This window comes from Streptomyces sp. NA02950 (assembly GCF_013364155.1).
Classification (GTDB): domain Bacteria; phylum Actinomycetota; class Actinomycetes; order Streptomycetales; family Streptomycetaceae; genus Streptomyces.
The window spans coordinates 7,787,826-8,018,511 of record NZ_CP054916.1 but is presented as its reverse complement, the minus strand read 5'-3'; the positions used below and the strand labels follow the sequence as shown (position 1 = coordinate 8,018,511).

169 protein-coding genes and 8 pseudogenes (2 of these 177 only partly in view) are annotated in these 230,686 nt (G+C 71.0%); 100 read left to right on the top strand and 77 right to left on the bottom strand.

Annotated elements, in window-relative coordinates:
- A protein-coding gene (locus HUT19_RS34855) for an RNA polymerase sigma factor (protein ID WP_176184350.1) crosses the window boundary here: on the bottom strand, window positions 1–426 show its 5' portion. Its footprint begins 102 nt before the window's first position; only the first 426 of its 528 coding nucleotides appear in the window; it begins with the start codon at window positions 424–426; the stop codon falls past the left edge of the window.
- Window positions 427–889: 463 nt separating this feature from the next.
- On the opposite strand from HUT19_RS34855, the gene HUT19_RS34850 reads away from it, so the two are divergent.
- From HUT19_RS34850 to HUT19_RS43520, 5 genes are all read left to right on the top strand, one after another.
- Window positions 890–15,100 carry a non-ribosomal peptide synthetase gene (locus HUT19_RS34850; protein ID WP_176184348.1) on the top strand — a complete coding sequence of 4,737 codons (14,211 nt, stop codon included), beginning with the start codon at window positions 890–892 and terminating at the stop codon, window positions 15,098–15,100.
- Window positions 15,093–19,367 (top strand): type I polyketide synthase, encoded by a 4,275-nt coding sequence (locus tag HUT19_RS34845; protein WP_176184346.1) that lies wholly within the window; start codon window positions 15,093–15,095, stop codon window positions 19,365–19,367. Before HUT19_RS34850 ends, HUT19_RS34845 begins: the two co-directional genes overlap by 8 nt.
- Before the next feature lie 64 nt (window positions 19,368–19,431).
- A complete protein-coding gene (locus tag HUT19_RS34840) occupies window positions 19,432–26,808 on the top strand; it encodes an SDR family NAD(P)-dependent oxidoreductase (protein ID WP_176184344.1) in 7,377 nt (2,458 codons plus the stop codon).
- 118 nt (window positions 26,809–26,926) lie between these two features.
- Window positions 26,927–28,078, top strand: a complete 1,152-nt coding sequence (locus HUT19_RS34835; protein WP_176184342.1) for an NAD-dependent epimerase/dehydratase family protein — start codon at window positions 26,927–26,929, stop codon at window positions 28,076–28,078.
- On the top strand, window positions 28,075–28,875 hold the full coding sequence (locus tag HUT19_RS43520; RefSeq protein WP_254885941.1) for a thioesterase II family protein: 801 nt from the start codon (window positions 28,075–28,077) through the stop codon (window positions 28,873–28,875). The genes HUT19_RS34835 and HUT19_RS43520 overlap by 4 nt, the downstream gene beginning before the upstream one ends.
- Window positions 28,876–29,000: 125 nt before the next feature.
- On the opposite strand, the pseudogene HUT19_RS43515 reads toward HUT19_RS43520, so the two are convergent.
- The 3 genes and pseudogenes from HUT19_RS43515 to HUT19_RS34820 form a co-directional block, all read right to left on the bottom strand.
- Window positions 29,001–29,519 (bottom strand): annotated as a pseudogene (locus tag HUT19_RS43515) (4'-phosphopantetheinyl transferase superfamily protein); the annotation flags it as partial.
- A 15-nt stretch (window positions 29,520–29,534) separates the two neighbouring features.
- Window positions 29,535–31,022 (bottom strand): class I adenylate-forming enzyme family protein, encoded by a 1,488-nt coding sequence (locus tag HUT19_RS34825; RefSeq protein WP_176184338.1) that lies wholly within the window; start codon window positions 31,020–31,022, stop codon window positions 29,535–29,537.
- A complete protein-coding gene (locus HUT19_RS34820) occupies window positions 31,022–31,270 on the bottom strand; it encodes an acyl carrier protein (RefSeq protein ID WP_176184336.1) in 249 nt (82 codons plus the stop codon). Before HUT19_RS34820 ends, HUT19_RS34825 begins: the two co-directional genes overlap by 1 nt.
- A gap of 201 nt (window positions 31,271–31,471) precedes the next feature.
- Here HUT19_RS34820 and paaA point away from each other — a divergent pair, with 201 nt between their 5' ends.
- The 8 genes from paaA (at window position 31,472) to kynU (ending at window position 38,141) form a co-directional block, all read left to right on the top strand.
- Window positions 31,472–32,461 carry a 1,2-phenylacetyl-CoA epoxidase subunit PaaA gene (paaA, locus tag HUT19_RS34815; RefSeq protein ID WP_176184334.1) on the top strand — a complete coding sequence of 330 codons (990 nt, stop codon included), beginning with the start codon at window positions 31,472–31,474 and terminating at the stop codon, window positions 32,459–32,461.
- A complete protein-coding gene (paaB, locus tag HUT19_RS34810) occupies window positions 32,458–32,760 on the top strand; it encodes a 1,2-phenylacetyl-CoA epoxidase subunit PaaB (protein ID WP_176184332.1) in 303 nt (100 codons plus the stop codon). Before paaA ends, paaB begins: the two co-directional genes overlap by 4 nt.
- Window positions 32,750–33,526 (top strand): 1,2-phenylacetyl-CoA epoxidase subunit PaaC, encoded by a 777-nt coding sequence (gene paaC, locus HUT19_RS34805; protein WP_176184330.1) that lies wholly within the window; start codon window positions 32,750–32,752, stop codon window positions 33,524–33,526. The genes paaB and paaC overlap by 11 nt, the downstream gene beginning before the upstream one ends.
- Before the next feature lie 14 nt (window positions 33,527–33,540).
- Window positions 33,541–34,020: a 1,2-phenylacetyl-CoA epoxidase subunit PaaD gene (paaD, locus tag HUT19_RS34800; protein ID WP_176187650.1), complete on the top strand. Its 480-nt coding sequence runs from the start codon at window positions 33,541–33,543 to the stop codon at window positions 34,018–34,020.
- A 6-nt stretch (window positions 34,021–34,026) separates the two neighbouring features.
- Complete coding sequence (locus HUT19_RS34795) at window positions 34,027–35,124, top strand: 2Fe-2S iron-sulfur cluster-binding protein (protein ID WP_176184328.1); 1,098 nt, start codon at window positions 34,027–34,029, stop codon at window positions 35,122–35,124.
- Between the two features lie 11 nt (window positions 35,125–35,135).
- Window positions 35,136–35,981: a tryptophan 2,3-dioxygenase gene (locus HUT19_RS34790; protein ID WP_176184326.1), complete on the top strand. Its 846-nt coding sequence runs from the start codon at window positions 35,136–35,138 to the stop codon at window positions 35,979–35,981.
- Window positions 35,974–36,780, top strand: coding sequence for an alpha/beta hydrolase (locus tag HUT19_RS34785; RefSeq protein ID WP_176184324.1), 807 nt, complete (start codon window positions 35,974–35,976; stop codon window positions 36,778–36,780). The genes HUT19_RS34790 and HUT19_RS34785 overlap by 8 nt, the downstream gene beginning before the upstream one ends.
- Before the next feature lie 128 nt (window positions 36,781–36,908).
- Entirely contained in the window at window positions 36,909–38,141 is a 1,233-nt protein-coding gene (gene kynU, locus HUT19_RS34780) for a kynureninase (RefSeq protein WP_176187648.1), read from the top strand.
- A gap of 24 nt (window positions 38,142–38,165) precedes the next feature.
- Here kynU and helR read toward each other — a convergent pair whose 3' ends face one another.
- The 3 genes from helR to HUT19_RS34765 form a co-directional block, all read right to left on the bottom strand.
- Window positions 38,166–40,361 (bottom strand): RNA polymerase recycling motor ATPase HelR, encoded by a 2,196-nt coding sequence (gene helR, locus HUT19_RS34775; RefSeq protein ID WP_254885940.1) that lies wholly within the window; start codon window positions 40,359–40,361, stop codon window positions 38,166–38,168.
- 170 nt (window positions 40,362–40,531) lie between these two features.
- Window positions 40,532–40,810, bottom strand: coding sequence for an HIT family protein (locus HUT19_RS34770; protein ID WP_254885939.1), 279 nt, complete (start codon window positions 40,808–40,810; stop codon window positions 40,532–40,534).
- A 132-nt stretch (window positions 40,811–40,942) separates the two neighbouring features.
- On the bottom strand, window positions 40,943–41,416 hold the full coding sequence (locus HUT19_RS34765; RefSeq protein WP_176184320.1) for a carboxymuconolactone decarboxylase family protein: 474 nt from the start codon (window positions 41,414–41,416) through the stop codon (window positions 40,943–40,945).
- A gap of 612 nt (window positions 41,417–42,028) precedes the next feature.
- Between HUT19_RS34765 and HUT19_RS34760 the strand changes: the two genes are divergently transcribed.
- Complete coding sequence (locus HUT19_RS34760) at window positions 42,029–43,531, top strand: FAD-binding oxidoreductase (RefSeq protein ID WP_254885938.1); 1,503 nt, start codon at window positions 42,029–42,031, stop codon at window positions 43,529–43,531.
- A gap of 60 nt (window positions 43,532–43,591) precedes the next feature.
- Here the strand turns inward: HUT19_RS34760 and HUT19_RS34755 are convergent, their stop codons facing one another.
- Window positions 43,592–43,960, bottom strand: a complete 369-nt coding sequence (locus tag HUT19_RS34755; RefSeq protein WP_254885937.1) for a hypothetical protein — start codon at window positions 43,958–43,960, stop codon at window positions 43,592–43,594.
- A 79-nt stretch (window positions 43,961–44,039) separates the two neighbouring features.
- Between HUT19_RS34755 and HUT19_RS34750 the strand changes: the two genes are divergently transcribed.
- The 4 genes from HUT19_RS34750 (at window position 44,040) to panD (ending at window position 47,807) form a co-directional block, all read left to right on the top strand.
- A complete protein-coding gene (locus HUT19_RS34750; protein WP_176184316.1) occupies window positions 44,040–45,917 on the top strand; it encodes a propionyl-CoA synthetase in 1,878 nt (625 codons plus the stop codon).
- Window positions 45,914–46,081: a hypothetical protein gene (locus HUT19_RS34745; protein ID WP_176184314.1), complete on the top strand. Its 168-nt coding sequence runs from the start codon at window positions 45,914–45,916 to the stop codon at window positions 46,079–46,081. Before HUT19_RS34750 ends, HUT19_RS34745 begins: the two co-directional genes overlap by 4 nt.
- 109 nt (window positions 46,082–46,190) lie before the next feature.
- Window positions 46,191–47,027, top strand: a complete 837-nt coding sequence (locus HUT19_RS34740) for an alpha/beta fold hydrolase (protein ID WP_368661723.1) — start codon at window positions 46,191–46,193, stop codon at window positions 47,025–47,027.
- Window positions 47,028–47,378: 351 nt separating this feature from the next.
- Window positions 47,379–47,807 carry an aspartate 1-decarboxylase gene (panD, locus tag HUT19_RS34735; RefSeq protein ID WP_176184312.1) on the top strand — a complete coding sequence of 143 codons (429 nt, stop codon included), beginning with the start codon at window positions 47,379–47,381 and terminating at the stop codon, window positions 47,805–47,807.
- Window positions 47,808–47,906: 99 nt separating this feature from the next.
- Here panD and HUT19_RS34730 read toward each other — a convergent pair whose 3' ends face one another.
- Window positions 47,907–48,266, bottom strand: coding sequence for a hypothetical protein (locus HUT19_RS34730; RefSeq protein WP_176184310.1), 360 nt, complete (start codon window positions 48,264–48,266; stop codon window positions 47,907–47,909).
- A 103-nt stretch (window positions 48,267–48,369) separates the two neighbouring features.
- On the opposite strand from HUT19_RS34730, the gene HUT19_RS34725 reads away from it, so the two are divergent.
- A complete protein-coding gene (locus tag HUT19_RS34725) occupies window positions 48,370–49,353 on the top strand; it encodes a serine protease (RefSeq protein ID WP_176184308.1) in 984 nt (327 codons plus the stop codon).
- Between the two features lie 77 nt (window positions 49,354–49,430).
- On the opposite strand, the gene HUT19_RS34720 is transcribed toward HUT19_RS34725, so the two are convergent.
- Window positions 49,431–50,588 (bottom strand): amidase domain-containing protein, encoded by a 1,158-nt coding sequence (locus tag HUT19_RS34720; RefSeq protein ID WP_254885936.1) that lies wholly within the window; start codon window positions 50,586–50,588, stop codon window positions 49,431–49,433.
- A 398-nt stretch (window positions 50,589–50,986) separates the two neighbouring features.
- Here HUT19_RS34720 and HUT19_RS34715 point away from each other — a divergent pair, with 398 nt between their 5' ends.
- Window positions 50,987–52,000 carry an ATP-binding cassette domain-containing protein gene (locus tag HUT19_RS34715; RefSeq protein ID WP_176184304.1) on the top strand — a complete coding sequence of 338 codons (1,014 nt, stop codon included), beginning with the start codon at window positions 50,987–50,989 and terminating at the stop codon, window positions 51,998–52,000.
- A gap of 17 nt (window positions 52,001–52,017) precedes the next feature.
- On the top strand, window positions 52,018–52,821 hold the full coding sequence (locus HUT19_RS34710; protein WP_176184302.1) for an ABC transporter permease: 804 nt from the start codon (window positions 52,018–52,020) through the stop codon (window positions 52,819–52,821).
- A gap of 297 nt (window positions 52,822–53,118) precedes the next feature.
- Here HUT19_RS34710 and HUT19_RS34705 read toward each other — a convergent pair whose 3' ends face one another.
- Complete coding sequence (locus tag HUT19_RS34705) at window positions 53,119–54,312, bottom strand: acyl-CoA dehydrogenase family protein (RefSeq protein ID WP_176184300.1); 1,194 nt, start codon at window positions 54,310–54,312, stop codon at window positions 53,119–53,121.
- Between the two features lie 580 nt (window positions 54,313–54,892).
- Here HUT19_RS34705 and HUT19_RS34700 point away from each other — a divergent pair.
- The 3 genes from HUT19_RS34700 to HUT19_RS34690 all read left to right on the top strand — a co-directional run bounded on the left by HUT19_RS34700 (window position 54,893) and on the right by HUT19_RS34690 (window position 58,617).
- A complete protein-coding gene (locus HUT19_RS34700) occupies window positions 54,893–56,455 on the top strand; it encodes a long-chain fatty acid--CoA ligase (RefSeq protein ID WP_176184298.1) in 1,563 nt (520 codons plus the stop codon).
- On the top strand, window positions 56,452–57,810 hold the full coding sequence (locus HUT19_RS34695) for an MFS transporter (RefSeq protein ID WP_176184296.1): 1,359 nt from the start codon (window positions 56,452–56,454) through the stop codon (window positions 57,808–57,810). Before HUT19_RS34700 ends, HUT19_RS34695 begins: the two co-directional genes overlap by 4 nt.
- A gap of 153 nt (window positions 57,811–57,963) precedes the next feature.
- Entirely contained in the window at window positions 57,964–58,617 is a 654-nt protein-coding gene (locus HUT19_RS34690) for a TetR/AcrR family transcriptional regulator (protein WP_176184294.1), read from the top strand.
- 90 nt (window positions 58,618–58,707) lie between these two features.
- On the opposite strand, the gene HUT19_RS34685 is transcribed toward HUT19_RS34690, so the two are convergent.
- A complete protein-coding gene (locus HUT19_RS34685; protein ID WP_254885935.1) occupies window positions 58,708–59,172 on the bottom strand; it encodes a MarR family winged helix-turn-helix transcriptional regulator in 465 nt (154 codons plus the stop codon).
- Between the two features lie 150 nt (window positions 59,173–59,322).
- Here HUT19_RS34685 and HUT19_RS34680 point away from each other — a divergent pair, with 150 nt between their 5' ends.
- Both HUT19_RS34680 and HUT19_RS34675 read left to right on the top strand, forming a co-directional pair.
- Window positions 59,323–60,027 carry a type 1 glutamine amidotransferase domain-containing protein gene (locus HUT19_RS34680; RefSeq protein ID WP_176184292.1) on the top strand — a complete coding sequence of 235 codons (705 nt, stop codon included), beginning with the start codon at window positions 59,323–59,325 and terminating at the stop codon, window positions 60,025–60,027.
- Window positions 60,028–60,203: 176 nt separating this feature from the next.
- Window positions 60,204–61,523: an aldehyde dehydrogenase family protein gene (locus tag HUT19_RS34675; protein ID WP_176184290.1), complete on the top strand. Its 1,320-nt coding sequence runs from the start codon at window positions 60,204–60,206 to the stop codon at window positions 61,521–61,523.
- Between the two features lie 192 nt (window positions 61,524–61,715).
- Here HUT19_RS34675 and HUT19_RS34670 read toward each other — a convergent pair whose 3' ends face one another.
- Together HUT19_RS34670 and HUT19_RS34665 are read right to left on the bottom strand one after the other, a co-directional pair.
- Window positions 61,716–62,609, bottom strand: coding sequence for a Ku protein (locus HUT19_RS34670; RefSeq protein ID WP_176184288.1), 894 nt, complete (start codon window positions 62,607–62,609; stop codon window positions 61,716–61,718).
- Between the two features lie 130 nt (window positions 62,610–62,739).
- Window positions 62,740–63,405, bottom strand: a complete 666-nt coding sequence (locus HUT19_RS34665) for a TetR/AcrR family transcriptional regulator (RefSeq protein WP_176184286.1) — start codon at window positions 63,403–63,405, stop codon at window positions 62,740–62,742.
- An 80-nt stretch (window positions 63,406–63,485) separates the two neighbouring features.
- On the opposite strand from HUT19_RS34665, the gene HUT19_RS34660 reads away from it, so the two are divergent.
- Window positions 63,486–64,430 carry an MBL fold metallo-hydrolase gene (locus tag HUT19_RS34660; protein WP_176184284.1) on the top strand — a complete coding sequence of 315 codons (945 nt, stop codon included), beginning with the start codon at window positions 63,486–63,488 and terminating at the stop codon, window positions 64,428–64,430.
- A 122-nt stretch (window positions 64,431–64,552) separates the two neighbouring features.
- Here the strand turns inward: HUT19_RS34660 and HUT19_RS34655 are convergent, their stop codons facing one another.
- The 7 genes from HUT19_RS34655 to HUT19_RS34625 all read right to left on the bottom strand — a co-directional run bounded on the left by HUT19_RS34655 (window position 64,553) and on the right by HUT19_RS34625 (window position 73,215).
- Window positions 64,553–65,146 (bottom strand): hypothetical protein, encoded by a 594-nt coding sequence (locus tag HUT19_RS34655; RefSeq protein ID WP_176184282.1) that lies wholly within the window; start codon window positions 65,144–65,146, stop codon window positions 64,553–64,555.
- A gap of 14 nt (window positions 65,147–65,160) precedes the next feature.
- Entirely contained in the window at window positions 65,161–67,512 is a 2,352-nt protein-coding gene (locus HUT19_RS34650) for a PPE domain-containing protein (protein WP_176184280.1), read from the bottom strand.
- A gap of 12 nt (window positions 67,513–67,524) precedes the next feature.
- Window positions 67,525–68,037, bottom strand: a complete 513-nt coding sequence (locus HUT19_RS34645; RefSeq protein ID WP_254885934.1) for a type VII secretion target — start codon at window positions 68,035–68,037, stop codon at window positions 67,525–67,527.
- Between the two features lie 440 nt (window positions 68,038–68,477).
- A complete protein-coding gene (locus tag HUT19_RS34640) occupies window positions 68,478–69,218 on the bottom strand; it encodes a lactate utilization protein C (RefSeq protein WP_176184276.1) in 741 nt (246 codons plus the stop codon).
- Window positions 69,215–70,687 carry a lactate utilization protein B gene (locus HUT19_RS34635; protein WP_176184274.1) on the bottom strand — a complete coding sequence of 491 codons (1,473 nt, stop codon included), beginning with the start codon at window positions 70,685–70,687 and terminating at the stop codon, window positions 69,215–69,217. Before HUT19_RS34635 ends, HUT19_RS34640 begins: the two co-directional genes overlap by 4 nt.
- Window positions 70,684–71,484, bottom strand: coding sequence for a (Fe-S)-binding protein (locus HUT19_RS34630; protein ID WP_176184272.1), 801 nt, complete (start codon window positions 71,482–71,484; stop codon window positions 70,684–70,686). Before HUT19_RS34630 ends, HUT19_RS34635 begins: the two co-directional genes overlap by 4 nt.
- 75 nt (window positions 71,485–71,559) lie before the next feature.
- A complete protein-coding gene (locus tag HUT19_RS34625; protein ID WP_176184270.1) occupies window positions 71,560–73,215 on the bottom strand; it encodes an L-lactate permease in 1,656 nt (551 codons plus the stop codon).
- 301 nt (window positions 73,216–73,516) lie between these two features.
- Here HUT19_RS34625 and HUT19_RS34620 point away from each other — a divergent pair, with 301 nt between their 5' ends.
- Window positions 73,517–74,275: a FadR/GntR family transcriptional regulator gene (locus HUT19_RS34620; protein WP_176184268.1), complete on the top strand. Its 759-nt coding sequence runs from the start codon at window positions 73,517–73,519 to the stop codon at window positions 74,273–74,275.
- Between the two features lie 134 nt (window positions 74,276–74,409).
- Here HUT19_RS34620 and HUT19_RS34615 read toward each other — a convergent pair whose 3' ends face one another.
- Both HUT19_RS34615 and HUT19_RS34610 read right to left on the bottom strand, forming a co-directional pair.
- The gene (locus HUT19_RS34615) at window positions 74,410–75,585 is read right to left on the bottom strand and encodes an RNA polymerase sigma factor (RefSeq protein WP_176184266.1); all 1,176 of its coding nucleotides are present in this window, start codon (window positions 75,583–75,585) and stop codon (window positions 74,410–74,412) included.
- Complete coding sequence (locus HUT19_RS34610; protein WP_176184264.1) at window positions 75,582–76,001, bottom strand: YciI family protein; 420 nt, start codon at window positions 75,999–76,001, stop codon at window positions 75,582–75,584. The genes HUT19_RS34615 and HUT19_RS34610 overlap by 4 nt, the downstream gene beginning before the upstream one ends.
- 431 nt (window positions 76,002–76,432) lie before the next feature.
- Between HUT19_RS34610 and HUT19_RS34605 the strand changes: the two genes are divergently transcribed.
- The 3 genes from HUT19_RS34605 (at window position 76,433) to HUT19_RS34595 (ending at window position 79,131) form a co-directional block, all read left to right on the top strand.
- Window positions 76,433–77,464, top strand: a complete 1,032-nt coding sequence (locus HUT19_RS34605) for an NAD(P)-dependent alcohol dehydrogenase (protein ID WP_176184262.1) — start codon at window positions 76,433–76,435, stop codon at window positions 77,462–77,464.
- Between the two features lie 52 nt (window positions 77,465–77,516).
- Window positions 77,517–78,248 carry an MIP/aquaporin family protein gene (locus HUT19_RS34600; protein WP_176184260.1) on the top strand — a complete coding sequence of 244 codons (732 nt, stop codon included), beginning with the start codon at window positions 77,517–77,519 and terminating at the stop codon, window positions 78,246–78,248.
- Window positions 78,249–78,327: 79 nt separating this feature from the next.
- Window positions 78,328–79,131: an IclR family transcriptional regulator gene (locus tag HUT19_RS34595; protein WP_176184258.1), complete on the top strand. Its 804-nt coding sequence runs from the start codon at window positions 78,328–78,330 to the stop codon at window positions 79,129–79,131.
- Window positions 79,132–79,176: 45 nt separating this feature from the next.
- On the opposite strand, the gene HUT19_RS34590 is transcribed toward HUT19_RS34595, so the two are convergent.
- Window positions 79,177–82,428: a carboxyl transferase domain-containing protein gene (locus tag HUT19_RS34590; protein WP_176184256.1), complete on the bottom strand. Its 3,252-nt coding sequence runs from the start codon at window positions 82,426–82,428 to the stop codon at window positions 79,177–79,179.
- 92 nt (window positions 82,429–82,520) lie between these two features.
- On the opposite strand from HUT19_RS34590, the gene HUT19_RS34585 reads away from it, so the two are divergent.
- The 4 genes from HUT19_RS34585 (at window position 82,521) to HUT19_RS34570 (ending at window position 87,026) form a co-directional block, all read left to right on the top strand.
- A complete protein-coding gene (locus HUT19_RS34585) occupies window positions 82,521–83,165 on the top strand; it encodes a TetR/AcrR family transcriptional regulator (protein ID WP_254885933.1) in 645 nt (214 codons plus the stop codon).
- 7 nt (window positions 83,166–83,172) lie between these two features.
- The gene (locus HUT19_RS34580) at window positions 83,173–84,903 is read left to right on the top strand and encodes an AMP-binding protein (RefSeq protein ID WP_176184254.1); all 1,731 of its coding nucleotides are present in this window, start codon (window positions 83,173–83,175) and stop codon (window positions 84,901–84,903) included.
- A 286-nt stretch (window positions 84,904–85,189) separates the two neighbouring features.
- The gene (locus HUT19_RS34575) at window positions 85,190–86,203 is read left to right on the top strand and encodes an NADP-dependent oxidoreductase (RefSeq protein ID WP_176184252.1); all 1,014 of its coding nucleotides are present in this window, start codon (window positions 85,190–85,192) and stop codon (window positions 86,201–86,203) included.
- A 43-nt stretch (window positions 86,204–86,246) separates the two neighbouring features.
- Window positions 86,247–87,026 carry an SDR family oxidoreductase gene (locus tag HUT19_RS34570; protein WP_176184250.1) on the top strand — a complete coding sequence of 260 codons (780 nt, stop codon included), beginning with the start codon at window positions 86,247–86,249 and terminating at the stop codon, window positions 87,024–87,026.
- A gap of 59 nt (window positions 87,027–87,085) precedes the next feature.
- On the opposite strand, the gene HUT19_RS34565 is transcribed toward HUT19_RS34570, so the two are convergent.
- Together HUT19_RS34565 and HUT19_RS34560 are read right to left on the bottom strand one after the other, a co-directional pair.
- Entirely contained in the window at window positions 87,086–88,096 is a 1,011-nt protein-coding gene (locus HUT19_RS34565; RefSeq protein WP_176184248.1) for a cyclase family protein, read from the bottom strand.
- Window positions 88,097–88,345: 249 nt separating this feature from the next.
- A complete protein-coding gene (locus HUT19_RS34560; protein ID WP_176184246.1) occupies window positions 88,346–89,254 on the bottom strand; it encodes a LysR family transcriptional regulator in 909 nt (302 codons plus the stop codon).
- 135 nt (window positions 89,255–89,389) lie between these two features.
- Here HUT19_RS34560 and HUT19_RS34555 point away from each other — a divergent pair, with 135 nt between their 5' ends.
- From HUT19_RS34555 to HUT19_RS34540, 4 genes are all read left to right on the top strand, one after another.
- Window positions 89,390–90,604, top strand: a complete 1,215-nt coding sequence (locus tag HUT19_RS34555; RefSeq protein ID WP_176184244.1) for a CaiB/BaiF CoA-transferase family protein — start codon at window positions 89,390–89,392, stop codon at window positions 90,602–90,604.
- 70 nt (window positions 90,605–90,674) lie between these two features.
- Window positions 90,675–91,475: an enoyl-CoA hydratase/isomerase family protein gene (locus HUT19_RS34550; RefSeq protein WP_176184242.1), complete on the top strand. Its 801-nt coding sequence runs from the start codon at window positions 90,675–90,677 to the stop codon at window positions 91,473–91,475.
- Window positions 91,476–91,482: 7 nt separating this feature from the next.
- Window positions 91,483–92,562, top strand: a complete 1,080-nt coding sequence (locus tag HUT19_RS34545; RefSeq protein WP_217712313.1) for an acyl-CoA dehydrogenase family protein — start codon at window positions 91,483–91,485, stop codon at window positions 92,560–92,562.
- Window positions 92,562–93,515 (top strand): acyl-CoA dehydrogenase family protein, encoded by a 954-nt coding sequence (locus HUT19_RS34540; RefSeq protein WP_176184240.1) that lies wholly within the window; start codon window positions 92,562–92,564, stop codon window positions 93,513–93,515. The genes HUT19_RS34545 and HUT19_RS34540 overlap by 1 nt, the downstream gene beginning before the upstream one ends.
- A 104-nt stretch (window positions 93,516–93,619) precedes the next feature.
- On the opposite strand, the gene HUT19_RS34535 is transcribed toward HUT19_RS34540, so the two are convergent.
- Together HUT19_RS34535 and HUT19_RS34530 are read right to left on the bottom strand one after the other, a co-directional pair.
- On the bottom strand, window positions 93,620–94,252 hold the full coding sequence (locus tag HUT19_RS34535) for a response regulator transcription factor (protein WP_176184238.1): 633 nt from the start codon (window positions 94,250–94,252) through the stop codon (window positions 93,620–93,622).
- Window positions 94,249–95,385 carry a GAF domain-containing protein gene (locus HUT19_RS34530; RefSeq protein WP_176184236.1) on the bottom strand — a complete coding sequence of 379 codons (1,137 nt, stop codon included), beginning with the start codon at window positions 95,383–95,385 and terminating at the stop codon, window positions 94,249–94,251. The genes HUT19_RS34535 and HUT19_RS34530 overlap by 4 nt, the downstream gene beginning before the upstream one ends.
- A 267-nt stretch (window positions 95,386–95,652) precedes the next feature.
- Here HUT19_RS34530 and HUT19_RS34525 point away from each other — a divergent pair, with 267 nt between their 5' ends.
- Genes HUT19_RS34525 through HUT19_RS34515 form a run of 3 tightly spaced genes read left to right on the top strand, consistent with a single transcriptional unit; the run spans window position 95,653 to window position 99,357 of the window.
- A complete protein-coding gene (locus HUT19_RS34525; protein WP_176184234.1) occupies window positions 95,653–97,299 on the top strand; it encodes a long-chain fatty acid--CoA ligase in 1,647 nt (548 codons plus the stop codon).
- Window positions 97,300–97,351: 52 nt separating this feature from the next.
- Window positions 97,352–97,753 (top strand): DUF485 domain-containing protein, encoded by a 402-nt coding sequence (locus HUT19_RS34520; protein WP_176184232.1) that lies wholly within the window; start codon window positions 97,352–97,354, stop codon window positions 97,751–97,753.
- Window positions 97,750–99,357 carry a cation acetate symporter gene (locus HUT19_RS34515; RefSeq protein WP_176184230.1) on the top strand — a complete coding sequence of 536 codons (1,608 nt, stop codon included), beginning with the start codon at window positions 97,750–97,752 and terminating at the stop codon, window positions 99,355–99,357. Before HUT19_RS34520 ends, HUT19_RS34515 begins: the two co-directional genes overlap by 4 nt.
- 78 nt (window positions 99,358–99,435) lie before the next feature.
- Here the strand turns inward: HUT19_RS34515 and HUT19_RS34510 are convergent, their stop codons facing one another.
- From HUT19_RS34510 to HUT19_RS34475, 8 genes are all read right to left on the bottom strand, one after another.
- Window positions 99,436–100,485: a phosphotransferase family protein gene (locus HUT19_RS34510; protein WP_176184228.1), complete on the bottom strand. Its 1,050-nt coding sequence runs from the start codon at window positions 100,483–100,485 to the stop codon at window positions 99,436–99,438.
- A 6-nt stretch (window positions 100,486–100,491) separates the two neighbouring features.
- Window positions 100,492–101,751 (bottom strand): acyl-CoA dehydrogenase family protein, encoded by a 1,260-nt coding sequence (locus tag HUT19_RS34505; protein WP_176184226.1) that lies wholly within the window; start codon window positions 101,749–101,751, stop codon window positions 100,492–100,494.
- The gene (locus HUT19_RS34500) at window positions 101,738–102,559 is read right to left on the bottom strand and encodes an enoyl-CoA hydratase-related protein (RefSeq protein WP_176184224.1); all 822 of its coding nucleotides are present in this window, start codon (window positions 102,557–102,559) and stop codon (window positions 101,738–101,740) included. Before HUT19_RS34500 ends, HUT19_RS34505 begins: the two co-directional genes overlap by 14 nt.
- Window positions 102,556–103,374, bottom strand: coding sequence for an SDR family oxidoreductase (locus HUT19_RS34495; RefSeq protein ID WP_176184222.1), 819 nt, complete (start codon window positions 103,372–103,374; stop codon window positions 102,556–102,558). Before HUT19_RS34495 ends, HUT19_RS34500 begins: the two co-directional genes overlap by 4 nt.
- Before the next feature lie 278 nt (window positions 103,375–103,652).
- Window positions 103,653–104,345 (bottom strand): TetR/AcrR family transcriptional regulator, encoded by a 693-nt coding sequence (locus HUT19_RS34490; protein WP_176184220.1) that lies wholly within the window; start codon window positions 104,343–104,345, stop codon window positions 103,653–103,655.
- A gap of 198 nt (window positions 104,346–104,543) precedes the next feature.
- Window positions 104,544–106,070, bottom strand: a complete 1,527-nt coding sequence (locus tag HUT19_RS34485) for a class I adenylate-forming enzyme family protein (protein WP_176184218.1) — start codon at window positions 106,068–106,070, stop codon at window positions 104,544–104,546.
- A gap of 205 nt (window positions 106,071–106,275) precedes the next feature.
- Window positions 106,276–106,923: an HAD family phosphatase gene (locus HUT19_RS34480; protein WP_176184216.1), complete on the bottom strand. Its 648-nt coding sequence runs from the start codon at window positions 106,921–106,923 to the stop codon at window positions 106,276–106,278.
- Window positions 106,924–106,996: 73 nt separating this feature from the next.
- On the bottom strand, window positions 106,997–108,196 hold the full coding sequence (locus tag HUT19_RS34475; protein ID WP_176184214.1) for an acetyl-CoA C-acyltransferase: 1,200 nt from the start codon (window positions 108,194–108,196) through the stop codon (window positions 106,997–106,999).
- A 394-nt stretch (window positions 108,197–108,590) separates the two neighbouring features.
- On the opposite strand from HUT19_RS34475, the gene HUT19_RS43510 reads away from it, so the two are divergent.
- From HUT19_RS43510 to HUT19_RS34465, 5 genes and pseudogenes are all read left to right on the top strand, one after another.
- Complete coding sequence (locus tag HUT19_RS43510; protein WP_254885932.1) at window positions 108,591–110,285, top strand: RHS repeat domain-containing protein; 1,695 nt, start codon at window positions 108,591–108,593, stop codon at window positions 110,283–110,285.
- A 93-nt stretch (window positions 110,286–110,378) separates the two neighbouring features.
- Window positions 110,379–111,524 (top strand): annotated as a pseudogene (locus HUT19_RS43505) (type IV secretion protein Rhs); the annotation flags it as partial.
- Between the two features lie 331 nt (window positions 111,525–111,855).
- Window positions 111,856–112,158, top strand: a pseudogene (locus tag HUT19_RS43500) (hypothetical protein); the annotation flags it as partial.
- 18 nt (window positions 112,159–112,176) lie between these two features.
- A complete protein-coding gene (locus HUT19_RS43490) occupies window positions 112,177–112,995 on the top strand; it encodes an RHS repeat-associated core domain-containing protein (RefSeq protein ID WP_254886268.1) in 819 nt (272 codons plus the stop codon).
- Window positions 112,992–113,333: a hypothetical protein gene (locus tag HUT19_RS34465; protein WP_176184212.1), complete on the top strand. Its 342-nt coding sequence runs from the start codon at window positions 112,992–112,994 to the stop codon at window positions 113,331–113,333. Before HUT19_RS43490 ends, HUT19_RS34465 begins: the two co-directional genes overlap by 4 nt.
- Window positions 113,334–113,420: 87 nt before the next feature.
- Here HUT19_RS34465 and HUT19_RS34460 read toward each other — a convergent pair whose 3' ends face one another.
- On the bottom strand, window positions 113,421–113,687 hold the full coding sequence (locus HUT19_RS34460) for a hypothetical protein (RefSeq protein WP_176184210.1): 267 nt from the start codon (window positions 113,685–113,687) through the stop codon (window positions 113,421–113,423).
- A 530-nt stretch (window positions 113,688–114,217) separates the two neighbouring features.
- Here HUT19_RS34460 and HUT19_RS43485 point away from each other — a divergent pair.
- A pseudogene (locus HUT19_RS43485) lies at window positions 114,218–114,418 on the top strand (SDR family NAD(P)-dependent oxidoreductase); the annotation flags it as partial.
- Window positions 114,419–114,584: 166 nt separating this feature from the next.
- On the opposite strand, the pseudogene HUT19_RS43480 reads toward HUT19_RS43485, so the two are convergent.
- From HUT19_RS43480 to HUT19_RS34445, 3 genes and pseudogenes are all read right to left on the bottom strand, one after another.
- Window positions 114,585–114,800, bottom strand: a pseudogene (locus HUT19_RS43480) (ATP-dependent endonuclease); the annotation flags it as partial.
- A 363-nt stretch (window positions 114,801–115,163) separates the two neighbouring features.
- Complete coding sequence (locus HUT19_RS34450) at window positions 115,164–115,403, bottom strand: carotenoid oxygenase family protein (RefSeq protein ID WP_303332624.1); 240 nt, start codon at window positions 115,401–115,403, stop codon at window positions 115,164–115,166.
- Window positions 115,400–116,347, bottom strand: a complete 948-nt coding sequence (locus tag HUT19_RS34445) for a LysR family transcriptional regulator (RefSeq protein ID WP_176184208.1) — start codon at window positions 116,345–116,347, stop codon at window positions 115,400–115,402. Before HUT19_RS34445 ends, HUT19_RS34450 begins: the two co-directional genes overlap by 4 nt.
- Window positions 116,348–116,476: 129 nt before the next feature.
- Between HUT19_RS34445 and HUT19_RS34440 the strand changes: the two genes are divergently transcribed.
- From HUT19_RS34440 to HUT19_RS34420, 5 genes are all read left to right on the top strand, one after another.
- The gene (locus HUT19_RS34440) at window positions 116,477–117,388 is read left to right on the top strand and encodes an ABC transporter substrate-binding protein (RefSeq protein ID WP_176184206.1); all 912 of its coding nucleotides are present in this window, start codon (window positions 116,477–116,479) and stop codon (window positions 117,386–117,388) included.
- Entirely contained in the window at window positions 117,385–118,335 is a 951-nt protein-coding gene (locus tag HUT19_RS34435) for an amino acid ABC transporter permease (protein ID WP_176184204.1), read from the top strand. The genes HUT19_RS34440 and HUT19_RS34435 overlap by 4 nt, the downstream gene beginning before the upstream one ends.
- A gap of 8 nt (window positions 118,336–118,343) precedes the next feature.
- Window positions 118,344–119,096: an amino acid ABC transporter ATP-binding protein gene (locus HUT19_RS34430; protein WP_176187636.1), complete on the top strand. Its 753-nt coding sequence runs from the start codon at window positions 118,344–118,346 to the stop codon at window positions 119,094–119,096.
- Between the two features lie 124 nt (window positions 119,097–119,220).
- The gene (locus HUT19_RS34425) at window positions 119,221–120,381 is read left to right on the top strand and encodes an FAD-binding oxidoreductase (protein WP_176184202.1); all 1,161 of its coding nucleotides are present in this window, start codon (window positions 119,221–119,223) and stop codon (window positions 120,379–120,381) included.
- 562 nt (window positions 120,382–120,943) lie between these two features.
- Window positions 120,944–122,299, top strand: a complete 1,356-nt coding sequence (locus HUT19_RS34420) for a phosphatase PAP2 family protein (RefSeq protein ID WP_176187634.1) — start codon at window positions 120,944–120,946, stop codon at window positions 122,297–122,299.
- A gap of 19 nt (window positions 122,300–122,318) precedes the next feature.
- Here the strand turns inward: HUT19_RS34420 and HUT19_RS34415 are convergent, their stop codons facing one another.
- The 5 genes from HUT19_RS34415 to HUT19_RS34395 form a co-directional block, all read right to left on the bottom strand.
- Window positions 122,319–122,990 (bottom strand): CoA transferase, encoded by a 672-nt coding sequence (locus tag HUT19_RS34415; RefSeq protein ID WP_176187632.1) that lies wholly within the window; start codon window positions 122,988–122,990, stop codon window positions 122,319–122,321.
- Between the two features lie 279 nt (window positions 122,991–123,269).
- A complete protein-coding gene (locus tag HUT19_RS34410) occupies window positions 123,270–124,319 on the bottom strand; it encodes a ThiF family adenylyltransferase (RefSeq protein WP_176184200.1) in 1,050 nt (349 codons plus the stop codon).
- A 4-nt stretch (window positions 124,320–124,323) separates the two neighbouring features.
- Entirely contained in the window at window positions 124,324–124,938 is a 615-nt protein-coding gene (locus tag HUT19_RS34405; protein ID WP_176184198.1) for a hypothetical protein, read from the bottom strand.
- A gap of 280 nt (window positions 124,939–125,218) precedes the next feature.
- The gene (locus tag HUT19_RS34400) at window positions 125,219–129,364 is read right to left on the bottom strand and encodes a bifunctional nitrate reductase/sulfite reductase flavoprotein subunit alpha (protein ID WP_176184196.1); all 4,146 of its coding nucleotides are present in this window, start codon (window positions 129,362–129,364) and stop codon (window positions 125,219–125,221) included.
- Window positions 129,365–129,674: 310 nt separating this feature from the next.
- Window positions 129,675–130,109 (bottom strand): thioredoxin family protein, encoded by a 435-nt coding sequence (locus HUT19_RS34395; protein WP_176184194.1) that lies wholly within the window; start codon window positions 130,107–130,109, stop codon window positions 129,675–129,677.
- Between the two features lie 181 nt (window positions 130,110–130,290).
- Here HUT19_RS34395 and HUT19_RS34390 point away from each other — a divergent pair, with 181 nt between their 5' ends.
- A complete protein-coding gene (locus HUT19_RS34390) occupies window positions 130,291–130,701 on the top strand; it encodes a DUF4395 domain-containing protein (protein WP_176184192.1) in 411 nt (136 codons plus the stop codon).
- On the opposite strand, the gene HUT19_RS34385 is transcribed toward HUT19_RS34390, so the two are convergent.
- From HUT19_RS34385 to hemL, 5 genes are all read right to left on the bottom strand, one after another.
- Complete coding sequence (locus HUT19_RS34385; RefSeq protein WP_176178462.1) at window positions 130,676–130,825, bottom strand: hypothetical protein; 150 nt, start codon at window positions 130,823–130,825, stop codon at window positions 130,676–130,678. The genes HUT19_RS34390 and HUT19_RS34385 overlap by 26 nt on opposite strands.
- Window positions 130,822–132,198 carry an NtaA/DmoA family FMN-dependent monooxygenase gene (locus HUT19_RS34380; protein ID WP_176184190.1) on the bottom strand — a complete coding sequence of 459 codons (1,377 nt, stop codon included), beginning with the start codon at window positions 132,196–132,198 and terminating at the stop codon, window positions 130,822–130,824. Before HUT19_RS34380 ends, HUT19_RS34385 begins: the two co-directional genes overlap by 4 nt.
- 24 nt (window positions 132,199–132,222) lie before the next feature.
- Entirely contained in the window at window positions 132,223–133,437 is a 1,215-nt protein-coding gene (locus HUT19_RS34375; RefSeq protein WP_176184188.1) for an LLM class flavin-dependent oxidoreductase, read from the bottom strand.
- 71 nt (window positions 133,438–133,508) lie between these two features.
- Window positions 133,509–133,592: a putative leader peptide gene (locus HUT19_RS44425; protein WP_368661751.1), complete on the bottom strand. Its 84-nt coding sequence runs from the start codon at window positions 133,590–133,592 to the stop codon at window positions 133,509–133,511.
- Window positions 133,593–133,763: 171 nt separating this feature from the next.
- On the bottom strand, window positions 133,764–135,104 hold the full coding sequence (gene hemL, locus HUT19_RS34370; RefSeq protein ID WP_176184185.1) for a glutamate-1-semialdehyde 2,1-aminomutase: 1,341 nt from the start codon (window positions 135,102–135,104) through the stop codon (window positions 133,764–133,766).
- 507 nt (window positions 135,105–135,611) lie between these two features.
- Here hemL and HUT19_RS34365 point away from each other — a divergent pair.
- The 6 genes from HUT19_RS34365 to HUT19_RS34340 all read left to right on the top strand — a co-directional run bounded on the left by HUT19_RS34365 (window position 135,612) and on the right by HUT19_RS34340 (window position 149,676).
- The gene (locus HUT19_RS34365) at window positions 135,612–136,643 is read left to right on the top strand and encodes a zinc-binding dehydrogenase (protein ID WP_176184183.1); all 1,032 of its coding nucleotides are present in this window, start codon (window positions 135,612–135,614) and stop codon (window positions 136,641–136,643) included.
- Window positions 136,644–137,480: 837 nt separating this feature from the next.
- Window positions 137,481–140,639, top strand: a complete 3,159-nt coding sequence (locus HUT19_RS34360) for a type I polyketide synthase (RefSeq protein WP_176184181.1) — start codon at window positions 137,481–137,483, stop codon at window positions 140,637–140,639.
- 49 nt (window positions 140,640–140,688) lie between these two features.
- On the top strand, window positions 140,689–147,249 hold the full coding sequence (locus HUT19_RS34355; RefSeq protein WP_176184179.1) for a type I polyketide synthase: 6,561 nt from the start codon (window positions 140,689–140,691) through the stop codon (window positions 147,247–147,249).
- Complete coding sequence (locus HUT19_RS34350; RefSeq protein ID WP_176184177.1) at window positions 147,246–147,680, top strand: DUF3291 domain-containing protein; 435 nt, start codon at window positions 147,246–147,248, stop codon at window positions 147,678–147,680. The genes HUT19_RS34355 and HUT19_RS34350 overlap by 4 nt, the downstream gene beginning before the upstream one ends.
- A 12-nt stretch (window positions 147,681–147,692) precedes the next feature.
- The gene (locus tag HUT19_RS34345) at window positions 147,693–148,889 is read left to right on the top strand and encodes an acyl-CoA dehydrogenase family protein (RefSeq protein ID WP_176184175.1); all 1,197 of its coding nucleotides are present in this window, start codon (window positions 147,693–147,695) and stop codon (window positions 148,887–148,889) included.
- Between the two features lie 10 nt (window positions 148,890–148,899).
- The gene (locus tag HUT19_RS34340; RefSeq protein WP_176184173.1) at window positions 148,900–149,676 is read left to right on the top strand and encodes a thioesterase II family protein; all 777 of its coding nucleotides are present in this window, start codon (window positions 148,900–148,902) and stop codon (window positions 149,674–149,676) included.
- Here HUT19_RS34340 and HUT19_RS34335 read toward each other — a convergent pair.
- A complete protein-coding gene (locus HUT19_RS34335) occupies window positions 149,651–150,685 on the bottom strand; it encodes a GlxA family transcriptional regulator (RefSeq protein WP_176184171.1) in 1,035 nt (344 codons plus the stop codon). The two genes, HUT19_RS34340 and HUT19_RS34335, sit on opposite strands and share 26 nt — an antisense overlap.
- A gap of 72 nt (window positions 150,686–150,757) precedes the next feature.
- On the opposite strand from HUT19_RS34335, the gene HUT19_RS34330 reads away from it, so the two are divergent.
- A complete protein-coding gene (locus HUT19_RS34330; RefSeq protein WP_176184169.1) occupies window positions 150,758–152,143 on the top strand; it encodes an MFS transporter in 1,386 nt (461 codons plus the stop codon).
- A 150-nt stretch (window positions 152,144–152,293) separates the two neighbouring features.
- Window positions 152,294–153,445 (top strand): epoxide hydrolase family protein, encoded by a 1,152-nt coding sequence (locus HUT19_RS34325; RefSeq protein WP_176184167.1) that lies wholly within the window; start codon window positions 152,294–152,296, stop codon window positions 153,443–153,445.
- Between the two features lie 673 nt (window positions 153,446–154,118).
- Here HUT19_RS34325 and HUT19_RS34320 read toward each other — a convergent pair.
- The 3 genes from HUT19_RS34320 to HUT19_RS34310 form a co-directional block, all read right to left on the bottom strand.
- Window positions 154,119–155,489 (bottom strand): MFS transporter, encoded by a 1,371-nt coding sequence (locus HUT19_RS34320; protein ID WP_176184165.1) that lies wholly within the window; start codon window positions 155,487–155,489, stop codon window positions 154,119–154,121.
- 130 nt (window positions 155,490–155,619) lie between these two features.
- The gene (locus HUT19_RS34315) at window positions 155,620–157,098 is read right to left on the bottom strand and encodes an NAD-dependent succinate-semialdehyde dehydrogenase (RefSeq protein WP_176184163.1); all 1,479 of its coding nucleotides are present in this window, start codon (window positions 157,096–157,098) and stop codon (window positions 155,620–155,622) included.
- A gap of 183 nt (window positions 157,099–157,281) precedes the next feature.
- The gene (locus tag HUT19_RS34310) at window positions 157,282–158,136 is read right to left on the bottom strand and encodes an IclR family transcriptional regulator (RefSeq protein WP_254885930.1); all 855 of its coding nucleotides are present in this window, start codon (window positions 158,134–158,136) and stop codon (window positions 157,282–157,284) included.
- Window positions 158,137–158,343: 207 nt separating this feature from the next.
- On the opposite strand from HUT19_RS34310, the gene fae reads away from it, so the two are divergent.
- The 7 genes from fae to HUT19_RS34275 all read left to right on the top strand — a co-directional run bounded on the left by fae (window position 158,344) and on the right by HUT19_RS34275 (window position 167,083).
- On the top strand, window positions 158,344–158,883 hold the full coding sequence (fae, locus tag HUT19_RS34305; protein WP_176184159.1) for a formaldehyde-activating enzyme: 540 nt from the start codon (window positions 158,344–158,346) through the stop codon (window positions 158,881–158,883).
- On the top strand, window positions 158,880–159,992 hold the full coding sequence (locus HUT19_RS34300) for a mandelate racemase/muconate lactonizing enzyme family protein (RefSeq protein WP_176184157.1): 1,113 nt from the start codon (window positions 158,880–158,882) through the stop codon (window positions 159,990–159,992). Before fae ends, HUT19_RS34300 begins: the two co-directional genes overlap by 4 nt.
- Complete coding sequence (locus HUT19_RS34295; protein ID WP_217712311.1) at window positions 159,989–161,509, top strand: aldehyde dehydrogenase; 1,521 nt, start codon at window positions 159,989–159,991, stop codon at window positions 161,507–161,509. The genes HUT19_RS34300 and HUT19_RS34295 overlap by 4 nt, the downstream gene beginning before the upstream one ends.
- A 71-nt stretch (window positions 161,510–161,580) precedes the next feature.
- Window positions 161,581–162,516, top strand: a complete 936-nt coding sequence (locus HUT19_RS34290) for an NAD(P)-dependent oxidoreductase (RefSeq protein ID WP_176184155.1) — start codon at window positions 161,581–161,583, stop codon at window positions 162,514–162,516.
- Window positions 162,517–162,564: 48 nt separating this feature from the next.
- Window positions 162,565–163,734 carry an iron-containing alcohol dehydrogenase family protein gene (locus tag HUT19_RS34285; RefSeq protein ID WP_176184153.1) on the top strand — a complete coding sequence of 390 codons (1,170 nt, stop codon included), beginning with the start codon at window positions 162,565–162,567 and terminating at the stop codon, window positions 163,732–163,734.
- A gap of 453 nt (window positions 163,735–164,187) precedes the next feature.
- Window positions 164,188–165,675: a class I SAM-dependent methyltransferase gene (locus HUT19_RS34280; RefSeq protein WP_217712310.1), complete on the top strand. Its 1,488-nt coding sequence runs from the start codon at window positions 164,188–164,190 to the stop codon at window positions 165,673–165,675.
- Between the two features lie 355 nt (window positions 165,676–166,030).
- Entirely contained in the window at window positions 166,031–167,083 is a 1,053-nt protein-coding gene (locus tag HUT19_RS34275; RefSeq protein WP_176184149.1) for a DUF6777 domain-containing protein, read from the top strand.
- A 113-nt stretch (window positions 167,084–167,196) separates the two neighbouring features.
- Here HUT19_RS34275 and HUT19_RS34270 read toward each other — a convergent pair.
- The 6 genes and pseudogenes from HUT19_RS34270 to HUT19_RS34245 form a co-directional block, all read right to left on the bottom strand.
- Window positions 167,197–167,529: pseudogene (locus HUT19_RS34270) on the bottom strand (recombinase family protein); the annotation flags it as partial.
- Between the two features lie 60 nt (window positions 167,530–167,589).
- A complete protein-coding gene (locus tag HUT19_RS34265; protein ID WP_176184147.1) occupies window positions 167,590–170,406 on the bottom strand; it encodes a tetratricopeptide repeat protein in 2,817 nt (938 codons plus the stop codon).
- A 92-nt stretch (window positions 170,407–170,498) separates the two neighbouring features.
- Window positions 170,499–170,975, bottom strand: coding sequence for a hypothetical protein (locus HUT19_RS34260; RefSeq protein WP_176184146.1), 477 nt, complete (start codon window positions 170,973–170,975; stop codon window positions 170,499–170,501).
- 154 nt (window positions 170,976–171,129) lie between these two features.
- Window positions 171,130–171,378, bottom strand: coding sequence for a hypothetical protein (locus HUT19_RS34255; RefSeq protein WP_176184145.1), 249 nt, complete (start codon window positions 171,376–171,378; stop codon window positions 171,130–171,132).
- Window positions 171,379–171,570: 192 nt separating this feature from the next.
- Entirely contained in the window at window positions 171,571–172,242 is a 672-nt protein-coding gene (locus HUT19_RS34250) for a hypothetical protein (RefSeq protein ID WP_176184144.1), read from the bottom strand.
- A 736-nt stretch (window positions 172,243–172,978) separates the two neighbouring features.
- The gene (locus HUT19_RS34245; protein WP_176184143.1) at window positions 172,979–173,461 is read right to left on the bottom strand and encodes a MarR family winged helix-turn-helix transcriptional regulator; all 483 of its coding nucleotides are present in this window, start codon (window positions 173,459–173,461) and stop codon (window positions 172,979–172,981) included.
- Window positions 173,462–173,574: 113 nt separating this feature from the next.
- On the opposite strand from HUT19_RS34245, the gene HUT19_RS34240 reads away from it, so the two are divergent.
- From HUT19_RS34240 to HUT19_RS34220, 5 genes are all read left to right on the top strand, one after another.
- Complete coding sequence (locus HUT19_RS34240; protein ID WP_176187628.1) at window positions 173,575–174,318, top strand: dienelactone hydrolase family protein; 744 nt, start codon at window positions 173,575–173,577, stop codon at window positions 174,316–174,318.
- A gap of 755 nt (window positions 174,319–175,073) precedes the next feature.
- Window positions 175,074–176,486 (top strand): family 2B encapsulin nanocompartment shell protein, encoded by a 1,413-nt coding sequence (locus HUT19_RS34235; protein ID WP_176184142.1) that lies wholly within the window; start codon window positions 175,074–175,076, stop codon window positions 176,484–176,486.
- Between the two features lie 141 nt (window positions 176,487–176,627).
- Window positions 176,628–177,923 carry a family 2 encapsulin nanocompartment cargo protein terpene cyclase gene (locus tag HUT19_RS34230; RefSeq protein ID WP_176184141.1) on the top strand — a complete coding sequence of 432 codons (1,296 nt, stop codon included), beginning with the start codon at window positions 176,628–176,630 and terminating at the stop codon, window positions 177,921–177,923.
- A gap of 5 nt (window positions 177,924–177,928) precedes the next feature.
- On the top strand, window positions 177,929–178,834 hold the full coding sequence (locus HUT19_RS34225; RefSeq protein WP_176184140.1) for a geranyl diphosphate 2-C-methyltransferase: 906 nt from the start codon (window positions 177,929–177,931) through the stop codon (window positions 178,832–178,834).
- A gap of 571 nt (window positions 178,835–179,405) precedes the next feature.
- The gene (locus HUT19_RS34220) at window positions 179,406–179,720 is read left to right on the top strand and encodes an RICIN domain-containing protein (RefSeq protein ID WP_176184139.1); all 315 of its coding nucleotides are present in this window, start codon (window positions 179,406–179,408) and stop codon (window positions 179,718–179,720) included.
- Between the two features lie 69 nt (window positions 179,721–179,789).
- On the opposite strand, the gene HUT19_RS34215 is transcribed toward HUT19_RS34220, so the two are convergent.
- From HUT19_RS34215 to HUT19_RS34205, 3 genes are all read right to left on the bottom strand, one after another.
- The gene (locus HUT19_RS34215; RefSeq protein ID WP_176184138.1) at window positions 179,790–179,990 is read right to left on the bottom strand and encodes an SCO3870 family protein; all 201 of its coding nucleotides are present in this window, start codon (window positions 179,988–179,990) and stop codon (window positions 179,790–179,792) included.
- A gap of 113 nt (window positions 179,991–180,103) precedes the next feature.
- Window positions 180,104–183,133, bottom strand: a complete 3,030-nt coding sequence (locus HUT19_RS34210) for a sel1 repeat family protein (RefSeq protein WP_176184137.1) — start codon at window positions 183,131–183,133, stop codon at window positions 180,104–180,106.
- An 856-nt stretch (window positions 183,134–183,989) separates the two neighbouring features.
- Entirely contained in the window at window positions 183,990–184,538 is a 549-nt protein-coding gene (locus HUT19_RS34205) for a DUF1062 domain-containing protein (protein ID WP_176187626.1), read from the bottom strand.
- Window positions 184,539–184,832: 294 nt separating this feature from the next.
- Here HUT19_RS34205 and HUT19_RS34200 point away from each other — a divergent pair, with 294 nt between their 5' ends.
- From HUT19_RS34200 to HUT19_RS34190, 3 genes are all read left to right on the top strand, one after another.
- A complete protein-coding gene (locus tag HUT19_RS34200; protein ID WP_176184136.1) occupies window positions 184,833–185,531 on the top strand; it encodes a hypothetical protein in 699 nt (232 codons plus the stop codon).
- A 451-nt stretch (window positions 185,532–185,982) separates the two neighbouring features.
- Window positions 185,983–187,044, top strand: a complete 1,062-nt coding sequence (locus tag HUT19_RS34195) for a sensor histidine kinase (RefSeq protein WP_176184135.1) — start codon at window positions 185,983–185,985, stop codon at window positions 187,042–187,044.
- Window positions 187,045–187,047: 3 nt separating this feature from the next.
- Window positions 187,048–187,701: a response regulator transcription factor gene (locus HUT19_RS34190; protein WP_176184134.1), complete on the top strand. Its 654-nt coding sequence runs from the start codon at window positions 187,048–187,050 to the stop codon at window positions 187,699–187,701.
- Window positions 187,702–187,736: 35 nt separating this feature from the next.
- Here the strand turns inward: HUT19_RS34190 and HUT19_RS34185 are convergent, their stop codons facing one another.
- The 6 genes from HUT19_RS34185 to HUT19_RS34160 all read right to left on the bottom strand — a co-directional run bounded on the left by HUT19_RS34185 (window position 187,737) and on the right by HUT19_RS34160 (window position 193,582).
- The gene (locus tag HUT19_RS34185) at window positions 187,737–188,264 is read right to left on the bottom strand and encodes a DUF6125 family protein (RefSeq protein WP_176184133.1); all 528 of its coding nucleotides are present in this window, start codon (window positions 188,262–188,264) and stop codon (window positions 187,737–187,739) included.
- A 26-nt stretch (window positions 188,265–188,290) separates the two neighbouring features.
- Window positions 188,291–189,967 (bottom strand): AMP-binding protein, encoded by a 1,677-nt coding sequence (locus tag HUT19_RS34180; RefSeq protein ID WP_176184132.1) that lies wholly within the window; start codon window positions 189,965–189,967, stop codon window positions 188,291–188,293.
- Window positions 189,964–190,212, bottom strand: a complete 249-nt coding sequence (locus tag HUT19_RS34175) for an acyl carrier protein (RefSeq protein ID WP_176184131.1) — start codon at window positions 190,210–190,212, stop codon at window positions 189,964–189,966. Before HUT19_RS34175 ends, HUT19_RS34180 begins: the two co-directional genes overlap by 4 nt.
- Before the next feature lie 6 nt (window positions 190,213–190,218).
- Entirely contained in the window at window positions 190,219–190,725 is a 507-nt protein-coding gene (locus HUT19_RS34170; RefSeq protein WP_176184130.1) for a PaaI family thioesterase, read from the bottom strand.
- 170 nt (window positions 190,726–190,895) lie between these two features.
- Window positions 190,896–192,089, bottom strand: coding sequence for a ferritin-like domain-containing protein (locus tag HUT19_RS34165; protein ID WP_176184129.1), 1,194 nt, complete (start codon window positions 192,087–192,089; stop codon window positions 190,896–190,898).
- The gene (locus HUT19_RS34160; RefSeq protein ID WP_217712309.1) at window positions 192,086–193,582 is read right to left on the bottom strand and encodes an MFS transporter; all 1,497 of its coding nucleotides are present in this window, start codon (window positions 193,580–193,582) and stop codon (window positions 192,086–192,088) included. Before HUT19_RS34160 ends, HUT19_RS34165 begins: the two co-directional genes overlap by 4 nt.
- A 718-nt stretch (window positions 193,583–194,300) precedes the next feature.
- Here HUT19_RS34160 and HUT19_RS34155 point away from each other — a divergent pair.
- The 22 genes from HUT19_RS34155 to HUT19_RS34050 all read left to right on the top strand — a co-directional run bounded on the left by HUT19_RS34155 (window position 194,301) and on the right by HUT19_RS34050 (window position 223,123).
- Window positions 194,301–194,603 carry a hypothetical protein gene (locus tag HUT19_RS34155; protein WP_254885928.1) on the top strand — a complete coding sequence of 101 codons (303 nt, stop codon included), beginning with the start codon at window positions 194,301–194,303 and terminating at the stop codon, window positions 194,601–194,603.
- Between the two features lie 928 nt (window positions 194,604–195,531).
- Window positions 195,532–197,010: a sugar transferase gene (locus tag HUT19_RS34150; protein ID WP_176187622.1), complete on the top strand. Its 1,479-nt coding sequence runs from the start codon at window positions 195,532–195,534 to the stop codon at window positions 197,008–197,010.
- Between the two features lie 73 nt (window positions 197,011–197,083).
- Entirely contained in the window at window positions 197,084–198,409 is a 1,326-nt protein-coding gene (locus HUT19_RS34145; RefSeq protein WP_176184128.1) for a nucleotide sugar dehydrogenase, read from the top strand.
- Window positions 198,399–199,664: a glycosyltransferase family 4 protein gene (locus HUT19_RS34140; protein ID WP_176184127.1), complete on the top strand. Its 1,266-nt coding sequence runs from the start codon at window positions 198,399–198,401 to the stop codon at window positions 199,662–199,664. Before HUT19_RS34145 ends, HUT19_RS34140 begins: the two co-directional genes overlap by 11 nt.
- A complete protein-coding gene (locus HUT19_RS34135; protein WP_176184126.1) occupies window positions 199,661–201,058 on the top strand; it encodes a Wzz/FepE/Etk N-terminal domain-containing protein in 1,398 nt (465 codons plus the stop codon). The genes HUT19_RS34140 and HUT19_RS34135 overlap by 4 nt, the downstream gene beginning before the upstream one ends.
- On the top strand, window positions 201,055–202,584 hold the full coding sequence (locus HUT19_RS34130; protein ID WP_176184125.1) for a Wzz/FepE/Etk N-terminal domain-containing protein: 1,530 nt from the start codon (window positions 201,055–201,057) through the stop codon (window positions 202,582–202,584). Before HUT19_RS34135 ends, HUT19_RS34130 begins: the two co-directional genes overlap by 4 nt.
- Window positions 202,585–202,587: 3 nt before the next feature.
- Complete coding sequence (gene asnB / locus HUT19_RS34125) at window positions 202,588–204,522, top strand: asparagine synthase (glutamine-hydrolyzing) (RefSeq protein WP_176184124.1); 1,935 nt, start codon at window positions 202,588–202,590, stop codon at window positions 204,520–204,522.
- A 17-nt stretch (window positions 204,523–204,539) separates the two neighbouring features.
- Window positions 204,540–206,729 (top strand): bi-domain-containing oxidoreductase, encoded by a 2,190-nt coding sequence (locus tag HUT19_RS34120; protein ID WP_176184123.1) that lies wholly within the window; start codon window positions 204,540–204,542, stop codon window positions 206,727–206,729.
- Window positions 206,726–208,711, top strand: a complete 1,986-nt coding sequence (locus tag HUT19_RS34115; protein ID WP_176184122.1) for an alginate lyase family protein — start codon at window positions 206,726–206,728, stop codon at window positions 208,709–208,711. The genes HUT19_RS34120 and HUT19_RS34115 overlap by 4 nt, the downstream gene beginning before the upstream one ends.
- 8 nt (window positions 208,712–208,719) lie before the next feature.
- A complete protein-coding gene (locus tag HUT19_RS34110; RefSeq protein ID WP_176184121.1) occupies window positions 208,720–210,240 on the top strand; it encodes a right-handed parallel beta-helix repeat-containing protein in 1,521 nt (506 codons plus the stop codon).
- A 1-nt stretch (window position 210,241) separates the two neighbouring features.
- Window positions 210,242–211,492: an O-antigen ligase domain-containing protein gene (locus tag HUT19_RS34105; RefSeq protein ID WP_176184120.1), complete on the top strand. Its 1,251-nt coding sequence runs from the start codon at window positions 210,242–210,244 to the stop codon at window positions 211,490–211,492.
- Window positions 211,465–212,718, top strand: coding sequence for a glycosyltransferase (locus tag HUT19_RS34100; RefSeq protein WP_176184119.1), 1,254 nt, complete (start codon window positions 211,465–211,467; stop codon window positions 212,716–212,718). Before HUT19_RS34105 ends, HUT19_RS34100 begins: the two co-directional genes overlap by 28 nt.
- A 61-nt stretch (window positions 212,719–212,779) precedes the next feature.
- Window positions 212,780–214,015, top strand: a complete 1,236-nt coding sequence (locus tag HUT19_RS34095; RefSeq protein ID WP_176184118.1) for a class I SAM-dependent methyltransferase — start codon at window positions 212,780–212,782, stop codon at window positions 214,013–214,015.
- Window positions 214,012–214,812 carry a glucose-1-phosphate cytidylyltransferase gene (locus HUT19_RS34090; protein ID WP_176184117.1) on the top strand — a complete coding sequence of 267 codons (801 nt, stop codon included), beginning with the start codon at window positions 214,012–214,014 and terminating at the stop codon, window positions 214,810–214,812. Before HUT19_RS34095 ends, HUT19_RS34090 begins: the two co-directional genes overlap by 4 nt.
- A complete protein-coding gene (locus HUT19_RS34085; RefSeq protein WP_176184116.1) occupies window positions 214,809–215,456 on the top strand; it encodes a PIG-L deacetylase family protein in 648 nt (215 codons plus the stop codon). The genes HUT19_RS34090 and HUT19_RS34085 overlap by 4 nt, the downstream gene beginning before the upstream one ends.
- 3 nt (window positions 215,457–215,459) lie before the next feature.
- A complete protein-coding gene (locus HUT19_RS34080) occupies window positions 215,460–216,485 on the top strand; it encodes an NAD(P)-dependent oxidoreductase (RefSeq protein WP_176184115.1) in 1,026 nt (341 codons plus the stop codon).
- A complete protein-coding gene (locus HUT19_RS34075; RefSeq protein WP_176184114.1) occupies window positions 216,482–217,756 on the top strand; it encodes a DUF4910 domain-containing protein in 1,275 nt (424 codons plus the stop codon). The genes HUT19_RS34080 and HUT19_RS34075 overlap by 4 nt, the downstream gene beginning before the upstream one ends.
- 5 nt (window positions 217,757–217,761) lie before the next feature.
- Window positions 217,762–219,051 (top strand): hypothetical protein, encoded by a 1,290-nt coding sequence (locus tag HUT19_RS34070; protein ID WP_176187621.1) that lies wholly within the window; start codon window positions 217,762–217,764, stop codon window positions 219,049–219,051.
- Window positions 219,048–219,995, top strand: coding sequence for a glycosyltransferase family 2 protein (locus HUT19_RS34065; RefSeq protein ID WP_176184113.1), 948 nt, complete (start codon window positions 219,048–219,050; stop codon window positions 219,993–219,995). The genes HUT19_RS34070 and HUT19_RS34065 overlap by 4 nt, the downstream gene beginning before the upstream one ends.
- The gene (locus HUT19_RS34060) at window positions 219,992–221,224 is read left to right on the top strand and encodes a polysaccharide pyruvyl transferase family protein (RefSeq protein WP_176184112.1); all 1,233 of its coding nucleotides are present in this window, start codon (window positions 219,992–219,994) and stop codon (window positions 221,222–221,224) included. Before HUT19_RS34065 ends, HUT19_RS34060 begins: the two co-directional genes overlap by 4 nt.
- Window positions 221,221–221,772, top strand: a complete 552-nt coding sequence (rfbC, locus tag HUT19_RS34055) for a dTDP-4-dehydrorhamnose 3,5-epimerase (protein ID WP_176184111.1) — start codon at window positions 221,221–221,223, stop codon at window positions 221,770–221,772. Before HUT19_RS34060 ends, rfbC begins: the two co-directional genes overlap by 4 nt.
- 7 nt (window positions 221,773–221,779) lie before the next feature.
- Window positions 221,780–223,123: a glutamate-1-semialdehyde 2,1-aminomutase gene (locus HUT19_RS34050; protein ID WP_176187620.1), complete on the top strand. Its 1,344-nt coding sequence runs from the start codon at window positions 221,780–221,782 to the stop codon at window positions 223,121–223,123.
- A 7-nt stretch (window positions 223,124–223,130) separates the two neighbouring features.
- On the opposite strand, the gene HUT19_RS34045 is transcribed toward HUT19_RS34050, so the two are convergent.
- A complete protein-coding gene (locus tag HUT19_RS34045) occupies window positions 223,131–223,820 on the bottom strand; it encodes a phosphatase PAP2 family protein (protein WP_176184110.1) in 690 nt (229 codons plus the stop codon).
- A gap of 71 nt (window positions 223,821–223,891) precedes the next feature.
- Here HUT19_RS34045 and HUT19_RS34040 point away from each other — a divergent pair, with 71 nt between their 5' ends.
- Window positions 223,892–224,167, top strand: coding sequence for a transposase (locus HUT19_RS34040; protein ID WP_176184109.1), 276 nt, complete (start codon window positions 223,892–223,894; stop codon window positions 224,165–224,167).
- A 373-nt stretch (window positions 224,168–224,540) separates the two neighbouring features.
- Here the strand turns inward: HUT19_RS34040 and HUT19_RS43475 are convergent.
- From HUT19_RS43475 to HUT19_RS44415, 7 genes and pseudogenes are all read right to left on the bottom strand, one after another.
- Window positions 224,541–224,723, bottom strand: a pseudogene (locus HUT19_RS43475) (ABC transporter substrate-binding protein); the annotation flags it as partial.
- Between the two features lie 158 nt (window positions 224,724–224,881).
- Window positions 224,882–226,009: a histidinol-phosphate transaminase gene (locus HUT19_RS34035; protein WP_176184108.1), complete on the bottom strand. Its 1,128-nt coding sequence runs from the start codon at window positions 226,007–226,009 to the stop codon at window positions 224,882–224,884.
- A 379-nt stretch (window positions 226,010–226,388) separates the two neighbouring features.
- Complete coding sequence (locus tag HUT19_RS34030; protein ID WP_176184107.1) at window positions 226,389–228,167, bottom strand: thiamine pyrophosphate-binding protein; 1,779 nt, start codon at window positions 228,165–228,167, stop codon at window positions 226,389–226,391.
- A gap of 33 nt (window positions 228,168–228,200) precedes the next feature.
- The gene (locus tag HUT19_RS34025) at window positions 228,201–228,875 is read right to left on the bottom strand and encodes a hypothetical protein (RefSeq protein WP_176184106.1); all 675 of its coding nucleotides are present in this window, start codon (window positions 228,873–228,875) and stop codon (window positions 228,201–228,203) included.
- A 47-nt stretch (window positions 228,876–228,922) separates the two neighbouring features.
- Window positions 228,923–229,972, bottom strand: coding sequence for a 3-oxoacyl-ACP synthase III family protein (locus HUT19_RS34020; protein ID WP_254885927.1), 1,050 nt, complete (start codon window positions 229,970–229,972; stop codon window positions 228,923–228,925).
- Between the two features lie 16 nt (window positions 229,973–229,988).
- Window positions 229,989–230,285 (bottom strand): hypothetical protein, encoded by a 297-nt coding sequence (locus tag HUT19_RS44420; protein ID WP_368661755.1) that lies wholly within the window; start codon window positions 230,283–230,285, stop codon window positions 229,989–229,991.
- 70 nt (window positions 230,286–230,355) lie between these two features.
- Window positions 230,356–230,686: pseudogene (locus tag HUT19_RS44415) on the bottom strand (SDR family oxidoreductase) (its annotated part continues 131 nt past the right edge of the window); the annotation flags it as partial.

The window sequence follows — 230,686 nt, the reverse complement described above, 5'->3', positions numbered from 1 at the left end:
CTGTTCATTCAGACCATAGACGGCGCGCAGGGTCAGGACCTGGCGGTGCTGGTTGGGCAGCCGGTCCATCACATCGGATATGTGGACGGCCACCAACGCGTTGCCGTCCTGGGCGAGTTCGGGCAGTTCACCGGCCGGGCCCTGGCTCAGCCGCTTGGATGTGCGCACCGCCTCCCGCACCGTGACGGCCCGTACCCAGCCGTAGAACGCGGACGGCTCGCGCAGCCCCGCGACACCGCGGTAGATGGCCAGCATCGCCTCCTGTGCGGCGTCGGAACTGTGCCGCCGGGAGATCGAGAGGCACAGCCGACGGACGAAGGGCGCTATGTGCAGGAGAAGGTCGTTCATGGCCCGGCGGTCGCCCGCCTGGGCGCGTGGCAGCAGAACCGAGACGGTCGGCGGGCAGGGTTCGTTCGCTGTTCTCACGGTGTCGGCGCCCCCATAGTTCGGAGGGCCGGGATGCCGGTGTGCTCCTGTTTCCAACTTTGTCATGCACCCTGCTCGGACGGATCGGGCGGTGGCCAAAAACCATTGATGCGCCGGAGGACCGGCACGGCATTGAAGCGCAATCGCGTTTTCAGTGAAGCCGGGTTGACGCGTGCTTTCAAGAGGCACCCGGTGTGCCTCGAACGTGCCTCGACCGATGTCACGGATTCAAGCTGAAATCAAGGAAGTTGGCACCGGGTAAAGGACACGCCGCGAACAAGGTTTCGCTTGACTGCCCGAGTTCCCCTCATGCAGGGTTGGCCCTGGACGGACCGTCCCGTCACGGCGGCGCTCGTGTTGCCGCCCCCGAAAAGCGTCTCCCGACTTCCTTTGTGCTTCCCCCGGCTCTCTTCCGAACCGGAGTTTGGTCTGAACATTTCCCCACCTATTGAGGGTTGGTGACATGCCTGTTCCCGAGGACGCCGCCCGTCCGCTGTCGGGCGCGCAGGAGGGCATCTGGTTCGCCCAGCGGCTCGACCCCGCGAACGCGGCCTACAACACCGGTGAGTACACGGAGATATCCGGTCCCGTGGACACCGGGCTCTTCGAGACCGCCCTGCGGCGCGCGATAGCGGAGGCGGAGACCTTCGGTCTGCGCTTCACCGAGACCGAGGACGGGCCCCGCGCCCTCCTCGCGCGCGCGGGCGACGGCGGTGCGGGCAACAACGGCGACGGGTGCGGGCACGACTGGCCGCTGCACCGCGTGGACGTCAGCGCCGAACCGGACCCCCGCGCGGCGGCCGAGGCATGGATGCGTGCCGACCTGGCCACCCCCGTCGGTCTCACCGAGGGACCGCTGTTCGCCGAGGTCCTCTTCACCGTCGGGCCCGACCGGTTCCTCTGGTACCAGCGGGCGCACCACATCCTGCTCGACGGCTACGGGTACACCCTCGTCGTCCGGCGCGTCGCCGAGATCTACAGCGCGCTGGAGGCCGGGCGGGACCCGGGACGCGGATTCCCCTCCCTGACAAGGCTGTTGGACGAGGAGACCGCCTACCGCGACTCCGAGCGGCTCGCGGAGGACCGCGCCTTCTGGAGCGCGCGGTTCGCGGACGCGCCCGAGGTCGTGAGCCTGGCGGAGGGCACCGCGCCGCCGTCGGCCACCTCCCTGCGCCGCGCCACCACCCTCTCGTCGGCCGATGCCGAACGGCTCACGGCCGCCGCCGCCCGCCTGGGCGCCGGCCGGGCCGAGCTGTTCCTCGCGGCGGCCGCCGCGTACGTCCACCGGGTCACCGGTGCCGAGGACATCGTGCTCGGCGTGCCCACCATGAACCGGTCCGGTTCGGCCGCGCTGCGGACCCCCGGCACGGTCTCCAATGTGCTGCCGCTGCGCGTGACCGTGCGTCCCGGTACGAGCCTCGCGCGGCTCGTCGGCGACGTGGCCGCCGAGCTGCGTGCCGTCCGCGCGCACCAGCGCTACCGGGCGGAAGAACTGCGCCGCGATCTGGACCTGTTGAGGGGCTACCGGCGGCTGCACGGGCCGGTCGTCAACCTCGTGCCGTTCGACAACGAACCGCACTTCGGCGAGCACCGCTCGACCTTCCACCACCTGACGGGCGGCCCGGTCGAGGACCTGTCCGTCACCCTGCGGCCCGGCCGCGGTGGCAGCGGACTGCACATCGCCTTCGCCGCGAATCCGGCGCTCTACACCGAGGAGGGGCTCGCCGGGCACCAGGCCCGTTTCCTGTCGCTGCTGCGGCAGTTCACCGATGCCGCGGGCACGGCCGAGGAGCCAGGCACCGCGCAGGCAGCGGGTACAGCCCCCGCGCCGGATGTCGCCGGGCTGTCCTTACTGCTGCCCGGCGAGGACCCGGGGTACGCCGCCCATCCGGAAGCCTCTCCCGCACCCGACGCGACCCTCCCCGCACGGTTCGAGGCCCAGGCGGCCCGGACGCCCGGCGCGACCGCCGTCACGCACGAGGGCACCGCCCTGACGTACGCCGAGCTCAACGCCCGCGCCAACCGCGTCGCCCGGCTTCTGGTGGCGCGCGGTGCCGGGCCGGGCGATGTGGTGGCCCTGGCGCTGCCGCGCTCCGCCGAACTGGTCACCGTCCTGCTGGCCGTCCTCAAGTCGGGCGCCGCCTATCTGCCGCTGGACCCCGGCTACCCCGCCGAGCGCATCCGCACCGTGGCCGAGGACGCGCGTCCGACGCTGCTGGTGACGGACGTCGGGACCGCGCCCGCGCTGCCGGACACCGGTGCCGCCGCGATCGTCCTCGGCGACCAGGACACCGAACGGGACCTCGCCGGTCACTCCCCCGCCGACCTCGCCGACGGCGATCTCCGCGCCCCGCTGACCCCGCACGACGCCGCGTACATCATCCATACCTCGGGCTCCACCGGCCGCCCGAAAGGCGTGGTGATCCCGCACGCCAACGTCGTCCGGCTCTTCGAGACGTCCGCCGGGCTGTTCTCCTTCGGCCCGGACGACGTGTGGACGCTGTTCCACTCCTACGCCTTCGACTTCTCCGTCTGGGAGATATGGGGGCCGCTGCTGCACGGCGGCCGGCTGGTCGTCGTCCCGCAGCCGGTCACCCGCGCGCCGGACGAGTTCCTGGAGTTGCTGCGCCGTGAGCGCGTCACCGTCCTCAGCCAGACGCCGTCCGCCTTCCAGCAGCTGATCCAGGCCGACCGCGAGGTCCCGGGCGAGCCCCTCGCCCTGCGGTACGTCGTCTTCGGCGGCGAGGCACTAAAGCCCGCCCGGCTGCGCCCGTGGACCGAGCGGTACGGCGACGAGACACCGGCACTGGTCAACATGTACGGCATCACCGAGACGACGGTGCACGTCACGTTCCAGCGAATCACCCTCGCGCTCGTCGGGGAGGACCGGCCGCGCAGCGTCATCGGCACCCCTCTGCCGGATCTGCGCGTGTATGTCCTCGACCACTGCCTGCGGCCGGTCCCGCCCGGCTGGACGGGCGAGATGTATGTCTCCGGGCCCGGTCTGGCACGCGGCTATCTGAACCGGCCGGAGCTGACGGCCGAGCGGTTCGTGGCCGACCCGTTCGGCCCGGCCGGCACGCGCATGTACCGCACCGGCGACCTGGCCCGGCGGCTGCCGGACGGCACGCTGGAATACACCGGGCGCGCCGACCAGCAGGTGAAGATCCGTGGCTTCCGGATCGAGCCGGGCGAGATCGAGGCGGCGCTGGCCGCGCACGAGGACGTCGCCCGTGCCGTCGTCGTCGCCCGGTCCGCCGGTGACCGTGACGGCGCCGCTGACGGTGACCGGACGCTCGTCGCCTACGCCGTGCCCGCACCCGGCCGTGCCCCGGATCCGTCGGACCTGCGCGCGTATCTGGCCGAGCGGTTGCCCGCGCACATGGTGCCCGGTGCCTGCGTCCTCCTGGCCGACCTGCCGCTGACCGCCAACGGCAAGCTGGACGCCGAGGCCCTGCCCGCACCGGACTTCGCCGCCGCCGCGGACGGCCACGCCCCGGTCACCGAGGCCCAGGCCCTTCTCTGCCGGCTCTACGAGGAGGTGCTGCGACTGCCGGAGGGGACGGTCGGCGCCCACGACGACTTCTTCGCCCTCGGCGGGCACTCGCTGCTCGCCACCCGGCTCGTGGGCCGGCTGCGCGCGGCCACCGGCGCCGACGTGCCGATGGCCGCCGTCTTCGGCACCCCGACCCCGGCGGGGATCGCCGAGCTCCTGCCGGGGCGCGCCGCGGGGACCGCGGACCGCCCGGCGCTCGTCGCCGTGCCACCCGAGCGGCGGCCCGCGCGCATCCCGCTCACCCCCTCCCAGGCCGGCCTGTGGTTCCTCGACCGGCTGGAGGGCCCGAGCCCCACCTACAACATCCCGCTGGTGATGCGCTTCCCCGGGCCGGTCGACGCGGAGGCGCTGCGCGCGGCGCTGGCCGATGTCGTCGCCCGGCACGAGGCGCTGCGTACCCTCTTCCCGCACGAGGACGGTGAGCCGCGCCAGGAGGTGCTGGCCGCGGACGCCCCGGCCGCCCGGCCCGTCCTGCACGTCGCGGAGGCCGCCGAGGCGGATCTGGCCCGGCTGCGGCGGGAGGCCGTCCGGCACGCCTTCGACCTCGTGTCCGAACTGCCGCTGCGCGCCCACCTCTTCCATTTGACCGAGACCGAGACCGAGACCGAGACCGACGCCGACACCGACGCCGACGCCGACGCCGACGCCGACAGCGGCAGCGTTCTTGTCCTGGTCGTCCACCACATCGCCGCCGACGGCTGGTCCCTCACCCCACTCGGCCGCGACCTCGCCCACGCCTACACCGCCCGCACCACCAACAACACCCCCAACTGGACCCCACTCCCCGTCCAATACCCCGACTACACCCTCTGGCAGCACACCCTCCTCGGCAACGAAAACGACCCCACCAGCACCGCAGCCCACCAACTCCACCACTGGCACACCACCCTCACCGACCTCCCCGACCAACTCCCCCTCCCCTACGACCACCCCCGCCCCAGCCAACCCGGTCATGCCGGGGACACCGTCGACTTCCGTGTCGACGCCGCGCTCCACCGTCGCCTCGCGGAGCTGGCGCGGCAGCACAGGGCGACGCCGTTCATGGTGCTCCAGGCCGCCTGGGCCGCCACCCTCACCCGCTGCGGCGCGGGCACGGACATCCCGCTCGGCACGCCCACCGCGGGCCGCGAGGACGAGGCGCTGACCGACCTCGTCGGATACTTCGTCAACACCCTGGTGCTGCGCACCGACACCTCCGGCGACCCCGCCTTCGCCGAACTGCTCGACCGCGTCCGGGACACCGACCTGGCGGCGCACGCGCACAGCCGGCTGCCGTTCGACCGGGTGGTGGAGCACCTCAACCCGCCCCGGGCCGTGGGCCGTCACCCGCTGTTCCAGGTGATGCTCGCGCTCCAGAACGCCGAGGACGCCCACACCGAGGTGGAGATGGCCGGCACCCGGGTGCGCCTGGACCCCGGGGGCATCGGCACCGCCCGGTTCGACCTGATGGTGTCCCTCACCGAGCGGTGGACGGCGGACGGCTCGGCCGACGGACTCGAGGGAACCGTGGAGTACAGCACCGAGCTGTTCGAGCGGGGCACCGTCGAACGGCTCGTCGCGCGGCTGGTGCGGCTGCTCACCGGTGCGGTGCGGGCGCCGGGGCTGCCGCTGTCCCGGCTGCCCCTGCTGGACGCGGCCGAGGAGGCCGAGTGGGAGGCGTGCGCCCCCGCCGTGGAGCGGGCCCTGCTCGCCGCCGACGGGGTGCGCGACTGCGTGGTCCGGGTGCGCCGTTCGACCGCCGGTGCCCTGGAGGCGGTCGCCCACGTCGTACCGGGGGCCGCCGTGGACCGGGGCCGGCTGGCGGCCGCCGCGCGGCCCGCGCTGCCCCGCGCCGCCGGCCCGCTCCGCGTCGTCCTGGTCGCCTCCCTGCCGCGGACGTCCCGAGGCGCGCTGGACACCGGGGCGCTGGACCGCCTCCCGGTGCTCGACGAGGGTCTGGCCGCCGCCTGGGAACGGGAACTCGCCCGGGCTCCCGGCACCGCCGCCGCGGCCGTTGTCGTCCGCGACGCCGCCCCGCCCGCCGTGGGCCATCTGCACCTCGGGGGCCTGCCCGGCACCGGCCCGGCCGCCGGGGCCCCCGTCCCCCAGGAAGAGCCGCGGGACGAGGGGTCCCGGGAGACGGTTCCGGACGGCGCGGAGCTGCCCGGCGCGGTTCCCTCGGTGAGCGAGGGCCCGCGGCTCGACCCGCCGCCGTACGCCCGTCTCGGCGAGGCCCTGCGGGCCGCCGCACGGGGTGACGGCGAGATCGTCCACATCCGCGAGGACGGCTCCGAGCACCGGCAATCGTACGCCGCGCTGGCCGAGGAGGCGTCCCGGGTGCTCGGCGGACTGCGGGCGCGCGGGGTCCGCCCCGGGGAGATGGTGATCTTCCAGTTCGACGGCACCGAGGACTTCCTGACCGTGCTGTGGGGCTGCGTCGCCGGCGGTGTCACCGTGGTGCCGATGAGCGTGCCCGGTTCGTACCGGGAGGCCTCACCGCAGCTGGAGAAGGTGGCGAACGTCTGGCGGGCGCTCGGCCGTCCCCGGATCGCCACGGGACCGCGCCAGGCCGCGGAGCTGCGGGAACGGGCCGCCCACGAGGGCTGGTCCGGGCTGGAGGTGCTGTCCGTCGACGAGCTGCGCAGCGCGCCGGCCGCCACCAACTGGCACCGGCCGGACCCCGGCGAGGCGGCGCTGATGATGCTGACCTCCGGCAGCACGGGGCTGCCCAAGGCCGTGCCCGTCACCCACCGCATGGTGCTGAGCCGCTCGGCGGGCACCGCGCGGCACAACGGGCTCACCGGACAGGAGACCAGCTTCAACTGGATGCCGCTCGACCACGTCGGCGGTGTGGTGATGTTCCACATCAGGGACGTGTTCCTGGGCTGCCGTCAGATCCATGCCCTTCCCTCGTGGGTCACCGAGGAGCCGCTGCGCTGGCTGGACGTGATGGACCGGCACCGGGTGACGGTCACCTGGGCGCCGAACTTCGCCTACGGGCTGGTGAACGCGCGGGTGGCCGAGGAACCGGGGCGCTCCTGGGATCTGTCGGCGCTCAAGCTGGCCATGAACGCGGGCGAGGCCGTCGTACCGCGGGTGGCGCGCCAGTGGCTCGCGCAGCTGCAACCGTTCGGTGTCCGCCCGGGCGCGCTGCACCCCGCCTGGGGCATGTCGGAGACCTCCTCGGCGGTCACCGACACCGCCTTCGCGGCCGCGGCGGGCGCCGAGGACGGGTACGTGAGCTGCGGCAAGCCCTACCCCGGGTTCGCGATCCGGGTGGTGGACGACCGGGACCGGGTGCTGCCCGAGGGACGCGTGGGCCACTTCCAGGTGCGCGGCCCCTCCGTGACGCCCGGCTACCACAACGCCCCGGACAAGAACGCCGAATCCTTCACCGAGGACGGCTGGTTCCGCACCGGAGACCTCGCGTTCCTGCGCGATGGCGAACTGCACCTGACCGGGCGGGCCAAGGACGTCATCATCGTCAACGGCGTCAACCACCCCAGCCACGAGATCGAGGCCGTGGTGGAGGAGACCACGGGGGTGCTGCGCTCGTACACGGCGGCCCTCGCGGTCCGCGCGTCGGCGGCGGCCGGCACGGACGAGGTCGCGGTGATCTTCTGCCCGGCGCCGGGCGCCGACGAGCGGCGGCTCCTCACGGAGATCGCGGGCCGGGTGACGCGCGAGTTCGGCGCCGCCCCCGCCTTCGTCGTGCCGGTCGCCCCCGCCGACATCCCCAAGACCGAGATCGGCAAGGTGCAGCGGACGCTGCTGCGGCAGCGGCTGGAGGAGGGGCACTTCAACGACATCATCCGGCGCACCGATCTGCTGCTGGGCGGCGACCGCACCATCCCGGACTGGTTCCACCGGCCGGTCTGGCGGCGGGAGGACGCCGTCCACGCCACCGCGACGGCGGGCGGGCACACCGTGGTCCTGCCCGACGCGGACGGCACGGTCGCCAAGGTGCTGGAGGCGCTGCTCGTCGCGGACGGCTGCCGCGTCACCGTGGCCGCCTGGCCGGAGGACCTCGGCGCCGGGCAGCCGGACCGGGTGGTCGACCGTGTCGTCGACCTGAGCCTGCTCGACGTCCCGGCCGACGGCGGTGATCTGCCGCGCCCCGGCGACACGACGGCGGCCGTCTCCCGTCTGTCGGGGATCCTCGCGGCGCTCGCTCCCCGCGCCGACGAGGAGCGGCGGGTGTCCGTCGAGGTCGTCGCCCGGCACAGCGCCGCGGTCCACGACGGCGAACCGGTGCGGCCGGAGCGGGGGGCGGCGCTCGCCGTGCTCAAGAGCGCGGTGCAGGAGCTGCCGTGGCTCGACGGGCGCTGGACCGACCTCGGCCCGGGGGAAGACGCGGCGGACGGGCCCGAGGACGCCGCCCGGACGGCCCGGAGCGTGTACGCCGAGATCGCCCGCCCGGCCGCCGACCCGGAGGTGGCCCTGCGGGACGGCGCGCGCTGGATCCACCGGCTCGCCCCGCTGCCCGCGCCCGAGGCCGGGGACGGCTGGGACGCACCGGTGTTCACCCCGGGCGGCCACTATCTGCTGACGGGCGGTCTGGGCGGCATCGGCACCGAGCTGGCCCGCCATCTGCTGGGCGAGTGCGGTGCCCGGCTCACCCTGCTCGGCCGCACACCGGTGGCGGACGACCCCGCCCGCGCCGCGGTGCTGCGCGAACTGGGCGCGCTCGGGGACGTGCGGTACGCCGTCGCCGACGTCACCGACCCGGAGGCCGTGCGCCACGCGCTGGTGGAGGCGCGGCAGGCGTACGGCGAACTCGCGGGCGTACTGCACCTGGCCGGGCACTTCGTGGAATGCCCGGTCACCGGGACGACGGAGCGGCAGTGGGCCGATGTGCTCAGCCCCAAGACCACCGGCGCCACCGTCCTCACCGAAGCCCTCCGCGACCGACCCGGCACCCTGTTCATCACCTTCTCCTCCGTCAACGGACACTTCGGCGGCGCCATGGCCGCCGCCTACTCCGCCGCCAACGCCTACCTCGACACCCTCACCACCCACCAACGCCACCTCGGCCTCGACGCCCACACCATCGCCTGGAGCATGTGGGACGACACCGGCATCAGCCACCACTACCCGCACAAGGCCCTCACCAGGGCCCGGGGCTTCCGGATCCTGGGCCGCCGGCACGGGGTGCGCTCCCTGGCGGTCGCGCTGCGCCACGGGCTGCCGCACGTCCTGGTCGGGCTGGATCCCACCGCACCCTGGGTGCGCAGCCACCTCGCCTCCCCGGCCGAGCCCCTTCAGCAACTGACCGGATACCGCGTGGCCGACGGTACGCCGGACAGCCCCGGTACGCCGGACCCGGCGCTGCCGGACGCTCTGCCGGACCCCTTCGGCACACCGGTGCCCTGCGTCGTGGAGACCCTGGACGCGCTGCCGCTCACCCCGGACGGACGGCCCGACCGGGAACGGCTCGCGGGCCGCTCCGGGGCCGGTGCCGACGTCGGTGAGCGGCCCGCGCCGGGGACCGAGCAGGCGATCGCCGACGTCTGGTGCGAGGTCCTCGGCGTCGACGGCGTCGGCCGCGACGACGACTTCTTCGCCCTGGGCGGGCACTCGCTGCTGGCCACCCGGCTCGTGGGCCGGCTGCGCTCCGTCCTGGGCCTGGAGCTCGCCGTCTCGGACCTGTTCACCGCGCCGACGGTGGCCGGTCTGGCCGCACTCGCCGAGCGGCGGGCCGCACCGGCCGAGGACGCCGCCCCGTCGCGGCCGCCGCTGGTGCCGGTCGAGCGGCCGGAGCCCGTTCCGCTGTCCCTGGCCCAGTCCCGGCTGTGGTTCCTCAACCGGATGGAGGGGCCGGGCCCCACCTACAACATCCCGCTGGTGCTGCGTTTCGAGGGGCGGCTCGACGCGGAGGTGCTGCGCGCGGCGCTGGCCGATGTCGTCACCCGGCACGAGGCACTGCGCACCCTCTTCCCCGACGACGATGGCCGTCCGCGCCAAGAGGTGGTGGAAGCCGGTCAGGCCCGGCCGGACCTGCTCGTCTCCGAGATCCCGGCCCGCTGGCTGGCGGAGCAGATCCGCTCGGCCTCCCGCATCGGGTTCGACCTGGGCGCGGAACTGCCGCTGCGCGCCCACCTCTTCCATCTGACCGACGCCGGCAGCGTTCTTGTCCTGGTCGTCCACCACATCGCCGCCGACGGCTGGTCCCTCACCCCACTCGGCCGCGACCTCGCCCACGCCTACACCGCCCGCACCACCAACAACACCCCCAACTGGACCCCACTCCCCGTCCAATACCCCGACTACACCCTCTGGCAGCACACCCTCCTCGGCAACGAAAACGACCCCACCAGCACCGCAGCCCACCAACTCCACCACTGGCACACCACCCTCACCGACCTCCCCGACCAACTCCCCCTCCCCTACGACCACCCCCGCCCCAGCCAACCCAGCGGCGAGGGACGGCTGGTGCACCGCCGGCTCGGGGCCGGTACGCACCGGACGCTGGCCGATCTGGCGCGGCGGCGCGGCGCGACGCTGTTCATGGCGCTCCAGGCCGCCTGGGCCGCCGCGCTGACCCGGGCCGGGGCCGGTACGGACATCCCGCTCGGCACCCCCTGGGCGGGCCGGGACGACGAGGCCCTGGCGGATCTGGTCGGCTTCTTCGTCAACACCCTGGTGCTGCGCACCGACACCTCCGGCGACCCCGCCTTCACCGAACTGCTCGACCGCGTCAGGGAGACGGACATCGCCGCCCAGGCCCACCAGGACGTGCCGTTCGACCGGGTCGTGGAGCACCTCAACCCGCCCCGGGCCGCGGGCCGTCACCCGCTGTTCCAGGTGGCGATGGCCCTCCAGGGTGCGGCGGGCGCGACGGTGCGGATGGCCGGCGAGGAGGTGCTGCCCGAGCGGCCGCACGCCGGCGCCGCCAAGTTCGATCTGCTCCTCAACGTCTCCGAACGGCAGGACCCGGACGGCGCTCCCGGCGGGCTGGATGTCGCCCTGGAGTACAGCACGGACCTGTTCGAGGCGGGCACGGCGGAGGATCTCGCCGACCTGCTGTGCCGGATCGCCGAATCCGCGGCGGATAGCCCGGATCTGCGGCTGTCCGCCCTGGGCGGCGGTGCCGCCCGGGCCGGGCAGGCGGCGGCGCGTGCCGAGGCGGCGGTACGGGCGCTGGGCTCCGTCCACGACTGCGCCGTGCTCGTCCGTGACACCGGTCTTGTGGTGTGCGCCGTGCCCGAAGCCCCGTTGACCGGCCGGCAGGTGACGGACGCGGCGCGGCGGGCCGTCCCGGCCGCGCTGCCGGTGCACACCGTGCTGGTGTCCGCCCTGCCGCGTACGGCCGACGGCGCGGTGGACACGGCCGCCCTGGAGTCCCTTCCGGTGCTCGACGAGGAGGCCGCGGCCGCCTGGCAGGCCCGGCTCGCCGCCGATCCGCGGGTGGGAGAGGCGGCCGTCCGTATCGAGGACGCCCCCGCCCCGGCACCCCGCCGGATACATCTGGGCGACATCCCCGGCGGACTGGCCGCCGGGTCGGTGCCCGCCGGGTCGTCCGGGACGGACACGGCGGCGGACACCGGCCGGCCGACCGCGGACACACCCTCGGTCGTGCACGGCCCCGAGCTCATTCCCCTGGACCTGACCGACCTGGTGACCGCCCTGCGGCGGGCCGCCGCCGGACCGGGCGACCTAGTGCATCTGCGGGCCGACGGCTCCGAGGACCGGCAGACATACGCGGAGCTGGCGCGCGAGGCCTCGCGGGGCCTGCGGGGGCTGCGGGCCCTGGGCCTGGGCCCGGGCGATCAGGTCGTGCTGCAACTGGCCTCCACCCGCGACTTCGTGACCGGGTTCTGGGCCTGCGCGCTGGGCGGCATGGTCGCGGTCCCGCTCGCCGTGCCGCCGGGCGGCCACGCCCCGGGCACCGCCCAGGCCACCCGTCTCACCGGCGCCTGGGAGGCCCTCGGCCGTCCGCTGGTGCTGGGCTCCACCGGGTCCGGCGAGGGCATCGCCGAACTGCTCGGCACGGACCGGGTGGCCGAGTTGGGCACACTGCTGGACGGCGCGGCCGACGAGGACTGGCACACCGCGGCCCCGGACGAGCTGGTGCTGCTCATGCTCACCTCCGGCAGCACCGGGCGGCCCAAGGCCGTCGAGCTCCGGCACCGCAACATCCTGGCCCGCACCGCCGGGGTGATCCGCCTCAACGGACTCACCGCCGAGGACCCGTCGTTCAACTGGATGCCCCTGGACCACGTCGGCGGTGTGGTGCACGTACACATCCGGGATCTCGTGCTGGGTGCCCGTCAGGTGCACGCCCCGACCTCCTGGGTCCTGGAGGACCCGCTGCGCTGGCTCGACGCCCTCTCCCGCTACCGCGCGGCCTCCACCTGGGCGCCGAACTTCGCCTACGGGCTGGTGGTCGACCACCTGGCCACCGCGCCCCCGGACCGCGCCTGGGACCTGGCACGGCTGCGGATGTGCCTCAACGCGGGAGAGGCCGTGGTGCCGCGCACCGTACGGCGCTTCCTGACGGCCCTCGCGCCGCACGGGCTCCCCGGCGACGCCGTGCAGCCGGTGTGGGGAGCGGCGGAGACCTGCTCCGGCCAGACCCATGCCGTCCTGACGCGGGAGAGCACCACGGACGACGACACCGTGGTCAACCTCGGCCGCCCCTACCCCGGCTGCTCCATCCGGATCACCGGCGAGGACGGCCGGGTGGTGCCCGAGGGCACGGTCGGCCGGTTCCAGCTGCGGGGCCCCGCCGTCACCGACGGCTACCACCGCGCTCCCGAGCACAACGCGGAGGCGTTCACCGAGGACGGCTGGTACGACACCGGCGATCTGGGCTTCCTGCGCGGCGGCGAGCTGACGCTGACCGGTCGGGCCAAGGACACCATCATCGTCAACGGCCACAATCTGCATCCGCACGACATCGAGGCGGTGGTCGAGGAACACCCCGCCGTGGAACGCTCGTTCAGCGCCGCCGTCGCGGTGCGCACCCCGGCCGACACCACCGACCGGCTCGCGGTCTTCCTCTCCCTGCGGTCCGGCACCGACCGGGCCGGGGCCCTGGCGGAGATCGCGGGGAAGGTCACCGCGCAGACCGGAGTGCGGCCCGGCTATCTCGTGCCGGTGGCCACCGGCGACATCCCCAAGACCGAGATCGGCAAGATCCAGCGGTCGGCGCTGCGTTCCCGCTTCGCCGCCGGGGCGTACGCGGACGTGATCCGGGAGACCGATCTGCTGCTGGGCAACGAGCGGACGGTGCCCCACTGGTTCCACCGGCCGGTCTGGCAACGGGCCGACGGCCCGGCCGGGGACCCGCACCGGTTCACCGAGGGGCACACCCTGGTGCTCGCCGACCCCGGCCGCTCCGTGGCCGGCCGACTCGCCGCCCTGATCACCGGGGCCGGCGGCCGGTGCACGGTCCTGGAGGACCCCGCGCCGTTCGCGGCGGCCGTCGGCGCGGTGCGCCGGGTCGTCGACCTCACCCGGGTCGGTGCCGCACCCGCGGACCCGCTGGACTCCGGGGCGGCACTGCGTCAGGTCCGCGCCGTGGGCGACCTGGTGACCGCGCTGGCCGCCCGGCACGGGGCGGACAGCCCGGTGGACCTGGAGATCGCCGCGACCGGCAGCGCGGCCCTGCCCGGGGAGGAACCCGCCTCACCGGACAGGTCCGCGGCCGCCGCGGTGGTGCGGAGTGCGGCGCAGGAGCTGCCCTGGCTGACCGCCCGGTGGACGGACGTCGCGGCCGGCGACGGCGCGGCCGAGACGCTGTTCCGGGAGCTGGCCACGGTGCCGGCGGAGACCGACGTCGTGCTGCGCGGCGGTGAGCGCCACGTCCGCCGACTGGCGGAGGCAAAGCCGCCCGCGCCCGGCGGCGAGGCGGTCGAACCGCCCCTGCGCGAGGGCGGACACCACCTGGTCACCGGCGGTCTGGGCGGTGTCGGCGCCGAACTGGCCCGGCATCTGATCACCCGCCACCGGGCGCGGCTCACCCTGTTCGGCCGTACGCCCGTTGCGGACGACGCCGACCGCGCCGCGGTGCTCCGGGAACTGCGGGCGCTGGGCGAGGTGCGGTACGCCGTCGTCGACGTCACGGACCCGGAGGCCGTGCGCCGTGCGCTGGACGAGGCGGGGCCGGTGGACGGCGTCTGGCATCTGGCAGGGCGCACCGCCGACCGGCCGGTGGCCAGGACGACGGAGCGGCAGTGGGCCGATGTGCTCAGCCCCAAGACCACCGGCGCCACCGTCCTCACCGAAGCCCTCCGCGACCGACCCGGCACCCTGTTCATCACCTTCTCCTCCGTCAACGGACACTTCGGCGGCGCCATGGCCGCCGCCTACTCCGCCGCCAACGCCTACCTCGACACCCTCACCACCCACCAACGCCACCTCGGCCTCGACGCCCACACCATCGCCTGGAGCATGTGGGACGACACCGGCATCAGCCACCACTACCCCCTCAAGTCCCTCACCGCCGCCAAGGGTTACCGCTCGCTCATGCCGCGCGAGGCCCTCGGCTCCCTGCCCGTGGCCCTCGGTCTCGGCGGACCGTACACGCTCGTGGGCCTGGACCCGGCGGCGCCCTTCGTCCGGGCCCGGCTGGCCGCCCCCGCCCGGCCGCTGCTGCGGCTCACGGGCCGCACCACGCCGTGCGAGGACGCCGCACCGCATCCGGCCGGGACCCGGCCGGACACCGTGCCGGACCGCTTCGGCACCCCCGTACCCTGCACGGTCGTGCCCGTGGAGGCGCTGCCCGGCGACGGCGCGGTGACGGCCGCGGGCGCCGCCGCGGCGGCGCCCGGCGGTGCGGACGGGGCACGGCCCGGCGGAGCCGGGGCAGAGCTGGTGCCCGGGCTCGTCGCCGTGTGGGGCGAGGTGCTGGAGACCGAAGGCATCGGACCGCACGACGACTTCTTCGCACGCGGCGGGCACTCCATCCTCCTGGTCACCCTGCGCACCCTCGTCGAGAGCCGGCTGGGCCACCAGCTGGAGATCGCCGACCTGTTCACCCATCCCACCCCCGCCGCCCTGGCCGCTCATCTGGCGGGCCGGGAGCGCACCGGGGCCACCTCCTCGGAAGCCGATCAGCGCACCCGGCAGCGGCGCGAGCACCAGGCCCGCCGCCGGGCCGCCTCGATCCGGAAGGACACCCCTCACCATGGCTGAGCCCATCGACCCGCAGCCCTCCGGCGCGGCGGACGAGTTCGGCAGCATAGCGATCGTCGGCATGGCCGGGCGGTGGCCCGACGCACCCGACATCGAGACGTTCTGGCGCAATATGGCCGCCGGGCACCACAGCACCCGACCGGTCCCGGACGACAAGTACCGCGCGGCCGGCGGCGACGAGGCCGGGCTGACCGACCCGAACCGCATCCGCCTGGCGTCCACCATCGACGGCATCGAGCTGTTCGACGCGGACTTCTTCGACTGTGTGCCGGGCGAGGCCCAACTCATCGACCCCCAGCAGCGCATGTTCCTGGAGGTGTGCCACCACGCCCTGGAGCACGCCGGTTACGACCCGGCACGCGGCGGCGGGCAGATCGGCGTGTACGCGGGCGTGAGCCAGAGCGAGTACTTCCTCGACCACATCCACCCCCGCTACGGCGACGCGCCCGGCTCCCTGGAGCTGCTCGCCGCCAAGGCCGGCAATGTGCCCGACGCGCTGACCATGCGCGTGTCGTACAAGCTGGGCCTGACCGGGCCGAGCGTGTGCGTACAGACCACCTGCTCCACCTCGCTGGTCGCCGTGCACATGGCCTGCCAGGAGCTGCTGAACTTCCGCTGTGACACCGCTCTGGCGGGCGGCTCCTCCCTCAACCCGCTGGCGTACCGCGGCTACCGCTACGTCGAGCAGGGCATCCTCTCCCCCGACGGTCACACCCGCGCGTTCGACGCGGACGCCCGCGGCACGATCCGCGGCGACGCCGTCGCGGCCGTCGTACTGCGCCGTCTGGAGGACGCGCTCGCCGACGGCGACCGGATCTGGGCCGTCATCAGGGGCTCGGCGGTCAACAACGACGGCACCCGCAAGCCGGCGTTCAGCGCCCCCAGCCCGCAGGGCCAGACGGACGTCATCAGGGAGGCGATCGCGGCCGCCGACGTCCCCGCGGACACCCTCACCTATGTGGAGGCCCACGGCACCGGCACACCGGTCGGCGACCCCATCGAGGTCGCGGCGCTGACGGCGGCCTTCCGGGAGAGGTCCGACCGCACCGGGTTCTGCGCCCTCGGCTCGGTGAAGTCGAACGTGGGCCACACCGACACGGCCGCCGGAGTCACCGGGCTGATCAAGGTGGTGCTGTCCATGCGGAACCGCCGGATACCCGGAACGGTGGGCTTCCGCACGCCCAACCCCGCCATCGACTTCCCCGCCACGCCGTTCCGCGTGCACGGCGAGACCATCGACTGGGAGCCGGCCCCGGGCGCGCCGCTGCGCGCCGGGGTCAGCGCCTTCGGCGTGGGCGGTACCAACGCCCATGTGATCGTCGAGGAGCCGCCGCGGCCCGAGCCGCGTGCCGGGGACGACGGCTCCTGGCAGCTGCTGCGGCTGTCGGCCCGTACCCCCGAGGCGCTGGACCGGCTCGCCGCCGGTCTGGCCGATCGGCTGGCCGGTGAGCAGGTGCCGCCGCTCGCCGATGTCGCGCACACGCTGCGGGTCGGCCGCCGTGAACTCCCCTACCGCCGCACGGTGGTGTGCCGCGACGCCGTCGAGGCCGCCGAGGCGCTGCGGCACCCGGGCGCGGCCGCGGGCCCGGTCCCGGCGGAGGGCCGGCGGACGGCTTTCCTGCTGCCGGGCGGCGGTGCGCAGTACCCCGGCATGGGCGCCGGCCTGTACCGCTCGGAGCCGGTCTTCCGGGACGCCATGGACCGCGCCTCCGCCGCGCTGCGGCCCCTGCTCGGTCATGAACTGACCGAACTGCTCTACCACCGGGCCACGGCTGACGGCCCGTGCGAGGTCCCCTTCGACTTCCCCGCGCTGGTCGCGGTCGAGCACGCGCTGGCCGCGCTCCTCGCCGAGCAGGGCGTGCGGCCCTCCGTACTGCTCGGGCACTCGCTCGGCGAGTACACCGCCGCCGTGCTGTCCGGAGTGATGTCCCTGGAGGACGCGCTCGGCCTGGTGAGTCTGCGCGAGCGGCTGATGCTGCGGGCCGGCGGTGCCACGCTGAGCGTCTGGCTCGGCGAGGCCGCGTTGCGTCCGTACCTCGCCGACGGACTCGCCCTGGACCTGGCGACGGTCAACTCGCCCGGCGCGTGCACGGTGTCCGGCACCGAGGAGGCCGTGAGCGAGATGGAGCGGCGGCTGACCGCCGACGGCGTGGAGTGCTCCCGGGTCCGGCTGGCCGCCGCACCGCACTCGCGGCTGCTCGACCCCGTGCTGGAGGAGTTCGCCACGGCGGTCCGCGCGGTCGCGCTGAGCGCCCCCGCCATCCCGTACGTTGCCAACCTCACCGGCACCTGGATCACCGCGGAACAGGCGACCGACCCCGCCTACTGGGTGCGGCACATGCGCGGCACCGTCCGGTTCGCCGACGGTCTGGCCGCGCTCGCCGAGGCGGGCGACCCCGTGCTGCTCGAATGCGGTCCCGGCCGGACCCTGGCCGGTTACGCCGTGGGCCGGTCCGGCGCCCCCGCCACCGTCCTGCCCGCGATGCGGCACGCCAAGGCGGACCAGGTGGACGACGGACAGGCGCTGTGGGAGGCGGTCGGCGGGCTGTGGGCACTCGGTGTCGCTGCCGCGCCCCGTACGTCCCCGGGCGACGCCCGGCGGGTGCCGCTGCCCGGCTACCCCTTCGCCCGCACCCGGCACTGGATCGAGCGCGCGGCCCGCGGCTCGGCGGAGCCCGTGGCCGCACCACCGGCTTCGCGGGGGTTCCCGGTGAACCTCGCGGCCGAGGACGCGGCCCTGCGCGCCGCCGAGGAGCGCCTGCGCGCGAGCCTGCCGGTCGACGAGGTGCCCGTGGAGGTCCGCGAGCTCCTCGACCGGCTGTGCGCCCTGCATGTGACGGCCTATCTGCGGTCACAGGGTGTCTCCACCGAGCCCGGCGCCGTCCACGACCGCGCCGGGATCCACCGGGCGCTGCGCACGGTGCCCGCCTACCGCAAGTTCGTCGACGCCCTGCTGCACCTCCTCGAGGTGGACGGCATCGCCGAGAGCGAGGAGGGCCGGCTCCGCTTCACCGGTGACGCGGGCGACGACGAGGAGATTGCCAAGATCGAGCGGACGATCCGCGAGAACCACCCCGAGTACGTCGCCGAGTTGGAACTCGTCGAGCACTGCCGGGCCCGATACGGACAGGTGGTCGGCGGGGAGGTCGCCGGCACCGAGGTGCTGCTGCCCGACGGGCGCTCCGACATCAGCCGGCCGGTCGCCGAGAAGTGGGTGGCGGCCAGCGACATCGGGGTCTACCGCGACCTGATCGCCGAGACCGTCGCGCGGCTCGCCGCGAGGGTCCCCGGCCGTCCGGTGCGGATCCTGGAGGTCGGCGGCGGGCAGGGCGGAGTGACCTGGACCGTGGCCGAAGCGCTGCGGGAGGTGCCCCGGGTCGAGTACCGCTTCACCGACCTCGGCCGGGCGTTCGTCCTGGGCGCGCAGCGCCGCGCCGAGCACGAGGGCCTGCACCACATGACCTTCGGCACCCTGGACATCTCCCGGGACCCCGCCGGGCAGGACGTCGAGACCGGCGCCTGGGACATGGTGATCGCCTACAACGTGCTGCACGCCACTCCCGATCTGCGGGCGACGCTGCGGAACGTGCACGGCCTGCTCGCGCCGGGCGGCGCGCTGTTCCTGCTGGAGGCCTGCCGCGAGCCGCGGTTCGCGGTGGCCACGGCGGGGCTGTTCGAGGGCTGGTGGTTCTTCGAGGACGGTCTGCGCGAGGACACCCCGCTCGTCACACCCGGCGTCTGGCGCGACCTGCTGGCGGAGACCGGGTTCGGCAACGTCGCGTCCTACCCCGAGGTGCCGCAGGAGAAGTCCTTCACGGCGCACGCGCTGATCGTCGGTCAGCGGCCCGCCGACCAGGACACGGTCCCGGCGAACCCGGTTCCCGCGAGCCCGGTTGCGGCGAGCCCGCTTCCGGCCACCGGCGGGGCGACGTTCAACCGCCGCCCGGCGCTGGCCCAGCCGTACGCCGAGCCGCGCACCGACCTGGAGCGGCGGGTCGCCGCGCACTGGCAGGAGGTGCTCGGAGTCGAGCCGGTGGGCGTCGAGGACGGCTTCTTCGACCTCGGCGGCGACTCTCTGCTGGCCCTGCAGCTGGTCACCCGGCTGCGCGACGAGCTGAAGGTGGAGTTGTCGGTCAAGCGGCTGCTGGAGCGGCTGACCGTGGCCGCCGTCGCGCAGGACATCGAGGCCGGGGCGTCCCGGTCCGCCGACGGCCCGGCCGTGATCCGCCGCAGCGCGCGCCGCGACACCGCCCGCCACCAGGGCTGAAAACCCCCGTCCGGCGGTGCGGCGGCCTGCCCGGCCGCCGCACCGCCCCGTCCAGGAGTGCCGTATGTCCGCAACCGCCGCAGACGGTCCCCCCTCCGCGACCGCTTCCGAGACCTCTTCCGCGTCCCGCTCCGCGGAGCCCGGCCGACTGGTCTTCCCCGCCTCCTCCGCCCAGGAGCAGATGTGGTTCCTCCAGCAACTCGCCCCGGACAACCCGTATTACAACGTCCCGCTGTCCCTGCGGCTGACCGGTGCGCTGGACCGGGACGCGCTCGCGGCGGCCGTCGCGGACCTGGTGGACCGGCACGAGACGCTGCGGACGGTTTTCGACGACTCCGGGGGTGACCTGTGCCAGGCCGTCCTGGACCGCGCCGACGTGCCGCTCACCGTGACCGCACTGCCCGGCGAGGGTGCCCCGGGGCACGACGAGGCCCTGCGCGCGGCACTCGACATCCTGGCCCGGCGCCCCTTCGACCTGACGGCCGAGCCGCCCGTCCGCGCGGGGCTGCTGCGGCTGGCCGAGGACGAGCACATCCTCGTGCTGTGCGTCCACCACATCGTCGTCGACGGCTGGGCGCTCGGCATCCTCGTGCGCGAACTGGGCGTCGCGTACGCGGCCCGGCGCGCGGGCCGCGCCCCCGAACTGCCCGAGCTGTCCATCCAGTACGCCGACTGGTCCGAGTGGCGGCGCGAGCAGCAGGACACCGAGGACGCGCGGGCCGGGCTCGCCTACTGGCGGGACCGCCTCTCGGGCGAGCTGCCGGTCCTGGAGCTGCCCGCCGACCGCCCGCGTCCGGCCCGGCGGTCGTACGCGGGCGCGCAGTTGGAGCTCCGGCTTCCCGCACCGCTCACCTCGGCGCTGCGCGCGTTCTGCCGGGAGCGCGGCGTGACGCTCTACACCGCCCTCCTGGCCGGGTACGCCGCGTTCCTGTCCCGGCACACCGGCGGCGAGGACATCATCGTGGGCACCCCGTTCGCCAACCGGGACGAGCCGCAGGTGCAGCCGATCGTCGGCTACTTCGCGAATGTGCTGCCCATGCGGCTGTCGCTGCACGGTGCCCCGTCGTTCACCGAACTCCTCGCCCGGGCCGGGGAAACCGTGCGGGGCGCCCGCGCGCACGACCGGACGCGGCTGGAGCAGATCGTCGCGGAGGTCGCCCCGGAGCGGACGGGCGACCGCGGCACTCTCGTCCAGGCGGTCCTCGCGCTCCAGGACTTCGCCCTCCCCGAGCCGGAACTGGCCGGGCTGAAGGCCGCGCACTTCCTCGTCGACGCCCAGTCCACCCGGCACGACCTGGAGTTCCACGTCCAGGAAGGCGGCGAGGAACTGCGGGTCCTGGTCGTCTACGGCACGGATCTGTTCGACGAGCCGACCGTGCGGCGGCTGGCCCGGCGCTGGGTGCGGCTGCTCCAGGCGGCGGTGGCGGCCCCGCTGACGCCGGTGACCGACCTGGACCTGCTCACGGAGGAGGAACACGCCGCCCTGGCAGAGGATTTCGCGCGCCTGGCCCGCCCGGCGGAGGCCGCGCACGGGGCAGAGCCCGGCCCACCGCCGGGAGGCTTCGCCTGGCCGACCGCCGGGCGCCCCGATGACGTGGCCGTCGCCGACGGCGCGGACGAGCTGACCTGGCGGGAGCTGGACGCCAGGGCCGCGCGGCTGACGGCGCGGCTCGCGGCCGCGGGTACGGGCCCGGGCAGCCGGCTGGCCATAGCGGCCGGAGCGGACGCGTGCGGCGTGACGGCGCTGCTCGCCGCCCTGGGCACCGGGGCCGCGGTGGTCGGTCTCGACCCGGCCGACCCGCCGGAGCGCAACCGGAACCTCGTCCGCCGCGGCGGGGCGCACGCCGTGCTCACCGACGCCGACGCCGAGGGCGCGTGGGGTGTGCCCCGCGTCCCGCTCGGGGACCCGGAACCGGAAGCGGGGGACGTTCCCCCCGCGCGCGGAGGCGACGGCGGCCCGGTGCTGCTGGAGTGGTCGGACCACGGCCTCCTGGGCGTCGGCTCCTCCGCTCTCACCGCGCAGACCGCCCTGCTGGCCGACGCCGCGCGACTGGGCCCGGACGACCGGGTAGCCGTAACCGCACCGCCCGGCTCCCCGGCCTTCGTACGAGCCGTGCTGGCCACCCTCGCCTCCGGCGCTCGCCTGCTCCTCGGCGACCGGGATGGCCGGGATGACCACAACGGCCGGAACGACCACAACGGCCGGAACGACCGGGCGGCCTCACCCACCGTGGTATTCGCCACCGACAGGCCGCCGTCCGTACCCGGCGCGCGGACGGTGCTGCTCGGTCCGCCCGCACCGGGCCCGCCGACCGCGGCCGACCGGGTCGCGCTGGCGCCGGGCGTCGGCCCGTACGCCCTGGCGCCCGAAGGGCGGGCCGACTTCGGCCCGTTGCTTGCCGTGTGCGTGCTGGACGGGGAGGGGCCGCATGCCCCGTGGGGGGTGCCGGGCGGCGTCTGGGCGGCCCCGGGTGGCGGCACCGTCGCCGGACTGCCCGAGCGCAAGGATCCGTTCGGCGCGGGGCTGCTCCTCCAGCCCGTGGGCCACACCGGCCGGATCGTCCCCGGCGGACGCCTGACAGCGGACAGCGGTGGCGCGGAGGGCGCCGTGCTGGGTGGGCAGTGGGTGGACCCGGCGTGCGTCGAGCGGGCGCTGCTGGCGCTCGACGCGGTCCGCGACTGCCGGGTGGCGTTCCGCCGACGGCTCGACGGCGCCCTGGAGGCGGTCGCGTTCGTGGTGCCGTCCGCCGCCGTGGACCGGGAGCGTCTCACCGCCGCCGCGCGCACCGCGCTGCCGGCCGGCGCCCCGCCCGCGCGGGTGGTGGCCGTCTCCGTCCTGCCGCGCACCGCCGACGGGGGCGTCGACGTGGCGGCCCTGGACCGGCTCCCGGTGGTGGACGAGGAGCTCGCCGCCGCCTGGGAGCGGCACCTCGCGGCCGAGGCGGGCGGCGGCCGCGCCGTCGTCGTGGTCACCGACGATCCGCCACCGCCGCCCGAACGGCTGCACCTGGGCACAGGCGCACCCGGCCACGGCACGGGACCGGCCGGTGGGTCCCGGGAATCCGCACGGGCCCCGGAACCCGCGGCGGCCGGGGCCCCGCCGTCCGTTCTCACGGGCGGCGAGCTGCGCCCGCTGCCCGTGGCGGACCTGGCGGCCGCGCTGGCCCGTACCGCGGCCGGGAACGGCGGTATGACGCATCTGCGGGCCGACGGCCCGCGGGAGGAGGAGCAGTCGTACGCCGCGCTCGCCGAGGACGCCTCCCGGGTGCTGGGCGGTCTGCGGCGGCTGGGCGCGCGGCCGGGCGACCGGGTGCTGCTCCAACTGCCGGACACCCGGGACTATGTGACCGGTTTCTGGGCCTGTGTCATCGGCGGGTTCGCCGCCGTGCCGCTGGCGGCCCCGCCCGGCGGCTACGGCGTGGACAGCGCCCAGACGGCGCGGCTGGCCGACGCCTGGGAGGCCCTCGGCGAGCCGTGGATCCTCGCGCCGTCCACGGCCCGTGACGGCGTCACGGGGCTGCTGGCCCGGCACGGGCCCGGTACGCCCCGCGTGGCCTGTGTCGACGAGCTGCTGACGGGTGATCGGGACCGGGACTGGTACCGGCCCTCGCCCGACGACCTCGTCCTGCTGCTGCTCACCTCCGGCAGCACCGGACGCCCCAAGGCCGTCGAGCAGCGGCACCGCAACATCCTCACCCAGGTCGCCGCCGCCCATCAGCGGCACGGCATCGGCCCGGCCGACCGGTCGTTCAACTGGATGCCGCTCGACCACGTCGGCGGTGTCCTCATGACCCATGTGCGCGACCTGGTGGCGGGCTCCTCGCAGGTGATCGCGCCCACCTCCTGGGTGCTGGAGGACCCGCTGCGCTGGCTGGACGCCATCGACCGGTACCGCGCCACCACCACCTGGGCGCCCAACTTCGCCTACGGGCTGGTGGGCGAGCGGCTCGCCGAGGAACCCGGTCGCGGCTGGGACCTCTCCTGTCTGCGGCTCGCGCTCAACGGCGGCGAGGCGGTGATCGCCCGGGTGGTGCGCCGCTTCCTGGCCGCGCTCGCGCCGTACGGGCTCTCCGGCACGGCCGTGCACCCGGCCTGGGGCATGTCGGAGACCTGCTCCGTCGAGGCCGACACCGTGCTGACGCTGGAGAACAGCACGGACGACGACGAGTTCGTGAGCTGTGGCCGCCCGTTCCCCGGGTTCTCCGTGCGTGTGGCGGGCGAGGACGGACTGCCGGTGCCGGAGGGCTCCGTCGGCCGGCTCCAGGTGCACGGTGCCGCCGTGACCGACGGCTACCACCGGGCGCCGGCGAGGAACGCCGAGTCCTTCACGGCGGACGGCTGGTTCGACACCGGCGATCTGGCGTTCCTGCGCGACGGGGAGCTGTATCTCGCGGGACGGGCCAAGGACACGATCATCGTCAACGGCGTCAATCTCCAGTCCCACGACATCGAGGCCCTGGCCGAGGACGTCCCCGGCGTGGAGCGCTCCTTCACCGCCGCCGTCGCGGCCCGCACGCCGGGGGACACCACCGACCGGCTCGCCCTCTTCTGCTGTCCGCAGCCCGGCGCCGACGAACAGCGGCTGGCCGTCGAGATCACCGGCCGGGTCACCCGTGAGACGGGGGTGTCCCCCTCATTCCTGGTGTTCACCGAGACCGCCGCCATTCCCAAGACGGAGATCGGCAAGATCCAGCGAGCCGCGCTGCGACAGCGCCTGGAGGCGGGCGAGTTCGACGAGGCGCTGCGCCGGACCGATCTGCTGCTGGGCAACGAGCGGACGCTTCTCAACCGGTTCCACCGGCCCGTCTGGCGGCGCGCCGAGGCACCCCGCACCCCGGCCGCCGCCGGTGAACGGGCCCATACGGTGGTGCTGGCCGACCCCGGCGGGGCGGTGGCGGACGCCCTCTCCGCGCTGGTGCGGGCGGCGGGCGGCCGGTGCACCGTCCTCGGTCCGGGTGCGGCGGGGGACGAGGCGCTCGACCGGGCCGACCGCGTGCTGGATCTGCGGCTGCTCGGCGCACCCGCTCGGGGGCCGGAGCCGCTCGCCGCGCTGACCGACCTGTTGCGCGCGCGGGCCGCCGTGCGGGAGGCGAGCGGACGGGCGCTGGTCCTGGACGTCGTGGCCACCTCGAGCCGGGCGGGGCTCGCCGGGCCGGGCCCCGTCGTGCCGGGGCGGGCCGCGGCCGTTCCCGTGCTCAAGAGCGCCGTGCAGGAGTGGCCGTGGCTGACCGGCCGGTGGATCGACGTGGACACCGCCGACGGGCCCGAGAGGCTCGCGGGCCTGCTGTGGGCGGAGAGCCGGTCTCCCGTCACCGACCCGGACATCGCCTACCGGGACGGCGTCCGGTACGTACAGCGGCTGGAACGGCTGCCGGCTCCCGCGAACGCCTCGCCGCTGCGCGAGGGCGGGCACTATCTGCTCACCGGCGGGCTCGGCGGGCTCGGCGTGGACACCGCCCGCCACCTGCTCACCGCGTACGGCGCCGCCGTGACCCTGGTCGGGCGCGGCGACCCCGGCCGGGATCCGGGCCGGGCGGCCGCGCTGGAGGAACTGCGGCCGCTGGGCGACGTACGGTACGCCGTCGCCGACGTGACCGACCGCGAGGAGGTCCACCGGGTGCTGCGGGAGGCGGCCGGGTGTCACGACGGGGCGCTGGACGGGGTGTTCCACCTCGCCGGTGTGCTCGAGGAACGCCCGCTGGACGAGGCGGACACGGACCACTGGGAACGTGTCCTGGCCGCGAAGACCACCGGCACGGAACACCTCCTGGAGGCGCTCGGCGACCGGCCCGGCGCGCTGTTCGTCGCCTACTCCTCCGTCAACGGCCACTTCGGCGGCGCCGGTGCGGCCGCCTACGCGGCGGCCAACGCCCACCTGGACGCGCTCGTCGCCGGGCGGCGGGACGCCGGGATGCCGGCGGTGAGCCTGGCGTGGAGCATGTGGGACGAGCGCGGCATGAGCCGCGGTTACGCCCTCAAACCACTGACCCGGGCCCGCGGTTATCTGCCGCTCGGCCCCCGGGAGTCCGTCCGTTCCCTGGACGTCGCCCTCCGGCACGACGAGCCGCACCTGCTGATCGGCCTGGACGGCGGCGCCCCCTGGGTGGGCAGTCACCTCACGGGTCCCGCGCACCCGCTGCACCGGCTGACGGCCCACCTGGTGCCCGCGCCCGGGGCCGCGCGGCAGGGGGCGGACCGGCCGGGCCCGGCGGATGTCTTCGGCACGCCCGCCTCCTGCGTCCGGGTGCGCCACGAGACCTGGCCGCTCGCCGCGGACGGCGAGGTGGACCGCGACCGGCTCCGCCGGGCCGGGGCCGCCGGGGTCGCGGCCCCGGGCGGCGCGGCACCCGACGGGGAGCCCCCGAGCGGCGGGACCGAACGGGCGCTGGCCGAGCTGTGGTGCTCCGTGCTCGACGTCGACCGGGTCGGCCGCCGCGACAACTTCTTCGACCTGGGCGGGCGTTCGCTGCTGGCGACCCGCCTGGTCAGCCGGATCCGTACGGAGCTCGGGCGTCCGGTCGGCGTCGCCGCGCTCTTCGAACACCCCACGGTGGCGGAGCTCGCGGCGCATCTGGAGGGACCGTCGGCGGGCGCGTCCCCGTTCGCCCCGCATCTGGCGCTGCGGACCGGGGGCAGCGCCACTCCCCTGTTCTGCTTCCACCCCGGCGGAGGCATCTGCTGGCCCTTCGCCCCGCTGCTCACCCACCTCGACGCCGATGTTCCGGTCCACGGTGTGCAGTCTCCTGGCCTCACGGACCCGGCCGCGCTGCCGGGCTCCGTCGAGGAGATGGCCGACGACTACACGCGGCGGATCCATGAGCTGCGCCCGTCGGGCCCGTACGCGCTGCTCGGCTGGTCGCTCGGCGGGTTTGTCGCCCACGCCGTGGCCGAACGGCTCCAGCGGGCGGGAGAACGCGTCGAACTCCTCGCCGTCCTCGACAGCTTCCCGCTGCGGCGGGAGGACCTCGGGTCGCTGCCCGCCCCCGAGGAACTGGAGGGCATCCTGCTGGGTCTGCTGCTGGACGGCGCGGGGGTGCCGCCCGCCGCCGGCGCGGCCCCGCCGGACCGGGCCGCCGCCGTGGCCGCGCTGCGGGGCAGCGGCAGCGCCCTCGCCGGCATCGACGAGGCCCAGCTCGGCCGCATGGTGGACGTCATGCGGCACAACACCGGGCTGGTCGCCGGGCACACGCCCGGCACGGTCGACGGCGACCTGCTGGTCTTCACCGCGCGCCGCAGCCACGCCGCGGACGCGCCGCCGCCCGCCGAGCGCTGGCGGCCGCATATGACCGGCGAGGTGACCGACCACGTTCTGGACTGTCTCCACCAGGAGATCCTGCGCCCCGCGCAGCTTCCGATCATCGCCGCGCCCCTCAACGCCCGGCTCGCCCCGGGTGCCCCGGGCGACGGCTCACCCACCACCAGGGAAGGACGATTCTCGTGACCCCCAGCCCCTTGGACCGGACAGCCGCGACGGATACCGATGTCCGGGTCCTGGTCAACGACCGCGGCCGGTGCCGTCTCCGACCGGCCACGGCCGCCAACTGGCGGGGGGAGGCGGCATGAGGCTTCTGGTCCTGGGTGGAACCGCGTTCCTCGGCCGCGCCTTCGCCACCGAGGCGCTCGCGGCGGGGCACACCGTCACCACCTTCAACCGGGGCCGCACCGGGCCGGACGTGCCCGGCGTCGAGACCGTGCGCGGCGACCGCACGTCGGCCGCCGACCTGTCCGCGCTGGTGGCGGGCGGGCGCTGGGACGCGGTCGTCGACACGTGCGGCTACGTCCCGCGGGTGGTGGGCGCCTCGGCGGCGGCCCTGTCCGGGCACGCGGACACGTACGTGTTCGTCTCCAGCGTCGCCGCCTACCGGCGGAACGGCCCCTTCGACCCGCTGGACGGCGACGAGAGCGCTCCCCTGCACGACTGCCCGGACGACGCGGGGCCCGACGGCGGACACTACGGGGTGCTCAAGGCGGGCTGCGAACGAGCCGTCCGGCGGCACTTCGCCGGCCGGACCCATCTGCTGCGCCCGGGAGCGGTGGTCGGCCCGCACGAGGACACCGGGATGAGCTCCTACTGGCTGCGCCGGTTCGCGGACGGCGGGCCGGTGCTGGCCCCGGGCAGCCCCCGGGCCCCGCTGCCGCTGGTCGACGCGCGTGACGTGGCGCGCTTCGGCCTGGTCCTGGCCGGGGACGCCACCGGGGGCGGCGCGTGGAACGTGGCCGGGCCGCGGGGTCTGGACTACGGTGCCTGGCTGGCCGCCTGCCGGGACGCCACCGGCGGCGCGGAACCGGTGTGGGTGCCGGACGACTTCCTGCTCGCCCAGGGGCTGCGACCGTGGCTGGACCTGCCGTTGTGGGCGCCCGGAGCCGTCCCGGAGCGCTCCGTGTGGGGATTCTCCACCGGGCGGGCCCGGGCCGCCGGGCTCGTCTGCCGCCCCGCGCACGAGACCGCCGAGGACACATGGCGCTGGCTCCGCCCGCTCGCCGCCGTGCCGCAGCGCGCGGACCAGCCCGCCCCGGCGCTGGAGCGGGACCGGGAGCTGGCGGTACTCGACGCCTGGGCGACGGCCCGCCCCGGCCGGGGACCCGCGGCCGCGAACGGTACGGCCGCGGCCGCGGGTCGATCCGGCGGGCACGAAGGTTCCGGCGGGCACGATGCAAGCGGCCCGCACGGGACCCCGGAGGCACGCCCGGAAGGAAGCCGCATCTCGTGAGCCACCTGTCCGTCATCCGTCCCCGGCCCGTGGAAGCGCCGTCACTACGGCTGTTCGTCCTCCACCACTCCGGCGCCTCCCACGTCCCGTACCGGCCCTGGGCAGCCCATCTGCCGGCGGACTGGGAGCTGTGCCTGGTCGAGGCGCCGGGCCGGGGCGGCCGCCCCGGCCCGCTCCGCGAGACGGCCGCCGAACTGGCCGCGGTGTACCTGGAGGACGTCCGGCCCTGGGCCGACCGGCCCTACGTCCTGTTCGGGCACAGCATGGGCGCCGTAGCCGCCTATGAGCTGACCCTCGCGCTGCGGGGCCGTGGGATACCGCTGCCCCGGTGGCTGGGGCTGTCGGCCGTCAGCCCGCCCGAGTACCACCCGCGCGCGGAGCCGCACTTCGACCTGCCCGAGGACGAGCTGCGCGAGGCGCTGATCGCCATGGGCGGCACCGCGCGCGAGGTGCTGGAGGACCCGGAGATGTGGGAGCTGATCGAACCGGTCCTCCGCGCGGACCTGCGCGTCGCGGAGTGCTGGGAGCCCCGGCGCGGTACGGGCCCGCTGCCGGTGCCGCTGACGGTCTTCGCCGGGGACGCGGACCCGATCGCGCCCGCGCACCTCATGCACACGTGGGCCGCGCGGAGCGTCCGTTTCTGCGGCACCCAGGTGCTGAGGGGCGGTCACTTCCACTTCCAGCCGGACCCGGCGCCGCTGGTCGGCCGGATCGTTTCGGCGGTCCGCGCGGTGACCCCGGCCGTCCAGGCGAACACGCCCCGTCCCGCCGGGAACAGGCCGATCCGCAGCGCCTGACCGGGCCCCTCCCGCCGTTCCTGCCGGTGCGGTTGCCGGTGCCGGTGCTGGGCGAGGAAACCGCCCGGCACCGGCGTGGCGGTGATGCCCAGCAGCGTCGTGGGAGCCCGGCCGGCGGGCAGCAGAACGCCGTACGCCTTGAACGCCGCCTCCTTGGCCGAGAAGAGCGCGAGGAGGCGGGCCTCGGCCGCCGCCGTACCGCCGGCGGCGCGCACCCAGCTCTCCTCACCGGGGTGCAGCACCAGATGCGCGGCCGGGAGCGGCAGACCGCGCAGTTCCAGGTCGCAGCCGAGCGCGCGGCCGGGGAACGCGGGGGCCGCCAGGGCCACGGCCAGACCGCCGGAGTGGCTGATGGAGACGGTCGTTCCGGCGGGCGGCACGGGACGCCGGCCGGCACAGCCGATCTCTCCCGACGGCTGTCCGGCGGCGGCCAGGGCGCGGCGGGCGGCGTGGCGTCCGGCGAGGAAGTCGCGGCGGCGGGCGGGCGGCATGGTGTCCGCCCGCCGCCGTTCGTCCGGCCCGGCCGGGCGTGCCGCGGGGTCGCCGACGGCGGCGATACCGAGGGCGACCCCGTCGGCGGCGAGGGCCGGCCGCAGCGCGAGGAGCGCACGCGCGGCCCGTATCCGGTCGCTTCCCGGCGACATCGCGCTGGGCAACGGTCAGGCCCGCAGCAGCTTCTTGAGGATCTTTCCGGCGGGGTTCCTCGGCACCTGGTCGATGAACTCGACGTGGCGGGGGCGCTTGTACGGGGCGAGCTGCCCGGCGGCGTGCCGCAGCAACTCCGCGGCGCTCGTCCCCTCGTCGGCGACGACGAACGCCAGCGGCACCTCGCCGTAGTCGTCGTCCGGAATGCCGACCACGGCCGCGTCGCGCACGGCCGGGTGCGCGCGCAGGGCCCGCTCGACCTCCGTGGGGTAGACGTTCAGCCCGGCGCGGATGATGAGGTCCTTGCTGCGGTCGACGAGGTGGACGCGGCCTTCCGCGTCGAGGAAGCCGAGGTCGCCGGTGCGGGTCCAGCCGTTCACGGTGATCTCGGCGGTCGCCCGCTCGTCGCGCCAGTAGCCGCGCATGACGCCGGGTCCGCGCACGCAGATCTCCCCGATGGCGCCCCGCTCGACCTCGCGGCCCTCCGCGTCGAGGACGCGCACGGACATGCCCGGGATGACCCGGCCGCTGGGGAGGCGCTCGGTCACGGCGTCCGGGGCGGGGTGCTCCTCGGGGCCGAGGGTGACGAACGGGCCGCCGACCTCCGTCATGCCGTAGACCTGCCGGAAGCCGCAGCCCAGCCGGGCGGCGGCGGTCGCGTAGAGGTCGACGGGCATGGGCGCCGCGCCGTAGAGCACCTCGCGCAGCGAGGACAGGTCGGTGGTCTCGGCGGCCTTGGCCTGGAGCAGGAAGCGCAGCATCTGCGGAACGAGCCAGACGTGTGTGGCGCGGTGCCGCTCGAACGCGGCCAGGGCCTTCTGCGGTGTGAAGCCCGGCAGCAGGACGACGGTGGCGCCGGCCGCCAGGTAGGTGAGCGACACCACCATGCTGCCGTGGTAGAGGGGGCAGCAGTTGAGCAGCACCATGTCGTCGGCGGGCCGCGCCGCCGCGAGCCAGCCGAGGGCGATGGCCCGGAAGGAGGCGTGGTCGACGGTGACGCCCTTGGCCCGGCCGGTGGTGGCGGAGGTGTGCAGGATCGCCACCGGCGCGCTGTCGGCGACATCCGGCAGCTCCGCGTCCGGCCCCTCACCCCCTTCGGTTCCCTCGGCGAGCACGGCGAACTCCTCGCCGTCCAGGGCGATCCGCAGGCGGGCCGGCAGGTCCGGGTGGCGGGCGAGCAGTTCGGTCTCGCCGACGACCGCGGCCGGTTCGGTGCGCTCGGCGATACCCGTCACCTCGTCGGGCGTCAGACTGTGGTTGAGCGGAACGAACAGCGCGCCGAGCCGGGCGAGCGCGAAGTAGGTCTCCAGGACCTCGACCCGGTCCAGCGAGAGCACCGCCACGCGGTCACCGGGCCGGACGCCCCGCGCGGCGAATCCGCGTGCGAGCCGCGCCGTCCGGTCGTGGAGTCCGGCCCAGGTGACCGAGCGGCGCTCGTCGGCGAGAGCCGTGCGGTCCGGGAAGCACTGGCGGTTGCGCTCCAACAGCTGGGTCAGCCACATCAGGCGCCGCCGGGCTGCGCGGCGCCGGTGCGCCCGGCCACGAACCGCTCGTAGTCGGCGAGCGTGGTCAGGCCCTCCATGTCCTCGGCGGTGACCTCCACGCCGGTGCGCTGCTCGATGAGCAGCACCAGGCGCACCAGGTCGCCGGAGTCGATGCCGCTGGCGCTGAGGTCGGCGTCGTCCTCGACGCCCTCGGCGAACTCCGGCGTACCGGTGAGTTCGACGAGCATCTCCCGTACGGTGCCCATGCGTTGTCCTCCCCTGTGTCGTCTGTCGACGGCAGTTGACGGCACCAGGGAGAGAGGCCCCGGCGACGCGGCACAATCCCTCGCCCGGACAGGTTCCCCACGTGTTCTTCGTCACGGGATAGCCGGCGCGGAGCGCGCACTCCTTATGTCACGAAGCGGCCGCAAGGCACGAGGCACCGCCGTGACCGAGGGAGTGAGACAGTGCGGGAGACGCGTGAAGAGCGTCCCGAGGAGCGGTTCGAGGCGCTGCTGGCCGCCGGCGAGCAGATCGAGCCGGGCGACCGGATGCCCGACGGGTACCGGCGGATGGTGCTGCGGCAGATCGCCCAGCACGCCCATTCGGAGATCATCGGTATGCAGCCGGAGGGCGCCTGGCTGACCCGCGCGCCCTCGCTGCACCGCAAGGCGAGCCTGCTGGCGAAGGTGCAGGACGAGGCCGGGCACGGGCTCTATCTCTACGCGGCCGCGGAGACGCTCGGCGTGGACCGGGCGGAGCTGCTGGACGCGCTGCACCGGGGCCACCAGAGGTACGCGGCCACGTTCAACCACCCGGCGCTGACATGGGCCGACACCGGCGCGATCGCCTGGCTGACGGACGGCGCGGCCGTGGTCAACCAGGTGCCGCTCTGCCAGACCTCGTACGGGCCGTACGCGCGGGCCATGCGGCGGGTCTGCCAGGAGGAGGCCTTCCACGTCCGGCAGGGCTACGACGTGCTGTGGTCGCTGTGCCGGGGCACGCCGGAGCAGAAGCGGATGGCGCAGGACGCGGTGGACCGGTGGTGGCTGCCGGCGGTGGCCCTGATGTTCGGGCCGCCGGACACGGTGGCGGGCGGCGCCGACGCGCGGACGGCGGCCATGGGCGCGGCGGTCACCCGGCGGTCGATGGCCTGGGGCGTCAAACGGCACACCAACGACGAGCTGCGGCAGCGGTTCGTCGACAACTGTGTGCCGCAGGCCGAGCGGCTGGGTCTCGCCCTGCCCGACCCGGCGATCCGCTGGAACGGGGAACGCGGGCACTACGACTTCACCCCGGTGGACTGGCAGCGATTCCGCGATGTGCTCGGTGACGGTTCGGCGTGCGCCCGGCAGCGGCTGGCCCGCCGGGTGGCGGCGCACGAGGACGGCGCCTGGGTGCGCGAGGCGGTCGACGCGTACGCGGCCCGGTGGGCGGAGCACGGGGAGGCGACGTGAGCGAGGAGACCGTACGGAAGCGGGTCCCGTGGGAGGTGTTCGTCCGGCCCCGCCGGGGGCTGGCACACCAGCACGTGGGGTCGGTGCACGGCGCCGACGCCGACATGGCGCTCGCCAACGCCCGGGACCTGTACACCCGTCGGGGCGAGCCGGTCTCCCTGTGGGTGGTGCGCTCCGACCATGTCCGGGCCTCCGCGCCGGAGGAGAAGGGCCCGCTGTTCGCCAACGCCGAGCACAAGCCGTTCCGGCACCCGGAGCACTACGTCCCGCTGAACGAGACGGACGGCCATGACGGTTGACGAGACCGGCCGGGAACGGCGCGAGACCGCCGCGTACGCGCTGCGGCTCGGCGACGACGCGCTGGTCCTCTGCCAGCGGCTGTGCGCCTGGATCACCGGCGCGCCGACGATCGAGGAGGACCTGGCCCTGTCCAATATCGCCCTGGACCTGCTCGGACACGCCCGTAACCTGCTGTCCCTCGCCGGGCGGCTGGACGGCACCGACCGTACCGACGACGACCTGGCGTACGGCCGGACCGAACGCGAGTTCCGCAACGTGCTGTTGGTGGAGCTGCCCAACGGGGACTTCGCCGTGACCATCGCCCGGCAGCTGGCGTACTCGGTCTACTGCCGACTGCTGTGGACGGAGCTGGAGCGCTCGGCCGATCCCGGGCTGGCGGCGTTCGCCGTGCGGGCGGCCAAGGAGGTGGAGTACCACCGGATGCACGCCGCGCGATGGACGGTCCGGCTGGGCCGGGGCACCGAGGAGAGCCGGCGGCGGATGCGGGCGGGCCTGGCGCACGTATGGCCGTACGCGGCCGAGCTGTTCGAGACCGACGAGCTGGCCCGGCGGCTCGACGCCACCGGTGCGGGGGTGGATCCAGCGCGGCTGAGGGAGCCGTGGCAGCGGGAGACGGCCGCCGTGCTGGCGGAAGCCGGTCTGGAGGTGCCGCCGGAACCGTGGGCGGCGACCGGCGGCCGCTCGGGGCTGCACACGGAGGCGTTCGGCCCGCTGCTGGCGGAGTTCCAGTCGGTGCGCCGCCAGTACCCGGGAGGCACCTGGTGAGCGCCGCACCGCCGATGGCCACCGGGGAGATACGGGCCCGGGTGGGGGCCGTACCGGATCCGGAGCTGCCGATGGTCACCCTGGCCGATCTGGGCGTGCTCCGCGCCGTGGCACCGGCGCCGGACGGGGTGCTGGAGGTCGTCCTCACCCCCACGTTCCTGGGCTGCCCGGCCATGCCCGCGATCGAGGCCGCTGTCCGGGACGTACTGGCCGCGTGCGGCCACCCGGAGGGACGGGTGCGGCAGGCGCTCGCGCCCGCCTGGACGTCCGACTGGGTCAGCGCCGAGGGCCGCCGGAAGCTCGCCGAGCACGGTATCGCCCCGCCGGGTCCCGCCGCGGGCCCGCTGCCGGTGCGGCTCGGTTTCGGCGTGCCCTGCCCGCACTGCGGCTCGGCCGCGACCCGCCCGCAGAGCCCGTTCGGCGCGACCCGCTGCCAGGCGGTGCTGGTGTGCACGGCCTGCCGCGAGACCTTCGCGCAGCTGAAAGCGATGTGAGGCGCCGTGACGGACGTGACGCGCCGGGCCACGGGCTGGCACCGGCTCCGGGTGCGCTCGGTGGAGCCGCTGACGGACGACGCCGTGGCGGTGTCCCTGGAGGTGCCGGAGGCGCTCGCGGGCGTCTTCGCCCACCGGCCCGGCCAGCATGTGACCGTCCGGCACGTCCTGGACGGGCGGGAGCTGCGCCGCAGCTACTCGGTCTGCCCGCCGCCCCCGCCCGGCGCATGCGGCGGGCTGCGGCTGGTGGTCAAACGGCTGGGCGCGGGCGGGTTCGCCGAGTACGCCACAGGTGACCTGGCCGCCGGGGACCACCTGGAACTCGCCCCGCCCACCGGTGACTTCCGGCTGGTCGCGCGTCCCGGAGCGCACCATGTGCTGATCGCCGCCGGCAGCGGCATCACTCCGCTGCTGAGCATGGCGCAGGCGGCGCTGCGCGACGACCGGGCGTGCCGGGTGTCGCTCGTCTACGCCAACCGCACCGCGCGGTCGGTGCTGCTCGCGGACGAGCTGGCCGACCTGAAGGACGCCCACCCGGGACGGTTCTTCGTGCTGCACGTGCTCTCCCGGGAGACACGGGAGAGCGATCTGCTGTCCGGGCGCGTCGACGCCGGCCGGCTGCCGGGACTGCTGGCGCTGCTGGGCGCCGAGCCCGGCGACGACGCGTACTTCTATCTGTGCGGCCCGTGGGGCCTGGTGGCGGAGGCGCGCGCGGCGCTCACCGCGTGGGGCGCCGGTCCGGAGCGAGTGCGCTTCGAACTGTTCTCCGCCGGAACGGCCCTCCGGGAGGGGCCGGACGATCCCGCGCCCGCGTCCGGGGGGACCGCCGGACGGATCACCGCACGGCTCGGCGGCCGCACCACCGTGACCACCATGGAGCCCGCTGACCGGACGGTGCTGGACGCCCTGCTGCGGGCCCGCCCGGAGCTCCCGTACTCCTGCCGCGACGGCCTGTGCGGCTCCTGCCGCGCCAGGGTCACCGCCGGCCGCGTCACCCTCGGCCGCCAGTACGCCCTGGGCGCGGACGAATTGGCGGCCGGCTACACCCTGGCCTGCCGCGCGCGGCCGGAATCGGACGAGATCGAGTTCGACTTCGACGCCTGACAGGAGATCTCATGACCGACGAACCCACCACCGGCTCCGCGCTGGTCGAGGACGCCCCGTTCCTGGGCTTTCAGCGGGCGACGCCCTACGACGACTATGTGCACGCCTCCGTGCTGTCCTCGCTCCAGCAGCCGCTCACCCACGCCCCCGAGGAGATGGGGTTCCTCGTCACCACACAGGTGATGGAGCTGTGGTTCACGCTGATCGTCCACGAGTGGCGGGCCGCACGCCAAGCGCTGCTGAAGGACGACCTCGACGAGGCCATGGACGCGCTGGGCCGCGGCCGCGCCGCGCACCGGTCGCTCAACGCCTCGCTCCACCCGATCGCCAGGCTGACGCCGGTTCAGTTCAACGGCTTCCGCGTCGCCTTCGGGCGCGCCTCCGGGTTCCAGTCCGCGATGTTCCGGCATATGGAGTTCCTGCTCGGCGACAAGTCCCGTTCGCTGATCCAGCCGCACCGGGGGAATCCGGTGGACTACGCGGAACTCCAGGAGTCGCTGGCCCAGCCGTCGCTCTACGACGAGATACTGGGCTTTCTGCACCGGCGGGGGCTGCCCGTCCCGGAGCACGTCCTGCTGCGGGACGTGACCGAGGAGTACCGGCCCGACCCGGGGGTGGAGGAGGCCTGGCGGCGGATCTATGCCGGGCCCCGGCACGATCCGCTGGTGGCGCTGGGCGAGGCGCTCACCGACACCGCCGAGCTGGTCCTGCGCTGGCGCGCCGACCATCTGCTGGCCGTGCGCCGGGCGATGGGCAGCAAGCGGGGCAGCGGCGGTTCCTCCGGGCTGGCCTGGCTGGAGAAGCGCGCGGCCCGTCCCGTGTTCCCCGAGCTCTGGAGCGCACGCGGCCATGTCTAGGCAGGTTTCCGCGGCCCATGCCGAGGAGGAGCGCCGGGTGCTGGGTCTGAAGCCGGTGCTGGCACCCGTCCACCGCACGTACGGCACCCACCCCCACCAGGTGTACGACATGTGGCCGGGGGAGGACGCGGACGCCCCGGTGGTGGTGCTGCTCCACGGCGGCTACTGGCGGTACGACCGGATGCACCTCACCCCGTTCGCCGCGTACCTGGGGGCGAACGGACTCTCCGTCGTCCTGCCGGGCTTCCGCCGCTCCGGCGGCGCGGGAGGCTATCCGGAGACGTTCGACGACATCGCGCTGGCGCTGGACACCATTCCGGACGGGCGGCCGTACGTGCTGGCCGGGCACTGCTCCGGCGGTCATCTCGCGCTGTGGGCGGCCGCGCGCGGTCTCCTGCCCGAGGACGCGCCGTGGCACGGCACCCGACCGCCGTCGGCGGTCCTCGCGCTGGCCCCGATCACCGATCTGGCGGCCTGCGCCCGGGAGCGGCTGAGCGACGACGCGGCGCACCAACTGCTCGGCGGGGCGGACCGGCTGGCGGCGCTGCTGCCGCTGGTGGACCCGGTCACGCTGCTGCGCGACACCGGCAGCACGGGTGTGCCGACCGTGGTGCTGCACGGCGAGGTGGACGAGGAACTGCCGCACGAGCAGTTCACCGGCTACACCGCCGTGCACCGGGACGCGGAGCTCGTGACGCTGCCCGGGACGGGCCACTACACCCTCATCGAGCCGGGTTCCGGGGCGAGCCGGGCGGTCGTCGGGGAACTGGGCCGTCTCGCACGCCGGATTCGTCCGTGATTCCACCGCGCCCCGACCGGGAGGAGAGACCCGCCGTGCCCACCGCATCCACCGGCCCCCCTGTGCCCACCGGCCCCCCTGTGCCCACCGGCCCCGCCGTGTCCCCCGTCAGCGACGCGCCGGAGAGCCTGGCGGCGCGGGCGGCCGCGCTCGACGCCGCCGATCCGCTCGCCCCGCTGCGGGACCGCTTCCTGCTGCCCGAGGGCGTCGTCTACCTGGACGGCAACTCCCTCGGACCGCTGCCGGCCGCCGTGCCGACCGCGCTGGAGGACGCCGTGCACCGGCAATGGGGCACGGACCTGATCCGCTCCTGGAACGACAACGCCTGGTGGCAGGCGCCCCTGCGGGTGGGCGACGCCATCGGGCGGCTCGTCGGCGCGGCGCCGGGCCAGACCGTGGCCGGGGACTCCACCAGCATCCATCTCTTCAACGCCCTGACCGCCGCCGCCCGTTCCCGCCCGGGCCGCCCCCTGCTGGTGACCGACCCGGACCACTTCCCCAGCGACCAGTACATCGCCGCTTCCGTGGGCCGCCTGCTCGGTCTGGAGCTGCGCCGGGTCCCGGCCCGGGAGCTGCCCGGGTTCCTGGCCGCGGAGGGCGGCCGGGTGGCCGTCGCCGGGTACGCGCCCGTCGACTACCGCACGGGCGAGCTGTACGACATGGCGAGGATCACCCGAGCCCTGCGGGACGCCGGCGCGCTGACGCTGTGGGATCTGTGCCACGCCGCCGGTGCGCTGCCGGTGCGCCTCGACGCGATGGGCGCCGACTTCGCGGTGGGCTGCGGCTACAAGTTCCTCAACGGCGGCCCCGGCGCCCCCGCCTTCCTCTACGTCGCCGCCCGCCATCACGCGGCCTTCGACCATCCGCTGACCGGATGGAACGGGCACGCGGAACCCTTCGCCCTCAGCGGAGACTACGTCCCGGCGGAGGGCGTCGGCCGGGCCCGTGTCGGCACCCCGCCGATGCTCTCCCTGCTCGCCCTGGAGGCCGCGCTCACCGCGTTCGACGGTGTGGAGATGGAGCAGGTGCGCGCCAAGAGCCTGTCGCTGACGGGCTTTCTGCTCGACTGCGCCACAACCCTGCTCGACGGGCTCGGCTTCGCGCCCGTCACCCCGCGCGAACCGCGGCGGCGCGGCAGCCAGGCGGTGCTGCGCCACCCCGAGGCGTACGGGATGGTCCAGGCGCTCGCCGCGCGCGGTGTCATCGGCGACATGCGCGCGCCGGACCTGCTGCGCTTCGGCGTCAACGCGCTCTACCTCTCGCACCGCGACGTCCTCACGGCCATGAGGCATCTGCGCGACGTGGCCGGCAGCGGCGAGCACCGCGCGGACCGCTTCCGGCGACGGGCCACGGTCACCTGACCCCCACCGCCGCCCTGGCCGACGTCAGGAGCTCGTGAGGATGACGAGTTGCTGAGTCGCCCGGGTCATCGCGACGTAGCGGTCGACCGCTCCTTCGATGCCCTTGCCGAACGCCTCCGGGTCGATGAGGACGACCAGGTCGAACTCGAGCCCCTTCGACAGCTCCGGGGTCAGCGAGCGGACGCGGGGCGTCGCCCGGAACGTGGGATCGCCGATGACGCAGGCGATCCCGTCGGCATGCGCGGCGAGCCAGGTGTCGAGGATCGAGTCCAGGTCCGCAGCGGATCCGTGGACGACGGGGACGTCGCTACTGCGGACGGAGGTCGGCACATTGGCGTCCGGGAGCACGGCCCGGATGGCCGGCTCGGCTTCCGTCATGACCTCTTCCGGTGTCCGGTAGTTGATGCTCAGAGAAGCCACGTCGACCCGGTCGAGCCCGATCCGCTCCAGCCGTTCCTGCCACGACTCGGTGAACCCGTGCCGGGCCTGGGCGCGGTCCCCGACGATGGTGAAGCTCCGGGACGGGCACCGGAGCAGCAGCATCTGCCACTCCGCGTCGGTCAGTTCCTGGGCCTCGTCCACGACGATGTGCGCGAACGGACCGGCGAGCAGGTCCGGGTCGGCGCCGGGCAGTTCGGCCTCGTCGACCAGGCTGACCTGGGCGTCCTGGCCGCGCAGCATCGTCACCAGGCCCTCGCCGTCGTCACCGTCGGCACCGGAGTCGGACGCGGCCTGGATCAGGTTGTCGACGACCTGCGTCATACGCTCGCGCTGGGCGGCGAGGACGGCCTCGTGCCGGAGCTTGCGCCGGGCCGCCTCCGGGTCGCCGAGCCGCTGCCGTGCCGCGTCCAGGAGCGGCAGGTCGGACACCGTCCAGGCCTGCGGGGCTGCCTTGCGCTGTAGCGTGCGCACCTCGTCGCGGCTGAGCCAGGGAGCGCACATCCGCAGGTAGGCGGGTACCGACCACAGGTCTCCGACGAGGTCGGCCGCTTCGAGCAGCGGCCATGCGCGGCCGAGGGTGGTGGTCAGCTCCTCGTCGTGCAGCAGCGACCTCCGGAAGAGGTCGGGCGAGACGTCACCGTCGTACTTGTCCAGCAGGATCGTGACCAGTGCCGCCCAGATCTGCTCACGCGCCTCGTTGTGCGGAGTGCCCGGGTCCGGCGCCGCGAACGCCTCGGCCCAGTCGTCGGCGCTCAGCCAGATGTCGGACCAGTCGGTGGTGACCGTCATCCCCTCGGCGGGCGGCTCCTCGTAGAACCTGACGGCCGCCTCGATCGCCTGCACCATGTTCGCGGACGACTTCAGGAGGGCCACGTCCGGGTCGGCCTCGGTCGCCGCTCCGGCTCCCTCGGCGACGAGGTCCCGCAGGGTGCAGGTCCGCACGCCCTCCTCTCCGAGGCTGGGGAGGACGTCGGCGACGTAGGCCAGATAGGGCTGGTGCGGGCCGACGAACAGCACGCCGCCCCGACGGCGACCGAGGCGGGGGTCGGAGTAGAGGAGGTAGGCGGAGCGGTGCAGCGCGACGACGGTCTTGCCCGTACCCGGACCGCCGTCGACGACGAGGGCGCCGCGGGACCCCGCCCGGATGATGGCGTCCTGGTCGGCCTGGATGGTGGCGAGCACGTCTCGCATCCGGGCCGACCGGTTGCCGCCCAGGCCGGCGATGAAGGCGGACTGGTCGTCGAGCGCGGCGTGCCCGTCGAGCCCGTCGGCGGTGAACACCTCGTCCCAGTAGTCGCTGATCCGGCCGCGGGTCCAGCGATACCTGCGGCGGCTCGCCAGACCCATCGGGTTGGCGTGGGTCGCCGCGAAGAACGGCTCAGCCGCGGGGGAACGCCAGTCGAGCAGGAGTCGACGGCCCGCGCTGTCGGTGAGGCCGAGGCGTCCGATGTACACGGGCTCGGGGTCGTCCGCGCTCACCATGTGCCCGAGGCACAGGTCCAGACCGAACCGACGCAGGGCGCGCAGCCGGCCGGTCAGCCGGTGGATCTCCACGTCCCGGTCCATCGCCTGCCGGCCCATGCCGCCGGGCGTCCTGCGCTCCGCATCGAGGCGGTCGGACAGCTCGGCGATCGCCTGCTCGAGGCTCTCCGCGATGGCCGCGAAGTGCCGCTCGTCACCGGCGATCAGCGTCGGGTCGGCCTTCGGAGAGAGGTGGTCGGGCAGGTCGAACGCGCTCGGCTCGGCATCACCGCACGCCCCATCAACCGACAACAGCACACGCACTTCGTGAATCCCCCATATCCGCAGGTTCTGGCTTCGGCCAGCGATTCTGCGGCATACCCCGGGCCTTGCCGCAAGCCCCCCGGTGCGCTATAAGTTGAGAGTGGCAAGGGATGGGTGTTCTCCCTTGCCTTTTCTTTTTGTCGCCCGCTGTGGACGCGCCCTCTTCAGGAAGGCCGGCTGATGGGCGCTCGGGCTTCCGCGGCAAGGTTTGAGAGCCCGTCCCGGACGGTGGCGGCGTTCCTGTCGAGTTCAGCTCGCTCGCGCACGCGCCAGTTCGCGTCGATCCGGAAATCGTCACCGGGAAACCGGGGAAACACGTGCAGGTGTGCGTGGAAGACCTCCTGGAAGGCAGCCCCACCATCGGCCAGGAAAAGGTTGACGCCGTCACACCGCAGGTGAGAGCGACGTAGCGCACGAGCAAGCCGACGAGCCGCTGCCCACACCCGGGCACCGAGAGCGGCGCCGGGTCGGGGCCGCCGGACAGACCAGCTCACCACCCCGGGCCCCACGGAACGGGGTGCCCGGGGCTGTGCTGCTGCCGGTGCCGTACGGCACCGGCGGCCACGGCCGTACCGTCAGTCGAACTGGCCGACCCGGTAGTCGCCCGCGGGCTGCTGGGTGATGACGTTGCCGCGGTTGAAGGCGTTGATGACGGCGATTTGGGCCACCAAGGCGGCGAGCTGGTCCTCGTCGTAGTGCTTGGCGGCGTTCGCCCAGACCTCGTCACTGACACCGCCGGCCGCGTCGGCGATGCGGGTACCCTGCTCGGTCAGCTCCAGGGCGGCGCGCTCGGCCTCGGTGAACACCGTGGCCTCCCGCCAGGCCGCGACCAGGTGGAGGCGCACCGAGGTCTCACCGGCGTGGGCGGCCTCCTTGGTGTGCATGTCGATGCATCCGGCACAGCCGTTGATCTGACTGGCGCGAAGCATCACCAGTTCGCGCGTCGCGGCCGGCAGCGTCGAGTCCGCGAGGGCCTTCCCCGCAGAGATGATGTGCCTGATGGCCTTGGCCGCGACCGGGCTGGCCATGATGTTCAGCCGAGCTTCCACGGTGCACTCCTGTGTCGATGTTTGTGGTGACACCTCTTGGACGGAACAGCTCGGCAAACTGTGACATGGACGCATGTGACGCGCGTCTCTCCGTCGCGCCACGACACAGACTTACGCAGCGCGAATCGTTCGCGGGGATACCGGGTCGGCGGTGCCTGGCGGCGGGCCGGATGGGACACCGCCGATATTCGCTTGCGCACCCTCGTCACCAGGGCCAAGTCGCCTGACACGCTACGGAGGAAGGCAGCGAAGATGACCACGCGGACCTGCCACGTCGACCACGAACTCATCCAGGCCGCGGAGGCTCCCGCGCCGAGCTGGTCCTCATCGGCGCGGCAGCCGCCCAGGGCGCCTATCAGCTGGGCGCCGAGTGAACCGCGCCCATTCGGCGGTATGTCGGCATGCTTTCGGGTTGCGGGCCGGTGGGTGGAACCCGTTCTGCGGCCCTCCTGACCAATCGTCGGTTGACTGAGCAGGGAGGCCGATCGCGCCTCCGGAGCGTCTCTTGTGAGGGCAGCGACGTTGATCAACAGACGGGACGTACTGCGGGCAGGCACGGTGAGTGCTGTGGGGACGGGGATGGTGGGTTCGCCGTCATCGCCCGCTGCCGCCGTGCCACCCACCGAGGTGGCGGAACGGGTCAGCCAACGGGACTGGGAGCGGCTGGTTCGCGCGCTGTCGCCGCGTTCCACTCTCTACCGGCCGGGAGATTCCCGCTATCCGCCACTGGCGCTTCCGTTCAACCATCGGTACGCCGGGATCCGTCCGGCCGGCATCGTGACGTGCGCCACCACCGGGGATGTCCGTGCGGCGGTCCGCTGGGCCCGCGAGGTGGGACTGCCCGCCGTGCCTCGTTCCGGGCTGGGCCACAACTACGCCGGGTACTCCGCCACTACAGGTCTGTTGCTCAACATGGCCCGGATGAAAGGCATCGCCTCCACCCCGCTGCCGGGCGCCCGCTCCCGGACCTACGGCCCGATCAGGGTCGTGCACGACGCGGGTACCGTCACCGTGGGGGCGGGGGTCACCAACGGCGACCTGCACCCGCTGCTGGAGAACCGCGGCATGTTCGTGCCGACCGGCCGCTGCCCCACCGTCGGAGTGGCTGGGCTGGTACTCGGTGGCGGTATCGGTTTCAGCGACAAGATGTTCGGCCTGACCTGCGATCGACTGGTCTCGACGACCGTGGTACTGGCCGACGGCCGCGTGGTGGAGGCCAGTCAGGACTCGCACTCCGACCTGTTCTGGGGCTGCCGCGGCGGGGCGGGGAACAACTTCGGTGTCAACACCTCCTTTACGTTCCAGTACGCGCGGTTCCAGGGCAACGTGGGTTTCTACCAGTTGCGCTGGAGCCTGGACTCGGTACTGCCGGTCATCGCCGCCGCGCAACGGATCGCCGTGAACACCCTGGACAACAAGCGGTTCCACCTCCGCGTTGGCATCGGAACCCGCGGCCGCACCAGGGATCAGATCCGCGCCAACGCCAATGTCAATGCCATCGGCCAGTACTACGGCCACCTCGACGAGCTGCGCGCCATCCTGGCTCCGCTGCTCGCCATCGGCACGGCGGAGGAACGCGCTCGCAACAGGGCGTCCGTCCGGGAGGTCTCGCCGGGGCAGGCGAGCGTACTGCTGAGCGCCACCACACCGGTGGAACAGTTCGCCGCCAAGTCGGCGGTTCTGACCTCCCGGACGCTCCTGACCGATGACCAGGTCGGTACCGCCGCCCAGCAGCTGCTGGACTGGCCGGGCAGCGGCAACGAGGACGGGGCCGGGTTCGCCATGTTCGCCCTCGGTGGCGAGATCAACCAAGTGCCGCCGGACGCGACGGCGTTCGTGCACCGCAATGCCGTGTTCGTCTTCGCTGCCGAGACCTCCTGGGCGGACTACGATCCGCAGCGCGTCGCCACGGCGAATCTGCACTGGCTCCGGGAGTTCTACTGCGACATTTTCGGTGCCACCCCTCCCCGGAACTCCTATCAGAACTTCCCGGATCCGACTCTGAAGGACTGGCGGCGGGCTTACTACGGTGCGAACTACGGCCGGCTGGTCCGGGTGAAGCGGACGTACGATCCGACCGACTTCTTCAGCTATCCGCAAGGGATCGGCACCTGACGTCGTCCTGACCGCCACCACCGGGGAGTCGACCCACGGCTGTCGGCCCCGCCGTTTCCCTCATGCGGAGCGGCGGGGCCGCGCGGCCATTTCGCTGAACTCGGCCTGGCCCCGGGCCGCGTACGCCAGGACCTTCGCGGCGCAGTCGAACCAGGACAGGTAGTAGTCGATCGTGTCCTGGGACCAGAAGTTCCCGCCGCCGATCCACCCCGGCGCGCCCCAGTCGAGACCGGCGAGCTTGATGTCGGGACTGCGGGCCTTGGCCTGCTCGGCGAGCCACCACTGGTAGCCCTGGCCGCGGTCCACGGTGTCGCGTGTGGGCATGTGGTTCGGCTCGGCGCCGTCGGTGGAGTTGGTGTCGCCGCCGACCTCCAGCTTGATCAGTTGGAGGGACGCGCCGTAGCCCGGCTTGAGGAGGTAGTCGAGCACACCGGCGGGACTGGCCGCCGTCCGGCCGATGGGCCAGACTGCTCACAGTTTTCAAGGCCGAGCGATGTGAAGGGGCCTGATGGGCGCGTACGACGAGACTTACCACCGTAGCCTCGCGGATGTCGAAGGCTTCTGGCTGGATGCGGCGGCGGCGATCGACTGGACCCGGCCGCCGACCCAGGCCCTGGACGACTCCCGTGCGCCGCTCATGCGGTGGTTCCCCGACGGTGAGCTCAACACCTCGTACAACGCGCTGGACCGGCATGTCGAGGCCGGCCTCGGCGACCGGACCGCGTTGATCTACGACTCCCCGGTGACCGGTGCGGTCCGGCGCTTCAGCTACGCCGAACTCCGGGACGAGGCCGCGCTGTTCGCCGGAGCGCTGCGCTCCCTCGGTGTCGCCAAGGGCGACCGGGTCATCGTCTACATGCCGATGGTGCCCGAAGCCGTCATCGCCATGCTGGCCTGCGCCAGGATCGGCGCGGTGCACTCGGTGGTCTTCGGCGGCTTCGCCCCCAAGGAGTTGGCCGCCCGCGTCGAGGACGCCGAACCGGTCGTGATCGTCGCGGCGTCCTGTGGGATCGAGCCGACGCGGGTCGTGGAGTACACACCGATCGTCGAGGCCGCCCTCGGTCAGACCACCCACCAGCCGGACCATGTTGTCGTCCTCCAGCGCGACATGGCGCGAGCGGAGCTCGGCGGGGGTTACCTGGACTGGGCGGATCTCATCGCCGGTGCCGAGCCGGTCGATCCGGTTCCGGTGGCGGCGACCGACCCGCTGTACGTGCTGTACACCTCCGGGACCACCGGCAAGCCGAAGGGCGTTGTCCGCGACAACGGCGGCCACGCGGTTGCGCTGTCGTGGTCGATGGCTGCGATCTATGACATCGGTCCGGGCGACGTCTGGTGGACCGCGTCCGACGTCGGCTGGGTGGTCGGCCACTCCTACATCGTCTACGCGCCGCTGCTGATCGGTGCGACCACCGTGCTGTACGAGGGCAAGCCGGTCGGCACACCGGATGCGGGTGCGTTCTGGCGTGTGATCAGCGAGCACGGTGTGAAGGCGCTGTTCACCGCTCCCACGGCATTGCGGGCGATCAAGAGGGTCGACTCGGACGGCGCCGAGCTGAAGAGGTACGACCTGTCGTCGTTCCGCACGCTCTTCATGGCCGGGGAGCGACTCGACCCCGAGACCTACCACTGGGCGCACCAGAACCTCGGTACACCGGTGGTCGACCACTGGTGGCAGACCGAGACCGGCTGGCCGATCGCGGCGAATCTCCACGGGCTGGAGCCGATGCCGGTCAAGCCCGGGTCGGCAACGGTTCCGGTTCCCGGCTGGGACGTGCGCATCCTCGACCAGGGCGGTACCGAACTGCCCGCGGGTCAGGAAGGCGTGATCGCGATCCGGCTCCCGCTCCCTCCCGGCGCGCTTCCCACCCTGTGGGGCGACGACCAGCGTTTTGTCGAGGCTTATCTGTCCCAGTACGACGGCTACTACCTGACCGGTGACTCCGGGTACCGCGACGCGGACGGCTATCTGTTCGTCATGGGCCGCACCGACGACGTGATCAACGTCGCGGGACACCGGTTGTCGACCGGTGCGATGGAAGCGGTGCTCGCGGCGCACCCGGCCGTGGCCGAGTGCGCGGTGATCGGGGTGTACGACAAGCTCAAGGGCCAGCTGCCCCGGGGCTTCGTGGTGCTCAAGGCAGGCGTCGACATCGGTGACGAGGATATCCGCCAGGAGTTGGTCGCGGCGGTCCGCCGGGAGATCGGCCCGGTCGCCGCGTTCCGGGCCGTCTCGGTCGTGGACGCACTGCCCAAGACCCGGTCGGGCAAGATCCTGCGCAAGACGATGCGCGGGATCGCCGACGGGCGCGACGAACCGGTGCCGTCGACGATCGAGGACCCGGGGGTGCTGGACGCGCTGCGGCCCGTGCTGCGCCCCGAGTGAGCGATCCGCCGCGGGCGGCGTCGATCACCGATCTCGGCTCCACGCTGCGCGAGCCGTTGGTGGCGTTGAAGCAGTGGTCGATCCACCATATGAATGAGGTCCTGGCGGCGCGGCCCGCCTACGACCACCGCGGCAGCACCACCTCACCCGAATCGGCGAGCTGAGCCGAGCCGGTACCGCCACCGCACCGGCGTGACGAGCCGGAGCTCGGCCTTGACAATCTCTCGTCACGACTGAAAACTGACCGACCAGTCGGTATGAAGGGGCTCGATCGTGACCGAGCTGAGCATCTCCACGGCTGCGGGCGTGTTCGACGCGACCGTGGCAGGCCCGCCCGAGGGCCGCCCGGTGCTGTTGCTGCACGGCTTCCCGCAGACGCGGCTCGTCTGGCAGCAGCAGATCGCGGCGCTGGCCGCGCACGGTTACCGGGTGGTGGCACCCGACCAGCGTGGGTACTCCCCCGGGGCCCGCCCCGAACGGCCGGAGGACTACCGCATCAGCGCCCTGGTGGACGATGTGGTCGCGATCACGGAGGAACTGGGCTGGGCGTCGTTCGACCTGGTCGGCCATGACTGGGGAGGCGCGGTGGCGTGGTGGACCGCCGATGCCCACCCCGGCCGCGTACGCTCGCTGACAGTTGTCTCGACGCCGCACCCCGGCGCCCTGGCCACCACCCTGCGCACCGATCCTGACCAGCGCGAACGATCGCAGTACATGATCGAGTGGCGCGAAACCCCCGCCACCGAAGAGCGCATGCTCGCGGACGACGCCGAGAAGCTCCGGGCCGTTTTCGCCGGAAAGGTCCCGCGTGCCAGTGCCGAGGCCTATGTGCGGCATCTGTCCCGGCCCGGCGCTCTCACCGCGGCGCTGAACTGGTACCGGGCCGGCCGCCCCGACGGCGCGATCGGCTCCACCGACGTGCCCACGCTGTACGTCTGGAGTACGGAGGACAGCGCGTTCGGCCCGGCGGCCGCGCAGCAGACCGGGCAGTGGGTCAACGGGCCGTACCGGTTCGAAACCCTCCAGGGCATCAGCCACTGGGTCCCCGAGGAGGCGCCCGAGACGCTGAGCCACCTACTGCTCGAACACCTGCGAGCGCACGGGGCGTAGGGGCAACGCGGCGAATACCCCGCCTGCCGACTCTCAGAAGCAGCAGGGACTCACGGGCTCCGCGGGCCGGCAGTCACCCCCATTCCGCGCGGCCTCCTCGGCCGCGCCGTACGCCTGGGACAGCGCGGGCCGGATGCCCATGCCGACCGGGCACTTCAGATGGGGATCGCTCCGGTGCAGCCCGAACAGGGGCTCGCAATGTGAGTTACCCATCGCGACCGTCAAGGTCCAGCGGGCGGCGTTGTGATCAATTCCGGCCTTTCAGCGACTGCCGGGGCCGGTCTATCATCCAGCCGTCGGCGCGAACCCCGTCAGGGGACGCGACCACGCACATACCAGAAAGGTGGCGCCATGCTGCGCACCATGCTCAAGTCCAAGATTCACCGGGCTACGGTGACCGAGGCCGACCTGCACTATGTGGGATCAGTGACGATCGACGCCGATCTCATGGACGCGGCCGATCTACTCCCCGGCGAGCTGGTCCACATCGTGGACATCACCAACGGGGCCCGGCTTGAGACCTATGTCATCGAGGGGCGCCGTGGGTCGGGTGTCATCGGCATCAATGGGGCGGCAGCACATCTGGTGCATCCTGATGATCTCATCATCCTGATCAGTTATGCCCAGGTCGAGGACGCCGAGGCCAAACGGCTGCGCCCACAGATCGTCCATGTGGACCAGGACAACCGGATCGTCGAGCTCGGCTTCGACGCCGCTGAGCCCGTGCCCGGCTCCACTCAAGAGCGGAGCCCCAGCGCGACGGGTCCGGTCGCGAGTTAGAGGGCCGCACCCCAACGCCCAACGGGTGCGGCCCTCGTTCGCGCCCCCTTCGGACCGGTCAGGTACCCGCCGCACCGCGCGCCGGACGGGCCCCCCGCATCACGCCTTCACCGTCAGGCCGGGCGAGCACAGGGCGCCCGAGGAGTTGGTCACGCACAGGTTGGTGCAGAGCCTGGTGCCCTCGGCGACGTCCTTGGTCCGCCCACCGCGGTCGCCTGATCCGCTGGTGCTGATCTCGATGCCTACGGACGCCTCGCCGCGCGAGCCGAGGCCGTCGGCCATGAAGTCGGAGACGTAGAGGGTGTCGCCCCTGGGGTACTTGTTGCCGCGGTCTGCCTGCCGGTGGGCTTCGGCGACGACGTTCCCGTGGCGGTCGTTGGCCCAGACGGCGCCGTCGCTTCTTGGCCGCAGCGATGACGTCCGACCGGGAAATGCATTGACGCGCCCCTGACAAGTCAAGATTCCCGTGGCACCCTGCCTCACGAACGTCTGTCCGCACCGCTCGTCATTCCCCCACCCTGCCCGGACCCGACGCGTCCTGGCACGGCAGAAGGAGTCATGCGTGAGACGCCATCGCACTGCCGCGGGCATTCTGCTGGCCGTTGGAGCCCTGCTCACCAGCGGTCTCCTCCATGCCGGCGCGGCCAACGCGGCATCCCCCGAATCGGCCTCCGGGCCGTCGGCAGCGGCCCACACCGCCTCGACCGCCGAACAGCACACGTCCCGCACCTTCTGGACCGCCGAGCGGATGCGCGCGGCCACCCCGCTCGATCTGCTGCTGACCCCGCGGGCCGCCAAGAGCCTGAAGACCCCCAAGACCGGCGGACGGTCGACGACCGTCGAACCCACCGCCGCCCCCGCCTCCTTCCCGCAGGCCGGTGGCCCATGGACCGGCAGCGGGGCCGTCGTCACCACCTCGGGCCGGGTGTTCTTCACGTTCCAGGGGCGTACCGCTTCCTGTACCGGCAACGCCGTGACGAGCCAGAACGCCAGCACCGTCATCACCGCCGGACACTGTGTGAAGTACCAGGGCAGCTGGCACACCAACTGGATCTTCGTGCCCGCCTACAACAACGGCGACGCCCCGTACGGCCAGTGGCCGGCGGCCAAGACACTCACCACCCCGCAGTGGGAAGCGAGTGAGGACATCAACAACGACGTCGGCGCCGCGATCGTCGCCCCACTGAACGGCCAGAGGCTCACCTCAGTCGTCGGTGCGCAGGGTATCCAGTTCAACGGCGGCTACAACAAGCAGATGTACTCCTTCGGCTTCCCGGCCGCCTCGCCGTACGACGGCACGAAGCTCATCTATTGCAGCGGCAACAGCTCGAAGGACTTCCTCCTCACCCAGGACCACGGCCTCGCCTGCAACATGACGGGCGGTTCCAGTGGCGGCCCCTGGCTCACCGGCTTCAACGAAGCCACCGGCACCGGGCTACAGGTCTCCGTGAACAGCTTCGGCTACACGTTCTGGCCGAACCAGATGTTCGGCCCGTACTTCGGTGACGTGGCGAAGGCCCTCTACGACCAGGCCCAGACCTCCTAGCGGCCGCGTAGGTTGCGGCGCGGGCCCGCCGCCCGGACCGGAGGAGCCGGGCGGTGGGACTGGCGTCAGGACGCGTATCAGGTGCGGTAGGCGTAGTACGCGGCGTTCGGGTACGACGCGATGATGCTCGCCACCGACCGGCGGTAGGTGTTGGTGGAGTGGTACGTCAGGTACGGCACACCCTGCGGGCTGCGGTACGTGACGATCATGGTGTGGTCCTTGGACCCGTCCTTGTCGAAGTCCGCCTGGAGCACATCACCGACATCCATCTGGTAGACGTTGGCGAGGCTGGTGACGCGCTTGGAGTTCAGCGCGAACCAGGACCACTCGTTGACACCGACGAACGAGTCCGACTGGATGTCGGCGTTGCCGAACCACTTGGTGTAGTCATACACATAGCCGGGCACGTGCTTCCAGCCGCCCGCCTTGAGGGACTGGCTGACGAAGTTGGTGCAATCGCCGCCCGCGCCGTGCCCGTTGAAGTTCGGGTAGGCAGGGTTGTAGTTGCTCCAGTACTTCTCCGCGTAGGCGGCCATCGCCTTGTAGTCGTAGCCGCTGGCAGAGAAGTCCTTCGGCTTGGCGGGCGCGGGCCGGGTGGTCGCGGCGCGGGGGGCCGAGGGCATGGTGTCGTCGGTGGCGACGGCGGCGACCTTGGGCTTGACGGGCTGGTTGACCGCCAGGTAGCCGTCGTCGGTCTCGCGGATGTCGGTCAGCCGCCAGTCACCGTGCTTGTCGGCCCGGAAGGTCAGCTTGTGGTGCGCCTGGAACCCGGTCGTCTTCGGCTCGTCGCCGCGGACCTTCGCGTACACCAGCTTCGTGGTCTCGGTTACCGTGACGACGGCCTTGCGGCCGCTGACCCGGGCGCGTTCCAGGGTGACGGAGGTATCGCCCGAGCTGTACTTCTCGCCGTACTTCGCGAGTCGGTCCTTGCGGTCGCCGAGCTGGCCCAGGGCGCTGTCCTCGGTGCGAGCGCTCCCGGAGGAGAGCGCGACCTTGCCGGAGAAGCCGTCGGTCAGCGGTCCCTTCTTCTTGCCCGGCCTGTCGACCAGCGCGTTGGTGCGGTCGGTGAAGACCGCGTCGGCCAGCCGCTGGAACGTGGCCTTCGTCTTGGCGTCCACCTCGGGCTCGGTCGTGGTGGACGCGCCCGCGCTCCAGTTGGGCAGCAGGGCGGCTCCCGCGACGACCGAGGCGGCAGCCGCCGTGAGTATCGTGGCCCGGCGCCGCGTGTGGCTCAATCTTCTTGACTTCACAGAAGTTTCTCCTCTTTTCCCCGGCGCAGGAATGCCGAGGCAAGGGGAAATTTTGCATGGGTGTGTGGCTTGTGTGAAGGGGTCTCCCCCGGGCCGCGGCGCGTCCAGGACTCAGGCACGTCACCGGAAAAGCGTATCGCCGCCCTGATGCTGCGCCTCGCCGGGCAAGAAGCCTGGCCGGGGGCGTGACCACGGTGACGCGGGGACACCGGTCCCGCACTTCCCCGTCGTGCAGGGCTCGTTGCAACTGCCCGCCTGCCCTTGTTAACGTTTCGCCTGCGACATCTCACCGTAGGGTTCCGCCCTCGCCATTCAGCCTCCTTGTGTCCGATGACACCAGGAAGGTGGGAGTCACACCGTGATTCTGACAAAGGTGTGCGGCGATGGATGCTGTCCGGCGAGCGGAAGCGGCTTTGGAAGCCGTTGATCTGGTCAAGACCTACCCGGGAGGCAGGAGCAAACCCCCGGTCAAAGCGTTGCGGGGGCTGAGCTTCCGCGCCGCGAAGGGGACCGTCTTCGGACTGCTCGGCCCGAACGGGGCAGGCAAATCGACCACGGTGAAGATTCTCTCCACGCTGTCGGTGGCCGACTCGGGATCGGCGCGCGTCGCCGGTATCGACGTTGCGGCGAAGCCGGACCGGGTGCGCCGGGCGATCGGATTCGTGGCCCAGAAGCCTGGCACGGACCCGATGCAGACCGCGACCGAGAACCTGTTGCTCGCGGGCCGCGTCCACGGGATGTCCCGTCGTCAGGCCACGGCGCGGGCGCGGGAGCTCATCGACAGGTTCGGCCTGACCGACGCCGCGAACCGGCCGGTCAACACCTACTCCGGTGGCATGGCGCGCAAGCTGGACGTTGCGCTGGGGCTGATGCACCGCCCGCAGGTGCTGTTCCTCGACGAGCCGACCACGGGTCTGGACCCCCAGGCTCGGAGCGAGATGTGGCAGGAGATCGCCAGGATGGCCGGGGACGAGCAGATGACGGTGCTGCTCACCACGCACTACCTCGAGGAGGCCGACCACCTCGCCGACCGGCTCGCGATCGTCGACCACGGCACCGTCGTCTCTGAAGGCACTCCGGAGGAACTCAAGAGCGGCCTGCGCGGCGACACGGTGCATGTCGAGCTCGCCCAGACCGACAGCAGAGCACCCGCGGTGCTGCGACGGGTCCCGGAGCTGCGCGAGATCACCATGGACGGGTGCACGGTCCGCGGCCGCACCGACGACGGCGCCCGCGCGTTGCCGCCCGTGCTGGCCGCACTCGAAGGCGCGGGCATCGCCGTGACCTCCGCGACGCTTGCCCGCCCTTCACTCGACGACGTCTACCTCCAGCACACCGGCCACAGCCTTGACGCGGCCGGTGACGAGGACCCGAAGACCCTGGAGGCGGCGAAGTGACCACAGCACCAGCACGCATGGAGCCCGTCGGCACGCGTCCGCCGACCGCGATCACACACACCGCACTGCTCACCGGCCGTCTGCTGCGCACATTGTGGCGGATGCCCACCTTCCTCGTCATCGGGCTCGTGCAGCCGGTGATCTGGCTGCTGCTGTTCGGGCAGTTGTTCCGCTCGGTTGTGAACCTGCCCGGATTCGCGCACGGCAGCGGTGGTTTCCTGCAATTCCTCACGCCGGGTGTGGTGATGATGACCGCGCTGTTCGCGAGCGCGTGGGCAGGGACGACCTACTTGCAGGACATCGACCGCGGTGTGATGGACCGGTTGCTCACCTCGCCTGCCGGCCGAGGCGCCATGATGTGCGCGACCATGGCCTACCAGGCGATCCAGACCGTCATCCAAAGCCTGATCATCGTGGTCATCGCGCTGACCGCCGGCGCCCGCTTCCCCGGCGGCGGCGTCGGCGTCGGCGTCACCGTCCTGGCCGCGGTGCTGCTGGCGCTGATCTTCTCGGCGCTGTCCAACGCCGTCGCCCTGCTGACCCGTCAGCAGGCGACGCTGATCGCCATTTCCCAGTTCACCACGCTGCCGCTGATGTTCCTGAGCTCCGCCGTGATGGACCTTCACCTCGCTCCGAAGTGGGTGGCACAGGTCGCCCGGTACAACCCGGTGGAATGGGCGGTCGTCGCGGCGCGGCAGGCGATGCTCGCGCACACCGACTGGATCACGGTTTGGACGCGTCTGGGCCTGCTCGCGGCGGCGGTCCTCGTCATGGGCCTTTTCGCCACGCGGGCATTCCGGGCCTACCGGAAGTCGGCGTAGGAGAGGCGAGCCGGCTCATGTGGCGGGGTGGAGGCTGCGGATCACGATGATCGAGTCCCGCAGCTGAAGCCCCGCCACGGACGCTCTAAGGGCTGTCCCGTCATCCCAGTGGATCAGCGAGCGGCGCCGGATGCGGTCAATCGCAAGGCGGAGGGTCGTCCTCGTACGGGCATACTCGGGCGATCCCGACAACGCGGCAGGGGGCACACCTCCCGGGCGAAGCCTGGGGGCGGCCGTAGCCGGCGTCGGGAGCCCGCTGGGGATGACGGGACAGCCCTGAGGGGCGCGGCCAAGTGGCTATCCGCGGAACGCGTTGTGCCCGGTGAACGCCTGGCCCAGCACCAGCTGGTGGATTTCGGCCGTGCCCTCGTAGGTCAGCACCGTCTCGAGGTTCACCATGTGCCGGATGACCGGGTACTCCAGCGAGATGCCGTTGCCGCCGAGGATGGAGCGCGCGGTCCGGCAGATCTTGAGCGCCTCGCGTGTGTTGTTGAGCTTGCCGAAGCTGACCTGCTCGGGGCGCAGGCCGACCCTGTCCTTCTGCCGACCGAGGTGCAGGGCCAGCAGCAGACCCTTGTTCAGCTCCACCGCCATGTCGACGAGCTTGGCCTGGGTGAGCTGGAAGCCCGCGATCGGCTTGCCGAACTGCGTGCGCTGCCCCGCGTATTCGAGCGCGGCCTGCCAGGCGGACCGGGAGGAGCCCATGGTGCCCCAGATGATGCCGTACCGCGCCTCAGTCAGGCAGCCGAGCGGGCCGGAGAGCCCCTTCGCGTGGGGCAGCATCGCGCTGCCGGGCAGCCGGACGTCGTCCAGGACCAGTTCGCTGGTCACCGACGCCCGCAGGGACAGTTTGTGCTTGATCTTGTGGGCGCTGAATCCGGGTGTGCCGGTCGGAACGACAAAACCACGGACCCCCTCCTCGGTGGAGGCCCAGACCACGGCGACGTCGGCGATGCTGCCATTGGTGATCCACATCTTGCGGCCGTTCAGGACCCAGTCGGTGCCGTCGCGCCGGGCCCCGGTCGTCATCGAGCCCGGGTCGGATCCGGAGTCGGGTTCGGTCAGGCCGAAGCATCCGATGGCCTCGCCGGCGGCCATGCGCGGCAGCCACTCCTGCTTGTGCTCCTCGGAGCCGTACGCCCAGATCGCGTACATGGCCAGCGAGCCCTGCACGGAGACCATCGAGCGGATGCCCGAGTCGGCGGCTTCCAGTTCCAGTGAGGCGAGACCGTAGTGCACCGCGCTCGCGCCACCGCAGCCGTAGCCCTCGAGGTGCATACCGAGCACGCCGAGCTTGCCGAACTCCTTGGCGAGTTCACGCGCGGTCGGCAGGTCACCGGCCTCGAACCAGTCGCCGACGTAGGGGGTCACATGTTCCGCGCAGAACGCGCGGACGGTGTCGCGGACGGCCAGTTCGTCCTCGGAGAGCTGGGAGTCCAGGCCCAGCGGATCGATCGGGTCGAAGGGCGTGCGAGTGCGGCTGTTGCTCACGGGGCTTCCTTACGTGTGACGTGGGGGCGGTCGAGGCGGTGTCCCGAGCGATGCCGGCGGCACCGGAGGGCGGCTGCGACGAGCGGTTCCCGGAGGTGGCCTACGCCGTGTGCGGGGGCATCTCGCGGGGGCATCCAGCGGGCGCCGCACGGCAGTTGGCCCACCCGGCAGGGGCGTGGCCCCGAGGTCGGGCGGGACTCCCGAGTTAAACTAGCGCCGCAAGTTTTTTCGGACTCTAACCCTCGTCGCGGCCGACTGTGAAGGGGGTGCCCCGAGTGAGATGTTCCGCGGACGGACCCCCCTTGTAACCGATCGACGTTCGGTTTAATCTGCCGCAACAACCGAACACTGATCGGTCACCCCGAGTGCTGCCCGGCGCCACAGAGCGGTTCCACGATCGCCGCCGTGCCGCCACCGGGCCCATCCCCTCGTGTTCATCAGTCGCACCCCATCCGACGCAGTCGACCCCCCGAACACGCATCCAGCGGCACCGACCCTCATCAGGCCGCCGCCCCCGGATCCATGTCCGCCAGTCCTTCGCTGACGCATGTCAGCGGTGTTGTGCAATGGCAGGAGACCTATGACAGCCTTGTCGCTCGCGGCCACCCTCGCCGACCCCGCCCGTCGCTCCCCCGGCAGCCTGGCACTGGTCGAAGGCGGAGTCCGCCTGACCTACGGCGAGTTGTGGACCGACGCCCTGAGCTACGCCGCGGCGCTGCGGGAGCAGGGCGTGCGCCCCGATGACCGTGTGGCCCTGCTGTGCCCCAATACCGCGGACTTCGTTCGCGCCTACTACGCCATCCTCGCCGTCGGCGGTGTCGTCGTGCCGGTGCCGACGCTGCTCACCGCCGACGAAGCCGCGCATATCCTCGAGCACTCCTGCGCCCGAACGCTCATCGCCGAGGTGAGCCATCTCGATCTCGGCCGGACGGCGGCTCAGCAAGCCGGGATCTCCTTCCTGCCTCTCGGGGACGGCCATCACAGCGGGTCGCTGAACGCACTCGCACCGTCAGTAGACCCGCTGCGTACGTACACCACCCGGGACACCGACGACCCAGCCGTCATCTTCTACACCTCCGGCACCACGGGACGCCCAAAAGGTGCCATACTCACTCATTTCAACTTGGTCATGAACGCGACGGTGAATGCGTTCGACGTCAACCGTCTGCGCCCTGACGACGTCGCGCTCGGCTGCCTCCCGCTGTTTCACACCTTCGGCCAGACCGTGGCCATGAACGCCACCTTCCGCGCGGCGGCGACGCTCGTACTGCAGCCGCGATTCGACCCGGACGGCGCCATCACCCTCATGCGGGAGGAGGGGGTCACCGCGTTCTACGGCGTACCGACGATGTTCATCCGGCTCCTCGACAGCGCGGAGGGCCGGCCGGAGCTTCCGCGGCTGGGCATGTGCGTCTCCGGCGGCGCGTCCCTTCCGGTCACCGTGCTCGAGCGCTTCGAGCAGACCTTCACCACCACCGTGTACGAGGGCTACGGCCTGTCGGAGACTTCTCCGACCGCGAGTGTCAACCAGCCCGGGTACGGAAGGCGGCCGGGCACCGTCGGCCATCCCCTGTGGGGCGTTGACGTGGAGATCGCCGACGCCGGCAACGAGGACTGCATCGAACTGCTGCCGCACGGCGAGACCGGCGAGGTCGTCATCCGCGGTCACAACGTCATGGCCGGTTATCTCGGTGACCCGGAGGCCACCGACGCCGCCCTCGTCGACGGCTGGTTCCGTACCGGTGACATCGGGCGCAAGGATGCCGACGGCTTTCTCTCGATCGTCGATCGCAAGAAGGACCTCATCATCCGCGGCGGCTTCAACGTCTACCCCCGCGAGGTCGAAGAAGCCCTTGCGCGCCATCCCGACATCGCGGAGGCAGCCGTCATCGGCATCCCCGACAGCGAACGCGGCGAAGAGATCTGCGCCGTTGTCGTGCCGCGCTCCGGCCACCGCGTCGACCCCGACGCCCTCCTCGCGTGGACCCGCGACCGGCTGGGCCGCCACAAGTACCCGCGGCGCGTCGAGGTCGTCGACAGCCTGCCGCTCGGGCCCAGCCACAAGGTACTCAAGCGGGAACTGCGTCGGCGGTTCACCCAGCAGGCCACCCCCCGCGCCACCGAAAGGACCGTCACGCCATGACCGCCCAGAACACCACGACGGACCTTCGGGAACCCAGCGACCCAGGAGCGGTTTCCGGCTCCGAGGTGCGCCGTGCGGCACTCACCGCCATGGCCACCTCCGCCATCGAGTGGTACGACTTCTTCATCTACGGCACGGCCGCCGCGCTCGTGTTCGGCACGAAGTTCTTCCCGTCGGTCAGCCCCGTGGCCGGAGTGCTCGCGGCCTTCGCGACCTTCGCCATCGGCTTCGCCGCCCGCCCGCTCGGGGGCATCGTCTGCGGTCACTACGGCGACAAGTTCGGCCGGAAGCCGGTACTGGTGGCGACACTGGTCCTCATGGGCGTGGCCACCATGCTGATCGGTCTGCTGCCCACCTTCTCCACGATCGGGGTGGCCGCACCCATCATGTTGGCGCTGCTCCGCTTCGCCCAGGGTCTGGCGGTCGGGGGGCAGTGGGGCGGTGCGATGCTCGTCGCGACCGAGTACGCACCACCCGGACGACGAGGGCTGTACGGCAGCTTCGTACAGCTCGGTGTGCCGGTCGGCCTGATCCTCGGCAATCTGACCTTCCTCCTCATGACCAGCGCGGTCGGCAAGGACGACTTCGAGGCGTGGGGGTGGCGGGTGCCGTTCGTGTTCAGCGTGGTGATGATCGCGCTGGCCATGTTCGTCCACAAGCGGCTGGAGGAGACTCCCGCGTACCAGCGCGCGGAGGAGCGTTTGTCCGACGGCGAGAGAACCCGGCGGCGCTCGCCCGTGCTGGAGGTGCTGCGCTCCCAGCCCAAGCAGATCCTTTTCGCGGCCGGCTCGTTCCTCGTCGTCAATGCCTCCTTCTACCTGCTGGTCACCGGCATGCTCGACTACGGCAGCAGACACCTGGGAATGAGCAAGGGCACGGTGCTCACCGCCGTGTTGCTGGGCAACTCAGCCCAGCTCGTCGCACTCCCGCTCTTCGCGTGGCTCTCGGACCACGTGGGCCGTCGCCGTGTGTACGCCGCCGGGGTCGTGGCCTTGGGCATCTGGGCGTTCCCGATGTTCCGGCTCGTGGACACCGAGCGGGTCCCGCTCGTCGTCCTGGCCATGGTCGGGGGTGGTATCTGCCTGTCGGCGGCGTACGGTCCGCAGGCGGCGCTGTTCGCGGAGATGTTCAGCGCGGAGGTGCGCTTTTCCGGCGCCTCCCTCGGCTACCAGATCGCCGCGGTGCTCGGCGGTGGTCTGGCACCGTTCCTGATGGTTCTGCTGCTGGAGTCCACGCACACGTCGATGTCGATCTCCCTGTACATGGCGGTGATGGCGGCCGTCGCCCTGCTGTCGCTGTGGCGGATCAGGCCGGTCCGCGATCCGGCCGAGCGGCCGCCGCTCGCCACCCGGTGACAGCCGGGTCACCGACGGGACGGCCACCGCGCGGTGCTCCGGGTGCCACCAGGTGCTCGGCGGCGCGGTGGCCCTCGACGGCTCGCGTGTAGGGTGAGTTCAGGAGCTGGGCACTGCGGGTGACCGACCGCACTATGACCTGGGGGTGCATCGGTGGGGCGGCCGACCAGACCGATCCTCAGCCGGGGACGCATCTGCACCGCGGCGCTGGCCATCGTGGACGAGGAAGGGCTCGCCGAGCTGTCGATGCGCAAGCTCGCCCGGAGCCTCGGGGTCCAGGTCTCCTCGCTCTACGAGCATGTGAAGACCAAGGACGACGTCCTTCACGAGGTCGCGGACATCATCATGGCGAGCGTGGATGTCTCGGGCTTCGAGACCGGCGACTGGCGTCATGGAGTGGCGTCGTGGGCACGGTCGTATCGTGCCGCGCTGGCCGCTCACCCCAACATCATTCCTTTCCTGGCCTATGGACCGGCCCGCCGGGACGTGTCCTTGCAGCGCGCCAACACCGTCCACGGCGGTCTGGTGGCCGGAGGCTGGCCGCCCCGGTACGCGACCATGATCGGAGCTTCCACCAAGTACCTGGTGGTCGGTGCCGCGCTGAGCTCCTTCGCCGGAGGGTTCGACGACGACATCGAGGTCTACGTCGGCCGCTACCCACACCTGGCCGGGGCCCACCGGCTGCGCGAGCACGCCGACAGCATCGACCCCGACAGCTTCGACCTCGCCCTCGAGATGTTCCTGGACGGCCTCACGGCACTGCACCCCCGCGTTGGCGCACCCGCGCAGGATTCCGGCACGTCCTGACCGCCTGAGCCCGGGCCGCCTCCGGACATTCCGGGTACCACGGCCCGCGGCGTGTACCACGGCCCGCGGCGTCGCCCGGCCCGGCCATGATCAGGCCGGCTCCTCGGGGTGCAGGCGCCCCAGCAGCTCATAGAGGCTGCGGCGGCCCTCCTCGTCGAGACGGGCGAAGGCTTCCGCGGTCCCCCGCATATCGGCGCGGACGCGGCGGACCGCCTCCCTCCCCTCTTCGGTGGCGACCACCCTCTTGATCCGCCGGTCGGACGCGTCGAGGTGTCTGGAGACCAGTCCACGCGCCTCCAGCCGGTCGACCAGCCCGGTGATGTTGGAGGCGTCGCAGCCGAGCCGTCCCGCGAGGGCACGCATGGGCAGCGGTTGCCGCAGCAGGATCAGCATCTTGGCCTGCGTCATGGTGAGCCCGTGCACCGCGGCCGCCGCCGTCAGATCCCGGTAGTAACCGGCAGCGGCGCGTGCCAGGCGGTCCATGAGCTCGTCGTGGGCAGGGCCGTCGTCCGGTGCGGCGGAGTGGTCGGCGGGTGGAGCAGGGGTACGGGCCATACGACAAGTGTAGAGGAGCTCAAAGTTTGACTTTCTCAACCATTGAGTTCTACCGTCAGGCCATTGCTTCAGTGTATGAAGCATCTACTCATCAAGCAGGTCCCTCACCGGACCTCGGCATGCACACGCACCCTTGTGAAGGAGACAGCCGTGACCGCAGTTCTGTTCGTCGTCACCGCCGCCGACCACTGGACGCTCGCCGACGGCACCCGGCACGCCACCGGCTTCTGGGCGGAGGAACTCGCCACACCGCACCGGCTGTTCCGTGAGGCCGGTTTCGACGTCACCATCGCCACACCCGGTGGCGTGACCCCGACCGTCGACGCCGCCAGCCTCGCTCCCGAAGCCACCGGCGGCAGTGACCAGGCCGACGCGATCGCCGCGTACCTCGAATCCATCCGCGCCGACCTGGAGAAGCCCGTCACGCTCGAAGAGGTCGACCTCGACGCGTACGACGCCGTCCTCTACCCCGGAGGCCACGGCCCCATGGAGGACCTCGCCGTCCACGCCGCCTCCGGCCGCCTCCTCACCGCCGCGCTGGACTCCGGCAAGCCGCTCGGCGTGCTGTGCCACGCCCCCGCCGCCCTGCTCGCCGCCCGGCGCGAGGACGGCAGCTGGCCGTTCGCCGGTTACCGCATCACCGGCTTCACCAATGACGAGGAGACCGCTGCCGGCTTCGCCGACAAGGCCCCGTGGCTGCTTCAGGACCGTCTGGTGGAACGGGGCGCCGACTTCCACGCCGCCGCCCCGTTCAGCGAGCACGTCGTGGCGGACCGCAATCTGCACACCGGCCAGAACCCCGCCTCCTCGGCGCGGCTCGCCCGGAATCTCATCGACGTCCTGAACCGCCGCTGACCCCTGTCGCGGGCGCCGGCGCTGGGGGATCGGCTCCGTGGCAGGCAACCAGCGCCCGCCCGCATCCGGCGCCCCGCGCGCCGACGCCTTGTACACCGACGTCGTGACGCCGACGACCCGCACGCCGGTGACAGCGCCCATCCCGTCCGCACATCACACCCACCTGTGAGGGGACCATGAACGACTCCGCCTCCGAACAGCCCGCCGAACTCCTCGCGCGGCTGCGCGCCACCTTCCGCGCCGGCACCACCAAGCCTCTGACCTGGCGTACCGGACAACTGCACCGGATGCGCACCCTGCTCACCGAACACGGCGAGGACATAGCCGCTGCCCTCCGCGCCGACCTGGGGAAGAGCAGCTACGAGGCGTACCGCAGCGAGATCGACTTCGTCATCCGGGAGATCGACCACACCCTCGACCACCTCGACGGCTGGCTCCGGCCGGAACCGGCACCGGTCCCGGCACACCTGGGAGAGGCGAGCGCCTGGACACAGTACGACCCGCTGGGCGTCGTCCTGATCATCGCCCCCTGGAACTACCCCGCACAGCTGCTGCTCGCCCCCATGGTCGGGGCCCTGGCGGCCGGCAATGCCGTGGTCGCCAAGCCCAGCGAACTGGCGCCGGCCACCTCCACGGCCTTGGCCCGCCTCCTGCCGCGGTACCTCGACACCGACGCGGTCGCCGTCGTCGAAGGCGGTGTCCCGGAGACCACCGCTCTCCTTGAACAGCGCTTCGACCACATCCTCTACACCGGCAACGGCACGGTGGGCCGCATCGTGATGACCGCCGCCGCCCGGCATCTCACCCCCGTCACCCTCGAACTGGGCGGGAAGTCGCCTGCCTTCGTGGACCGGGGCACGGACCTGGAGACGGTTGCCGCTCGGCTGACGGCCGGGAAGTTCCTCAACGCCGGACAGACCTGCGTCGCCCCCGACTACGTCCTGACCGACCCCGAAACCGCCCGCGCTCTGGAAGCCGCCCTGACCAAGGCCATCGAGGCGTCGTACGGCCCGGACCCCGCCACGTCCCCGGAATACGGCCGCATCGTCAACGAACGCCACTTCGACCGGCTGACCGCCCTGCTCGATTCCGGCCGTCAGGTCACCGGAGGCGCACACGACCGGGCGACGAAGTTCATCGCGCCGACCGTCCTGGCCGACGTGTCCCCGGACGCACCGGTCATGCAGGAGGAGATCTTCGGCCCGATCCTGCCGATCGTCGAGGTGACCGGTCTCGACGAAGCCATCGACTTCATCAACGACCGTGACAAGCCGCTGAGCCTGTACGCGTTCACCGAGTCGGACACCACCCGGGACCGGCTGGCGGCCGAAACCTCCTCGGGCGGCCTCGGCCTCGGCCTTCCGCTGGCCCACCTCACCGTCTCCGACCTGCCGTTCGGCGGCGTCGGCGAAAGCGGCATGGGCAGCTACCACGGCCGCTATTCCATCGAGACCTTCAGCCACCGCAAGGCGGTCCTGGCGAAGCCCCTGTCGTGACCGCGGGCTTCGGGGCGCGGGCGGGCGGGTGTCATGGACCGCCCCCCGCGGGCGGGCCGCGCCCCGCCCGGGCAAGAGACCTGTGAACTCGAGGGACGTGCCCGGCGCGAGGGTGCCGGCCGCCTCGCCTCCGTCCCTCCGACATCATGATCAGTGATGTTTCGCCTGCGCACTGTCGGCGGAAGTGCGCGGTCAGGACGCGGTCCGCTTCTTGGCCGCCTTCTTCGCCGGGGCCTTCTTGGCGGCCTTCTTGCCCGCCGCCTTCTTCTTGGACGGCATCTTGCGCACCTCGCCCTCCCCGGCAGTCTCCCCGCGGGCCTTCTTGGCATCCCGCACGCTGTCCTTCAGGGCGGCCATCAGATCCACGACCTCCCCCTCGGGCTTGGTCGGCCCCTCCATTTCCGGAGGTGCCACACCGGCCGCCTTTGCCTCGATGACGGCTTCGACGGCCTCCCGGTACTGGTCGCGGTACTGGCTGACCTCCGTCCCGCCGATGGCCTCCATCAGGGTGATGGCTTCGTCGATCTCGGATTCGGAGAGTTCCACGTCGGTCGGGGCGAGCCCATCGCTGGAGCGGACCTCGTCCGGCCAGTGCAGCGCCTGGAGGACGATGGCGTCGCCCACCACGCGCAGCGCGCCGAGCCGCTCGCGACCGTGCCAGGCGAACTTGGCGATGGCCACCTTGTCGCTGTGCTCCAGGGCTTCTCGCAACAGCGTGTACGGCTTGGCCGCGACGGCCCCGTCGCCTTGCAGGTAGTAGGGGCGCCCGAAGCGGATCGGGTCCAGGGAGTCCGCGGGAACGAATGCCTGGACATCGATCGCCTTGGCGGTCGGCAAAGGCAGCTGGTCGAGCTCTTCGTCCGCGATGGGCACGAGGTGGTCCTTGCTCTCCTCGTAGGCCCGGCCGATATCGTCCTGACTCAGGACCTCGTCGTCGAGCTCGCAGACCTTGCGGTACCGGATCCGGCCGCCGTCGACGGTATGGATCTGCCGGAAGGACACCGAGTGGTCCTCGGTGGCGGGCAACACCTTGATCGGGATCGTGACGAGCCCGAAGCTCACGGCACCGGACCATACGGGGCGCATGGCTACCTCCACAGGCACCCCCCTGGGGATGTCCAGCCTAGGCGAGGTCCGCACAACGCGCCCCCGGCTCCCTCACCACCGGATCCGAACCCAGGGTCGCATGACGGGTGCCGTTCAGGCGTGCCGGCAGTCAGCGTGGGTCAGGAGGTGCTTCCGGGTCCGCGAGGCGTTCGGTGTATGCGGTGCGGGCTTGCGGCCAGGCGGGGGCCGCCGGGTGCTCCTGCGCGAGTCCGTTGAGGACGGTCCGGACCAGGCGCTCTGCCTGGAGGTCGACGGCTGCGCGGTCATCCAGACGGACGAGATCCGCCACGAGGAGGGTGGCAAGCCCATGGATGGCCGCCCACAGGAGGTACTCGGCCCCGGGGCGTGCCGAGGGGCTGAGTCCGTCGGTGTCGACGAGCCGGTCGACTTCCACGGACAACACGTGATGCGGGTGCGTCGGCACGGGCGGTACCTCACCCGCACTGAAGGCGAGCCGGGCGACGGCCGGGTCATCCAGTACCCAGGTGATGTAGCTGCGGGCGTAGGCGATGAGGCGCTGCTGATCATCGCCTGACGCCTCGTGCACGGCCAGGCTCAGGCGTTCTCCCAGCCGGGCCAGCACTCGTCCGGAGAGTGCGCGCACGAGTGCGTCCCGCGAACTGAAGTGATGGTAGGCGGCGCTAGGGCTGACACCGACCTGGAGCGAGGCCTCCCGCAGCGACCATCCCTCCGCTCCGCGCTCGCGGACCAGGGCTTCGGCGGCGTCCAGCAGCGCTTCTCGCAACTCCCCGTGGTGGTAACGCTTCTTGCCCATGCCCGAATCTTAACAGCATTCAGATCCATGATACGTTCGATCCCGTAGATCTGAACATTGATCAGATTGGAGTCCATCCCGTGTGCCGGACCGAATCCTCACCGCAGCCCTCGACCGCCGGACTTCGGGCGCCGTCCGACCGGAAGGGCGCTCCCGCGCCTCTCGTCCAGGGCGAGCCGATCGAGATCCGGGAAGGGGTGTTTGTGATTCCGGACAACCGCGTGCCGATCGTCCCCAACATCGGCATCGTTGTCGGCGACCACTCCGCGCTGGTCGTGGACACCGGGATCGGCCCTCGCAACGGGCGGTACGTCCTGGAACAGGCCAAGCGGCTGGCCGGAGACCGACGTCTCTGGGTGACCCTCACCCACTTCCACCCGGAGCACGGATTCGGGGCACAAGCGTTCAAGGGGGCCGCGACGATCATCTACAACGACTCCCAGCGGGCCGAACTACGTCGCAAGGGCGCCGCGTACGCCGAGATGTTCCGGGGAGTGAGTCCGGCGGTCGCGGCCGCACTCGACGGCGTGCGGTTCGTCGACCCTGACGTGACCTATACGGGGGAAGCGGAGATCGACCTCGGTGGCCGCACAGTGGTGCTGCGCGAAGTGGGGCCGGCGCATACGGCCGGCGACCAGATCGTCCTTGTCGACAGCCATGTCCTGTTCGGCGGCGATCTGCTGGAGAACCGGATGTTCCCGATCGCCCCCTACTTCCCGCCTCATGACACCGATGTCGACGCGCACCGCTGGATCACCGTGCTCGACCAGCTCCTGGCTCTCTCCCCCACGGTGGTCGTCCCTGGCCACGGCGAGGTGACCGACGCGACGCTCATCCAGGACGTCCGGGACTATCTCGACCACGTCCGTGCCGAGACCGACCGCCTCCGCGGCCTCGGCGCCTCGGCCGACGAAGCGGCCGAGGCCATCGGCAGGGACGCCCGTTCCCGCTGGAGCAGCTGGGACCACCCCGAGTGGACCGACCTCGCCGCGCGAGCGTTCTACCACGCTCACCCCGCGGACTGATACACCGCTCAACCGCCTTGCTCCGCGAACCACGGGTGTGAGCGCCGGGTGCGCGAGACCCCTGGACGGGTGATCCGTCCAGGAGTCGTCACCCTACGGCCGGGGAACGGCCGGGGAACTGCTCAGTCGGGCACCGGCGGGACGGCCGAGCACGCCAGGGCGTGGCCGGTTTTCGCCGCCTGCTTGACCATCCGCACCAGGTCCTCGCGCAGCCCCCCGTACGGCTCCCGCCACACCTGCGCCCTGACGTACACGTTGGTGGCGTTGTCGTTGCCCGTGTTCTTGGTGCAGGCGACGTTGAGGCCGGCGGCGTCCTGGGAGGACCAGCTCTTGTCGTAGCCGGGGATGCTCTTGGTCTTGCCGTGCCCCGGGCCCGTGCCCGCCCGACGGGGCTCGTTCACCGAGTTGAGCTGCTCGACATCGACATCGAGCACCTCCTTGCCGTCCACGGTGATGGTGCAATGGGAGTTGACCGAGAGTTTCCGGTAGGTCATCCGCTGCTCGCCGCCGGCGTTACGGGATACGGGGACGACCCTGTCCAGCAGCGACGAGGGCACCCCCCGCAGGACCGTGGGGCAGGTGTCTCCCAGCACCTCGGAGAACTTCTTCGGGTCCTTTCCTTCCTCGCGTCCGACGAGTACGCCGCCCAGCGCCCCCGCCGCGACCAGGGCCACGGCGAGGACGGCGAGCAGGGTGATACGGAGGGGGCGGTTCATGTGCATGCGTTCCCTTAGCGCCCTACGGCCAATTGCTTTACTTGCTCGATGGAGGTGAGGAAGGGCGCCGTGGACCCGACCCGGGAGTATCCCTGGCTGAAGCCCTCGGCGGAGTACAGCTTCGCCCAGCTTTCCGAGACGTCGATGCCGTGTTCCTTCCCGATGGCCTTCAGCATCGCCTGGTTCTGCCGCACATCACGCCCGGCCATCTCGTCGTAGACCGCACCGGCCTTGTCCGCCGCCGGGGCGGACTTGTTGATCTCCCAGTGTTGGGCGTCCTGGTCGTTGAGGGCGGCGCCCTCGGCCCCGATGATCAGGCTCGCGGTGACCGCGGCCCCGATGGGATGCGCGGTGAAGGGCTTCAATATGCTGGCACCCGTCGCCACGCTGCCGAACGCGGTGTTGCCCCACAGGCGGTGGCTGAGCGTGGCGCTGTCGTACGCCTTCTCCTCCCGGACCGCGGGGCCGATGATGCCCTCCTGGGCGCCGGAGGCCAGCGTGCCCGCGGTCTCTCCCGATGCCTTGAGGACCTCGTGCACGATGTCCCGCGCGGGTGCGTGGTACTTCTGGTCCGCGGGGACGTCCCCGCCCAAGTGGTGGTCGAGCACCTGGGCGGTGTAGAGCTTCTGCCCGGCGGTGATCGCCGCGTTCGCGTCGGGGTCCTGCCCCAGCTGCACGAGGAATCTCGTCACGTCGCGATGTTCCAAATCGGCCTGCGACCCGGACATGGGAAAGAGCTTGTCGTCGCCCTGACCGTCCGTCATGGCCCGGAAGAAGTCCGGTACGTACTCCGACGCGGCGTTCCCCAGGCCCTGCTGCATGCCCAAGGCCAACGAGATGTCCGCTTTCCCGCCTTCGTCGACCGTCCCCATGCCCTTGATGAGCTTGGACATGAGGTCCGCCTGGTCCTTGGTGTGCTCCGCCGGGACGTTCGCGGGCGCGTCCCAGTCGTGACCGGTGGTCGCCGAGCCCAGCGCGTGACCGAGGGCCACCCGCGGACCGTAGGGCACCTTGTCGCCGAGGTCGGCGCCGCCGCTGTCCGGCAGCCACATGCGGTCACGGAGCACATAGTCGAAGTGCCCCTTGTCCTTGAAGAAGTCCGTGGACGCGTCGCCGTTGTGGCCCAGCGCCTCGAAGTATCCGGTGAAGGGGTCCTCGCCCTTGTCGTTCTTCCCGCCGAAGTTGAGGTAGTCCGGCGGCTGCAGGCCGTAGGCGAGCCACTTCCGGTGCGTCTGTTCGTCCTCGCGGCGTCCACCGGGCGCGTCGAACGGTTTCTTGTCCACCTCGATGAGCTTGTCGCCGTACTCGTTCAGGAACTGCCTGTCCCACTTCCCGGTGCGCATCAGATTGCTCATCACCTGGAAGCCGTACGGCGGATCGGCGAAGTAGGTCTGGTGCTCGCCGGGCAGGCGCTTGTAGCCGAGGGCGATGACGTCCTTCTTCCACTGCGTCATCTCCGGCGAGTCGGAGTGGCTGGCGAGGGCCAGGGTAATGCCCAGGTTGTCCTGGAGCGCCGCGAGTTGCCTCGTCACCGCGTCCGAGCGCTTCTTGGCCTCGCCCGACAGGCCTTCCTCGTAGTCCGGCTTGGCCGTGTTGTACCAGAACTCCATGATCCCCTTCGCGCCCTTGCGGTGGGCGAACTGCTCGGCGAAGTCGGAATTCCGGGCGTTCTTGGCGAGGAGGCCGTTGAACTCTGACAGGAGCTTGGGGTCCTTCTTGAAGTCCTTCTTGCCCGCCAGCTCCATCAGGCGGTCGACATCCTTCTTGGTCTCGGCGTCGACGTCCTTGAGGTGTCCCGCGATGTCGTCGTTGAAGCCCTTGCCCGGCGGGTCGATCTGGAGAGCCGTCTTCAGGTCGTGGTCCGCGTCGCTGGCACTGCGGATGGCTTCCCGTATCTTTTTGTTGTAGTAGACGATCGACTCGTGGTACGCCTTCTGGAGGCCCGCGGTGTTCTCCACGTCGGGCGGCGGGTCGAGATAGACGACGCCGTTCTCCTTGTTGACCTTCAGATAGACCTTGCCGTCGCCGTCCTTCGGCGGGGTGCTCACCGCGGTCTCGACGCTCGCGAGGACCTTCTTCGCGGATTCGAACGCCTTGAGCGCCTCGGACATGACGGCGCCGATCTTCTCGGCCTGGCCGGAGGCCTCCGACATCTGGTGCCGGACGGTGCGGAACGTCTTGAACGCCGCCTCCGCCGACTCGCCGAACCAGCCGGACATCTCCAGCGGGGACGAAACGGTGCGGGTGAACGTATTGGTGACGGTGTCGATCTTGCCCGACAGCTTCTGCCATTTCGCCACCGCCTGCCGGAGCGGTTCGAGGTCGACCTCGCGCAGCGCGGTGTAGGTGAGTTCAGGAGCGGTCATCGGGTGCCCTCCCTAGGACTTGGGCTCATTGGTGGAGGGGAGCGTCGGCACATAGGGGCCGTACAGGGGCTTGTCGGTGCCCTGCGAGGTGCCGTTCCGGGGCACGTACGGCCCGTACAGCGGCCGGTCCGAGTCCACCTTGTCCAAGTCCTCCTTGCGCCGGACGTCCTCGGCCTTGAAGGTCGTGGCGGCGGTGCGGAGCGCCTTGGCGACCCCGGTGTAGAGGCCGTCCAGGTACTTCATCTGCGCACGCCAGGTCTTCTGGAAGTCCGCGAACGCCTCGTCGCTCGCGAAGCCCTTCATGGAGCCGGGCACCTGCTCGGTCTCCCGCATCGTCTCGTTGTCCGTCTTCGCGAAGTCGTCGCTCACCTTGTCGGCGCGACCGGCGTAGGAGCGCAGCACGTGCGGCGTCACATGCAGCAGCTTTCCGCTGCCCGTTCCGTCACCCTTTGCGCCGCCGTCGCCTCCGCCCGCCCCGTTGAGCCGCATGGAGGTGCTCTGCTGGGCACGTGCGTCACTGAGCAAGCCCGCCCATTCCTGTTCGAAAGACAAAATACTTCCCCCGTTTCGCTGTTGGACATCAGCGCGCTGTTGACGAATCTACAAGTGAAGTGGAGGGGGAGTCTCCCCATCAGCGGTGAAGATCGCGCGGGCGGGGCGAGGAGCGCGCCCGACATCTCCTCATGCTGGTGCAATGCCCGGCTGTCGGGGTGCGGCAGGTCCCGCCGCACCGGTCGCGTCACAGCGCGCCGCGATCATCGTGGCCACGGAGCGGAGCTTGGAAAACGGGCCTGCGGAGTCCACAAAGGCTGAGATCATCCGTCCCGGCTCGCGTCTGCGTCCAGGTCCACGACGCCACCAGCCCGATCACCTGGTTCAAGCGCGCGATGGACGCCCCCACCGGGCAGCGGCACAGCAACGTGGCCTCGATCCGGGGAGGATCGGGGCCACGTAGTGGACAGGGTTCAACTGCCGGGCGCCGTGGCGGACGCCGCGCGCTCCTCTGCCACCTCCGCTTCCTTCTCCAACTCCTTCTCCAACTTTTTCTCCGGCTGCCTCTCCTCGACGAGGATGACCTCCAGCGTGCGCGGCCCGTGCACGCCCTCGACACGGTCCAGTTCGATGTCACTGGTTGCCGAGGGGCCCGAGATCCATGTCTGGGGCCGTGTCGGATCCAGCCGTGTCAGCGCCCTCGGGACGGATGCCACCACCTGTCCGGCCCGGACCACACAGATGTGGTGATCGGGTACGAGGGTCAGGACGCGGCGTCCCTGCGCGGGCCCGGCGTCGAGCACGATGGTGCCCGTCTCCGCGATGGCCAGCGCACAGCCGGTCACCACGGTGTCGACGGTGTCCAGCCGTGCCGGGGTGGCCTCCGGGCCGTCGGCCACGCGTCCGACGCCGATTGCCTCCGCAAGCCATGCCCCCGGCAGGTCGGCCGGGTGGGCCACGGCGCCCGAGCCGCGGGCCGCCAGCAGTTCCGCGATGAGCGACGGCAGCGCGCCGGGCGTGGCGCGGTGGACCACGGCACGGTAGTCGGCCAGGTTCTCGGCGAGCAGGTCGAGCATGCCCGGCCGGTCCTCGGGGTGGTGCGCGGACAGATAGTCGCGCGGCACCGGGTGGTCCGCCGGGGACTCGCCTTCGGTTACGTCCGCGAGGGCGCTCCGGACGCGGGCGAGGACATGCTCTCGGCTGTCGGTCGTCATCGGGTGTCCTCCGGGGTGTCGGGGGTGGCGTCCTCGGCGCGGTGTCCGCCGCGTTCGCCCGTCCACCAGTCACGGAAGGGCCGCGGCGCCACCTCGGGCAGATCCCGGGCCCGGCTCCAGGCCCTGGCGGGCCCGGGGAAGGGCAGCCGGCGCGGGTGCAGTCGACGGGTGCGCGCGGCGGCGCGGGCCGCGGCCGTGTACAGGGCCGGGCGGTCCAGCAGCCGGCTCGCGGCCCGGACGACGGCCCGCTCCACCCGGTGCCCCTTGCTCTGCTCCGCCACGCGTTCGCGCAGGTGGACCAGGACCTCGGGGATGTCGATGGCCACCGGGCACACCTCGTAGCAGGCGCCGCACAGCGACGACGCGTACGGCAGCGAGGCGTCCACCTCGCCCCGCACCCCTCGCAGTTGGGGGGTGAGGATGGCACCGATCGGCCCCGGGTACGGCGAGCCGTAGGCGTGGCCTCCGGCCCGTTCGTACACCGGGCACACGTTGAGACAGGCCGAGCAGCGGATACAGCGCAGGGCCTGGCGGCCGATCTCGTCGGCGAGGGTGTCGGTGCGGCCGTTGTCGAGCAGCACGAGGTGGAACTCCGACGGGCCGTCACCATCGGTGGTCCCCGTCCAGGTCGAGGTGTAGGGGTTCATGCGTTCGGCGGTGGAGGACCGGGGCAGCAACTGGAGGAAGACCTCCAGGTCCCGGACGGTGGGAATGACCTTCTCGATGCCGACGACCGAGATCAGGGTCTCGGGGAGGGTGAGGCACATCCGGCCGTTCCCCTCGGACTCGACGACGACCAGGGTGCCGGTCTCCGCGATCAGGAAGTTCGCCCCGGACACGGCCACCTTGGCGTTCAGGAACTTCTCCCGCAGGTGCGACCTGGCGGCCTCGGCGAGGTCCGCCGGATCGTCCGACAGCCCTTCCGGAGCGGGCTTGCCCCAACGTCCCATGGAGCCGGTGAAGATCTGGCGGATCTCCTCGCGGTTCCGGTGGATCGCCGGTACCAGGATGTGGGAGGGGAGGTCGTCGCCGAGCTGCACGATCAGCTCGGCCAGGTCGGTCTCGTAGGCGGTGATGCCCTCGGCGGCCAGGGCCTGGTTGAGCCCGATCTCCTGAGTGGCCATGGACTTGACCTTGACGACCTCGCGCTCGCCCTTGGCCTTGACCAGGTCGGCGACGATCCGGTTCGCCTCCGCCGCGTCGGCGGCCCAGTGCACCACACCTCCCGCCGCGGTGACCGCCCGCTCCGCTTGGAGCAGATAGTGGTCGAGGTGGCGCAGGGTCCGGTCCTTGATGTGCTTCCCTGCGTCGCGCAGCCGCGCCCAGTCCTCGAGCTCGGCGACGGCGGCGGCCCGTTTGTCCCGGATGCTGTGGGTGGCCCGGGTGAGGTTCGCGCGCAGCCGTGTGTCCTGCGTGGTGACGGCCGCCGCCCGGGGGAAGGCGGGCATGCCCAGATAGGTGCGGCTCATGCGGATGTCTCCCTTTCGGTACCGGCGAGTTCGGTGCCGGCGGCTTCGGTATCGGCGAGTCCGGTGTCGGCCAGGATCTCGGCGATGTGCAGGGGGCGGATCGGGTCGCCCCGGCGATGCAGGATGCCGCCGAGGTGCATCAGACAGGAGTTGTCGGCCCCGCACAGGGTGTGGGCTCCGGTGGCGACCGCGTGGCGGACCTTGTCCTCGCCCATGGCCGCGGAGACGGCGGCGTTCTTCACGGCGAACGTTCCGCCGAAGCCGCAGCACTCCTCGGCGCCGGGGAGTTCGACGAGGGTGAGCCCCCGCACCGCACGCAGCAACCGCAGGGGACGGTCGTCGAGGCCGAGCATCCGCAGTCCGTGACAGGACGGGTGGTAGGTGACGGTGTGCGGGTAGTGGGCGCCGACATCGGTGACGCCGAGGACGTCGACCAGGAACTCGGTGAACTCGTACACCCGGGGCACCAGCCCTGCCGCGGCCTCGGAGAGTTCGCCGCCGCGTCCCTCGGCCAGCGCCCTGGCGCCGATCCGCGGATAGTTGTCACGCACCATGGCGGCGCAGGAAGCCGAGGGTGTGACCACGTAGTCGTATCCCGCGAAGGCGGCGGCCGTGCGGCGCACCAGGGGTTCGGTCTCCCGCCGGTACCCCGTGTTGTACTGCGGCTGTCCGCAGCAGGTCTGCGCGGTGGGGAAGTCCACCTCGAGTCCCAGCCGCTCCAGGACGGTCACCACCGCCCGTCCGGTGCCGGGGTAGAGGGTGTCGTTGACGCAGGTGATGAAGAGGGCGATGCGCATCGCGGCATTCCTGGAGTCGGGGGCCCGGCGCGGGACGCGCCGGGGTACGGGCGATCGTGGGCGGCGTGCGGCGGGTCACGGGAGCGTCCCCGCGAGCGGTCCGGCCTGGAGGGCGACCAGAGCGCACAGGGCGAGCAGGAGCAGCACGCTCCACTTCAGCGCGGCGCGGAACAGCTCCGACTCCCGGCCTGCCATGCCGACCGCCGTGGCGGCGACGGCGAGGTTCTGCGGGCTGATCATCTTGCCGACGACGCCTCCTGAGGTGTTGGCGGCGACCAGCAGGGTCTCGCTCAGGCCGGCCTTGTGCGCGGCGCTTTGCTGGAGGGTCGCGAACAGGGCGTTGGCGGAGGTGTCGGAGCCGGTCACCGCGGTACCGAGCCAGCCGAGCACCGGAGAGAGGAAGGCGAACGCCGTGCCCGCACCGGCGATCCAGGAACCGATGACCAGGGTCTGGCCCGACAGGTTCATCACGTAGGCCAGGGCAAGCACCGACGCCACGGTCAGCACGGCCCAGCGGAGCCGTATCGCGGTGGCGACGAACTCCTGGGCCACCGTGCGCGGACGCATCCGGTAGGCCACGGCGACGATCAGACCGGAGACCAGCAGCAGGGTGCCGGGAGAGGAGAGCCAGGGGAGGGAGAAGACGGTGCTGGAGACGGGCTGTCCGGTGACCCCGAGGACCTGGCCGTTCAGCCCAGGCCACTCGATGGTGAGGTCGCTGTCGGCGAGGAGCTCCTTGGCCGGGGACCACAGCTTCGCCACCGAGAAGACAGCGATGACGATCAGATACGGCAGAAAGGCCATGGCGTAGCGCGCTCCGCGGCGCCCGTCCGCCCCGGGTCGGGCCATGGGGTGCTCGGGGGCGCGGGCGGCGGCGCCGTGTTCCGCGCGCATGGCGGCCGCGGCCTCCGCGCCGCCGCGGGGCTGCCAGACCCGGAGGAAGAGCACCAGGGCGACCAGGCCGGAGAGCGAGGCGATCACGTCGGTGAGCTCGACCGACAGATAGGTGGCGCTGGCGAACTGGGCGAACGCGAAGACCACGCCGCACACCACGGCGGCCGGCCAGGTCTGGCGTACCCCACGGCGGCCGTCGACCAGGGCCACCAGCAGCAGCGGGACGAACGCCGCGATGAGCGGCGTCTGGTGTCCCACGACCGCGCCGATCTCGGTGTAGGGGATCTTGGTGAGGTTTCCCGCGGTGATGATCGGGATCGCCATGGCGCCGAAGGCCACCGGGGCGGTGTTGGCGACCAGTACGGTGATCGCCGCGCGGATCGGGGTGAAGCCGAGCGCCAGCAGCATGACGCCGGTGATGGCGACCGGCGCGCCGAAGCCCGCCAGGGCCTCCAGCAGTCCGCCGAAACAGAAGGCGATGATCACTGCCTGAATGCGCGGATCATCGCTGAGCAGCCCGAACGCCTCGCGGAGATCTTCGAAGCGCCCGCTGACGACGGTGAGCTGATAGACCCAGATCGCGGTGAGCAGGATCCAGGCGATCGGGAAGAGCCCGAAGGCGGTGCCTTCGCTCGCCGCCAGCAGGGTGAGGTGGACCGGCATGCCGAAACCGGCCACCGCGACGACGGCTGCCACGAGCAGTGCGGCGAGGCCGGCCCAGTGGGCCTTGAGCCGCACCCAGCCGAGCAGCAGGAACAGGGTGAGCAGGGGCAGGGCGGCGACGAGCGCGGACAGTGCGGCGCTGTCGGCGACGGGGGTGAGGGTGGGTTGGTACACGGCGACGCTCGCTGGGGTGAGTGCGGGAAGGGGGAGAAAGGGGGGAAGGAGGGAGAAAGAGGGAGAAAGAGGGAGAAAGAGGGACGGAGAGTCTGCTGCGAGGGTTTGGTCAGACCATAGATTGGTATGCAGAGGCTAGGTTTCGTCCACGGTCGTGTCCAGGGGTCCGCGCCGATTCTCTTTTGGTCAGACCATGGAGAGAGATGCGCAAGCTAAGATCACAGCGGGTGCGCGCGGAGTGAGGGCCGTACGCGCGCCCGGATCACCGACGGGGACCACGGACGGCGGCGGAGAAGTCCTTATGGCAGAGGCAGGTACCTGGGAACCGGTGCCGCGTACGCGCACCTATGAGCTGGTGCTCGCCCGGATCGAGGAGCAGATCCTGGCCGGTGCGTTGCGCGTCGGCGACCGTCTTCCGCCCGAACGCGAGCTGGTCGAGCTGCTAGGGGTGAGCCGCGCCGCCATCCGGGAGGCCCTGCGGGTGCTGGAGGCACAGGGCGTGCTCCGCTCCCGGGTCGGCACCGGCCCGGATTCGGGCAGTGTCATCGCCGCGATGCCCGGTGCCGCGCTCGGTCAGGTGCTGCGCCTGCACATGGCCCTGGCCAACTTCCCGGTGGGTGACGTCTTCGAGACGCGCGCCGCCTTGGAGCGCTCGAGCGCCCGTCTGGCTGCGGCGCAGGCCACCGAGGAGGACCTCGCCCGCCTGCGGGAGCCGCTGCTGCGGATGGACGATCCGGATCTGCCGCGGGAACGGTTCAACGACTACGACACCGACTTCCACGTCATGCTCGCCGAGGCCGGTGGCAACCGCCTGATGGCGGACATGACCATCGCCGTCCGCAGCGCGGCTCGCCACGTGATCCTGAAGGCGTTCCACCGGCAGGACGAGTGGGAGCCGATCGTGTGCCGACTGCGCGCGGAGCACCATGCCATCTACGACGCGGTGGCCGCCGGGGACGCGGACCGCGCGGGAGAGCTGGTCGAGGCGCACGTCCGGGGCTTCCGCCGGGTGATCGCAGAGCAGGAGGAGGAGTCGGACCGGGGCGGGTCCCAGGCCTAGTGCCGCGTCAGGCGGGCTCGCCCGCCGGCCGCGCGAAGGAGCCTCGGCGAGCCCGAACGTCGGCGACGTGTCGTGCCTGCCCGTTCACCGTGAGGCGACCGCTCTGGCTGACGGGAAATCCGAGCGCGACCCCGTCAGCGACCCCGGCGGGCGTTGAGCCGGGCGGCCTGGCGGGTCAGGTGGTCGCGCTCGGCGAGGTTGGGTGCCTTTTGAGCCGCCTCGGCGTACAACCGCGCCGCCGTCGCCAGGTCGCCGTCGCGCTCGTGGAGGTACGCCGCCACCGCGGCGTGGCGGGGCAAGGGGTGTCCCCCGCCCGAAGAGCTTGCGGAAGAGTCGTCCAGCGCCGCGAGCGCCGCCAGGCCGGCCCGCGGTCCGTCGGCCTCGCCGACGGCCACCGCGCGGTTGAGCAGGACGACCGGGCTGTCGGTCAGGCGCGCGAGCTCGTCGTACCACTCGACGATCTGCGCCCAGTCGGTCTCCTCGGCGGTGGGCGCGTCGGCGTGGAGTGCCGCGATGGCGGCCTGGGCCTGGAACTCGCCCAGCCGGTCACGGGCGAGGGCCGCTTGCAGGATCTCGACTCCCTCGGCGATCGACTTCGTGTCCCACCGGCCGCGATCCTGCTCGGCGAGCGGTACCAGGCTGCCGTCGGGCGCGGTCCGGGCGGCGCGCCGGGCGTGGTGGAGCAGCATGAGGGCGAGCAGCCCCGCCACCTCGGGGTGGTCGATCGCGGCCGCGAGCTGCCGGGTGAGCCGGATGGCCTCGGCGGCGAGGTCGACGTCGCCCGAGTAGCCCTCGTTGAACACCAAGTAGAGGACGCGCAGCACGGTGGCGATGTCGCCGGGCTGGTCGAACCGCACACCGGAGACGGTGCGCTTGGCCCGGCTGATGCGCTGCGCCATGGTCGCCTCGGGCACCAGGTAGGCCTGGGCGATCTGGCGGGTGGTCAGCCCGCCGACGGCGCGCAGCGTAAGGGCGACCGCGGACGACGGCGTCAGCGACGGGTGGGCGCACAGGAAGTAGAGCTGGAGGGTGTCGTCCACCGCGGGCGCGGGCCCGGGCGCGGGCTCCTCGTCGACGAGGTCCTCACGCCGGCGGCGGGCGGCGTCCGCCCGGGCCGCGTCGAGGAAACGGCGCCAGGCCACGGTGACCAGCCAGCCCTTCGGGTCCCGTGGCGGATCGGCCGGCCAGACGCGGACCGCCTCGACCAGCGCGTCCTGCACGGCGTCCTCGGCCGCCGCGAAGGAGGCTCCGCGGCGGACGAGGATCCCGAGCACGCTCGGTGTGAGGCTCCGGAGCAGAGCCTCGTTCATCGATGAGGGCATTCCGTGACCGAGGGCTCCGCGGTCAGGAACGGGCGCAGCTCCAGCCACTCGTGGATCGGCTTCCCACCCGCCCCAGGGGCGGCCGAGAGCTCCCCGGCAAGCTCGACGGCGCGCTCGTAGCTGTCGACGTCGATCACCATCCAGCCGGCGATCAGGTCCTTGGTCTCGGCGAACGGTCCGTCGGTGACCGGCGGACGCCCCTCGCCGTCGTACCGGACCCATGTCCCCTCGGGGGCGAGCGCCTGACCGTCGACGAACTCGCCGGTCTTCTCGAGCCGGGCCGCGAAGTCGTTCATGTACTGCATGTGGGCCGAGATCTCCTCCGGCGTCCACTGGTCCATGGGCACGTCGTTCACCGCGGCCGGAGCGCCGCGGTAGTGCTTGAGCAGCAGGTACTTGGCCATCGTGGTTCTCCTCGGTGCTGGTGCGACCCATTGTGGTCGCGTTCACCACGGGGACGGAGCCGGTCACGGGTTCTCGACATCGCCGTCCGGAATTTTTTTGACTCTCGTAGCTGATCCCGGGTGAGCCGTCTCGCGGTGTCCGGGCCCGCGGCGTGGCGCGGGGGCGAGAGTGCGGGGTGGTCGCGGTCGCGCTGCCCCGAACCTTCGTTTCGTCACCCGACGGTGCCGGCCGGTACGCGGGAGGACCCAGGCGATACCCGGTCGGCGGCGGCAGCCGCGAAGGGTCAGGGACGCGTGACCGGCGTGGGCGGATTGCCCGGTTTTTCAACAGCCGGAATCTTCCCGGTTCCATTCCGTTGACCGCATGCTTGTGCACCCGTGACGATCTCCTCACCAGCACCAGCCATTACGTCTCGGAATACGGTGAGGAAATGAAGGCAGTACGGTTGAGCCATTACCACGAGAACCCCGTTGTGGAAGACGTTCCTGAGCCGCGTATCTCCTCCCCTCAGGACGTCATCGTCCAGATCGGCGGCGCCGGTCTGTGCCGGACCGATCTCCATGTCGTGGAAGGCCAGTGGCAGGAGAAGTCCGGTGTGGAGCTGCCCTACACACTGGGGCATGAAAACGCCGGCTGGGTAAAGGAGATCGGCCCCGGAGTTTCTCATCTGGCCATCGGCGATCCCGTGATCGTCCATCCACTGATGGCCTGCGGACTGTGCCGCCCCTGCCGTTCGGGGGACGATGTGCACTGTACGGCCAGCGCCTTTCCCGGCATCGACTGCGACGGCGGCATGGCCGAGTTGATGCTCACGAGCGCACGCTCGTGCGTGAAGCTGGACCCGGGCCTGGAGCCCGCCGACGTGGCGGCATTGGCCGATGCCGGTCTCACCGCCTACCACGCGGTCCGCAAGGCCGTCCCGCTGCTCTACCCCGGAACCTCCGTCGTTGTCATCGGCGCGGGCGGCCTGGGACACATCGGCGTCCAGTGTCTGGTGGCGCTCACGGCCGCCGAGATCGTTGTCGTCGACACCTCCGAGGCGGCGCTGGAACTCGCCAAGAGCCTCGGCGCCCACCACGGGGTGCTGGCCACCGGCGACCCGGTGGCCGCGGTCCAGGAGCTCACCGCCGGGCAGGGCGCGCACGTCGTCATCGACTTCGTCGGCGAGCGCGGCACCGAGTCGCAGGGGATCGCCATGCTGCGCAGGGCCGGCTCCTATTTCGCCGTCGGCTACGGGGGGCATGTGAACATCCCGACCATCGACGTCATATCGGCGGAGATCAATGTCGTCGGCAACCTCGTCGGCAGCTACAACGACCTCGATGAGCTGATGGCACTCGCCGCCCGCGGCGAGGTGCGGCTCCACACCGCCACCTATCCATTGGACGCGGTGAGGGATGCGATGGACGACTTGGCGAACGGTCGGCTTCAGGGCCGGGGAATTCTGGTTCCCGGTGCGTAATCAAGAATCGACACTCCAGGAGAGTGAAGCCGGGGTGACAGTGACCACCGGCATGCGCATAACGGAGAACAGTCTTCTCCAAAAACTGCTCGCCGAATTCATCGGCACTGCTTTTCTGGTTTTCCTCGGGGTGGGCTCGATCCCCGTCACACTGATTTTGGAGAAGACCGGGAAAACCAGCTTCACCATGGCCGACCTCGGCGTGATCGCTTTCGCCTTCGCCATGGCGGTCGTGGCCACCGTCTTCACGATCGGGCATATCTCGGGGTGCCACATCAACCCTGCCGTCACCCTCGCCCTGGCCGCGACCGGCGCCATCGGGCGGCGCGATGCCGCTGGATACGTGCTGGCCCAGTGTGCGGGGGCGGTCGCCGGTGCCGCGGCGATCGTCGGGGTGCTGGGCAGCCGCGCCGTTCATCTGGGGCTCGGGATCGCCTCGTACACGTCCCCGACCACCGTTCCCCAGGCGTTCATGGCCGAGGCAGTGGGCACCTTGATCCTGGTGTTCGTTGTCTTCGGGGTGATCGACCGACGGGCCCCGAGTGGCTTCGCTGGGCTGCCCATCGGGTTCGCGGTCTTCGCGATCGCGGTGGTACTGGGCCCGGTCACCGGGGCGGCACTCAACCCCGCGCGGTCCCTCGGGCCCGAGCTGGTGTCGGCGCTGCACGGCAGGGCCCCCGAGTGGAGCCAGCTGCCCGTGTACCTCGGCGCCCAGGTGACCGGCGGACTGCTGGCCGGCTGGCTCTACAGGATGGTGGGCAGAGTTCGTACCATCGCGGTGTGACGGTCACGCTCGGTGGGCCGACGGCCGTTGGGTCGGCGGGCGGGACGCCGGACCGCCCCGGACCATGGAAAGGCGCACCATGCACGACAACGAGACCTACGCGGTCGACACCGGGGATCTGCTCGGATCGGTACGGCGGGCCCTGGCGGTCCTGGAGGCGGTGGCGGCCGGCGGCGACGGCATCACCGCCAAGGCCGTCGCCCGCCGTGCCGGCGTTACGCTCCCCACCACGTACCGCCTGCTCAACACGCTCGTTCACGACGGCTACCTGGTGCGGCTCAACCACTGCCGCGGTTACGGTCTGGGGTACAAGCTCACCGGTCTGCACCGCCGTCTGTGTCAGCAGCTGGAGGTGACTCCGGGCGTCTCGCGGGCGCTCCACCGGATACACCAGGAGTGCGGTGCCGCGGCGTACTACACGGTGTTCCGGGACGAGGAGATCGTTGTCGCCGAGGTGGTGGACTCCCCCGAGGCGCGGCGGGCCGAGCCGCTCGACATCGGTTTCCACCAGGCCCCGCACGCCACCGCCTTCGGCAAGGTCATGCTCTCCTTCCTCCCCGCCCCCGGACGGCGGGACCATGTGCGGGAGCAGGGGCTTGCGCGGCTGACCCCGTCCACTATCACCGCGCCCGACGTGCTGGAGGAACATCTCGGGACGGTGCGCACCTCGGGCGTGGCCTTCGAGGTCGGGGAGTTCCTGCCGGAGCTGTCCTGTGTGGCGGCGCCGGTCTTCCACGCGAGCGGGCGGGTGGTGGGGGCCGTGGCCACGTCCGTTCCGGTGGACACGTTCACCTCCCGGCGCCGTCAACTGGAGGAGTCCGTACGCTTCGGCGCCGATCATGTCTCCGGCCTGCTGGCCCGCGGTGCGGGCCCCGCGTGGTGAGGGAGCGGGCGGCGCACACCGGCGGGTCGCCCATCGGCCGGTGCATCACCAGGTGTCGATGAACGGGCGGCGCTGGGTGCCGACCGGGAGCCGCTGCGCGTACCGGCCGTCGACGGCAGCGGTGATCCAGCGGCGTGAGTCGGCCGGGTCGATCACGTCGTCGACCTCCAGCGCGGCCGCGGCGTTGACGGCCTTGCCACGGTCGTAGAGCTCGGCCAGGAGCCGCTGGTACTCCCGGTCGCGCTCGCCCGGGTCGGCGATGGCCGCCAGCTCCTTGCGGTAGCCCAGCCGCACCGCGCCCTCCAGGCCCATCGCGCCGATCTCCCCGCTGGGCCAGGCCGCGGTGGCCACCGGCGCCTGGGTACTGCCGCCGAGCATGGCCATGGCGCCCAGGCCGTACGCCTTGCGCAGGATCAGGGCGACCACGGGCACGGACAGATTCGCACCGGTTACGAAGAGCCGGGAGAAGTGGCGGACGGTCGCGGTGCGTTCCGCGTCCGGGCCGACCATGAAACCGGGGGTATCGCACAGCGACACCACCGGCAGTCCGAAGGCGTCGCAGAGCTGGAGGAAGCGGGCCGCCTTGTCCGCCGCGTCGCGGTCGACCGCTCCGCCGAGATGGTTCGGATTGCTGGCGAGCAGGCCCATCGGGCGGCCCTCGATCCGCACCAGGGCGGTCAGCGCGCCCTGGCCGAATCCCGGGCGCAGCTCCAGGACGGAGCCGGTGTCCGCCAAGCCGTGGACGACCGCGCGCATGTCGTAGGCGCGGCGGCGGTTCTCCGGCACGGCGTGGCGCAGCAAGCGCTGGTCCGGGGCCTCCCAGTCGCCGAACGGGCCCTGGAAGTACGACAGATAGCGGCGCGCCGTGTCCACCGCCTCCGCCTCGTCGTCCACCGGCAGATCCACCACCCCGTTCGCCACCTGGACCTCTCTCGGGCCGACCTCCTCCGCCCGGAACACCCCGAGCCCACCGCCTTCGATCATGGCGGGCCCGCCCATGCCGATCGTGGCCTCGGGAGTCGCGATGATCACGTCACAGCAGCCGAGGAGGGCCGCGTTGCCCGCGAAGCACCGGCCCGACGCGATGCCCACCAGCGGCACCTGTCCGCTCAGCCGCCCCATCTGATGGAACGTCATGATGTCCAGACCGGCCACGGCCGTGGTGTCCGTGTCGCCCGGCCGGCCTCCCCCGCCCTCGGCGAACAGCACGAGGGGCAGTCCCCGGCGTTCGGCGAGCCGCAGCATCCGGTCCGTCTTGCGGTGGTTCTGGACCCCTTGGGTGCCGGCCAGCACCGTGTAGTCGTAGGACATCACGACGCACGGAGCGCCGCCCACCGTGGCGACGCCCGTGACCATGCCGTCGGCGGGGGTCGAGGCGATCAGGTCCTCCGCCGTGCGGCGGCGGCGCTGGGCGGCGACGGCGAGCGCGCCGTACTCGGTGAAACTGCCGTCGTCGCACAGGTCCGCGAGGTTCTCGCGGGCGGTGCGGCGGCCGATGCGGTGGCGTGCCGACACCGCATCGGGGCGGGCCGGGTCCAGGCCGATGGCGTGCCGGCGCCGCGCCTCGGCCAGGTCGGCCCGTACGAGGTCGGGGTCGGGCCGCTCCTCCGGCTCCGCCGCGCCCGGCCCGTCGTCCTCCGGGTCCGGATCCACGAAGAGCAGCGGCGCTCCCTCACCGACCGGGTCGCCGACGGACACCGGCACCCCTCGCACGGTTCCGGTCGAGACCGCCCGGACGACGTGTTCCATCTTCATCGCCTCGATGACGGCGACCTGACGGCCGGCCAGGACATGATCACCGGGGGCGGCGTCCACGGCGACGACGGTCCCGTGCATGGGGGCGGCCACCGTCCCCCGCGCGAGGGCGGTACCGGCCGCCCGCGCGCCGGGCTCGGCGATGGACCCGGCGCCGGGCTCCGTCTCCGCGGCCGCGAGGAGTTCGGGCAGATGCCGGGGGACGAAGCCGGTGTCGGCGCCGCCGCGGGTGAAGCCCGGATGCGCCAGGACCGCGGACAGCAGCGGGATCCCGGTCCGTACGCCCTCCACCCGGAACTCCGCGAGCGCCCGGCGCGCCCGCTGCGCGGCGGCCGGGAGGGCCGGGGCCCGCACCACCACCTTGGCCAGCAGCGAGTCGTAGCGCGCCCCGACCTGCCGGCCGGTCCGGGCCGCGGTGTCCACCCGGATACCGGGGCCGGCCGGCGGCTCGAAACGGGTGAGGGTTCCCGCCGAGGGCAGCGAGGCGCCGTCGGGACCGAGTGCCTCGGCGTTGACCCGTAGCTGGATCGCGACGCCGCGCGGCGCGGGCGGACGGCCGCCGCCCAGTCCGATGTCCGACAGTGTCTCCCCGGTGGCCAGCCGCAGCGACGCGGCCACCAGGTCGGTGCCGGTCACCTCCTCGGTGACGGTGTGCTCGACCTGGAGCCGCGGGTTGGCCTCGATGAAGTGGAACTCCCCTTCCCCGACCAGGAACTCAAAGGTGCCCAGACCCTCGTAGCCGACCGCCTCGGCCATCCGCAGCGCCGCGGCCAGCAGCCGGTCCCGGATGTCCGGTGGCAGCCCCGGCGCGGGCGCGATCTCGACGAGCTTCTGGTGGCGCCGCTGGATGGAGCAGTCGCGCTCCCACAGGTGGGTCACCGCGCCCGTCGCGTCACCGGCGATCTGCACCTCGATATGACGGGCTCCGGTCAGCAGCCGCTCGACGTACAGCTCGCCGCGCCCGAAGGCGGCCGCCGCCTCCGAACCGCAGCGTTCCCACGCCTCGTCCAGTTCCGCCGGTCCGCGCACCGCGCGCATCCCCCGGCCGCCGCCCCCGCCCAGCGCTTTGACCATCACGGCGGCGCCCGGCCCGAGGGAGGCCAGGAACTGATGCGCCTCCGCCAGGGTCGTGGGGCCCGGGGTCCCGGGCAGCACCGGCACCCCGAGCCCGGCCGCCAGCTCCCGCGCCCGCGCCTTGTCGCCGAACAGCTCCAGCACCTCGGGGCGGGGCCCGACGAAGCCGATTCCCTCGGCGGCGCAGCGAGCGGCGAAGGCGGCGTTCTCGCTGAGGAATCCGTAGCCGGGGTGGAGCAGTTCGCATCCGGCGCGCCGGGCGACGGCCAGGATCCGCTCACCGTCCAGATACCCGGCCGGGCCCGCGCCTGGCAACGGATAGGCCTCGTCGGCCAGTTCCGCGTGAAGCGCGTCGGATTCGTCCTCGGCGTAGACCGCGACGGTACGCATTCCCGTCTCGGCCGCGGCCCGGAAGACACGGACGGCGACTTCTCCGCGGTTGGCGACGAGCACGGCTGGCGACCCCATGAGGGCTCCTTCACGCAGAGGCGGCGGTGCGATGCGATTGCGGTGCGGTCATGGTGATTGACATTGACGTCAACGTCAATATGCTCCGTGGCGTGGCAGACGGCACACGCGGAGCACAGCGGCAGTGGGCGATCCGTACGGCGCGCGACCGACGGGACGCCCGCACCCGCACGCTGCTCCTCGACGCGGCGGAGGCGGTGTTCGCCCGGCGCGGCTACGCCCGGACCACGGTCGCGGACATCACCGGCGAGGCGCGGCTGTCCCGGGCGAGCTTCTATGTCTACTTCGCCTCCAAGGAAGAGGTCTTCCGGGAACTCGCGGTACGGGCCCGGGACGCCTTCCTCGCCGCGCAGGAGATCCCCGGGGTGGACGTGGACGACGCCCACGCCCTGGCCGAAGCGACCGTCGCGGCCTTCCTCGACGCCTATGTCGCGCATCTGCCCCTGCTCGGGCTCATCGAGCAGCAGGCCCCGGTCGATGACCTGGTCCAGGCCGTGTGGCAGGAGATCCAGGAGCGACCGATGCACCGCATGGCCCGCTATGTCCGCCGTCTTGTCGGGGAAGGCAAAGCTGCGCCCGCCGCCGCGCCCCTGGCGGTGGCGAGGGCGGTCGCCGGAATGAACGCGCGGTTCGCCCAGCTGATCGCCGAATCCCCCCGCGAGCGCGACCAGGCCGTGCGCGACCTGACCGCGATGTATCTGCACCTTCTGGGAGTCCCTCCGCGAGGCAGAAAGTGAGCCGCCGATGCGTGTCGAGACCGAAGCCGAGGAAGAGTACGACCACGAGGCCGCGTACGAGGCGTACCTGGACGACGTCCGCCGGCGTCAGGACCGGATCCGCCCGCCCGGGCTTCCCGCCGGGCTCCGCTACCGCGCCGGTGAGGTGCCGGTGCCCGATTGCGTACACCACTGGGCGCAGGAGGCCCCCGACCGGCCGGCCGTGGTCTTCCGGTCCGCCGTGATCAGCTACGCACAGCTCGACGAGGCCGCCGACCGGCTCGCCGGATGGCTGGACGGCCAGGCCGGCGTGCGCCCCGGCGACCGGGTGGGCGTCTACCTCCCCAACTGCCCGCAGTTCATCGTGGCGATGCTGGCGGTGCTACGGCTGGGCGCCGTCCACGTACCGGTGAACCCGATGTTCAAGGAGGCCGAACTCCGTCACGAACTGCGGGACGCGGGGCCCGAGGTGGTCATCGCGCAGGACACCCTGGCCCCCGGCCTCGAGGCCGTGCGCGCCGACACCCCGGTGCGGCGGGTGCTGGTCACGACCGATTCCGACATGCTCCCCGGCGCGCCGGCCGGCCCCTGGGCGAAGGCTCTCGCCCACCCCCGCCTGGGGCGCTGCGCGCGGGATCTGGACGCGCTCGCCGCGCTCAACTACACCGGCGGGACCACCGGCATGCCCAAGGGGTGCGAACACACTCAGCGGCACATGCTCTACACCGCGGCGGCCGTGGACTCCGGGACCCTGGCCCCCGATACCGGAAAGGGTGCGGTCTACCTCTGCTATCTGCCCGTCTTCTGGATCGCGGGCGAGAACCTCGGCATCCTGGCGCCCCTGATCAGCGGCGGTACCAGTGTGCTCCTCCCGCGCTGGGACGCGGCCGCCGCGCTCGCCGCGATCGAGCGCCACCAGGTCAGCGTCATGGCCGGGACCGTGGAGAACTATCTGGAGATGCTCGGCCTGCCGGACTTCTCCCGGCATGATCTGAGCAGTCTCACCGCCCCCTTGACCGTGTCGTTCATCCGCAAGCTGACCCCGTCGCTGCGGAAGCGCTGGGCGGACGCGGCCGGCCCGCACAGCGTGCTGCGCGAGGGTTCGTACGGCATGACCGAGACCCACACCAGTGACACCTGGACCCTCGGCTTCCAGGACGAGGACCGCGACCTGCTCACCGAACCGGTCTTCTGCGGTCTGCCCGTCCCCGGCACCGACGTCATGGTCGTGGACTTCGTCACCGGGCAGCCGCTGCCGCTCGGCGAGCGCGGTGAGATCGTCATCCGCGGGCCCTCGCTCCTGACCGGCTACTGGCGGCAGCCCGCCGCCACCGCGGAGGTCCTGCGCGACGGCTGGCTGCACACCGGGGACATCGGTCTGCTCGACGAGGACGGCCTGCTGCACTATCTGGGCCGCGCCAAGGAAATGATCAAGGTGAACGGGATGAGCGTCTTCCCGACCGAGGTCGAGACGCTGCTCGGCCGCCATCCGGAGGTCGTGGCGGCGGCGGTGGTCCCGGTCGACGACCCGGAGCGCGGCCAGCTTCCCTACGCGTTCGTGCGCACCCTCCCGGACAGCGCGCTGACGGCGCCGGAGCTGTCCGCGTGGGCGCGGGGCACCATGGCCGTCTACAAGGTGCCCCTCGTGGAACTGGTCAGCGAACTGCCGCTCACCACTACGGGAAAGATCAGGAAAGCCGAGCTGACGGACCTGGCCGCTGCCCGCAGACGGTCGTCGTCGGCCGCTGAGGGATCGTGAACACCCCCACGGGATCACCCAGCCCCACGCCGAGTGCGGCGAGGGCCCCGTGGGCCGTTCTCGCGGACGAGGCCCGGCACGACGGCCGGGCCGGTCCGCGACCGGTGACACCCTTGCCCGGCGCCGCACCCCGGGGCTAATCTCACGCTGTTCATACCGACCAGTCGGTGTGCCCGTGGACGAGGCCGGCCCGGTCACCGCCACGGCCGGGCGGGCCCCCCATACGCAGCCGCACCGACCGGACCGCCCACACACGGGTCAGCGCCGACAGCCGAGGAGCGTCCAGATGAGCCGCATCAATCACCAGTACCGGCTTGCCGCACGACCCGTCGGGCTGCCGAGGCCCACCGACTGGGAGTACGTCGAGGAGCCGGTCGCCGAGCCGGGCGAGGGCGAACTGCTGATCAGGGTGATCTACCTCTCGCTGGACCCGGCCATGCGCGGCTGGATGAACGAGGGCAGGTCCTACATCCGCCCCGTGGAGATCGGGGAGGTCATGCGCGCGGGCGGCGTGGGCCAGGTGATCGCCTCCCGCAACCCGCGGTTCGCCGTGGGCGACTATGTGTCGGGCACGCTCCGCGTACAGGAGTACTGCCTGTCGGACGGCCAGGGCCTGACCACGGTCGATCCGGCGCTGGCGCCGCTGCCGGTGTACCTGGGCGTCCTGGGGATGCCGGGCATGACCGCCTACTTCGGTCTGCTCGACATCGGACGGCCCGAGGCCGGACAGACCGTCGTGGTCTCCGGCGCGGCCGGGGCGGTCGGCAGCGTGGTCGGCCAGATCGCCAAGCTCAAGGGATGCCGGGTCATCGGCATCGCCGGTGGTGAGCGCAAGTGCCGTCTGGTCGTGGAGGAGTTGGGCTTCGACGCCTGTATCGACTACAAGTCCGAGGATGTGCGCAAGGCCCTGCGCGAGGTGGCGCCCGAGGGCGTGGACGTCTACTTCGACAACGTCGGCGGCGACATCCTCGACACCGTGCTGACCCGTCTGGCACGGGGGGCCCGTGTCGTCATCTGCGGTGCGATCTCGCAGTACAACGCGACCGACCGGGTCCAGGGCCCGGCCAACTACATGTCGCTGCTGGTCAACCGCGCCTCCATGACCGGGATGGTGGTCTTCGACTACGCCGGCCGGTACCCCGAAGCCACCGCAGAGCTGGCCGAGTGGCTGTCGGCCGGGAAGCTGCGGTCGCTGGAGGACGTGGTGGACGGCAGCGTGCGGGCGTTCCCCGAGACTCTGCTGCGGCTGTTCAAGGGCGACAACACCGGAAAGCTCGTGCTCAAGGTGGCGGACGAATGAGGTCCGCCCCCTCACCCGCCACGACCACAGGAGAGCTGCCGTCATGGAGCTGAAGGACGCAGGCGTCGTTGTCACCGGAGCCGGTTCGGGTATCGGTGCCGCGCTCGCCCGCCGGTTCGCCGCGGCGGGCGCCCGTGTGGTGGTGAACGACCTGGACGCGGCCGCCGCGGCCCGCGTGGCCGAGGAGGTCGGCGGTCTCGCCGTCTTCGGTGACGCCTCCGCCGAGCGGGACGTGGCCGCCCTGGTGGCCGCCGCCCGCACGCACCTCGGCGAGATCGACCTGTTCTGCGCCAACGCCGGTATCGAGCCCGGCGGCGGGGCCGACGCGCCGGAGGAGGTCTGGGAGCGCGTCTGGCAGGTGAATGTGATGAGCCATGTCCGGGTGGTCCGGGAGCTGCTCGGGCCGTGGCTCGAACGCGGGCGGGGCCACTTGCTGGCCACGGTCTCCTCCGCGGGCCTCCTCACCCACCCCGCCGCCGCGCCGTACGCGGTGAGCAAGCACGGTGCGCTCGCCTTCGCCGAGTGGCTCGCGGCCACCTACGCCCACCGGGGCATCACCGTTCAGGCACTGTGCCCGATGGGGGTGCGCACCGAGATGTACGAGCGCAGCGACCCCGCCGCGAAGGCGCTGGGCGGGATGGTCCTCACCCCCGAGGAGGTCGCCGACACCGCGGCGGAGGCGCTGGCCGACGGGCAGTTCCTCATCCTCCCCCACCCCGAGGTGCGCGATCACTACGCGGGACGCGCCACCGACACCGACCGCTGGCTCTCGGGCGTGCGGCGGTTGCAGCAGCAAATGGAGGAGATCTCCGCCCAGGTGTAGCCGACCATCTGTCAGATCCCCCTCTTTGCGGGCACGTCGGGAGCTGCGTGACGTCCGGGTCAGCGCAGGGCGGTGGCGTTTGCGGGTGATCCGATCCCACCGACCAGGGGGAGCGGGGCGACGGTGAGGAGGCAGGTGTAGCGGTGGTCCGTGGCGCAGGCCGCGGCCAGGGCGTCGAGGTCCCAGAGTTCACCGATCGGCAGGCCCAGCAGGCCCAGCAGGGCGCGGTGCATGATTCCTGTGCTTGCGTCGCGGTGTCCGTGGTGCCTTTCGTCGTCGCTGAGGAAGGGGCTGTCGGACTGGGCCGGCCAGCACTCCAGAGCGAAGTTGTCGGCGGCGACCAGGCTGATCCGGTGATCCCAGAGCCAGCCCACGATCTCGTGGGACTGCACCAGCCCCGGGTGGACCGGATTGCTTGCCAGGCCCGCGCGTGTCTCGGGGCTCGCGGTGGTGCGGTACCAGTGGAGCCAGCCGAAGCGGATGAGGAGGATGTCGCCGGGCCGGATCGTGGTCCGCTGCGCGATGCGGGTGCTCTCGAGATCGTCGGCGGTGATGGGCTGACCCGCCGCGTGGTCGATGGGCCGTCCCTGGTCACGCAGATGGCGTTCGACGTCCAGGAGGACCGCGCGGCCGGCGATGGGAAGGGCGCTGAAGTGGTGAATGCTGAGCAGGCGGTTGCCGGGAGCGCAGTGGCGCGGGTCGGCGCCGTTGTAGAAGCCGTGGTCGGGGTGGGCGACATGCCACAGCCCGTCCAGCTGCGAGCCGTACTGCGGGTAGAAGCCGTCGAGCCACTCGTCGAAGTGGAACGGGGTGCGCTGGAAGATGTGATGCTCGGCCGGCCGGCGGGTGGCCGTCAGCGACGGCGTGATCGTGTCCGACGGCAGGTCGAGCGAGAACGCCGTACCGGTGCGGACCTCCTGTGCCGCGGCGGTGAGGGACTGGGCGCGCAGCAGGTTCAGGGTGCCGAGCTGGTCGTCCGGTCCGAACAGCGACCAGGTCGAGCCCGGCGGGGCGTCGGTCCGGCGCAGCAGCTCCTCGTAGGAAGGGAGGTCGTCGATGTCGAATGTCACGGTGTGCTCGGCTCCGTTTCCGCCGTTGCCCGGCTTCGGATGAGCCGCTGGTGGGGCGTCCACCGCGGACCCGTTGTACGGGGAGCGGTGCTCTGCTGCCCTCGCTGCCGCTCCTGGCGGTGTCGCGTCATGGTGGGGCGCGGTCACCCGCCGGCCGCGGCTGCGGCCGGTCCATCGTGGCCGTGAAATCAGCGCAGGACAAGGCCCGTGCCGCGGATCACATGCCCGGACGGTCCGGGGCCGGTGGTGTCAGCCCTCCGGGTTCCGCACCGCGAGAAGGCCCAGGATCCGGCGCACCGCGGGGTCGTCGTGCCCCGCGCGCGTCGCGGCGAGGACGCTGAGGGTCAGGTGCCCCGAGGTGTCCGTGTCCGCGAGCGAGCGGAAGGTGACACCGGGCAGCGCGCCGCTCCGTACCTGCTCCGGCACCAGGCATACGCAGTGACCCGCCGCGACATGGCTGAGCAGACCGGAGAGGCTGTCCGCCCGCGCGGCGTCGCGTGGCGCGAAGCCCTCGGCGCGGCAGGCGGTCACCACCTGCTCGGCCAGCCCCGCGAGAGCCGTCAGGGAGGGCAGCGCGACATCCTCGTGGGCCAGGTCGGCGAGGCGCAGCTGCTCGCGGTCGGCGAGGGGGTGGGTCGCGGGCAGCGCCACACAGAGCCGCTCTCCCTCGATCGCGCGCAGCGTGAGCGCGTCGGTGTCCGCGAGGGGTCCGCGGACGAAGGCCAGGTCGATGGTTCCGGACCGGACCCTGGAGACGAGTTCGGCGGACGAGTGCTGGTGCAGATGGATCCTGAGGTCGGGCAGATGTGCGCGCGACAGGCGCAGTACGCCCGGGAGGAACGTGTAGGCCAGACCGCTGATGAAGCCGAGGTGCAGTTCGCCCTCGGTGCCGTGGGCGATCCGCCGCGCCCGTTCGACCGCGGCGTTCTGCGCCTCCAGCAGATGCCGGGCGTCATGGGCGAAGGCGTCGCCGGCCGGGGTGAGCCGGACCGTGCGGGTGCTGCGCTCCAGCAGGGTCACCCCCAGCCGCCGTTCCAGCCGCTGGACGGCCTGGCTGAGGGGTGGCTGGCTCATCGACAACCGCTCGGCGGCCCGCCCGAAGTGCCGTTCCTCGGCCAGGACGACGAACTGTTCGAGGACTCTCTGTGTCAGATCCATAGGGAGAACCATATGAATACGCCCCGAAGAAGTATTGGCAATGACTCAATGCCGCTGCGTTGAATGGTGCACAGCACACGTCCGGCCGGGACTGTCCGGAGCCGGGCTCCTGAAGGGACGCAGGAGGCGCTACGTATGCCGCATGAGCATGCCGACGGGCGACGGGACGACACGGCACCGCACGGGCCACTGGCCGGACTGCGGGTCATCGAACTCGCAACCATGATCATGGGCCCGTACGCGGGTCAGCAGCTGGGGGATCTCGGCGCCGATGTCATCAAGGTCGAGGGGCCCGGCGGGGACCCGACCCGCCATTTCCAGCCCCAGCGGAACCCGGGCATGGGCGGTGCCGCGCTCAATCTCCACCGCAACAAGCGCAGCATCGAACTCGATCTCAAGAGCCCGCACGGGCCCGGCGCGCTGCGCGCTCTGCTGCGTACCGCGGACGCGTTCATCACCAACGTCCGCCCACGGTCCCTGCGCCGGCTCGGCCTGTGGTACGACGACGTGGCCGAGGAGAACCCACGGCTGGTGTACGTCAACGCGCAGGGCTTCCGCAGCGATTCGCAGCTGGCGGACAACGCCGCCTACGACGACATCCTCCAGGCCGCCTCCGGGCTGGTGTGGCTGAACGAGCAGATGAGCGGTGAGGCGTACTACGTGCCGACCGTGCTCGCGGACAAGCTCTGCGGCCTGGTGATGGTGCAGTCGGTGCTGGCCGCGCTGCGCCATCGGGACCGCACCGGCGCCGGACAGCGGGTGGAGGTCCCGATGGCTGACACGATGCTCGCCTTCAACCTCGTCGAGCATCTGACAGGCGCCTCGCTGGAGCCCGCGGAGGAGCCCGGTTTCGGCTATCCACGCGTCCTCAGCGCGGAGCGCAAGGCATGTCGCACCGCCGACGGCTGGATGTGCATCCTGCCGTACAACGACCGCAACTGGCGTGACTTCTTCACTCACGCGAGCCGCCCGGAACTCAGCTCCGACCCTCGCTTCACCACGATGGCCCGGCGTGCCGAGCATGCCGACGACCTCTACGCACATATGCGGGAGCTGACGCCGCAGTTCACCACCGGCGAGTGGCAGCGCTTCTGCGACGAGGTGAGCATCCCGGCCCACCCCGTGTACAGCTTCGAAGAGGCCACCCGCAGTGCGTACGCCCGGGAGGGCGGGCTGCTGCGCACCGTCGAGCACCCCACCGAAGGCGCCTACCGGCTTGTCTCGCCGCCGGTGCGCTACACGAAGACACCCGGCGGTCTGCGGCGGCATTGCCCGCGGGCTGGTGAACACACCGAAGAGGTGCTGGCCGAGGTGGGTTGCGACCCGGCGCTGCCGACCGCGGACGCCTGAGCGGGTGGTGGGCCGCGTGGCCCGGGCCACCTTCGCAGGCGTTCACCCCTCCCCTGGTAAGGAGCCATGGATGACCGACGCTGACACCGGACTCAGGGTGTACGCCCAGGATGACATCGGCTGGATCGTGCTCGACCGTCCCGAGCGCAAGAACGCGTTCACCGGCGAGATGCTGCGCCACTGGGCAGATGCGTACCGGAGGTTCGAGCAGGACGATGCGGTACGCGTCGTGGTTCTCACCGGCAACGGGGACGCGTTCTGCTCGGGCGCCGATCTGACCGGGCCGATCGGCCGCCGTACCGAGGCCACCCCGCTGGACAACCGCCGTCTGATGACCGACGAAGTGCACCCCGTCGCACGGGCGGCCGAAGACCTGACCAAGCCGCTGATCGCCGGGGTAAACGGCGTCGCCGTCGGGGCGGGGATGGACATGGCGCTGATGTGTGACTACCGCATCGCCTCGGACACCGTCCGGCTGTCCGAGGGGTATGTCCGCGTCGGCCTGGTGCCGGGCGACGGCGGCTGCCACTATCTGCCGCGCGTCATCGGCCGTTCGAAGGCGCTGCGGCTGCTGTGGACCGGCGAGTTCGTCGACGCCGACCGCGCCCTGGACTGGGGTCTGGTCGACGAGGTGCATCCGGCCGGTGAGCTCCGCGCCCGGCTTGCGGAGTTCGCGGCGACGCTCGCCGCCCAGCCGCCCGTCGCCGTGCAGCTGATCAAGCGGGCGGTACGCGCCGGGGAACACGCCGACCTGCGGACCTCCCTGGACCTCATCGCCTCCCACCAGGCCGTGGTGCAGTCGACCGCGGACTCCGCCGAGGCCATGGCGGCCTTCAGGGCCAAGCGCGCCCCGCGCTTCGAGGGGAGGTGACCCCGTCGTGACCGGCACCTCCGGCGAGCTGCGCCGCCGGGTACGTGAACTCCTCGCCGAGTGGGACTTCACACCGCGCTGCGATGCGTGGATGAGCGGCTACGACCCCGCGTTCAGCCAGGAGCTGGGGCGACGCGGCCTGCTCGCCGTGACCTGGCCGAAGGAGTTCGGCGGCGCGGAGGGCAGCAACGTCGACCGCCTCGCCGTGAGCGAGGAACTGCTGCGCGCCGGTGCCCCGGTGACCGCCCACTGGGTCGGGGAGCGGCAGCTCGGCCCCAGCCTGCTGCGGCACGGCACCCGCGAACTCCAGGAGGAGTTCTGCCCGGGGCTCGCTCGCGCCGAATACCGCTTCGCGCTCGGTATGAGCGAGCCGGACGCCGGGTCCGATCTGGCCGCGGTACGCACCACCGCCGTGCGCGAGGGCGACGGGTGGCGCGTCAACGGCCGCAAGATCTGGACGAGCGGCGCCCACCGCGCCACCCACCTCTATCTGCTGGCCCGCACCTCCAAGGAGGAGGACAAGCACGCGGGGCTCACCGAGTTCGTCCTCGACATGGACAGCCCCGGCATCACCCTCTCCCCGATCCTCGATCTGCGCGGCGAGCACCACTTCAACGAAACGGTGCTCGAGGACGTCCACGTCCCCGGCCATCGGGTCATCGGCAGGATCGGCGCCGGCTGGCAGCAGGTCGTCGGCCAGCTGTCGTTCGAACGCGGCGGCCCCGAGCGGTATCTGTCCACCTACCCGCTGCTGGCCGCCGTGGTGCGTGCGGGCATCGCCGATGACATCGCTCTGGGTGAACTCCGCGCGCTGGCCGGGCGGTTGACGATCCTGCGCCGCTGGGCGCTGGAGACCGCCCTCGCCATGGACGCCGGGCACACCCCGGTGGCACGGGCGGCGATGAGCAAGTACCTGGGCAACAGCTTCGAGCGGGACGTCATCGAGTGGGCGCGTCCGCTGCTCCCGCACGCCGACAGGTCCGTACGCGCACTGTACGACCAGGCCGTCACCGCGTCCCCGGCCTTCGGGCTGAGGGGCGGAGCCGCGCAGGTCATGCTGTCCGTCATCGCGAAGGGCCGGAAGTGATGAGTCCCCTTGACGAGTTCGACACCTCCCTCGAGGCCTCGGTGACCGAGGTCACCGAGGCCTGGGCCCGCCCGCGGGCGGGCGAGGACCTCCGCGCGACCGACGCGTTCCAGGCCCACTGGCGGCAGGCGGTCGAGCTGGGCTGGACCGGGATCCTGGACGGTGCCGAGGACCTCGGATCACCCGAGTGCCGGGATCTACTGGACGCGGCCTGCGGCGCCGTCCAGGCATTGGCGCGGTCCGGGTTCGCACTGCCGCTGAGGCAGACACTGGTGTCCCGGTACGCGGCCACGGAGGAACTGCCCGCGGACGTGATCGCCGTGCACCCCACGGCATACGGCGTATGGCATCCGGCCGCGGACGTACTGATCAGCGCGGACGGCGCCGTACGGACGCCCGCCGTCGGCGGACGGACGGCCGGGGTGACGGACCTCGCGGGCCGCCCGTGCGTTCTTTCGTTCGACAACGGATACCGCGGGCGCCGCCCCGTGGTGCTCCTCGCCGAACTCCTCCTGCTCCAGGAGATCCTGGGGGCAGCCCAGGGAGCGGCCGCGCAGGCCCGCCGCCATGTCACCGAGCGCGTCCAGTTCGGCCGCCCGCTCATCAGGATTCCCGCCGTGCGGACCCTCACCGGTGAGCTCGACCTCGCCCTGCGCCAGCTGGAGACGGCCGTGCACGAAGCGCGCCGCCGCCTGGGCCGGCCGAACGCGCGGGCACGGGACTTCGCGCTCCTGACGGCCCGCGAGGTGGCGTCCCGCTCCGCCACCGAAATCGCCGCCGCGGCACACCAGTTGCACGGCGCGATGGGCATCACCGAGGAGGCCGGCCTGCACTGGCGCACCAAGCTGCTGTGGGCGGACCGGGACGAGGGCGTGCTCTCCCGTGACCAGGGGCTCCGGGCACTGCGCACCGACGAGGACGAGCTGTGGGAGTGGAGCGCCCCGGTGGCGTGACCGCCGCCCGGTGCGCGGACGGTGCGAGTGGCGACAACGCGGCGAGGTGGTGCCGTGCCAGGCGTCGGGAGCGGCGGCCCCTTTGAAGCGGGCCCTAGAGGGCCCTAGAGGATGCCGCGCTCACTGGCGCGGGCGAGAGCCTCGACGCGGTTGCGTGCGCCCAGCTTCTCCAGCGTCCGCTGGAGATACGTCTTGACGGTGTTCCGGGTCAGCCCCAGGACGTCGGCGATCTCCGGATTGGTCTCGCCCATCGCCACCCGGCGCAGGATCTCGTACTCGCGCCGGGTCAGGCCGCTGTCCTTCAGCCGTTTGGTCAGCAGCGCATTGAGGAGATCTTCCGGGCTGGTGCGGACCACCCGTTCCCCGGCGTGGACACGGCGGACGACGTCCACCAGATCGGACCGGTCCGCGTCCTTGACGACGACGGCATGCGCTCCGGCGTCGAGCGCCTCCTGCAAGGCCGCGTGGTCGGGGAAGGCAGTGAAGATCACCACTTTGACGCCGGGCACATGCGTCCGCATCCCCCGGATCACCTCGGGGGCGAGCATGTCGGGCAGCCGCAGATCGAGCAGGACGACATCCGGCTTCAGCCGTTCGACCTCGCTGATCGCGGCCCGGCCGGAGCTGGCGTATCCGGACACGGTGATCCAGGAGGTGTTCCCCAGCGCCAGTGCGACGCCGTCCCGGACGATCGGGTGGTCGTCCACGACCAGGACGCGTACGGTCGGTTCGCTCATGCCGGAATCCACGCCTGCACGCTGACGCCGCCGTCCTCGTTGCGGAGCACATGGACCTCGCCGCCCAGCCGTCCCAGGCGCTCGGACATGGCGGACAGGCCGAGGCCGCCCGAGAACCCATACGCCGGCGGCGGGCCGACGCCGTCATCGGCGACGGTCACGCACACGCCCCCGGACAAGGTGAAGGCGCTCACCACGACGGAGCGGGCCCGTGCGTGCTTCTCGACGTTCAGCAGCGCCTCCCGCGTCACGTCCTTGAACGCCTTGATATGGGCCGGGGAAAGGCTGGGCACCTCGGTGACGGTGATGAATCGGGCGATGATCCCGGTGCGTTCCTGGAACGCCCGGCAGTCGCCGCGCAGCGCGACGCCGAGGGCCACCTGCTCCGGTGGCGCGCTGAGCGCGTGCAGCGATACGCGCAGCGCGGCGGCGGCCTGGGTGGCCTGCTCCTTGAGGTCGTTGAGGCGGGTGTGCGCGCTGTCCCCGTCCGGCAGCTCGTCGGCCAGGGTGCGGATGCCCGCCCCGATGGAGAACAGCATGGCTCCCACCGTGTCGTGGAGCTCCAGCGCGATCCGGCGCCGCTCCTCGTGCACGGCGATCTCGGCGGCGTGGCGGGCGCGCTCCGCCGTCACGGCGGCGGTCGCCGCCCGGCTCGCCGCCTGTTCCAGGGCCTGGGTGGTGCGGTCGCCGAGCGCGGAGGTCTCGCGGTTCGAGCCGTAGAGGACACTCAGCAGCCGGCCCTCGTGGAGCACGGGCACCGCGATCATCGCTCCCAGGCCCTCCGTCTCGGCCTGGGCGTTGAAGTCGTGCGTAATGGTGTCGGAACGGCGGTAGTCACTGACCCACAGCGGGCGGCGCCGGAGGAGTACCTGCCCCCCGAGCCCGCATCCGTGGGGTACGACCAGACCGTTCACAGCGGGTGTCCGCGCGTTGACCGTGTGGCCGAGCACGATGCGGTCCCCGCCGTCCGGCTCGCCCAGCCAGGCCACGTCCACCCCGCTGAGTTCAGGCACCTCGTCCACGATCCGGCGCATCGCGATGGACTGGTCGAGCATGGCAAGGATCTCGCCGTATCCCTCGGTGAGCTCGAGCAGAACGTCGGGCATTGGCTCGTTCTGTCTCTTGTCTGCCACGTCCGTCATGGTAGGTCGCCTCCCGGGGAGCGGACCAGCGGCGGCCACGCACATTACTGCCTTGCATCCTGACCTGCCGCCGCGGCCGGGACCATCTCCGAATGGAGACCTCCGAAGTGGCACCTCCCCCTGGAGCTACCCATGCGCACCGGCTGCCCCCAAGATCACGCCACGAGGCCCGCCGGCTCCTCCGCCGCCGTCCCCCACCGCGCGCCCGGCACCCCTCACACCTGAGCCGTTGCCCCGACGCAAAGGATGACCTTGGAGATGTCCAGCCGTCCCCTTGTTCCCAGCACCATGCAGAACACGCAGCTGCTGGTCCGCAGGCTGCTGGAGAACGGCGCGCGCCTGCACAGTGACAGCGAAGTGATCACTGCCACCGACGACGGCACCAGGAGTGCGTCCTTCGCCCGCGTCGGCCGCAACGCCGCCAGGCTGGCGCACGCACTGACCGACCTCGGCGTGCGGCCGGGCGACCGGGTCGCCACGTTCATGTGGAACAACCAGGAGCACCTGGAGGCGTATCTCGCCGTGCCCGCCATGGGCGCCGTGATCCACCCCCTGAACATCCGCCTCTTCCCGGAACAGCTCACCTACATCGCCCACCACGCCGAGGACACCGTCGTCATCGTCGACGGCTCCCTGCTGAAGGCCTTCGCCGCGCTGGTGCCCGATATGCCCACGGTGCGGCACATCATCGTCAGCGGAGAGGCACCGGCTTCGGCCCTGCCCGACGGCCCGGCGCACGTCCATGACTACGGACGGCTGCTGGAGAACCGGCCGGACAGCTACGACTGGCCCGACCTGGACGAGAACCAGGCAGCGGGGATGTGCTACACCTCCGGCACCACGGGCAACCCCAAGGGGGTCGTCTACAGCCACCGCTCGCTGTACCTGCACTCACTGGGCATCAGCCTGCCCGACGTCATGGACATCTCCGCCCGGGACCGGCTGCTCGTCATCGTCCCGCAGTTCCACGCCCAGGCCTGGGGCCTGCCGTACGCGGCGTTCCTGACCGGAGCCTCGCTCGCCATGCCCGACAGGTTCCTGGCCCCCGCGCCGCTCGCCGGGTTCATCGCCGCCTCCCGACCCACCAAGGGATGCGGTGTGCCCACCGTGTGGCAGGGCCTGGCCAACCATGTCCTGGAGCACCCCGAGGCCGATGTCTCCAGCCTCCAGGAGGCCGTCGTGGGCGGCTCCTCCTGTCCGCCCTCCCTGATGCGGACCTTCGAGGACAGCTTGGGGATCCGGCTGCTGCACGTCTGGGGCATGACCGAGATGTCGCCGCTGGGCACCCTCGCCCGTCCGCCCGAGGGCGCCGAGGGCGAGGACGCCTGGCGCTACCGGCTCAGCCAGGGCCGCTTCCCGGCACCGGTGGAGGCGCGGCTCATCGGCCAGGACGGGGCCGTTCTGCCCTGGGACGGCAAGAGCGTGGGCGAACTGGAGGTGCGCGGCCCGTGGATCACCGGCTCGTACTACCTCGACAACGACCCCGAGAAGTTCCACGACGGCTGGCTGCGCACCGGTGACGTGGGAATGATCAGCGCCGACGGCTTCCTCACGCTCACCGACCGGGCCAAGGACGTGATCAAGTCCGGCGGGGAGTGGATCTCCTCCGTCGAGCTCGAGAACCACCTCATGGCCCATCCGGACGTGGCCGAGGCATGCGTCGTCGGCGTCCCGGACGACAAGTGGGGAGAGCGCCCCCTGGCCACGGTGGTGCTCCGGGACGGCCGCACGGTGGCCTATACGGAGCTGCGCGGCTTCCTGGCCGGGAAGGTCGCGGCATGGCAGCTCCCGGAGCGCTGGGCGCTGGTACACGAGGTGCCGAAGACCTCGGTCGGCAAGTTCGACAAGAAGACCCTGCGCAGGCAGTACGCGGACGGAGAGCTGAAGACCGACGTCATCGCGTAGCCCCGCTCCCCGTGATCATCCGTTCCCGTTCCCAGGACACACCATGAGCCGCATGCCCGAACGTCCCGAACACGATCCCCAGGAGGCGCTGGGCCGTTATCGCAGCGGTCTCGACTACGGGGGTCCGCGGCGGGAACCGGCTCCGTCCCCCGTCGGACCTCACCCCGCCGACCCGGACCTGCGGCGGCTGCGAGCGGCACGCCGGCGCCCGGTCTTCACCGTCGTGGGGGTCGTCGTCGGCCTGTACGTGATCAACGCCCTGCTGGCCAGCGAGGTGCGCAGCGTGATGGCCGTACAGGTCGCCGGACCGCTGAACTTCGGTCTGGGTCTGGCCCTGTTCCAGTGCGTCACCACCGTCTGGGCGATCCGCTGGTACGCCCGTCACGCCACAACCGTCCTGGACCACGGGAGCCGCCTGGGCGCGCAGGCCAAGCAGCGGAGGCACGCGCGGTGACCACAGCGCAGCGGCTCACCGACACCGGATCGTTCCCAGTGTTCGTGGTCTTCGCCATCTTCGTCTCCGGCACCCTCTTCCTGGCCATCTGGGTCGCGTCGGACCGCATCACGCCCGGCGACTTCTACATCGGCGACGGCCTGCTGGCCCCGGCGCGCAACGGTATCGCCCTCTTCGGCGACTACATGTCCGCCGCGACGTTGCTCGGCACCCCCGGCCTGATCGCGTTGACGGGCTACGACGGCATCGCCTATCTCCTGGGACCGGTCGTCGCCTGGATCGTGATACTTCTGCTGATCGCCGAGCCGTTCCACAGCACCGGGCGGTACACGGTCGGCGACGTCCTCGCGCGGCGTCTGCGCCCGCGGCCGGTGCACCGGGCCGCGGGGGTCACCACACTTGTCATCTCCCTGGCGTACCTGATCGCCCAACTGGTCGGCGCCGGGGTGCTGGCCGCACCGATCCTGGGTCTGACCGGGCGGGGCGCGCAGCAGGCGGTGGTCGCCTCGCTCGGGGTACTGATGATCATTTACGTGGTGATCGGCGGTATGCGGGCCACCACCGTGGTGCAGCTGGTCAAGGCCGTCATGCTGCTGGCCGGAGGCATCGTCCTGGCCGTCCTGGTGATGTCGAAGGTCGGCTGGAACCCGGCGGAGCTGCTGAACCGGGCGGCGGACGGCAGCGGCCTGGGGGAGGCGCTCCTGCAACCCGGCGTGCGGTACGGCGACGACGGTACGGGCAAGCTGGACTCGCTGAGCCTTCAGCTGGCGCTCGTCCTGGGCGCCGCCGGACTGCCGCACCTGCTCATGCGGCTCAACGCGGTACCCACCGCGCGTGCGGCGCGCGGCTCGGTCCAGTGGGCGGCCTATCTGACACTGGCGTTCTGCCTCATGGCCGGGGTGCTGGGGTTCGGCGCGGTGGCGCTGCTCGGCCGCGAGGACATCACGGCCGACAGCGCTTCGGGGAATTCGGCCGTACTGCTCCTGGCCGAGTTCCTCGGCGGGCCGTTCCTGCTCACCGTCATCTCATGTGTCGCCTTCACCACCATCCTGGCCGTGGTCGCCGGGACCGTGCTGGCCGCCTCGACCGCGCTGGCGCACGACCTCTACCAGGCCGGGTTCAAGCGCGGTACGGCATCGGAGCAGAGTGAACTCCTCGTCGCCAAGGGCGCGGTAGTGCTCCTCGGTCTCACCGCGACGGGGCTGTCCATGTACGCCCAGGGCCTGAACATCTCGTTCCTGGTGGGCCTCGTCTTCGCCGTCGCGGGGTCCACCGTCCTGCCGGCCCTCGTCTACACCCTGTACTGGCGGGGTTTCACCACCACCGGGGCGCTCTGGGGCCTGTACGGGGGACTGTTCTCCTCTGTCCTGCTGGTGCTGCTCTCCCCCGCGATGTCAGGAGATGCGGCCTCGCTGCTGCCGTCCGTGGACCTCGTGGTCTTCCCGCTCAGCAACCCCGCGGTGGTCTCGATCCCGCTCGGGTTCCTCCTGGGCTGGCTGGGATCGGTCCTGGACCGCGGGGAGCCGGGCGGGGCGGAGTTCGCCGAGACCGAGGCCCGGATCCTCACGGGGGCCGGGGCACGCCCGGACGACGATCCGGTGTGACGGAAGGCGGCCGGTCCGGCGTACCGCCGGACCGGCCGCCCGCCGGTGTTCCGCACTGGTCGATATCGCCGGTACCGCTCAGATCCCGGCTTCATCGGCGATCCGGCACGCCTTGTCCACGATTGCATCGATACGTGCCACCGTGGGCGTGCCCGTCGCGCTCTTGTTCTTCGGTTCGTCGATCGCTCGCCTCATCACACCCTCGCCGATCACCGCCACCTTCCACAGGCCCAGCACATGCCAGAACTGCAGTGCAGCCGGGTCCCGGCCGGTTTCGGTCAGGTACACCTGGGCGAGCTCGGCACGGTCCGGGAAGCCTTCGAGGACGGAGGCGGCAAAATCGCCCCCGGTCTCCTCCTCTCCCGGTTCCGGCCAGTACGCCAGCAGGCTGCCCATGTCCGCCAGCGGATCCCCCAGCGTCGACAGCTCCCAGTCGAGCGCCGCGGTCACCTCGCCGCTGTCGTAGGCGGTGATGACGTTGCGCAGATGGAAGTCGCCGTGTACGAGCGTCAGTTCGCGCTGCTCCGGGACGGCCGCGGCAAGGCGCCGGGTGAGGTCCTCGAGGGCGGGCAGCTCGCGGGTCCTGGACCTCTCCCACTGGCCCGACCACCGCTTGAGCTGACGCTGCGCATACGGCTTGTGGCCGGCCAGACCGGTCAGCCCGGCCGCCTCGAGGTCAACCGCGTGGATCTTCGCCAGCGTCCGCGGCAGCGACAACCCGATCGCCCGGCGGCGCTCGGGCGCCAACGACCGCGCGATCGGCATCGTGTCGACGACCAGGCCGTCCACGAACTCCATGAGCAGCAGCGGGACGTCGCTCACGGCCGTGTCCTCGGTCAGCCCGAACACCCGCGGGGTCGGGACGGCGGTGCCCTCCAGCGCGGTCAGAATCCGCGCCTCGCGTGCCACGTCGTGCGCCGAGGCCAGCAGGCGACCCAGCGGTGGGCGCCGCAGCACCCACCGGCGGCCGTCCTGGTCCCGTACCAGGTAGGTCAGATTCGACTGGCCGAGCCCGATCCGGTCGAAGACAAGCGGACCGGCGAAGTCGACGCAGAGGGCCTCGAACCAGCGGCTCACCGCCCCGGGGTCGATTCCGGCCGGGCGACCGGTGGGAGCGAGTCCCGCCATCTCAGTTCACCGCTGCCGTGTGGCCGGGGTGCCCGTGCCGCTCTCCGCCGCGGTGGCCCCGTCGGGGTACTGCCGCAGTTCGTGTTTGGCGATGGCCCGCTTGTGGACCTCGTCGGGACCGTCCGCCAGCCGCAACGTGCGCAGGTGCGCGTACATCATCGCCAGCGGGAAGTCATCGGTCACTCCCGCTCCCCCGTGCACCTGGATCGCCCGGTCGACGATCTTCAACGCGATGTCCGGGGCGGCCACCTTGATGGCCGCGATCTCGGTGCGCGCTTCCTTGTTCCCGACCGTGTCCATCAGATACGCGGCCTTGAGCGTGAGCAGGCGGATCATCTCGATGTCGATACGCGCCTCCGCGATCCAGTCCTGGATATTGGACCGGTCGGCGACCGGACGGCCGAACGTCACCCGTGACCGCGCGCGCCTGCACATCAGCTCCAGCGCCCGCTCGGCCGCACCGATCGCCCGCATGCAGTGGTGGATACGACCGGGCCCGAGCCGGGCCTGGCTGATCGCGAAGCCCTCGCCCTCGCCCTTGAGTACGTCCTTGGCCGGCACCCGTACGTCGGCGAAGTCGATTTCGGCGTGCCCCTCACGGTCCTGGTAGCCGAACACCGGCAGCCCGCGCATCACCGTGATCCCGGGGGCGTCTATGGGTACGACCATCATCGACTGCTGCCGGTGCGGGGCAGCGGTGGGATCCGTCTTCCCCATGACGATGAGCACCTTGCAGTTGCGGTGCAGGGCGTTGGACGCGAACCACTTGCGGCCGTTGAGCACGTACTCGTCGCCGTCGCGCTCCATCCGCAGCTCGATATTGGTGGCGTCCGAACTGGCGACCCGCGGCTCGGTCATCGCGAACGCCGAAGCCATCGTCCCGTCGAGCAGGGGCTTCAGATACTTCTCCTTGTGCTCGTCGCTGCCGAACAGCGTGAGCACCTCCATGTTGCCGGTGTCCGGAGCGTTGCAGTTGCATGCCTCGGAGGCGATGTGGCTGCGCCCCATGATCTCGGCCAGCGGCGCGTACTCGAGATTCGTCAGCCCCGGGCCCCACTCGGGGTGCGGGTGGAAGAGGTTCCACAGTCCGCGCCTGCGTGCCTCCGCCTTGAGGTCCTCGATGATCGGCGGATGGAAGTTCGGGTCGCCCGACGCGCGCATCTGCTCGTGGTACACCGCCTCAGCGGGGTAGACGTGCGAATCCATGAACTCGAGCAGATCGGCCTGGTACTTCTTGGCGCGATCCGACACATCAAAGAGGGACATCTGAACTCCTGGCAGGTAGGGAGGGAAAGGTCGGTGGGCGCTTGTCGAGATGGCTGGCCACGCCTTCGATGACATCCGCCCCGCGGAAGGCCTGGAGCATGAGGCCTTCCGCCCGGGTCACCGAGTCGGCGTAGGTGCCGTCCGCGTCGTCGCGCAGTTGGCTCTTGATGGTGGCCATGGAGCCCGGGGAGCAGCGCGCCGCCAGATCGGCGGCGTACGCGACAGCGGCGTCGACCACACTGCCGGTGGGGACCAGGTGGTCGAGGAGTCCGATGCGGAACGCCTCCTCGGCGTCCACCATGCGGCTCGACAGCAACAGGTCCATGGCCCTGCTGTGCCCGACCAGCCGGGGCAACAGCCAGGAGATCCCGTACTCGGCGATCAGCCCGCGCTGCGCGAAGGCCGTGGTGAACCGGGCCGAGGGCGAGCCGAAGCGAATGTCGCAGTAGAGCGCCTCGACCATGCCCAGGCCCGCGGCGACCCCGCCCACCGCGCCGATCAGCGGTTTGCGCAGCGTCAGCGGCACGTCGCGGGGCCGGCGGCGCGCCATGTCCTCCGCAGAGACCTCGCCGATCTCGCCGACCGACCGCAGCTGCTGGAGGTCCGCACCGGCGCAGAATCCGCGTCCCGCGCCGGTGACCACGACGGCGCGTACGTCCGGGTCGTCCTCGGCGGCGTCGAGCAGCGTGAAGTAGCGGTCTTCGAGTTCACCGGTCCAGGCGTTCAGCTTGGCGGGCCGGTTGAACGTGAGCACCAGCACGGGCCCGCGGTGTTCGGCGAGGACGAGCTCGTCCGGCGAGCCGGTCATGTCTGCTCCAGCAGGGAGCTCTGGTAGCGGCGCATCCCGCGCAGCCACCGGTCGTAGTCCGAGCCCTTGTGCCGGTACATGTCCAGAACGTCTTCGTGCGGCAGGATCAGGAAGCGCTCGTCCTCGATCGCGGCGAGGACGATGTCGGCGACCTCGGCCGGCTCGAGGACGTCCCCCGCGGATGTGACGGCCCGCGTGGCCGCTGCCCCCAGGACGTCCCCGGAGTCCTTCCCCGAGTACAGCAACGTGGTGTTCACCCCCATGGGGCACAGACAGCTGACGCGGATCCCACGATCGCCGTAGGTGACACTCAGCCATTCGGCGAAGCCGACGGCCGCGTGCTTGGTGACGGCGTACGTGGCGGAGCCGATCTGGGTGAGCAGCCCGGCCGCCGAGGCGGTGCTGACGAAGTAGCCTTCGCCGCGCTCGAGCCATCCCGGCACCAGCAGCCTCGCCGCGCGGATATGGGCTCGCAGGTTCACGTCGATGGACAGGTCCCAGTCGTCCTCGCTCGCGTCGAGGCCGGGTGCCCCGGCGATGCCCGCGTTCGCGAAGTAGAGGTCGACCGGGCCGAAGGAGCTCTCCGCCAGGGCGATCAGCTGCTGGATCTGGGCGGTGTCCGACACGTCCGCGCCGGCGCTGACCGTGCCGCCCGGATGGTGGGCGTTGACTCTCTCGGATACCGCCCGTGCGGTATCCGCGTCGAGGTCGGCGACGACGACCCGGGCTCCTTCGCGGGCGAGCCGGGTGGCCAGCGCGCCGCCGATGCCACCACCGCCACCGGTGACGATGGCGACTTTTTGCGCAACGTTCACAGCGAACCCTCTCCGTGGCCGGGCTTGCGGTACAGGGGCACGGTCCGAGACATGACCGTGGTCCCGCCCCATCTGTATAATTGAATCCGACGTCAAGTTCAATAGCTGGGGATGCCTCACCACGTGGCGGAGAGCGCCTCGCCCCACGGGGATCCAGAAGCGGACCGGCGCCCGTCACCGGACACACGGGAGAGGGCCACCGGGCGACCGCCCGTCGAGCGGTCGCGGGCGGCAGGTTCCGCAACGGCGGGTACTACGGCCGGATCAGCGGGACCGGATCAGCGGTGGCCGGGGAACCGCAGGGCGTTCGCCCAGAGCCGGGTGACCGTGGAGACGAGTTCCTCGAAGTCCACCGGCGCACCTTCGCCTTGCCTTCCGCCGAGCGCGAAGGTGTTGTAGGCCATCAGGCTGACCATGCCCGACAGCGCGCGGGAGGCCATCATCGGATCGACCCCGGGGTCAGCGACCCCCCGCGTCTGAAGGTCGGCGATGCCGCGGGCGTTACGGCGGACGAACGCATCCGCACGCCGACGCCGGAACTCTTGGAACTCCGGCTCCACCTGGGCGACCTGCTCCAGCAGCCCCATCAGCTTCGCGTTCCGCTTGTATGCCTCGAGATACGCGCGATTACTCGCCTCGAGTACCGCGTACGGATCGTCGGTACCCTGCACCCGGCCCATGCCGGGGTGCATCATGTCCTCCTGCGCCTCCAGGAGGACGGCGGCAAGCACCTCTTCCTTGTTGGCGAAGTAGGTGTAGAAGGATCCCGCCGCACACCGGGCCTCTTTGGTGATGTCGGTCAGGCGGGTGTCGAGGTAACCGTCCCGCTCGAACACCTTCCGCGCGGCCTTCACCAAGGCGGCGCGGGTCCGCGCTCCACGCTTCGTCGCGGGCGGTTCGCGAAGCGACGAGAGAGGCGCCATCGGCGGTGCCTCCTCGCCGCAATTCTCCTCGGGCGCGGTGGTGTCCATCCGGGGAAGTGTACTTGAATCCGACGTCAGAGCCATGAAAGCGGGCCCCCTGGTGCGCGCGACGCGTGGTCGGTTCCGGCGACCGCGAACGGCGCGGAAGACGCCTCAGGACGGGTCGGCGCCGTACCCGGCCAACTCCGCTGCGCGCCATAGCCGTTCCAGCGCGGGACGCGACACCACTCGTCCGGCGGAGGATGTTCAGCCCCGGCGGGCCGGCACATCGCCGGGCGCGTGGGCGCGGGCCAGCTCCGTACGGTCGATGGAACGCTTGAGGATCTTCCCGCTCGGGCCCTTGGGCAGCTCGTCGACGAACCGGATGATGCGCGGGACCTTGTAGGCGGACAGTCGCTCGCGTGTCCAGTTCGACACCTCGTCGGCACCGAGCTCCGAACCGGGCCGGGCGGCGATGAGCGCGGCGACTTCCTCGCCGTAGTGGTCGTCGGGAACGCCGATCACGGCCGCCTCGACGATGTCCGGGTGGTCGTAGAGAACTTCCTCGACCTCACCGGGGTAGACGTTGTAGCCGCCGCGGATGATCAAGTCCTTGATCCGGTCGACTATGCGCAGGTCGCCGTCCGTGTCGGTTTCACCCAGATCGCCGGTCCGGAACCAGCCGTCGGGCGAGATCGCCGCGGCGGTGTCCGCCGGCCGGTTCCAGTAGCCGCGCATCACCGTGGGCCCCTTGATGTGGACCTCGCCGACGGTACCCGGCGCACATTCGTTGCCGTCGACGTCACGCACCTGGACCCGCAGCCCCGGGACCGCCCGGCCGGTGTAGCCGGTCTTGCCGCCGCGGTCGATGTCGTTGAAGGTGCCCAACGCGGTGGTCTCGGTGAGCCCATAGCCTTCGAGGATGACGCAGCCGAAGCGGGCCTCGAAGGCCCGGGCGATCTCCCCGGGCAGCGACGCGCCGCCGGAGACGGCGACACGGAGTCCGGCGAAGTCCGCCGGGTCCGCATCACCCGACGCGTTCAGGATCGCGTTCCACATGGTCGGTACGCCGGCCATGATGGTGAGCCGGTCGCGGCGCAGCATCTCCAGCATCGACGCCGGGTCGAATCGGGCCAGCAACGACAGCGAGCCGCCCGCGGTCAAGGTCGCCATCATGACCGACGCCTGGCCGAACACGTGGAACAGCGGGAGTCCGGTGCCGGTACGGTCGGCGCTCGATCCGCGGCAGCACTGGGCGCCGATCTCCCCGGCGGACAACAGGTTCCCGACCGTGAGCTGGGCGCCCTTCGGCCGTCCCGTGGTACCCGAGGTGTACAGGATGGCCGCGGTCTCATCGCGGTCCCGGTCGACGACCGGGGTGGCTGCGGTATCGGGCACGGGCGCGCCCGGGGTCAGCGTCCAGGAGGGCACCTTGAGCGCCTCGGCCGCCTCGGCGACGGCGGGGCCGAGGCCGTGCCATGCGATCGCCAACGAGCAACCGGCGTCGCCGAGGACGTACTCGGCTTCGGCCCGGGTGGACATCGTGTTGATCGGCACCGCAACACAGCCGGCGGCCTGGATCCCGAGGTAGGCCACCACGAACTCGGGTACCGACGGCGCCACGAGCAGCACCCGGTCCCCGGGCGACAGGCCCTCGGCGGCCAGGGCACCCGCGTACCGTGCGCTCGCGTCACGCAGCTGCCGGTAGGTCCACTGATCCGCACCGCCGCGCAGCGCGATGTGGTCCGGAGTCTCAGCGGCGTGGCGGCGGACCGGGTCGAAAACACTGGACATGGGCGGTGCCTTCCAGGGGTGTGAGCAGGTGATCGGGCACGGACCTCACCCTCGTCCAGCAGTAGACTTGAATCCGGCCTCAGCTTCAAGTGTTAGGACACGGAAAGAGGCCGGAGTGGCTGGAGTGTCCGAAGGTGCGTAGCGCCCGTCCCACCGCGGACACGGCGACGCACTACCGCGCACCGCGTACGGCGGCTCGCCTCGGTCAGACGGTGATCCCGAAGCGTTCGGCCAGTTGGCGGCGGGTGTCCGCGGCACTGGTGTGCAGCACGCCCCCGATTCCGATCCGCGCCGCTCCGTCGAGGTTCTGCCGCAGATCGTCGATCATGACCGCCTCCTCGGGGGAGACACCGAGGCGTTCACAGGCGATGGCGTAGATCCGCCGGGACGGCTTACGGATCCCGACCTCCGCGGAGATGACGACCGCGTCAGCCACGGCGGCGAGGTCGACGCCATCGTAGGTTCCGTTCCCGAACGCATTGGAGACCAGCGCAACGGGATACCCGGCGGCGCGAAGATCACCCAGCAGGGCGAGGACATCCTGGTCGATCGACATCCCCGCCTGCATCCGGGCCGTCAGCCCCTCGGCCGGTACATCGGCGCCGTGGGCACGGAGACGCTCGGCGAATCCTCGCTCGAAGGCTTCGGTGTCGATACGGCCGCACTCGTGGTCGACCAGGAGGGTGCGTGCGGACTCGTCCCGGCCGAGGAGGTCCAGCGGTAGGCGCGGGTCGCCGCCGAGCGAGGCGCCGAAGTCATAAAAAGCCCGCAACACACTGGAGGTGATAACCCCGCCGAAGTCCACAAGGACCGCCGTTCGGGCCCTTTCCACCACGCTCGGCACCGTGTCCATACCAGGACCCCTCTCTCTCACAGCCGGCTTCCCACCGGCCGATACGACGGCAGCCGCCGGCTCTCATGAGGACCTAAGCGACCTCGAACAGCCCGGCCGCGCCCATTCCGCCGCCGACGCACATCGAGATCACCACATACCGAACACCCCGGCGCCTGCCCTCGATCAGGGCGTGCCCCACCAGACGGGCACCGGTCATCCCGTACGGATGGCCGACCGAGATCCCGCCGCCATTGACGTTGAACCGCTCCGGATCGATGTGCAGTTCGTCACGGCAGTACAGCGCCTGGGAAGCGAACGCTTCGTTGAGTTCCCACAGCCCGATGTCGTCGATGGTGAGGTCGTGCTGCTTCAGCAGTTTCGGAATGGCGAACACCGGACCGATCCCCATCTCGTCCGGCCCGCAACCGGCGACGGTCATGCCCCGGTACACGCCCAGTGGCTCCAGTCCGCGCCGCTCGGCTTCCTTCGACTCCATCAACACCGACGCCGAGGCCCCGTCCGACAGCTGCGAGGAGTTGCCCGCCGTCACGCTGGAACGCGCCGTCACCTGGCCGTCCGGCAGCACCGGCGCCAGCCCGGCGAGGCCCTCGAGTGTGGTCGACGCCCGGTTGCCCTCGTCCCGGGTCAGGGTCACGGCCTCGTCCCGCACCTCCCCCGACTGCTTGTCCAGGACCTTCTTGACGCTGTCGAGCGCGACGATCTCCTGGTCGAACCGCCCGGCCTGCTGCGCCGCCGCCGTGCGCTGCTGCGACACCAGCGCGAACTCGTCCTGGCGTTCCCGGCTCACGCCGTAGCGTTCGGCGACGATCTCCGCCGTCTGCAACATCGGCATGTAGATGCTCGGCTTGTGCTCGACCAGCCAGGGATCGGCCATGCGATGGGTGTTCATGTGGTCGTTCTGCACCAAGGAGATCGACTCGACACCGCCGCCGACAGCGACCTGCATACCGTCGCCGACGATCTGCTTGGCGGCCGTCGCCATCGCCATCAGGCCCGACGAGCACTGCCGGTCGACCGTCATCCCCGACACGGTGTCCGGGAGTCCGGCACGGAGAGCGGCCTGGCGGGCGACATTGCCACCGGAGGACCCCTGCTGCACGGCACAGCCGAGGATCACGTCTTCGACCTCGCCTCCCTCGAGCCCGGCACGCCGCACCGCGTGCGAGAGGGCATGGGCGGCGAGTTCCTGCGCCTGGGTGTCGTTGAACGCACCGCGGTACGCCTTCCCGATCGGCGTCCGCGCCGTCGAAACGATGACTGCTTCCCTCATGTCGCCTCCATGCGTCCTGTCGGTCCGCCTCGTCCGGACCGCAGGGGGACGGAGCCGGCCTCTCGCTCGTTTATAATTGAATCCGGCGTCAAGTTCAACAAGCCGGCAACGCCGAGACCCTCGCGCTGCCCCTCTCGAGCTGTCGGGAGTGGCCTTGGTTCCGACGGCGGAGCCAGGCGAGCTCTCCAGCACGACCGCGTGCCCGTCGGCCAAAAGCGCCACTCCCCCATGCGAAGATTGATCACGTGTTCGGGGGTATTGATCACGTGTTCAGGGGTGGGGACAGCTCGAGTTCGCCTGAGCGGGATCGCGAACCAACGCCGGCCGCGGCCAACCCGCGGCTGCGCTACGACGGCGGCTGGGAAGCCGACGGCGGGTCCAAGGGAGTGACCGCATGACGCAGAAGGACGCGACCGAGGGCGGCACGAACGAGCGCATACCCCCCAACGCCAAACCCTCCGACGTCATCCCCGGCAGCCCCACCAAGATCGAGGACCTGGCGGTCACACTCCGCGCCTACGCCGGGGCGTTCCAGGACGGGGTCGACCAGCTCGATGTGCTGGCCCTGATGAACTGGACCGGTGCGGCGTCAGAGGGCTTCAAGGGCGCGACGGAGAAGCTGCCCAAGGAACTGTCCTCGGCGAAGAAGTACTTCACCTCCGCCGCCGGTGCGCTGGATTCCTATGCCGGGAAGCTGCGCTCGGTGCAAAAGCGGGTCAAGCCGATCATCGACGACGCCGACGACGCGCGGGCGGCGTCGAAGCACTACTGGCAGCGGGTGAAGGACTACAGCGAGGCGGAGGACCGCAAGGACGATCCCCTGCCGGAAAAGCCCCCGGAGAACGACCCGGGGATGGCCGCGCTGGACGCCTGCTACAAGCGCCTGGACAAACTGGAGGCGGAACTCGAACTCGTCGTCGATGCGGCCAAGCGCACACTCGACACCGCCAGGGAGAAAGCCCCGGACAAACCCGCGGCCCCCGGCGGCGTGGATGCCCTGAAACAGAAGCTGGGAGACTTCTTCGGCGGCGCGAAGGACACCGCCCACGGCTGGTACAAGGAATTCGAGTACCTCGTCGAGGACGGACCGCAAGGGGCCGGGCTACGCCTCGCGGGCATGGCCGACGGGGTCGCCTACGCCGTCGACCACCCCAAGGAGTTCGCCAAAGCCGTCACCAACTGGGACGAATGGCAGCGCAACCCCGCCCGCGCCGCCGGCCAGCTCACTCCCGACCTCCTCCTGGCACTGGCCACCGGCGGCACCGGCGCCATCCGCCGCGGCGGCACCGTGGCCAAGAACGCCGCCCAACGCCTCCTCAACCGCGAACGGGCCCTGAGCCGCGACGGCAAGGCACGCAGACACACCGACGAGAACCCGAACCAGGGCTGCACCCCCGGCAACAAGAAGTGCACCGCCGGTGAGCCGATCGACGTGACCACCGGTGAGATGGTCATGTTCGCCACCGATACCACCCTGCCCGGTGCGCTCCCCCTCGTCCTGGAACGGCACTACGTCTCCGGGCACCCCTGTGGCGGCTGGTACGGCCGCACCTGGGCCGGAACACTGGACCAGCGCCTTGAGATCGATGACGCCGGGGTCGTCTACATATCCGACGACGGCATGCTGCTCACCTATCCCGTGCCGCGGCAGGACGTGCCCACACTTCCCACCTCCGGCCCCCGCTGGCCGCTGTGCTGGGACGGCAAACCGAACGGCACCTTCACCATCACCGCCCCCGAACACAACCGCACCCTCCACTTCACCCCCCTCCCGGCAGCCGGCCGCGAACTCGCCCTGACCGCCATCACCGACCGCACCGGCGACGGCGACCGCATCACCATCAGCTACGACGAGCAGGGCACACCGACACAGATCAACCACTCCGGCGGCTACCGCATCGCCATCGACACCGACCCCACACTCCTGCGCATCACCGCCCTGCGCCTGCTCCACGGCCAGAACCACCAGCACAGCACCACACTGCTCAGCTACGGCTACAACGAAGCCGGAGACCTCAGCGAAGTCATCAACTCCACCGGCAAACCGCTGCGTTACCGGTACGACGACGCACACCGCATCACATCCTAGACCGACCGCAACGGCACCTCCTACGCCTACGTCTACGACCACCGCGGACGTGTCCTGCGCGGCATCGGCCCGGACGGCATCCTCTCCGGCCGCATGCACTACGGCGACGACGACCGCACCAACCGCTACACCGACTCCCAGGGCAACACCACCACCTACGTCCGCAACGAGGCATACAAGGTCATCGCGGAGACCGACCCACTGGGCAACACCACCCACACCGAATGGGACGAGGGCAACCGCCACCCGATCGCCATCACCGACCCCCTGGGCCACACCACCCGCTACCGCTACGACGACCACGACCACCTGATCGCCATCGAACGCCCCGACGGCACCACCGTCCACGCCGTTTACGACGACCAGGACCTCCCCACGGAGCTCCGCGAGCCGAACGGCGCGATCTGGCGCCACACCTACAACGACCGCGGAGACCGCACCTCCACCACCGACCCCACCGGCGCCACCACCCACTACGGTTACAACACCTCAGGCCATCTGACGTCCATCACCGACGCCCTCGGACACACCACCGAGGTCACTCCGAACCCCGCGGGCCTCCCGGTCGCCATCACCAACGCCCTCGGACACACCACCCACGTCCGCCGAGGCCCACACGGCCGGATCACTGCCCTCACCGACCCGCTCGGCCACACCACCCGGCACGGCTGGACCATCGAGGGCAAGCCCGCCTGGCGCGAAACCCCCGACGGCGCTCGAGAAGTGTGGCAGTGGGACACCGAGGGCAATCTCGCCCTCCACACCGACCAGGCCGGACACACCACCAGCTACACCCACACCCACTTCGACCAGCCCGCAACGCGCACCGATCCCGATGGCGCGCACTACGCCTTCGGCTACGACACCGAACTGCGCTTGACCACCGTCACCAATCCCCAAGGGCACGAGTGGCGTTATGAGTACGATCCCGCGGGCCGCCTGATCGCCGAGACCGACTTCAACGGCGTGACCCGCACCTACACCCGCGACGCCGCAGGCCACCTCACCGCGCAGACCAACTCCCTGGGCCAGACGGTGGGTTACGTCCGCGACGCGGGGGGCCACGTGGTCGCCCAGCAGGACAAGACCACCGGCGAGCAGACCACCTACACCTACGACAGCAACGGAACGCTGCTCAGCGCGGCCAACGCGGATGTGCGGTTGGCCTTGGAACGCGATGCGCTCAACCGCGTCGTCGCCGAGACCGTCAACGGCCGCACCACGACCTACACCTATGACGCGGCAGGCAACCGCACCCATCGCATGGCCCCATCGGGCCTGACCTCCGCCTGGACGTACGGCCCAACGGGCCTGCCGGCGACGCTCACCACCGCCGGGCAGACCCTCACCTTCACCCACGACGCCGCGCGCCGCGAAATCGAGCGTGCCACCGGAGCGGTCACCCTCAACCAGACGTGGAACGAATCGGGCCGCCTGACTGCGCAGAGCCTGACCGCCTCCCCCCCAGGGCGGCCTTCTTCAGCATCGTGCCTACAGCTACCGCGCCGACGGCTGGGTCACGCAGGTCCGCGAACTCACCACCGGGACACGCCGCTTCACCCACGACACGATGGGACGGGTGACCGGGGTCCAGGCGCACGGCTGGACGGAGAAGTACGCCTACGACACGTCGGGCAACCAGACCCACGCCACCGCACCGGACCACCCCGCCACCGGCGACCGCACCTACACCGGCGCCCTCATCCGCCATGCGGGGCGGACCACCTACGAGCACGACGCCGCAGGCCGCCTGATCCGCAGAACCCGGAAACTCCTCAACGGCCAGACCCGCACCTGGACCTACACCTGGAACGCCCAGGACCGGCTCGCCAAAGCCACCACCCCCGACGGCCACGAATGGACCTACACCTACGACCCCCTCGGCCGCCGCATGGCCAAAACCGGCCCCGATGGCAACACCGTCACCTTCACCTGGGATGACACACGCCTGGCCGAACGCATAAGCCCGGATGGCACGGTGACGACATGGGATTACGCCCCGGGCACCCACCGCCCCGTATCCCAGTCCCTCCATCGGACACGGACTGCCCGCCCCGAGAACACCGGCTCGATCCTTGCTCTCGCCGACATCCCGCAATCCGATGACGACGCACGTTTCCACGCGATCGTCACGGACCTGGTCGGCACACCCACCGAACTGGTCACCCCCGACGGCACCCTCGCCTGGCAGGCCCGCACCACCCTCTGGGGCACCCTCCTGCCCACCCCACCGGACGATACGGACTGCCCACTCCGATTCCCCGGCCAATACGCCGACCCGGAAACCGGTCTCCACTACAACCACCACCGCTACTACGACCCGGAAACCGCCGGCTACCTCACCCCCGACCCCCTCGGTCTCGCCCCGGCCCCCAATCCCTACTCCTATGTCTCCAACCCCCACACGTGGCAGGACCCCCTCGGCCTCGAAGGCTGTGGAGAACCGCTCACGCCACTGCACCCGGATAGCTCGCTCGACAGGAGTTCACTGGACTTCTGGCACAAGCAGGACACGGAAGACATCGTCTTCTCTTTGAGGCCAGGGGCACATGAGCCACTGATCGTCAAGCCGGACGGCACTATCATGAACGGAAACACCAGGATCGCCGTGCTGCGGTCACGTGGGTACGACGTGGATTCACTGCCTCGCGAATCCTATGGTGGAGGTCGGCCGATGACGGACGAAGATTTCTGGGACATGGACCAATGAGTGCTCGCGACCGCGTACTGGCAATTCTGGATTCGCCATCGAGGGAGACGTTCCTGATCGCCGTGGGCCATCGGCTGGGGATCTCGGCACGCGATATCTTCACCGATGCAGATCCGCGGCGGTTCGCGCAGGCTCAAGCCTGCAACGAAATAATGATCTCCATTTGGTCTCAGCTGTGGGCGACGAAGGAGTCCCGGGGCAGCGGCTACCCGGACCCGGAATTCCTTTCGGCACTGCTGAGCAAGGCCGATGCGGGGGACGCGCGGACACACCTTCGTCATGCGCTGGAAAGCGCCCTGCGAGCGGTGCATGAGGCTGGGACCACCGACGGCTCCTAAAGGCTGGCTCGTGACTCCTGGTCCGGTGCTGCGTCGGGCTTCGTGTGCAGATCGTCACCGCACAACGCCGCGAGCTCATAGAGGTGTTCACCGGGCTGCGTCCGCGTCAGTTCCAGCGCCTGGTGCGGGCCGCCCACCGCGAGGGCGGCCGGGCTCTCCACGTTCAGGACGGGTCGCCAGGGCGAGCACGGCCGCCCCCGCCACCGGCGCCCGGCCGGACCGCACCGCCGCCAGCTCGAAGAGGACGACGGCAGCCAGCACCTTCGGCGCCGGCACGATGCCGGCGTCCAGCCGGTGCGCGGCCACCAGCAGTGCGGTCGCGACCGCCAGTGCCGTCCCCGGCCGGCGGCTCACGACCGCGCACGGTATGAGTCCGCAAGCCGCGAGCGCCCACTCGGTGGCATTTCCTCGGTCGGTGCAGTAGCAGCAGATCGCCGGCAAGGGCGACGGACATCAGCAGCGCCCGAGCCACCGCGTAACGCTCGTCGAAGGCGCGCTCCAGCCATGGGGGATTCACCAGGCCGACGATAGGCGCAGCCCGGAACGCCGGACTCCTGCGACGGGAGGAGGCCCGCTCCTCCTTCAGGCCGCCGATCACGGCCCGCGGAGGGAGGACTGGGCGGGCCGCGCCCGGCGAGGGTTGCGGCATGGCCACCAGTAGAGACGAGGCGGACGGGGACGGCATGAACGGCACGAGCGATGAAAGAGACAAGAGCGGCCTGAGTAGCGTGAAAGGCATGAACGGCGTGCGCGTGAGCGGGTCCGGCGCGAGCGGCCACCGGGCCGCCGCCGGGGCGGCACGGGCAGAGGAGGCCGGGCACGACGGGGGGCGCGCGCGGGCGTCCGAGCCGGAGTTCGGCCGGCGGGCCCTACTTGGCGGCCCCATGCTGGGCCTGGCAGGGGCGGCCGCGGCGACGGCGCTGGGAGCCTCGGGCCGCGCCGCGGCCGCCCCCCGCGGGCGCCGCGGGGCAGGCCGGTTCGCGGGCAGGACGGTGCTGATCACCGGCGCGACCTCCGGCATCGGCCGGGCGGCGGCGAAGGCGTTCGCCGCCGAGGGCGCCCGCGTGGGCTTCTGCGGCCGGCGGGTGGAGTGGGGCACGGCGGCGCGACCGCGGGCCGCAGGATGGTCCAGCCCCCGCGCGGCTGACCCGGCACGCGGGTACGCCGCCGGGTCCCAGGCGGACCCGGCATCGGGCCCCGCCAGCGCGGTCGCCTCCGTCGCGCAGCCCCAGGCGACGGGGACGCCCGCGTCATCGCACCGCCCATCGGCAGGACGCAGACTCCTTCGTCCGCCAGGTCCCGGCCGCGGCGCGCGGCCAGCGCACTGACCGCCGCGACATCGCTCGGCCCTCCGAGCAGGACAGCTGCCCGGACGGGCAGCCGCGCGGCCGGCTCACGCGCGGGATCGCCGGGACCACCGGCTGCCCACGTGATGACCGCCTCCCGGCACGACCCCATGTCAGCCACGAGAGGAGTCTCCGCCCTTTCCGGCCGGCACGGTAGCTGATTTCCGCCGCGCGTCGATCGGCTCCGAGGCCAGCGGCGTGAGGTGCTTCACGAAAAAGGATGACGTGGTGCGAGTCTGGGTACGCGCGGCCTGATCACCGCTTGAGACACCGATGTAATCGGTACAGATAGGGCGAAAACATCGCCGGAGAGGAGTCGATATGTCGTCGAAGCGACGTCGTAAGAAGAAGGCCCGTCGTAAGAACGGAGCCAACCACGGCAGCCGCCCCCAGTCCTGACCGGAGGCACGCCACCGAGTGACACCGACGGGCTCCCCGAACACGTGGCGCCACTGCGCCCGAGCGCGGGGAGCCCCGTCGGCGTTCAGCGGGCGCTGCCGTCCAGGGCGCTGTCGGGGATCCAGGAGCCGTGAAGTCCGGCGCCCACGCGCTGGGGCAGGTGGACGGTGGCGACGCGGTCGAGACCGGAGGCATCGAGGACCAGCAGCTGCGAGGCGTCCTGCTCGAGGTCGAAGACGACGGTCAGCAGATAGCCGTCGTCCTCCCGGCCGGCTTTCTCAGGAGACCCAGCACACCGGGTCGGCCCCCGACCGGCCCCGCTCAGCGCACACTCCTTTCCTCTTCACTCCGCTCCGGCAGGGCCGCCGCCGCGGTGTGCAGGAGGGCGATGGCTTGAGGGAGGAAGGGGTTGGGGTCGGTGGTACGTCGGGTGGCATAGACCCGACGGGTGTGGGCGGGGTCGGTGAGCCGGACGAGGCGGGTGCCGGAGGTGTCGGGTGAGGTGGCGGCGTCCACGATGGCAAGTTCCGGTGCGATCGCCACTCCCAGGCCCTGGCGGACCAGTTCGTAGGGCAGGTTGTAGTCGTTCGTACGGAAGAGCACCTCGGGCAGAAAGCCGCCGGCCGCGCAGATGTGGCGCAGGCAGCGAGCGGCGTCCGTGTCCTCGTGGTAGCTGATCCAGCGCTCGTCCCGCAGGTCGGCGAGGCGGATATGCGGCCGGCCGGCGAGGGGGTGTCCCGCGGGGAGGAGAAGGTAGAGCGGCTCTTCCCGCACCAGGGTGTGTTCCAGGCCCTCGGGCCAGCTGTGCGGGACCACCCCGTACTCGAAGATGACGGCGAGATCCAGCCGCCCCTCCAATACCGCGGGCACGGTGACCTGCGGGTCGCCTTCCTCGTAGCGGACGTCGACCTCGGGCCGGTCGCGGAGGAACCCCGTCAGCACCGTCGGCACCAGCCGGAACCCCGCGGACCAGAAGCTGCCCAGGCGCAGTCGCCCTCGCTCGGCGGCGGCGTAGCCGCGCATCTCGTTCTCCGTCGCCGCCAGGTCGGCCAGCAGCTGTCCCGCGCGCCGGGCGAGCTGGAGCCCGGCCGGAGTGGGCCGCACGCTGCGCGGTGAGCGCTCGAAGAGCGGGACGCCCAGGGCGCGCTCGACGGTGGAAATCTGCTGGGAGATGGCGGAGGGCGTGTAGCCGAGGCGCTGGGCGGCCGTACGGAACGAGCCTGCGTCGACCACCTCGCATATCGCCTGGAGCTGCGGCGGAGTCAGCATCAGCTGAACTTAACACACTGCTCGGAAACGTTCATTCTCCCTGTTCTTGCCCGGGTCACCGGCATCCCGCACATTGGGTGTCCACCAGCCCCAGCCGGTCCCTGACCAGCAGCCCAGAAGGGAGGCACCGTGCCCGGAAGGCATGCGCGGGCCCGCGCCACCGCATATCCCCTCGTGCTCGCGGCGCTGCTCGTGTTGACCGTGACGGCCTGTGGTGGCACCGCGACCGTCAATCAGTCCAAGGTGCCCGAGCAGCGCGTCGACCCCGCACTCCGCACCCTGCTCCCCCAGGACATTCGCGACAAAGGTTCCCTCGCTTCGGCTGTCGGCAACGACTACCCGCCACTGTCCCTCCTGGACATCGACAACAAGACCGTCATCGGCGCCGAACCCGACCTCATTCGAGCGATCGGCCAGATCCTCGGCGTCCGCGTGCACCTGGTGCAGGCGAACTTCGACAGCATCATCGGCGGGGTCCGGTCGAACCGCTACGACGTGGCGATCCAGGCCATGCTCGACAAGAAGGAACGCCAGGCCCAGGTCACCTTCGTCGATTACATGAAGACCAGCAGCTCGATCCTCGCCTCCGAGAAGGCGGCCGGGAACATCCGCTCCCTCACCAGTCTGTGCGGCAGCCAGGTCGCCGTCGAGCAGGGCACCTCGCAGGTGGACGATGTGGCGGCGCAGGCCGAGAAGTGCGCGGCGGACGGCAAGCCGGAGCTGGAGAAGCTGGTCTTCCCCGACTCGGTCGGCTGCTTCCAGGCGCTGTCCACGGGCCGCGCCGACGCGTTCGTCGGCGGCACCCCCACCGTCATCTACCAGGCGGAGATGTCGCACGGCAGGTTCCGTACGGCCGGTGAGCCGTATCGCTTCCTGCCCTACGGAATCCTGATCAACAAGGAGGAACGGACCTTGGTACGGGCTGTCCGCGGGGCCATGCAGAAACTCATCGACAACGGCACCTACGCGAAGATCCTCAAGCAGTGGAACATCACGTCCGGGGCCCTGAAGCGCGCCACGGTGAACGGGGGCGCGGCATGACCGAGACCCTCACCCGGGCGGGCTCCGGCGGGGCCGGTTCCAGCGGCGCCGCCGAGTCCCTGCGCGCCGTCCCGGTGCGCCGTCCAGGGCTGCGCGTCGCCGCGGTCCTGGTGACCTTCCTGCTGGTCTTCCTCCTGGAGGGCTGGATCACCAATCCCCGTATGCAGTGGGGAACCGTCGGGGAGTTCCTCTTCTCGCCGGTGATCATGGAGGGACTGCGGACCACGCTGCTGCTGACGGCCCTCGCCATGGCACTCGGTATCGTCGGCGGTGTTCTCCTCGCCGTCCTGCGGATGTCCGCCAACCCGATGCTGTCCCGGCTGAGCTGGTGCTACATCTGGCTCTTCCGCGGCACCCCGCTGCTGGTCCAGCTCCTCTTCTGGTACTTCCTCTCCGCGGTCGTCCCCACCATCGGCGTCGGTATTCCCTGGGGACCGACGTTCGTGGAGGCCGACACCAACGTCCTCATCACCCAGCTCACCGCCGCCGTCCTGGGCCTCGGGCTGCACGAGGCGGCGTACATGGCCGAGATCGTCCGCGCGGGCATCACCTCCGTCGACGACGGCCAGAGCGAGGCCGCCCAGGCGCTGGGCATGTCCCGCGGACAGACCCTGCGCCGCATCGTGCTGCCGCAGGCGCTGCGCATCATCATCCCGCCCACCGGCAACCAGGCGATCTCCATGCTGAAGACCACCTCGCTGGTTTTCGCCATCGCCGTGCCCGAGCTGCTGACCTCCATCCAGGGCATCTACTCACGCAACTTCCAGCAGGTTCCGCTGCTGGTCGTCGCCTGCTTCTGGTACCTGGTGGCAACCTCCGTGCTCAACGTCGGCCAGTACTACCTGGAACGGCGCTTCGGCCGCGGTGCCGGCCGCGACCTGCCGCCCACCCCGCTCCAGCGGCTGCGCGCAGCGGCCCGGAACCACCGTGAGGAGAGCGCACGTTGACATCAGCCGTGATCAGAGCCGAGGGCGTGCACAAGAGCTTCGGCCGGACGGACGTGCTCAAGGGCATCGACCTGACAGTCGACCCCGGCGAGGTGATGTGCCTGGTGGGCCCCTCCGGCTCCGGCAAGTCCACCTTCCTGCGCTGCATCAACCATCTGGAGACCATCGACCGGGGACGCCTGTACGTCCGCGACGAGCTCGTCGGCTACGAAGAGCGGGACGGCAAGCTGTACGAGCTGAGCGACAAGGCCGTCTCCCGGCGCCGCCGGGGCATCGGCATGGTCTTCCAGCGATTCAACCTCTTTCCGCACATGACGGCGCTGGAAAACGTCATCGAGGCCCCCGTCCAGGTCAGGAAGGAACCGAAGGAACGGGCACGCGAACGCGGCGCGAAGCTGCTCGACCGCGTCGGCCTCGCCGACAAGACACACAGCTACCCCGCCCAGCTCTCCGGCGGCCAGCAGCAACGGGTGGCCATTGCCCGCGCTCTGGCGATGCGGCCCGAACTCATGCTCTTCGACGAACCCACCTCCGCGCTCGACCCCGAACTCGTCGGCGAGGTGCTGGAGGTGATGCGAGCGCTCGCCGAGGACGGCATGACCATGGTCGTCGTCACCCACGAGATGGGCTTCGCCCGGGAAGTCGGCGACTCGCTGGTGTTCATGGACGACGGAGCCGTTGTCGAGACCGGCCCGCCGGCGGACGTGCTGAGCGACCCGCGCCACGAACGCACCCGCGCCTTCCTCAGCAAGGTTCTCTGAAGCAAGGTTTTCCGACCACCCCGGGCACCCCGAGCATCCTGGGCATCCCGGGTATCCCGGGCATCCCGGGCAAGGACTGGGCTGACCCCACCCCCCATCTCTGACTGTGACCGAAGGACTCTCCATGACCCGTGCCCTCGTCATCGGCGCCGGAGTGATAGGCGCCGCCACCGCCCACCGTCTGGCCGAGGCAGGCGTCAGCGTCACCGTGCTCGAGGCCGGCGGCCGCACACCGGGCACCTCCAGCGCCACCTTCTCCATCGACGTCACGCATCTGAAGACCCCCCACTCCTACTTCCTGCTCAACCAGCGCAGCGCCGCGCTCCACCGGGAACTGGAGGAGGAGATCCATGGCGAAACGGGAGCCCCCGGCTGGCGCCACCCCGCGCCGCTCGTCCAGTGGGGCCACACCGAGGAGGATCAGCGCATCCTCCGCGCACGTGCCGAGCGCCTCGCCAGCTGGGGGCACCCCTGCCGGACGGCCGACCCCGACGAACTGCGCACTCTCGCCCCTGCCGTCGACCCCGCCTCCTGCCGCGCCACCGAACTCGTCGTGCACGACGCCGCCGCCTGGTACGACGCGCCCCTCTTCGCACACACCCTTCTCGACCGGGCCGCGGCCCTGGGCGCCGACATCCGCTACGACACTCCTGTCACCGCCCTCCTGCTGGACGGCGAACGGGTGCGGGGAGCCGAGGCGCGGGGCCGGCGCTTCGAGGCCGACCACGTCGTCAACTGTGCGGGCCCCGACGCCGGGCGCATCGCCGAACTGGCCGGTGTACGGCTGCCGCTGCGTCAGATCCCCGGTCTGGTGGGCGAGTCCGTCCCGCTCGCCGAGCCGCTGCGCGCCATCGTCGCGACCTCCGGCGTCGATCTGCGCCCCGCCCCGGGCAACCGGGTCTGCGCCATCTCCTGGCCGGTCGACGCCCTCCTCGCCCCGACCCCGGCAACTGATGTGCCGCCCGAAGCGGACCTCCTCAGCCGATGCGCCGCGATCCTGCCCGCCTTCCGCTCCCTCGGAGGTACCCGGGTCGGAGTCCGCCCCGTTCCCGAAGACGGCCTTCCCCTGGTCGGCCCGCACCTCCACGCTCCCGGTCTCTACACCGTCACCACCCACAGCGGCGTCACCCTCGCCCCGCTCCTCGCCGCCCTCGCCGCCGAGGAACTCACCACCTCCACCCCCGACCCCACCCTGACTCCGTACCGCCCCGACCGCGACACCTCACACCCCATCCGGGACGAAAGCCTGGCCGTGATGAGCGGACACCGCGCTGAGGCCGGTTGAGGGCGGTCGAGCGCGCCGCGCGACGTCGCGCCGCGCGCCGCACGGCTGCCGGCCTGGGCCTGGGACCGAGGCCGCGTACGGTGCGGCCGTGGACAGCCCCGATAGCGGCTGTGCGACGCGTTTTCGCAGGTGAGCAGGGCGCATCTCCTCACAGGACGCCAGTTGGGCGCGTGATTTGGGCAGGACATGAGCAGACGGGGATCACTACTATGCATGAGTGCTCTCATACGACGACTTGACGCCATCGAAGCGTGCGCTGTGGGTGCCGGACAGCCGCTGGAGCCATCGGCCAACCCGTGACGCCGCCCTCGATGTCCGCCGGGCGTCGAGGGCTTCACCGTCATCCCCGAGAGGCCGGACCATCGAGCACCGTTGCGGCTGGCCTTCGTGCCGCTCGTGACCAGCGAAGCCACCCGTACCGCTCCGATGGCATGATCGGACCCACGACGAACGCCCTCCGCCCATCCTTCACAGAAAAATCCACACCATCCGACGCGAAGAGTCACCTCTTCGGGCAATATCTACTAAATCGGCCAAACAAGTGATTCCTATAGCATCGCGGATGTTTTCGCGAGTAAAACGCAGAATCGGGTTCGCCACGTGGCGTCAACCACGGGCGATCCTGTGGGTCGTGGCGGGTGTGGTGACCCTCGGAATGCTCATCGCGCTGGAGATCGCCGCGCGTCGGTACGGCGGCCAACCGGGGCCGATCACCACCCAGGCGCAAGAGGTGGTACTCGCCCCCAAACCGGGGCCGCTGTACGCCGGTCTGGCGTTGATGATGGTGGTGCTCACCTGGCGGCAACGGTTCATCGCGGCTGGTGCCGCGATCGGCATCGACGTCGTCTTCGTGCTGGTGCGGTGGGCGGTCGACGTCAAGGTGGCCGCCGACCACCTTTTCGGAAACGGCGCGTTGTGGGTGATGTTGGGCTGTGCGGTCATCGCTGTCACGCGCCGCACCGGCCGGGAACGTGCGCTGCTGCTGAAGGGCGTCGGGCTGGGTCTGCTGCTGGTGGCCGGCCGCAAGACGGGCGATACCTGGCTGCTCATCACGTCCAAGACCCGCCCGGCGGTGCTCGACCCGTACCTGGCAACCGCCGATCACGCGCTGGGCGACCCGTCGTGGGTGGCGGGCCGGATCCTCAAGGCCACCGGTCCGATCGGTACCCATCTTCTCGACTGGGTCTACGGTGAGCTCGCGGTGGCCGCGATCGTCGTCACGCTGTACCAGCTGCGTCACGTGGGGGTCGAACGCCGCTTCCCGCGCCATCATCTGGTGCGCACCTTCCTGGTGATCGGCCTCCTCGGACCTGCCATTTACATGATCTTCCCGGTGGTCGGACCGATCTTCGCCTACGGTCCGGGCACCTCCGGCACCGGCGGCGTGGAATGGGCGGTGGCCAACCTGTGGCCGCACACGCCGCCGCCACTCGCTGTCCCGCACCCGGTGTCCTACGACGCGATCACGCCTCGCAACTGCATGCCCAGCCTGCACACGGCGTGGGCTACCGCGATCTTCATTCATTCCCGCAAGGGCCCACGGATGCTGCGCTTCGCGGGAACGTTCTGGCTGGTTGCCACGCTCGGCGCAACGCTGGGCTTCGGATACCACTACGGCGTGGATCTCCTTGCCGGGGTGGTGTTCGCGCTCACGATCGAGGCAGGGCTGCGTGCGTTCGACCGTGGCTGGGACCGGTCAGCAATCCAGCTGGTCACCTACGGCTCAACGGTCTTCGCCGCACTCCTGGTGGCGTATCGCTATCTGCCGGTGGAGATGGCCGAACACCCGTGGGTGTCCGGTCCCCTTCTCCTGCTGGCGATGGCCTCAGTGATCTACGGCTACGTACGGACCACCAAAGCGTGGGAACCGAAGGCCGTACCAGCGTGGCAGCCGGAACCTCAACCCGAACTGGTGTGATGCACGTTGTGACCCGGACCTACGACGGCATCGCGACCGGGAACGGCAGGAGCGGGCCCGCGGTCGGGTGGTCGACGGTGCGGCCGGACGCCTCCACCGCCTCCAGCGGCGGCAGGACCCGGGCCACCGGGACGCCCGCCCCCGCCGGTTCCGCCAGTACGGTCGTGGCATCGCGGGTGGCCAGGGCCGCGGCCACCGCCGCGTTGATCCCGTCCACGGCCTCCTCCCGCGCCCGGTACGCCGACCAGCGCGGCTCCGCCCACTCGGCGAGACCAAGCGTCCGGACCAGTCGCCCGAAGAAGTGGTCCTCGATGGCCCCGATCGCGATCGCCGTCCCGTCCACGCAGGTGAAGGTGTGGTAGCCGGGCCTTTCCAAGGCCATCGCCCGCTGGTCGTCCAGTGCGGTGAGGCCCGCGTGATGGAACGGGCCCAGCCGTGCGTTCAGCCAGTGGGAGAGGCAGTCGCGGATGGACACGTCCAGGTGGCGCCCCTTGCCGGTGCTCGTCCGCTCGTGCACCGCGGCCAGCAGGGCGGACATGGCGGCGCACAGATCGGCGACCGGCACCCCGGGGCCCCACGCGGGCGGTCCGCCCGACGTGCCCGACAGCGCCACCACACCGGCGTGAGCCGCGTACGTCACGTCGTGGCCGGGTTCGCCGGCGAGCGGGCCGGACTGGCCGAAGCCGGAGATCGAGACGTAAGGCTCGGCCGCGCACCGCGGCGTCGCCGCCCTCCACGCACACCCCGGCCGGCTCGGCGCCGGTCACCTCGCAGTCGTCCGCGAGCAGTTCGGCCCGCTCCGTCACCCGCATCCCGCACTCGGGACTGTCGGCGACGGTGCGGCCGCGCACCCGGGCGCGGGCTCCGCCCGCCCAGGTGCAGGGCGGTGCAGGCGGTGTCGCGCACGGTGCGGCCGGTCAGCGACACATCGGCCGCACCGACCGCGTACAGCCCGTTGGCGAAGGCCGTCTCACCCGGTCACATACCGGGTGTAGAGGGCCTTGGCCCGGTTCACCCCGCCCGCGCCGTGGATCAGCGTTCGGCCGCTGGCGAATGCCACGATGCGGCAACCGTCGATGTCGACCCGCACACACTCGGGCCAGGAGCGCAGCGAGGGGTTCGCGCCATGCCGCTGCCTCAGGCGGTCCAGATCCGGGGCGGCCGCCGGGGCGTACAGCAGTACGGTGTCGTCGCCGCACAACTGACGTGTCATTGTGCGGTACTCGCCGCGCAGATAGCCGAAATCCCTGTCTCCGCAGGTGGGACACGCCTGTGGACCGGTGCCGAACGCGGGCAGCGGGACGCGGCGCAGCACGGCGTGCCAGACGTCGATACGCACCAGGCCGGACACTTCGGTGGCGTCCAGGCCAAGGAGCAGTTTCAACGCCTCGGTCGCCTGCAAGCCGGCCACGGTGGCCACGGTCGACGGCAGCACCCCTCGCGTCTCACACGTCATCCGGCTCGCCGATTCGCTCGGTGTGGGCCAAAGACAGCGAAGGCAGTGGGTCACCCCGGGGACGACCGCCAGAACCGAGCCCTCGGTGCCGGCACAGCCTCCGTAGACCAGCGGGGTCCCCGTTGCGACCGCGACATCGTTGAGCAGCAGCTTGGTCTCAAAGTTGTCGGCACCGTCCACCAGCACGTCGGTCCCGGAGGCCAGCCGAAGGGCATTGCCCGGTGTGAAGTCGGCGACGACGCCTTCGACGCGGCAGTCCGCGTTGACGCCGAGCAGATGCGCTGCCGCCGCCTCCGCCTTGAACCGCCGTGCGGCCGCGTCCTGTTCGGTGTAAAGGATCTGGTGGCTGAGGTTGCGCACTTCGACGATGTCACGGTCGATGACACGGACCGTTCCCACGCCACCGCGCACGAGATGTGACGCCACCGCCGCACCGAGGGCTCCGCATCCCACCACCAGGGCGCTGCGGTCCGCCAGCTGTGCGAAGTCCGCCGAACGAAGCTCCGCGACACGCTCGACGGTGGCGTACCGACCGTCCAGGGCCGTGGTGTCCGTGTGCGACACCCCGTCAGGCTCCGGCAAAGAGCGCCCCGTCGACCTCGCGCAACTCCCCGAACAGCTGGGCTCGACCGGTTGCCAGACCACCCGCGGCGGCCACGGCGTCCAGGTTGTCCAGACTCTGCAGCCGCACCCAGAGTTCCTCCTGTGCGTCGGCTGCCGCGAGAGCCGGGCGGAGGACCTGAGCCGACACGACCCCGGGGACCTCTCGCACGGCTTGCAGGCAGGACTCCGGCTGCCCCGATCCGTCGGGCCGGCAGGGAGCGAGCAGGTGAATCGCTCCCTGCCCATTGAGATGGCCCTCGTCACCATCGACGAAGCCGAGTACCCGCGCATGCGCGACCGTGCGGGCTTTGAACCACTTGGAGCGCGTCTTGCGCCATCCTCCCTCACCGGACGCCATGACGCGGTCGATCGTGGAGAGGGTGTTGAGCGTGTCGATGTCCACTCGCAACTGGTATTCGAACGGGCCGCCCAAGGCTAAAGCGCCGCGCAGGAGCAGGAATCCCCTCACCCCGGGGATGCTGTCCCATAGAGACGGCCAGGTGCGCACCGCCTCCTCCAGGAATCGACTCGCCTCGTCGCCGCGCAGCGCCAGGTTGAATCCGAGCACGTAGCTGTACATGTTCTCGCCTTCGTCGGTCGCCTTCGTGGATCGTCTTCGTGGATCGTCTTCGTGGATCGTCTTCGTTGGTTGCCTGAGTGGGGCCGGGGAACCGATCTGCGGATGCCGAGGCCCGCGCGCATCCCGCCCGTTGCGCATCGTGTCGGCCCCACGCGAGCGGGACAATTCTTCTGGCGGGGGATTCACCCGGATGGCCGTGTCGATCCGAATGCGCGGACGTCGGGGAGCTGTTCGGTTGCGGCATCGCCGGGACACGCCCCGGGCCCCCACCCGCCCGTGGTCAGTACACGTCGCGCACGTAGCGCTTGTCCGTGGCGAGTTGTTTGACGTACGCCGCCGCCGCTGCCTCCTCCAGGCCGCCATGGAGGGTGGCGATCTCCCGCAGGGCCTGGTCGACGTCCTTGGCCATGCGGGAGGCGTCACCGCACACGTAGAAGTGGGCGCCGTCCTGGAGCCAGGACCACAGCAGCGGCCCGTGCTCCCGCATCCGGTCCTGGACGTAGACCTTGGCCCGCTGGTCGCGGGAGAAGGCGGTGTCCAGGCGGGTGAGGGTGCCCTCGGCGAGGAACGCGGACAGCTCCTCCTCGTAGTAGAAGTCGGTCGCCTCGTGCTGTTCGCCGAAGAACAGCCAGTTCGGGGCACGATGGCCGCGGGCCCGGCGTTCCTCCAGGAAGCCGATGAAGGGTGCGATGCCCGTGCCGGGGCCCACCATCACCGCCGGTGTGGCGGGGTCGGCGGGCGGGCGGAAGTGCGGCGCCCGCTGGACACGGACCGGCACCGGGGCGGCGGGCTCGGCGTCGGCGAGGAAGGGCGAGCACACACCCTGACGGGGGCGGCCGCCCAGGCTCTCGTAGCGGACGACGGAGACCGTCAGCGACACCAGGTGGGGATCGGTCAGGGGGCTGGAGGATATGGAGTACAGACGGGGTCGCAGACGTCCCAGCGCGTCGGCCCACTCCTGTGCCCCGGCCCGGATGCCGAACTCGGCGACCACGTCGACGGCCTGGCGCCCCCAGGACCACTGCGCCAACTCGCCCTTGTTGTCGGGGCGCAGCAGCTTGCGCAGGTCGCGCGGGTCGCGGGCGCGGTCGGCGGCGAAACGCAGCAGAGCGGAGGAAACGCGCGTGATGTCCAGGTGGCGCAGCAGGGCCTCGGAGAAGGGCACGTCCCCGACGCCCTTGACCTGAACGGTCGCGTCCGCGTCCAGCCCGGTGACGGCCAGCCACTCCGTCACCAGACTCGGCCAGTTGACCGGGTGTACCGCCAGGGCGTCGCCGGTCTCGTAGACCAGCGGGGTGTCGCTGTCCCGGGCGTCGAAGGTGAAGCGCCGGACCTCTTTGCCCGCCCCGGGCCGGCTCAACAGGCGGTTGCCGGTGAGGCGGGCGGTGACGGGGGCGGGACGGCTCGGCCGGGGGGCGGCGGGGGTGGCGCGGTCCGGAGCGGGTGCCGGCTGCTCGGTGACCTTCAACGCGGTGAGGACCCGGTCGAGCCAGCCTCCGGCGTCGGTCTCGTAATCCGGTTCGCAGTCGGTGCGCGGGACCAGCCGTACCGCGTCCAGCTCCTCCATGCGCCGGTCGAGGCGACGGCCGTGGCCGCAGAAGTCGTCGTAGGAGGAGTCGCCGAGCGCCAGGACGGCGTATCGCCTGCCCTTCAGGCGCGTGGCGTCGGGTGAGGCGAGGGCGTCCCAGAACCCGGCTCCGTTGTCCGGGGCGTCGCCATCACCGAAGGTGCTCGTGATCAGCAGCAGATCGGCGCCGGACGGCAGCGCGGCAGGGTTCGCCTCCTCCATGGGCAGCAGGGAGGCGGGGTGGCCCTCCGCGGTGAGCCGCTCCGCCGCGGCGGTCGCGAACTCCTCGGCGTTCCCGGTCTGCGACGCCCAGAGGATCACAACCTGGCCGCGAGGAGCGTCCGGGGACGGGGCGGACGACCGCGGGGAGCCGCCGGTGTCGAGCTCGGTGGCAGACGTCGCGTCGGTCCTGGAGTACATCCCGGCCAGCACGCCGTTCACCCACACGGCATGCTCCGGGCTGAACGGGGCGTCCGGCGGCAGCACCGGCACCCCCGGGCCGCCGGACGGGATACCGGCGAGGAAGCCGGTCAGATACCGGCGCTCGTGTTCGGCCAGGACCGGCGGCGGCGCGGGTTCCAGCCCGAACGGGGCGGGAACGGAAGCGGTGGGAAGTGCGGCGGGCGGTGGCGGGGTCACCGCCGACGCCGGGGCCGCCGTCTCCGCGCCCACCAGGGCCGGAGCCCGTACCGTCACCGGGGTGGCCACCTTGGTCAGCGAAACCGCGGACACCTTGAACTCGGGCTGGAACGACAGTGGGTCGACGGCGTCGCTGGTCACGGCGTTGACGCTCAGGTACTCCCCGAACAGGTCGTTCCAGTGGAACGGCACGAAGCAGCAGCCCGGCCGCACCCGGTCGGTGACCACCGCGGGCAGCACGGCCTGCCCGCGCCGCGAGGTGACCCTCACCGAATCCCCCTCGGCGAGGCCCAGCCCGGCGGCGTCCTGCGGATGCACCTCCACGAAGGGACCGGGGTTGAGCTTGTTCAGCTTGGCGACCTTGGCCGTCTTGGTCAGGGTGTGCCACTGGTGCTGGAGGCGGCCGGTGTTGAGCACGTACGGGTAGTCGTCGTCGGGCATCTCCGCCGCCGGGATGTGCGGGCGGGCGTAGAAGACCGCACGGCCGCTCGCGGTCGGGAAGGTCGGCGAGCCGTCCTCGCCGACGTACCGGACCGGATTGCGGTCGGCCCCCTCCGCACTCGCCGCCGGCCACTGCACGGGCGTGGTACGCAGCCGCTCGTAGCTCACACCGCGCAGGTCCCAGCCGGTCGCCGGGTTCCAGGCGCGCTTGATCTCCTCGAAGACCTCCTCGGCGCTGTCGTACGCAAAACCCTTCTCGTAACCCATCGCACGGGCCACGCCCGCGATGATCCGCCAGTCCGCCATTGCCTCGCCGGGCGGATCGACGGCGGGCCGGGCGAGCGTGAGATTGCGCTCGCTGTTGATCAGGACGCCCTCGGTCTCGGTCCACATCGCGCCGGGCAGCACAACATCGGCGTACGCGTTCGTCTCCGTCTCGGCGAACACGTCCTGCGCAACGACGAACTCGGCGGTCTCCAGACCCTCGATGACCGTCTTGCGGTTCGCGACGGAGGCGACCGGGTTGGTGCAGATGATCCAGCACGCCTTGATCTCTCCGTCGACCATCTTCTGGAACATCTCGACCGTGCCCTTGCCGACGCCGTCCGCTCGCAGGGCTCCCGGCTCCAGCTCCCACAGTTCCTCGACGAAGGCCCGGTCCGCGTCGGCGAGCACGGACCGCTGCCCGGGCAGCCCCGGCCCCATGTAGCCCATCTCCCGGCCGCCCATGGCGTTGGGCTGGCCGGTCAGGGAGAACGGCCCGCTGCCCGGGCGGCAGATCGCGCCGGTGGCGAGATGCAGGTTGACCAGGGCGTTGGTGTTCCAGGTGCCGTGTGTGGACTGGTTCAGGCCCATCGTCCAGCAGCTCATCCATTCCCCGGCCTCGCCGATCAGCCGGGCTGCCTCGTGGATGCTGCCCTCCGGGATGCCGGTGATCTCCGCAACGGTGGCGGGCGGGTAGTCGGCGAGGAAGGCGGGCATCGCCTCCCAGCCCTCGGTGTGGCCGGTGATGAACTCGGTGTCGGTGTGGCCATTCGCGTGCAGCAGGTGCAGCAGCCCGTTGAGCAGCGCGAGGTCCGTACCCGGCTTGATCTGGAGGAACAGATCGGCCTTGTCGGCGGTGGCGGTGCGCCGCGGGTCGACGACGATCAGCTTGGCGCCCGCCGACTTCATCCGGTCCATCATCCGCAGGAAAAGAATGGGGTGGCAGTCGGCCATGTTGGAGCCGATGACGAAGAACACCTCGGCCCTGTCGAAGTCCTGGTACGAGCCGGGCGGCCCGTCCGCGCCAAGCGACAGCTTGTAACCGGTGCCGGCGCTGGCCATGCACAGGCGGGAGTTCGACTCGATCTGATTCGTCCGGATGAAGCCCTTGGCCAGCTTGTTCGCCAGGTACTGCGCCTCGAGGCTCAGCTGCCCGGAGACGTAGAGGGCGACCGCGTCGGGGCCGTGCTCATCGAGGGTCGCGCGCAGACGGCGGGCGGTCTCGTCGATGGCGGCCGCCACGGGCGCGGGCTGTGGCTCCTCGCCACGGTCCGGCCGGATGAGCGCGGTGCTCAGGCGTCCCGGGGCGGCGAGCATGTCCGCGGTCGTCGCACCCTTGGTGCACAGCCGGCCGAAGTTCGCCGGGTGCTCCTTGTCCCCCGTCGCCTTCAGAACCGTACGCCGCCCGTCCGGTCCCCTGCCGACGTCGAGGACCATGCCGCAGCCCACCCCGCAGTACGAGCACACCGTCCGCACCTTCGTCGTGCCCTCACTCCGCGAACCCGGCGCGGCCACGGGCGCCTCCCTTGCTGTGCTCGGTCCCGATCCCACTCCTCGTGACGGTATGAAGCGCTCATTACGCGGGTGTCTCCGCACCCGCTCATCAGGGGTTAAGCCCACCGCACAGGGCCTGGCCGACAGGTGTGAGCAGGAGGCCGGCCCGGCTCACACCGCCGTAGCTCGGCGCTCGCACGGCGGTCCGCGACGTCATGGAGCCGCAGGTCCCGGCATCAGCGGGCAGCGGCCTCGTACGGGAACGACATAAGGAGCGGCGCCCTTCGTCTTCCTCAGCGTCTTCCTCACGCGTCTTCCTCACGCGTCTCGATCACGACGAGGCGGCTGAGGCCCCGGTCGCCGTGCCGATGGCTGCCATCACCTCCGCGCGGCGGGGCTGTCCGGACGCCCTGCCGACGACCTGGCCGGCCCGGTCGAGCACCAGCACGGTCGGCGTCCGCAGGATCCCCAGCCGTCTGACCAGCTCCAGCCGGTCGTCCGCGTCGATCTCCACATGCGCCGCGCCCGGCACCGTCCCGGCGATGTCCGCGAGCAGCCGTCGCGTCGGCCGGCACGGCGCGCAGGAGGCGGTGGAAAACTGGACCAGCGTCACCCGGTCCCCCAGTTCGGCCCCGAGCTCCGCCGCCGACAGGCGCACCGCGCCATCCCGCCGCCGCGCCCGGAGCCTTCCGCCGCACAGCGCGCGCACCGCCCCGAAGACACTCGCCAGAATGAGCACCGCGGCACACACCACCAAGCCGGTCATGCCATCAGTCTGCACTCGCCCAGCCCCTTCCGCGCCACTACGATGACGGCCATGGACTCCCCTCTCCTGCCGTGGCTGACCACCCGCCGTGTGGTCGACCTCTGCCGGGTCACGACCGCCCGCTGTCGCTGACACCCGCACCGGCCCGATCACCGTCCCCGCCCCCCGGAGTCTCCTCCCCATGCGGATCGACCCGCGCGGCCCCCGGTTCGCCGCCGCGCTCACCACCATCGTCCTGTGTGTCGTACTGATCACTGGCAGCGGTGCCCTGCTCGCCGCGCAAACCGCGATCTTCGCGCTCGGTGCGTTCGCCGGCTTGCGGTACTCCCCGTACGGCTGGCTGTACCGAGTCGCCGTCCGGCCCCGGCTCTCCGCGCCCGGTGAGCTGGAGGACCCGCGGCCGCCCCGCTTCGCCCAGGGCGTCGGCGTCGCCTTCGGTCTCGTCGGGACCGTCGGCTACCTGGCGGGCGTCCACTGGCTGGGCATGGCCGCGACCGCGCTCGCCCTGGCCGCGGCCTTTCTCAACGCGGCCTTCGGGTACTGCCTCGGTTGCGAGATGTACCTGATCATCCGCCGCGTCCGAAGCGCCTGAGCAAGCCTGATCCGTCGTGGCCACGGGGGATGTTCACCTCGCGGAACCGCGCATGGGTCGGTTTCTGCACGCCCGTCACCGGGTCCGGGGCGTGCACGATGAGGGTGATGGCCAGGAACTTCACGAGGCCGCCCGTTCCTTGTGCGCCGCGGTGCCGGGGTGAGCCAGGCCGAGGTGGTCGCGCAGGGTCGTGCCCTCGTACTCGGTGCGGAACACGCCGCGCTCCTGGAGCAGCGGGACGACGGTGTCGGCGAAGACGTCCAGCCCGCCGGGGGTGATGTGGGGGACGAGGATGAAGCCATCGCTGGCGTCGGCCTGGACGAGGGAGTTGATGGTCTCGGCGACCGTGGCCGGAGAGCCGATGAAGGCCTGGCGGTTGCCTGTCTCGATGACGAGGTCACGGATCGACCACTTGTTGGCCTCCGCCAGTTCCCGCCACTCCCGGGCGACGGCCAGCGGATCTCGGTACATCCGTACCTGGGCCCGGCCGCGGGCGATGGTGTGCTCGCCGGGGTCCGGGTCGATGTCGGGGAGCGGGCCGTCCGGGTCGTACGCGGACAGGTCACGGTTCCAGACGAACTCCAGATGCTTGATCGCGGTGGCGCCGCTGACCTGCTTGCGCCGCACCTCGCGGGCCAGCTCCTGAGCCTCGGCGTCGGTGTCGCCGAGGACGAAGGTGGCCGCCGGGAGAATCAGCAGCTGGTCGTGGGTGCGGCCGTACCGTGCCAGGCGGCCCTTGACGTCGGCGTAGAACTCCTGGCCGGGTTCCAGGGTGCTGTGCCGACTGAAGATCGCGTCCGCGCTCGACGCGGCGAATTCGCGCCCCTCCTCGGAGTCACCGGCCTGGAAGATCACCGGTCGTCCCTGCGGACTGCGCGGGACGTTGAACTGACCGGCGATGTCGAAGTGCTGACCCTGGTGGGCGAAGGCACCGGGGCGCACGTTCTTGAGGAAGATGCCGGCCGCCTGGTCTGCGGCTATGTCATCACCCTTCCAGGAGTCGAACAGCTGGGTGGCGGCGTCCAGGAACTCCCTGGCCCTGGAATACCGCTCCTCCTGCGGAAGGAAGCCGCCACGGCGGAAGTTCTCACCGGTGAAGGCGTCCCACGAGGTGACGACGTTCCAGGCGGCGCGGCCGTCCGACAGGTGGTCGAGACTGGCGAACTGGCGGGCCACCTCGTACGGCTCGTTGAAGGTGGAGTTGATGGTGCCGGTCAGGCCGATCCGATCGGTGACGGCCGCCAGTGCGGTGAGGACGGTGAAGGTGTCGGGCCGCCCCACCACGTCCAAGTCATATATTTTCCCGCCCTGTTCGCGCAGCCGCAGCCCCTCGGCGAGGAACAGAAAGTCGAACTTGGCACGCTCGGCGGTGCGCGCGAAGTGCGCGAACGAGCTGAACTCGATGTGGCTGCCCGCGCTCGGGTCGCTCCACACGGTGGTGTTGTTGACGCCGGGGAAGTGGGCCGCGAGATGGATCTGCTTGAGCGGCTTGCTCATGGTCGGTGGTCCCTTTCCGACTGCTCAGACGGTGGCGTAGCGGTTGGCGGGGCGCGCGAGCCCCAGCAGCCCGCGCAGGGTGTCGGCCTCGTACGTCGTACGGAAGGCACCGCGGCGCTGGAGTTCGGGCACCAGCCCACGGGTGATCGCCTCGAGGTCGTGTCCGAGGACGCCGGGGCGCAGCCGGAAACCGGAAAGCCCGGTCCGCTGCCATTCCAGGAGCAGGTCGGCGAGCTGCCCGGGCGTTCCCGTGAACACCTTCGCGTCGCTGGTGTACGGGTAACCGGCCAGACCGTCCAGGCGCTCTCGTCGGCCGGCCGCCGCGCCGGGGGTGTCGTCCAGGAACACCACCAGGTCACCGAAGACGTGCAGCGGCTCCTCCGCGCGTCCCTCGTCGGCCTGCACGGCGCGGACCTCGGCCACGAATGCCTGGGCCTGGCCGGTGTCATGGGGGGTGACGTACCCGATGTCGGTGGAGCGGCCGACCAGCCGGTACGGAACGCTCTGGTGTGCCAGGGCGGTGACGACGGGCTGTCCCTGGGGCGGCCTGGGGGTGATCGAGGGGCCCTTGACGCTGAAGTGCCTGCCTTCGAAGTCGATGTAGTGCAGCTTGTCGCGGTCGATGAAGCGGCCGGTGGCGACGTCCCGGATCTCCGCGTCGTCCTCCCAGCTGTCCCACAGCCGGCGCACCGCCTCGACGTAGTCGGCGGCCTCCGCGAAGAGTTCGGCGGTCAGTTGCCGGGCGGCCGGAGTGTCCAGGTCATCGGCGCCGAGCCGCGGGATGGTGCGGCGTCCGAAGTGCTCCGCCTCGTGCCGGCGCCTCGACACCCGGATCCGCACACCCGCGCGCCCGGTGCTGACGTAGTCCAACGTGGCGATCGCCTTGGAGATGTGGAACGGCTCGGTGTGAGTGGCGACGATCGTCGGCACCAGCCCGATGTGCCGCGTCAGCGGCGCGACCCGGGCGGCGATCAGTACCGCGTCCAGCCGACCGCGCACCTGGTCGGTGCGCTCGTCAGGCTCCGTACGGTGCGAGGACTGGAGGGTGAGCCCGTCTTCGAAGGTCACGAAGTCGAGCAGGCCGCGTTCGGCCTCGGTGACAAGATCGGTCCAGTACGCGGCGGTGAACAGGTCCCGGGGCCGGGCCTGTGGTTCGCGCCATGCGGCCGGGTGCCAGCCGGCGCCGTCGAGCGCGACGGCGAGATGGAGTGGCGAAGGGTGTGAAAGAGACGCGGACACGGCAAGTGTGCCTTCCTGATCGGCCGTCGGGGACCGTCGGCCCCGCTCTCAGGGCCGACGGGAGGAACGGATCAGGAACAACACAGGGCGGCGGCCACCCGTTGCAGATCGATGTGGGGCCGGGAGTACAGACGGACACGACGGCGGGGCGCCATGACCAGGACACGCTGCCAGCTCACCGGCCGCACTCCCGTCACCTCCACCCTTCCGCCGGTCGGGACCCGGGTCCCGGCCGCAGTTCCGAAAACGCTACGCGAGGCCGCGACGCCGCGCAATCGTCGGACCGCGCACACGCCTGTCGGTTGGCAACGGCCCGCCCGGTCAGGTTATTCCGCCGGAGCGGCCCCGGCCGCGGCGCGGGCAGCGTGCGGAAGCGCATCGATGATCCGGGTCAGTGCGCGGTCGTCGTGGGCGGCGGTGACGAACCACGCTTCGTAGACGCTCGGCGGCAGGGCGACTCCGTGTTCGAGCATGGCGTGGAAGAACGGTGGGAATCGGAAGGTCTCTTGCGCCTGTACGGCTTCGTAGTTCCGCGCCGGCTCCGGAGCGAACACGATGGAGAACAGGTTGCCGGCGGCCTGGACCGTGTGGGCGACGCCGACGTCCGTGAGGGCGTCGGATACCGCTGCCCGAATCGTGCTGCTCGCTCGGTCGAGTCGGGTGTAGGTCTCGTGGTCCGCGAGCTGGAGGGTGGCGAGGCCGGCCGCGACGGCCAGCGGGTTCCCGGACAGGGTGCCGGCTTGGTACACGGGGCCGTCCGGGGCGAGGTGTCCCATGATGTCGCTTCTGCCGCCGACCGCGGCCACGGGCATGCCGCCGCCGATGACTTTGCCGAAGGTCACCAGGTCAGCGTCATAGAGCTCCGTGGAGCGCGACTTTTCCAGACCCCAGTAGCCGTCCGGTGCGACTCTGAACCCGGTGAGGACTTCATCGAGGATCAGCAAGGCGCCGTTCTCGTGGGCGATCGAGGCGAGTGCGGCGTTGTATCCGTGGTCGGGAGGGACGACCCCCATGTTCGCGGCCGCCGCTTCCACGATGACCGCTGCGATACGTCCCGAGTGGGCCGCGAAAGCGGCCCGTACCGCGTCGAGGTCGTTGTACGGCAGGACGATGGTCTGTGCGGCGATCGGCTCGGGGACACCGGCCGATGCGGGCAGGCCGAAGGTGGCCACGCCGGAGCCCGCGGCGGCGAGGAGACCGTCGGAGTGGCCGTGGTAGTGGCCGGCGAACTTCACTACCAGAGGCTTGCCGGTGAAGCCGCGCGCCAGGCGGATCGCGGTCATGGTCGCCTCGGTGCCGGTGGAGACGACACGCAGCTCGTCGATGAGGCCGCCTGCCGCACGGGGGCCGCCGAGCCGTTCGACGACAAGCTCGGCCAGCTCTGTCTCGGCCGGAGTCGTGGCGCCGAACGAGAGGCCCCGGGATGCGGCGTCCTGAACCGCGGTGACGACCTCCGGGTGAGCATGACCGAGGATCGCCGGTCCCCAGGAGGCAACGAGGTCGACGTAGTCGCGTCCTTCGACGTCCGTGACGTACGGGCCGGAGGCGGAGACGATGAAGCGAGGCGCACCGCCGACCGACCGGAAGGCGCGCACCGGCGAGTTGACCCCGCCCGAGATGACCTTCCGCGCCCGGGCGAACTGGGACTCGTTGCTTGTCGCGCTCATCGTGCGATCAGCCTCGGGGCGAGGGCGGGCCGGCGCGTCGTCGGCGTTTCCCGTAAGCGGCGGGGGCGGACGGTCGGAGTGGATGGAGCAGCCATATCGGCAGTCTAAGCGCTGTTCCCGTCATCCCCAGCGGGCTCCCGACGCCGGCTACGGCCGCCCCCAGGCTTCGCCCGGGAGGTGCCCCCTGCCGCGTTGTCGGGATCACCCGAGCACGCCCGGTACGAGGACGACCCTCCGCCTTGCGACTGACCGCATCCGGCGCCGCTCGCTGATCCACCGGGGATGACGGCACAGCCCTTGGGACGGCGGCCAACGTGCTGTGCCGGCAGACAATTTCAGGCAACTTCCCGGGTCCCGTCCCGCTGCCGGAAGATGCCCTCGAGCTGGAGGAGTACGCCGGGCACCCGCACCGGAAAGCCCTGACCACCGCCACTTCTCCGCCATTTCGCCGGCTCGGATCACGGCACCCCGTGGACGCCCCCCGGACCCCCCGATACGGTCGGCGGAATGCGGACAGCGAGGCTTCACGGGATCGCGGACCTGCGGGTCGGGGACGAGCCCACGCCGGAGGCGGGCGCGGAGGAGACCCTGGTGCGGGTGACCGCGGTGGGGATCTGCGGGTCGGACCTGCACTGGTACGAAGACGGCTCGATCGGCGACGCAAAGCTGGAGCGGCCGCTGGTGCCCGGACACGAGGGCGCCGGTGAGATCGCGGCCGGGCCGAGGCGCGGGGAGCGGGTCGCGATCGACCCGGCGATCCCGTGCGAGACCTGCCGGGCGTGCCGGGACGCGTCCCGCCACCTGTGCTACAACATCCGGTTCTCCGGGCACGGAGTGACGGATGGGATGATGCGCGAGGTCATGCCGTGGCCGTCGCGTCGGCTGCACCCGCTGCCTGACGGTGTGTCCGACGCGGGCGGCGCCATGCTGGAGCCCCTGGGCGTCGCGCTGTGGGCACTGGACCTGGGACACGTGCCGTTCGGCGGCACGGCGGCGGTCGTAGGCTGCGGTCCGGTCGGCCTGCTGCTGATCCAACTGCTGCGTGCCGCGGGGGTGTCCCGCCTGATCGCGGTCGAGCCGCTCCCGCACCGCCGCGAAGCCGCCGCCAAGTGGGGTGCCGACGAAGTCCTCGACCCCCCTCCCGCCTCCGCGTCCACCTCTGCCCCTGCCTCCGCCCCAGCGGCGTCGTATGCTGGCTTTTCCTCGTACGGCGTTGACGTCGCGTTCGAAATGGCCGGGAACGACGACGGGGTGCGCATCGCCATGGAGTGCGTACGGCCGGGCGGGCGCGTGGTGCTCGGCGGCATACCGGGCTCGGACACAACAACGTTCCGCGCCTCGCTCGCGCGCGGCAAAGAACTGACGATCTCGATGGTGCGCCGGATGAACGAGGTCTACCCGCGCGCCATCGACCTGGCCGCGCGCGGCGTGGTGGCACTCGACCCCCTGGTGTCGTCCCGGGTCCCGCTGGCCGAAGCGTCTGCCGCGTTCGCCGCCGCCCAGCGCCGCACCGGCCTGAAAGTCATCATCACCCCGTGAACGTATCCAGTTGATGGTTACACCTTCCGCCGGCCGGGGCGCGTGCGCCGGCGTTCCGCTGAATGCGGTGTGGCAGCGGTGATGCTGCCAAGCCGGGTGCCGAGCCGGATGCAGGCCCATTCGTCGAGCAGGGTGCGGTTGTAGCTTTTTCAACTGTGCGTCGCCGCCGCCCCGTTGGCCTGTGGCCGGTAGGCGCCGGGGGGCGTATGCCGGTCGCGCCGATATCGGCGAAGGCCTGCGTTTGTGATCGCGCCGGATACGCGGCGGATCTCCCGCTGCCCGTCATTCAGGGTGTGCGCCGCCTGCTGGTTGAGCGCCATTCATGGTGAGCGCTGCCGGTTCTCCCGCTGCCCTGTTTTTGAGTGCGGGCGCGTCATCGTGGTGAGCGTGAGGGTGTGGACGTGCTGGCAGCGAAATGAAGAGGGCCCTCCCTTATGCATTTGGGGTGCATCGCCGCCCGGCGGCGGCACTGAAGGACAAGGGAGCGCAGGCAGTGGGCGCGGTCGGCGGCGACGGTGTGCAGGGCATCAGCGGCCACCATCGCGCCGGTGATGTCGGCGATCAGGCCGGGCGCCGCGGTGAAGTGCACCGTCTCGTGGGGTTTGTGACGTATCTCTCGCTGAGTGGACAGCGCCCCCGGATCGGGCGGGTCTCCGGCGATTCCGTCGGCGAATCGGCGGCACGGCCCGGCCCCCCTGCCCACGATCCGAGCACTCATAACGTCCGGGGTGGGGTTGACCCTCAGGAGCGCGAGTGCTTAGCCTAAAAATAACTACGCTAATTAACGTAGTCGGCTAGTCGGCAGCCCATTGGGGTTGGCCTCCGGGGGAGGGCACAATGTCCGAGTTAGCGGCAAGCGGTATAGCGACGGAACCGATCGCAATCATCGGGATGGCATGCCGGTACCCAGGTGGGTTGGCATCCCCCGAAGAACTATGGGAATTAGTTACGGCCGAATCCCAGGCCATCTCCGATTTTCCTGCCGACCGGGGCTGGGACCTTGACCGTCTCCGCTCAGATCCCGCTCAGGCCGGTTCCAGCTCAGTAGACCGAGGCGGATTCCTCGACGCCGCCGAATTTGACGCCTCGTTTTTCAGCATATCGCCGCGAGAGGCGCTCGCTATGCATCCCGAGCAGCGTATCTTGCTCGAGGTGTCGTGGGAGGCATGTGAACGCGCCATGCTGGACCCGCTATCGGTGAGCGGGATGAACATGGGTGTGTTCGCGGCGCGGCTGTCGACCGAGTACGGGCCGCCGATGCATCTGGCGCCGGAGGGCTCCTCGGGGCTGATGCTCACCGGGAACATACCCAGCGCGATCAGCGGCCGGATCGCCTACACACTGGGGGTCGTCGGGCCGACGATCACGATAGACACCGCTTCTTCCGGTTCTCTGGTCGCGATCCACCTGGCAGTGCAGGCGCTCCGGGCCGGGGAATGCGACCTCGCGCTGGCCGGCGGCGTCTCGGTCATGCCCGCACCGGGGTTCTTCACCGAGTTCACCCGGCAGCAGGGGCTCACGCCGGACGGCAGGCCGAAGCCCTTCTCCGCTGACGCGGACGGCACCGTCTGGTCCGAGGGGGCGGGCATGATCATGCTCGCCCGGCTGTCGGATGCCCGGGCGAACGGCCACCGGGTCCTCGCGGTGATCCGCGGCTCCGCGGTCAACTCCGCCGGCGCGACCGAGGGTCTGGTCGTGCCGAGTGCTCCCGCGCAGGAACGGCTGATCGTCCGGGCGCTGGCCAACGCCGGCCTGTCGCCCGCCGATGTGGACGCGGTGGAGGCACACGGATCGGGGACCAGGGCCGGTGACCGGGCAGAAGCGGGAGCCCTCATCGCGACGTACGGGGCCGACCGTCCGGCGGGGCGGCCGTTGTGGGTGGGGAGTGTGAAGTCGAATATCGGTCATGCGCAGGCGGCCGCCGGTGTGGCGGGGGTGGCCAAGATGGTGATGGCGTTGCAGCACGGGGTGCTTCCGGGACTGGTGCATTTCTCATCGCCGTCGCCTCATGTGGACTGGGACGGCAGCGGGGTGGTGCCGCTGGCGGAGGCGGTGGAGTGGCCGCGAAGGGATCGGCCGCGGCGGTGCGGGGTGTCGTCCTTCGGCGTGAGCGGGACCAACGCGCACGTGATCTTAGAGGAGGCGCCACAGGAGCCGCCGGAGGAAGCGCCGCGGGTCGGCGATTCCGGTGCGGCGGGGACTGCCCGGCCCTCGGTGATGCCGTGGGTGGTGTCGGCACGGAGTGAGGCCGGACTGCGGGCGCAGGCGGCCCAGTTGCTTGCGGTGGCGGAAACCGAACGGCCCGAAGACGTGGCGTTCTCACTGGCGGTGACACGGTCGCGGTTCGACCATCGGGCCGTGGTGGTGGGCTCGGGCCGCGAGCAACTGGTATCGGGGCTCGCCTCATTGTCGCGTGGGGAGTCGGCTCCGCAGGTGGTGCGGGGAACGGCATGGGCGGACGCGCGACCGGTCTTCGTGTTTCCCGGCCAAGGCGGGCAGTGGCCGGGGATGGCGGCCGCCTTGGCGGAATCCTCCCCCGTGTTCGCGGAGTGCCTGGCGACGTGCGGTGAGGCGCTGGAGCGTTATGTGCCGTGGTCACTGGCGGATGTGCTGGACGGTTCGGCAGGGGCACCGAGTCTTGACCGGGTCGACGTCGTACAACCGGTGTTATGGGCAGTGATGGTGTCGCTCGCGCAGGTGTGGCGAGAGTACGGAGTCGAACCGGCCGCTGTGGTCGGGCATTCCCAAGGAGAGATCGCCGCGGCATGCGTGGCCGGGGCCCTGTCACTGGACGACGGAGCGCGGGTGGTGGCGCGACGCAGCCAGTTGGTGGTGCCGCTGTCAGGCAGCGGAGCGATGCTGTCACTGGGGCTGGGGGCAGCGCAGGCGCGGGAGCGGACGGCCCGGTGGGGGGCGCGGCTGTCGGTGGCGGCGGTGAACGGCCCGGAGTCGGTGGCGGTGAGCGGTGACCCGGAAGCCATCGCGGAGTTGCGAGCCGAATGCGGGGCCGCCGGCATCCGCGCCCGCACCATCAACGCGGATTACGCGTCACACAGCAATCACGTCGACCCGATCGAACAAGAGCTGCTGGACGCGCTGACGGAGGTACGGCCGCGAACGGGATCGGTGCCGATGATCTCGACAGTGACCGGAGCACTGATCTGTCACGAGCAGCTTGACGCGGAGTACTGGTGGCGCAACCTGCGCCGGCCGGTGGAATTCGAGACGGCCTCACGCAACCTGCTGACATCCGGCCACCACGTGTTCATCGAGATCAGCCCGCACCCCGTCATGGCGTTCGGGTTGGAAGGCACCATCGAAGCGACAGAGGCCGACGCCGCGGTGATCGGCACACTGCGCCGCGACGACGGTGGCCTGGACCGCATGACAACCTCCCTCGCCCAAGCCCACGCCCACGGCGTGCCGGTCGACTGGAACACCCACTTCGCCCCAGCCCGACCCCGCCGCGTCCCCCTGCCCACCTACCCCTTCCAGCGTCGGCGCTACTGGCTCACCGCTCCCGGTCTGTCCGCGGCCGGCGGGGATCTGGCCGACGGCGTCGGACCCGTCGCGGCGGCCGCCGAACAGGAGCTGCGGGCCGCGGGGGGCCGCACGGTCACCGCCCCGGGCGATGTGCGGGATCTGCTGGCGGGCGAGATCGCCGCCGTACTCGGCCTGGAAACGCCGGCTCAGGTCGCGGTGGACCTCACGTTCAAGGCGCTGGGGTTCGAGTCGATGACCAGCGTGGAACTCCGTAACCGGCTGTGCGCGGCGACGGGGCTCCGGCTGCCGACCACCCTCATCTATGACTACCCCTCACCGCGTGAGCTCGTCGACTATCTGCTCGCCAAGCTCGGCCCGGACAGCCCCGACGACGCCGGTCACGACGCCGCCCCGGTGCCCGCGGCTCGCGCCGAGCGCGCGTTCGACGACATGGACGGCGATGAGCTGGTGCGGCTGGCGCTGCGCAAGAAGCGCCCAGGTGACGTCGGCTGATCAGCCATCGGCTGCTTATTTCGGGATCGCTCATGTTTGAGGAGGCACGTTGAACACGTCTGTTGACGAATTGGTCGAGGCGCTGCGCGAGTCTTTGAAGGAGAACGAGCGGCTCAAGGCGAGGATCACCGAGCCGATCGCGATCATCGGGATGTCGTGCAGGTTCCCCGGCGGTGTGATGTCGCCAGAAGACTTATGGGAGCTTGTGGCGGCCGACGGCGACGCGATCGCGCCGTTCCCCACCGACCGCGGCTGGGACACCGACAGCCTCTACCACCCCGATGCGGATCACCCTGGAACGACCCCCGTGCGCGAGGGCGGGTTCCTGCGGGATGCCGCCTACTTCGACGCGGGGTTCTTCGGGATCACGCCGCGGGAGGCCGCTGCCATCAATCCGCAGCAGCGGTTGCTGCTCGAATGCGCGTGGGAATCCTTCGAGCGGGCCGGCATCGACCCGGCCACCCTCGTCGGCAGCCGCACCGGCGTCTTCGCCGGTGTGATCTACCAGGACTACAGCCTCCCCCTTCAGTCCCCGCCGAATGAGGCGGAGGGATACCTGCTGACCGGGGAGCTCGGGAGCGTCGCCTCCGGACGGATCGCCTACACGATGGGCCTTCAGGGGCCGGCGATCACGATCGATACGGCGTGCTCCTCGTCGCTTGTCGCGCTGCACGCGGCGGCCGAATCGCTGCGTCGCGGCGAGTGTTCGCTCGCGATGGCGGGCGGCGCGACGGTGATGTGCCAACCGCGTGTGATCACCGAGATGTCACGGCAGGGCGCGCTGTCGCCCGACGGCCGGTCCAAACCGTTCTCCGACAGCGCGGACGGGGCGGGGTGGGGCGAGGGCGCCGGGATTCTCCTGTTGGAGCGGCTGTCGGATGCCCGGGCGAACGGCCATCGGGTCCTCGCGGTGATCCGCGGCTCCGCGGTCAACTCCGATGGCGCGAGCAACGGCCTGACCGCGCCGAACGGGCCATCGCAGCAGCGGGTCATCCGCGATGCCCTGCAAGCCTCCGGCCTGTCGCCCGCCGATGTGGACGCGGTAGAGGCACACGGGACCGGCACCACGCTCGGAGACCCGATCGAGGCGGGAGCCCTCATCGCGACGTATGGGGCCGACCGTCCGGCGGAGCGGCCGTTGTGGGTGGGGAGTGTGAAGTCGAATATCGGTCATGCGCAGGCGGCCGCCGGTGTGGCGGGGGTGGCCAAGATGGTGATGGCGTTGCAGCACGGGGTGCTTCCGGGACTGGTGCATTTCTCATCGCCGTCACCTCATGTGGACTGGGACGGCAGCGGGGTGGTGCCGCTGGCGGAGGCGGTGGAGTGGCCGCGAAGGGATCGGCCGCGGCGATGCGGGGTGTCGTCCTTCGGCGTGAGCGGAACGAACGCGCACGTGATCATAGAGGAGGCGCCACAGGAGCCGCCGGAGGAAACGCCGCGGGTCGGCGATTCCGGTGCGGCGGGGACTGCCCGGCCCTCGGTGATGCCGTGGGTGGTGTCGGCACGGAGTGAGGCCGGACTGCGGGCGCAGGCGGCCCAGTTGCTTCCGGTGGCGGAGACCGAACGGCCCGAGGATGTGGCGTTCTCACTGGCGGTGACACGGTCGCGGTTCGACCATCGGGCCGTGGTGGTGGGCTCGGGCCGCGAGCAACTGGTATCGGGGCTCGCCTCATTGTCGCGTGGGGAGTCGGCTCCGCAGGTGGTGCGGGGAACGGCATGGGCGGACGCGCGACCGGTCTTCGTGTTTCCCGGCCAAGGCGGGCAGTGGCCGGGGATGGCGGCCGCCTTGGCGGAATCCTCCCCCGTGTTCGCGGAGTGCCTGGCGACGTGCGGTGAGGCGCTGGAGCGTTATGTGCCGTGGTCACTGGCGGATGTGCTGGACGGTTCGGCAGGGGCACCGAGTCTTGACCGGGTCGACGTCGTACAACCGGTGTTATGGGCAGTGATGGTGTCGCTCGCGCAGGTGTGGCGAGAGTACGGAGTCGAACCGGCCGCTGTGGTCGGGCATTCCCAAGGAGAGATCGCCGCGGCATGCGTGGCCGGGGCCCTGTCACTGGACGACGGAGCGCGGGTGGTGGCGCGACGCAGTCAGGCGCTGGCTCCCCTGCTGGGAAGCGGAGCGATGCTGTCGCTCGGGCTGGGGGCAGCGCAGGCGCGGGAGCGGACGGCCCGGTGGGGAACGCGGCTGTCGGTGGCGGCGGTGAACGGCCCGGAGTCGGTGGCGGTGAGCGGTGACCCGGAAGCCATCGCGGAGTTGCAAGCCGAATGCGAGGCCGCCGGCATCCTCGCCCGCATCATCAACGTGGATTACGCGTCACACAGCGCTGATGTCGACCCGATCAGGCAAGAGCTGCTGGACACACTGACGGGAGTGCGGCCGCGGGCGGGGACGGTGCCGATGGTCTCGACAGTGACCGGAGCACAGATCGACCATGAAGAGCTTGATGCGGAGTACTGGTGGCGCAACCTGCGTCGGCCGGTGGCAGTCGAGACGGCCTCACGCAACCTGCTGACATCCGGCCACCACGTGTTCATCGAGATCAGCCCGCACCCCGTCATGGCGTTCGGGTTGGAAAGCACCATCGAAGCGACAGGAGCGGGCGCCGCGGTGATCGGCACACTGCGTCGCGACGACGGCGGCCCGGACCGCATGACAACCTCCGTCGCCCAAGCCCACGCCCACGGCGTGCCGGTCGACTGGAACACCCACTTCGCCCCGGCCCAGCCCCGCCGCGTCCCCCTGCCCACCTACCCCTTCCAACGCGAACGCTACTGGCTCAGCGAATCGCCGCGCGCCGGGCTGACCGATCTCGCCGCCGCCGGACTCGAGCGCCCCACGCACCCGCTCATCGGCGCCGGTGTGCAGCTTGCGGACATGGACGGGCACCTGTTCACCGCCCGGCTGTCGCTCGACAGCCATCCGTGGCTGGCGGATCACGCCGTCGGAGAGGAGGTGGTCCTCCCGGGCACCGCCATCCTGGAACTCGCCTTGCGGGCAGGGGAGCAGGTGGGTGCCGAATGGGTGGACGAGCTCGTCCTCGAGGCCCCGTTGGTGCTGCCCGACGATGACGCCGTCCAACTCCAACTCGCCGTCGGCACCGTGGACGAGGAGGGAAGGCGCAGCGTCAGCGTGCACTCCCGGCGCGGTGGCATCGGCGAGTGGACCCGCCATGCGACCGGTGTGCTGTCCCCGTCGTGGGAGCCGCCGAACGACGGCTTCGCCGAGTGGCCGCCGCCCGGAGCCGAGCCGATGGACGTGGACGCCGTTTACGACCTGGCAGAACGGGCCGGGATGACGTACGGCCCCGTCTTCCGCGGTCTGAAGGGCCTGTGGCGGCGCGGCGACGAATTCTTCGCGGAATCTCGCCTGCCCGCGGAGATCACCCCGGACGCCACGCCGTACGGTCTGCATCCGGCACTGGCCGACGCGGCGCTGCACGGCTGTCTCGCCGCGATGGCCGACAACAACACGCTCAAGAAGGAAGCGGTCCTGCCGTTCACCTGGACGGGGGTCGGCCTGTATGCGTTCGGGGCCGCCGCGGTCCGCGCGCGCATCAAGACGACCGGCGACGCCGAATTCAGCGTCGATCTCGCCGACGGCTCGGGAAACCCCGTCGGCCGGATCGCGACGCTGGCCTTCCGGCCCGCCGGGTCCTTGCTGCGGGGGACGGTGCAGGCCCTCTCCGCGGTCCGGTGGACCTCCCTGGCGCCTCCGGTCGACGCCTTGCCCGACGAGGGGCTCCGGGTGCTCGCCACTGGCGGCGATGCCCTGGGCCGCCTGCTCGCCGACGCCGGAGTCGAGTTCGGCACCTGCGAGGATGCCGCGTCGGCCGCGCGCCTGCCAGGTCCGGTGCTGCTCGACGTCTCCCCCGCCCCCGACCCCATCACCGACCCCGCCGGGGCCAACGGCCGCGACGCTGCCGCCGTGCTGGCCCGTTCGGCCGTCGACGACGTGCGGCGGGTGCTGTCCGGGATCAGGGAGTGGCTGACCGCCACCGGGGACTCCCCGGCCCGGCTCGCGGTGATCACGCACCGCGCGGTCGGGACGGTGCCCGACGAGGACGTGGCCGATCTCGCGGGCGCCTCGGTATGGGGTCTGGTCAGAACGGCTCAGGCCGAGTATCCCGGCCGGTTCGTCCTGGTGGACCTCGACGACGAGCCGTCGTCCGCCAGCGCGCTGCCGCGGGCCTTGCAGACCGCGGAGGAACAGATCGCGATCCGCGGCGGTCATCTGAGCACGCCGCGGATCGGTCCGCTGCGCACCGAGTCGGCGGCCCCGCCGCTGGCCGGCCCGGATCAGACCGTACTGATCACGGGGGGAACCGGCGGACTCGGCGGGCTGCTCGCGCGGCATCTGGCGGCGGAGCACGGAATCCGGCACCTGGTGCTGGCCGGCCGACGCGGCGAGAGCTCCCCCGGGGCCCGCGAACTCGTCGCGGAGCTGGCCGAACTGGGGGCCTCCGCCCAGATCGTGGCCTGCGACGTCGCCGACTACGACGCGCTGTCCGCGCTGCTGAGCTCCCTCCCCGCCGACCGGCCGCTCGGGGCGGTGGTCCACGCGGCCGGAGTCCTCGACGACGGGACCATCGAGACGCTCACCGACGCATCGATCGAGCGCGTCATGCGCGCCAAGGTGGACGGCGCCGCGAACCTGCACCTGCTGACCGAAGACCGTGAGCTGTCCGGATTCATCATGTACTCCTCGGTGGCGGGTGTCCTCGGCACGCCGGGGCAGGCCAACTACGCGGCGGCCAACGCCTTCCTCGACGCACTGATGCACCACCGCCGGGCGCGAGGGCTGCCGGGCGTCTCGCTGGCCTGGGGGCCGTGGGAAATCGACACCGGCATGACCGGGGGCCTGACCGAGGTGGACCACGCCCGGCTCGGCCGGTGGGGCCTGCTGCCGCTGGACGCCCAAGACGGCTGCGCGCTGTTCGACGCGGCCCGTGCCGCCGACAGCCCGCTCGCCATCCCCTGTCGTATCCAGTTGACCAGGGCTGTTGACGCACAACTCATCCCGGCGATGCTCCGGGACATCGTCCGGGACGCGCCGCGGCTTCGCCAGGCCAAGAGCGCGGTGAAGGTGGACACCAGCGCGGGAGAACGCGAGCGGCTCCGCGCGTTCCTCATCGGCCTGCCCGCCGAGCGGCGGCATGCCGAACTGGTCCGGATCGTCGCCCAGCACGCCGCCGAGGTCGCGAACCTCCCCTCGGCCGACGATGTCGCCCCCGACCTGCCGCTGATGGCGCTCGGCTTCGATTCCCTGGCGTCTCTCGAACTCCGTAACCGGCTGGTGCACTTGCTCGGACTGACCGGGCATCTGTCGACCAACGCAGTCTTCCAGACTCCGACGCCCGACGGGCTCGCGGCACGCATCGCCGCGATCCTGGCCGACGAGGACGAGACGCCCCCGGCGGCGGCTCAGGAGGCTCCCCCGGCGCAGGTGCGGCTGGCCGACGACATCGTGCCCGCCGCGGACTCCGCCCCCGCCTCCCTGGTGGATGCGAAGCACCTGTTCGTCACCGGCGGAACGGGATTCCTCGGCGCCTTCCTGCTGCGCGAACTGCTCGACCGGACCTCGGCCACCGTGTACTGCCTGGTCGGGGCGGCCGACGCCGACGAGGGCGCGGCACAGCTGCGCGAGACGATGCGCCGTTACCGGCTCCGGGACGATGACGTGTCCGACCGGACGGTTCCGATGCCCGGGGATCTCGCCAAGCCCCGCCTCGGCTTGACGGAGGACGAGTTCGACGCGCTGGCCAGGACGGCCGACGGCGTCTTCCACTGCGACGCCGTCGTCGACGAGCTGTACCGCTCCGAGGATCCCGGGCCCGCGGACGCGACCGGGACCGAGGAGGTGCTGCGGCTGGCCGCGCGGCACCGGACGGTGCCGGTGCACCACCTCTCGACGCTCGCCGTCTTCGGGCAGCCGGGCCCCGACGGGCAGCCGCTGGCCGAGGACTCGCTCACCGGCCCGCCCTCGGCCCTGTCGCAGGGCTATGAGCAGAGCATGTGGTTCGCGGAGGGGCTGGTCGCCGTCGCGCGCGAACGCGGGCTGCCCGTCTCGATGTACCGGGTGTCCCGGGCGTTCGGCGACCACAGGACCGGGGCGTGCCGGGCAGAGGACCTGCTCTGGCGTGTGGTGAAGGGCTGCGTCCAGGCGGGCGCGGCACCCATGACCGAGCTGACCAGTGATATCGTCCCCGTCGATTACGCGGCGGCGGCCGTTGCCGCCCTGGCCTGCCACGGGCCGTCGCTCGGCGGGACCTTCCACCTGTCCAACCCGGACCGGGTGCCCTTCGCCTCGGTCATCGCCGGCCTCACCGCCCGCGGCTATCCCCTGGCGGAGCTTCCGCCGGGGCTGTGGGCCGACATGGTGGGCAGCGATCCGGACAACGCCGCCTACCCGGTGCTCGAGGCCTTCTCCGAGATCGCGCTGGACCCCGACGGCCACGGCAGCCTGACATTCGAGTCTGCCGCCACGCGCGACACCCTCGCGTCTGTCGGCGTGTCCTGCTCACCGGTGACCGCGGAGGTGCTCGCCGCGCACATCGACTACTTCATCGCAACGGGTTACCTGCCGACCCCGGAGGAGGCTTCCAGGCGATGAGCGGCGACTATCACCTCGCCCAGGCGAACATCCTCTACGCGGTCGACTCGCTGAAGTCGGAGACCCTCGCCGACTTCCATGAGCTGGCCCTGAGCGTCGACGCCCTGGCCCGTAAGGCGCCGGGGTTCGTCTTCCGACTTGAATCCCTGTTCGATCTCCCCGAGGACCCGTACATGGTGAACGTCTCGGTATGGGAGACCCTGGAATCGCTTCGGGACTTCACCTACCGGGGCGAGCACGCCGACTCCCTCCGGATACGACGGAAATGGTTCAAGCCGCCGCGCGGCGCTCCGTCGGTCCTGTGGTGGCTGCCCGCGGGCAGCCTCCCCGACGTCGAGGAGAGCATGGCCCGGCTCGGGATGCTCAACGCCAAGGGACCGACCCCGGAAGCCTTCACGTTCCGGCGCTTTTTCCCGCCGCCCGTGTTCTGAAAGGACGAAGCGATGCATCCTGAGAACCACTCGCCGATATCGTCGCCGGAAGAGGCGCTGCGGGCATTCCGTGAGTTCGCCAGGACCACTCTTCTCGGGCACGACGAGGAGTTCGATTCGGGCGCCGAGCCGCCCTTGGAGCTCTACCGGCCGCTGCACAAGCAGGGGCTGCTGAACTGGTGGCTTCCCACGGAGTACGGGGGCGCGGGCCTCGGCCTGGCCGACAGCGTCGACATCGTGTCGGAGCTCGCCTACGCCGACGCGGGATCGGCCTTCACACTCCTGATCTCCGTCCTCAGCAGCTCCATGGTTTCGCTGTACGGATCGCCCGAGCTGAAGGAGGAGTTCCTCACGGCGATGACGCGTGACGGCGGCTACTCGGCCGCCCTGGGCAGCGAGCGGGAGGCCGGCAGCGAGCTGATCAACCTCACCACCACCCTGACCAGACGCGGCGATCACGTAGTGCTCAACGGCGAGAAGATGTTCTCGACCAACTCCGGCTTCGCCGACTACCTCATCGTGTTCGCCAAGTCCGCCGGGGAAAGGGAAAAGGGCGCCTCCTACCATGCGGTCCTGGTGCCCCGCGGCACCCCGGGCGCCCGCGTGGTCAAACGATGGGACATGATCGGTCTCCGGTCGGCGGGCACCTACCAGGTGTCGTTCACCGACTGCGCCGTGCCGAGCGGCAATGTCCTGAACGGTCCCGGACTCAAGATCATCGAGGTCGGCCTCAATTCCAGCAGGATCCTGATCGGGGCCATCGCGCTCGGCGTGGCCAGGAGAATCCGCGATATCTGTCTGGACTACGCGATCACAAAACCGCTGGGCGGCCACAAGCTCATCGAGAACGCCGTTTTCGCGAGCAAGATCGGACAGATGGAGATGCAGATCGAGGTGATGCGCAACCAGTGCCTCGCGGCCGCGCGTGAGTACGACGACGTGATGGCGATGCCCGACCCGCCGGCCGAATTCCTCCGACGCGGCGCGCTGCGGTCCGCGTTGACCACCAAGATGTTCTGTGGTCAGACCGGCTGGCAGATCGCCACCGTGGGGTCGGAGATGTTCGGCGGCCTGGGCTATACGACGGACCTGCCCATATCCAAATACCTCCGGGACATCAGGGCGGTGACCATCGTCGAGGCCGGGGACGACGTGCTGCGTGAACTCGTCTTCCGGCGGTTCGTACTCCCTCCCAATCGTCGGATCTGAGGTAGCGGTCATGGGTCAGAGGTCACTCAGGAAGCCATCGCCGTGGCTGCATCACATAGTCTCCGGCGCACAGCCCGGCGAGGCCTGTCTGGTGTGCGTTCCGCCGGCCGGCGGCGCCGCCGGCGCGTATTGGACATGGACGCAATGGCTGCCGCCCCACATAGACCTGCTCCTCGTGCAGCCGCCCGGCCGGGAAGACCGCTACGCGGAGCCGCCGGAATGGACACTGGATCAACTGCGCCAGGAGTTCGCGCACGCGCTGGCCGCCCTGCCGGAAGTGCCGTATTACGTACTGGGCCACAGCATGGGCGGCCTGGTGGGTACTCATATCGCGACCTGGCTGGCGCCCGACAGGGAGCTGCGGCGGCTGATCGTCAGCTCGTACCGGCCACATCCGAGCGAGAGCCGCTTCTCCCGCGTGTTTCCCGGCGGAAAGATCGACAAGATCGACCTGGCACAGTTTGCCGAACTGAGCGGGATCGGCGTTGAAGAATGGCGGAACCTCCCCGCGGAGTTCCAGGAACCGCTGACGCGGCGCTGGTACGCGGACCTGGCGTTGTCCGCGGAGTTGCCCGTCCCTTCGGAACCGGTCCTGGACTGCCCGGTGACCGCATGGCTCGGCGACCGCGATTTCATGACCGCTGACGAGATGACGGCCTGGTCGAGACTCACCTCGGGTACCTGCGAGGTTCAATCCTGGCCGGGAGGCCATGACTACCTCTTCGCCCGGCCAACGCCGGTGAGGGAGCGGCTTGTCGAGCTCATCGTCCCCGGTCTGCCCGGGTGATCACCTCCGCCGGGAGGGAAGGGCTGTGATCACGCCGGTACTCGGTGGGAGACAGCCCTAACTGGCGGGCGAAATGGGCGCGGAGGTTGGGCGCGGTGCCCAGGCCACTTCGCTCGGCGACGAGATCGACCGGCAGGCCAGTACGCTCCAGCAACTCTCGCGCCCGGCCCAGCCGCTGGACGAGGAGCCAGCGGCTGGGAGTGGTGCCCAGCTCGGCCTGGAACCGGCGGATCAGGGTACGGCCGGACACTCCCGCCCTGGCGGCGATGTCCCCGACGCCGATCGGCTGATCCAGCCGAGCCATTGCCCACTCCAGCACTTCTCCCAGGCCGGTGCCGCTCCGCGCCGCGGACATCGGCGATTCCACGTACTGAGCCTGGCCGCCGGCGCGATGCGGCGGGACGATCATCCTGCGCGCGATGGCGTTCGCGGCCCCGGCTCCGACATCCTCACGGATGAGGTGAAGGCACAGGTCGATCCCGGCCATGAGGCCGGCGCTGGTGAGCACGTCGGAATCGTTGGTGTAGAGGATGTTCGGATCCACCTTCACGTCCGGGAACCGGCTGGCCAGGATGGGCGCGTGCGTCCAGTGGCTGGTGGCCGTCCGGCCGTCGAGAATCCCGGCCGCGGCGAGCACGAAGGCGCCCGAGCACAGCGAAACCATCCTGGCGCCCCGCGTGCGGGCGGCGCGGACCGCGTCCAGCACCGGGGCCGGCGGATCACCGTGTACGTCTCCCGTCCCGGGGACCAGAACCGTATCCGCGGTCACCAGGTCATCGAGCCCGTGGGTGGCGCGCAGCTCGAAGACGCCGGCCGGCCCGGCGTGATCGAACCAGGCGCGCAGCGGTACCAGGGCCCCTGCGTCCTCAGCGCCGCACAGCCGCATGTCGTACCAACCGGCCGGGTGGCTGCCCGGCGGGGTGCCGAAGGCCTGGCACGCGATCGCGACCTCGATCGCGGCCTGCTGATCCAGGAGCAGCACCGCCAGAGTGCCCGGAACCTTGGTCATGTCGCGAAACTATCGGATGATGGCAAGCACGCCGCTCGTGATCGCCAAGGCGCCTCTGTACGGTGCCAGAACGTGACAGCTCACAACACCGAGTCTCCTGCCGTCACTCAGACCGGCATCCGGCGGTGGCGGATCCTGGCGATCGCGTCGGCCGCGCAGTTCCTCGCCATCCTGGACCTGTTCGCGGTCAGCGTCGCTTTCCCCGCACTGGAGAGAACGTTCCACGGCACCAGCCTGGCCGAGGTGTCCTGGGTGCTCAACGCCTACACGATCGTGCTCGCGGCCATGCTGGTGCCGGCGGGGAGACTGGCCGACGACATCGGCCGCAAGCCCGCGTTCCTGCTGGGGATGACCTTGTTCGGGGTGGCTTCGCTGGGCTGCGCCGTTGCCCCGGTGCTGCCCGCGCTGGTGGCGGCGCGGATCGTGCAGGCCGTGGCGGCCGCGATCCTCATTCCGACCTCTCTCGGCCTCGCGCTTCCCGCGTTCCCCCCGCGTGAACATCCCAAGGTGATGGGCATCTGGACCGCGGTCGCCGCGGCCGGCGCCGGAAGCGGCCCCGTGGCCGGGGGGTTGCTGCTGGCCGCCGGGTGGCGATGGATCTTCCTGATCAACATTCCCGTTGTGGCGGTCGCGGTGCTGGCCGGACGCCGTGAACTCCCGGCGTCCCCGCGGGGCGTCCGCAAGCGCCTGGATCTACCGGGGGCCGCGCTGGTGCTGGCCACCGTGGCGGGCCTGACGACCGTGTTCACGCAGGCTTCGGTCTGGGGATACGGCTCCGAGGCCATCCTCGGATGCACGGTGGCGACCGTCCTGCTGGGGGCGCTGACCGTGCACCACCTTCGCCGGACCCCCGATCCGGTGGTCAGCTTCGAGCTCTTCCGGCACCGGCTGTTCACCGTCGCCGTCAGCGGCGTGTTCCTGTACTACCTGGCGTTCGCCGCGATGATCCTGGCGGCCACGCTGTTCCTCACCGGCCGCTGGCACTACTCCGTCGTGACCGCGGCACTGGCCATCGCCCCGATGCCTGCCAGCACCATGGCGACGGCACCACTGTCCGGCCGTATCGTGACACGCTTCGGCGCCCGGGCCTCGGCGGTGCTGGGCGGACTGACCCTCGCGGCAGGCTGCGGCTGGTGGGCGCTGACCGCGACGGACCGGCCGGAGTACCTCGTCGTGTTCCTGCCCGGCGCGGTACTCGCCGGTGTCAGCACCGCGCTGTTGCAGCCGCCGCTGTTCGGTTCGGCGGCCACCCTGCCGTCGAACCGGATCTCGCTCGCCAGCGGGGTTCTCATGATGTCCCGTCAGATCTCATCGGCCCTCGGCGTAGCGATCCTCACCGCGATCCTCGGGCACCAGGCGCTCCACGGCTTCCGCCTCGCCTGGCTGGCCATGTGCGCGGCCGCACTGGCGTCAGCGGCTGCCAGCACCTGGTTCCGCGACAACCCCGGACAGAGGTGACGGCACGCCAGCACTCGAAATCGTCGTACGTGAGGGTGTGGTGACGTTCAGCCAACCTCGGGCCAGGGGAAAGATAGCCTGAGCGTGGAACCCGACAACAACATGAGCGTCCGCAACATCACCGAGGCCACCTGAAGGAGCAGCGTGCTCATGACCGGACCGTCCGGGGACATCGTCCCGTTCCAGATCAGCATCCCGGAAGCCACCGCGACTGACGTGCGGGACCGGCTGCGCCGGACCCGATGGCCCGAGCCTGAGACCGTCGGCGACTGGTCGCAGGGCACACAGCTGACGTATATCCGCGAGTTGTGCCGGTACTGGCTGGAGGAATACGACTGGCACGCGGCGGAAGCACGGCTGAACCGGTTCCCGCAGTTCACGACCGAGATCGACGGGCTGCCCATCCACTTCATCCATATCCGCTCACCGCACCCGGACGCGGTCCCGCTGCTGATCACGCACGGCTGGCCCAGCTCGGTCGCCGAATTCCACAAGGTCGTCCAACCGCTCGCCGATCCCGTCGCGTTCGGCGGCAGCGCGGCCGATGCCTTCCACGTCGTATGCCCGTCCCTGCCGGGATTCGGGTTCAGCGGCAAGCCGTCCCAGACCGGATGGGGCACCGAACGGATCGCTGACGCATGGGATCAGCTGATGAGCAGGCTCGGCTACCCGCGCTACGGTGCCCAAGGCGGTGACTGGGGTGCCCGGATAACGATGACGCTCGGCAGGCGGCACCCGGAGAACGTCATCGGCATTCATCTGAACATGGTCCCGTTCCCCGAGCCGGAGAGCACCGACGACCTCACCGAGGCGGAGCGTTCGGCACTGGACAGGCTCGCCCGGCACCGCGCCCAGGGGTCGGCATACGCCGCCGTGCACGCGACCCGCCCGCAGAGCATCGGCTACGGCCTGACCGACTCGCCCGCCGCGCTCGCCGCTTGGATCACCGAGAAGTTCCAGGCCTGGAGCGACTGTGACGGCGACCCCGGCACCGTCTTCACGAACGATGAGCTCCTCGACAACATCATGATGTACTGGATCCCCGCCACCGGGGCGTCAGCCGCCCGCCTCTACTGGGAGAGCTTCGCCACCGCCAGCGGCTACGAGGGGCCTGTCCCGGTGCCGGCCGGATGCTCCGTCTTCCCGGCGGACTACTACCAGCCGTCTCGCCGTTTGGCCCAGCCCCAATTCCCCGGCCTGCGGCACTGGAACGAACTCGACAAGGGCGGGCACTTCGCCGCCCTTGAACAGCCGGCCACGTTCGTCAGTGAGGTCCGCACCGCTTTCCGGGTGTTCCGCTGAGGCGCAGCACCGCCGGTTGTCAGCCGCCCGAATCCCGTGAGAAGGGGCCATCGTGGGTGCGAGCGTCCAGAAGACGTCCGGTGCGGCGGCTGCTCACCGGCGGCGCCGCAGCGGCTTCGACGGTGCCCGGCCCTTCTCCCGGGGTCCCCCCCTCCCCCGCCGGGGCCGCACCGGCCACCACTGTCCAGGTCGACCACGGCGTGCGGTACGTCGATCCGCTGATCGGATCGAGCAGGGGCGGCAATACGTACCCCGGCGCGAGCCCTGCCGTTCGGCATGATCGCCTGGTCGCCCACCAGCACCGCCGGCGGCCAGACCAGCACGGCGGCCGCGGGTGGCTACTTGTGCGTCCCTCCGGGCCGCGCCGGGAAGTCGGGATGGGGCTCGAAGGCCGCCGTCTCCGGCGGGGTCATCGGGCCCGCCCTGGCAGCCGAGGGTACGGGCGCTCGCCGGGGACAGCGCCAGAGGTGGGCCGGCGGTGGCGAGATAGCGTTGGGCCGGGATGTGCGGGGCGACCAGGCGGACGACGCGGGGCCCCGGCAGCCCCTCGACCGCCGTCGCCGCGTGGCGGGCTGTCCCAGACATCCGCGCGTGAGCGGGGGTGCGGAGATTCGGCCGATGACCCGACCGTTCCACGCGTCCTCGACGGCCCCGTACGTGCCCAACCGGATGCCTAAGCCGTGCCCCGACGCGCCTTGCGCGCCGCCCTGGCCAGGTCCATGTCGGTGGTCTCCGGCGCCAGGAAGTGTGACACCAGGCCGCCGGCCGCCAGCACGCCCGCTCCGATGAGGAGCACGAACTCCGCACCGAAGCGGTCGAGTCCCATGGGCAGGAGGAACGTGCCGATGGCCGCGCCGACCCGGCTCATCGCGGTCGCGAAGCCGACGCCCGTGGTGCGCAGCGAGGTGGGGAACACCTCCAGCGGATAGACAGCGGTCAGCGCGCTGGAGGCGGCGTTCAGGAAGATGAAGAACAGGAATCCGCCCACGATGACGGGGGTGGACGACGGCCACACCGCCACCACGGCCAGACATCCGGCCGTGATCCAGAACGGCGGGATCAGCAGCTTGCGGCGGCCTATGCGGTCCACGGCGAGGCAGCCCGCCGCGACGCCGAGCACGGCTGTGAACGAGTAGACGAGCAGGGCAGCGACCGCGTTGTCACCCATGTGAAGAGCCTCGAAGACCTGGGTCCAGAAGGTGCCGATGGCGAAGTACGGCAGAACGAGGGCGGCCCAGAAAACGCTTGCGAACACCGTGCTGCGCACATGCCGAGGGCTGAACAGCGCCCGGAAACCCTCGCGTTGGGCCGCATCGCGCTCCTCGAGCTCGGCGACGACGTCCACCTCGATGCCGTACTTCTCGATCAGTGCCTCGGCCTCGTCCCGGCGGCCCTTGCTCAGCAGCCAGCGCGCCGACTCCGGGATGCCGCCGCGCAGCGCCACACACACCAGGGCGATCACCGCGCTGCTCGCCAGGGACCAGCGCCAGCCGCCGTCGACGGGCTCGAACAGCGCCCCGACCACGGTTGCCAGTGCGTATCCCAGGTACCAGCTGATCTCCAGGCTGGCCAGCAGCCGTCCGCGGCCCTGCCGGGGCGCGTACTCGGACAGCAGCGGTGCGCCGATGGCGTACTCCCCGCCGATCGCCACGCCCATCAGCAGCCGGATCAGGAACAGCTGCGTGCCGTCCGTGACGAAGAACTGGAGGACCGAGCCGATGAGGAAGATCATCATGTCGACGAGGAACACCGGTCGGCGCCCGAGCCGGTCGGCCAGTCGCCCGAAGAGCGGTCCTCCGACAAAAATGCCGATGAGTGGCGAGGCACCGACCAGTCCCTGCGCCAGGGCGGAGAGATGGAGGTCGGTGGTGAGCGCGCCCATGGCCATGCCGGTGCCACCGATGATGTAGCCGTCGATGCCCTGGCCTATCTGGGTGGCCAGCTTCAGCTTGGTGTGCAGTCGCCGGCGCTCGCGCTCGGTGGCGGTGGACGGGGTCGGGGGTGTGCCGGGCAGGTGGTGGTCGGTCGCAGGCGTCGTTGCCATGTGCGGTCCTTGTCCTTTCGGTGTCCGGGCAGGCCGGGGCGGCGCCACGGCCCATACCGGAACACAGCGGGGGAAGAGTCCACGGGGGGGAGGGGGAGGCGGTCTTGGTAGCGGAGGGGAGGCGGCGGGCTCAGCCGGTGGGCCAGTCGAGGGCGATGTACTGCGTCTCCAGGAACGCCTCGATGCCCTCGCGGCCGCCCTCCCGCCCGAGGCCCGACTGCTTGACTCCGCCGAACGGCGCGGCCGGGTCGGACAGCAGGCCCCGGTTCAGGCCGACCATGCCGGTCTCCAGCCGTTCGGCGATGCGCAGCCCCCTGGCCACATCGCGTGTGTAGACGTACGAGGCGAGGCCGTGCACGGTCGCGTTGGCTCGGGCCGGCATCTCGTCCTCATCGGTGAAGGTGGTGATCGGTGCCACGGGTCCGAAGACCTCTTCGTGGAAGATGCGGGCGTCGTCGGGCACATCGACGAGGACCGTCGCCGGGTGGAAGAATCCGGGCCCTTCGGGCACCGTGCCCCGCGCGGCGACCCTCGCACCGCGGGCGATCGCGTCATCGACCAGCGTGCGGATCTTGTCGACGACCGTCCGGTTGGCCATCGGGCCGAGCGTGATGTCCTCTTCCAGGCCGGGGCCGCAGCGTACGGCGTTCATGGCCGCACCGAACTTCTCGATGAACTCGGCCGCGACGGACTGGTGGACGAAGAACCGGTTGGCGGCGATGCACACCGCGCCACCGCCGCGCATCTTGGCGTCCATCGCACCGCGCACCGCCGCGTCGATGTCGGCGTCCTCGCAGACGATGAAGGGGGCGTTGCCGCCCAGTTCCATCGTCACGTTGACGACGTTGCGGGCGGCCTGTCCGAGGAGCGCCCTGCCGGTGGCGGTGGAGCCGGTGAAGGAGAACTTGCGTACGCGTTCATCGCCGAGCCAGACCGAGACCACCTCGGGTGCGCGGTCGGTCGGCAGGACGTTCAGCAACCCGTCGGGCAGCCCCGCCTCCGTGAGCAGCGCGGCCACCGCGAGGGCGGTGAGCGGGGTGTCCGGGGCGGGTTTGAGGAGTACGGGGCAGCCCGCCGCGAGTGCCGGCGCGATCTTCCGGGTGGCCATGGCCGCCGGGAAGTTCCACGGGGTCACGAAGGCGGTGACGCCGACCGGATGCTTGCGTACGACATGGCGAAAGCCACCGCCGGGAGCGTCACCGAACGAGGAGCCGATCCGGACCGCCTCCTCGGCGAACCAGCGGAAGAACTCGGCCGCGTAACCGACCTCGGCCACGGCGTCCCGGTAGGCCTTGCCGTTCTCCGCGACGATCAGGCGGGCGAGTGTCTCGGTGTGCCCGCGCATCAGTGTGAACGCGTGGTGCAGGATCTCTGAGCGGCGACGGGCCGGTGTCGCGCGCCACCCGGCGGCCGCCGACTCGGCCGCGTCGATCGCGGACAGGGCGTCCTCCGGCCCCGCCGCGGACACCTCGCGGATCAGTTCGCCGGTGGCCGGGTCATACACGGGAAACGTCCGTCCGCCCTCGGCCGCGCGCCAGCGGCCGGCGAGGAGGACATCGCCTTCGGCGAGCGGTGCCTTGGCGAGGGTGTCGATGCCGACGAGGTTCATGAGCTGCTCTTTTCTCCATGCCGAACGGGAGCGGGTCCGGTTCGCGGTGAATTTACGAGCGCGTCATACGGCCGACAAGGCCGCTTCTCGGATCGCAACGGGGGTTGCTCTCAGGGCAACCCGCGGATCATGCACCGAAACAGGCGACGTTCCCTCCCCCGCGGGATCCGGGCACCCAGCCCTTCAGGTAAGCCGTGTCCGGGCCGACGGTGGCCGCCGCGGCTCCCAGCCCAGCAACGCGGAAACCCGGGCCGCCGCCACGGCCGTGGTGCGGCCCGCCTGGTCGAGGCGGTCACCGAACCGGACCTTCGGCGCCGAGATGTTGATCGCCGCGATGACACGCCCCCGGAAGTCGCGCACCGGCGCCGAGACGCCGACCAGGCCGGCCTCGAACTCCTCGCTCACCCTCGCGTATCCCCGCCGCGCGGCCTCCTGGATCAGCGCCCACAGCTCGGGGACCGGCAGCTCCAAGGTGGTGCCGAACCGGACGTACAGCTCGTCCGGCGTGGCGTCGGCCAGCAGGACCCGCCCCGCCGAGGTCTGCCAAGCGGGCACGCCACGTCCCTCCCAGCCGTGGACACGGAAGGAGTGCCCGGAAACCGAGAGCAGGGTGAGCACATCGCGGTCGCTCAGCACGCACAGATGGCTGGTCTCCTCCAGGTCGGCGGACAGGGCGTGCATGACCGGCTCCGCCATGCGCACCAGCCGGTTCTCCGAGGTCCGTGCGACAAGGGAGTAGAGCCGCCAGCCCAGGCGGTATTCCAGGGTGTCGGGGTCCCGCTCGACGATCCCCTCCGCGGCCAGGGCCTGGAGGGCCCGCGAGATCTGGGTCTTCTCGCGGCCCACCAGCTGTGCGAGGCGTACGACCCCGAGGCCGCCGGCGTTCTGCGCCTCGTCCGACGCGAGCGCCTCCAGCAGGTCGATGTCCCGGCGCAGACCGTGGCCGCGCCGGGCGGTGGGGCCGTCCTGGTCACGGGAGGCGCGGGAACCGGCGTGGTCCCCGGGGTCGGCGGGGCCGGGAACGGGATGGTTCGTCACACGCGCCATCCTAGAGCCGCACCGTGGGAACCCCAGGTCAAGCGCATGGTTGTCAGGAGAGCAACCGGCATTTCGATTCCGGCGACGACCTTGCGAGGGGGTGGTGGCGCACTTAGATTCGCCGCGACGGGCCGGATGAACTGCGCCGAATGCGAGCTTTGTCCCCGGGCCCGTCCGTTTCCCGCTCCCGGAGATCCTGGAGATCCCATGCCTACCCCCTTCGCCCCGGCCACGCTCATCGGCGAGTCCTTCGTCGGTGAGGGTGCGAACGCCGCACACACGAACATCGCGATCGGGCGCGGGGCCGGTCCCGTCGAGACGGCCTGGGTCACGGCCCTGGCCACGCCGAGCGCCGGGCACGTCCCCTTCATGACGGTCATCCGGCCCTCGGTCCCGGTGAAGCCGCTGACCCTGTTCGTGAACAAGGCCGCCGCGGAAGGCGAGCTGCATCAGCGAGCCACCTGGGGTTCCGCCCAGGCCGGTGTGGCGCAGGGTGTCGTGGACGCGGTCGAGGAGGGTCTGCTGCCCGCCGAGGAGGCCGACGACCTGCGGATCATCGCCGCGGTGTGGGTCAACCCGGCGGTCGACGACCTGGACATGTCCTTCCGCAACCAGCGCGCCGCCGCGTACGGGGCCATCCGCGCCGCCGTGTCCGGCACGCCCACCGTCCCGGACATCCTGGCGGCAGCCGAGGAGGGCCCGGCGAACCCGTTCTACTCCGCCACCGCCGAGGTGCTCGCCCGATGAAGATCACCGACATCACCCTGGACCGGCTGCGCCTGGAGCTGGATCCGCCGTTCCGCGCCGCCTGGGACCCCGAGCCGCGCCGCCACTTCGACGCCACGATCGTCCGCGTCCACACCGACGAGGGAATCACCGGTATCGGCTCCGGCGATCTCATGGACGGCTTCCACACCTACCGGCACCTGTTCGTCGGCGAAGACCCGCTGGACATCACCCGGCATGTCAAGGCGATCGAGACCGCCAACTTCCATGGCGCCTCCTACTGGCCCCTGGAGGCGGCCCTCTGGGACATCATCGGCAAGGTGCACGGCCGTCCGGTGTCCGAGCTGTTCGGCAACGCGGCGAAGAAACTGCCCGCGTACGCGTCCTCCGGTGAGCTCACGACGCCCGAGGAGCGTGTCGCGACCGCTGTGAAGGTCCGGGACGCGGGCTTCCGCGCGATGAAGATCCGGATCGACCGTCACCGCGTCGACGAGGGAATCGCGGCGGTGCGGGCGGTGCGCGAGGAGCTGGGCCCGGATTTCGAGATCATGGTCGACCTCAACCAGTCGTGGCGGATGGCGGGCGACACCGCGAACGCCTCCGACCTCGCCAAGACGCGCAAGATCGTCGGGCGGCTCGCGGATCTCGATGTGTTCTGGGTAGAGGAGCCACTGCCCTACGCCGACCTCGACGGGTTCAAACGACTGCGGGCCGAGAACCCCGGGGTGCGCATCGCCGCCGGCGAGATGCACCACTCCCCCACCGAGCTGCTGCGCTACCTCGAAGCGGACGCCCTCGACATCTACCAGATGGACGTGGTGCTCGCGATCGGCATGCACCGCGCCCGCACGCTGGCAGAGCTGGCGCAGCTGCGGAACCGGCAGTTCACCCCGCACAGCTGGACCAACGGCATCGGCGTCCTCGCCAACCTGCATGTGTCCGCGGGGGTCGGCGGCGGTCCGTTCTTCGAGTTCCCCTACGACCCGCCCGGCTGGACCCCGGAGCGCCGCGACTTCATGCTCGCCGAACCGGTGCGCGTCAACGCGGACGGCGACCTGGAAGTGCCCGCCGCACCCGGGCTCGGCATCGAGCTGGACGAGGACGCCATCGACCGCTGGAGGATCGCGTGACGTACACCATCGACGAGCTGCTGACCCGTTCGTACGACGACTGGATGGCCGCGGCGGGCAAACTCACCTTCGAAACCCGCCTGTTCATCGACGGGACCTTCACGGACGCCACCTCCGACGACGTCTTCACCAGCGTCTCGCCGCGCGACGGCGCCGTACTCGCCGAGGTGCGGGCCGCGGGCGTCGAGGATGTCGACCGGGCGGTGCGTTCCGCGCGTGCCGCCTTCGAGGACGGGCGCTGGCGCGGCCTCGCGCCCAAGGAGCGCAAGCGTGTTCTGCTGCGCTGGGCCGAGTTGATCCGCGCCGACGCCGAGGAGCTGGCCCTCCTCGACACGCTGGAGATGGGCAAGCCCATCACCGAGTCGGTGCGTATCGACGTGGACAAGACCGCGGAGACCATCGCCTGGTACGCCGAGGCCATCGACAAGACGTACGGCGAGGTGGCGCCGACGCCCGGCGACGCGCTCGCACTGATCACACGGGAGCCGCTGGGTGTCATCGGCGCCGTCGTACCGTGGAACTACGCCCTGCTGGTGGCCAGTTGGAAGCTCGGCCCGGCCCTGGCCACCGGCAACAGCGTGGTGCTCAAGCCCGCCGAACAGACCTCCCTGGCCGCCCTGCGGCTGGCCGCGCTCGCCACCGAGGCGGGCCTGCCCGACGGAGTCCTCAATGTCATCCCCGGGCGCGGCGAAGTGGCCGGGCAGGCGCTCGGCCGCCATCCCGAGGTGGACAAGATCGCCTTCACCGGCTCGACGGAGGTGGCCCGGCTCTTCCAGGTGTACGCGGGCGAGTCCAACGGCAAGCAGATCGCCGTCGAGGCCGGTGGCAAATCGCCCCAGCTGGTGCTGCCCGACGCCGATATCGAGGCCGCCGCGTCCGCCGTGGCCTGGGGCATCTTCTACAACGCGGGGCAGACCTGCAACGCCGGTTCGCGCCTTGTCGTCCACACCTCGGTCAAGGACCGGCTCCTGGACGCCGTACGCCGGATCACCGCCGAGACCTTCCGGGTCGGCGACCCGCTCGACCCGGCCACCGTCATGGGACCGATCGTCGACGAGACCCAGCTGGCCAGGGTCCTCGGCTGCGTCGGGCGCGGCACACGGGACGGGGCCACCGTGCTGTTCGGCGGCGGACGCACCCTCGTCGAGTCGGGCGGCAGCTATATGGAGCCGACCGTGCTGGACAACGTGGCGAACACCTCCGCGGTCGGCCAGGAGGAGATCTTCGGCCCGGTCCTCGCCGTGGTGACGTACGACGGCGATGCCGACGAGGGCGTACGGCTGGCGAACGAGAGCGACTTCGGGCTCGTCGCGTCCGTCTGGACGCGTGATGTGACCCTCGCCCATCGCACCGCCCAGCGGCTGCGGGCCGGCACGGTCTGGATCAACACCTTCGACGCGAGTGATGTCATCACGCCCTTCGGCGGGTTCAAGGCCACCGGCGCGGGCCGTGACAAGTCCCTGCACGCGCTGGACGCGTACACGGCGCTGAAGACCACCTGGATCAACCTGGCCTGAACGGCCTCTCCCGCGCCACCCCTTCACCTGCACACTCCTTCACACTCCTACAGAACAGAGCGAGGACAACGATGAGGATCGGTTTCATCGGCCTGGGCAACATGGGACGCCATATGGCCCGCCATCTGATCCAGGCGGGACACCAGGTCACCGTGCACGACATCCGCCCCGAGTCCGCCGCCGAGCACCTCGCGCTCGGCGCCGAATGGGCCGGCACGCCCGCCGTGTGCGCGGACGGCGTGGAAGTCCTGATCACCAGCCTGCCGACCCCGCGCGTCGTCGAGGACGTACTGCTGCGGGGCGGCGCCGCCGCGGCCCTGCCGCCGGGTGCCCTGTGGGTCGATATGTCGACCTCGACCCCGGCGGCCGCCGAACGGATCGCCGCCGAGGTGCTGGACGCCAAGAAGGTGCGCCGGCTCGACGCACCCGTATGCGGGATGTCGCACGGCGCCGAGGCGGGCACCCTGCAGATCTTCGTCGGCGGTGCCGAGGACGACGTCCGGACCGCGCTGCCCGCGCTGGAGGCGATGGGCGATCCGAAGCGGATCCTGCACGTCGGCCCGCTCGGCGCCGGTTACACGGTCAAGCTGCTGCTCAACCTGCTGTGGTTCAGCAAGCTCGTCGCCACGTCGGAGGTGTTCGCGATGGGTGCCAAGGCGGGCGTCGACCTCGGTCTGCTGCGTGATTCCCTGCTCAAGAGCTCCGCCGCCTCGTACTTCCTGGAGCACGACTTCATTCGCATCCTCACCGACGGCGACTACGACGACTCCTTCGCCATGGTGCTCGCCTGCAAGGACCTCGGCCTCGCCGTCGACCTCGGTCGCGACCTGGGCGTGCCCACCGAACTGTCGGCAGTGGTCGAGCAGATCTTCCGCCGCTCCAGGACCGAGCACGGTGACCTCGCGGGCGAGATGAGCCCCGTCCGCCTCTACGAGGCCCTTGCCGGGCGGGAGTTCCGGCTGCCCCACCCGGCCGCCGCACCGGCCGACGCGACACTCCCGGTCTGAGAACGGGCGAACGCCACCTCCGCACCACGACGTCAGGAGCCGCACCCCATGACCTCCACCGGACCCGGCGGTCCCACACCGCTGAGCATCGACCCCACCTGCCGCATCGAGTTCGGCCCCGGCCACATCGGCCGACTCCCCGCACTGATCGCGGCAACCGGCCACGATCGCGCCTTCGTCGTCACCGACCCCGGCCTGCGCGCCGCGGGCGTCCTCGAGCCGGTCCTCAAGATCCTCCAGGCCGCCGGGCTGGAGTACGCCGTCCACGACGAAGTGGCCCCCAATCCCTCGACCGCCAACGTCGACGCCGGTGCCGCACGAGCCCGTACGTTCGGCACCGCCACGGTTGTCGCCCTCGGCGGCGGCTCCGTACTCGACGCGGCGAAGGGCATCGCCCTGCTGGTCGGCAACCCGAACGCCACGGCCGCCGACGCGGACGACCTGTGGGAAGCGGCCGATGGACTACCGCTCGTCGCGATACCCACCACCTCCGGAACCGGCGCCGAAACCAACGGCTTCGGTGTCATCGAGGACATCGCCGCCCGCCGCAAGGTCTACCTCGGCCACCCCTCCGTGAAGCCCCGGATCGCCCTGCTCGACCCGGAGCTGACCCTCGGCCTGCCGGCGCCCGTCACCGCGGCCACCGGCATCGACGCCCTGGTCCACGGCATCGAGTCACTCGCCTCACGCGGTGCGAACCCGGTTTCCGTCGCCTACGCCACCCAGGCCGTCGCCATGGTGAGTCGCGCCCTGCCCGCCGCGTATCTGAACGGTTCGGACCTCGACGCCCGAGCCGAACTGATGCTCGGCGCCCATCTCGCCGGCCAGGCGCTCACCCTCTCCGGGCTCGGACTCGTCCACGGCATCGGCCACGCGCTCACCGCCCACACCGGCACTCCGCACGGGCTCGCCCTCGCCGCTGTCCTCGAAGAGGTGATGGAATTCAGCGCTCCGGCCGCGCGCGGCGCATACGAGCAGGCCGCGCGCGCCATGTGTCTCGCCCCGCCCCCCGACGGCGACTGGGCGCGGGCCGCCATCGAGGCCGTACGCCAACTCTCCGGCGCCGTCGACGTCAAGCGCCCGCTGCGGGAACTCGGCACCGAGCGGGACATGCTCCCCTCCATCGCCGCGGGGGCGGTGGCGGACGCGGTGACCGCCAACAGCCCGCTGCTGCCGTCCGAGTCCCAGGTGCTGGAGATCCTCACGGCCGCGTTCTGACACCGAGCGGTACGGGACCGCGCCGCGGCTCGGGTCGCCACGGTGGGTAGGGCATCAGCAGCCTCGCCAACGTCGCCGCGTGGGCCAGGGGCCGGAGACACCACGACAGCCGCTTCCGGGAAGAAGCAAGTGAAAATCCGGATGAGTCAGTCTATTTCCGGTTCGGGAGATCAATTTCCCTGCCATTTACACAGGGGTTGCCCTTCCGGCGGCATGCATCTCGTGATGCCGGGAATACGCCCCCCGGGCACGGGTGCCGTTGTCTGCTGTCTCAGCACCGGAGGTTTCGTTATTTCTGCGCATCCTGTACAGAAATTCGGACACAATCCAGTCGACGTCCGGGACACCGACCATTATACGGAGGAGTACGTACCCAGTTTCGTCGAAAAGTGGGACTCGCTCATCGATTGGGAGAGGCGGACGGAGAGCGAGGGAACGTTTTTCATCGACCTCTTGCGGGAGCGTGGCGTCAAGAAGGTCCTCGACGTGGCCACGGGGACCGGTTTTCATTCGGTCCGGCTGCTGGAGGCTGGATTCGAGACCGTGAGCGCCGATGGCAGCGCCGAGATGCTTGCCCAGGCATTCGACAACGGGCTCAAGCACGGTGAGCACATCCTCCGCGTCGTACAGGCGGACTGGCGCTGGCTCAATCGCGACGCCCACGGCGAGTACGACGCCATCGTCTGTCTCGGGAACTCCTTCACCCATCTGTTCTCGGAGCGCGACCGGCGCAAGGCGCTCGCGGAGTTCTACGCGATGCTCAAGCACGACGGGATCCTCGTCCTCGACCAGCGCAACTACGACGCGATCCTTGATCGCGGCTACACCAGCAAGCACGTGTACTACTACTGCGGGAAGGACGTGGCCGTCGAGCCGGAGTATGTGGACGAGGGGTTGGTGCGCATGCGCTACAGCTTCCCCGACAAATCCGTCTACCACCTGAACATGTTCCCGCTGCGCAAGGACTACACGCGCAGGCTCATGCAGGAGGTCGGCTTCCAGCGGATCGAGACGTACGGCGATTTCCAGCACACCAACCGGGAAGAGCGGCCCGACTTCTTCATTCATGTCGCGGAGAAGGAGTACCGGATCACGCCCGAGCCGCTCATGGAATATTCCCAGGCCGTGGGGACCGCGCGCGACTACTACAACTCGGCGGACGCCGACGCCTTCTACTCCCAGGTCTGGGGAGGAGAAGACATTCACATCGGCATCTACGACCGGCCTGACGAGCCGATAGCCGAGGCCAGCAGACGGACCGTGGAGCGCATGGCGCGACAGATCGAGCTGACCTCCTCGTCCGTCGTACTCGACCTCGGGTCGGGCTTCGGCGGCTCCGCACGGTACCTCGCCGAGACCTACGGCTGCCGGGTCATCGCGCTCAACCTCAGCGAGGTGGAGAACGCCCGGCACCGCGCCCTGAACGCCGAGCGCGGACTCAGCGAGGCCATCGAGGTGGTGGACGGCTCGTTCGAGAGCATCCCGCTCCCGGACGAGAGCGTCGACGTGGTCTGGTCCCAGGACGCCCTGCTGCACAGCGGCAACCGCGCCCGCCCGCTGGAAGAGGCCGCCCGTGTGCTGTACCCCGGCGGCCACTTGATCTTCACCGACCCCATGGCGGTGGACGGCTGCCCGGCCGAGACACTGCGCCCCATCCTGGACCGTATCCACCTGGAGGACATGGGCTCGCCCGACTTCTACCGCCATGAGCTGGCGCGACTCGGATTCACCGAGGTCGGCGGCGGCTTCGAAGAACACCGGCAGCAACTGATCACGCACTACGCCCGGGTGCTGGACGAGACGCGGCGTCAGGAGGCCGACGGCCTGGCCGACCAGGTGAGCGCCGACTACCTCGCGCGCATGAAGAAAGGTCTCACCAACTGGGTCGAGGGCGGCAGGAACAACCATGTGACGTGGGGCATCTTCCACTTCACGCGATAGCCGCCACGGCCGGGTGACGGGCCCCGCCCGTCACCCGGCCGCACCAGCGGCATACGACCGCCTCCCCCGGACGGTCATTCTCCAGGCGTAGGAGTGGTGGTACACAGCGCCCGCTCGCTATCTACACATGGAGGGAGCGTGCGTACCGCGCTGCCACACTCCTGATGCGGTGCGAGACTGCTGAGACCGCTGAGGCGTTTCCGGGCAAACAACTTCAAGGAGCCGCGACCGAACGGGTCACAAAGACCTCTCCCACGGGGAAACCTGACTTTCAGGCCATCGGGGGGAGAGCAACGTGGGGGGTCGTACAGTACGGCGTCATCGTGGCAGCGTCGGTCGGGCGATATCAGCCGTGGTGGCACTGGTCGTGGGAATGGGTCTGCTGGCCAATGCCTGCGCGACGGCCGCCGTCGCGGCGGAGGCGGTCGGCGTGGTCGCCGAGTCGCCGTTCTTCGCACGGCTGGGTGGCGGTGACCGTGCCGGAGTCAGGCCGGGCGCGTCCGGTGGGGAGCAATCCGGCGCGAAGAGGGGGTTGTTCGGGGGCAGTCTGAGCAAGAAGCGCTGCAAGATCGGCGCGTTGATCAACTTCCTCCTCGACAGCGGCAACAGGGAGAAGGCGCGCGCCTGGGCCGAGGTGCTGGGCATTGAAGTCGGGGACATCAAGAAGTATGTCGACAAGCTGACACCCGTACTGCTCGGGAACGACACCCTCGTGCGCAACCACCGCTTCAAGAACGGCAAGGCGGAGGGGTACGACGCGCTCCTCCAGGCCGGGATCGCGGTCCTGGTCGATGTGCGGGGAGTGCCCGTCGTCAAGTGCAACTGCGGGAACCCGCTGAAAGAGCCCGAGCACGGACTGGGTGAGATCAAGGTCGACATCCCGGACGACCTCGGCAAGCGGTGGAAGCACAACAAGGACAAGGACGTGATCGTCCGTCCCGGCAAGAAGAAGGTCGGGACGTTCGTGCTCCGGGACGTGGACCGTCCCGGCAAGGTCATCGACCGCCCCGTCGGCCCGTCCACTGGTGACACCACCCGCAAGGACCCGGACATCAACGCCGGTGAGCCCGTCACGGTGCCCCGGGTGGAGGGCTCGACGCAGGACGAGGCCACCCGGACCCTGGAGGCGGCGGGCCTGACCGTCCAGAGCACCGAACGGCCTTCGGACACCGCGCCCCCCGGCACCGTCATCTCCCAGACCCCCGCCCCGGACACCCCACTGGAGCGGGGCGGCACGGTCACCCTTGTCATCGCGACGGCGGGCGGGGACGGCGAACCGACACCCTCGGGCGAACCGACACCCTCGGAGGAGCCGACACCATCAAAGGAGCCGCCGGCGGCGGCCACCGAGCCCGAGCCGTCCGTTTCCCCGGTGGAAGCCACGCAGCCGGAACCCGTGCCTACCTGATCGAGCAGCACCTCCAGGGGTACTGAGTGCGGCGCCCGGCCCTCGGTGGGAGGTGTCCGGGCGCACCTCGGGGAGCCGGTAAGAACCGTGTCACCAGCCGCACATGGCGGTGATCAGTTCTCGGACCTGGTGGGTTGGGGCAGTTCCGGCGTACTCGTCGCCTCAGCGAGTGCGAGGCGACCGCCCTTCGCCTCGGGCACGTAGTGGTAGATCGTGTTCCTGGAGACGCCGAGGAGCTTCGCGATCGAGGTGGCGGTGTTCTCTGGGCGGGTGAGCAGGTCGCGGGCGTGACGTACCTGCTCCTCCGTCATCGCCGGCGGGCGGCCGAGTCGGGCGCCGCGGGCACGAGCGGCGTCCAGGCCCTCGTTGGTGCCCTGCACGATGAGTTCGCGGATGAGCTCCGCCGGAGCCGCGAACACGTGGAAGACCAGGCGCCCACCGGGCGTGGTCGTGTCAAGCGCCTTTTATGGGCATGTTCCGCCGCCGATCAGGCCGTGTGCCGCCGCTTATCGATCTTGGTCATCGACCGGTCGATTCATCAACAGCTGCATCCCCCGCCAGTAGGCGAGATTGTGCCGGGTGGCGATGGTGTCGGGGTGGTCATCGCCCTGTACCCGCGCCCGGTCGGCGAGCAGCTCGGCGAAGGCGTCCGCGGCTCCGGCCGCATCCCCCGCCTCACCCTGGCAACAGGCGAGATTGTGCCGGGTGGTGAGGGTGGAGGGGTGGTCATCGCCCTGTACCCGCGCCCGGTCGGCGAGCAGCTCGGCGAAGGCGTCCGCGGCTCCGGCCGCATCCCCCGCCCTCCCCCGCCAGTAGGCGATATTCCCCCGGGTGGTGAGGGTGTCGGGGTGGTCCGGTCCCAACACCCGCACCAAGTGCACCAGCAGCTCGGCGAAGGCGTCCGCGGCTCCGGCCGCATCCTCCGCCCTCCCCCGCCAGCGTGCGACATAGCGCCGGGTGGCGATGGTGTCGGGGTGGTCATCGCCCTGTACCCGCGCCCGGTCGGCGAGCAGCTCGGCGAAGGCGTCCGCGGCTCCGGCCGCGTCCCCCGCCCTCCCCCGCCAGTAGGCGATATTCCCCCGGGTGGTGAGGGTGTCGGGGTGGTCCGGTCCCAACACCCGCACTCGGTCGGCGAGGAGTTCGGTGTAGGCGTCCGCGGCTTCGGCCGCATCCCCGGCCTCGCCCCGCCAGTAGGCGAGGTTGTGGCGGGTGGTGAGGGTGGAGGGGTGGTCATCGCCGAGCACGCGCACCATGTGCTCCAGCAGCTCGGCGAAGGCAGTCGCGGCCCCCGCCGCATCCCCCGCGTCACCTCGAAAGTGAAGGAGATTTCCCCGGGTGGTGAGGGTGTCGGGGTGGTCCGGTCCCAACACCCGCACCATGTGCTCCAGCAGCTCGGCGAAGACGTCCGTGGCTCCGGTGGCATTCTCCGCCTGACCCCGAATGCGGGCGAGTTCGCCCCGGGTGGTGAGGGTGGAGGGGTGGTTGTCGCCGAGCAGTCGCACCTTTTGCTCCAGTAGCTCGGCGAAGGCAGTGGCGGCTCCGGCGGCATCCCCCGCCTCACCCCGAAAGCGGGCGAGGTTGTGCCGGGTGGTGAGGGTGGAGGGGTGGTCGTCGCCGAGCACGCGCACCATGTGCTCCAGCAGCTCGGCGAGGGCGGCCGCGGCTCCGGCGGCATCCCCCGCCTCACCCCGAAAGCGGGCGAGGTTGTGCCGGGTGGTGAGGGTGGAGGGGTGGTCGTCGCCGAGCACGCGCACCATGTGCTCCAGCAGCTCGGCGGAGGCAGTGGCAGCCCCGGCTACATCCCCCGCCTCACCCCGAAAGCGCAGGAGTTCGCCCCGGGTGGTGAGGGTGAAGGGGTGGTCCGGTCCCAGGCGGTCGTGAGCGACACTGGCCATGCGGTGGAAATGCTCGATGGCGGCCGCAACTTGGCCGGTATGGCCCAGGCTGTAGCCGGCGTGGAAAAGCACCCCATGGACACCGTCGGATTGGTACAAGGCGTCTTCGGCATGGCCGGTGAGGGCGGTGGTGTTGGCGCGCAGGTTCTGGACGATTGCGCTGTCGCGTTCGACGTCGGGCCAGACGGCCAGCAGGGCGTCGGCGGCGGCACGGGCGGTTTCGTCATACGCCCGAGAGGTCAGGGTGTCCCGGGTGGCACGTTGGATGAGCTGGTGGATGCGTATGGCTTGGTGGGCGATGTCGGGGGTGTGGTCGATGAGGTTGAGACGGTGCAGGGCCCGCAGCGCGTCCCTGACATCCCGGTCCGTCACGTCGCTGCCGCAGCCCTGGTCAGGCGTGGCCTGGGTGCGGTGCTGGGTGAGATAGCGCCGAGCGGGCTGGCTGGTCAGGACGTCCTGAGGGATGCCGTTGCCATCCAGCATGGCGGCGAGTTGGAGTGCTGGGCGGGCTAGACCGACGGGCCGGAAGGCGTCGGCGCGCTCGATGGACAGTGACCATGTGGTGGCTACGGCCGTGGTCTGGTCGTCTGGCAGGGTGCCGGGCTCCGGCAGCACGCTGCCGAGCTCGGTGGTGCGGTCGGTGAGGCGGCGGCGGTAGCTGGTGCAGTGGGTGTGCGTGCACCCGGGGCAGTCGATGGGGATGTCGGCTTCGATGATGTAGGCGGCGGCCTGCGACAGGGCCAGCGGCAGGTAGCCGAGGTCCTGGGCCAGTGCCTGGATCTCGCCCGGGTCGTCGTGCCGCCCGTGCTCGGCAAGGAACCCGCTCAGGTAGGTGGCTGCCTCCTCGGGTGTGAACACTCCGAGATCGATCCGCTGCCCGGGCACCGCGACGTCGCGGCGGCGCGTGGTGACCACCGTGCGGCCGTGTGGGTTCGTCGCGGGCCAGAGGCCGGTCATGTCGGCGGGGTCGGTGACATCGTCCAGGACGACCAGCCACCGGCAGACCGGTCCGGAGCGCGGCGGGCTGGGCTCCAGCCAGTTCCGGAACGCCTGTGCGGATCGCTCGGGATCACCGGGTTCTGCGGCAAGTAACTCTTCAGCGGCCTGGGCGTAGGTGGAGATGACGGCGTGCCGACTGCTGGCGCTGACCCAGACCAGTACGTCCAGCTCTTCCGTGTTCCATGCCTGCCGGGCGTAGTGGGCTGCGAGCTGGGTCTTGCCGACCCCACCGGTGCCACGCAGTACCTGGCACAGCACGGCCGTGCCGCCGCCGGTCACTGCTGCCCGTAGCTGCTCGATCTCGTCTCGTTCCTGGAAGGCCGCTGCTGCGCGGGGGAGGACGCCAACCTTGTGAGGCCAGGGCGCCGGGGTTCGCGGCGCGGCGTAGTAGGCGACCTGGCCGCCGTCGGCCACGTAGCCGACGGTCATGCTGTGGTCGCTGGCGTGGGCGGTGATGCTTCCCAGCTGCTGACCGGTGGGAGGCGGCTGGGTGGGGGTGGGCTGGTGGTGGCCGGGCCCGTTCAGCCCTGGGACGGATCCGGCGCCGGAGGGGTGCCGGTATGCGCCCCTCCAGAGATCACCCCGGCCACGATCGAGCCGCCGTCTGCGCGGACATTTATGTCGCCGGCCACTGCCAGGCCACCCGGCCCGGCAGTCGCGGCGCCCTGCGGGGCATGCCGCGCCAGCAGGCCGCGCAGCTGGTCGGCGGCCTGGTCACGCTCGCCTTCGCTCAGGCTTTCCAGCACTGCCTCGATACGGGCCTGCCAGGACCCCTCCAAGCGGAGCCGGGCCAGCTCGGCATCGGCCGGGTCCGCGGCCTGGATGGCGGCCCCGGTCCGGTCCAGGCGCTCCAGTTCGTCCTGCTCGCGCTGCGCGTCGCCCCGGCCGAGCCAGCGCGCCACCGCCTGACGCAGTCCAGCCCACGCGTCCGTCCCCGCCGCTGTCACCACTGCCGTACCGCCGGACGCAGCCAGTGCGGTCAACACCTGATCGAGCATCCTGCCCTCCCCGTGTCGCAGATGCTGTTCGGACCGTAACGCCGCACAGGGGGTTTTCGCAGAGCCTTGCCGGAACACGGCCCTGATTTTCGGCGATTTCGAAAGTAGGCCCGATTGTCGTGTCCCGCCTGCCTCCCTCCGGGCTCAGTCCTGATCAGCTCGTCATCGTGGTGAATCTGCCGCAGCGGACGCAGCCCAGGGGTCGGAACTGCTGGTCGTCGGCGTCCGCCGACGACCGGGGGCTCGGCACGGTGACCGTGGCGAGGTTCAGGCGGGCGTCCATGTCGAGGTTCACCTCCCCGTACGGGCGCATATGGCACCAGAACAGCGGGGTCAGGCCGCGTCGGTCAGCGGGTGTGAGGAAGTTGGCCCACTCCGGTTCGTCGAGGATCTCCTGCAGCATGAGGTGTTCACGTAGACCAGGGCCGATTGCAGGACCCGTAGGCCCAGCACGAACATTCCGCCACACCATCGAGGCAGCGGCCGACACCCGTCGCGTCCCCGCCACCGAGCTGCGCGGCGTGGCGGATGCGGCCGTGGAGGCCTTCCTGCGCGCGCACGGGAGCGACTAAGCGCTGTCTGGGCCGGGCCCGTACTACGTGACCTTCTCGGTGACCGTCGTAACGAACTGCGGGGCCACCTTGTCGCGCCAGACGAAGGGGGCCGCGTCCGACTGGCCGTCGAACGTCGTGGTGGTCTGCCCGCCAACCGTGAACATCAAGGCGCCCGTGCGGCACGTCCAGCTGCCGTCGGACAGGCCGTTGATCGCACAGAGGTCGGCGCCGTTCCCTTTGATGTCGGCGCCCGGCGCGACCGCCTTGTAGTAACCGGCTATGAGCTCGGGAGAGGCCACGGCATCGACACGGATCCAGACGTGGGTGGCGCGGTACCTCTCGCCCGGCAGCCGCATGTCGTAGTCGCATCGGCCGGATTCGGCGCTGTCGCTCTCCTTCCACGAGCGGTCCGCGGCGAAGTCCTTGATCGAGGGCGCGTAGACCCGGCGTTGCTCCTGCTGGATGTCCTCGGCGTCCGGAAGAATCGCCTTGACGTCCTCCTGGTCAATCAGCGTGCAGGCGTCCGGCCATTCGTTCGCGGCCAGGATCTCGCCGTCCTTCAGCGGGGGCAGGCCGAGGTCCCCGTTGCGGACTGCGGCCCTGCCGATGGATGCCTCTCCGCTGGAGTCGGTGATCAGGAGCGTGGCCACCACGGTGGTGGCGACCAGCAGGGCGGCGGCCAGGGTCAGCAAGGCGATGCGGTTCTTCTTCACGGTGGCCGATTCTGCCCAAGGCCCTGGCGCGAACCTCCATCGGGGCGCTCACCCGCGAGACCACTTGTCGTCGTTAACGTGTCCTCGTTCACTTGTCGTTTCCACCTCACGGTGACCAGGGGCAGGGCGATGGTGAGGCCATCCCGCCCTTGTCCGGGCCGCGAAGAGCCGGGGTGGTCGTCGTGCGAAGTCCGATGGTGGTCGGCCCGAGCGGTCTGGAGTGGCGGGAGGTTTCCGCTGCCGTGGGCGAGGAAGACACGGACGCGCTGGTGCGTCCCCTCGCGTCCGCCGCCTGCGACCTGGATCGGCGACTGGTACGCGGCGACGGCCCGGTGCCTGCCGCGCGGTTCCGCCGCTCGCCAGCTACGGCGCCACCATAGGGGGTCACCGGGGAGGACCGTACGACGAGTTGGTCAGCGTGCCGTGGGCCGCCCACAATCTCGTCCCCCTGCCCGCCTCGGTCAACCCGTCCTTGGCGGCGTGCTGTTCGGACAACCTGGTCGACGCCAACCAGGCGGTCAGTCCGACGCTTGCGGCGCAACCGGGAGCCGGTGTGCTCGCCGTCGGCGGCACGGCCACACTCGGGTTGCTGACGGTTTTGGCGGCCCTGGCGCTCAGCGGCGGCGCGGTGTCCTACGCGGACCGCGATCCGCGGGCCGTCGAGCCGCCGGCACGGCCGCGCGCGAAGGCCGCGCGGATCAGCTCGTTCTCGCCGGCGACGCCCCACGACGCGGGGTCAGGAGGTCCGGGTGTGATGGTCCAGCAGGCGGGTGAGCAACTGCACGAGCTGGTCGCGTTCGGCCGGACTCAGCGGCGCGAGCAGTTCGTCGTGGAGGTCGTCCAGGACCTTGTCGAGGCGGGGCAGGCGACGGCGGCCTCGGGCGGAGATCGTGATGATGTTGCGGCGCCGGTCGTCGGGATCCGGCACCCGCTCGACGAGGTCGCGCTCGGCCAGTTCATTGAGCACGCCGACCATGTCGCTGCGGTAGATGCCGGAGCGCCGGCTCAGCTCCGCCTGGCTGCCCGGCCCGTACTCCTGCAAAGAGGCGAGCACGGCGTAATGCCACTTGCGGGCGTCGACCTGGGCCAGCCCCTCGCTGATCAGCCGGTCCGACCGCACGGCCAGCTGCGACAACAACCGGCTCGCCCGCCGACGCAGCCTGTCGGGCGTCTTGAGCGCGCCGTCGTCGGGCATGTCCGTGGCGTCGGATCTGATCATGGTACCCATCCTACCGATTGCGTTAGTCCGGCTAACGCTGTACGTTCGCCCACGCCGAAATCGTTAGTGTCATAAACTCTAACTCGGTGAACTCCAAGGAAGGAAGATCCGCTATTCCCAGCACGATGTTGCAGATTCCCACCACGGACGGCCAGGCCGACGCCTTCGCCGCCTTCCCCGACCACGGCGACCGGCACCCAGGGGTGCTGATGTACGCGGACGCCTTCGGCATCCGGCCCGTACTGCGGGAGATGGCCCGCGAACTGGCCGGGCACGGGTACTACGTGCTCGTCCCCAACTTCTTCTACCGGCACGGCCCGGCACCGGTGATCGAACTTCCCGAGTACATCGGAGAAGAGGCCAGGCCCGCGATCATCGCCCAGCTGATGCCCTTGATCGAGGCGCACACCGCCGAACGCGTCCTGAGCGACGCCGACGCCTACCTCAGGTTCCTCACCGCCCAGCCCGAGGTCGGCGCCGGACCGGTCGCGGTGACCGGCTACTGCATCGGCGGCCTCCTGGCGATGCGCACCGCCGCGGCCCACCCCGGCCAGGTGGCCGCCGTCGCCGGATTCCACGGCCCCGTGGGCGCCGACGGGGCCGACAGCCGGCGCCTCATCTCCAAGCTCTCCGCCCAGGTCCACCTCGGCCATGCCGAAACGGACATGACGCCCGAGGCCCTCGGCGAACTCAACCAGGCCCTGGACGCCGCGGGTGTCGAATACACCTCCGAGATCTACCCCGGCACCGTCCACGGCTTCACCATGTCCGACACGGACGCCTTCGACCCCGCCGCACTGCAGCACCACTGGGACCGCCTGCTGCCCCTCCTCGGCCGCACCCTGGCCAACGGCTGAGGCTCCGGCCCGGAACCCGGCCCGAAGTGCACGGCTCCGCCGCCCATGGCTCGCACGCCAACGGCAACACGGGACGCTCCGGCCGGAACCCGGTGATCGCGGTCCGGCGCCGCAACGTCAGTGGTGGCGGCGCTGGACCAGCGGCGGAAGATCACCGCGTTCGTGAGCAGAGCGTGGCCAAGGTGATGTCGACCGGGCGGCCGTCCTCCTCACCGTCGGCCTGACACTTCGCTGCCGGCCGCCACCGATGCACTCGTGCGGCACGCCTTTGTCGCATCCGGCGCCCGGCGACGTGATCTGACGGGTGCTCCGGATGGCCGGAGCGACCCGAAACACGTCACGCGGTTCTTTCGGCGAGCCCTCCTGGTGGCCGCCATCGGGGCGGCGCCGGCTCGCAGGCACCCACCAACAGCCGCACACAGCACCGTGAATGAGACGGCGAGCTGGTCCCAGCCCATCGGTTTCGGACATGGGCGCCGTCGATGCGCAGTCCTTCGCCGATCGCGGACCCCACGCCTCGGCGCCGAGCCCGAGCGCGCTCACGATCGCGTCTGCGGTCTATCGACCACCCGGGCAAACCTTGCGCAGCGCAAGATCATCTTATCGAGTTAATGTCAATGTCCCAACAGGGCCGACTGGGCACACGAGCCGCTAGCGTTCCTGGGGATCTGAACGATTCCTGGATGTTTGCCCCCTCCTTTCCCGGCGACATGCACGCACGCCAGACACCGCCCTTTCGAAGGAGAGCTCGCCCGATGACAGTTGACACCGGCCCGGGAGCACCGCTGGAGCCGCCTCGGCAGTCGAGCCTGAGCACGGCGGCCGCCCGCAACCTCGCCACCACGACCAAGTCCGCCCCGCAGATGCAGGGGATCACCTCTCGCTGGCTGCTGCGGACACTTCCCTGGGTTGAGGTCGGAGGCGGCACCTACCGGGTGAACCGTCGGCTGAGTCACACCGTCGGCGATGGGCGCGTCGAGTTCGTCCAGGACGGTGCCGACGTACGGGTGATCCCCCGCGAGCTCGGCGAACTGGCCCTGCTGCGTGGCTTCGAGGACGTGGAGGTGCTGACCGCGATCGCCGACCGGTGTGTCCAACGCGACTTCCGTGCGGGCGAAACGCTGGTCGTGCGCGGTGCACCCGCCGAGCAGTTGCACCTGATCGCCCACGGCCGCGTCCGGCAGACCTCCGTGGGCAAGTACGGCGACGAGACCACCGTTGCCGTACTGGCCGACGGCGACCGGTTCGGTGAGGACGTTCTGTTGGACTCGGGGGCCCGGTGGGCCTGCACCGCCACCGCCGAGACCGCCGGCACCCTGCTCACCCTGGACCGCGCCGACTTCGACGCCGCGCTGTCCGCGGCGCCCGGCCTCCAGGACCACGTCCGGGAGTTCCGTTCGCTTCTCGGCCGACGGCGGAACCGCCGCGGCGAGGCCGAGATCGCCTTGTCGGCCGGTCACACCGGCGAACCCGCGCTGCCCGGTACGTTCGTCGACTACGAGCTGAAGCCGCGCGAGTACGAACTCTCCGTCGCGCAGACCGTTCTGAGGATCCACACGAGGGTCGCCGACCTCTACAACGACCCGATGGACCAGACCGAGGAACAGCTCAGGCTCGTCATCGAGGCACTGCGCGAGCGCCAGGAGCACGAGCTGATCAACAACCGGGAGTTCGGTCTGCTCCACAACGCCGACTTCAAGCAGCGCATCCAGACCCACTCCGGTCCGCCCACCCCGGACGACCTCGACGAGCTGCTGTGCCGCCGCCGCGGCTCCAAGTTCTTCCTCGCCCACCCGAGGACGATCGCTGCGATCGGGCGTGAGTTCAACTCCCGTGGCCTCTACCCGAACCACGTCGACCTCGGCGGACAACAGGTCCCGGCCTGGCGCGGGGTCCCGATCCTGCCCTGCAACAAGATCCCCATCACCAAAGAGAACACCAGCTCGGTCCTGGTCATGCGCACCGGAGAGGACAACCAGGGCGTCATCGGTCTGCGCAAGACCGGTCTTCCGGAGGAGTACGAACCGGGGCTGTCGGTGCGCTTCATGGGCATCGACGAAAGGTCGATCATCTCCTACCTCGTCAGCACCTACTACTCCGCCGCCGTCCTGGTACCGGACGCGCTCGGTGTGCTGGAGAACGTGCAGATCGCCCGCAGCCACGACTAGTGCCGCCTCAGCCACGACCGGAGGACCGGGCGCACCCCGGCGGCTACGACGGACCGGCCTCTCTCCGGACCGGCCTCTCTCCGGACCGGCCGGGCACGCCCGGGATCCGGGACAGTCACCCACCCCACCGAGGAGCCATGGATGCCCGCCCCTGAGCCTTCGCCTCCCCCATCGAGCCCATCGGGCCGCCCCGCGACCGCCTCCCGCTCCGGGCCGTACGTCCTCGCCGAGGCCGCCGCCCGCGCCCGCGACATCAAGACCGCCATCGCCTCCCGGCACCTTGCGCCTCCCTTGCCCGCCCCGCCGCCCGTCGAGATCCCCGCCGCCGGGGCGCGGACACCCCGCGTCGGCCTGGAACGGATCCTGCGCGGCCCCAGCGGTCTGGGCACGGCAAGCCTGAACCTGGCCCGGCGCGCGGAGCGGCCTACGCCGCTGGAGCCGCCGGCGGCTCCGGCGGAAGGCACCCCGATCCCGGGCCTCTACCACCACCCGGTGCCGGAGCCCGACCCCGTGCGGGTGGAGGAGGTCAGTCGCAGGATCAAGGCCTGGGCATTGGACGAGGTCGACCTGTACCCCGAGGACTGGGAGGATCAGTTCGACGGCTTCGCCGTGGGGCGCTACATGGTCGCCTGCCATCCGGACGCTCCCACCGTCGACCACGTGATGCTCGCCACGCGCCTGATGGTGGCCGAGAACGCGGTGGACGACTGCTACTGCGAGGACCACGGAGGCTCGCCGATCGGCCTCGGCGGACGCCTTCTGCTGGCGCACACCGCACTCGACCCCCTGCATACGACGGAGGAGTATCAGCCGCTGTGGGCGGAGTCGCTCCTTTCGGACGCGCCTCGACGCGCCTACCGCTCCGCCATGGAGTATTTCGTCCAGCTGACCACCCCCTCCCAGGCCGACCGGTTCCGGCACGACATGGCCCGGCTGCACATGGGGTACCTCGCCGAGGCCGCCTGGGCCGAGACGGACCACATTCCCGAGGTGTGGGAATACCTGGCGATGCGCCAGTTCAACAACTTCCGCCCCTGCCCCACCATCACCGACGCCGTCGGTGGCTACGAACTGCCGGCCGACCTGCACGCTCAGCCCGCCGTGCAGCGGGTCATCGCCCTCGCCGGGAACGCCACGACCATCGTGAACGACCTGTACTCGTATACGAAGGAACTCGCCAGCCCCGGACGGCATCTGAACCTGCCCGTGGTGATCGCCGAGCGTGAGGGTCTCTCCGACCGCGATGCCTATCTGAAGGCGGTCGAGGTCCACAACGACCTCATGCACGCCTTCGAGACCGAAGCCGCAGCCGTGGCCACCGCCTGCCCCGTCCCGAGCCTGCAGCGCTTTCTGCGGGGCGTGGCCGTGTGGGTCGACGGCAACCACTACTGGCACCAGACCAACACCTTTCGCTACAGCCTGCCCGATTTCTGGTAAGAGGAATGGACTTATCTGTGACCAGCACCGAACTCAGCGCCGACGTCGCCACCGCCGCCACTTCCGTGTTCATCCCGGCCCCGGTGACGCCCTACCAGGGGGACATCGCCCGCTACTGGGACCGCGAGGCCAGGCCCGTGAACCTGCGTCTCGGCGATGTCGACGGCCTTTACCACCACCACTACGGGATCGGGGACGTCGACCACACCGCCCTCGGCGACGCCACCGACAGCACATATGAGAAGAAGCTGATCGCCGAGCTCCACCGCCTGGAGTCGGCACAGGCCGAACTCCTCCTGGACCATCTCGGCCCCATTGAGGGCGACGACACGCTCGTGGACGCCGGCTGCGGCCGCGGCGGCTCGATGGTCATGGCCCACCAGCGCTTCGGGTGCGGGGTCGAGGGCGTCACACTGTCGGCCAAGCAGGCCGACTTCGCCAACCAGCGTGCCCGCGAACTCGGCATCGAGGACCATGTCCACGCCCGCGTCTGCAACATGCTCGATACGCCCTTCGAGACCGGGCGGGCCGCGGCCTCGTGGAACAACGAGTCGAGCATGTACGTCGACCTGCACGACCTCTTCGCCGAGCACTCCCGCATCCTCGCGGTCGGCGGCCGCTACGTGACCATCACCGGCTGCTGGAACCCGCGTTACGGCCAGCCCTCGAAGTACGTCTCCCAGATCAACGCGCACTTCGAGTGCAACATCCACTCCCGTCGGGAATACCTGCGCGCCATGGCCGACAACCGTCTCGTACCGCATGCCGTCATCGATCTCACTCCCGCGACCCTGCCCTACTGGGAGCTGCGGGCCACGTCCTCACTGGTCACCGGCATTGAAGAAGCGTTCATCAACTCCTACAAGGACGGCTCCTTCCAGTACGTCCTGATCGCAGCCGACCGCGTCTGATCGCCATCAGGGCCGTGGCCCGGGCGCGGGCCACGGCGTTGGAACCAGAGGGCGGTGGGCCCCAGGAGGCCACATGGTGGCGAGCCGCCGACGGTGGAATGGGGGTCGTCCCCCACCGAGAACTCGGCGCCCGACCGCTCTGAGGTGCAGGTGAGTGTGTGTGCCGCTGCCGCCGGGCTCCACCTCGAAGATGCGCTCCCACGTGCGCGACCCGGCCGTGACCTCGAGGCTGGTGCTCGGGTGCCTCATCGATCCGGACCGCATCTCCGGGATCGCACACTCGACGTGGCCCTTCATGGACTGGGAGACGTATATCTGCCTTGGCGCCCCTTGAACGAATGTGAACTCTTGCGGCTCGCCGCTGGAGAAGCTGTGGGCGGTGTCGATCGAGTCCGCGGTGCTCTTCACCCCCACCACGAGGACGGTGGCACCGACACCAGCCAGTACGAGCCCCAGCACCGCGGCGACCACGTACCAGACGCGCCGAGGCCGCAAGTCCTTTGCCGATGTGCGGTGGAGGAGGTGGTGGGCCGCTCAATGGTGCTCCCCAAGGAGTCTGCATCGCCGCTCCGTGTTCTCTCTCAAGCCCAGGGCGGCCGACCACAGCGTCTACCTGCGCAACTCCTACAGTGCCCGGTGCGCGGGCGGCGGCGGCAAGACCGGGAACGGCGCCCCCGTCATCCAGTGGGGCTGCAACAACGCCCGGGACGAGCGCTGGGTCTTCGAGGAGACCACGGACTCCAACGGCAGGACGGGCTACTTCGTACGCAACACATACCCGGGCACGTGCATGGCAGCCGCCTCGCACCTCGATGACGGTGCCGGGGTGATCCAGTACGCGTGCAACGGCACGCCGGATGAGAGCTGGGAGCAGATGCCCCGCTGAGCCGAACGCCCTCCCCGCACCCGACCGGCGCCGGGCCGGATGCCCGGCGCCGGTCGGCACCCGTGGAGCTCAGTTCGAGTTTGTCTCCCGGTAGCGGATCCACGTCACGACCGTCAGGCAGGCCGTGATCCACATCACGACACTGGCGTTGGCCATGGACTCGACGTACTGCTCGTAACCGTCCGCGCGCAACTGGACCGTGAACAAGCCCAGCACCGTCCCAAGACTCGCAAGCGCGGTGGACAGAGCAGCGAAGGGAGGCTGCCTCATTCCATCTCCTTTGATCCATCAGTCGACACACTGATCACCGAGTCTAATCACGAACTCGTCATCGAACGGGACGACTTGGCCGCGGAGCTCGCCACAGCACCCAGGACAACCCCTCACAGCCGGCCGAAGACTCCCCTCGCCGCTGAACGCCCTGCCCGAGACACCTTCCGTTCCAGTTCCCCGGCCTCCCGTGCCCGGCCCGTCCGGCGGAGCAGGTCGGCGAGTGTGCGGGCGGCTTCGGGGTGTCCCCCGGTGACGGCGGCGCGGTAGAGCTCCTCGGCCTTCTTTGTGCGTCCGGCCTGGTCAAGCAGGTTGCCGAGCCGGTAGGTGGCGTCCGTGTGCCCGGCATCAGCGGCGGTACGGAGGTACAGCCGCGCCTGTTTGGTGCTGCCTGCTTCCTGAAGCAGGCGGCCGAGGTTGTACGAGGCGGGGACGTGTCCGGCATCGGCTGCGGTACGCAGGACAGCCTCGGCCTCCTCGGCCCGTCCCGTGTCGGTGAGCAGATTGCCGAGGTTGTGCGCGGCGTCGATGTGTCCGGCGTCAGCCGCGGTGCGGAAGCAGGTCTCCGCCTCCTCGGTGCGTCCGGTCTGGCGCAGGAGGATGCCGAGGTTGTTGTGGGCGGCGAGGTGGTTGCCGTCGGCTGCTGCACGAAGCGCGGATTCGGCTTCGTCGAGGCGGCCGGCTCCGTGGAGCAGTACGCCAAGGTTGTTCGCGGCTTCAGGGGCGCCCATGTCGGCTGCGGTCCGCAGGAGGGGTTCGGCTTCCTCGGCGCGTCCGGTGTCGGTCAACAGCTTGCCCAGGTTGGTGGTGGCGGCGATGTCTCCGGCCTCGGCCGCGGCGCGCCAGACGCGTTCCGCCTTGGCGATGCGTCCGCTCTGGACGCAGAGGAGCCCCAGACTGTTGGCGGCTTCGCTGTGCCCGGATTCCGCCGCGGCGCGCAGAAAGGGCTCGGCTTCCTTGAGGCGTCCCGCCCTCCACAGCGCGGTACCGAGGTTGTGGGCAGCACCCGGCTGTCCGGCTTCGGCCGCGGGGCGCCACACGGCCATGGCCTCGTTCTCGCGTCCTGTCTCATGAAGGAGGGCCCCGAGGTTGGAGGCGGCGTGGAGGATGCCGGCATCGACCGCGGTCCGCAGGAGAGGTTCGGCTTCGTCGGCGCGGCCCACGTCCCAGAGCAGGAGGCCGAGGCTGCTGGCCGCGGCTGTGTCGCCGGCCTCGGTCAAGGGCCGGAGGGCGGCTTCGGCTTCCTCGACGCGGCCGGTGCGGCCGAGGAGAGCGCCGAGATTGACGGCGGCGTAGGTGTTCCCCGCGTCGGCCGCGGAACGGTAGAATTGTTCGGCCTCCGCTGTCCGTCCGATGTCGTTGAGGACATTGCCGAGGTTGTTGAGGGCGGCCTCATCGCCCGATTCGGCGAGGGGGCGGAGGAGGGCTTCGGCTTCCTCGGTACGGCCGGTTTCATGGAGCAGGGCACCGAGGGCGGCGGCCGCTGTCTTGTGCCCGGCGTCGGCCGCGGAACGCAGGGCGGTCTCGGCTTCCTCCCAGCGTCCGGCTCGGTGGAGGAGATCGCCGAGGCTGAAGGCGGCGTCGGTGTCCCCGGCGTCGGCCGCGGCGGCGTAGAGCGCTTCGGCCTCCTCGGTGCGGCCGGCGTTGCGCAGCAGGATGGCGAGGTTGCAGGCGGCCGTGGGGTGTCCGGCGTCGGCCGCGGAGCGCAGGACGGTCTCGGCTTCCTCCCAGCGTCCGGCCTGGCAGAGCACAGTGCCCAGGGTGTTCGTCGCCTGGCGGTCCCCTGCCTCCACTGCGGACCGCAACAGTTCTTCGGCTTCCTCTATGCGCCCGGCGTCGGAGAGCAGAATGCCGAGGTTGTTGGCCGCATAGCGGGTTCCGGCCGCCGCTGCGGGCCGCAGGGCCGTCTCGGCCACGTCCGCGACACCGTTCCGGTAGGCGTAGAAGCCGATGGTGACGCGCTCGTCGTCATCGGCCGCGCCGGCCAGTGCGGTGTTCCAGACGACCTCGGGTACGGGGCCTGCGGTGTGCTCGGTGAGGTAGTCGAACACCTCCCAGACCCCCTCCGCACGGTCACCTGCGCCGCCGTGCCCGCCGCCGTCCGCCGCTTCCGCGGGGATCAGCGGGCTGGCGGCGCCGTAGCGGAGTCGGCTCGCCCATTCCAGGGCCTGTTCCAGGGGCTCGGGCCGCAGCCGCGGGCCGCCCTGTTCGTTCAGATAGTGGCTGTGCAGCTCGGTGAGCACAGTGGTCCGGTACGGCGAACGCAGCCCGGTCCTTGCCAGATCGACGGCGGCAGCGACGAGGGCCGCGCCCCGTGGGTGCCCGCCCGGACGCCAGGCACGCCGCCACTCCGCGAGCAGCGCGGGACCGGCGGCGAGGTACTCCGCGATGCCGTATGACCCGTGGTGCACGGTGGCCTCGACGATCCGCGCGTCCTGACTCTGCCGCGCCCGCTCCAGCTCCTCCTCGCTCCAGACACGGGCCACCTCGATCGGCTGCACCAGGTTCAGCACGCGCGCCCCCAGATCCACGGTCGGCCGCGCCGTTCGGTCCATGGCCGGAGGGTGCTCGTCGGCGCGGGTGTAGATCTCGTACTGGCTGGTGCGCATCGTTGCCAGAATCGGCAGCCGCAGCCGCTCCCCCTCCGCCAGGAGCGTCGGATCGAGCCCGCCAGGGCCGAAATACCGCTGCACGTCGTCCAGCCACACCACACACGCGGTGCCCGTGCGCTCGATCACCTGGACCGCCGCCGGTAGATCGGTGCCGACGGGCGGGGCGAAGACGCGGTGTTCGGGGAGTTCGGCCTGGAGAGCCGCATGGGCCGCACGGGTCTTGCCCGCTGTCGAGTCCCCCAGCACCAGAACCATCCCGCCGTCACGCCCGGCCGCCGCCAGGCGCCGTCGCAGCTCGATGTCGATATCGCGGGGGATGTACGGCGGAACGGCGTCGTTGGCGGCGTCGGGTCGTGCGCGGTGGGCTCCCGCGGCCAGGGCTCCCCAGGCCCCGGCGACCGGCCACCGCGCGGGGTCGCGCAGATGCGAGGGCACCTTTTTCCCGGCCGTGATGACCGTGTTGCCGTCGCCGGTGACGACGGTGCCGGCATCGCCCCCGATGATGACCGACCGCTCACCGCTCTTCGGCACGTTTTCGGCTGACCGGCCGGTCCCTGTTGTGTCCTCGTACCCGGACACCGAGGACCGGCCGAGCGCCCCGGTTCGCCCACTCGTCTGTGCCGTGCCGGGCGGGGAGTCGGACGCCTGGTGCGGGCCGGCGGAGGTGGTGTTCTTTCTCGGCCATGGCAGACCGGGAGTCATGCGAGAGTGTTTCCGTCCCCGGTGACGACCTCACCGATGTCGCCTCCCGCGCTGACGGCACGTTCTCCCGCTCGCGGGACGCCTGGCGTTCCGGGCGCGGGCGCACCCTCGTCGCCGCCGCTCCCGCTCTGCCCCGGCGGCACGGACGGTGTGTGCGGTTCAGGCGGTTCGGGCGCGGATCCGGAGAGACGGTTGTTGTCCCCTGTGACGGCCCGGCCGATGCTGCCGCCGGTGACGACTGAGCGCGGCCCGGTCGAGGACTGGGCCCCGGCATCGTCCCCCGTTCCGGGAACGGGCGCGGCCGGGGGGTGGTGGAGAGCGTAAAGGGCAAGCACGAGTGCCGCCAGGCTGGCCACGCTCCCCACAATGCCCGCTGCCTGTCCTGCGGTGTTCAGATCCCTGACGACGACCAACACCACCAGCCCCACCGACATCACGGCGCAGACGACGGCAACGGCCCCCACCACAACGCGCGTTCTTCTTCTCACACCTTCATGGTGCCGCGATCTCGTACGGGCGTGAAGGAGAAACCGGATATCCGCATCGGACGCCTTGGCGCCGTTGGCATCACGAGAGGAGGCACGGCCGTCTCGTTCGAGCCTGCGAGGGTGCGGAGCGCGACGCACCCCGGCCCGGGCCTGTCCGGCGGGTCTTGCCGGACAGGTCCCGGTCCCGAGGGAAGGGCTCAGCGCTTGAGCGTGAAGGTGAAGTCGCCGGAGAGCTTGCCGCTCAGCCGGACTGCCGAAACGAGCTTCCCCTCCGTGATCAGTCTCTCGACCTCGGCCCGCGAGAGACCGCAGCCTTCAGCGATCAGTCGCACCGGCCGGACGGGGATCCGCGCCGCGAAGCGGACCGAGACATCGATCACCTCGCGGTCCAGGTGAGCCGGTCCGACGGTGTCGAGGCACCAGGCGTTGTCCCAGTCGAGGGCGATGCGATTACGGCGCCGCACGACCGGATCCTGGAGCAGCTCGGCTGTCAGGCCAGGGTCGTTGTCATGCATCCGGTCCAACAGCTCGGGTCGTATGGAGCGCACGTTCATCCGCTCCAGGACCGTGAGCTTTGTGGTTTCTCCGCAAGTGGTACAGAGCGCCAGGAGCCAGGCGTCGATGAGCTTGTGGTTGGCGTTGACGCGGAATTTACCGTTTGCCCGGAAGCGTTCGGACGCGCACATGTGGCAACGGCGGAGAACGAGGGGCAGGCAGGTGGGCATGACCACCCAGGTTTTGAGCACAGAAGGTACACCGGTTTCAGTGAGAAGTCCGCAGCAAAAAGCAGCGCGGCGCATATGCGCGACGCGCGACGAATCAGCGCTCGGGAGGTCTCACACGGTGTACAACGGCACGTCCTTGACCAGACGACTTGGTCCGGCAGCACGGTAATGGCGCACAGCGGCGCTGCTCCACTGGTTTTCGAGCTGGGCACCGCACTCCCCGAGGCGTGTACGGCTTCACGCGCAGGGGCATCTCACCTGTCTGTCGATGTGCCGGATCCCGGGGGCCTCTTGGAGACCAGTGCAGTCAAGCGTGTGGGCGGACGCATCGGCCGCGCGGTGTTCCACCTCGCCGTGACGGTCTTGGTTCTCCTGCTCGCCGGACGCACCTACCAGGAGACCGCCATCGCACACGCGCGGTCAGCCGGGTCATTGCGGAAGACGTGGGCCGTCGTGGTGGACACGGCATCCCACACGAGGTCCGGACAAACGGGCGGCGGTCAGGACGGCGGCGAAAGGCCGTTCACCTCCCACACCTACGCGGTCGAACTGCGATTGGGCAAGGAGCTGAAGACCGTCGACGATGTCGGGTACGACGCCATGCATGAGCTCACGAGAGGCCAGCAGGTCGAGGTGGGACTGTGGCACGGGCGGGTCGTGGAGATCGGGGAGCGCGACGTGTGGCCCGGCTGGCACGTCGCGGCGCTGGACGGGACACTGTTCGTGCTGTATCCGCCGATCATGGCCTACCTGATCGCGCTGGCCGTGTCCGCGCGGACGTACATGACGAGCAGGAGCAACGGGGTTCGGCTCACGCGGGAGGACCGGCTCGGAGCCTTCTGGTCCGGATTCCTCGTCGGTCTGGCGGAGATAGCGGTACTCATCGTGTGCGCGGCCTTCGGGAACGGGCCCGTGTATTGGCCAGTCATACCTATAGGCGCCGGAGCGCTGGTCGCCGTTGTGAGGTTGCGTCTCATCGCCGACCCTCCTCTCGGGAAAGTCCCACGCCGGTGACGCACTTGCCGCGGGAACAATATCCCCAGTTCCTCCTTCATGTTCATGGGTGCGAGAACAACACCTTTAAGGTGGGTGAATCCCCGGGCAGCCGGGACGGTTTCCTGATATCACGTCCCCAGACGTCTTCGCGGACCTCAAGGACGGCTCCCGGCGGAGTGCAACCGTGTCGCCCCCTCCCCCGGGTCGGGGTCCCATGCGGAGAGGGGCAGCCTGCGGGGGCCTTGGGACCGCTACGCTCGACAGCCGCCCTCCGGGACGGGGACTCCCACGCCACCGTCACCGTCGCAGCGATCCGGCCGCGACACCGCTCATGATCCGCCGGACAGGCGCGAACACTGTCAGACGCAAACCCGGCGGCGCTAGACTGGGCCGCACATAGCATGGCGAATGCGCTGCTAGGCGACGAAGCGGGGGAGTGGCTATGGTGTCCAGCGCAGCGGATTGGCGTATGGGAGCGTCCGACTTATCTCAAGAAGTGCGGGCGAGAATCACTGATCAATTCTTCGAGCGGCTGATATCGGCCGACAGTCCCCTGGTCAGCGAGGCGACGTTGAGCGCGCTGCTGGCCAGGCAGGTTGAGCTGCTGTTGCACGACCTCGGCCGCGGTGCCCGGTCCGGTCTCCGGCAGCGCATCGAACCGAGCGAGGAAACACTGCGCAGCGCGGCCGACTTCAGCTCGAAGCGGGCCTCGCTCGAGATCCATCCGACCGAGACCGTACGCGCCGCCGGTCTGTTCTACGAGCTGACACTGCCGGTGCTGGTGCGCGAGGCCCTCCCGGAAGCGCCCGCCCCCGAGGCGGTGCTCGATCTCGCGCTGACCCTTCACGACGCGGTGATGACTCAGATCGCGCTCGGCTGCGTCGGGTACATCAAGTTCCTGCGCGAGAAGATCCACAGTTCTCATCTCGACGAACGCCGCCGGCTCGCACGGGATCTGCACGACCGGGTCTCTCATGACGTCCTGGTGGCGCTGCTCGGTCTGGAGCAGTGCGAGGATGAGCTCGACCGCGATCCCGGGCTCACCCGGACGAAGTTGCGATCGGTGGAGCACACGCTCCGCGAGGCTCTTCACGCCATCAGCGAGCTCTCGGGGGAACTGCGGGATTCGGTCTCCTACTCGGACCTGGAGCGTTCCCTCGGCCAGTTTCTGGAGTCCGCCGCTCCGGATGGCGTGGAGGTCAGTCTCACGGTGACGGGGGACATCCTCGCGGTACCCGAGCCGGTGGCGGAGGAGCTGTACTACATGCTGCGCGAGGCGGTCAAGAACGCGCTGCGGCACTCCGCGCCGAAGCGGATACGGATCAGGCTGCATGTATCGGAGTCGGCCGTCCATGCCTCGGTTTCCGACAATGGAACGGGGTTCGACATGGACACAGTCTGGAAAGCGCGGCACGACGGGATCACTTCGATCCACGAGCGGACCGAACTGCTCGGAGGCATCTGCACCATCCGCAGCTCGGTGGGGAGCGGCACGACGGTCCGTGTGTCCATCCCCCTGGTCACCTCGTGACCGATGGCTGACAGCCACGTCATGACAGAGCTGATCGTGGTGGATGATCACACGCTCTTCCGGGAGCTGCTGGCCGATCTCCTCGCGCAAGAGGACTGGCTCCATGTCGTTGCCCAGGGCGAGAGCGGAATCGACGCCGTCACGCTCGCCCGGCGGCATCGTCCCGGCATCGCGCTGCTCGACGTGCAGATGCCGGGGCCGGGGATCCGCGACACCATTCGGGAGATCCACCGACACTGCCCTCAGACGCACTGCATCGTGCTGACGATGCACGACGACCCCGTACTGCTCAGGCAACTGATCGATGATGGTGCTGCCGCCTACCTCCTGAAGTCCGTATCCACCCGGGAGTTGCTCATCGCGATCCGTTCGGTGATCGCCGCCCCGGACCGGATCCATCTCTCCATTTCCCGGGACATGCTCAAGGCACTCGACCGGCCCGGCTCCAGGGCGCCGCTCCTGTCCGCCCGGGAGGTCGAGGTGCTGCGGCATGTCGCCCAGGCACACAGCAACGCGGAGACCGCGGCAGCTCTGTTCCTGGCCGAGACGACCGTCAAACGGCATCTGACGAACATCTACCGGAAGCTCGGAGCCACGTCCCGGGTGGATGCGATCCGCCGGGCCCAGGAGGCGGGGATCCTGGAGCCCTATCCATAGCTCCGTGGTCGGCCGTGAAGGTGCCGAGCGGGTCCTCAGGATTCGCGCGGCAGGTCGACTGTGAGCCGGTAGCCGCAGGAACCCGTGTGGGCCATCTGGCACAGGCCCACACCGGGATCGATCTCGGCCGGCAGGTCCATCGCCTGAAGCCAGCCCGTCAGGCGCTCCCCCGGACCGCAGTGATAGTCCTTCTCGATGCCGGCGCGTTTGACTCCTTTGTAGGCGAAGCACGTGGATACCTTCAGATGCTGGGTGCGGTCCTCGAACGACTCCTCCGCCGCGAACAGCGAGCCGAGGTAGAGATCCACCGCCGCCTGGAACAGGCGCCGGTACTGCTCGAGGGTTTCGACCTTCTCGATGCCCAGACCGCGCATCAGGCGGACCATCTCCTGACGCCCGAACTCGCGCACCACTTGGATGTTGGCCTCGTTGGCACCATCGATGCCGCTCTTGGTCGCGGTCTGGTAGTACCAGAGGCCGTCGGTGGCCATCCACGAGCGGCGCAGAAGTTCCTCGCGCTCGGTCGCGGTGAGCTCCTCCGGTGTCCTGGGGGCATCGGTCATCGTGTTACCTCCGGTCTGTGCCAAGGTCATCTACTGGCCCCGTCCCCGTCCTCAGCCGTCACCAGGGCTTCCGTACCGTACCGTTGCAGTTTTCCGCTCGAGGTGCGCGGCAAGGTACCTCTTCTGACCAGAATGACGTCGTGCGGAGAGATTCCGATGGCATCGGAAACGGCATGCCTGAGCTGCCCGACGAGTTGGGCCCGCACCGCCGGATCGGCCTCCTTGGTCTCCGCGACCAGCGCCAGCCCTTCACCGTCGGCTGTTGCCACCGCCATCGCCAGGACCGCGTTGTTCGCCACACCCGGTACCCGGCCGGCCACCGACTCGATATCGCTGGCGTGGTAATTCTGGCCGAATATGATGATCATTTCTTTTGTGCGGCCCACGATGAAGAGCTCGCCGTCACGCCGGAGCGCCACATCGCCGGTGGACACCCAGCCTCCCGCGTGGACGGTGGCCCGGGTGGCCGCCTCGTCGGCCTCGTAGGCGCGCATCACCGAGTCACCGCGGATCTGGATCTCGCCCACGCGGGCCTCGCCGGAGAGTACGGCTCCGTCGTCATCGACCAGCCGGACCTCGGTGTTCGCCACCGGGACGCCGACCGAGACGAGTTCCCGGGCGGATGCGGTGTCGCCGGCTTCCGGGGACACCGGCTCCACCACGCCGTCCGCGAGCGGCTCCCGCCGTACCCAGATGGTCTTGGCCGAGCGGCGTCCCAGTGGTGCGAAGGTCACCGCGAGGCTGCCTTCGGCCAGGCCGTACACCGGAAGGAAGGCCGAGCCGTGGAAGCCGGCCGGGGCGAAGTGCTCGGAGAACCGGCGCATCATGCCCGGGTCGATGGCCTCCGCGCCATTGAGCGCGACCCGCCAGCGGGACAGGTCGAGTCCATGCACCTTGTCGGCGGGGACCTTGCGCAGCGCGTGCAGATAGCCGGAGTTGGGTGCTGTCGTGGCGGTCCCGTGGTATCCGCTGATGATGCGCAGCCAGCGGCCGGGATCCCTGAGGAAGTCCTCCGGCGGGAGCAGGAGGGCCTCGGCGCCGTTGAACACCGGGGTGAGCAGGGTGCCGATCAGCCCCATGTCATGGAAGAGCGGCAGCCAGTTGCAGCACACCTCCGCGTCGGTGACGTCGAGCCCCTTGGTGATCGCCGCGACGTTCGCGAGCAGATTGGCATGGCTCAGTACCACGCCTTTCGGTTCCTGGCTGGTGCCCGAGGTGTACTGGACGAGTCCGGGAGCTTCGTCCGGCACGTCGGCGTACTCCGTGCCGGCGGCCCGCACCAGCGCGGTGTCGAGGACCTCGAACTCGCCGTCGGCACCGCCGAGCACCGGCCCCATCAAGCGTCCCAGGGTGCTGTCGGACAGCACCACGCGCACCTTCGACTGACGCATCGCCAGGGCGATCCGGCTGAGGTGGATGTCCAGCGAGGCGAAGCGGACCGGCGGTGGCAGTGGCACCGGCACCGCACCGGCCGCCAGCACACCGAAGAACGCTCTGGCGAAGTCGATCGAGGTGGGCAGCGCAATGGCCACCCGCTCGCCCTGCCGGACCCCGCGCTCCAGGAGGCCGCACGCCAGCCTTCCGGCATCGGCATACAGTTCGCCGTAGGTGACGCGTTCGGCCTCCTCATCGCCGCGGAACAGGCGCAGGCCGTGGCCTGTTCCGCGGTTCGCCACCTCGGCGAGCGCCTGGACCAGATTCACGCCGCGGCTCGCTGCCGACGGAGGTCCTCGACCAGGGTCTGGAATTCACCGATGGTCTGGATCCGGAACGTGACGTCGTCCTCGATCTCGATGTCGAAGGCCTTCTCGGTTTTCAGGATGATCTGGAGTACGCGCATCGAATCGACGTTGGGCAGGGCGCGAAAGTACTGATCGGGCGCCAGCTCATCAGCACTGACCTGGAGTTCCTCGGCGATGATGCCAAGGATCTGTTTGCTGGTGTCCATGGTTGTTCATTCCCCCTGTGCAGCGGTTCCGTTGGCGATGCGAAGTGCCGTGACGAGTCTGTTCGGCAGGTGTCGGCCGTGCTCGACCAGCACCTTGTCGGTGAGCAGATGGAAGGTGCCGTCCGCTGCCGCCACGAGATCACGACCGTGCAGGATCTGGCCGGACGCTCGCACCGAGTGCTCGTCCCGTTTGGTGATCTCGGCGTGTGCGGTGTATTCGACCCCGGTCTCCATAGGCCTTCCGTAACGGATGCGCAGACCGGCGGTGAACGCCGAGACCAACCCGGCCCGGTACACGGCCTGAGCGAGGGTCTCATCCAGAATCGTGGCGACGATTCCGCCGTGGATGACCCCCGGAAACGACTCGTAGTCGACACCGAGAGTGAGCCGCGTGGCGAATCCGTTTCCGTTCTTCTCGAAGACCAGGCGCAGACCGATGGGATTGTGCTGGGCGCAGCCGAAGCAATTGGATGGGTTGTCGCTCTCAGAATCGATAGAGGCTGACTCCGGCAAACCTCTCGCTCCTCAAGTCAGGCGCTTTCGCGGCGCGGCGGTGTCGACTGGGAGGCTGCTGATGTCTCGTGAGCCTGTTGGCGCGACGTCAGGAGGCGTGCGACGGCGGAAATTGCACACGTCTTCTGGTCGAAAACATCATGGAACAGCACAGACCACATAACCGGGTGCTATATGAGCGAGCGGAGCTTGCCCTTGATGTCCCTGGCCGACTCGATCGAGTCGTCCTCGACCAGGCGCCGCACCATCTGCAGGACCTTGGCGTCGGCCGCATCGGTGGCATCGTCCTTGATCATCTCGATCCGGCGTATGCCCTTTGCGGAGGTGGAGTGCGGATAGAAGTGTCCGGCCGGGTGCTTGAGGCCCTCGCTGCGGTCGGCCAGCCAGACGTACGCCATCTTGAGCGCGGCGATCTGGCTCTCCCGGTTGCTGTCGCACAGTTCCTGCGTGAAGACGAAGAACGCGCGGGCGTGCCGGGACTCGTCACGGCCGAGCAGCTTCCAGATTCCCCGGACGACCGGCTCCTTGGTCTCGGCCGCGAGGCACCGGTACAGCTCCGCGGCGCGGGCCTCGGAGATGATGTTCATCGTGAGGGTGCCGGCCCGGGTGTCGCCGATCGGGTACGGCTCGCGCTTGTACAGCGCGTGCTTGGAACGGACCTTGATGCCCATCTTGTCCAGGCAGCGGGCCTGTACCAGCGAATGCCGGGCCTCTTCCGCACCCCAGCTCAGCGCCCAGGAGGAGAAGCTGGTCTCCCCCTCCCACTCGCGCAGGAAGTTGTGTGCGCCGGGCAGCGTGCCGAACTCGATGATGGCGGCCTCGGTGAGGAAGTCGACCTCCTCCGGGCTCATCAGCTCGGGGTTGAGACGATCGAGGTCGAGCTCGCGCCAGTCCCAGCGGGTGGTCTCGAACCAGTCGAAGATCTTGTTCCAGGTCATGTCGAGATAGAAGTCGGTGTAGAGCGGGTCGAGGATCAGCGAGTGGTAGGCCCGCAGACCTATCTCGAGCGTGTCGGTGAAGCCGAAGCCGTCGAAGGCTGCCGGGGCCAGGATGTCCTCCACGTCCAGCGCCTCGGCCCAGCCGGGAACGGGCCCGCCCGCGGCGTCGCCGACGACGTACACCCGGGTCTTGGTGAACTGCGCCATACCGCGCAGCTTTCGTACCGCTGTGGGTATCGAGGTTCCGCTGCCCCCTATGTAGGCGGCGGCCAGCTCAGTGCCCGGCTCGAGTTCGTGCAGATAGCGTTCGAAGGTGTCCGGCCGGGACCGGTCGAGGCCGATCTCTCCGAAGCGAGCCAGGGACAGCTGCTCATCGAGAGTGACTCCCGGCAGACAGTCGACAAAGACAACGCGTTTACCGCTCATGAGGTTTCCCTTCGCAATAAGTGGTCTTCGAGCTCTTCGGCGGGCCCGCCGGAAGTCCGCTGTGCGGCGGGCCGCGGTGTCATTCCCAGGGCCGTCACGGCACCGAGCAGCATGAGCACGTCGATCGCGATCCAGGCGTGGACGAAGGCTCGATGCGTCTCGTCGTAGGTGAGCGGAGTGCCGAGGATCGCGACCAGCACGCTGATCCCCAGCACGCTGCCGATCTGTCGGCTCATGTTGACCACGGCGCTGCCGGTGGAGAACCGGGACTCCGGCAGGTCCGACGTGGCCGACGCCAGAATCGTCGGAAGTGCGAAGCCGACCCCGGCACCGCCGATCAACCAGCCGGGGAGCAGCTCGGTGGCGTAGTGCGGGGTCCGGCCGATGCTGAGCGTCAGCATCACCACCCCGATGGTGCAGATCAGGCAGCCGAGCGCGGTGACCGCACCCGGTGTGAAGCGCGTCACCAGCTTTCCGGCGACGATCGCCGCGAGCGGAACCATGAGGGGCCCCGGGGCGATGCCGAGACCGGTCCGCAGCGGGGAGTAGTGCCACACCTGCTGCATCCACAGAATCGCGGTCAGCAGGTTCGCCGCGAACGCCGCGGTGAAGGCGAGCGCGGCGAGATTCGACCAGGCGAACGCCCGTACGCGCAGAAGTGCCGGTTCGACCACCGGAGAGGGGTGGCGCTGCGAACGGAACCAGAACACCGCGATCCCGGCGACCGCGCCGGCCAGCAGGACGGACGTCCGCGCCGCGGACCACTCGTTGATCTTCACGAGGCCGAGCGCCAGCAGCCCGATGGAGGCCGTCAGCAGACCGGTCCCGATCAGGTCCGGCAGTCGGCGTGCCCGCTCCTCCCGCGACTCGGGCAGGATCCGGACGGCCACCAGCAGGGCCAGCACTCCGACCGGGATGTTGACCAGGAACACCCACCGCCATGACGCGCTGACCAGCAGCCCCCCGAAGACGGGGCCCGCCGCGGCGGCCAGCGCGGCGCTGGCGGACCACACCCGCACCGCGCCCTGTCGCCTCTCCGGCGGGAAGACCGAGAGCAGCAGGCCGAGACTTGCCGGGGTCAACGCCGCCGCCCCCACGGCCTGGAGCACCCGGAAAGCGACCAGTGCCCACAGGCCGGTCGCGGTGGCGCAGGCGGCGGAGGCGGCGGTGAAGAGCGCCAGGCCGAGCAGGAATACGCGCTTGCGCCCGAGGCGATCGGACAACCGGCCGAGGGGCACCAGGAGTGCGGCAAAGACGATCGCGTAGCCATTGAGCACCCAGGAGAGATCCGACAGCGTGGCGCCGTCGAAGTCCTGGCTGATGGCGTCGAAGGCCACGTTGACGATGAACAGGTCGAGTCCGGCGACGAACGCGGCCACCGAGAGGACCACCAGCGACAGGCCCAGCTTCTGCGGTGTGACGACCACCGCCGACTCCGGGAGTGACCGCGCAGGCTCCGGTTTCGGCTGATCAGGGCCAATCTGTGTGGACACGGAGAGCGACTCCCGTCAGACGCGGGCGGTGACCGACGGAGGCTGCCGCCGTCCGCCGCTTTCGGGTCTCATCCCATGCGTGGCGGGTCGTGTGTGCAAGCGCCCGCGGCAGGGTCGATCCGTACCGCCGTCGCAAGAGGGCCTTTGGTGGGAGGGTGCACTGCTACTCAGGTAGGAGTGCGGTACGTCTTCCCTCGTGTCTCCTCCGCGGGTTGCGCGCACACGTCGGCCACGGCTCCCGGGGAAGCGCGCCGCCACGTGACGGCCCGCGCGAGTTCCTTCGGGGCGAGTCCCGGAGGCGCGTGTCATTTCGCAGCGGGCGGCCAGGATCCGATGAGCCGGACGGCGCTGGACCGCCCGGCCTGCGATCCGCGGCTGCGGGGGTAACCCACGGCGGTGGGCCACACGGGCTTCGGCAAACAGCCGTCGAAAGGGGGCAATTCAACGGCACCCGTGCGGTCGGCGCTGCTGGAGAGGTGTCCGTGGACGGTGTCGTGATCGGCCGTGGCTCAATGTCCGCGCATGGGGGGAGTTGAGCGACCGGTGCCGGACGGGTTGTGGGAGATCTTCCAGGATGTGGCGCCGGGGCTCGCCCGGTGAGGGATGACATCGCCGTCCGGACGCGGCCGGCGGCGGGCGGGTGGACGCTGGAGTCATGGTCGCGCGACCAGCCGTGCCGGCGCCCGACACGCGACCTCTGTCAGGGCGGGGGCGTATCGTGGCCGCCGTCCCCGCGCTCGCGTTCGTGCTGTGGGGGCTGCCGTTCTTCTTCCTGGCCTCGGCCTACGTCGCCCGCTCCGCCTCCAACACCGCCTCTGTGCACGCCGGGCTGCCGGCCGTGATCACCGTGGTGATGGTCTGGATCATCGCCGTCTTCGACCTGACCGGGAGCGGCATGCCCAACGGGCCACTGTGGGCCCAGTTCTGCTCCCTGTTCGGCGGCCCGCTATCGGTGACCGGGCTCTCCCTGTGGGAGCTGCGCCGACTGCGTACGAACCACGGCGTGACCATACGCGGCTGAGACATCCCACCATTCGGGTGCTCGCTGCCGTGCCGCGCAGCCGCTGGCCAAGGATGCGCAGGTCTTGGCGTTGCGGCACGAGAGCGCGGTGTTGCGCTGCCACATCGCCCGAGTCCGCTGCGAGCCCGGCGACCGAATCCGGCTCGCCGTCCTTTACCGGCCGGTCCCGCGGGAACGTTGGCGGGACATCTGCCCACCCGCGGTGCCGGATGGACTCCCCGCGGTTCCTCCTCCGCGACCGGGACAGCAAGTACACCAGCGCCTTCCACGCCGTTCCGGCAGCAACCATCCGGCCAACGGCGCTGACATCCAGGCCCACGGAAACGAACGACGGCCCGTCCTCGGCGGGCTGCTCAACGAGTACCGCGGGCTGCCCGAAGCAATGGTATCGCCGCAGCTCACAGCACCGACCCGGATGTTCGAGCGACGCAGGCCGGGCGGGCCGCTGGAGCACGCGGTGGCGGCAAGGCACCCCGTAGGCGGCCACCCATCGGTGGATCCAGTCAAAGTTTGGGCACAAATTACACACATCATCTCTTCATACTGGCCCGCCGATGGTCTAGATTGACCGTGCTTCAGCTGTTCGGAGACGAGCCGACCCGTAATGATCTATAGGTCCTGATCAATTCTTGGAGCCCGGGAGAGGGCCTTGGGTGTGGGGAGCACCCGAGGTTTCGACGGGCCCCGTGCACCTCGAGAGTCCGGCAGGACATGCGAGTCCGCTGCCGCCAGTGGGGGTTGTTCACGTAGCTCTGAGACAGCCGACATGTCATGCACCGGGGGGCGGGGGCCCTCCGCGGAAGGAACGGCGCGGCGCGGGGGGCGGGGGCCTCCCGAGGGGAGGAACAGTGCGGGGGGCGGGGGCCTCCCGGGGGGAGGGACAGTGTTAGGCGAACACGTCGAACCACTGGGGACCTGGGGGGGGTCTGTGCGGAAAGGGGTATTAGTCAGCCCGTTTCCGTCGGCGCGCGAGCGTCTGGCGAACGAGGCAATCAGCCAACCCGCGATCGATTGGGAGCAGCGGTACCGCCGTACCGTGATCACCAGCGACACCGTGGCCACCGCCTTCGTGGTGGCGGCGATCGGCAACTTCTTCGGGGCCCGGGACGCGGCCAACTGGCACGAGAAGTGGGGAATTCTCGCGTTCGGCACCGAGCTGCTGGTGCTGGGGGCGCTTGCGGTGAGCCGGTCATGGGCTCCGGCCGTGCTCGGCCAGGGCGCCGAGGAATTCCGCCGGCTCGGACGCGCGCTGTTCACGGCGACCGTCGTACTGGCGCTCGGCGGCATCGCCCTCACCTCGCGCAACATCAAGCTCTGGATCTTCGTCGCGATCCCCGCGATCGCGCTCGTCACCATGACCGCGCGGTATCTGCTGCGCCTCTGGCTGCACAAACAGCGGAAGGAAGGACGGTGCCTGCGACCGGTGCTCGCTGCCGGGAGCCTGGCCACCGTGCGCGACCTGATCACCCGAACCCGCAAGTTCCCGCACCTCGGCTGGCGGGTGGACGCCGTGTGCACGACGGACGGTCTCGGGCTCGACGGTGACCAACTGGACGGAGTGCCGGTCGTCGGCCGACTGACGGACGTCGCGGGCCACGTCCACCGCGACGGCTACCGAGTCGTCGCGATCACACCGGATCCGCATTGGTCACCGGACCGGCTGCAACGGCTTGCCTGGAGCCTGGAAGGCAGCGAGGCCGAGATGGTCGTGGCCCCCGTGCTGATGGAAGTGGCCAGCCCGCGGCTGCACATCGACGCGGTGCTCGGGATCCCGCTGCTGCGGGTCAGCATGCCGACCTTCACCGGGGGCCGCCGGGCGGTCAAAGGGGTCGTCGACCGGATGGGCGCGGCGATCCTGCTGATGCTGTTCGCGCCGCTGATGGTGTTCGTCGGACTGCTCGTGCTGGTGGACAGCCGGGGTGGGGCGTTCTACCGCCAGCGCAGGGTCGGCAAGGACGGCCGCGAGTTCACCATTCTCAAGTTCCGCACCATGGTCGCCGGGGCTGACGGGGCACGTGCCGAGCTGGCCGACCGCAACGAGGGCGCCGGCCTGCTGTTCAAGCTCCGCCGGGATCCGCGGGTGACCCGGGTGGGAGCAGTGCTGCGCCGGTACTCGATCGATGAGCTCCCGCAGCTTTTCAACGTGCTCACCGGATCGATGTCGCTCGTCGGTCCGCGGCCTCCGCTACCGGAGGAAACCGCTGCGTACGGCCCGGACATCCGGCGCCGGCTGCTGGTCAAGCCCGGACTCACCGGCCTGTGGCAGATCAGCGGACGCAGCGACCTGTCGTGGGAGGAGGCGGTCCGGCTGGACCTGCGGTACGTGGAGGACTGGTCGCTCGCCCTGGACACAGTGATCTTGTGGAAGACGCTGCGTGCGGTGGTCTACGGGCAGGGGGCCTACTGATGCGCGGAGGTCATCGTCCGGCCCGCGCGCGGACCGCAGGCCCGGAGGGCCTGCCTGGGGGGAGGAACGGGTCATGAGAGTCAGCGTTTTCGGGCTCGGCTATGTGGGCTGCGTGTCGGCCGCGTGTCTGGCCGGCATGGGTCACGAGGTCATCGGGGTGGACGTGAACCAGGTGAAGGTCGACCTGGTCAACGACGGCAAGGCCCCGGTGGTCGAGGAGCGGATCGGCGAGCTCATCGCCGACGTCGTGCGGACCGGAGCGTTACGCGCCACCGGCGACGTCCGCGAGGCGATCATGGGCAGCGAGGTGTCGCTGGTCTGCGTGGGCACACCGTCCGAGCCCAACGGCAGCCTGTGCACCACGTACTTGGAACGCGTCACCGAGCAGATCGGCGCCGCGCTGGCCGAGGGGGCCGAGCAGGGGGGCCGGCACACCGTCGTGTTCCGCAGCACCATGCTCCCGGGCACCTGTCTGAACCTGCTGGTACCGCTTCTGGAGAAATACGTCGGCGGCACGGCCGGAGTGGACATCGGGGTCGCGGTCAACCCGGAGTTCCTGCGCGAGGGCACGAGCGTGCGGGACTTCTTCGACCCGCCCAAGACCGTCATCGGCGAGCTCGACCCGGCAAGCGGTGATGCGGTGATGGCGCTGTACGACGGCTTGCCCGGCGAGGTGTTCCGGGTGCCGGTCCCGACGGCCGAGGCGATCAAATACGCGGACAACGCGTTCCACGGCCTCAAGATCGGCTTCGCGAACGAGCTGGGCGCGGTGTGCCAGGCGCTCGGGGTGGACTCCCACCAGGTGATGGACGTGTTCCTGGCCGACCGCAAGCTGAACATCAGCCCCGCCTACCTGCGGCCCGGCTTCGCCTTCGGAGGCTCCTGCCTGCCCAAGGACCTGCGCAGCCTGGTCCACGCGGCGCAGCGGGCCGATGTCTCGGTGCCCATCCTGTCCCACGTGCTGCCCTCCAACGCCGACCATCTACAGCGCGCGGTGGAGCTGGTCGAACGGGCCGGCAAGCGCCGGGTGGGCCTGTTCGGGCTGTCGTTCAAACCCGGCACCGACGACCTCCGTGAGAGCCCGCTCGTCGAGCTGGCGGAGCGACTCTTCGGCAAGGGGTACGACCTGAAGATCTACGACGCCAATGTGAGCCTGTCCCGGCTGCTCGGCGCGAACCGCGAGTACATCGAGACCCGGCTGCCGCACCTCGCGCAACTGCTCGCGGACTCCGTCGACGAGGTGCTCGACCACGCCGAGGTGTGCCTGGTCGGGACCAAGGATCCGGCCGTCCTCTCGGCGCTGCCCCAGGGCGGCGGACCGTTGATCGTCGACCTCGTCCGCCTTCCCGACGCCGAGGCGCGCCGGGCCGAACCGGGGTACATGGGCCTTGCCTGGTGACACGACCAGCGGCCACGGTCCGGGCCGTCGCGCGCTGATCCTGGTGGAGAACCTGTCGGTGCCGTTCGACCGGCGGGTGTGGCAGGAGTGCACGACGCTGCGCGACGCGGGCTGGAAGGTGAACGTCATCTGCCCCCAAGGGACCAAGCGGGACACGGAGTTGGAGGCGGAGGTCGACGGGGTGCGGATCCACCGCTACCCGTTGCGCGCGGCCACCGGAGGGCCGACCGGCTACCTGCGCGAGTACGGATCGGCGTTGTGGCATACGGTCCGGCTGGCCCGGAAGGTCGGCCCGGTCGATGTGGTCCACGCCTGCAATCCGCCCGACCTGCTGTTCCTGCCGGCGCTGTTGCTGAAGCGGCGCGGCACGCGGTTCGTCTTCGACCAACACGACCTGGTACCCGAGCTGTACCTCTCCCGGTTCGGCCGCGGCAAGGATCTGCTCTACCGCGCCGTGTGCGCATTGGAACGGCGGACCTACCGGGCCGCGGACGTCGTGCTCGCCACGAACGAGAGCTACCGGGACGTCGCGGTGCGCCGTGGCGGTCGACGACCGGCGGACGTTTTCGTGGTGCGCAGCGCGCCCGACATCGACCGGTTCCACCCCGTACCGCCCGAGCCCGAGCTGAAGCGCGGCAAGCCTCATCTGCTGTGCTACCTCGGCGTCATGGGCCCGCAGGACGGCGTCGACTACGCCCTGCGAGCCCTCGCGAAACTGCGCGACGACCTCGGGCGGACCGACTGGCACGCGGTGTTCGTCGGCGCCGGCGACACCTTCGACGCGATGGTGGAGCTCTCCCGGCGGCTCGGGCTCTCGGAGCAGGTGCAGTTCACCGGGCGCGTACCGGACGCCGATCTGGTGCGCTACCTGTCCACCGCGGACGTGTGCCTCTCCCCCGACCCGCGCAATCCGCTCAATGACGTGTCGACCATGAACAAGGTCCTGGAGTACATGGTGATGGGCCGGCCGATCGTCTCGTTCGACCTCCGGGAGGCGCGAGTCTCCGCCGGTGACGCCGCCGTCTACGCGTCCGCCAACGACGAAGCCGAGTTCGCCGAGCTCATCGCGCTGCTGCTGGACGATCCGGAGAAGCGGGCCCACATGGGCAAGATCGGCCAGGAGCGGATCAGCGGGTCGCTCTCCTGGCGGAACTCGCAAGCGTCGCTGCTCGCCGCCTACGCCGCCGCCTGCCGCGACCACGCTCCGGTGTCGGCGGGCGCCCCGGACCGGGCAGGGCGGAGGCCGCGCCGTTGAGCGATGACCCGATACGCCTGGTCACGATCGGGCGGATTATCCGCCGGCGCTGGCGGCTGCTCACCCTCCTCGCCGTGGTGGGTGCGCTCGTCGGATACGGCACTTCTTTGCTGTTTCCGCCGCGCTACACGACGTCGGCGTCGGTACTGCTGCCGGGGGCGTGGGAGGAGCGCGAGCTGCTGACGCAGACGGAGATCGCGACCAGTTCGGTGGTGGTCGACCGCGCGGCCGCCACGCTCGGCTGGACCGGGGTCAGCGGCAGCGAGCTGCGGGATCGGGTGAGCGCCAAAGGCACCGACGGGAACATCATCAAGATCTCGGGCACGGCCGAGACACCGGAGCGCGCACAGCAACTCTCCGACCAGGTGGCCCAGCAGTTCGTCACATTCGCCGCGCGGATCGTGGACGACAACACCGATCCCGAAGCGGCGGCGCAGCTCGAGGAGCTACAGCAGATGGTGGTGCAGACCAGCCGCCGCATCACCGAGCTGGCCGACGCGGCCGATCCGGGGCAGACCGTGGAGGGCGTGCAGACCCGCACCGAGCTCGAGAAGCTGCGTACCTCCATGCAGGAGGCCATCAGCAAGCTGGACGAGGCCGACCCGGCTGCCACCAAGGCCAACATGGTCGTCATGGGGCCGGCGGCCCGGCCGGCCGGCGAGGCACCACCGACGAGGACGCAGCTCATCGTCGCCGGGGCGCTGCTGTTCTTCCTGCTCGCGGTCATCGGCCATCTCACCGCCGCACGGATGAGCCGCCGGCTGCGCACCCAACCGGAGATCGCCGCGGCGCTGGGCTCGGTGCTGCTGGGTACCGTCGACGTACCTGGTGAACGGCGCGCGCACCGGCCGGAAGACCGTGGCCCGTGGGCCCGGGTCCGCCGGCTGCTGGGCGTCGACATCCGGTGGGACATACCGACCCCGCAGACGTCCGGCGACGAGGCCAGCAGGCAGATCCGCTACCGGCGGGTGTGCGCCCGCCTCCGGGACCAGGCGTCGGCCCCCCAGCGGCTGCTGGTTGTCGTCCCGGACGGCGACGAGATCGCCCGCCGGGCCGCCGGGCAGCTCGCCGCCGAGGCCGAGAGCGATCCTTCCCCCACCTCTTCGAGCGGGGGATACCCCATGCTGCGGGTGGTGGGGGTTTCGGTGTCCCAGCCGATGGTGCCGGACCGCGGCGACGAGTCCGGTGCCCTGGTCGTGCTGAGCGCGGGCAGCTGGACCGCGGGGGAGCTCGCCGGCATCGCCGAGGCGTGTGCGGACGCCAAGCACGAGGTCGTTGGCATCGTCCTCGCCGGCACGGTCCGGGCCCGTTCGTCGCGGACCGCGGGCCATGCTCCGCGTCACGCCACGCCGGCGATGGCGGTTGGCGACGACGCGAGGGGAGGTTCGGTGTGACGACGGGCAGGACTTCGGAGGCGTCGGCCGCCGCTCCGCTCCTTGATTTGCAGGCGCTGGTGGTGGCGGTGCGGAGGCGGCGCCGCCTCTGGTGCTCCCTGGCGCTGCTGGGGCTGCTCGTCGGCGTGGCGGCGGCGGTCCTGCTGCCCTCGCCGCCGACCGCGGTGACCAAGGTCCTGGTCACGCATCAGGAGGACCAGCCGAACGACCCCGGAACGCTGATCCGCACCGATGTCGCGCTGCTGCACACCACGCGCATCGCCGACAAGGCCCTGCGGTCCCTCGACTCCCCGGAAACACCGGAGGACTTCATGCAGGACTACCGGGCCATCGGCTTGACCAACAACCTGTTGCAGATCAATGTGACGGCTGACAGCGACGCGGAAGCGGTGACCCGGGCCAAGGCGCTGGCCGACGCGTTCGTCGCGGACCATGTGAAGCGGATGCGGGAAGCCGCGAAGGCCGAGGCCAAGGCTCTGCTCGACCAGCGTGACCGTATGCGAAACCAACTCGCCAAGGTCAACAAGGCGATCGGAGACCGGTCACCGGAGAGCGACCCGAAGGCGTCGGCGGGCATCGAGTCGCTCTTCGCCCGCCGGGCCGAACTCACCTCGCGGATCGCCGATTTCGACCAGCGCGCCGAGGAGGCGCGCGTCGGCACGCCCAAGCTCCTCGTCGGCACACAGATCGTGGACGCCCCGCGCGCGGTGAGACACTCCCTGCCCGAGGCCGCTGCCACCAACGCGGCGATCGGGCTCCTCCTCGGGCTCGTCCTCGGGCTCGCGGTGGCCGCGGTCGGCGCGGTGGTGGCGGACCGCCCCGTGCTGCGCCGGGAGATCGCGGCGAACCTCGGCGCCTCGGTCATCGCGGAGCTGCGCCGTGTGCCCCGCCGGTCGACAAGGCTCTGGCAGCGCCGACGGATCCGCGCGGCACGGATAAGGCTCACCACGTCCCTGGCCCGTACCGTGCGCCGCTCCGCGGAACCGGTGTCGCTGCTGGAACTGGGCTGTGCGCACAGCACGAGCGTGATCGCCCTGAACGTCGCCAGGGCGCTGGCGGCGGAGGGGCCAGTGGTCATCGTCGATGGTCTGCCCGGCCCGCAGCTCGCCAACAGCCGCCGGCGGCCAGGAGACCCGGCCGTGGTCAGCGGCGAGCGTGCCGCGGCCATGCCGCGGCAGGTGCGCCGGCTCGGCGTCGGCTCGGTCGCGCCCGGCACGGCGTGGACCGACCTCCAGTACCTCGGCACCCAGACCGTGCTCGTCGTACGTGCCGGGCACGGCAGCGCCGCATGGCTGCACACCGTGGCGCGGCAACTCGCGGACCAGCTCATTCCGGTGATCGGTGTGGTGCTGATCGACCCCGATCCGCGTGACCGGACCGACGGCACTGTGTGGGACGGGCCGCACACCGCGCTGCGCGGCCAGAACGAGCGGCTGGCCCGACAGAACGGGACGGGCGGGCGGCGGACGGAGCGGCTGCCGATGTGGGCGGCACGGGTCCCGGACAGCGACCAGGAGGCGCGGTAGGACATGTGTGGCATCGCAGGCACGTACCGATGGCCGGACGGGAAGGTCGTGACCGACCGGCTCACCGATACCCTCGCCCACCGCGGTCCGGACGCGGCGGGCCGGTACAGCCACTCCGCCGGTGGCGGCGAAGTGCACCTCGGGCACCGTCGGTTGGCCATCATCGACCTGTCCGGGACCGGCGCCCAGCCGATGGTCTCGGGCGGCCTCGCCCTGACGTACAACGGCGAGCTGTACAACGCGCCCGAACTGCGTGCCGAGCTGACGGCCGCGGGGGTGCGCTTCCGCGGTACCTCCGACACCGAGGTGGTCCTCGAGGCCTGGCGGCGCTGGGGGACGGACTGCCTGCCCCGGCTGCGCGGCATGTTCGCGTTCGCGATCTTCGACGAGCGAACCGGTGACCTGGTGCTCGCCCGCGACCAGCTGGGCATCAAGCCGCTGTTCCTGCTCCGGCGCGGCGAGGGTCTGGTGTTCGCCTCCGAACTCAAGGCGCTCGCCGCCGTGACCGGCGGGTCGCTGGAAGTGGACCATACGGCGCTGGTGGCCTCGCTGTTGTACTACTGGGTGCCGGACTCGCGCTGCGCGTTCCGCGAGGCGGAGAAGCTGCCGCCGGGGAGCTGGCTCAGGTGCCGGGCCGACGGCCGGGTGGAGCGCGGCCGGTACTGGAACCTGAAGGACGTCGCCGCCGAGGCCCGGGAGCGGGCCCGGAGCGGTGAACAGCCGGACCTGGCCGCCATCGTCGAGGAGTCGACCCGGCGGCATATGCTCTCCGACGTACCCGTGGCGACCTTCCTCTCCGGCGGTCTCGACTCCAGCTATCTGACCGCGCTGGCGGCCCGCCACCAGCCTGGGATCTCCGCTTACACGATCGGGTTCCGCGCCGAGGACGCCAGGTTCGAGGCGATGCCGGACGACCTGCGCTACGCCCGGCAGGTGGCCGAGCGGTTCGGCGTCGACCTGCACGAGATCGAGATCGCCCCGAATGTGCTCGACCTGCTGCCGCGGATGACGTACCACCTGGACGAGCCGATCGGCGACCCCGCCGCGATCAACACGTTCCTGATCTGCTCGGCCGCCCGGGAGGCCGGGGTCAAGGTGATGCTCTCGGGGATGGGTGCCGATGAGCTGTTCGCCGGTTACCGCAAGCACCTGGCCAACCTGCTCGCGCTGCGCTACCAGCGCATCCCGCGGCCCCTGCGGCGCGGCCTGTCCGCGACCGTGGACCGGCTGCCGGTCGCCACGGCCCGCCGGGGGTACCGGTCGGTGCGCTTCGCGAAGCGGTTCCTCTCCTTCGCCGATCTGCCGGAGGAGACCGCGTTCCGGCGCAGTTACACCATGTACGACCAGGACGAGCTGCTCGCCCTGGTCGATCCGGACCTGGCCGGGACGGTCGAGGACGTGCTGAGGGAGCATGCGGACATCTACCAGGACAATGACCTCGACGACTTCGTCAACCGCATGTGCCTGGGCGACGCCCGGATGTTCCTGCCGGGCCTGAACCTCACGTACACGGACCGGTCGAGCATGGCCGCGTCGACCGAGGTGCGGGTGCCGTATGTGGACGTCGAGGTGGTGAAGGCGGCGTTCGCCGTGCCGGGCAATCGCAAGATCGTCGGACGGCAGGGCAAGGCCGTCCTCAAGGAGGCGGCCGGCTCGATCCTGCCCCGGGAGATCGTGTACCGGCCCAAGGGCCTGTTCAGCGCCCCGCTGCGCGCCTGGATGAGCCGGGATCTGGCACCGCTGGTGCGCGAGGTGGTGAACGACGGCATGCTCGTCCGCTCCGGCTTCCTGCGCCGCGACGCGCTGGCGCGGCTCGTCGCCGAGGACGCCGCGGGGCAGCGGGACTTCTCCAAGCATCTGTGGCATGTGCTGACCCTCGAGTACTGGTATCGCGGCGCGACCTCCGGGTCCGGCCAGAACTCCCCCTTGACGGCGTAGAGACAAGAGGACTTCGGGTGAAACAGGTTGTTCAGAACTACAAGAACGGCGAGCTGGCGGTGCTCGAGGTGCCGGTACCGGGGTGCAAGCCGGGCGGTGTGCTGGTCCGCACCGCCTACTCGCTGATATCCACCGGGACCGAGCTCATGAAGGTGTCCGAGGCCGGCATGTCGATGCTGGGCAAGGCCCGTTCCCGGCCGGACCAGGTGGCCAAGGTCGTGCAGAGCGTGGCCACCAACGGGCTGCCCGCCACCTACCGCAAGGTGATGGGCAAGCTGGACTCGTACACGCCGCTGGGTTACTCGCTGTGCGGGGTGGTCGAGCAGGTCGGCACCGGGATCGACGATGTGAAGGCCGGCGACCTGGTGGCCTGCGCCGGCAACGAGCACGCGCTGCACGCCGAGCTGAACTGGGTGCCGAAGAACCTCTACACCCCGGTGCCGGACGGCCTCGCGCCGCGCCACGCGGCCTTCGGCACCGTCGGGTCGATCGCGATGCAGGGCGTCCGCCGCGGCGAGCCGCAACTCGGCGACGTGGCGCTGGTCATCGGCCTCGGGCTGATCGGGCAGTTGGTGGTGCAGCTCCTTGCCGCCTCGGGGGTCCGCGTCATCGGGGTCGATCCCGACCCGGTGCGCTGCGAGCTCGCCGAGCGCCTGGGCGCGGCGGCCTGCGGCGATCCCGCCTCCGCGGCCGTGGAGAACTCCGTCGCCGAGCTCACCGGCGGTCACGGCGTGGACCAGGTGTACCTGGCCGCCGGCGGCGGCAGCAACCAGCCCGTCGAGCTGGCCGCCCGGTTGAGCCGGGACCGCGGCCGGGTCGTCGACATCGGCAAGTGCCGCCTGGATCTGCCGTGGAACGCGTACTACGAGAAAGAGCTCGACGTCCGGTTCTCCCGCTCCTACGGCCCCGGGCGCTACGACCCGGAGTACGAGCTCGAGGGCCGGGATTACCCGATCGGCTATGTGCGCTGGACCGAGCGCCGCAACCTGGCGTGTTTCCTCGATCTCCTCGCCCGCGGCCGCGTGGACGTGGAGCCCCTGGTCTCCCACACAGCCGACTTCGCTGACGCCGTCGAGACGTACCAGCGACTGAAGGACGGCGACCTGAAGGCCGTGGCCGTGCTGTTCCGGTATCCCGGGCACCCCGACCACGCCGTGGAAGCGGAGGCCCCGGTGGTGGCCGTGCCCGCGGTGCGACGCGGCGGCGGAGTATCCACCCGGGCCCGGTACGCCAATGCGTCGGTGCGGCTGGCGTTCGTCGGCGCGGGAAACTACGCGACGTCGATGCTGCTGCCGCACCTGGAACGGCGCGACGGCGTCGAGCTGGCCACGGTCGTCACCACGACGGCGCTGTCCGCGGCCAACGCGAAGCGGAAGTTCGGCTTCGCCGAGGCGACCACCGATCTCGACGCCGTGCTCGGCGACCCGTCCATCGACGCGGTGTTCGTGGTCACCCGCCACAGCTCGCACGCCGAACTGACCCAAAGGGCGCTGCGGGCCGGCAAGGCGGTGTTCGTGGAGAAGCCGTTGGCACTGAACCAGGACGAGCTGTCCGGCGTGCTCGCGGCGGTGGAGGAGTCCGGCAACGACCGGCTCCAAGTGGGCTTCAACCGCCGGTTCGCGCCGCTGTTGCAGGAGGCCAGGAAGCGGTTCGGCGCCCGGACCGGTCCGGCGAGCCTCCGCTACCTGGTCAACGCGGGCCGCCTCGAGCACGGCAGCTGGTACCTCCGGCAGGGCACCGAGGGCACGCGGTTCGCCGGCGAGGGCGGGCACTTCATCGACACGGCGAGCTGGCTGCTCGAGGCCGACCCGGTCTCGGTGTACGCGGTCGCCACGCCCGGCAATGAGGATCTACAGGTCGTGCTGCGCTACCCGGATGGGTCCACCGCCACCATCGCTTACGTCACCACCGGATCGCCCGGTTTCCCCAAGGAGACGCTGGACCTGATCGCGGACGGCAAGGTGCTGCGGCTCGACGACTTCGTCCGCGCCGCCGTGTACGGCCCTCAGCGCTGGGTCAGCTCGCGGCTGCCCAAGGCCCGGGACAAGGGCCAGTCCGCCGAGCTGTCCGCGTTCATCAAGGCCGTGCGGACCGGCGGGCCGATGCCGGTGCCGCTGGAATCGCTGGTCGCCACCACGGCGGCCACCCTCGCCGTGCAGGCCGGCCTGGCCGGCGGCGCGCCGGTGACGTTGGCGAGGGCGCGATGACGGTGAGCTCGGGGAGTCCGGGCTGGTACCTGCGGCGGCTGTCCCGGATGGGACCGCGGGAGGTCGGCGGCCGGATGGGCGACGCGGTGCGCAGACGGCGGTGGCGGTCGGCGCGGCCGGACTGCCCGAGCGTGACCGGCGCCCGGTTCACCGCGGTACTGCCCGCAGGGGCGATCGCCGCGGTGCCACCGGACGCCGCGAAACGGCTCATCGCCGAGGCGGACCGGCTGATGGCCGGGCACGCCGAGTATTTCGGGGTGGACCGCGACGACCTGGCCGACCCGGACTGGTGGTACGACCCGAAGACCGGGCGCCGGGCTCCGTGGGGCTACGCCTTCGACGTGCCCTACCGGAACGAGGACGCGGTCGGGGACATCAAGCAGATCTGGGAGCTGTCCCGGCATCAGTACCTCACCGTGCTCGCCGCCGCCTACGCGATCACCGGGGACGAGCGGTACGCCGAGCGAGCGGCTGAGCACCTGCGGTCCTGGTGGGCGGCCAACGCGCCGCTGCGCGGAGTGCACTGGACCAGCGGCATCGAGCTGGGGATCCGGCTGCTGTCCTGGGTGTGGATCCGCCGGCTGCTCGACGGCTGGCCGGGCGCGGCCGGGCTGTTCGAGGACAACCCGGTGGCGCTGAACCAGATCTGGCACCACCAGCGCTGGCTGGCCGCCTTCCCCAGCCGGGGGTCTTCGGCGAACAACCACGTCATCGCCGAGGCCGCCGGGCAGTTGGCCGCGGCCTGCGCGTTCGGGTGGTTCCCCTCCTCGGCGCGTCTGCGAGCCGACGCGCTGCGGTCGCTGGAGCGGCATCTGCGCGGCAACACCTTCGACTCCGGGCTCAACCGCGAGCTGGCCACCGAGTACCACGGACTGGTGCTGGAGCTCGGCCTGGCCGCGGTGGCCGAGGCGGATACCGCCGGCGTGCCGGTCCCCGCGTCGGTCCGGCTGGTGCTGCTGCGGATGACCGACGCGCTCGCGGCCATCGTGGACAGCCGGTTGCGGCCGCCGCGTCAGGGGGACGCGGACGACGGGCACGGTCTGGTCGTGGACGGCGCGGGCACCGACCGCTGGGCCTCGCTGCTGGCCACCGGGGACGCCGTGTTCGGCCGGCTCGCCTGGTGGCCGGCGGTGACCGGGACCGATGTGCGCACCCCGCTGCTGGCCGCGCTCATCCGGCCGTACGCGGAAAAGGGAACCGCACCGGACGTGACCCGCCCGGCAAGCCGACCGACGCACTTCGCCGACGCAGGGCTCACCATCCTGCGTGGTCCGGAAGAGATCTGGTGCCGCTGCGACGGTGGTCCGCACGGATTCCTGTCCATCGCCGCGCATGCTCACGCGGACGCGCTGTCCGTGGAGGTCCGGCACGACGGGGTCGACGTGCTGGCCGACCCGGGGACGTTCTGCTACCACGGGCAGCCCGAGTGGCGGCAGTACTTCCGGTCGACCCTCGGCCACAACACCCTGCAACTGGACGGCGGTGACCAGTCCGTCTCCGGCGGCCCGTTCCTGTGGACCCGGCATGCCCGCAGCCGCGTCCTGGCCGCGGACACATCCGACGCCTCCGACGGGGGGACAGCACGCTGGTGCGCCGAGCACGACGGTTACCAGCCCTCCGCGCACCGCCGCCGGGTGGAGCTGACGGCCGCGAGCCACGAGCTGAGGGTGGTGGACGAGGTGCGCGGCCCGCGCCGGGCCGTGCGCCTGGCGTTCCACCTCGGCCCGGCGATCGCCGCGGACCTGGTGGGGAACCGGGCAGTGCTCACCTGGACCCGGGACGGCGAGGACCGCTCCGCGGCGCTCGACCTGCCCGGGCAGCTGTGCTGGCGGGCGCATCGCGGCGAGAGTGACCCACCGCTGGGCTGGTACTCCGCCGGCTTCGGACGCAAGGAACCCACCACCGCGCTGGTCGGCACCGGCTTCACCGACGGCACTGCGCTGTTGGGGGAGTTCACCACCGTACTCAGGTTCCGCGGCTAGGGGGGCGCGTGGGGACCAAGAGGCGGCACTGGGCGTTGGCGGCGGCACCGCTGGCGCTGGCCCTGCTGGCGGCGGCCGGCTGTGAGAGCACACCGGGCGCGCGGCCAAAACCGACCGCCGCGCCATCCACGTCCGTGGCCCGGGTGTGCGCCAAGCCCGCGGCCGGTCCGGCGAAGGCACCGGCGGGCGCGGTGACGGTCGACCCCGCGGTCGCCGGTGACCTGGCTGCGAAGACCAAGAGCAGCCCTGCGAACACCACGTTCTGGCTTCGACCGGGCAAGCACCGGCTCGAGCCGGACCGCTACGCCCAGGTCATCCCCAAGGAGGGGAACAGCTACCTCGGCGCGCCAGGCGCGGTGCTCGACGGCCGGAAGACCAACCAGTACGCGTTCGGCGGCACCGCCCGCGACGTCACCATCCGCTATCTGACCGTGCAGGGTTTCGTCGCGCCGCAGAACGAGGGCGTGGTCAACCATGACTCGGCCGACGGGTGGGTGATCGAGCACGCGACGATCCAGCACAACTCCGGCGCCGGGCTGATGGCCGGTGCCCGCCAGCGGGTCCGCGCCAGCTGCCTGCGCGGCAACGGTCAGTACGGCATGAACGCGTACAAGGCCGACGGCCGTATCAGCGGCCTGGTGGTCGAGGGCAACGAGATCGTGGGCAACAACACCGGCGACTGGGAGCGGCGGCGGAAGGGCTGCGGCTGCACCGGAGGCGTCAAGTTCTGGGCCGTCAACGGCGCCGACGTACGCGGCAACTGGGTGCACGACAACCGCGGAGCCGGGTTATGGGCGGACACCAACAACAACGACTTCCGCATCGAGGACAACGTGCTCGAGGCCAACGACGGCGCCGCGCTGATCTATGAGACCAGCTACAACGCGGTCATCCGGAAGAACACGATCCGGCGGAACAACTGGGTCGAGGGCCGCAGGTACGCCGACCGCGGCGACCCCTTCCCGCTCGCGACCATCTACCTGTCCGAGTCCGGCGGCGAACCACGGATCCGAGCCCGCACGGACAAGATCGAGATCTACCGGAACGTGCTGGAGAACAACTGGTCCGGAATCATCCTGTGGGAAAACGCCGACCGGTTCTGCAACAGCCCGGCCAACACCTCGTCCGGTGACTGCACGTTGCTGGTGAAGAACACCGACCGCTGCGCACAGCCGGCCATCGCCACCGCACCGCTCTACGCCGCCTGCCGGTGGAAGACGCAGCGGGTGGACATCCACGGCAACCGCTTCGTGCTGGACAAGTCCGTCGTCGACTGCACGGTGAAGTGCGACCGAATGGCGGTGCTGGCCAACTACGGCACCTATCCGGACTGGTCGCCGTACCAGGGCGAGCGGGTGGCCGAGGCGATCACCCGCAAGCAGCACAACCGCTGGCACGACAACGTCTACCTCGGACCATGGAAATTCGTCGCCCACGACCCGAGCCGGATACTCGACTCCGGGCAGTGGCAGGGTACGCCGTACCAGCAGGACGCGGGCAGCACCTTCCGCGCACGGGACGGTGGTTGAGATGAGCCCAGACCACACGGACCACACGGACCACACGTCGAAGGTCGTCGGGACAGTCTGGGGGCTGCTGGTCCTCAACACGCTCGGCTCCGCGGGGGCGAAGACCATCATCCCGCTGCCCCGCTCCCTCATCCAGATGGTCACCATGGGCGCCCTGGTCGCCGCGTTCGCGCTGGCGCTCGCGGTCAATCTCCGGCTGCGCATCCGAGCCAGCGCCTTCGTGTTCCTGCTCACCCTGCTGCTGGTGTCGAGCGTGATCTCCAGCGCGAACCTGGAGTCCGGGTTCGGCGCGCTGTTCCGCTGCGCCCGGCTGGCTCTCTTCGTCGGCACGCTGTGGCTGCTCAGCCGCTGGTGGGACGGCGGCCTGACGTTCGTCCGGCGCCACATCCGGATGTACTTCGCGGTGCTCGGGTCGGTGGCCGCCGGCCTGCTCATCTCGCCGGGCGCCGCCATGCCCGAGCTCTACGGCGGGCGGCTGGTCGGCGCGTTGTGGCCGCTCACTCCGCCGCAGATCGGACAGTACGCCGCGGTGATCATCGGGCTCACCGTGCTGCTCGTACTGGGCCGCCGGACCACCAAGGGCAGCGCGGCGGTGGTCATCGTGCCGTCACTCGTCCTGCTCGCGTTGACCCATACCCGGACGGCCACGCTCGGCCTGCTCATCGGGCTGGTGGTGGCGATCGGCTCGCTCGTCCTGACCAGCGCCGCCGCCCGCCGGTTCTTCGCCTGGGCGGTGCTGTGCGCCATGGTGGCCGCGGTGGCGTTCGCCTCCGCGCTACAGGCGTGGTTCCTGCGCGGACAGAGCAAGGAGAACTTCTCCAGTCTCACCGGTCGGGCCAAGGTCTGGGACGCCCTCCTCGCAGCCCCCCGGACCACCTCGGAGGAGTTGTTCGGCATGGGCCTGGGCGACAAGTCGTTCGGCGGGCTGCCGATCGACAACAGCTGGCTGGCCGTTTACCACGAGCAGGGTATGACCGGCGTCGCCTTGGTGGCGGCGATCATCATCGTGCTGGGCGGCGTCGCGTTGCTGCGGCCACCATCGCTGTCGAGGGCCTGCGCGATCTTCCTGATCAGCTACTGCGCGATCGCGTCGTACACCGAGGCCGGTCTTGGCGACGCCTCGCCGTATCTGCTGCATCTCGCCGTGGCCGCCTCACTGTTGGCGGCACCTGCCGCGGCCACTCCCCTCTCGGTGCCCGACGTCCCTCGACAACACATCCCGCGATGGGCCCGGAGATCGGAGGTGACCTGACCATGCACGGCGTTCACGTCCTCGTAGTGCACAACCGCTACGCCTCGGCGCAGCCGAGCGGGGAGAACAAGGTCGTCGACCAGGAGGTGGCACTGCTGCGCGGGGCAGGCCACCGGGTCGAGGTGTTCGAGCGGCGCAGTGACGACATCGCCGCCCGGTCCCTGCTGGGCAAGGCCGCGGTACCGCTGCTGGTGCCGTGGAACCCGGCGGTCCGCGCGGAGCTCGCCGCCCGGCTTCGCGACCATCGGCCGGACGTGGTGCACATCCACAACGTCTTCCCGCTCCTGTCGCCCGCGGTGCTGGCCGCCTGCGCCGACGCCGGTGTGCCCGCCGTCGCCACCCTGCACAACTACACCCAGGTCTGCCCGCCCGGCACACTTCAGCGGAACGGCCGGCCGTGCACCGAGTGCGTCGGGTCCGCGCCGCTGCCCGCCGTCCGGCACGGCTGCTACCGGAGCTCCCGGCTGGCGACGGTGCCGCTGGCGGTCAGCCTGTCGGTCAACCGGCGGCGGTGGTGGTCCGGCGTGGAGCGGTTCTTCTGCATCTCCGCGGCGCAGCGCGATGTCCTGGTGCGGGCCGGCATGCCGGCCGAGCGACTGGCGGTGAAGCACAACTTCGTCCCGGAGCCGGGCACGTGCCGAGAGGGCGTCGGTGAGCATCTGCTCTATCTCGGCCGGCTCGCGGAGGCCAAGGGCGTGCGGCTGCTCATGGCCGCGTGGGACGGGATCGCCGCCGACGGCGGTGTGGGCGTGCCGCTCGTGGTCGCCGGCGCGGGGCCACTGGAGCGAGAGGTGGCCGCCTGGGCGGCGGGCCGGGACGACGTGCGGTACGTCGGCCTGTACGACCCGGCGGAGTGCCGGAAGGCCCTCGCGCGGTCGGTCGCCGTGGTGGCTCCCTCCACGTGGCTGGAGGCGTTCGGCCTGGTGGTCGTGGAGGCGATGGCGGCGGGGGTCCCGGCCGTCGCCGCCGGTCACGGCGCCTTCGTCGAACTTGTCGAGGACGGAGTGACTGGACTGCTGCACCGGCCGGGCGAGCCCGCCTCGCTCGCGTCCTGCCTGCGCCGGATCACGGCCGACCAGGCCCGCAACCGGGAGATGGGCCAGGCGGCCCGGCGCCGTTACGAACGGGACTTCAGCCCGGCCGTCGGGCTGGAGCGCCTGGAGGAGGGGTACCGCACCGCGATCGCGGGTCGGTCCGGCGGGGCGGGGACAGCCCGCCGCCGGTAGGGGACAAAAGCACTGGCTCGCGGAGGGGGCACCCACGCGAGCGGGGGGATGGGGACAGTAGATGACACGATGCCGACTCTGCGGCTCGGAAGCGATGGCGAGCGTCGTCGATCTCGGGGCGACGCCACCATGTGAGAGCTTTCTCGCCGCGGACCAACTGGACCAGCCGGAACCCGCGTACCCGCTGCATCTGCGGGTCTGCACCGACTGCTGGCTCGCGCAGATCCCTCCGCTGATCACGCCGGAGGAGACGTTCAAGGAGTACGCGTACTTCTCCTCGTACTCGACCTCCTGGGTGGAGCACGCGCGCACGTTCGTCGCCGACGCCGTACAGCGGGTGGGTCTCGGCCCCGACGCCTTCGTGGTCGAGGTCGCGAGCAACGACGGGTACCTGCTGAGGCACGTGGTGGACCGGGGGATCCGCTGCCTCGGCATCGAGCCGTCGGTGAACGTCGGCGCCGCGGCGCGGGACGCGGGTGTGCCCACGCTCACGGAGTTCCTGGATCCGGCGACCGGCTCGGCCGTCCGCGCCGAGCACGGCCCGGCGGACCTGGTCGTGGCCAACAACGTGTACGCGCACATCCCCGACGTGGTCGGGTTCACCCGGGGGCTGCGCGCCCTGGTCGCCGACGACGGCTGGGTCTCCATCGAGGTGCAGCACCTGCTGACCCTGATCGAGGAGAACCAGTACGACACGATCTACCACGAGCACTTCCAGTACTACACGGTCGCCTCCGCGACCCGGGCGCTGGCGAGCGGCGGACTCGCGCTCGTGGACGTCGAACTGCTGCCCACACACGGCGGTTCCATCCGGCTGTGGGCCCGCCCGGCCGAGGTGGCCGGCGAGCCGAGCCGCCGGGTGGCCGACGTGCTGGACCGGGAGAAGGCCGCCGGGCTGCAGGAGCTGTCCGGGTACACCGAGTTCTCCGCCCGGGTGGCCAAGGTGCGCCGGGACCTGCTGCGGTTCCTCATCGAGGCGGCCGAGCGGGGCGAGACGGTCGTCGGCTACGGCGCCCCGGGCAAGGGCAACACCCTGCTCAACCACTGTGGCATCCGGCCCGACCTGCTCCCGTACACGGTCGACCGCAACCCCTACAAGCACGGCAGGTTCACCCCGGGCACCCGCATCCCGATCCTGCCGCCCGAGCGGATAGCCGCCGACAGACCGGACTACGTGCTCGTCCTCCCGTGGAACCTGCGGGCCGAGCTGGTCGAGCAGCTGTCCTTCGTGCACGACTGGGGCGGCCGACTGGTCCTCCCCATCCCGGAACTGAGCATTGTCGAGGTCAAGGCATGAAGGTCGTACTGTTCTGCGGCGGTTACGGGATGCGGATGCGCAACGGCGCCTCCGACGACGTGCCCAAGCCGATGGCGATGGTCGGCCCGCGTCCGCTGATCTGGCACGTCATGCGCTACTACGCGCACTTCGGGCACACGGAGTTCATTCTGTGCCTCGGGTACGGGGCGCACCACATCAAGAACTTCTTCCTCAACTACGAGGAGACGACGTCCAACGACTTCGTGCTGCGGGGCGGGCGGACCGAGCTGCTGTCCACCGATATCGCCGACTGGACGATCACGTTCGCGCAGACCGGCATCGAGTCACCGATCGGGGAGCGGCTGCGCCGGGTGCGGCACCACCTGGACGGCGACGAGATGTTCCTCGCCAACTACGCCGATGTGCTCACCGATGCCCCGCTGCCGGAGATGATCGACCGGTTCGCCCGGCGGGACGCCGGTGCGTCGATGATGGTGGTGCCGCCGCAGTCCTCGTTCCACTGTGTGGAGCTGGGCGAGGACGGCCTGGTGGGGGGCATCACCGCGGTGAGCGAACTGCCGCTGTGGGAGAACGGCGGCTACTTCGTGCTCCGCCAGGAGGTCTTCGACCACATCCCGGAGAACGGGGACCTGGTCGCTGACGGATGCGCCCGACTGGCCAAGCGCGGCCGACTGGTGGCGCACCAGCACCGTGGCTTCTGGAAGCCGACCGACACCGTGAAGGAGCGGGCCGCGCTCGACGACGCGTACGCCCGGGGCGACCGCCCGTGGGCCGTGTGGGAGCGGGACAGCGCGAGTACCGGAGCGAGGGCGTGATCCGGCTCGGGGCCAGGCCCCTGGACCGGATCGTCGCGGTGGGCGCGCACTGCGACGACATCGCCATCGGCGCCGGCGGCACGCTGCTGACGCTGTGCCTCGCGCGACCGGGTATCCGCGTCGACGCCCTGGTGCTCTCCGGCGGCGGCAGTGAGCGGGAGCGGGAGGAGCGGGCCGCGCTGGCCGCCTTCTGCCCGGGCGCCGACCTGCGGCTGACCGTGCTCAAGCTGCCGGACGGCCGGATGCCCGCACACTGGGACGAGGCCAAGGCCGCGGTCGAGGAGCTGCGCGTGCAGACCGACCCGGATCTGGTCCTTGCGCCGCGTACCGATGACGCGCACCAGGATCACCGCGGCCTGGCGCGGCTGCTGCCCACCGCGTTCCGCGACCACCTCGTGCTCGGCTACGAGATCGTCAAGTGGGACGGCGATCTCGGCCGTCCGGCGGCGTACCAGCCGCTGTCGCCGGAGATCGCCGAACAGAAGGTACGGCTGCTGCAGGAGCACTACCCCTCGCAGCGGCACCGGCCCTGGTACGACCGCGAGGCCTTCCTCGGTCTTGCCCGGATCCGCGGCATCGAATGCCACGCGCGCTACGCCGAGGCGTTCGCCGTCACCAAACTCACGCTCAACCTGGGGGGTTGAACCTTGCGCGTACTGCTGACCGGACATCAGGGCTACCTGGGCACCGTGATGGCCCCGGTCCTCGCGGCCGCCGGGCACGAGGTCGTCGGTCTTGACGCCGGCCTGTTCGCCGACTGCGTGCTGGGCCCGGCGCCCGCGGACCCGCCGGGGCCGCGGGTGGACCTGCGCGACGTCACGGCCGACCACGTGGCCGGGGTGGACGCCGTGATCCACTTGGCCGCGCTCTCCAACGACCCGCTGGGATCGCTGGCGCCGGAGCTCACCTACGACATCAACCACCACGCGTCCGTACGGCTGGCCCGGCTGGCCCGCGACGCCGGAGTGCGGCGCTTCCTGTACGCGTCGACCTGCTCGGTCTACGGCGCCGCCGGCGGCGACGAGTTGGTGACCGAGGACGCCCCGCTGCGCCCGGTGACGCCGTACGCGGAGTCCAAGGTGCGAGTGGAGGACGACCTGCACGCGCTCGCCGACGGCGACTTCAGCCCGGTGTTCATGCGCAACGCCACCGCCTTCGGCTACTCGCCCCGGCTGCGCGCCGACATCGTGCTCAACAACCTGGTGGGCCACGCCCTCCTGTCCGGCGAGGTGCTGGTGCTGTCCGACGGCACCCCCTGGCGCCCGCTGGTGCACGCCGCCGACATCGCACGCGCCTTCACGGCCGCGCTCACCGCGCCGCGCGAAGCGGTGCACGACCGGGCGTTCAACATCGGCAGCGAGACCAACAACGTCACGGTCGCCGAGATAGCGGAACAGGTCGCCGAGGCGGTGTCCGGCGCGAAGGTGGTGATCACCGGGGAGACCGGTGCCGATCCGCGGTCGTACCGGGTGGACTTCTCCCGGTTCCGCGCCGCGATACCCGGCTTCGACTGCGAGTGGACGGTGAAGCGGGGCGCCCTCGAACTCGCCGACGCCTACCGGACGTTCGGGCTGACCCGGGAGGACTTCGAGCGGCGCTTCACCCGCCTCGCCGTGCTGCGCGCGGCATCCGAGGCCGACACCGTCGACGCCACCCTGCGGCGGCGCGGATGACCGCGGTCGGCGCAGAGATGCACACGCTGGTGGAGCGGCTGTACCCGCTCTGCCGGAGCATCACCGGCGACGGAGTGCGCGCCACCCTGGAGATCGTCGGCGAGTACGTCCCGCTGCACGTGCACGAGGTACCGACCGGGACACAGGTGCTGGACTGGACGGTGCCGCAGGAGTGGAACATCCGGGACGCCTACGTCGCCGACACCGCCGGCCACCGGGTCGTCGACTTCGCCGCGTCCAGCCTGCACGTGCTCGGCTACAGCGTGCCGGTGTCGGCCACCATGCCGCTGTCCGAGCTGCGCGCGCACCTGCACACCCTGCCGGACCACCCGAGTTGGGTTCCGTACCGCACCAGCTACTACCAGCCGGAGTGGGGCTTCTGCCTGGCCCAGGAGACCTTGGACGCGCTGCCGGACGGCGACTACGAGGTACGCGTCGACTCCACGCTCGAAGACGGCCACCTCACCTACGCCGAGCATGTGATTGCCGGTCAGGTCCCGGACGAGGTGATCGTCTCCTGCCACGTCTGCCACCCGTCGCTGGCCAACGACAACCTGGCCGGCATCGCGGTGGCGACGTTCCTGGCCCGGGCGCTGGCACAGCAGACGCCGTACTACACCTACCGGTTCATCTACGCGCCCGGCACCATCGGGGCGATCACCTGGCTGGCCCGCAACGCGGAGCGGGTGGAACGGGTCAAGCACGGCCTCGTGCTGGCCTGCGCCGGCGACTCGGGCCAGCTGACGTACAAGAAGAGCAGACGCGGCGACGCGGAGATCGACCGGGTGATGCGGCACGTCCTTGCCGCATCCGAACGACCCCACGAGGTCAGCGAGTTCACCCCGTACGGCTACGACGAGCGGCAGTACTGCTCGCCCGGGTTCGATCTCGGGGTGGGCTCGCTCAGCCGGACCCCGTACGCCGGGTACCCCGAGTACCACACCTCGGCGGACAACCCGGACTTCGTCACCCCGGAGGCGATGGCGGACACGCTCGCCGTCTGCCGCGAGGCGTTCGCCGTGCTCGACCGCAACCGGCGGTACGTGAACCTCAGCCCCTACGGCGAACCACAGCTGGGCCGACGCGGGTTGTACGAGTCGCTCGGCGGCCGCAGCGACGCGAAGCAGGCCCAGATGGCCATGCTCTGGGTGCTCAGCCTCTCCGACGGCGAGCACAGCCTGCTGGACGTCGCCGAGCGGTCCGGGCTGCCGTTCGACACCGTCGCCGTCGCGGCCGACGCCCTGCACGGCGCCGGGCTGATCAAGACATGACGCCGATGACCGCCGAAGGGGAGAAGACGACGCCACCGGCCGGATCCGCCCGGCGGGCCCTCCTCGGCAGGCTGTCCTGGGGCCTGGCCGACCAGGCGGCCTCCAGCATGAGCAACTTCGCGGTGGGCATCTACGTGGCCCGCTCGCTGGGGGTGACCGCGTTCGGCGTCTTCAGCCTGGCCTGGGTGACCTACGGCGTGGTGCTCAACGTCTCCCGCGGCCTTGCCACCGACCCGCTCGTGGTGCGCTTCAGCGGTGTGCCGGACGCGTCCTGGCGCGGGGCGGTGGCCCGGTCGACCGGGACCGCACTCGGCGTCGGATCCGCCATCGGCGCGGCGTGTCTGGTGGCCGGGCTCGGTCTCGGCGGTCGCCTGGGGCCCGCGTTCGTCTGCCTCGGCGTCATGCTGCCGGGGCTGCTGCTCCAGGACGCCTGGCGGTACGCGTTCTTCGCCGCCGGCACCGGGCGGAAGGCGTGTCTCAACGACCTCGTGTGGGGCGTCGCGCTCGTCCCGGCCATGGTGGTGGCAGCCCGTGTGGGCAGCGTGGCCGCTTTCGTGCTCGCCTGGGGCGCGTCCGCCACGGTGGCCGCGGGGTACGGCTACCTCCAGTCCGGCATCCGGCCCCGGATGACCCGGGCGCGCGCGTGGCTTCGCGAACAGCGCGATCTCGGCTACCGGTACCTGGTCGAGAACGTCAGCCTCAGCGGCGCGAGCCAGCTGCGGGCGTACGGGCTCGGCGCGATCGTCGGGGTCGGCGCGGTGGGCGCGGTGCGGGGCGCCGAGCTGCTGCTCGGCCCCTTCCTGGCCGTGCTCATGGGGCTTTCGCTGGTCACCGTCCCGGAGGCGGCACGGGTGCTACGGCGGGCCCCGCACCGGCTCGGCAGGTTCTGCCTCCTGCTGGGCGGCGGGCAGGCCGCCGGCGCGCTGCTCTGGGGCTCGGCCCTGCTGCTGATGCCCGGCCGGCTCGGCGAGATGGTGCTCGGCGACGTCTGGCACTCCGCCTCTCAGCTCATCGTGCCGATCAGCCTCGGCGTCGCCGGGGCGGGCCTCGGCACCGGCGCGGCGGCCGGGCTGCGCGCGCTCGGCGCGGCCCGGCGCGGCCTGCGCTGCCAGTTGTTCGCCTCCGCCTGCTACGTCGGCGGCGGGCTCGGCGGTGCGGCCGCCGCCGAGGCGGTCGGCTCGGCCTGGGGCGTCGCGGCCGCGACCGTCAGCGGTTCGGCCGTGTGGTGGCTGCAATTGCGGGCCGCCCTGCGTGAGCACGTTCAAGAACCGATCCGCGAAGTGAGGACGTCATGACCGCGCAACCCAGGCTGAGCATCGGCCTGCCCGTGTACAACGGCGAGAAGTACCTGGCCGAGTCGCTCGACGCCCTGCTCGGCCAGACCTACGAGGACTTCGAGCTGGTCATCTCCGACAACGCCTCGGCCGACGGGACCGAGGACATCTGCCGCCGATACGCGGCGAAGGACTCGCGCATCCGGTACATCCGGCTGCCCCGGAACATCGGCGCCACACCGAACCACAACCATGTGCTCGCCGAGTCCCGCGGCGAGCTGTTCAAGTGGGCCTCGCACGACGATCTGTACGGCCGGGACCTGCTGCGGCTGTGCGTGGAGGCACTCGACGAGCGGCCGGAGATGATCCTCGCGCACACCGGCCAGGCGGTCATCGACGGCGACGGCAAGGTGAAGGTCCCCTACGAGTACACGCTCGCCACCGACTCGCCGCACGCGCCGGAGCGCTTCCGCAGTCTGCTGTTCGAGCCCGGCGGCGACGACTTCTACGGGGTCATGCGGACCGACATGCTGCGCCGGGTGAAGCCGATGGACAGCTACCACCACGCGGACCGCACGTATGTCGCCGAGATCACCCTGCACGGGCCCTTCCACCAGGTGCCGGAGCTGCTGTACTTCCGCCGCGACCACCCCACCCGCGCCGAGCGGGCGAACCCCTCCAAGCGCTCCCGGTGCGTCAACCTCGACCCGCGCCGCGCCGGCCTGCTGCACCCGACGCCCCGGCTGCTCGCCGAGTACGTCTGGGGCTTCGCCTCGGCGATCCGGCGGGCGCCGTTGCCCGCGGCCGACCGGCGGGCGTGCTACCGCCACCTGGCCGCATGGATGACCAGCCGGGTCCGGCCGGGCGCCGGCGAGCGGGTCGAGGACCGTGCCCCGGTCGGTCCGGACCGGCTCAGCGTCTCCGTCGACGCCCTGGTCGCCGGCCGTGAGGGAAGGCAGGCATGACGTCCGCGGACAGAGCCCAGGTACGCGTCGGGGTGTTCGGCCTGCTCGGCTCCGGCAATCTCGGCAACGACGGGTCGCTGGAGGCCGTGCTCGGGTACCTGAGGCAGCGGCACCCGGAGGCGGCCGTGGACGCGCTGTGCGGCGGGCCCGAGGCCGTCACGGCCCGGTTCGGGATTCCCGCGACCCGGCTGCACTGGTACCGCGGGGAGTACCGGACCGCCTCGCGCGCGGGCGCGATCGTGGGGAAGGGTCTGGGCAAACTCGTCGACGTGTTCCGCACCGCCGCCTGGGTGCGCCGGCACGACGTGGTGATCGTCCCGGGCATGGGAGTCCTGGAGGCCACGCTGCCGCTGCGGCCGTGGGGCTTCCCGTACGCGCTGTTCCTGCTCTGCGCGAGCGGCCGGCTGCTGCGCACCCGGGTCGCGCTGGTCGGCGTCGGGGCCGCCGAGATCCGCAACCGGCCGACCCGGGCCCTGGTGCGCTGGTCGGGACGGCTGGCCGCGTACCGGTCCTACCGGGACGACCAGTCCCGTGACGCGATGCGGGCGATGGGCGTGGACACCGCGCGCGACAAGGTCTACCCGGACCTCGCGTTCTCCCTGCCCGCACCGCGGGCGAGCGAGCCCTCCGGTGCGCCGGGCCCGGTCTGCGTCGGTGTCATGGACTTCCACGGGGGCAATGACGACCGCGACCGGGCCGAGGAGATCTACCGGCGCTATCTCGACGGGACGACCCGGTTCGTGCGCACGCTGGTCGAGGAGGGCAGACCGGTCCGGCTGCTCACCGGCGACATCTGCGACGCGTCGGTGGTCGCAGCGATCCTCGACGCGGTGGACTCGCCTCTGGTCACCGCGGCCGAGCCGGCCTCGCTGGCCGACCTGATGGACGAGATGGCCGCCGCCGACACCGTGGTGGCGGTCCGATACCACAACCTGATCTGCGCGCTGAAGACCGGCACACCGGCGCTGGCGCTCAGCTACGCGGCGAAGAGCGACGCGCTCATGGAGCGGATGGGTCTCGGCGCGTACTGCCACCCGGCGCGCGAGGTCGACGCCGATCGGCTGCTCGAGCAGTTCCGGGCGCTGGAGAAGCGATCGGCCGAGCTGCGGCAGACCCTCACCGAGCGGAACGTGGCCGCTGCCCGGCAGCTGCAGGACCAATTCGCCGAGTTGACCACGGCCCTGTTCCCGGCGACCGACCACGCCCACGCCCTGCGGGAGGCACCATGAAGGCGACCGAAGTCCCGGCCATCCACGGGACGTACCTGTTCGAGCCGACGCCGTACGCCGATGAGCGCGGTTTCTTCTGCCGCACCTTCGACGCCGACGTGGTCCGCTCGGTGGGGCTCGACCCGGGCGCCTTCGTCCAGGACAGCGTGTCCCGCTCGGTCCGCGGCGTGCTGCGCGGCCTGCACCTGCGCTCGGGCGCCGGTGAGGCCAAGCTCGTTCGGTGCTCGTACGGGAGGATCTTCGACGTCGTCGTGGACCTTCGGCCCGACTCGCCGACCTACCGCAACCGGGCCTTCTTCGAGCTGTCCGGCGAGACGCAGGTGACCCTGTACATCCCGGCGGGATGCGCGCACGGCTTCCAGGCGCTGACCGAGACCGCCGACACCTCGTACCGGATCGACCGCCCGCACGATCCGGCCGAGGACGTCACCATCGCCTTCGACGACCCGGAGCTCGCCATTGCCTGGCCGCTGCCGGTCACATCGATGTCCCAGCGGGACCGGGCGGCGCCGAGCCTCGCCGAGGTCCTGAAGCAACGTGAGAAGTGAGGTCGGGGTGGACACCGAACACACCGAAGGGACCGAGGAGTTCCTCCTGCCCCGGTCACGGGCGGCGAACGAGCGACTGCACGCCCTGATCCCCGGGGGCGCGCACACCTACGCCAAGGGCGACGACCAGTACCCCGAGAACCTGGCCCCGGTCATCAGCCACGGCCGCGGTGCCCACGTGTGGGACATCGACGGCAACCGCTACATCGAGTACGGGTCCGGACTGCGGTCGGTCAGCCTCGGCCACGCCCACCCACGGGTGATCGAGGCGGTGCGGCGGGAACTCGACCGCGGCAGCAACTTCGTCCGGCCGTCCATCGTGGAGGTCGAAGCCGCGGAACGCTTCCTGGCCACGGTGCCGACCGCGGAGATGGTGAAGTTCGCGAAGAACGGCTCCGACGCCACCACCGCCGCGGTGCGCCTCGCCCGCGCCGCCACCGGGCGTCCGAGGGTGGCCATCTGCGCCGACCATCCGTTCTTCTCCGTCGACGACTGGTTCATCGGCACCACACCGATGTCCGCCGGTGTTCCGGCGGTGACCAACGAGCTCACGGTGGCGTTCCCTTACGGGGACCTGGCCGCCACGGAGGAGCTGCTCACCCGGTACCAGGACGAGGTCGCCTGCCTGATCCTCGAACCCGCCACCCACACCGAGCCGGCGCCCGGGTACCTCGCCGGTCTGCGCGAGCTGGCCGACCGGCACGGCTGCGTACTGATCTTCGATGAGATGATCACCGGCTTCCGCTGGTCCGAGGCAGGCGCCCAGGGTCTGTACGGCGTCGTCCCCGACCTCTCCACGTTCGGCAAGGCGCTGGGCAACGGGTTCGCCGTCTCCGCGCTGGCCGGGCGCCGCGAACTGATGGAGCGGGGCGGGTTGCGTCACTCCGGCGACCGGGTGTTCCTGCTGTCCACCACGCACGGTGCGGAAACACATTCCCTGGCAGCCGCGATGGCCGTGCAGACCACCTATGTCGAAGAGGGCGTCACCGCGCGGCTGCACGCCCTCGGCGAGCGGTTGGCCGCCGGTGTCCGCGACGCCGCGGCCGGCATGGGCGTCGGCCACCACATCGTCGTCCGGGGCCGGGCCAGCAACCTGGTCTTCGCCACCCTCGACGAGAACCGCCGGCCGTCGCAGCGGTACCGCACCCTGTTCCTGCGCAGGCTCCTCGCGGGCGGGGTGCTGGCCCCGTCGTTCGTGGTGAGCAGCGCCCTCACCGACGCCGACATCGACCGCACCGTCGAGGTGGTGGCCCAGGCATGTGCGGTGTACCGGAAGGCACTTGACGACGCTGACCCCACCCCCTGGCTGGCCGGACGGCCGGTGAAGCCCGTATTCCGCCGCTTGGTGTGACGTGACGTCAGCGACGCTCCTGCCGACCGGCGTCGGCCATCCGATCGACCAGCCGGTCGGCCGTGCTGTCGACCAGCCACGCGGACGCCGGGACCAGGGCCAGCGCGGTGCACCAGCCGCCGAGGACGTCGGTCGGGTAGTGCGCGCCCAGGGCAACCTGCGCCCATCCCATCGCGGCGCCGGCCACCAACGCCGCGGCGAGCACGAGTGATGTGGCGGCCGTCCCGCCGAGGCGGAGCCGGCCGGTCGCGAGCAGCGCCGTCGCGAGGGCGAGCGCGGTGGCGAAGGCGGTGTGCCCGCTCGGATAGGACAGGTTGTCGGCGCCGTGGATAGTGCGTCCCACCAAGGACTTGAGCAGCGTCGCCGTCACCACGGAGATGCCCGTCCCGGCAACGACGAACACCGCCGCGCGAGGACGCCGAAGCAGCAGGCAGCCTGCCACGGCGGCCACGACCAACACCGCCGCTCCGGCGGGCTCCCCCAAGAAGTCGATGGTCAGAGCGACGTTCCGGCACGGCGGCCGCACACTGTCCGCCGTCGGCTGGACGATCCATCTGTCCACACTGCCGGGCCGGCTGTGGTCGGCATACACGACTCCGAGCACGACGACCACCAGCGCGGCGAGGGCCGCGATCGGCCCGAGCCACACACGCAGCGGTGGGGGCAGCACCGCGGGCTGCTCCGACCGGCCGGTCACCCGCCCACCGCGTCCGGTCGACGTACGGTGCTGTGCCGTGACCGGTAGATGGCGTTCCGGAGCTTGACCTCATGGCCCAGTCCCCGTGGGACCACGAGTCGGTCACCGACCGGCGGATCGACCTGCTGATGCCCGCGCCGACGACCGCTCCCCACGACGGCTGGACGTTGTTTACGGACGACTCCGGTGACCGTGAGTCCGGGCGCGCCACGGCCCATGCCCGTCAGTACCTCGGCTCCCGCGGGCAGGTCGGAAACGGCATCGTCGCGGCCACCACCACCCGGGCCGATGAGCGCGTGCACGACCCATCGCACACCGTCGCCCAACGAGCCCCCCGTCGTGTCTGACTTGGCCCGCGCGGGAGCCATCGGCCTGCGCGGCCCCGAACTCGCCAGCTTGTCCACCACCCTGGCCAAGGCCATCGGAATCAGCCTCTCCTCGCCACCCTAACCAACAATGCGGTCGCGGCAAACCGCTGCGCTGGGCTCGCCCGTGCTCGCACACCCGCCTCCCCGCAGAGGGAAGCCGGTATCCAGGACGAGGGTCTCTCAGCCGGCGTGCAGGATCCGCAAGCGATCGGGTTCCGCCGGATCTCGACCAACGACTTGGATCGGCGTCCGAGCCCATTGCCAGACGCTGATGCCCGGCGTGCGGGAGAACGCAGCACATCGGCGAGGACGGCGACCGTGTCGTAACCCTCGAAGGCGACGAAGGAGGGCGCTCGAGTGGTCTTCCGCCGATACCGCCGGCGTCATTGACATCGCGAGCGGCCGGCTCCAGTCCAGCGAGCACGTGGCGGCCCGCCTCGATCCAGCCAGGCCGAGTCAGCGGAACGAGAGCGCCGATCCGGACGGGTGACCCATCAGTCCGCTCCGCCTCAGGTGGCGGTGGTGGCGTAGTCATGCGGGGGCGTCTCCCGGGTGACGATGCGGTCGCGGTTCGCCCAGATCGCGGGCCGGATCGCACAGCGGCAAGGCCCGGCAGCACGCGTTCATCTCGTCTGACCGTGGCGGACGCACCTGGGTGACCATGCCGGACACGGCATCCGCCCCAGTTCGAGGTCAGCCCCGTCGGTGCCGGGTGAAGGACGTGCGTGGCAGGGCCGCGATGAGGTGATCGAGTTCGGCGCGGGTGCCGATCGTGATGCGTACGCTGTCGGGCGCGCCCCAGGTGGTGAGGGAGCGTACGAGGATTCCGTGGCGTTCCAGTTCGGCGGCGACGGTGTCGGCGTTGCCGACGCGGGCCTGGAGGAAGTTGCCGGCCGAGGGCAGATGGCGGATTCCGAGGCCGGTGAGGGCGTCGGCGAGGAGTTCGCGGTGGGCGATCGTCTCCTGCCGGCGGTGCGTGATGTCCTGGGTGAGGGATGCCTCGGCCGCGGCCAGGCCGAGGGTGTTGACCTCGAAGGGGACCTGGGCCGACATGGCCGCCTGGACGAGCTCGGGCGGCATGACGGCGTAGCCGACGCGGAGGCCGGCGAGACCGTAGATCTTGGAGAACGTGCGCAGGACCACCAGGCGGTGGGCGTGCGCCCCGGTGGCCGGGGCGGCGAATTCACGGATGCCGTCGGGGTGGTCCGGGCCGTCGACGTACTCGAAGTACGCCTCGTCCAGGACCGGGACGACATGGGCGGGAAGACGGTTGAGGAAGGTGGCGACCTCGGCGCGGGTGAGCAGGCCCCCTGACGGGTTGTTGGGGTTGGCCAGGTAGGCGATCTTCGTGCGCGGGGTGATGGCGCGGAGGATGGCCTCGGTGTCGAAGGAGCCGCCGGAGGTGAGAGGGACCCCGACCGCAGTGGCCCCCATCTTGAGCGTCTCCAGGTGGTAGGCGAGAAAGCTCGGGCGGCCGAACACCGCCTCGTCCCCCGGCTCCAGGAGGCAGAGGGAGAGGTAATGCATGATCGCGGTGGTGCCGCCGGCGACGAAGACGCGCTCCTCGGGGACGTCGTGGTGGGCGGCGATGGCCCGGCGGAGGGCGGAGTAGTCGCCCTCGGGGTAGCGGTTTCCGGCTGCGAGTGCCAACCGGATGGCCTCCTGGGCCGCGGGGAGCGGGCCGTAGCTGCCCTCGTTCTGGGCGAGTTGGACGAGCGGGCCCGTACCGCGCTCCGGGCTGCGGCGCAGCACCGCCACGCCTCCGGCGCGGTACCGCGCCAGCTGCGCGAGCGCCGGCTTGAGCTGGAATGTCGTGGCCATAGGTGGTCCCCCGTGGATGATGACGTGTGGCAGGGCGTTGGGCGCGTCGGGCGTGCCCGTCAGTCGGGCGGGGCGATCGACGGCTCGTGGCCGAAGACGCCCCCCGGGCGGGTGACGGTGTACCCGCCGCCGGCGCATGCCCGCCGAGGCCGACGCTCGGGCACGGCCCCTCGGGCAGGGGCACACCCCGCCCTTTGCAGAGGGTGGTGTGGAGGTCGTTGAGCACGGCGCCGGCCTCCGCGACGAACGCCCGGGGATCCTTGGGGTCGATGGTGATCGGGCCGCCGTGGCCGCCGGAGATTTGTCGCATGGGAACGTCCCTCCTTGGGCGGGCGAGCGCACCCGCACCGGGGTGGGTGCGGTCGGTGGGTCGGCGTGTCTACGACGAGACGGCCGCGCAGACCGGCGCGTCGGCCGCGCGCGGCACCGGCACGGTCGGCTCGTCCGACGGCAGGAGCGCGGTGAACGGTGGCATCTCCTCGGCGGGGATGCGGAGTTCGAGGACGCCGGGACGGTCCGGGTGCCGCTCGTGGTAGTCGGCGAGGCGGGCGCGCAGCTCCGCGGCCGTGCCCGCGCTGCCGACCCACAGCCGGCCGGGCGGGCCCAGACCGCGGGCCACCTGGGCGATGTCCACCGGTGCGTACTGGACGCACTCGATCCGCGACTCGAAGAACGTCTGCTGGCGGGTGGCGCACATGCCGTGCATGTTGTTGTTGAAGATGACGTAGAGCACCGGGAGCCGCAGATCGACGGCCGTGTGCAGTTCGAGCCCGTTCATCAGGAAGGCGCCGTCACCGCACAGCACGGTGGTGCGGGTGCCGGACGGCGAGCCCAGCTGCGCGCCGACCGCGGCGGCCAGGCTGTAGCCCATCCCGCCCATGCCGAGCGCGATCGTCGAGGTGCTGCCGGCCGGCACATGGGAGAGGTGGATGGCCGCCGACGCGCAGTTCCCGGCGTCGAGCACCACATGACCGTCACGGGGGAGGTACGCCGTCAGCAGCGAGATCGCCTCGCTCTGGAGCAGATCGTCGCCGTCGGCACCGTTCCCGGGCGGCCGGGACGGCACCGGGGGCGCAAGCCGGGGCCGGAACCGGCGAAGCTCGTACGCGCCCGGCTCCGGCGCCTCGAAGGGCTCGGCGTCCCACAGCCGCAGCAGATGCTCGAAGGTGACGCCTGCATCACCCCGTACGACGATCCGCGGGGCGACGGCCCGGACGGCCTCACCGGGGTCGGGGTTGACCACGGCCACCGCCGCGCCGTTCAGCTCCGGCACCGGGCCGCGGGTCATCGTGTTCAGCCCGGTGCCTACGGCGACCACGAGGTCGGCGTCGAGCACGGTGTCCGCCACGGAGCTGTGGCCGGCCACACCGAGCACACCGAGGTAGCGCGGATCGTCATTGGGAAACTCCGCCCGCGCGGACATCGTGGTCGCCACGCGAAGCCCCGCACGCCGGGCGAACCGCACCACGGCCGACGGGTTGCCGCTCCTGCGCACTCCGTGCCCCAGCACGAGGACCGGCCGCTTCGCCCGGCGTATCTCGTCGAAGAGCGTGCGCGCCGCCTCGCGATCGAACGTCGGGCGCTCCGCCACCTCCGCGAGCGTCGCGGGGAAGCCGTCGGGACGGTCCCCGACCTCGGCCTCGAACACGTCACGCGGTACCAGGACCGCCACCGGCCCGGGCCGCCCGCTGAGCGCGGTCCGTACGGCGTCGAGCACATCACGCCAGAAGGTCTCCGGCGGGCCCAGCTTGACGACCTTCTTGGTGATCGCGCCCAGCATCGCCTCCGCATCGACCGTACGGCCGATGCCCGACGAGTCCTGGAACGCGCCCCGGCCCTCCAGGGCGGTGGGCGGCTGGCCGATCAGGGCCAGCACGGGAACGGACTCGGCATACGACTCGGCGAGCCCTACGCCGAGGTTCATCATCGCCCCGCCCGACGTCGCACAGCAGACCCCCAGGGTGCGGTGCACCCTCGCCCGGGCATCGGCCATGAACGCCGCACCGTCCTCCCGGCGGGCCATCACCGACCGGAGTTCCCCTTTCCCGAGCCGGTGGATCGCATCATGAAGGTGTTCGATGTTCGCTCCGCTGACCCCGAACACATACTTCGTGTCCCAGTCGCGCAGGAGCATGACGAGCGCATCGGAAACGCGCATTTCTCTGATCCCCCGCGTGTGCTTGCCGCCCGCTCAGTCCGCGGGCGTGATCTGTGTCCCGGCGCCGAAGCGGGTCTCGAGAATGGTCTTGAGGTTCCGGGTCTCGATCTTGTGGATCGCATCGAATTGCGGCCAGATGTCGCCGACCCAGTAGCGGTCGGTCCTGGCCCGGCCCGCGCGGATGTACTCGGGAACGTCGGTGACCGCGCGGTCGTAGTACGGATGCTTGCAGTTGGTCCACAGGACCACCGTGCCGGGCCGGTTGAGCGTCCGCGTGGCGTCGATGACGGTGAAGTAGTAGCGCATCCACAGTTCGTGGCCCTGGTCCCAGGCACACGGGTAATTGATGAGACCGTGCTCCGGGCCCTTGAGCGGGTCCGCGCGGACGAAGATCTCGGTGTTCGGCTGGATCGCCTCCCGACCGCGGTACAGACCGCCGCCGACATACGACAGATCCCGGATGCTGAACGTCCACTCCTCGAGGGAGTGCACATTCGCGCAGTACTCGAAGACCACGTCGTACGGCACATCGATGTACTCGGCGAGCGAGCAGTACGGGCCGAATATCTCCTCGTGGGAGTAGGTCTCCTTCGTCATGTCGCGCATCAGTTTCTCGATGTCGCCGCTGCTGGTGTTCTCACAGCGCACGAGATCCAGAGCGGGCAGGTCCGCGCCGTCCAGTGGCCGGTTGTGGGACGGTGCTGTCATGAGGTCGCTCCCCCGTCATTCGTCATTCGTCATTCGTCATTCGTCATTCACGTCTGCGGATTACCGTTCCACCGCACGGTCATCGCACTCACCATGTCGCCCCCGTTGGAGAACGTGCCGAATGCGAGCAGATCGCCCTGCCGGACAAGACCCTGGTCCAAGGCGTCCGCGAGGGTCACCGGAAGCGACCCGTGAAAGAGATTGCCGTACTTGGCGAGTGTGTCGTGAGCGCGCGGTCTGTCGATACCGCACCGCCGGCGCCACTCCGCGATGTACTCCTCATTGGGCTGGTGGGTGATGAGCAGCGATACGTCCTCGGCCGTCACCCCGGCCTGTTTCAGCGCATGCGCCACGGCCTCCGGCACCAGCGTCAGCGCGTTCTCCCGCAGCAGCTCCAGCCGCTCACGGGTGAAATTGACCGTGATCGGACCGCAGCCCCGCTCCCAGTAGTTCCTGAACACGCCGTCCACGACGTCGGGTTCAAAGCGCAGCAGCCCGTAGTGCGCGCCGTGCGAGCGCTCGAACCCGGCGAGGATGGACGGGTCTCCGGGCGTCAGCAGGGTCGCCGTGGCTCCGTCGCCGAGCACCCGCGAGCGCGTGGAGCGCTGGAACTCGGGAAGCCGTGAGACGAAGTTGGTCACCGTCAGCACCACGATGTTCCGGTGCTGCCCGGATTCGATGAACGCCTGCGCCGTACGCAGTCCGGAAAGCCACGAACAGCAGCTCGTGTCGACCTGAAGGATCGTCGCCCCGTCCGCGCCGACCCGGCCCTGGACGTCCGGTCCGATACCCGGCCAGAACGTGTCATTGAACTGGCAGCTGTAGATGATGAGATCCAGCTCGCTCGCAGACATTCCGGTCCGGTCGAGCAATTTCTGTACGGCACGGACCCCGAGATCCGCCGACGAGTACTCCGGCGAGGCGAAGCGACGCTCCGCGACTCCCCGGAAAAAGGCGTGCTCCGCCAATTCGTCGTCACCGTGCGAGTGCTCGGCATTCGAGACCACTCGATCAGGCATAAAGCTGACAACATCGACTATCCGCGCGGACAGCGACATGCACTCCCCCATGGCCTTCCACATTCCCCCGTTGGTCACCAAGGTTCCCCTTTGCTTACCGCGGTTCTCCCCACTTGCCCTCGGCCGCGGAGCGGTTGACGTACGCCTTGAAACCGGCGGGCGGCCGCCCCAGCGCCTGCTGCACCCCCTCGCTCAACCGCTCGTCCCACCCGTTCCGGATCACCTCGAACAGGCCCGCGAGCAGCCCCGCGTGCTCGTCCGGCAACCCGGACGAGATGGCGCCGCCGACGAACTCCTCCGGCGTGATGTCGAGGAAGCGCACCGGACGGTTCAGTGCCTCGCCGATGAGCGCGGCGGCCTGGCCGAACGACAGCGCCTCGGGCCCGCTCAACTCGTAGATCCGCCCGCTCGTCGGTGAGACCCGCGACGGCGACCTCGGCGATGTCCTCGACGTCCACGAACGGGACCTTGCCGTCGCCCGCGGGCGCCGCGATCACGCCCTGCACCACCTGCTGCTGGAAGAACTCCTCGCTGAAGTTCTGCGCGAACCACGCCGGACGCACCACGGTCCACGCCACCCCGGAGTTGCGCACCGCGTCCTCACAGGTGAGCGCATCCGGAATCGCGGCGCGGTCGATACCCCGGGCGGAGAGCAGCACCAGCCGCCGCACACCCAGATCGACGGCCCGCCGCACAAAAACCGGCACCAGGGCCACCTGCTGGCTCGGCAGCGCCGGCGGCACCAGATACACGGCGTCCGCGCCGGTCAGGGCGCTCTGCCAGGTGGAATCG

Excerpts from the sequence above, each read along its gene's own strand:
- HUT19_RS34850 (WP_176184348.1), top strand. The coding sequence starts at position 890 with ATGCCTGTTCCCGAGGACGCCGCCCGTCCGCTGTCGGGCGCGCAGGAG.
- HUT19_RS34845 (WP_176184346.1), top strand. The coding sequence starts at position 15,093 with ATGGCTGAGCCCATCGACCCGCAGCCCTCCGGCGCGGCGGACGAGTTC.
- HUT19_RS34840 (WP_176184344.1), top strand. The coding sequence starts at position 19,432 with ATGTCCGCAACCGCCGCAGACGGTCCCCCCTCCGCGACCGCTTCCGAG.
- HUT19_RS34835 (WP_176184342.1), top strand. The coding sequence starts at position 26,927 with ATGAGGCTTCTGGTCCTGGGTGGAACCGCGTTCCTCGGCCGCGCCTTC.
- HUT19_RS34825 (WP_176184338.1), bottom strand. The coding sequence starts at position 31,022 with ATGTGGCTGACCCAGCTGTTGGAGCGCAACCGCCAGTGCTTCCCGGAC.
- HUT19_RS34820 (WP_176184336.1), bottom strand. The coding sequence starts at position 31,270 with ATGGGCACCGTACGGGAGATGCTCGTCGAACTCACCGGTACGCCGGAG.
- paaC (WP_176184330.1), top strand. The coding sequence starts at position 32,750 with ATGACGGTTGACGAGACCGGCCGGGAACGGCGCGAGACCGCCGCGTAC.
- paaD (WP_176187650.1), top strand. The coding sequence starts at position 33,541 with ATGGCCACCGGGGAGATACGGGCCCGGGTGGGGGCCGTACCGGATCCG.
- HUT19_RS34790 (WP_176184326.1), top strand. The coding sequence starts at position 35,136 with ATGACCGACGAACCCACCACCGGCTCCGCGCTGGTCGAGGACGCCCCG.
- HUT19_RS34785 (WP_176184324.1), top strand. The coding sequence starts at position 35,974 with ATGTCTAGGCAGGTTTCCGCGGCCCATGCCGAGGAGGAGCGCCGGGTG.
- HUT19_RS34750 (WP_176184316.1), top strand. The coding sequence starts at position 44,040 with ATGGGCGCGTACGACGAGACTTACCACCGTAGCCTCGCGGATGTCGAA.
- panD (WP_176184312.1), top strand. The coding sequence starts at position 47,379 with ATGCTGCGCACCATGCTCAAGTCCAAGATTCACCGGGCTACGGTGACC.
- HUT19_RS34715 (WP_176184304.1), top strand. The coding sequence starts at position 50,987 with ATGGATGCTGTCCGGCGAGCGGAAGCGGCTTTGGAAGCCGTTGATCTG.
- HUT19_RS34710 (WP_176184302.1), top strand. The coding sequence starts at position 52,018 with ATGGAGCCCGTCGGCACGCGTCCGCCGACCGCGATCACACACACCGCA.
- HUT19_RS34700 (WP_176184298.1), top strand. The coding sequence starts at position 54,893 with ATGACAGCCTTGTCGCTCGCGGCCACCCTCGCCGACCCCGCCCGTCGC.
- HUT19_RS34695 (WP_176184296.1), top strand. The coding sequence starts at position 56,452 with ATGACCGCCCAGAACACCACGACGGACCTTCGGGAACCCAGCGACCCA.
- HUT19_RS34685 (WP_254885935.1), bottom strand. The coding sequence starts at position 59,172 with ATGGCCCGTACCCCTGCTCCACCCGCCGACCACTCCGCCGCACCGGAC.
- HUT19_RS34675 (WP_176184290.1), top strand. The coding sequence starts at position 60,204 with ATGAACGACTCCGCCTCCGAACAGCCCGCCGAACTCCTCGCGCGGCTG.
- HUT19_RS34670 (WP_176184288.1), bottom strand. The coding sequence starts at position 62,609 with ATGCGCCCCGTATGGTCCGGTGCCGTGAGCTTCGGGCTCGTCACGATC.
- HUT19_RS34665 (WP_176184286.1), bottom strand. The coding sequence starts at position 63,405 with ATGGGCAAGAAGCGTTACCACCACGGGGAGTTGCGAGAAGCGCTGCTG.
- HUT19_RS34655 (WP_176184282.1), bottom strand. The coding sequence starts at position 65,146 with ATGAACCGCCCCCTCCGTATCACCCTGCTCGCCGTCCTCGCCGTGGCC.
- HUT19_RS34650 (WP_176184280.1), bottom strand. The coding sequence starts at position 67,512 with ATGACCGCTCCTGAACTCACCTACACCGCGCTGCGCGAGGTCGACCTC.
- HUT19_RS34640 (WP_176184276.1), bottom strand. The coding sequence starts at position 69,218 with ATGACGACCGACAGCCGAGAGCATGTCCTCGCCCGCGTCCGGAGCGCC.
- HUT19_RS34635 (WP_176184274.1), bottom strand. The coding sequence starts at position 70,687 with ATGAGCCGCACCTATCTGGGCATGCCCGCCTTCCCCCGGGCGGCGGCC.
- HUT19_RS34630 (WP_176184272.1), bottom strand. The coding sequence starts at position 71,484 with ATGCGCATCGCCCTCTTCATCACCTGCGTCAACGACACCCTCTACCCC.
- HUT19_RS34620 (WP_176184268.1), top strand. The coding sequence starts at position 73,517 with ATGGCAGAGGCAGGTACCTGGGAACCGGTGCCGCGTACGCGCACCTAT.
- HUT19_RS34615 (WP_176184266.1), bottom strand. The coding sequence starts at position 75,585 with ATGAACGAGGCTCTGCTCCGGAGCCTCACACCGAGCGTGCTCGGGATC.
- HUT19_RS34610 (WP_176184264.1), bottom strand. The coding sequence starts at position 76,001 with ATGGCCAAGTACCTGCTGCTCAAGCACTACCGCGGCGCTCCGGCCGCG.
- HUT19_RS34605 (WP_176184262.1), top strand. The coding sequence starts at position 76,433 with ATGAAGGCAGTACGGTTGAGCCATTACCACGAGAACCCCGTTGTGGAA.
- HUT19_RS34600 (WP_176184260.1), top strand. The coding sequence starts at position 77,517 with ATGCGCATAACGGAGAACAGTCTTCTCCAAAAACTGCTCGCCGAATTC.
- HUT19_RS34595 (WP_176184258.1), top strand. The coding sequence starts at position 78,328 with ATGCACGACAACGAGACCTACGCGGTCGACACCGGGGATCTGCTCGGA.
- HUT19_RS34590 (WP_176184256.1), bottom strand. The coding sequence starts at position 82,428 with ATGGGGTCGCCAGCCGTGCTCGTCGCCAACCGCGGAGAAGTCGCCGTC.
- HUT19_RS34580 (WP_176184254.1), top strand. The coding sequence starts at position 83,173 with ATGCGTGTCGAGACCGAAGCCGAGGAAGAGTACGACCACGAGGCCGCG.
- HUT19_RS34575 (WP_176184252.1), top strand. The coding sequence starts at position 85,190 with ATGAGCCGCATCAATCACCAGTACCGGCTTGCCGCACGACCCGTCGGG.
- HUT19_RS34570 (WP_176184250.1), top strand. The coding sequence starts at position 86,247 with ATGGAGCTGAAGGACGCAGGCGTCGTTGTCACCGGAGCCGGTTCGGGT.
- HUT19_RS34560 (WP_176184246.1), bottom strand. The coding sequence starts at position 89,254 with ATGGATCTGACACAGAGAGTCCTCGAACAGTTCGTCGTCCTGGCCGAG.
- HUT19_RS34555 (WP_176184244.1), top strand. The coding sequence starts at position 89,390 with ATGCCGCATGAGCATGCCGACGGGCGACGGGACGACACGGCACCGCAC.
- HUT19_RS34550 (WP_176184242.1), top strand. The coding sequence starts at position 90,675 with ATGACCGACGCTGACACCGGACTCAGGGTGTACGCCCAGGATGACATC.
- HUT19_RS34540 (WP_176184240.1), top strand. The coding sequence starts at position 92,562 with ATGAGTCCCCTTGACGAGTTCGACACCTCCCTCGAGGCCTCGGTGACC.
- HUT19_RS34535 (WP_176184238.1), bottom strand. The coding sequence starts at position 94,252 with ATGAGCGAACCGACCGTACGCGTCCTGGTCGTGGACGACCACCCGATC.
- HUT19_RS34525 (WP_176184234.1), top strand. The coding sequence starts at position 95,653 with ATGTCCAGCCGTCCCCTTGTTCCCAGCACCATGCAGAACACGCAGCTG.
- HUT19_RS34520 (WP_176184232.1), top strand. The coding sequence starts at position 97,352 with ATGCCCGAACGTCCCGAACACGATCCCCAGGAGGCGCTGGGCCGTTAT.
- HUT19_RS34510 (WP_176184228.1), bottom strand. The coding sequence starts at position 100,485 with ATGGCGGGACTCGCTCCCACCGGTCGCCCGGCCGGAATCGACCCCGGG.
- HUT19_RS34505 (WP_176184226.1), bottom strand. The coding sequence starts at position 101,751 with ATGTCCCTCTTTGATGTGTCGGATCGCGCCAAGAAGTACCAGGCCGAT.
- HUT19_RS34500 (WP_176184224.1), bottom strand. The coding sequence starts at position 102,559 with ATGACCGGCTCGCCGGACGAGCTCGTCCTCGCCGAACACCGCGGGCCC.
- HUT19_RS34490 (WP_176184220.1), bottom strand. The coding sequence starts at position 104,345 with ATGGACACCACCGCGCCCGAGGAGAATTGCGGCGAGGAGGCACCGCCG.
- HUT19_RS34485 (WP_176184218.1), bottom strand. The coding sequence starts at position 106,070 with ATGTCCAGTGTTTTCGACCCGGTCCGCCGCCACGCCGCTGAGACTCCG.
- HUT19_RS34480 (WP_176184216.1), bottom strand. The coding sequence starts at position 106,923 with ATGGACACGGTGCCGAGCGTGGTGGAAAGGGCCCGAACGGCGGTCCTT.
- HUT19_RS34475 (WP_176184214.1), bottom strand. The coding sequence starts at position 108,196 with ATGAGGGAAGCAGTCATCGTTTCGACGGCGCGGACGCCGATCGGGAAG.
- HUT19_RS43510 (WP_254885932.1), top strand. The coding sequence starts at position 108,591 with ATGACGCAGAAGGACGCGACCGAGGGCGGCACGAACGAGCGCATACCC.
- HUT19_RS43490 (WP_254886268.1), top strand. The coding sequence starts at position 112,177 with ATGGCCAAAACCGGCCCCGATGGCAACACCGTCACCTTCACCTGGGAT.
- HUT19_RS34465 (WP_176184212.1), top strand. The coding sequence starts at position 112,992 with ATGAGTGCTCGCGACCGCGTACTGGCAATTCTGGATTCGCCATCGAGG.
- HUT19_RS34445 (WP_176184208.1), bottom strand. The coding sequence starts at position 116,347 with ATGCTGACTCCGCCGCAGCTCCAGGCGATATGCGAGGTGGTCGACGCA.
- HUT19_RS34435 (WP_176184204.1), top strand. The coding sequence starts at position 117,385 with ATGACCGAGACCCTCACCCGGGCGGGCTCCGGCGGGGCCGGTTCCAGC.
- HUT19_RS34425 (WP_176184202.1), top strand. The coding sequence starts at position 119,221 with ATGACCCGTGCCCTCGTCATCGGCGCCGGAGTGATAGGCGCCGCCACC.
- HUT19_RS34420 (WP_176187634.1), top strand. The coding sequence starts at position 120,944 with ATGTTTTCGCGAGTAAAACGCAGAATCGGGTTCGCCACGTGGCGTCAA.
- HUT19_RS34405 (WP_176184198.1), bottom strand. The coding sequence starts at position 124,938 with ATGTACAGCTACGTGCTCGGATTCAACCTGGCGCTGCGCGGCGACGAG.
- HUT19_RS34395 (WP_176184194.1), bottom strand. The coding sequence starts at position 130,109 with ATGACCGGCTTGGTGGTGTGTGCCGCGGTGCTCATTCTGGCGAGTGTC.
- HUT19_RS34390 (WP_176184192.1), top strand. The coding sequence starts at position 130,291 with ATGCGGATCGACCCGCGCGGCCCCCGGTTCGCCGCCGCGCTCACCACC.
- HUT19_RS34380 (WP_176184190.1), bottom strand. The coding sequence starts at position 132,198 with ATGAGCAAGCCGCTCAAGCAGATCCATCTCGCGGCCCACTTCCCCGGC.
- HUT19_RS44425 (WP_368661751.1), bottom strand. The coding sequence starts at position 133,592 with ATGGCGCCCCGCCGTCGTGTCCGTCTGTACTCCCGGCCCCACATCGAT.
- hemL (WP_176184185.1), bottom strand. The coding sequence starts at position 135,104 with ATGAGCGCGACAAGCAACGAGTCCCAGTTCGCCCGGGCGCGGAAGGTC.
- HUT19_RS34365 (WP_176184183.1), top strand. The coding sequence starts at position 135,612 with ATGCGGACAGCGAGGCTTCACGGGATCGCGGACCTGCGGGTCGGGGAC.
- HUT19_RS34360 (WP_176184181.1), top strand. The coding sequence starts at position 137,481 with ATGTCCGAGTTAGCGGCAAGCGGTATAGCGACGGAACCGATCGCAATC.
- HUT19_RS34350 (WP_176184177.1), top strand. The coding sequence starts at position 147,246 with ATGAGCGGCGACTATCACCTCGCCCAGGCGAACATCCTCTACGCGGTC.
- HUT19_RS34345 (WP_176184175.1), top strand. The coding sequence starts at position 147,693 with ATGCATCCTGAGAACCACTCGCCGATATCGTCGCCGGAAGAGGCGCTG.
- HUT19_RS34340 (WP_176184173.1), top strand. The coding sequence starts at position 148,900 with ATGGGTCAGAGGTCACTCAGGAAGCCATCGCCGTGGCTGCATCACATA.
- HUT19_RS34335 (WP_176184171.1), bottom strand. The coding sequence starts at position 150,685 with ATGACCAAGGTTCCGGGCACTCTGGCGGTGCTGCTCCTGGATCAGCAG.
- HUT19_RS34325 (WP_176184167.1), top strand. The coding sequence starts at position 152,294 with ATGACCGGACCGTCCGGGGACATCGTCCCGTTCCAGATCAGCATCCCG.
- HUT19_RS34320 (WP_176184165.1), bottom strand. The coding sequence starts at position 155,489 with ATGGCAACGACGCCTGCGACCGACCACCACCTGCCCGGCACACCCCCG.
- HUT19_RS34315 (WP_176184163.1), bottom strand. The coding sequence starts at position 157,098 with ATGAACCTCGTCGGCATCGACACCCTCGCCAAGGCACCGCTCGCCGAA.
- fae (WP_176184159.1), top strand. The coding sequence starts at position 158,344 with ATGCCTACCCCCTTCGCCCCGGCCACGCTCATCGGCGAGTCCTTCGTC.
- HUT19_RS34300 (WP_176184157.1), top strand. The coding sequence starts at position 158,880 with ATGAAGATCACCGACATCACCCTGGACCGGCTGCGCCTGGAGCTGGAT.
- HUT19_RS34290 (WP_176184155.1), top strand. The coding sequence starts at position 161,581 with ATGAGGATCGGTTTCATCGGCCTGGGCAACATGGGACGCCATATGGCC.
- HUT19_RS34285 (WP_176184153.1), top strand. The coding sequence starts at position 162,565 with ATGACCTCCACCGGACCCGGCGGTCCCACACCGCTGAGCATCGACCCC.
- HUT19_RS34265 (WP_176184147.1), bottom strand. The coding sequence starts at position 170,406 with ATGACCGTCGGCTACGTGGCCGACGGCGGCCAGGTCGCCTACTACGCC.
- HUT19_RS34260 (WP_176184146.1), bottom strand. The coding sequence starts at position 170,975 with ATGCTCGATCAGGTGTTGACCGCACTGGCTGCGTCCGGCGGTACGGCA.
- HUT19_RS34255 (WP_176184145.1), bottom strand. The coding sequence starts at position 171,378 with ATGCTGCAGGAGATCCTCGACGAACCGGAGTGGGCCAACTTCCTCACA.
- HUT19_RS34245 (WP_176184143.1), bottom strand. The coding sequence starts at position 173,461 with ATGATCAGATCCGACGCCACGGACATGCCCGACGACGGCGCGCTCAAG.
- HUT19_RS34235 (WP_176184142.1), top strand. The coding sequence starts at position 175,074 with ATGACAGTTGACACCGGCCCGGGAGCACCGCTGGAGCCGCCTCGGCAG.
- HUT19_RS34230 (WP_176184141.1), top strand. The coding sequence starts at position 176,628 with ATGCCCGCCCCTGAGCCTTCGCCTCCCCCATCGAGCCCATCGGGCCGC.
- HUT19_RS34225 (WP_176184140.1), top strand. The coding sequence starts at position 177,929 with ATGGACTTATCTGTGACCAGCACCGAACTCAGCGCCGACGTCGCCACC.
- HUT19_RS34215 (WP_176184138.1), bottom strand. The coding sequence starts at position 179,990 with ATGAGGCAGCCTCCCTTCGCTGCTCTGTCCACCGCGCTTGCGAGTCTT.
- HUT19_RS34195 (WP_176184135.1), top strand. The coding sequence starts at position 185,983 with ATGGGAGCGTCCGACTTATCTCAAGAAGTGCGGGCGAGAATCACTGAT.
- HUT19_RS34190 (WP_176184134.1), top strand. The coding sequence starts at position 187,048 with ATGGCTGACAGCCACGTCATGACAGAGCTGATCGTGGTGGATGATCAC.
- HUT19_RS34185 (WP_176184133.1), bottom strand. The coding sequence starts at position 188,264 with ATGACCGATGCCCCCAGGACACCGGAGGAGCTCACCGCGACCGAGCGC.
- HUT19_RS34175 (WP_176184131.1), bottom strand. The coding sequence starts at position 190,212 with ATGGACACCAGCAAACAGATCCTTGGCATCATCGCCGAGGAACTCCAG.
- HUT19_RS34165 (WP_176184129.1), bottom strand. The coding sequence starts at position 192,089 with ATGAGCGGTAAACGCGTTGTCTTTGTCGACTGTCTGCCGGGAGTCACT.
- HUT19_RS34145 (WP_176184128.1), top strand. The coding sequence starts at position 197,084 with ATGAGAGTCAGCGTTTTCGGGCTCGGCTATGTGGGCTGCGTGTCGGCC.
- asnB (WP_176184124.1), top strand. The coding sequence starts at position 202,588 with ATGTGTGGCATCGCAGGCACGTACCGATGGCCGGACGGGAAGGTCGTG.
- HUT19_RS34115 (WP_176184122.1), top strand. The coding sequence starts at position 206,726 with ATGACGGTGAGCTCGGGGAGTCCGGGCTGGTACCTGCGGCGGCTGTCC.
- HUT19_RS34105 (WP_176184120.1), top strand. The coding sequence starts at position 210,242 with ATGAGCCCAGACCACACGGACCACACGGACCACACGTCGAAGGTCGTC.
- HUT19_RS34100 (WP_176184119.1), top strand. The coding sequence starts at position 211,465 with ATGGGCCCGGAGATCGGAGGTGACCTGACCATGCACGGCGTTCACGTC.
- HUT19_RS34095 (WP_176184118.1), top strand. The coding sequence starts at position 212,780 with ATGACACGATGCCGACTCTGCGGCTCGGAAGCGATGGCGAGCGTCGTC.
- HUT19_RS34090 (WP_176184117.1), top strand. The coding sequence starts at position 214,012 with ATGAAGGTCGTACTGTTCTGCGGCGGTTACGGGATGCGGATGCGCAAC.
- HUT19_RS34075 (WP_176184114.1), top strand. The coding sequence starts at position 216,482 with ATGACCGCGGTCGGCGCAGAGATGCACACGCTGGTGGAGCGGCTGTAC.
- HUT19_RS34070 (WP_176187621.1), top strand. The coding sequence starts at position 217,762 with ATGACCGCCGAAGGGGAGAAGACGACGCCACCGGCCGGATCCGCCCGG.
- HUT19_RS34065 (WP_176184113.1), top strand. The coding sequence starts at position 219,048 with ATGACCGCGCAACCCAGGCTGAGCATCGGCCTGCCCGTGTACAACGGC.
- HUT19_RS34060 (WP_176184112.1), top strand. The coding sequence starts at position 219,992 with ATGACGTCCGCGGACAGAGCCCAGGTACGCGTCGGGGTGTTCGGCCTG.
- rfbC (WP_176184111.1), top strand. The coding sequence starts at position 221,221 with ATGAAGGCGACCGAAGTCCCGGCCATCCACGGGACGTACCTGTTCGAG.
- HUT19_RS34040 (WP_176184109.1), top strand. The coding sequence starts at position 223,892 with ATGGCCCAGTCCCCGTGGGACCACGAGTCGGTCACCGACCGGCGGATC.
- HUT19_RS34035 (WP_176184108.1), bottom strand. The coding sequence starts at position 226,009 with ATGGCCACGACATTCCAGCTCAAGCCGGCGCTCGCGCAGCTGGCGCGG.
- HUT19_RS34030 (WP_176184107.1), bottom strand. The coding sequence starts at position 228,167 with ATGCGCGTTTCCGATGCGCTCGTCATGCTCCTGCGCGACTGGGACACG.
- HUT19_RS34025 (WP_176184106.1), bottom strand. The coding sequence starts at position 228,875 with ATGACAGCACCGTCCCACAACCGGCCACTGGACGGCGCGGACCTGCCC.